Genomic DNA, 230,686 nt, shown 5'->3' with positions numbered 1-230,686 from the left:
GAATGTCGGCGGGCTGATCGCGGTGGCCGACAAGCGCCGCAGCAGCGCGACGGAGATCAAACACGGGCACCTGATCGGCGCGCCGCTCGAGGGCAAGTCGGTGGTGCTGTACGACGACATGATCTCGACCGCCGGGACCATCAGCGGGGCCGTGCGGGTGGCGCGTGACCACGGCGCCAAGCACGTGTTCGTGTGTGCCACGCACGGGGTGCTGTGCGGTCCGGCCATCGAGCGGCTGAGGGGGTCGGCGATCGACCAGATCGTCATCACGGACAGTGTTCCACTGCCCCCGGACAAGCAACTTCCAAATATGAAGGTGATTTCGGTCGCGAATCTGATCGCCAACGCGATCGGACGAATTCACGGCAACGAGTCTGTGAGCGAACTGTTCAGGGACGACCTGCCGGGCCGAAAATAGGCAACCAATTGTGCGCGGCTTGCTTTTGGTCTGCGCGCCAAAGGCGTTCGAGGGTTCTGCCGCACCGGTCCCGGACGTTCCGCGCGAGTAGTCTCCGGAACAGAAGGCGTTACAGTAGCGAAACGTTACCGTCACTCAAACCGCGAGTACCAATGCCCGACATTCGCGTCACGTGTCCGACCTGCAGCACCCAGCTCGAGGTCGACGCCGCCCACGAGGGCGAAGAGGTGGAGTGCGGCCACTGCCTCCAAGTGTTCGTAGCGGCAACGAAAAAGGATGGCTCTTCGGCGTCTGGGCGCAAGACCCGGGGGGCGGCCCCTCGCTCCGGTTCCGCGCGCGACCGTGCTGACGAGGAGGACGACGACCGCCCGCGGCGGCGCCGCCGGGATGACGATGACGATGACGATGACGATGACGACTACCGCCCACGACGGGGGGATCAGATCCCGAGCCAGCCGGTCGCCGGAATGTTATTGGGCGGGGGCATCTGGGCCCTTCTCATGAGTTTTTTGGCTGTCCTGTCCAGTTCGTTCCTGTGTTGCGCGTGGCCGGGCGTCTGGTTTGCGGTGGTCTGGGGGATACTGGCCATTGTTAACGCCTCATCTATGTTCAATAAGAGGTTTGTCGATCGGCCGAAGGCACTTTTGATAATGCAGATCATTCAGATTGTAAATTTCGACGTTGTCAATCTGGCGTTGGGGATTGTCGGGCTGGCTTCCGGCGGAGGCGGGCGCGGGCGGCGCGACGACTGAACGCCGCTCGTCATTGTCAGCGCCTCCTTGGCAGTGCGTCTTTGAACGGCCGCCGGCAGGGACACTCTCGTCAAAGCCGCACCAGTCGGTAACCGGTCGCCCACAACTTGCGAGCACCGAATCCGTCGCCACACCCGCGAGTGCCAATGCCCGATATTCGCGTCACGTGCCCGACGTGCAACACCCAGCTCGAGGGTCCATGCCGCCCACGAGGGCGAAGAGGTGGAGTGCGGCCACTGCCTCCAAGTGTTCGTAGCGACCACCAAGAAGCCCGGGAACTCGGCATCCGGCGGTCAGATTCGGGGTACAACCTCGCGATCACGTCGTTCGCGCGATGATGACGACGATGACCGTCCGCGGCGACGCCGGCGTGACTACGATGATGACGATGATGATTACCGCCCCCGGCGGCGTTCGCAAGGTGGCAACGGGCAGGCTGTAACGGCGCTGGTGCTCGGCATTTTGTCACTCCCACTGTGCTGTTGCCCGTTGGTCGGCATTGCGACCTCGATCGGTGCGATCACAACAGGCTCTTTGGGGATGAAAAAAACCGAGAACAAGGGGATGGCCGTTGCCGGACTGGTACTCGGGATCATTGGCCTGATACTCGCGATCATCAGGGCCGCCGCGGGCGTCGCTATGCAAATGAACCCGAACAAGTTCCGTTAAACCCTGTTCATTGATTGAAGATCCACACGGCGCAGTTTCGTTCACCGCGCCGCCCTGCGCCGACTTTGGTAGTGACCAATGAGTCGGGATCGTTGCACGTTGGCGAACGTCGCCTCACCTTCTTCTCGACTGCGTTTCCGGCGTGCCCTCAATCTCGTCTTTGGTCCATCGCGTGTGCCGTCCGGGTACCCCAATCGTGACTCCGATGGGTTCGTAAATGCCGGTATTTTGGTGGCGCGCCCGCAAAGTTTGGCCGGTCGGCTCAGCCGGTTTCGTTCGCTGCCACACGCGAACCAGCACCGGCAGCACGGGCACACGAGTGCGGGTTCGCCCAAGCCTACCGTTAGTGCGGTGAATGAGGCACGGCACCAGAGACCCAGACTCGATGACCGGTAACAGCATTGGGAAGCGTAAATCATTGGCTTCCATCGCTTTCGCAGTGACACAAGTCAACTCAGGTCGTTACCCAAATTGAACGCTTGCGAGTCCGCCCCGTAGTCCTGGGAATTGGAAAATGCGTGTTGATTCTACTGCGTTGCGGTAGTAGCCTAATGCTCACTACGATGGGTAAAAGGTCGCAAGCGAGGGTGGCGGAATTGGCAGACGCAACAGATTTAGGTTCTGTCGATCGCAAGATCGTGGGGGTTCAAGTCCCCCCCTTCGCACTCTAGGTTTTCAAGGGTTTTGGTTCTTGCTGGCGCAGTTCGGCCGCAACTGACTTTCGACATAAGTTCGCAATCGCCCTGGAGTGCTTCCGCAATAGCCGCCAGGGACTTAGATATTCGAATCCCTTGTCAGGCATCGACTTGCGATTCGACTGTCCACACGGCCTGGGTTCGTTACTATCCCTTGAGTGGTGATTAGGACCTCACTTTCCTCTTCAGCGGCAAAGACAGTCCGGCGAATCCGAGCCGCATCCACATGTGTGCCTTCCCGCTGGCGGCATCAACTGAACCGTCGCTGCCGCTGAACCAAGTACTCGATCAGCGCCTTGTCAAACCCCACGGACGTATCCACCCCGAGGTAGTCGATGTTCGCCGAGGCGCATTCCGTGCGGACGTAGTTCCGGAATTCCTCAACGAACGTGACATAGTCGTCGCGGATGCCTTGCGCGTCGAGCTCTTGGTGCTCGTCGGACTCCACGTCCTGGAAATCGACCAACCCCGCGAGCGGGAACTTCGCCTCCAGCACATCCAGCACGTGGAACACGATCACCTCGTGGCCCGCATACCGTAACCGGTACAGGCTGCGGACCAGTGCGTCCGCCTCGCTCTTCCAATCGTCAGTAGTGGGTAACAGGTCACTGAAGAGCATGATCAGGCTCTTGCCCTTGATCATGGACGTGAGCTGAAACAGACTCTCCGGAATGTTGGTCTCGCCAGTGGCTTTGAGGTTGGCGAGCACCGAAAGAATGGTCCCGAGTTGCGTGCGCTTGGATTTCGGCGGCACGACGGTGCGCAGCTTGGTGTCGAACGCCACCAACCCGACCGGGTCCTGCTGGTAGATCATCAGGTATCCGAGCGCGGCAGCGAGACACACGGCGTAATCGAACTTGGTCAGCGTCTCGTCGGCCGCACCCAACGCGCCCCAGTCGAGTTTCACGCCGGCCCTGCGTGCCTCCGCCGGGCCGTTCCAGTCCATCGACTTCGACAGGTCCATGACGAGATAGCCCGTCATGTTGGTCTCGGCTTGGTACTTCTTGACGAAGTACTTACCTGTCTTGGCGTAGACACCCCAGTCGAGGGATTTGAGGTCGTCACCAGGGTTGTACTTGCGGTGTTCCGAAAACTCCACGGAGAAGCCGTGGAAGGGGCTGCGGTGCAGACCCGTCAGAAACCCCTGAACGATGAACTTCGCCCGCAGATCGAGCCGCGCCACTTGGCGGATCACATCGGGCCGCAAATACTTCTCGGCACTCATACTGGCATTGTACCGGACTTTATACTTGACAGAGCGAGACTCGCGATGAGTTACCATTTTCCCACGATGTGGAGCAACGTGCGATGAGCGTCTCCCTCATACATGAACCCGTCGTGGGTGTCGCTTTCTGACGAGCCGGGAGCGGTAGCGTGCATGCCGCCCTCGGGCGGTCGCGTCTCGCCAAGAACAGCGACACGACCACAGGGCATGAGTACGAGAACGGGCCGCGTTCTTGCGCCCCGTGCGGGCGGAACGGTTCATGAGGACCGTTTTGACAGGATCGACAGGATGAAGACCGATCAATTTGAAATCCTGTTCATCTTGTCGATCCTGTCAAAACGGTCCTCGCATCCCCATCGCGCGTTCGTGCCCCGCTCCTGGACGGTCGCGGCTCGTCAAGAAGTGCGACACAGCCACCAAGCACCTGTATCAGAGCGCAATGTCGCGTGTGATGGGTGCTGGAATCGCTGGGCAATTACTTGGATTGTTCCCGTAACGATTACTGTGTCTAATTCTGCGATCGAAAAGCCAAAAGATGAGCAAGACGCCACGAATCTATAACCAAACAAAAAACGCGCCGATTTCATCTACTGCAAAGCGACCAGTTCTTCATCTTGAGTACGCTAAAAACACCGAACGCCACACAGAAGCTACGACACGAGGGCGTGGAATGAGCAAATGCCGGCGGCCGGATCGGATTTCCGATCCGGCCGCCGGCATGAAGGCAAATTTAAGAAATCAGGCAGCCACAACCGGACGGCGGAGCCGGCGAGCCGCCCCGCCCGCAATCCCGACGGCAAGTAACCCAGAAAGAACCATCGTCCCCGGTTCCGGCACGACGTTAATCGTGATCTGAGAAGCCGAGTAGTTGATCATCGAGTCGAGGAACTGACCGTTAGCGAGTATGTTATCGACACCGCTACTCGCGTCGCTCGTGTAGACGAGAGTCTGCCCCATGGACATGCCCGTGAACGTGAATGTTCCGAGCAGCACGCGCCCGTTGCTATCAGGCATCACCGCGCCCCCGTCAACGTCGTTAATCACGTTCAACCGGGCGTATTTTTTGCTGTTTGCAATGGTGGTCGAGGCGCTTTCGAACTGACCGGCAGTAAGAGAGTTGGGAGTAATTCCAGCGACTTGAACATTGTTGTTCATGTAGTTAAGACGTACCCCCCCAGCAACCAAGCCATGCTGGGAAAGATCCTGCTTTGGATCAGTAGGAGGGGCGGTCTGAACCAAGTAGACCTGAATGTTGATGGTACCATTCAGGTCCACATTGAAGGTAGTCGGGGAAGTCTGACCGGTACTGCTAACAAACTGGTACTGGTAGTCGGCCCGAGCGCTGGCCCCGCTAAAGAGGGCGAGCGTGACCGTCAGCAGGAACACGCGGAGCTTCATAGGGTACCCTTCGCGGCAGTGTGGAAAATTAAAGCTACCTGATCAATGATCCCATGTCTACCCGAGACGGCAAAATTTGACCATTTTGCGCACCGCCTCACTTGACTCGTCGAGGGTTCCTGTGGTAGCAAAGTTGTCCTCGCCCGCAGCACACATCAGCGAAATGTGCAGTGTACCGATGAGCCTGCTCAACAACGCGAATTGCATCCGGCCACATTACTGCCGCTTTTCCTTTCCATTTAACGTCTTACGTCACACTCCTGTGTCAGCCTCCCGGTGATGGTGTGTTGGCCCCTGCCCTCCGGCTTCGTCGTTCCTCGTGGTTAGGTTGGTTGAACAAGCTCCGCGTTTGTGTCTGTTTCAGGCGGGGGAGAAAAGGCGGCGGCGTGCTCTCGCAGCAGTGTGCCGGCTGTAACGCCGTCCCCGCGGTCCAGAACGGCGAGGATGCGTTCGTAGGATGTTTCCGCGAGTTTGCGGTTAATTTCGCCCCAGCCCAACCGGATTCGCACCCACGTTTCAAACGCGAGCGCCTCCCACAACCGCAACAGGGTGGCGTTGCCGGACGCGGCCACAATCGTGCGGTGCAATGCGTACACCTGGGCCGCCTGGTCGGCGTAATCTTTCGCGTCGGCGGCCCGCAGGATTGCTGCGACACCGGGGCGCAACGTTTCTGCACGGCCGGCGAGTGCCGGGGCCGCTGTCAGGGCGGCAGCCTGTTCGAGTACGCCGCGGACGAAGTAGGCCTCGCGGATCTCCGGCGCACCGACGACTCGGACGTAGGTGCCGCGATGCGCCTTCGTTTCGACCAGCCGCGACGCTTCTAACTCCCGCAGCGCTTCGCGCACCGACCCCTGGCTCGTTCCGAACTCGCGCGCGAGCTGCAACTCGATCAGCCGCTCACCGGGCTGATAGTGCCCCGCCAGAATTCGCTCGGTCAGCGCCCGTCGGACGTGATCCCGAACGCTGCCCTTCTTCACAGACATGCGCGAGCCTCGGGGAGAGTGCCGCTTCAATTCTTCACTGTAAACAATACGCATGCCGGCTATTGCATCTTGTTTATCGATTATCGATAATCGCTGACAGCCTGCCGCCCCTGTTTGGGTATTCCCGGTTGCCGCCGGTTCGAATCGCGATGCCGCGTCGCGCCGCGACATCTCAGGGGCCGCCCCATGTGGATCGTCAAACTCGCCCTCGACCGCACGTACACGTTCGTTGTCGTCTCGCTGCTGATCCTCGTGGTCGGGATCGTCGCGATTTACAAGATGCCGCAGGACAACTTCCCCGACATCGACATCCCCGTTGTAACAGTTGTGTACCTGTACTCGGGCATGCCCGCGGACGACATCGAAAAGCGCATCCTCCTCGTCACCGAGCGGGTGCTGACCGCTTCAGTCAACGACATCGAGCACATGGAGAGTCAGGCTTACACGGGCACGGGGGTGATCCGCATCTACTTCCGCCCGAACGCCAAGATCGAAGCCGCCACCGCCCAGGTGACCGCGACCTGTCAGACGGTGCTGAGCAACATGCCGCAGGGCACCACCCCGCCGTACATCGTCCGGTACAGCGCCACCAGCGTCCCCGTGGCCCAGATCGCGGTCTCCAGTGACACCCTTACGGAAGCGGAGCTGTACGACTACGCGGCCAACTTCATCATTCAGCGGCTCGGCACGGTTCAGGGGGCGCGCGTGCCTCAGCCCTACGGCGGCAAGCCGCGCCAGATCATGGTGGACCTGGACCCGCAGCAGCTCTACGCGCGGGGCCTGTCCGCCGCGGACGTCAGCACGGCGGTCAACGCGCAGAACCTGATCCTCCCCGCCGGCACCGCCAAAATCGGCGAAACCGATTTTAACATCAAGGTGAACAGCAGCCCGGAACTGGTCGAGGCGTTCAACCAGATGCCGGTGAAGACGGTGAACGGCACGCCCGTTTACCTCCGGGACGTGGCCCAGGTGCGGGACGGCTACGCGGTGCAAACCAACGTCGTGCGCCGCGACGGCAAGCGGGCGGTGCTGCTCCCCATTATGAAGGGCGAGGGGGCGTCCACCATCGAAGTCGTGTCCCGCGTGCGGCAGGCGCTGCCGGGCATCCAGGCGCAACTTCCCCCCGAACTGAAACTCGAAGTGCTGTTCGACCAGTCGGTGTTCGTTCGCGAGTCGGTGAACGGGGTGCTGCACGAGGGCGCCGTCGCCGCGGGCCTGACCGCCCTGCTGATCCTCGTGTTCCTCGGCTCGTGGCGCTCGACGCTGATCATCATCATCTCCATCCCCCTGTCGGTGATGTGTTCGATCCTCTGCCTCTGGGCGTTCGGGGAGACGCTCAACGTGATGACCCTGGGCGGGATGGCGCTGGCGGTCGGCATCCTGGTGGACGACGCGACCGTCGAGATCGAGAACGTCCACCGCAACATGGCGATGCGGAAGCCGCTCCGGCACGCGATCCTCGACGGGGCGCAGCAGATCGCGATTCCCGCACTCGTGTCGACGCTCGCGATCTGCATCGTGTTCGTGCCGGTGGTGTTCCTCACCGGCCCGGCGGCGTACCTGTTCATCCCGCTGGCGATGGCGGTGATCTTCGCGATGCTCGCGAGCTACTTCCTGTCGCGCACGCTGGTGCCGACGCTGATGCTGTTCCTTCTGGGGCGCGAGGCCCGACAATACGCCAGCGGACAGCACGACGCCCCGTCGGGCGTGTTCGGCAAGCTGCACGCGAAGTTCGAGAGCACGTTCGAGCGGGTCCGCCAGGCGTACCGCGGGCTGCTCGACTGGGCGCTGCACAACCGCGGCGTCACGGTGGCGCTCATGCTCGGGTTCGCAATCGGGTCGTTCGCGCTGGTCCCGTTCATCGGCCGCGACTTCTTCCCCACGGTCGACGCCGGCCAGATCCGGCTGCACGTCCGGGCGCCCGCGGGCACGCGGCTGGAAGAGACCGAGCGGATCTTCGGGCAGATCGAGGACGTGATCCGCGAGCAGATCCCCGACGCGGAGCGCGACACGGTCATCGACAACATGGGCGTGTCCCCGTTCTACACGAACACCGCGTACATCAACAACGAGCTGGTGAGCGTGTACGACGGCGAAATCCTGGTGTCGCTGAAGCACGAACACCGCCCGACCGCGGACCACATCCGCAAGCTGCGTCAGGAGCTGCCCAAGCGCTTCCCGGGGTGTACGTTCGACTTCCTCCCGGCCGACGTGACCGGCCAGGTGCTCACGTTCGGCAAGCCCGCGCCCGTCAACGTGCAGGTGGTGGGGGTGCGGCGCGAGGAGAACCTCGCGGTCGCGAAGCAGTTGCGCGAGAAGCTGAGCAAGATCCCGGGCGTGGTGGACGTGCGGCTGCGGCAGATCGCCGACGCGCCCGAGATCCGCGTGGACGTGGACCGGGTGATGGCCAGCGGCCTGAACGTGACCCAGCAGGAGGCCGCCCGGTCGCTGCTCGTCTCGCTCAGCTCGTCGTTCCAGGGCACGCCCAACTTCTGGGTGAACCCGAAGAACGGCGTGAACTACCGGGTCGCCGTGCAGACCCCGCAGACCCGCATCGACTCGGTCGACGCGCTGCTCAGCACGCCCGTCACCGGCGAGGGGACCGAGCCGCAACTGCTCTCCAATCTGGCGACGGTGCGGCGCGCGGAGTCGTCCGGCCTTATCAGCCATTACAACGTGCAAACGGTGTACGAGGTGTGCGCGACCGTGCAGGACCGCGACCTGGGCGGCGCCGCGGCCGACATCAAGGCGGTGGTCGAAGAGGCCCGCGGCACCCTGCCGAAGGGCAGCACGCTGGCGATCCGCGGGCAGATCGAGAGCATGGACGAGTCGTTCGCGGGGCTGGGGTTCGGGCTGCTGTTCGCGGTGCTGCTGGTGTACCTGCTGATGGTGGTCAACTTCCAGTCGTGGACCGACCCCTTTGTGATCCTGATGGCGCTGCCGGGCGCCGCGGCGGGCATCCTGTGGGCGCTGTTCGCCACCGGAACAACGGTGAGCGTCCCGGCCCTGATGGGCGGGATCATGACCGTCGGCGTCGCGACCGCCAACAGCATTCTCATGGTGACGTTCGCCAACGAGAAGCGGGCGGCCGGCCTGAACGGCCGCCGCGCCGCGCTGGCGGCGGGCTCGACGCGGCTCCGCCCCGTGCTGATGACCGCGATGGCGATGATCGCCGGGATGCTGCCGATGTCGCTCGGGCACGGCGAGGGCGGCGAGCAGAACGCCCCGCTCGGCCGGGCGGTTATCGGCGGCCTGACCGTGGCCACCGCGTACACCCTGTTCTTCGTGCCGGTCATGTACAGCCTGCTCCGGCCCAAACCGGCACCGGCCGAACCCGCCGACGCGAACTGAGTCATTCCAGCACCCCCGGCGAAGCCGTGCGGGTCAGTGAATCTTGCAACCCGGAACTTGGACCACCAGGACCTCGAAGGGAGCCGGCCGTGAGCACCCCCGTACTACACACGAACCCCGCGCACGGGCACGCCGACCCGGACCACGTCGAAGCCCCGCCGGCGCGGCCGTCGTTCCTCCGGTTACTCGTGCTGGCAATCCTCGCGCTCGCCGCCCTCGGGGCGCTGGGTGTCGCCGGCGTCCGGGCGCGGCACCGGCAACAGGCCGACCGCACCGAAGCGGCGGAGGCCGTGCGCACGGACCGTCCCCGTGTGCTGGTGGTGACCGCCGAACGCGCGCCGCCGAAGGTCGAGCAGGTGCTCCCGGGGACCGCGTACCCGCTCCGCGAGACCGCGGTGTACGCCCGCACCAGCGGCTACCTGCGCAAGTGGTACGTGGACATCGGCGACGAAGTGAAGGAGGGCCAGTTACTGGCCGAGATCGAGACGCCCGAGGTGGACGCGCAACTCCTTCAGGCGCGGGCGGCGCTGGGCGAATCGCTCGCGACCCGGGACCGGAACCGCGCGAGCGTGGAGCTGAGCCGGCTGAACCTCGACCGCGTTCGGCAAACGTACAGCGGCGGCGCCGGCTCCAAGCAGGAGCGGGACGAGGCCGAAGCGAGTTTCAAGGTGTCGACAGCAACGGTCGAGCTTTCCGAAGCGACGATCAAGGCGAGCGAGGCCAACGTCAAGCGGCTGGAGGACCTGCAACGGTTCCAGAAGGTGACCGCGCCGTTCGGCGGCGTCATCACCGCCCGCAACTACGACCCCGGGGCGCTCGTCGTCGCCGACAGTTCCGCCGGGCGGGAAATGTTCCACTTGGCGCAGATCGACACGCTGCGGGTGTTCGCCGACGTGCCGCAAACGTTCGCCACGGCGGTGCGCGCCGGGCAGCCGGCGCCGGTTTCGCGGCGCGAGGTGCCCGGCCGCGAGTTCGCCGGCGCGGTGGCCCGCACCACGCAGTCGGTCAACGTGCTGACCCGGACCCTGCGGGTCGAGGTGGCGGTTCCGAACCGGGACCACGCGCTGCTGCCCGGGATGTACCTTCAGGTGCGGTTCCAGCTCGAGAACCCGGGAAATGTGGTTCGCGTCCCCGGTGCCGCGGTCGTGATCCGCGCCGAGGGGGCGAAGGTCGCGCTGGTCGACACCGCCGGGCGCGTGACGTACCGGGCGGTGAAGCTGGGGCGTGACTACGGCCAAACCGTCGAGATCACAGAAGGGTTAACCGGTGGCGAGCGGTTGGTGGTGCGCCCCGGCGACGACCTCGCCGACGGAACGCTCGTAGAGGCTGCTACCGCCAGCGGCCGTTGAAACCAGCGTCATTTACGATCCGGCTGGTTGTGTTTGTTTCTTGTGGCACAGACATTCCTGTCTGTGCAGCGATTACTGAACCGCACAGACAGGAATGTCTATGCCACGAGAAGAGCAGACAAAATAGACGCCGGCAATTGGAACGTGAGTCGGGCTGAACTCAACGCCCGGTCACCGCGGCTCGACCAGGAACGTCGGCACGGTGGACCCGCCGCCGGCGGTCACGTTCACGAGCGCCTCGGTGGAGATGCGGGTCAGGCACCCGTGCATGTGCGTGCCGAACGCCACGTACGGGTTCGTGTCCAGCATCCGGTCGAGGACGTGAAGCGACCCGTTCTCGAAGCTCGGAAACGCCTCGTGCGGGATCTTCACCTTCTGCTGAACCACATACGGGTGGGTCAGGGCCGTCTGCACCGCCTCGTCCCAGGTGCGCTGGTCGGCCAGCCAGCCGAGTACGATCCCCTTCCCGCCGTAGTCGTCGTTCGGTTTCAGTACCAGTTGGTCCTTGTTCGTGCTGGCCCAGGGGACCAGGTCGATGGCCGCGCCGTCGGGTCCGGTGGTGGTGCGTGCCTCCATCACCCGCGTCCAGGGGATGTGTTTCGTAACGGCCTGCTGCTGCGCGGGCGTGAGCAGGCCCCGGTTACGCTCGTCGGACAACACCGCGAGCGACGCCTTCTTGAACAGGATCTTGCAGCGGAACGAGTTCACCATGCACACGGCCCGGTCGCGCACGGCCCGCACGACCGGGTGATCGAGCCCGCCGCGCTCGATCAGCTCGCCGATCAGCACCCGCTTGTAGATGAGGGTGATGTGGTAGTCGCCCGCCATCAGCTTGCCGTCGCGGTACTCCACCTCGCGCGGGTCCACGATACGCGCCTCGAGCCCCATCGCCTTGAAGTAGTCGTAGAAGATCACGAACTCGCTGAACGTCGGCACCTCGCGCCAGTCGAGGATCGCGATCCGCGGGGCGTCGGACGTGTGCCCCTGCCACTGCCGGAACGAGTCAGTGAGCGCGTGCAGCACGCCGGGCCGCGCCGGGATCGGGAACGCCCGGAACCGTCGCTGAAACTCTTGAAACACCGGCAACCCGTAAAAAACCTCGCTCAATGCGTCCGAGTAGCCCGCCCCGGCCGGGGTTTCGGAGTTCAGCTCGGTGAACAGGAGTTCGTCGTCGGACGCGAAGAACGTGTCGAAGCGGCTCGTCGGGCTCGGGCAGGCGAACCCGGGCTCCACGGAAAGGAGCTGCTCCTCCCAGTCGAGCAACCGGAACTGCCCACGGAACGCCGGGTCGACCAGGGCGCGATCGTACACGGTCTGGAACGCAGGCAGCAGGGTGCCGACGGTGTCGTGAAGCAGCCGGTACTGCGCCGGGGTGAGGAACCGCGGGCGCAGCACCGTGCACACGGGGCGGGTGCCGAACTGGAGCCCTCGCAACTGTTGCGCCCGCTCCAGAGCACCCTGCGAGTCGGCCGCGAGTATGCCGCCGGACGCGAGCAGGTCGTGGTAGGCAGCAATCGCGTCGGCAGACATGGCACGCCTCGGGGGAAGAATCAGAACGGCCGGAAAAAAGCACAAAAAGCACAAAAAAGAAAGAGCAAGAGGTCCGGCACCAGAGGAACCGGGCGTCTGCTGCGCGCTCTTCTTTAGCCTTCGCACGTTGCGCTTGTTTGCGGCCGCCCCTACCTTATCAAAACAGCTTGCTCCACTTGAGTTCGGCGAGCTGCGGCTGCGGGTTCAGCGCGCGGTCGATGACGAGGTCGGCCATATGCTTCACTACCCACTCGAAGTACTCAGGGGTGAGCGAGTTCACGTCCATGTCCGGCGCCGGGTTCATGAAGTCGATCGCGTACGGCACGCCGTCCTTGATGGCCCACTCCGCCGTGTTCATGTCGTACCCGAGCGCGTCCACCAGCTTGAGCGAGTCGCGGATCACCCGCGCGTTCAGCTCGGGGGAGAGGTAGTTGGGCTCGGCGATGTAGCGGCGGTTGTGGGTGTCGTAGGGCATCGGCAGCACGCGGTCGCGGCCCAGACACATGCACCGCACGTACTGGTCCCACTGGATGAACTCCTGGGCGATCATCGTGAGCAGCCCGGAGCCGTCGTAGTACCGGATCAGCTCCTCGACGCTGTGGCACACGTACACCCCGCGCCACCCGCCGCCGTGCGCGTCCTTCAGGATGCACGGGAGCCCGACGTGGTCCACGACCGCCTGCCAGTTGAGCGGGTACTCCAGGTTCCGCAGGCTCTCCGTCTTCACGATCCCCGGCACGTAGTCCTTGTTCGGCAGCACCAGCGTCTTGGGGTGCGCGAGGCCGAGTTTGGCGCACAGCGAGGCGCCGAAGAACTTGTCGTCCGCGGTCCACATGAACGGGTTGTTGATGACCGTGACGCCCTCCAGCACCGCGTGCTTGAGGTAGCTGCGGTAGTACGGCACCTCGTGCGAGATGCGGTCCACGAGCACGTCGTAGGGGATCTTTTCGTCCATCCGGGTGCCGCCGAGTTTCACGAACTCGGCGACGACGCCCGCGTTGCGCCCGTTCACCTCGTCGATGAACCGTGGCGGGAACGACCACTCGCGCCCCACAATGACGCCTACACGTTTCATAATTGGCTCTAAAACAGGATTCACCGCGGAGGGCACGGGCGGGCGCAGAGAAGAGCTAAGAGTGAGTTTAATGCTCGTCTTGAATTTCTCTGCGCCCGCCCGTGCCCTCCGCGGTGAACAATCTTAATCATTGCCGCCGATGTACTTCTGGATCATGTCCGACCAAACGGGCCAGTCGTGCGCGAACCCGTCCCACTCGCGGAGCGCGTTACCGATCCCTTTGCCCCACAGTTTACCCGACAGCTCGCGGTTCTGGTGGACTAACCGGTCGCCGTTCCCCACCGCCAGAATGATGTTCTGAGAACGCAGCCGGTCCAGGCGCCAGCCGTCGTGTTCGTTGGGAATGAAGTCGACCGGGTTCTGACGGTAGACGGTCTCGTCGTGGTAGCCCGACAGGAACATCTTGATGTCGGCCAGGCCGCTCATGCTCAGGATACGGTTCACCCGGTCCGGGTAGCGCAGCCCCATCGAAAGCGCGTGGAAGGCACCGAAGCTCGCGCCGGTGAAGATGGTGTACGGGTTCGGGTTGCGCCACTGCACCCACGGCAGCACCTCGTTCATCACGTACTGAGTGTACTGCTCGTGGCGCCACACCCGCGCCCCCGGGTGCGTGTGGTACGCGTACCAGCTCTCGCGGTCCACCGCGTCCACACAGGTGAGGTGCAGCCAGCCGTTTTCGAGCGCGTGCCCGAGCGCGCGGACCAGCCCGCGGTTCTCCCACTCGAAGAACCGCCCGCCGGACGTCGGGAACGCGACCACCCGCGCCCCCCCGTGCCCGAACTCGAGAAGCTCCATGTCCCGGTGGAGCGACGGGCTCCACCAGCGATGATACGCCCGGTGCATGAGCGCCTAACAGCGTGTTGTTAAGAGAGGAAGTTCAGGGCGAGTATGCGGACGTGCCGCCGATTCGGCAATAACCGCCAGGGCGAAATGAAGCGAAGAGCGATCAACAGCATTCCGGTTGTGCGGCGCAGGTGTTACCGCAGCTTCTTCTTTCCGCGCTGAGTGGACGCAAACAGTTCCGCGAGCGACAACGTGAAACCCGGCAGCACCTTACCACCATCAAGAGTGCCGGTTTCGTCCAACTCCTTGAAACTCTTCGCCGACGTGTAGACCATCGCCGTCTTCGCCCGCGGATCGATTGTCCAGGCGAGTTTGCACCCGGCTTTGAAGAACTCCGCCAACTTCCGATCGATCTCGGCTGTCGTGTTCCCGGGGCTCAGCACTTCGACGATCAGCCCCGGTGCGACGGACCAGAACGCTTCGTCCTGCGGCACCTCGTCGTTCGGGAACTCGGACCACGGGATGAACGTCACGTCTGGGGCGCGAACGTGATCCTGGCCGAGCCGAATGAACCCGGCTTCGCCGGTCACGACACCCAGGTCGTTGGCCTCGACATGGTTCCCAATCAGCCGTGCGATGTGGATTCCCAGGAACGACTCGAAAGTCCCCATCGCCTTCTCCACGAGGACGCCGTCGATGAGTTCGCACGTCGGCTTGCCGGCGTGTTCGAGGTCGGCTTCGGTCGCGGTGCCGGGTGCGGGGTGCAGTCGGATGCGGTCCAGCGGCACGCCTCCGAGCTTGGCGTGCAGGTCCGCGAACGTCTTCAGTGCCGGTTGAGTCGCCGTCATCCGTCGGCTCGCAGTGGAGAAAGAAGCGGGGAGGCCAACGCCTCCCCGCTCGCCGGTCCGATTGTATCACACCGCGGCGTACTTCTCGCGGAGCTTGTCCAGGTACTTCTTGCTGTCCGCGGTCACCTGCCACGCGTTCGGCCAGAAGCACAGGTCCACGCACCACCAGTCGTTCGGCACGCCGCTGTTGCGCAGCGCCGGGGCCAACTTGTCGAAGTCCAGGTTGCCGGTGCCGAACGGGTTGTGCGTGCTGGTGTTGTGCTCGTTCAGGCTGCCGTCGCTGTCGATCACGTGGACGTGGGTGATCTTGCCCTTCAGCTTTTCGAGCAGTTCCAGGGCGCCGCCGGGCAGCGTCTCCTTGGTGCCGGGTTGGTTCGCGCCGATCCCCGCGCACATGTGGGCGTGACAGGTGTCGTACAGCACGCCGAAGTTGTTGTTCCCCTTCGCCCGCACCTGTTCGACCAGTTGCACAATCTCGGACGGCTTGTTGAACGCGAACCCGGGCTCGAACTCCCAGCAGATGTTCATCCCGTAATCGGCCGCGATCTTGCTCGCCTTATCCCACGCGCTCACGATGCGGTCCAGGCCCTTTGCGGCGCCGAGTTCCTTGCCGTCCTTCTCGAAGTAGTCCCAGTCGATCACCGTGTCGACGCGGATCGTCTTCACGTCCAGGTCGGCGGCGAACGCGCACCACCCGAGGAACGCGGTCAGATACGCGCTCGGGTTTTCGTCCACGATCGAGGTGCCGGGCTTCTTAAACGCCCACAAGTCCACCGCGATGCCCGACAGCGCCAACCCGTGGTCCGCGATCTCCTTGCGCAGCTTCTGGCGGCTGGCCTTTGTCGGGTGCGACACCGGGCTCGGGTGCGGGCCGAAGCTGCCCAGTTCCACCCCGTCGTACCCGAGGTCTTGCAGCTTGTGCAGGATCACGTGGAAGTCGTTCGTCGGCTGCTCTTGGTTGAAGAGGTACGCCCAGGTGCCGATCGAGATGCGGGCCTTCGCCATGAGTTCTGGCCTCTCAAAACGTTAGGGGGAGTAACGGTTCCGCGGTGGCGGTAATTATAGCGGGCGACACTCAAACCACCCGACCTCGACGGCGCTGGCCAGGTGTACTATGCTCCTCTTCCTCGCTCGCGCCCGGCTCTGTTCTAAGCTGGAGCAATCGACAGAGCGACACAGGGGTTCGCACGCCGGAAGTTCGGTTCTAGCTTCAACTTTCGGCCGTGGCAAGAAAGAACCCAGAACCTACGCCGATTTCGAACTTGCTGGCGCACCCGGACCGGCCCCGCCGGAAGAAACGTCGATTTTCCGGATTGCGGCGCAAGTTGGGTCCACCAGACGCGAACTAATTGGAAATTGCCGTGTCTGGTTGGGGGTCGGCAGGAAAAGGAAAAATGAGGACTATGACTATCACCAGCAGCACGCGCAACGCCCTGACCACCCGGACCACGAAACGCCACACGAAGCGGGTGGTTCTGGCCGGTCGGTTCGCGCAGGCCGCAAAGTTGACAGAACAGCTCAGCGCGCTCGGGTGGGAGGTTCACACCCTCACCACCGGGCGTGACATTCACGCCGCCGCGGCGGCGACCGCGCCGCACGCGGTACTTGTGCCGGAAGTTGCCGGCGACGAAAGCGGATACCTCGCGTGCGCCAAGCTCCGCCACACGCTTCCGAACCTGAAAGTGGTAGTGGTGGGCTCGGAGCGGACGCCGAAGCGTGAGGCCCTGGCTCAGTTCGTCGGCGCCGGGTTCGTCGCCGAGACCGATGGTGTGAACGGGTTGGTCGCCGCAGTGTCGTAAGCGACGAGGACGGATCGCGCGCAGCAGCAACGGGTGACGAGGGCGCAAGAGTGGATCTCTTGCGCCCTCGTCACCCGTTGCTGCTGTCTTTCTGTGGTCAGCGGTGCGACTGCCGACGCTGCGGCTGATGACCATCCGAAATGAGCCATCAATGTTCTGAGGCAATCGCTGGATTACACCGTCGGCGAATGTGCCCACCCTGTCGCTTTCAGCCCGCACCTCACCATTCATTTGCACAAGTTATTAATTAATAGTAATAATATACTGTGCTGAACGGCCGGTTCCCGACCCGGGCCGATGCCCCTGTACCGGACCGGCACGACCTTTCGCGGCGACCTCCCGCCTGGTAGACTTGCGGAACCCGAGGGAGAGGCTCATGTCCGATCCGAACGACCCGTCGCTGATCATCGATTCGCGCTCGGGAAGTCTGTTGATCTCCACCTTGGACCACCTCGGTGCGACCAAATTTACCACCCCACGCGGCAGTGCCGCCGCGCCCACCTTCAGCCGGCCCGCGACCGAGGATGAGTTAGGAACGCTCGGCCCCTACCGCGTCGTGAGGGAGTTGGGCCGTGGGGCAATGGGGGCCGTCTATCTCGCTCGGGACACGCGCCTGGATCGCAGTCTGGCGCTGAAGGTGATGCTGCCGGAGTTCGCCGCCGACGCCGAGGCGAAGGAGCGCTTCCTCCGCGAGGCCAAGTCCGCCGCCCGGGTCAGCCACGATCACGTGGTGACCGTGTACGAAGCCGACGAACGCGACGGCACCCCGTACATCGCCATGCAACTCCTCCAAGGCTACTCACTGGACGCCTTTATCCGGAACAAGGGCACGCCGTCGCTGCGCAACGCCGTCCGGATCGCCCGAGAGGCCGCCTTGGGGCTCGCGGCGGCTCACAAGCTCGGGATCGTGCACCGCGACATCAAGCCGGCCAACATGTGGCTGGAAGCGCCCCGCGGTCGGGTCAAGTTGCTCGACTTCGGCTTGGCCCGGCCGGTCGCGATGGAGACAGAACTCACCCAGAGCGGGGCGGTGGTCGGCACCCCGGCGTTCATGTCGCCGGAACAGGCGCTCGGCGAGCGGGTGGACCATCGGGCCGACCTCTTTTCGCTGGGCGCGGTCCTGTACCTGCTCTGCACCAAGCAGCTCCCGTTCCCGGGCGCGAGCCTGTCTGCCGTGCTGCTGGCGCTGGGCACCAAGGAGCCGACCCCCGTTCACGCGCATAGCCCCAACGTCCCCGAGCCGTTAGCGGATCTCATCCACGGGCTCCTCGCGAAAGACCCGGGCAACCGCCCGCAGACCGCGGTGACCGTCGCCAACCGCCTCCATCAAATTTCCGAACACCTTGCGGGGCTTGCCGCGGCCGCGCCGCCCGAGGGACCGGACTCGCCGCCCCCGCGCCCCGACGCACAATCGACCGACCCGTGGGCAACTCGGATACCGTCGAGTTCGGCACATCCGAGCGGGAAGCGGGCCGCGCCCCCGGGCTCCGCGCGGGCGATCCGCTCGATGCCCGTCGTGATCCTCTCACCGACGCCGCGGCCCGAGGGGCCGCGGGAGAGCGAGCCGTCTCGCGAGTCGCAAAAGACACCCGACGCGTTGCATACAGTCATCTCGTCCGGCGTCGTCTGGAAGGAAGAGCCAGACGCGGGGAAGGCCGAGAAGGAAAGCCGCGAACGACCACGACGAAAAAGGGCGAAAAGCAAAAGCGTGAGTGTCGCACCGATTTTGGTCGCTGCGGGTAGCGTGGCGCTCTTCGCGGTTCTCGTGGCCATAATGCTGACCGCTGCCGGGGGCAAACCGCGAGCGACGGATTCGGCGCGCCGAGAGACGAATACAGGACTCCCGCCTGCCGCAACGGGCAACGAAACGTTGCCTCCCATCGTGCGCGAAGGGAACGTAGCCAAGGGCGGGGGCTCAACAGGCTCGATCGCACTCGAAGGCAAAGCGCCCATGCGCGACAGTTCAGCGAGCGGCGCGACAGTCGATCTCCTTGCTCTCGTCGACACGCGGGTTCACACCGTCCTGGGAGAATGGAGGAGAAACGGAGAAGCTCTCGTGGGCGTCAACCCGCAGTTCCCCGGGGTCCTGCAACTGCCCTACGAGCCGGGCGAAGAGTACGACATTGAGGCAACGGTCCGGCGAATCTCGGGAGATGAGTACTTCGGCTTCCAATTGGTCGCGGGCGGTCACCGCGTCAACATGGCGATCGACACCTGGCCCTCCAAAGGGTACTTCAGCGGAATGGGGAGCATTGCCGGAAAAGACCTCCTCAACAACGGAACCGGCACCCAGGGCCGCCGCCTCGTTCATGCCGGAACGGCTTACACTATAACCAGTTCGGTCCGAAAGGGAAGAATCAGCACCTCAGTCAACGGAATTTTAGTTACGTCCTACACGGGCGAGTTCAATCAGTTCTCGATTCACTCCGACTTCCGCGTGCAGAACCCAAAGGCGCTCGCCGTCCAAATCGGCTACGCCACACCCTTCCAAATCGACCGTCTCGTGGTAACTCCCGTCAGCGGCAATGGAAAAGTCGTTCACTAGCTGCCAATTCTCATGCCAGGAGCTTAACCGTAATCGGTCGGCGGCTGTGATAGCGTGACTCACAGCCCTGACGGCGAGTCCAAGCCTCAAAACCAAACGTTGCAGACTGAAGACTGCCACAACAACACTTGAGCGAATTTTCACTTGTAACCCATCTTAACTGTACTTTCCGCGAATTTGTAGGTCGGGAGGTGATGGTGGGTTCGGAGTAGACGAGTGCCGGCCCGTCCGGGAGGATGGCGTTACCACACGACCAGCCACCCCGAACGGACACGGCCATGCCATCTGCGCATACTCCGTCCCCGCGTTGCCACTGGTTTTCGGTTCTGGCCGGGGCACTGGATCGGCGCTCGGGTCGGCGGTTGGCGGCCCTGTTCCTGGGTGTGCTGCTGGCCCGCGGGCGGCACGCCCTGAGTTGCTGGATTCGGGCGGCCGGATTATCGTCCCAATACCGCCGCTGTTACCCCACCGCGGCCGCGGTCGGGCGCCGGGTCGAGCGCATCGCGACCCGGTTGTTGGTCGAGATCCTCAAGCCCCTGGTGACCGGGCCGCGGGTGGTGCTGGCGTTGGACGACACACCGACCGCCCGGTACGGACCGAAGGTACAAGGGGCCGGGGTGCATCACAACCCGACACCCGGGCCGGCCGGGAGCGCATTCGTGTACGGGCACGTGTGGGTGGTGCTCGGGTTGCTGGTGGCGCATCCACTGGGTGGGGTCGTGGCTCTGCCCCTGTTGGCCCGGTTGTACATCCGGAAGGCGAACCTGGGCGCGGTGCGGGCGACCGATCGGCCCCGGTTCGCCACCAAGCTGGCGATGGCCGTTGACCTGGTGCGGTGGGCGCACGGATGGCTGAAGATGTGGGGCATGGCGGTGTGGGTGGTGGCCGACGGGGCGTACGCCCAGGGGCCGGTGCTGAAGCCGCTGCGGAAGCTCGGGGTGACGGTGGTGAGCCGGCTCCGCCGGGATGCGGCCCTGTGCTCGTTACCGCCCGCGCGGGAGCCCGGGCTGCGCGGGCGCCCGCGGGTGTACGGAACGGCACGGATCTCGTTGGCCAAGCGGGCCGGGCACAACGGCGGGTGGAGCACCGGCACGTTCACCGTGTATGGGAAGACCGTCGAGAAGCGGTACAAGACGTTCGTGGCCACCTGGCGCCCGGCCGGTGGGGCGATCCGGGTGGTGCTGGTGGACGAGCCCCACGGATGGGTCGCGTTCTTCAGCACCGACCCGGGCGCGACGGTGACCGACATCTTGGAACGGGTGGCCGACCGGTTCACCCTGGAGACGTGCTTCCGGGATCTCAAACAAGTCGCCGGGACGGGCCAGCAACAGGTGCGCGGGGTGCCGTCGAACGTCGGGTGCTTCCACCTGTGTGCATGGGCGCACACCCTGACCGAGGTGTGGGCCTGGGCTCGGAACGCGGACGAGTTGGTGGGGCACCGGTCCGCGTCCCCGTGGGACGATCCGAGCCGGCGCCCGAGTCACGCGGACAAGCGCCGGGCCTGGCAACACGAGCTGTTGGCCGAGGAGATTCGGGCCGTTGTGGGCGAGCACCACGACCACACGAAAATCCGCGACCTCGCCTACCGGTGCTTGGACTTGGCCGCGTGAGCACGGCTGATTCGCGGAAAGTACAGATCTTAATCGTTTCCTTCCTGCGAAACGCTACGGTTCCGTTCTTCAACGGGCGTAAAGTCCGAAATCGCGAGCGGAGAGCCACCTGCGAGTTCGAGATGTGTCGCGCGCGGAGACTTCTTATTCAGGGGAGCGGCGAGGTGCTCTGTGCGAGGTGCTGCCGCGAAGCGTACAACATCTCTGGGAAATACGCCCGGCACGCCGATGAGCGCCCGAAATGAGTGGCTCGCAGCTCGCAAATACAAATGTATCACTGTACGCCGAGGTGCCGACACCGGACGAGATCCGGTTGCGGTGCCCGATGACCGCACGCGCCGCCGAGACGGTTTCCGCAGGACGGACGGTCCTCGAAGGCATCCTTGACCGTGCGGACCACCGGCTCATGGTCGTCGTGGGGCCGTGTTCGATTCACGACCCGGTCGCCGGCCTCGATTACGCGCGCCGCCTCCGGCACCTGGCCGATGAGGTTTCGGACACCCTGTATTTGGTCATGCGCGTCTACTTTGAGAAGCCGCGCACGTCGGTCGGGTGGAAGGGGTACATCAACGACCCGCGGATGGACGACTCGTTTCACATTGAGGAAGGGCTGGAGAAGTCCCGGTCGTTCCTGATGCAGGTGGCCGAGATCGGGCTGCCCGCGGCCACCGAAGCGCTCGACCCGATCAGCCCGCAGTACCTCGGCGAACTGGTCTCGTGGACCGCGATCGGCGCCCGCACCGCCGAGTCCCAGACGCACCGCGAGATGTCGTCCGGGCTCTCAACACCGGTGGGGTTTAAGAACGGGACCGACGGCTCCGTGGACGCGGCCATCAACGCGATGCTCTCCGCGTCGCAACCGCACAGTTTCCTGGGCATCAACGAGCAGGGCCGGATTGTGGTGGTGCGCACCCGCGGCAACCGGTACGGGCACATCGTGCTCCGCGGGGGCGGTGCCCGGCCGAACTACGACACGGTCAGCATCTTGATGACCGAGCAGGCGCTGGCGAAGGCCAAGCTGGCCGCCAACATCGTGGTGGACTGCTCCCACGGCAACTCGTACAAGCGGCCCGAACTGCAACCGCTCGTGATGAGCGACTGCGTCAACCAGATCCGGCTCGGCAACCGATCGATCGTCGGGCTGATGCTCGAAAGTCACATCGAGGGCGGTAACCAGCCGATCCCGAAAGATCTGTCCCAGCTCCGGTACGGGTGTTCGGTGACCGACGCCTGCATCGACTGGGCCACGACCGAGCGAACGATCCGGGCCGCACGGGACGTGCTGAAGGACGTTCTTCCGGTGCGGCAAAAGACCGAACCGCGAGCCTGATCCGAGGTGCGGCTGTGGACTTCTGCCGACTCATAAGCCGTCGGAATGGGAGTCGATGCCCCCAGAGCAGTTTAAGTGCACCACTCCAGATTTTGAGCGAGTTGAACGACTGCAAAGGCCGAGACCTTCCTGGCACCGCCCACTCCCCTTTCGAGGGCGGATTGCGGGCGGACCCACGCATACCGGCGGCTGACCTGCTTTCGACCCTCACCGACGGTCGGCCGCTGGACCAACGGGGCATACGGACAAGCTGGGCTGGGGCGGTGCAACGGTACACGAAGGAGTGCGAGCAGCCGAGCGGCGGGTCGTGGAACGAGCCACCAGGAGCATCACGCCCACCAGGGCCGCAACCGGAATCCGCTCAGCTACCGCGCCGACCCGACCGCACCGCGGACGCGAAACGGCTCGAACCCGTTCACGAACCCGATGGTGACAGGCAGCGGTATCAGGTAGACGAACTTGCCCCACCGCAGCACGCCGAACGCCACCTGCAACAGGCCCGCCAGCAGAACCGCGGCGAACAGGTGCTGGTCCCCGTGGCCGATTTGACACTTCGATTATTCGAATCTTAGCTTCTCCGACCGCGAAGGCGAAGCCGGCTCACACGGCGCGGCTTCAATAAGTTCATCCTCTGGGACGGGAACGAACCGCGATCACGTGAACACCCGCACGTATCGGGTTTCCGTGGCGCCCCGGCTCGTTCGCGATGTCGCCCGAATAACCAGGAGCCCGATGTCCGCCGACCGCGACCCGACCCCCTGCCCCGCCTGCCGCCTTCACGCGTGGCTGTGCGTATGCGCGCACGCGCCGCGACTCGCAACCCACACCCCGCTCCTTCTCATCGTCCACGTCCACGATCTGGGCCGGACCAGCAACACGGTCCGGCTCCTCACCCTGGCGGTCCGCAACGCCACGCTCCTCTGTCACGGTGCCTTTCCCGCACCCGCCGACCCGGCGGCACACGTGCCCGCCGGAGCGACTCCGATTGTGCTCTTCCCCGGCCGCGGGGCCAAGCCGCTGACGCCGGAACTCGTCGCCGCCCTGCCGTCGCCGCCGGCACTCATCGTCCCGGACGGCAACTGGAAACAGGCGGGCAAAATGGTGAAGCGGATACCGCTCCTCGATTCGGCGGTGAAGGTTGCGCTCCCGGCCCGGGACTTCGCGGGAGTGGCCCTCCGCCGCAACCGCCCGGGTCACCGCATGTCGACATACGAAGCCGTGGTTCAGGCGCTCGGCATCCTGGAAGGGGAGACCGTAGCCGCGCCGCTCCTCGACTTCTACCGGCGCGCCACCGACCGCATGCTGCTCGTCCGCGGCAAGCTCCGACTCGGCGATGTGTACGGCGGCCTCGACGGCCCGCACGACGGTCGCGCTCTGCCGACCCACGCACTGTCCCCCGAATCCGATTCGGGAGCCGCAGAGGACATCGGCGACTGTCGCTGATAAGCAGTGGGGCATTCGCTGGTACACTGCTACCGAATCGCTGGTACGCCGCTGCCGACCTGCTAGGGCATTGCTGGCATCAAACTGTCAGCCAGTTCCGCCGATTTTGACGCCTGTACGCCTCGAAGGTGTCGCCAGCCGCACGGGGTGTACCGGCGCATGCGGCCGAAAAGCCCCTCCCCGCGAGTCGAATGTGCGCCGCCCTCGCCCGCCGCGCAAAGCACTCTCTCAAAAACACTTACGCCGCTGGCACGATTACGAATCCCGAGCCCTAATTGCCCCTGAGCGGCCCGCTGCCATCGGAATTAGAGAGGAATACCGATGCAACATACCGCTACCGTGCAACCGCTTCACTGGGTACCTTGCGATGGGAAGGAGGTAGTCGAGGCGATGCCCGAGATCACAACCGTTATCCCAGAGGCGACACCCCCAGATGTGCGGCGCGAGTACATCCGTGGCACAGGGAACTTGAGGCCCGGCACCCCATCGGCGACGCGCCCCTGGCCGGGGGACCGGTGGCGGGTGCGGCGCGACCCCACACCGCACCGCGGGTTCTGGCGAGCCTGCGGAACGTCGCAGCAGGTATGCGGCGACGTACCGGACATCCGGATGTGGTCGCCACCACACGCCAGATGTTTGTTCAACCCGAACACAGACTCGCCTTACTCAAGCGGCCAACTGCAATCTTTGAGCAGCACGGGGTGACAGTCCCTCGCTCTGGTCTGACTCAGGTGTCCCTCTTTGACCCTAAGTGAATCCCGACCCGTGCAGTCCGAAAAAGCGCTGGCGATCGTGACCCGCGGCACCGACTGGAGCGAGACCAGCCGCATCACCACGTTATTCACCCGTGAGTTCGGTAAGATCCGCGCGCTCGCCAAAGGCGGGCGCCGGCTCAAATCCAACTTCGATGTCGCCTTTGATCTCCTGACCGTGTGCGAGGTGGTGTTCATCCGGAAGGCGAGCGGTCTAGAACTCCTCACCGAGGCGCGGATGAACGAACAGTTCCCGGCGCTTCGCAAGAACCTTCCGGCCCTGTACGCGGGTTATTACGTCGCGGAGCTACTGGCCGAGGGGCTCCAGGACTACGACCCGCATCCGGTACTCTTCGACGCCGCACTCGCCATCCTGCGAGCGCTCGGACGGACCGCGGTCTTTTATCCGGAGAGAGAGGGTAGTACCGGGGCCGAGGAAGAGGGCGCAGTTCGCGAGGGGGAAGGAGCACCCGTAAGCCAAGCGGCCGGGGCCGACTCGCCGGTTGAACTGGGTCCGGAAGTGAACGGGGCGCGAAGTGTGGAACGGACCGCCCCCCTGAGAACCGAGGCGGGCGGGGGGAAAGGCTCGCTGCTCGCGACCGTGTCGGCATTTGAACTTGTTTGGCTTCAGGAGCTGGGATATAGCCCGCGACTCGATGCGTGTGCCACCTGTGGACGTGAGCGGCTCAGCCCGACCGCGCGGGCCTTTTTCAGCCCGCTCGCGGGGGGCGTACTGTGCCCGGAATGCGGGCCGGCCGTGGCCGACCGCCGCATGGTGTCCGGGGACGCGTTGCTCTGCATTCGCGACCTCACCGCGCGCGGCGCCGAGACGGCACTGCCGGACGAGACGCGGGCAGAAGTGCGGCAGGTGCTCGGGTACGCGGTGAGTTGCGTGCTCGGCCGCCGGCCGCGGATGTTGAACTACGTGGACGCACGATGAGACCGGGGTTCGGGGGTTGTGGGGAGAACGCACGGATGCGGAAGCCAGCCGACAGGACGTTCCGACCCGGTCGCACCGCGGCGCTGCTCGCCGCGCTGGCGCTGCTCGCCCCTGGGTGTACCACGGCCCGGAACTTCAAGGAGCGGGTCAGCAGCGCCGCCAAGCCCATCCTGAGTTCGAGCTACAACGACCCCGAAGCGGACCAGAAGCTCGCCGCCGCCGAACAGTTGTACCAGAGCGGCGATTACAAGCAGGCCCTCGGCCAGTTCCGCACCCTGGCCGACAACCAGAGCAACCCCAAGGAACTCGCGGAACGCGCCCGGTTCATGCAGGGCGAGTGCCGCTACCAACTCGGTCACTACCCGGAGGCCGCGGACACCTACCACAAGGTGCTCCTGGACTTCCAATCCGGGGTTTACCGGCGCGACTGCTGCGCGCGGATATTCCAGATCTGCGACTACTGGCTCGACGACTTCCGTGCGGAACTGGAACGCCGCTCCGACGAAAAGGGTGTCATGCGCTGGCGACCGAGTTGGCCGCACCTACTCGACCGGTCCCGGCCGCAAGTTGATCAAGAGGGCTACACGCTCGAAGCGCTCCAGCGGGTCCACACGCACGACATCACCGGGCCGACCGCCGACAAGGCGCTGTTCTGGTGCGGGTACGTGAACTTCATCCGCGGCAACTTCAGCGAAGCGGACCAGTTCTTCAGCCAGTTCTGTGAGCTGCACAAGGACAGCACGCTGCTGCCACAGGCGATGGCGTTCGCGATCCAGGCGAAGAACAACGCGACCGGCGGGGCGAGCTACGACGGGCGCAAATGTGCCGAAGCCCTCCACCTTGTGTCGGTCGCCGAAAGCTCGGTGCCGGAACTGGCCAACGACCCGGCGATGGCGGAGAAACTGACCCGGGCCAAGTTCGCGATCCGTTCGCAGCAGGCCGAGAAGGACTTCCGGATGGCCGAGTACTACGAGCGCACCGGGCACCCCGGGTCCGCGGTGTTCTACTACGAACTGGTGCGGCGGCGGTACGCCGGCACCAAGTACGCCGAAGCCGCGACCGAGAACAAGGAGCGACTGGTGCGGCTGATGCAGGAAGGGCGCCCGGAGCCCGGCAACGACCCGTTCGCGATCGCGCAGGCGAAGTTCAACGAACTGTTCGGCCGCAACAAACCGGTGGACGAAAAGGACCGCGTCCGCACCGACCCGAGCCTGATCCCAGCGGGCGGCTCGCCGGTGCCGCAACCCCAACCGATCGGCGGCGGCGTCCCGCAGCAGTAAGCGAGCGGAGTCAGGGTTCCCACGGCGCGTTCGGAGCCGCGGGACGTTTGCGACCGCGGAGACGTGTCGGGCGTCCGTCACCCGCGAGCGCGGCCGGAACGCCCGACCTGTCAGTGGAGGTTCGCATGGCGAACGCGGGCCGTCGGCTCCTGGTGCAGCTCGTGTCGGGCGTTGTGGTGGTCGCGCTCATGGCGGTCGTGGCCGGGGTTTCGCGTTGCGGTGTTGTGACGCGCCATTCGGAATCGAATATGTCAAACAGCGAACACGTACCCCCGGCTGGAACCACAACGCCCGCGGCCCCGAGCCGGCGCCAGTTCCTCGCGATCGTGGGCGGGGCGGCCGCGTCGGTCACGACCGGGTGTCAGAACGGGTTCCGGATTTTCGGGTACGATGTCGGCGCCGGCGCGCTGTACGACCAGAACATCCGCACGGTTTACGTGCCGCTGTTCAACAACCGCGAGTTTCAGACCACCCCGTACCGCGGGTTCGAGGTCGACGTTACCCAGGCCGTGATCCACGAGATCGGCAAGACCACCGCGTACCGAGTTACGTCCGACCCGTCGAAGGCGGATACCGAACTGCTGGGTAACGTCGTGATGATTCAGAAGATGATTCAGAACTTGAACCAGCAGAACCAGATCCGCGAGGCAGAAATTCAGGTCGCGGTGGACGTCGTCTGGCGCGACCTCCGCGACGGGACCATTCTGTCCAACCCGCGGAAGCCGCGCCAGGGGCCGAACCCGAAACTCGACGGGCCGCCGGTGCCGTTCGATCCGAGCGTGCCGGTACCGCCGGACCGGACACCGCTCGAACGGCCGACCCCCGTGCGCATTTTGGCCACCGGTCGCCTCATCCCGGAACTGGGTGAGACTAACGCGTCCGCCTCGAAACGTATCCAGGACCAGATTGCCGTTCAGATTGTTTCAATGATGGAGCGAAAGTGGTGATTCGAGGGGCCGGAAGTCGGCGGCTGCCGGGCTTTCTGGCGCACGACTTCCGGCCCCTCGACTGTCGGTGTACTAAAGAGAAATCCGCCGGTAGGTGTCGTCCACGACCCAGTGGAACGCGGTCAGGTGGATCGACTCGACGATGCCCATGTCGTCCAGCGGGACGTGGAGCCCGTGGTGCGCCAGCCCGCGGAGCTTGCCGCCGGTGAACCCGGTGCAGCCGTAGGTCGTCAGGCCGTTGTTGTTAGCCCACTCGACCGCGCGCAGGATGTTCGGGCTGTTCCCGCTACCGCTGATCGCGACCAGCAGGTCGCCCGGGGAGGCGAGGTTCTTTAACTGCTCAACGAACACGCGGTCGAACCCCTCGTCGTTACCCCACGCGAGGATGTACGGGGTGTTGTCGGTCAGGCTCAGCACCTTCAGCCGCTTCTTGGTGTCGTCGTCGAAGAACTTGCGCGCCAGCGTGCCCTTGCCCATGTCCTCGCAAAAGTGCGAGGCGTTTGAGCCGCTCCCGCCGTTGCCGATCACGAATACGAACCGCCCCGCGAGGTACCGCTCGTGGACCAGGTCCGAGAGCTTTTGAACCTCGTTGGGGTCGATCCGCCCGAGTTCCTCCGCCACGCGGGCGAGGAACTGTTGAGGGGTGAGCGTCGTGCCGAGCATTCGGTGGTCCTTGGTCAAGAGTGCCCGCGCGCCGTCAGGCGGGAGGGTGGAGTGGCGAACACGGCGCGGTTCAAGTGTTCTATCCCTGCGACCGTCGCGTCGGCACCCCGTGAAAATGAGACTCGTGAACGGGGAAAGGACACCTCCGGGCTTATCAGGTCCTGGCGAATAAAATGCTCGGCACACGATCTGGGTTGAGAGGGGACACGTATGCCGAGCGAGGAACAGTTGCGACTCGCGGATCTGCGCAAGGAGTACTCGACCGGGGGGCTGACGGAGACCGACGCCGGCGCCGATCCGTTCGCATTGTTTCATAAGTGGTTCGCGGATGCACTTGCGGCCGACCTCACCGACCCCAACGCGATGATCCTGGCTACCGTCGGCCCGGACCAGCAGCCATCGGCCCGGGCCGTCCTCCTGAAGGCGCTCGACGACCGCGGGTTCACGTTCTTCACCAACTATGACAGCCGGAAGGGGCGCGAGCTGGAAGCGAACCCGCGCGCGGCTCTGGTGTTCCTGTGGCACCCGCTGGAGCGCCAGGTGCGCGTTGAAGGCATCGCGGAGATGGTGTCCGCGGCCGAGTCGGATGAGTACTACAAGAAGCGCCCGCTCGGGAGCCGGTTGGGTGCGTGGGCTTCGCCTCAAAGTGCCGTCATTGCAGACCGCGAGGTGCTGGAACGGGCGCACGCAGAGCTGACGGCCAAATACCCCGACGGCGACCCACCGCGCCCACAGAACTGGGGCGGTTATCGCGTGATCCCCACGGTTATCGAGTTCTGGCAGGGGCGGCGAAGCCGGCTTCATGACCGGATCGTTTTCACTCGTACTGGAACGAGTTGGACGCGTGAGCGGCTTGCCCCTTAGAAGCGAGTTACCGGCTCGACTCGCGCGGGAACTTCGTCACGACCGATTCTACGATCAGAATAAGTTGCACCCGGCGCTCGACGTGGAAATCGGCTTCCACGAGCGCGTCCAGCAGTTCCATCAACCCGGCAGCCCCGATTCGGTCTGCGAACGCCCTCAGCAAGGGAGCTTCGGCGGCGTCAAGTTCGGGCACCGCCGCACCGAGCGACAGCTTCAGCGCGTTCTGCACGGCCTCGATCAGAAACTGGAGCACCAGCGACGTGCGGAGGCGCTGCGGCGCTGTTTCCTTCCCGGCTTCTTCGTTGAACCGCGCCCATACATCGGCGAGTTGCTGGAACGGCGGGCGCGGCGACATCAGCCCTTCGAGCAGTTTCTGCCGCACTTGCCAGATGGAGTCGTCGTCGAGCGCCAGGGCGCGGGTGACACTGCCGGCGCCGAGTTTGGCCAACCGGTCACGCTTAACCGGGTCATCAATGCCCTGCTCCGCGAGGACCGCTTTTAGGTCCGCCGGGCTCAGCGGCGCGAACCGAACGATCTGGCACCGGGACAGAATCGTCGATAACTGCCGGTCGATACTCGTACCGATCAGCAACAAGAGCGCGCCCTGCGGCGGCTCCTCGAGCGTTTTCAGAAACGAGTTGGCCGAAGAGGCGTTGAAATCATCGGCGTCCTCGACGATGCCGATCTTGCGCGGCCCGCGAGTCGGTTTCAGCGCGATTTGCGCGCAGAACGCTCGCATCTCATCCACTGGTAGCTCGTGCTTGTCCTCGGGCGTGCGCAAAAAGAGGAGATCAGGGTGTGTGCCGACATTCACCTGCGCGCACGCCGGGCAGCGGTCGCACGCGGTCAACTTCGCCGGCGGATGCTCGCACAGGAACGCCTTCGCGAGTTCACGCGCGAACTGTCGCTTACCCACGCCGTCCGGGCCGACGAGCAGATAGGAGTGCGCGAGCCGGCCTGCTTCGAGGGCAGCGGCGAACGTGTTTCGGGGTGCGTGCTGCCCGCGGATGCGGTCCCACGACATGCCGGTTCCTACTCCTTCACGTTCCAGCCCCGGCCACGTAGTAGCCCGGCGACCTCACCGCGGATGATTTTCTGAACGCCATCCACGTTGGCGGTCGCGTCAACGAGGCGCAACCGTTCGGTCCGGCGTGCGACCTCGGACCGGAAGCCGGCGCGCACACGCTCGGCGTAATCAGCTCCACGGGCTTCCATGCGATCAGCTTCGCGGTTGCGCCTCACTGCCGCAATCTCAGGTGGCAGATCGAGGACGAGCGTGAGGTCCGGTTCGAGGCGCTCGGCACCGCCGGTGGCGAACGTCCCGACCTGCCACAACTCCTCCGGACTCAACCCGCCGGCGTGCCCCTGATAAACGACGTTCGCGAGCAGGAACCGGTCGGACACGACCACTTCGCCCCGAGCCAATGCGGGCCGAATCACCTCTTCTACGAGCTGCGCCCGGGACGCCATGAAGAGGAGCGCTTCGGTTCGCGTTCCGATGCGGTGTTCGCGGCCGAACAGCAGTAGTTTGCGAAGCTCCTGACCGAGCGGGGTGCCGCCCGGATCGGTACAAGCTGTGACAGGGACGCCCTGCGCGACGAGCCACTCGACCAGAAGCCGGCACTGGGTCGATTTGCCGGTGCCGTCGAGGCCGTCGAGCGACAGGAACGCGGGGCGCGGCATGGTGGTGGCTCGTTACTCTTCGCGAACGGTTCCGAGGGCGGCACCCGGCGAGAGCGGGTCGTTGGGCAGCACGAACGTCTCGACGAGTCGGCCCGTGGCCGGGGCCGGCACATCGAACGTCGCGCCGGGGATCAGCACCTCGGCGACCCGGTCCCCCTCAGCCACGCTGTCGCCGATCCGGACGTGCCACAGGCTGAAAACGACCCGCGCAGAGCCGAGATCGGGCAGCGTGATGGCCGTGCGGCGCGGTTCCGGCAAAGGCGCTCCTTTAGTGCGGAACCATGTCGTCGGCGTGGTAACTGGACCGCACGTACGGTCCCGCAACCACCTGTTTGAACCCGATCAACCGGGCCAGGGCCGCGATCTCGTCGAACTCCTCGGGCGGCACGAACCGCGCGACCGGAATGTGCTTCGCGGTCGGCGCGAGGTACTGGCCCAGCGTCAGGACGTCGCAGTTGATCGACCGCAGGTCGGCGAACACGTCGAACAACTCGTCACGCGTCTCACCGATTCCGAGCATCAGCCCAGCTTTCGTAACGACCTGCGGCGCCCGCTGCTTGACGCGTTCCAGCAGCGCCAAGCTCCTGGCGTACAGCGCCCGGCCGCGCACGATCCGGTGCAACCGGGGAACGGTTTCGAGGTTGTGGTTGAACACTTCTGGGCGCGCGTCGGTGACCGCATCAATGGCCGCGTTGTCACCCATAAAGTCGGGCGTGAGCACCTCGACCGCTGCGGCGGGGAGCCGGTCGCGCACGGCCCCGATGCACCGCACGAAGTGGTCCGCGCCGCCGTCCGGCAGATCGTCGCGTGTCACGGACGTAATGACGACATGCTTCAGACCCAGCCGCGTAGCCGCCTCGGCTAGCCGGGCCGGCTCATCGGCTTCGAGAGCCTCTGGGGAGCCTTTTGGCACCGAACAAAAGCTGCACGTGCGGGTGCAGTAGTTGCCCATGATCATGAAGGTCGCGGTGCGGCGCGACCAGCACTCCGGGCGGTTCGGGCACCGCGCGCTCTCGCACACCGTCTCCAGGCGCAGGTCTTCGATCAGGTGCGCGGTGAAGTTGTTCCCGTTCCCGGCCGGGAGCGGGCGCTTGAGCCACTCCGGCAGCCGGTGGCCGGTGCGGGGCGGCGGGGCGGGCTTATCAAGAAGCGTGAGGGAGCGCATGTCGGGTGGCTCGCGGGAGCGCCGCGGGGTGGTGATGGAACACAGAAACGCGCGCGAACCCGAACCGGGCCGCGATCAGCTCGAGCAACTTCTGCCGCACCCCCGAGACACGAACCCGCAACGGGCTCTCGCGCTGGAGTGAGGTCATCGGCACCGGGTCGCCGTTGCACTTCACGTCACGGAACGGCCCCAGGTCCGGGTTCACGTTCAGCACCATGCCGTAAGAACTGACCCAGTCGCGGACGGCAACGCCGATGTGAGCGATCAGCCGGCCGTTGGCCCGCACTCCGGGGCGTTCCGCGTCGAGAGTCCCTGCGATTCCGTAATCACGGCAGAGGTCGAGGCAGACGGCTTGCAACTCACTCAGGTACCGGGCCGGTGAAAGGTTGAGGGCGTCAAGCGGGAACACCGGGAAGCAGACAACTTGTCCAACTTGGTGCAAGACCGCGCCGCCGCCGCGCCCGACCCACCGAACCGGCCAGCGCCGGGCCGCGAGCGATTCGGCGCTGGGGCGAATGTGGGCGGCGCTCCCTTCGCGCCCAATCGTGATCCCGGGTTCGATTTCGCAGAAGATGGCAGCAGCCGTGTCGCGGTCACCGCTAACATCGTAGCGGAGCCGGCGCTGGAGCGCGCTCAGCTCGTCGAAATCGATGACGCCGAGCAGGTACGCCGCGAGCGCACGCGGCGGAGCCGTGTCGTCTTGTTGAAGGCGTTCATGCACCGCGAAAGTCTCTACGTGGCGGCCCGAGTCATCTACCGGTATTTTACCACCCGCGGACAACTTCACCCAGCCGAAGTGGCTCGAAGAACTCGAACCGGGGCAGCGATTGAGCGCCGATCGACTTTCTCCGTCCGTCCCACGCGCCGGGGGGCGGCTGTTACTCGTGCTGGCGGGGTTTGTCACCCTCGCGAACGTTGCGAAACCCGTGACGGTGGACGACACCGCGTACCTCCTGTTTGCCCGGCACATCCACTCCCACCCAACCAACCCCTACGGGTTCGCTCTTTTCTGGTGGGCACAGCCGGAACCCGCGATGGAGGTACTGTGCCCGCCCGTGGTGCCGTACTGGCTGGCGCTCGGGATGACGCTGTTCGGTGAACACGTCGGGCTCCTGAAGCTGTGGCTCTTTCCGTTCGTGCTGCTCCTGGCATGGGCTTTGAACACGCTTCTGGTCCGCTTCGCACGGGGCATAGAGGGTGTTGCCCTGCCGGTGCTGATGCTCTCGCCCGCCGTTCTGCCCTCGCTGAACCTGATGCTCGATGTGCCGGCGCTGGCGCTCGCCCTGGCGTCGGTTGAACTGTTCATCCGTGCCGCGGGGCGTGGTCTGGGGCTCGCGGCACTCGCGGGCTGTGTCGCAGGGCTAGCGATGCAGACGAAGTACAGCGCGTTTGTAGCTCCGGCGGTGATCGCGTGGTACGGGATCACACACCGGCGCGTGGTTCCCGCCGTGTGCGCGGTATTCGCTGCTGCTGCATTATTTGCGGGCTGGGAATTTCTACTCGTCGCAAAGTACGGCCGATCGCACTTCGCGTTCCACGCCGGCTCGTCGGGCGGCGGCGGATTGAGCGCCTTCGTCGAGTCCAAGTTCCCTCTCCTCGCACCACTGGGCGGTTACCTGGGGTGTCTTGCCGTCGGGAGCGGGTTGCTTGCTATGTCTGCGCTCCGTGTTGCACGATGCTGGACTACCGGAACTGCCGCATTGTGGTGCCTCGGGTTCGGTTCGCTCGTCACACTGCCGCGCCGGTGGACCATCATTTCCGACCTCAACTTGGTGTCCGCGTTCTGGCAACTGAGCGGGCTCATCTGGCTGATGGCAGGAGCAGGATGTTTGGGCGTGCTGCTGTTCCGCGTCCGAACGGGGCTGGGCGTTCGTGTTCACCGCGGGGCGCTGTTTCTTTCCGGTTGGCTGCTCATCGAACTGGCGGCGGCAATTGGCTTAGCGCCGTTCCCGGCGGCCCGGCGTGTCATCGGGGTCAGCGTTGTATTGGGTCTGGTTGCGGCACGCGTGTTGAGCCGCGTCTGCCGTGTACGTCAGGATCGCCGCCCCTCTCGATGGGTCGTTGGTGTGGGTGTGGGGGCCGGCGCGCTGGTGGCCGCGATCGACACTCTTGACGCTTACCCCGAGAAGCTGTGCGCCGAAGAAGCCGCGCTACGGGTTGCACGGGCGCGAGCGGAGGAGCCGTTGTCGGCGGGTCGGGTGTGGTACGTCGGACATTGGGGTTTTCAGTACTACTGCGAGCGATTCGGGATGCTGCCGCTCATCGCTCAGCAGACGGAAGCGCGTGCCGGGGACTACCTCGTGGTGCCCGAATACCCGCCGGATGATCCGTTCCCGCGGCCGTACGCGGGGTTCGATGTGCGGCACCCTCCAGAATGGGTTGCGGACGATCTGGGCGGCGTTACGGCCGACGATCTGCTCTCGGCGAAGACTGTACCGAACTACTACGGCGGCGCCGGTCCCGTAACGGGGCGAGACCATCCCCGGCTGCAAGTGCGCGTGTACCGGCTGCGCACCGATTGGGTGATGCCGTAAGCGTTATCCGGTAATGGTCGCTGAGATCAGTTCGAGCTTGAACATGGAAGTCATTTCGAGCCACTGCTGGCGCCAGGCTGCGAACGCCTCGCGCCCTGCCGGGATCTTGGCCCGCAGTTCGGAAGCCAGCTCGTTAAACCCGGGCTTCACGCGCGCCATTTGCGTGGGGAGCGCCGCACCGAGACGCCCCCGGATGTCGGACAGCCGGTCCAGACCGACCGCGGCGTCCTGGACCTCGCCGAGCACTTCTTGCACCCGCTCCACCGCCGGGTAGACAGTGTCCTTCAGAAACCGGGGGAAGCACGCCGCGAAGATTTCGATCGCGTACCGAAGTCGCTTCGCGGTGATCCGCACGGCGTGCAGGTCGACCGGTTCGGTCGGGTTCGCTTCGGCCTCGTCGGTCAACTCGCGCATCAACTCGCCGAGTTGCTCGACCGCCAGAGGACCGATGGTTGCCGGGGCGTCGGCGCTCTCGGTGTTGTGGGCGCGGGTCAGCAGCGCGTCGGCCGCGGCGCGGAACGCCGCACCGTGTCGCGCCTCGGCGTCGGCGAGGTGGGCTTGCGCCACGGTTCGCTCGCCGAAGGCGTATCCCAGCAGGAAGTCGCGGGCGGGCTCTGCGTCCGTGCCCCGAAACGCCGTAGAACCGGGTAAGGCGGCGAGGAACACGTCCCAGTCGCGCGCGCCGCCAGCCGCCCGGCGCAGAGCGCGGAGGGCTTCCTTCGTGGCTTTGAGGGGCTTCCGCGGGAACGCGGGAGCAAACACGCGAAGCGCGGCGCAGGCGCGGCGGGTGCCGACGCGCAACTGGTGAACGAACTCGGCGTCCTCCCAGGCCCGGCCCGCGGCGAGAGGGAGGTACTGCCGTACCAGTCGGAAGCGTTCGGCGAGAACCCGACCGGCCGCCTCCGCAACCGGCACTTCGGGCGAAAGGCCCGTGATCCACTTCCCATCAGCCATGCGGTGTCACTTTCCGTACAGCTCGCCCACGTGTGCGGCCTGCTGGCGCTCGGTGAGCCAGTTCTCAACTTCTTTCGTTTCGGCCACAAGCCTGTCTACCTGTTTGCGCTCCTCACGGATGGCGGCGGCGACCTCGCCCGGAATCGCGAGGTACGCGCGCCCCAGTTCCGTTGCCATTCGGTCACCCAACTGCCGGCGGAACTCGGCGCGGATCGTCGGCCAGCGGATCGGCAACAGCAGCAGAATGAGCAGGTGGACCGCCACGATCACCACGAGCGGGATCAGCACCACCAGCAACATCTGGAACATGTCCGGGGTGATGCTCGGCGTGGGCACGAAAAAGTTCCACAACAGAGTGCCGACGGTCGCCACGAGGGCGATCTCCGGGAGCGTGTTCGCCGCGGCGGTGAGCGTGCCGCGCAAGGCCCGGCGGAAGCCCGTCGGGTTCGTGGCCTGGCGCTCCACTTCGGCGAGCGCGTCGATCACGGCGCGGGTGACCTTGTCGCGCCAGTCCAGCCGGCCCGCCGAGTTCGCCGGTTCGCTCAACAGCGTGAGGGGGAACCCCTTCGACTCGGCGTCCACGAGTAACCGGTTGATGAGCGCCGCCGTGCGCTGGTCGAGCACGCGCTCCCCGGCCGTGCGGGCGCACTCCTGCACGAACGCGCCCAGGTTCCACTCGACCGGCGTATCGACCTTCCCGCCGAGCAGCTTGCCCTTCAGCCCGGCTAACGGGATGCGGTCGCGCAGCCCGCTGCCGGCGTACCGGAGCCGCGTGGTGACGCGCAGGTACGCCGCCATCAGCCCGCGGAACCGCTGCTGGTCCTCGACGCTGAAATGGTGCTCGACCTCCGTCTGGTACGGTTCCAGCGTGCCGACCAGCACGTCGGCTTGCACATCCGCCTCGTCCGCGAGCGTTGTCTCCCACGCGGTTTTGACCTTCTCGGCCTCGGCGGTGAGGTCCGGCGGCCGGTTCGCCTCGGCGACGCGCGCGACGTGCGCGAGCAGTTGCCCGACCCCGCGCGCCTTGACGGCTTCGATCTCGAGCTTCGTCAGCCCCAGTTCGAGCCAGCTCCGCAGGAGCGCGAACTGCTCGCCTTCGGGGAGGTCGGCGGGACGGGGCGGGGGGCCGCTCCCGGAATGAGTCTTCGCCGCGTCGAGCCACAGTTGCGCCGTGGTGCGAAAGAGCAAGGGGCTCTGAAACCCCTCGGCCTTGAGGTCCGCGAGCAGGTCCTCGTCGGGCCGGATTCCGCTTTCGCCGGTGAGGCACCGGTCCCACTTGTTGAGTACGAACGCGAACGCCCGGCGCTGCCGCTGCTGCTTGAACAGGTCCCACACGATCCGGTCGTGATACTTCTCCTGCGAGCCGACGTACAGCACGATGTCGGCGACGGGCAGCAGGGCGACCAGCTTGTCGCGGTTGCTCAGGTCGTTGGAATCCACGTCGGGGGTGTCGACGATCACCTTCTGTTCGAGCCCCGCGCGGTCGTGCTGGACCAGGCGGCACAGCCGCAGTGCCGGGTCGAGCCGCTCCGACTTGACCGAGTGGTGGAAGTACACCACCGGGTCGCGGGTGGTCGGGCGGGTGAACGACGCCTGCGCGATCGGCCCGCCGGCGAGGGCGTTCAGGAGCGTCGACTTTCCGACACCCGTGCCCCCCATCAGCATCACGACTAATAGCGGCTTCTCGACATCGAGCGTCTCGGCCTGCCGCCGCAGGTCGTCGGCGAGCCCTTCCAGCTCGGCCCGCTGCATCATACTGAGCGGGTACTTCCGGCGCGAGTCGAGCCAAGACCGCACGGGCCGCTCCAGCCCGCGGAGGAGCGGTGCGAGGGTGCGCAGCAGCGGTTGCGGCGGCACCTCGGGCGCGACGGCGGTCGTGGCGGTGGCGTCTTCTTGTTCGGGTCCGCTCGCGCTCATGCGATTCGTTGCTCCTGGCTTCCCTTCACCCCCGGAAGGGGTGACAGCATCGCCCGGGCGGCACCCCGGGAACGCAACGGTAGCAAACTGCCCCCAAATAGGGGTGCGACATACCCAGTAAATGTCCCGCACGAGCACCAGTAGTCGTGCCCATTCTTCGGGCGCGTTGCACTTCGCCCGAATTTCAGTAGGAACGCGATACGCTTCAAATCCAGCCGTTTCGAGTTCCGCGTTCCCACTCGCGGTCGCACGAAGCGGGTTAAAACCGCATTCGGGGACTTTTTCCTCCGCCCGTGTGCCCCGTGGTTACGGCCCGGCGGGAGCCGCGACCGGCACCGGCGGTGCTTCTTTGGGCTGCGTGAGTGCGGCGGCCTTCGCAACAACTCGCTCTTCGAGCGTGCGGATCGACTCCGGCACCCGGCGGAGCACCTGCTGGAGCTTCTCCAGCGACGTCCCACCGGTCGCGGGCCACTCGGTCAGCCAGTTCGCCAGCGGCGCGCTCAGGGAGGCGGTCATCAGCGACTCGCGGTGCGACCGGACCCGCTGCCGCGCGCCTTCCGCCACCGCCCGCGTGGCGAGTTCCGCCGTCTGGTGGGATGCCGACACCCCGAGCGGGATGAGCAACAGCCCCCAGCCCGGCGGCCAGGTCGAATACACCACGCCCCCGATGATGGCGAGGTCCACCGCCAGCTTCCCGCCCCGGAGCGAGTACAGCAGCGCCGGGTTCTTCTCCAGACCGTTCACGAGCGCCCGGCCGGCCTGTTCGAGGTCGTCCGTCTCTTTCAGCTCGAAGGACCGGAAGTCGGTGGCGAACCGGTCCCGGGCCTGGGGCGCGAGTTCCGACTCGAACCGGATCGACACCTGCTTCCAGATCGCATGGGCACCGGCCTTGCGCAGCGCCTCGGTGTGCAGCGCGTCCAGCCAGCCCGCCAGCGCACCCGACAGTACCGACTCTTCCGACAGATTTAGCACGTCCGGGCGTACGAGTAGCCCGTAAATCGCGTCGCGGGTCCACCGGTACGGCGCCCGGAGCCCCCAGAAGATGCCGCCGACCACGCGCCCGGCCGCCGGCAACTCGAGCAGGTCCGTCAGGCGCTCGCGGAACCGGTCGAACCGTCGGAACTGCTCCCCCGAGAGGAACTCCCGTCGGTAGCGCTCCTCAAAGGCCGCCTTACCGGACTGCACCGCGGACTTCCACGCGTCCAGTTCACTGAAGTCGCGCTTGGCGACCTCGAGCAGCCCTTCACCGGCGGTCGACAGGTATTTCGCGGCGTTGGTCACTGTTCGGGCGCGCGTCAGGGCGTCGCTCTCGCACTGAACCAGGATCTGGTTCAGCAACTGGACGCGGTAGTGCGCGCCGGCGCCCGCCGGGTCGGACCGGTCCGCGACGCTCATGTGCGGGATCGCGACCACGGGAACGGCGGGCGTCTCGCCGTTCGGGAGCCTGGGGAGCCGGCCCAGGATCTCCTGCTTGAAGTGCTCGATGAACGCGTCGGCGTCCTGCGGGCGCATCTTCGTGAGCGCCACGACGACCGCCTTACCGGCCTTCACGAGCAAATGCAGGAACTCGGTCGGGACCGCGTCGTTGTACCGCTCGTCCGACGCCACGTAGACGATCACGTCCGACAGGGCCGAGATCTCGAGCAGCCGGCCGACGTAGTTCTCCGCCGCCCAGGTGGTCATGTCCGGGCAGTCCCAGATCACGAACTCGCCCAACGGGTGCGAATAACCCTCTTTCGCGCTCGCCGGCAGCGGGACGCGTTTCACCTGGTACACGTCCTCGTCCACGCTCGCGGGCTTGTCTTCCGAGAGCTTGTGCATCGAGCCGAGGAAGCCGAGGTAGCTGGGCCACTGGAACGCGGGGCCGGGCGGCAGGAACGCCGTCGGGTGGCGTGTGAACCCGGCCTGCGGGTTCGCCTCCGCGACCTTTGCTCCCGCCAGGAAGTTCACCACCGTACTCTTGCCCGCGCCGGCGCCGCCGACCACCGAAACGTGCAGCGGCCGGGGGGGCTGGCCCTCCAGGAACGGCCCGATCACGTTGCGCGTCAGCGCGGACGCCAGCCGCAGCGTGGCCGCGTGCGCGGACAGCTCGGGCTGCCGGCGGCAGTGGTCTTCGAGCCAGCGGAGGTCGTCGGCGAGTTGACCGACGGCCGAGCGGTGTTCGGTCGGTTGCATGCCTCTATTATCGCAGATGTCAGGGCGAACGGCCGGAAAGAGTGCCGGTTGAGAACGATCGACGGGTTGAACCGGATCGACAGGACGGAAAGAACGAATGATCTTCAAATTCGTTCGTTCCGTTAATTTCGGCGCAACCGCTTTCAGCTCCGGAACGCGGTCTTCGCGTTCGCCCCGGGGCGGCGGTCCAGGGCGAACGGGCGCAGCTCCACACACGGCGGTCGCCCGGTCAGTAGTTCGGTCACTACCTGCGCGGTGCCGACCGAGAGCTGCACCCCGGCGCGGAAGTGGCCGGCGGCGACGAACACGCGGTCCGTGCCGGGGACTGGTCCCAGGTACGGTAGCCCGTCCGGAGATCCGGGTCGCAAGCCGGACCAACTTGCCTCGACGATCGGACCGTTCGCGAACCGGAGCACGGCTTGAGCGAACGCGACCAGTCCGCCGATGCCTTCGGGCGTGGTGCGGTTCTCGAACCCGGCTTCGGGTTCCTCCGTGGAACCGATCAGCGTTAAACCGTCGCCGCGGGGAACGATGTACCGCTTCCCCATCATCAGGACGCGCGACCCGGCCGCGCCGCGGACCGCCGCGATCTGCCCGCGCACGGGGTAAACGTGCGGCGTGTGTCCGAGCGGCTGGAGGAGCGGTTTGCTCCAGGCCCCGGTAGCCAGAAGGTAGTTGCCGGCCCGAACGACGGCACCGGACGAGAGCCGCACGCCGGTGACCCGCGCGTCGGTGAACTCCCACCCGTCCGCACCTACGCCCGGTCGGAGCGCGACGCCGGCGCGTTCGCACGCGGCAATCAGTGCGCGGAGGTGCCACGGGTTTCGCACCTGCGCGCATCCCGGCAGGAGGTACGGCTCCCCTTCGACGGTGCCGAGCGGTTCGAGTGCCCGCGATTCTGCCACTGTGAGGCGCTCGAACGCGATCGCTTCCGCGCGCCACAGGTCCACAACATCGGAGTCGTCGGGAGAGAGAAACTCCAGAGCGCCGCAGCGCCGGTAGCCGTTATCGACGCCCGTGAGCGTGCGCAACTCCGCGGACAGTTCCGGGAACCGCGCCGAGCCGATGCCGCGGAGCCGGTCGGCGGGCGTCGCGGCGCGGTCCGGGTGCCCCGGCGGCACGATCCCGGCCCCCGCCCACGACGCCTCGCGGCCGAGGTCGCCGCGGTCGTACACGTGGACCGACACGCCCGCCCGCGCGAGGAAATAGGCGGACGTGAGGCCGATCACGCCGCCGCCGAGGATGACGACATCTGGTGAAGCTGGCATACCGGGGTCAGCCGTTTCAAGTTCCGAGCGAATCCTGCTCGCATATTACCCAACAGAGGCTCGATTGGCGGGCGGCGCCCCGCTCGAAGCCGGTGCCGGCCGTACTCGTGTTGTACGGCCGCGGGGCAGCGGCTCGCGTCACGACGAACTAAATGGCGGCCGGCAGGCGCGTTCAGTGCGGCGGCCCGTGTGCCCGCCGCAGGCGGGCACACGGGCCGAGATAGAAGATTCAATACCGCAGTATTTTATAACAGCATTAGTGTAAACTATGCATCAATCCACCAGCACGCCTGCCCGCAGGAGAACGCTCATAGCCTGCGATGCAAAATCATTATCTCTTTAGTATGATATTTTAAACAACTTATTTTGTCATGTTAATTATGAACACTCGCCGCACGCACTCGTAAGGCGGGTTGCAGGGTGTCATTTGCTGCGTGCTCGTTGGCGCCGCGTGGCCATGAGCATCAGGAGCAGGACGTGCATTTTCTTGGTCTTTTATTTCAGAGTCGACTGATTTACGATCATCGCCCTCTCCGCCGACCACACCGGCTGGCAACGAGTTTTCTGATGCGGAGGGGCTGTTGTGGTAGGGGGCCCCGCGCCTCTTGGTACTTTTCGTGCGCTGTCTGCTCGGGATGCCAGTGCCGGTTGCGTCCAAGTCACCTGTGGCACCGGGGCTCATCGGTACGTGCTCGGGTTGTGGGCGTGTAACGCCGTGGTCATCTATCCGAGCGATCGACGTGTACGGTCAACGCTGGATGGGTGAACGTGCGATCCGGGACCGAATTTTGCACGCAGCGGCCAGCAAACCTCTACGGTTGCAACGAGACTGATCAGAACGGGTTCCCCTGCGTCGTTCTGTACCAAGGGTGTAATGCGTGCGGAGGCGGTGGAGCAGCCGTTAGCCGTTGCTTGATGATTGGGGGAGCACCACGGCCAACGCGTATTGATTCCCCTGGGATTTCGTGTGTTTCGCGAGGTAGTGCTTGTTTCGCAAGGCGTTTTTGGGGTCTCAACTGCGAAACCCTGGGATTTCCAGGCAATTAATACGCGTTGGCCGTGGGGGAGCACAAAGGCTCCCCATTTCATGAGGGTTACTGATGGTTCGTGCATTATTGGTTGGGGCTTGGATGCTCTGCCCTGCGTGGGCACGGGCGGGCGACGCCGACCTCAATGCGGTCAAATTACGCCACACCGAAACGGCTGAGGCGATATCCACCTTATATTTGAAGCTACGCGTCACTTTTGAGCCGGCGTTGCCCACGGGCGCCGAAACCATTGAATACTGGCGGGATGGAGGGGAGTTCCACCTGAAACTACATACTGAGAGGGGACGACATTCCGAAACATACGGTAAAGACAATACGGTTCGCACATTTGACAACGGCCCGACAGCAGGGGGCGCCTCGACCAGTTCCGGGAAAATCGCCGCCGCAGGCGGACCGATCTACGGTGACCCGATGGCCTTGTGCCTCCTCACCGTTCCCGGCGCGACGCAGTTCCGTGCCCCGTTCGCAACCGTGCTAAAGGAAGCGGGCCAGAGCGCGTCGGTGAGAAATGCCAAGGAAGCGGGGAACGAGTACGCGGTGGTCACGCTGACCCATGAGAAGGCGAAGCTCGACATTTGGTTTTCGAAATCACACAACTATCTAGTGGGCAAGCTCGTGATCTGGAGCACAAAGGAGTTCCCACATCCCATTGGTGATAACACCGTGACCGCATTTCGAGAGGTCGCCCCTGGCATTTACTTCCCGAGTCAAGTCGCGTCCACCAATTATTCCGCGGTGGACGGGAAAGTGATCGCGCGGCGCACCGTTGCAGTTCAGGACATCCGGTTGAACCAACCTGTGTCAAGAGACCGGTTGGCATTTAAATTTCCTCCCAATTTCACTGTCCTCGACCAGATCCAAAACAAGGTTTGGCAGACCAACAGCGCGGGCGAGATCGGTGGGGAGGCCAAGGGGGCGGACGGTAAGCCATTGACGGTCGCGAGAGGGACCCTGCCGAACCCATCGAGCAACGCCCCCTCTGGGGCGGGCGATACGTTCACATCGGCAACAACGGAAGAGATTCAATCTCCCGATCGCTGGATTACACGAGTATCGACATTCATGATTGCATGCGGAATTGCGATTTATGTTTACAAGAAAATGAAGATCGCCCGGACGGTGTGAGTTTCGGGTCTCGTGCGTTGCCCACTTCGAAAAGCAGCAGTTCGAGTTTGAGATACCTGTCACCGTCACCGTCACGACCGGAACCGAACAATGAGCGTCCCATCCGCCCGTATTGGTATCCCATCGAACACATCCGAACGGCCCGGGTTCAGTTTGGTGGAACTGCTGGTGGTCTTGGGGATCGTTGGCTTGTTAATAGGCCTTTTGCTCCCGGCTGTGCAAAAAATTCGCGGGGGAGCGGCCCGCACCTCCTGTCAAAATAATCTGAAACAGATCGGTCTCGCCCTTCAGAACTACCACGCCTCCCACGGCCGGTTGCCCGACGGGGTGCCCCAAAACGCACTGCGCCGACCGCCCGTGACCGTTACGTGGATGGCACAAATACTGGCGCAAATGGATCAAGCGGCGTTGTCGGAGGGAACAGAGCGGGCCCTCGTCACGCACCCTCTGGACCCGCTCTGTAACCCGCCCCACGTCGGGTTCAGCGCCGTCGTGAAACCCTACCAGTGTCCGTCCGACGGTCGGTTGACGGCCCCGGTGGCGACTCGGGACCGGCTTTCAATGGCCTGCACGTCGTATATGGGCGTGAGCGGTAAGCAGGCCAATGATGGGGTCATGGGGCAGTACCCGGGTGTGCGGTTGACAGACATCTCGGACGGTGCCAGTCAAACGGTAGCGGTGGGAGAGCGCCCCCCGCCGGATACGTTCCAGGCCGGGGGATGGTACGCTCGGTTGGCTCCGCCGAACGGCTATTGGGGCACGCTCTACGGACCCGATGAGGATATGCCAATCATCAACTACCCGCCACCGGGCGAACGCTGCGGCGGGCCATTTGTGTTTGGACCCGGTCGGACCGAAAACCCCTGCGATCGGTACCACTACTGGAGCCTTCATGCGGGCGGCGCGAACTTTCTGTTCGCCGACGGGTCGGTTCACTTCTTCCGCCACGCCGCGCGCGACATCCTCCCGTCCCTTGCAACTCGGTCCGGCGGCGAAGTGGTGAACGTATCGGAGTGGTGAGCGGCCCGGACCCAAGTCGCGCCCGACTGGCTGCACAGAAGATCGAGACCTCTGTGACCCAAAGAAATAATGCCGCGGTGCAACATGTTTTTGTACCGCGGCGGCCGACCCATGCTCCGTTGAACGCCACAGCGGGAGCCCGGCGGCTACTTGAGGGGTGCATTGGTCACGCAATGAAGATCGCACAGTATCGCAACAAAAATCGACTACAATGATAACATTTTTACATAAATTCATGCATTAATACTGTTTACACCAGAGCTGGGCAAAATCTGACTGATCCGTATCCGTCGGTGGAAGTCCTGGTTCCACCAAAGCGGCGCGACTCAGCGAACGTCGGACGGGATTACGGACCGATCAGCTTTGGTATCAGTAGCCTGAAGCTGCGCGATTTTATGCGGGCGCGCTCATTTGGTGCTGTTAATGGTCAGGACCACTGAGCCGGTCACCGCGGCGCCGTCCGCGGCCTTCACGTTGTACCCGACCTGCATTTGCATCACCGGCTTAAGTGCCGCGAACGTGAGTTCCAGCGTCCGCCCGTCGGTCGAGAGCGTGGCGCTCTGAACGGGAACGTCGTCCTGGCCCTCGGCGGTCGGGTCGGACGGCTTCCAGCGCTTGGAACCGTACTCGCCGCTCCACCGGTAGTTCCACCACGCGCAGCGGTAGTTGTCGGTCACCGCGATCGATTTCGGGTCCAAGGGCCGGGCAAACGTGAGCTTCAGCACATTACCCCGCACCTCCAGCCCCGTTGCCACGTCGAGCGGCTGACCGGTGTACCGCACGCGCTGCAAACACCCGTCCGCCTGGGCCGCCGTCTGCCAGCCGTTGAGCCCGCACGCGTACAGGTTGCCGTCGGGTCCAAAGCGCCCGCGGCACACACCTGACAGGAACTGGATGCCGAGACCGGCGACCCCGCCTTGCGCCGAGCCGTCGCTCAACTCCTGCCGGAGTAATACGTAGGGCCGACATCGGCCGTAAGAGAGGTGGAGCGGGAGCCCGGCGAGCGGCCCGAACGCTCCCTTCGGCACCCATACCTGGCCGCCGGCCGAGTTGTCCACCTCGCGCGGGAGCCAGCACAGCGGGTTGTTGTAAGTTGTGGGCGGGGTGGCGCGGTGGTGTCCGCGCATGTCACCGTAGAACCCGCCTTTACGGTACTGGTCGATGCGGGTGGCGGGCATCCAGTTCCCTTCCTGGTCCGCGCCGGTCAGCACGCCGGTCGGCGACATGCCCATCCCGATCGGGTGCCGGAACCCGGTGCAGAACACTTCGGCCTTCGCGCCGTCCTTCGTGACGCGGATCAGGGTGCCGCCGGACGGGAGGTGCGTGTCGCCGGTCTTGAAAAAGTAGAAGTTGCCTTCGGGGTCGGTTTCCAGGCAGGTGTCGTAGGAGTGTTCGCCGGCCCCGGTGTGCCAGTCGTTGCTCACGCACTCGTAGAAATCGGCCTCGCCGTCGGCGTTCAGGTCGTGGAGGCGGGTGAGTTGCCCGCGCTCGAGAACAACCACCTTCCCGTCAACGACTTTCAGCCCGAGCGGGTGGTAGAGCCCGGTCGCATACCGCTGCCAGGAGCACGTTCCCTCCTTCTCGTCGACCGTGACCAGCCACACGTCGCCGTGACAGGTACACATCGCGATCCGGCCGTCTTTGAGGAAGTCCACGCCGGTGCAGAAGAACAGCGCGCCGAAGCGGTTCTTGTACGGGATGGTCAGCGTGTCCACCGCGAACGCCCCGGCGGGCTTCCCGCGGACGAGTTGGGTGACGATCGGATCGCCCCAGCGTTTTGGGCCGCCTTTCGTCAGATCGGCGAGGCTGTTCCCCTTTACGGAAACCGCTTCGTTCTCGAACGGTTCGACGATTTGAACCGGCAGCGGGCTTTTGATCTCGCGGGCGGGCGTGTTGTTGCGCACGCGCGCCGGCGCGGGGGTGACGGCTGCCGTGCCGGGCTGAACTTCGATCGTCCGCAGCGGCACCTGTTTCCCGCTCTTGGTCGCACCGAGGGCCACCGACTCGAGCACGTCGCGCCCGTTTACGGTATAGCTGAACACGACGCGACTGCCGTGAACGTACAGCCCGCGGTACTTGGCCCACTCTTTCCGCAGCGGTGCGGTGAACGGTTTCGGCGCGTCCCACGTGCCGTTCGGGTCGGCCCAGCCGGGGCCGGCGGCGTTGGCGAACAGCATTTCGCCCTTCGGCGTCGGCGTGTTGAGCAGACCGAAGCGGCGGTCGCTGTGGTTCAGGTACCCGCCGGCCCACGCGGCACTCACCCGCATGGTGGAGCGGTCGAATACGGCCGCGAACTCGTCCTTCGCGCCCACCCGCACCACGGTCGCCTTGTAGATCGTTTCACGTCCCTTGCCGAGCGGGTACTGCATCGTGCAGTTCAGGAACGGCCCCGTGTTCATGTCGCGGAACCGCGGGTCGATCCAATCCTTGTCGGTCATCCGCTCCCACGGCTCGGCCTTTCCCACGGCCGGGCGCGGGGTCCAGTCCGCGAGGGCCGGGTCGATGCCGGGCGGCACGGCCGGGCGCGGGGGCGGGGCGATGGGGAGATCGGGAGCGGCCGAAACGGCCGCGAGTAGGAGAATGAGAGGCATGAGGCACCCAAACGTGGCGGGGAGCGGTGGCGGGTGACGACAGTGTGTCGCGTTTCGGTCGCGTTGGCAACGGGGTTTATTGAGGTCGTTTCGGGCGAGCGAGTGGGCAACAACGCACGGACAGGAGACATCGTCCTGGTGAGATGCGCCCATGCCGGAGACAGGGCCGGTTACGCTGACTGCCCAACGCCCGAGGTGATCTGCGATCCGGTCACATCCATGCGGGCACCATCGCTGTCAAAACTCGTGCCCGCCCAGCCTGTACCGCTGACCGTGACCCAACCCGTTGCTCCAGTCGCGATCTCGTCGGCGTAGTCGCCAACGCCGCAGTTACCGCTCCACCTCCCAAATTGATTCGCGCGTCGGTGCTGGCGACGTAGACACCGGCGCGCAATCCTTGCCCCGGTCAACAACACCTTGGCCGGTAAAACCGTCGGAGGGGATGCGAAAGATCACCATCTCAAGATCATGGATTTCGCTTCATTTCCACCACACCTCACGGCATACTAAACTCACCCACCGACCGACGCGCTTCCCCCCACCCGCGCGAGCCCCGCCGATGCTCTCCCTTTTGACCCGCGAGGCCGCGAGCCTCTGCGACCGTGTCACCCGCCGCGAAGCTCTCACGGTCGGCTCGCTCGGCGCGTTCGGGCTCACCCTTCCGACACTTCTTGCGGCTGAAGGGCCGAGAGACGGACGCCCGGCGCTCACCCGAAGGCCCAGAAGCGTCATTCTGTTGTTCCTGTTGGGCGCACCGCCACAGCAGGAGACCTGGGACCCGAAGCCGGATTCGCCCGCCGAAGCCCGCGGCGACATGGGCGTCATCCGCACCGCCACGCCCGGACTCCTGATCGGCGAAACGATGGTGCGCACCGCACGCCTGACCGAGCGCATCGCGGTCCTGCGGGCGTGCCAGACCAACGACAACGCCCACTCCGCCAGCGGCTACTTCATGACCACCGGGCACGCGCACGTCCCGATGCAGGTCGAGAACGCCAAGCCCGGAGCGCCCAACGACTGGCCCTCCCTGGGCGCGGTGGTGAAGAAGGTGCTTCAGCCGCGCTGCACGCTCCCGGCGGCGGTCACCCTACCGGAACAGAGCGCGAACGACGGCGGGTTCACCTGGCCCGGACAGGACGCGGGGTTCCTGGGGCGCGCCAGCGACCCGTGGCTCATGAACTGCGCCCCCGAGTTGGGCACGTTCGAGGTCCCGGGGCTGAGCCTGCCGACAGACGTGCCGGCGCCGCGGTTCGACGGTCGGAAAGGGCTGCTCGACGCGCTCGGCGGCGCGCAGGCGCACCCCTCGCACCGGAGCGGCGTGTCGGAACTGAGTGCCGACGCCCACACGCGCCGCGCATTCGAGATGATCACGTCGCCGGCGGCCCGGAAGGCGTTCGACCTCGATTCCGAAGGCCCCCGCGCCCGCGACCGGTACGGGCGGACCCGGTTCGGGCAGTCGTGCCTGCTCGCCCGGCGCCTGGTTGAGGCGGGGGTGCCACTGGTGCGTGTGAACTGGACCCGCGTGCCGGACGCGCCCAACAACGGGCACTGGGACACCCACAGCAAAAACACCGAGGGCGTGCGAAAGCTCATGCCGGTCCTCGACGCCGCCTACAGCGCGCTGATCGAGGACCTGGCCGACCGCGGGTTGCTGGAAGACACGCTCGTGGTGTGGATGGCGGAGTTCGGTCGCACGCCGAAAATCAACGGTGCCGGCGGGCGCGACCACTGGGGGCCGTGCTTCTCGATCGCGCTCGCGGGCGGCGGCGTCAAGGGCGGCGCGGTTCACGGGGCGAGCGACAAACTCGCGGCGTACCCCAAGGACGGTCGCGTTCTCCCGCAGGACATCCACGCAACGATTTACCACTGTCTCGGCATCCCGCGCGACACCGAGATCCACGACACCCAGGGGCGCCCGCTCGCGATCTGCCACGGCGAGCCGGTCCGCCAGGTTCTGAAGTAGGGGCGATGGAGGAGCAACGGTTTCGGTGCCCCCTGCCGGCCGGTCGCCCTCGCGCCAGGTGGACCTCGTCTGCGACTTCGGCGCAGTGCCGGTTCCGGCGGATGCGTTCCGGGACCCCGGCGGTGACAGCGCCGGCGTTCGCAACCCCTGGGTATCGGCTGCGAGAAATGCGGCTCGCCCCGGAGTGAAGCGGGACGGCACGGGCATACAACGACGGTACGAAATCCTCTTCACGTGTGGGAGCGGTCATGCAATTCGGGAAAGCGCTACGCGGCGGTCGGGAGACGGTGGTGGCCGTGGAGCGAGGGGTGGTGTACCCGCTCGATCTGGGCCGCAACCCCGCGGTCCGGACGCTGGCTGACCTGCTCCACGCGCCGGACCCGGTTGCGACCGCCCGCGAACTGCTCGACACCAGCGCCACCGCCGACCGGCTCGAAACCACACAGTTCCGGCCCCCGGTGGACCAGCAAGAGGTGTGGGCCGCGGGCGTGACCTACAAGCGGAGCAAGATCGCCCGCGAGGAAGAATCGGTCGGGGCCGCGCAGTTCTACGACAAGGTCTACTCCGCTCCGCGCCCGGAGTTGTTCCTGAAGGCAACACCGGCGCGCGTGGTCGCCCCCGGCTCCCCGGTTCGCGTCCGGACCGACGCGACTTGGAGCGTCCCGGAACCGGAACTCGCGCTGGTCATTTCGCCCGCCGGCACGATCGTGGGATACACGATCGGCAACGACATGAGTTCGCGCGACATCGAAGGCGAGAACCCGCTGTATCTGCCGCAGGCGAAGATTTATCGGGGGTCGTGCTCGGTCGGCCCGCTGGTGACCCCGGCCGCCCTGATGCCCGAACTCCCGGGGGTCGAGATCCGGTTGGTGATCGCCCGCGGCGGCAAGACCGCGTTCGAGGGGAGCACCACGCTGGCCCAGATGGCGCGGACGGTCGAGAGCCTCGCGGAGTGGCTGTTCAAGGAGAACGAGTTCCCGCACGGGGCGCTGCTGCTCACCGGCACCGGGATCGTTCCCCCGGACGACTTCACGCTGAAGTCGGGCGACGACGTGAGCATCACCATCACCGGCATCGGCACGCTCCGGAACCCGGTCGCGTGAGCACTTGATGTGCTGCCAAGGCAAAGCCCGGCTGGGAACAGACAACCCGGCACTCAGCCTGGTTGGTACTTGTTCAGCTCCGGCCCAGTTGCCGGAGCCCAGTGGTTCCCCGACCGACCCGCACCCTGGGTCGCGTCAGTGCCCGCGGCGGATGTCCGACGGGGGGTAGCGGATCTCGATCCGAAACACTTTCTTCGTCTGGCAGATGATCGCCCACGTCTGCGGGTCGACCCGCTCGGGCACGTCCACGCGGTGGAGATCGACGGTCACGTGGAACCCGCGTTCGGAAAGCACGTCGATCATCATCCGCAGGGCCGTGGGGTCGTCGAGGAGCGCCTCCTCGCTGTTGATCTGGGCGTGCCCCGACATGGCGTGGGCGTGAACGATCGGGAGCAGTTTCGTCTCGATCCACCCGATCACCCGGCGGAACGCGTCGGGGTTCTCGCGCGCGTACTGCTCCAGCCGCCGCACCAGCTCCTGCCGCGCGTGCCGCGCCAGTTCCGTGGCCAGCGGCAGGTGCTGGATGCTCTGGAACACCTCGGGGCTCAGTTCCAGCGAGCTCTGGTACGCGAACTCCCGGACGATGTTCCGCTGCACCTCACCCAGGTCGCCGTCGGCCTCAATGAAGTGGAAGTGGAAGATCTGCCGCAGCGACTGCAGGGCGTCGAACGTGGTGTCCTTGAAGCCCTGATACCGCTTGCGGCACAGCCCCGGGTCGAGGTCGGTGACGCGCTCCTCCAGTCGCTCCCCCGCCCCGGAGGCGCGCACCTGCCGGTTGTGCTCCAGCACCTCGCGCCCGCGCTTCAGTTGCCGTTCGACGCTCACCTCCTCGGTGACGAACAGCAGGGCGATCCGGAACATCGGCGGCGGGCCGCCCCGGGCGAGCAGCGCGTGGTAGAACAGCTTCAAGCACTCGACCTGGACCTTGGTGCGCGGGAACCCGTCCACGATCACCCCGTCGCGGTACTGCGGGTGGAGCAGTTCCTCGAGCAGCAGCGCGACCACCTCGCGGTCGCCGACCAGTTGGCCCGCGTTCTTGATCGCCACGGCCTGCGGCGTGGTGAGCAGCGCGCTGATGACAACGGGAGGCGCGGTGATGTCGCGGGCGCGGGCGATGAACGGGGTGTTGGTGCCCTTCCCCGCCCCGGGCGCGCCGCCCAGCCAGATGAACTCGCTCGGGAACTGAACGTCCGCGCCGTGTTTCTCGAGCAGGTCGGCCCAGACGGCCGGGAAGATGAGCTGTGCGTCTTTGATCTCCAGGTCGGCGGGTGCGGCAGGCGGGCGTGGCGCGGGATCGGGTTTGGTCACCGGGGGCTCCGGACGGGCAGAGGCCTGAGAGGGTTCGGACCTCCGGCGCGGCGCAAGCGGGGACGACGCACCGGAACGGGTTCAGTGTAGCGTCCCGGGCCGTTGCGAGCCAACCCGGTGCGGCCGAGCCCGCGATTCGTTCCGGGGGGCGAAAAACCGCGTCTCGATTCCCCCCGACTCACGTTTCAATCTTGAGACCGTAGTTGCGTGGTTAACGTGCGCCAAGTATTCTGTTGCACTTGACCCGGTGACCGGTTACCTTCTCCGAACGTTCCCTCTCCATCTCCGGCCCGCCGCCTCTTTCATTCTCCCGGCCCGGCAAACTCATACCCGCTTCGCTCCAGGACCCTCTATGCGCTCATCCCGCCCCCGTCGGCGACCAACCGTCGCCCGAGCATTCACTCTCATCGAGTTACTGGTGGTGATCGCGATCATCGCGATCCTGATCGGCCTCTTGTTGCCCGCGGTGCAAAAAGTGCGCGAGGCCGCGGCCCGCATGCAGTGCAGTAACAACCTCAAGCAGATCGGGCTCGCGCTCCACAATTTCGAGGGCGCGTACCAGAAATACCCGGTGGGGCAAGAAGGTTACGGGATCGAACACGGCAACTGGCGCGTGGAGATCTTCCCGTACCTGGAACTCGACAACCTGTACAACGCGCTCCCGAGCGAGACGATCAACGGCCGGCTCAAGAAGCGCGTGTACTCCAGCCCCACACCGCTGGCGGTGCTCAACGGCGCCGTGCTCAAAACCTGGAAGTGCCCGTCCAGCGCGCTACCGGAAACGCAGCCGCAGGCGTGGGTCACGTGGTGGACGCAACAGAACCACCAGGTGCCGGCGTATCAGGGCGTCATGGGCGCGTACCCGGACCCGTCGGGAGGGACCGCGTACTCCGCATCGAACTACGGGGGGTGGTGGGCCAACAACGGGATGCTGCTCTGGAACGAGCAGGTGACCGTGAGCGGGGTGACGGACGGCCTGTCGAACACGATCTTCGTCGCCGAACAGTCCGGCAACGTGCAGAACTGTAGTTACGCCAGCGGCGACGCCCGGAACGGGTACTTCAGCCCCTGGGGCGGCTGCACGAACACGTCGGCCCGCGGGGTCGGTTCGTGCGGCACCGGCGGGTGCGGGGACCTCTGGGGCATGGGGCTGACCGCCAACGCCTACGCCATCAACTCGAAAACGTGCGGGAGCGGGGCGGCGTTCAGTTGGGGCGGCAACACGGTCTTGAACTCGTTCCACAGCGGCGGCATCAACGTGCTCGTCGCCGACGGGTCGGTCCGCTTCGTGAACGACGGCATCGACTTCACCACGTTCCAGCGGCTGTGCGCCCGCAACGACGGGTTGGTGGCTTCGTTCAACTGACCCCGCCGTGCCGGGCGGGGTCGCCCGCCCGCCCTCCACCCTACCCACAAGTCGAGGTGTCCGAACCCATGACAACAGGATTCCCGGCCCGTAAACTCAGCGGCGCTGTGTTCGTCGTGCTGTGCCTCGTTGCCGGGTGCTCGAGCCAAAAACCGACCGCCTCCGTGAGCGGCACCGTGAGCTACAACGGGAAGCCGCAAACGGTCGGGTCGATCAACCTGATCTCGGACACCGGCTCCGGGGGGCAGGCGATCTTGTCCGAGAACGGTGCGTTCAAGATCGAAGGCCCGCTGGATGCGACCGAGTACAAAGTGTTCCTTCAGCCACCGGTTCCCGGGCAGCTCCCGCCCGGAACGAAGCAACCGCCCGCGGCCAAGTTCAACCTTCCGCCAAAGTTCCAGCAGCCGAACTCCAGCGGCGTGCGGATCACCCTGAAGCAAGGCACCAACGACGGGGTTGTGATCGAGTTGAAGGACTGACGCGCCGGGTCACCCGCCCCGTGCCGCAACATCGGCCGCGCATGCGGAGGATGAAACGCCGGGCCGGGTCCACCAGCCCCACGCGCAGTCAGACTTGTGCGGTCGCGAACGAGTACTTGGCCCTTTGAGGTGTTACACAACCCGCGCCACGTCGTTAGGCCGGTGCGGTTCGTCTCGAACCGCATCGAACCGTTTCCGAGCGCGAGGTTCGTCACGCCCGAGTGTCAAGCAGGGCCTCGCCTCAAGCTGAATTGTGTCGCCAGCGCGTTGAACGCGCCGGGTGCGCGAAACATTCAGCCATCGAGTACAGCAAGAACAGTAACCGCCTCGACGCACTCCACGCATACCGACCCGAGTTTGGAGTTACACGGCACCGAACCCGGAATCGACCGACAGACGCAGATTACGGCCCCTTGCTCAATTTGTTTGTACCCGGTGGCAGTCCCGCAGACGGCGCCGGCGCGGTCATCGGCAGCATTGCGGGAGGGGCAGCCGGGGCGGGAGTCAGGGGCGGGGCAGCCAGCCCTGGGTACGGAACGGCGGACGTTACCGGCACGGTTGGGACCGGCTGATTGACGTAATTGTATGCCACCGTATACGGCCACATCACGACATCGCCGACGAGACTGAACGGCAGGTCCACGGCGCAGAGGAGCATAACGGCCAGCTTCGGATACGGCTCCGGTTCCGACGAGCCGTGTGCCCTCAAACCGCCCTCGCCGTTTGCCGCCTTCCGAATGCAATGTAGGTCTCGATGCACCCCGCCGAAGGGGTCTTTCAGCTCTTCCGACCGCGATATCACCGTGTTTGCGATCGTCCCGCACCCCGTGACAAACACAGTCGAGAGCAGCAACACGATGCAGATTGCGCGAAAAGCCATTTCCCTGCCCCCTGAGGTCGGCGCGAGGGGGGACAATAGCAACGAATTTCGCGCGTGCAAGGAAAAAATCAAGCCCATTTCGCGTTCTCAATGGGCGGCGAACAAGCACGCCGCAATTCGTCGGCCCGGCACATGTCGCTCGCACGCCTGCCGCGGTGCCCCTACTCTCGAAGCGACCCCGGAGTCGTCACCGGCGGGATCCTCATGAACAACTCCAGCGGTTTGGAAGCGCCCTGCGGCACCGGCGTCAGCGTTCGTGGCGCACGGCGCGGTCCAGCGCGTCGGCGAGTTGGTCCCGGGTAAACGGCTTCGGCAGCACGCTCCCGGCCCGCACCGCCCGCCGGAACGTGACGAGCGCATCCCGGTCCGGTGCCGCGACGGTCAGCACCACGGGAAGGTCAGGGCGGTACTCCATGAGCCCGCGCGCCAACTCGACCCCGGACCGCCCCGGCATCCGGTCGTCGGTGAGTACCGCTGCAAACGCGGCCGGGTTCGCCGCGAACGCGGCACCGGCCGCAACGGGATCAGTGAACGTGCTCGACACGTACCCGAGGTGGGCGAGCATCTGGGCCGTCATGTCCGCGAGCGCCGGGTCGTCGTCCACAACCAGCACCCGCTCGCCGCGGCCCGCCACCGCCCCCACCGGTCCCGGCGGCGCGCCCCCGGACGGCACCACCGGAAGGTACACCTCAAACGTGGTGCCCGCTCCCGGTTCCGTGGTCACCCGGATCGCTCCGCGGTGCGCGCACACGATCCCGTGTACGACCGACAGCCCCAGCCCGGTCCCCTGCCCGACCGGTTTGGTCGTGAAGAACGGCTCGAACGCGCGGCGGAGCGTGTCCGGCGTCATGCCGGTGCCGGTGTCGGCCACGGTCAACTTCGCGTGCGGCCCGGGAGACAGCGGGCACAGGTCGGCGGGCACCGGGTCCGCCAAATCGACCACCTCCACCCTCACAGACAGCCGCCCGCCGCGCGGCATCGCCTGGGCCGCGTTCGTACACAGGTTCAGGACCGCTTGATGGAGCTGCCCGCCGTCGGCCGACACCAGCGCCCCTGATTCCGCCAACCGCACCTCGATCGCGATCCCCTTAGAGAACGACGCCCGCATCAGCGGGAGCAGCTCACGCACCACGGCCGGCAGCGAGACCGGCTCGCGCCCGTCGGGCTGCGGGCGGGCGAAGGCGAGCACCTGGGCGATCAGTTCGCGGGCGCGCGTCGCCACCCGCACGAGTTGCCCGCAGTGCTCCCGGGCGGCCCCCAAGTCGTCCGCGGACTGGGCCAGTTCGGCGAACCCAAAGATGCCGGCCAGCAGGTTGTTGAAGTCGTGCGCGATGCCGCCCGCCAGCGTGCCCAGCGCCTCCAGGCGCTGCGACCGGATCATCTGGTCGCGGGCGCGGGCGTCGCGCTCTTCGGCCCGACGCTGCGCCGTCACGTCGCGCCCGTCGATCAGCAGGTGAGCCCCGGCGGCCCCCTCGCCTGTCGGGATGAACGTGAACTCGCCCACGAACGAGCCGCCGGGGAGCCGGATCTCGCGTTCGGCCGTGACCGGCGCGCCGGCCGCGAGCGCCCGGTCGCGTAGCTCGGCGAAACACTCCGCCGTGGCCGCGTCGAACCGGAACAGGTTCGCTTCGACGTCCCCCGCCTCGCGCCCGACCACTTCACCCGGCTCGACTTCGACCCCGCACCCGGCCAGCGTCCGCACCAGCGCCCGGTTGACGCTCGCGTACCGCCAGCCCCCCCCCGGCCCCGGAACCAGCAGGAGAAGGAGATCGGACACGCTGTTGTGGATGAGCGAAAGCTGCGCGCGGTTCTCCTCCAGCGCCCGCTCGGCGGCCCGGCGGCGCCTCCGTTCGGCGGCCTCGCGGACCGCCCGGGTGACGGCCGGCACCAGCCGGATCAGGTTCTGCTTCAACAGGTAATCGTCGGCCCCGGCCTGGAGCGACTCGACGGCGATCTGCTCACCGACGGTGCCCGACACCAGCAAAAACGGCACCCCATCGCCCCGCGCCTGCAGCAGTTCCAGCGCCTCCAGCCCGCTGAACGCGGGCAGCGCGTAGTCGGCGATGATGACGTCCCACCCGCCGCGGCACAGCGCGGCGTCGTACGCGCTGCGGGTCTCCACGCGCTCGGTGGCGACGCTCAAACCGCCGCGCCGCAGCTCGCGCGCCACCAGCACCTCGTCATCCGGGTTGTCCTCAACCAGCAGGACGCGTAGCGGGCTCTTCATAGGGCGGCGGACCGGGGTGGGGTTTCGTTGAGCAGCAACCAGTACACGCCGAGCGTACTCACCGCCTGGACGAACTTGTCGAAGTCCACCGGCTTGCGGATGTAGCTGCACGCGCCCAGTTCGTAACTCTGGGACACATCGATTTCCTCTTTCGATGAGGTCAGAATTATTGTACGGACGAGCCGGGTGCGGGGGTCCTCGCGGAGCCGCCGCAGGACTTCCAGCCCGTCCACGCGAGGCAGCTTCAGGTCCAGGAGGATCACTGCCGGCACGGCGGCGGCATCGCGGCCGGCGTGCGCCCCGGTGCCGAACAGGTAGTCCAGCGCCTCGACCCCGTCGCGGGCGACCACGACAGGGTTGGCGATGTTCGACTTGCGGAACGCCCGCAGGGTCAGCGCGATGTCGTCTTCGTTGTCCTCCACAAGGAGGATGCAAGCGTCACTCATGGTGCGGTCCCGGGTGGTGTACGGGCATTGTAAACCAGAACCGGGCGCCGTTGCCAACCGATCCCTCGGCCCCGACCGCGCCGCCGTGCCGCCGCACCACCCGCAGCACCGTCGCCAGCCCGACCCCGTGCCCCGGGAACTCGGCCTCCCGATGCAGCCGCTGGAACGGCTGGAACAGTTTGTGCGCGTAGGCCGGGTCGAACCCGGCGCCGTTGTCGCGGACGAAAAACAGCAGCCCCTCGGAGCGGGCCTCGCTGCCCAACTCGATGCGCGCGGCCTCCACCTTCGAGGTGTACTTCCAGGCGTTCCCGAGCAGGTTCTCGAGCACCACCCGGAGCAGGCTCCGGTCCCCGTCGGCGAACAGCCCGGGGGCGACCACCGCTTCCACCTCGCGGCCCGGGTCGGCCTGCCGCAGCGCGCGCACCACCTCTCCGGCCAGGGCCGACAGGTCCACCCGCTCGCGGCGCAGGTCCGCCCGGGTGACCCGCGACAGCGTGAGCAGGTCGTCGATCAGCTCGCCCATCCGGGCCGCGGCGCCGCGGATGCGCTTCAGGAACCCCTGCCCCTCCGCGTCGAGCCGCGGCCCGTAATCCTCCAGCACCGCCTGGCTGAACCCGTCGACGGCCCGGAGCGGGGCCCGCAGGTCGTGCGACACCGAGTAGCAGAAGGCCTCCAGTTCGGCGTTCGCGGCGACCAGCTCGTTGGTGCGCGCTTCGACCCGCCGCTCGAGCGCGGCGTTCGCCTCGCGCAGCGCCTTCTCCGCCCGCTTGAGGGGGGTCACGTCGGTCGACGCGACCAGCGCGTGCGCGGCCCCGTCCAGCTCGATCAGCTCCGCGGCGACCACCAGGTCCACGGCAGACCCGTCGCCCAGCACCCGCCGCACCTCGATGCCCGAGAGCCGCCCGTCGCGGCGCAGGCGCTCGGCGTACAGCGCCCGGTCGGCCGGCGCGTCGTACAGCTCGGCGAAGTCGGTCGGGAGGCGCCCGCGGACCCGCTCGGCGGACAGCTTGTAAATCCGCTCGAACGACTTGTTCACGTCAACGATCGGCCCGTCGAGCCGGGTCAGAGCGAGGGACACCGGGGAGAGCCGGAACACCGCCGAGAACTTCTTCTCGGACGCGACCAGCGCTTGCTCCATGCGCCGCGCCCCGGTCACGTCGGACCCCACGCTGAGGATCTCGACCACCTCGCCGCCGGCCCCGAGCACGATCCGATTCGTCCACGCCACCCACGCCCGGGTGCCGTCGCGGCGCACGTTCTCGTTCACGCTCTGTTCAAACGCCTCCGGGTCCGCGCACACCCGCTCGATCAGCCCCTTCAGATCGCGCCCGGTGCTCTCGGTGTACGGCACAATCGTGTCCAACACGTGGCGGCCCACGATCTCGTCCCCGGTGAACCCGAAGAACCGCTGCCCGAACTCGTTCAGGAACGCGACCCGCCCGTCCGGGGTCCACCGAAGGATGATGCTGTTGGCCAGCTCGACCAGTTCGCGGTACCGGCGCTCGCTCTCCGCCCGCTGGCGCTCGGCGTCGTGCCGCGCGGACACGTCGATGCCGATGCCGACCAGGCACGTGGCGGCATCGAACGCGACCCGGCGCCCGGTGAAGTGGTACGGCCGCGCCGTACCGTCCTTCGCCAAGAGCGGCGCCTCCGCGTGCGCCTCGCCGGTCGCAAACGCGTCTCCGATCCGTCGGCTCAGCAACGGGCGGTCCGCCGGGGTAAAAAAGTCCAGCGGGTGCATGCCCGCGATCTCGGCCGCCGAGTACCCGGTAACCGTCTCGAACCGCCGGTTCCAGCGCAAGAACTTCCCGTCGGAGTCGTAGCAGTACAGCACACCGGGCATGCTCTCGATCATGGTGTCCACGAACAGCCGCTCGTTGCGGACCTCGCGCTCGGCCCGGTTCCGCTCGGTCACGTCGCGAATGGTCCCGAGCAGGCACTCGCTCCCGCCGACCTCGATCCGGGTGCAGAAAATGCTCACCTCGTGAGTTGCCCCGGCCGCGTCGCGGATCACCCCCGGGTAATCGCGGACCGCCCCGGCGGCGCGAACCGCGTCGAGCATTCGTGCCCGGGCGCCGGGGTCGCGCCAGATGAGTTCAACGACGGACCGCCCGAGCACCTGCCCCCTGGGCAACCCGCACAGCCGGCAAAACCCGTCGTTGACCTCCAGAACTGTCCCGTCACCGGCGCGGGTGAGAACCACCGCGTCCGGGTTGGCATGGAACGCGGTCGCGAACTTGCGTTCGGACTCGCTCAGCTCGCGGGTGCGGAACCGCACGACCCGGTGCAGGCTCCAGGCCCACGCCGCGCAAGCCACCACCGCGCCCAGCGCCAGCCACAGCGCGGCAACCACTTGCGCCCGGGTGAGCGGGCGCGCCGGTGGCGGTGCGTCCACGGTCACGTCGCCCGCACCGACCGGGAACAGCACCGCGCCGGCCCCTTCCCGGCTGCCGAGCGCTCCGGCGGCCGTCGCCACGCTCCCGACCGGCACGACGCGGCCATCGTCCTCGGGCAGTCGCACCTGAACGGCCAGACCGTCGCGAACCAAGGTCAGGTGCCCCGGACCGCTCTCCGCGACCCGCCCATGGAACCTAACGCGGGCACCTTCCACGCTCGCCCGGTCGGTCGCCGGTGTGAGGTCAACCGGGTCCGGTAGCGGCGCTTCTCCGCAGGGGGTCACATCAGCTTGGTGTACCGTCAGCCGGCTCCCGCTCCAGGTGAGGAACCCGCGCACGTCCGCGAGAGTGCCGACCGCGATCGGAACGGTGCCCGGTCGGGCGTGGACGGTGAACCCAGCGGTCACATCTTGAACCATCAGTACGTCCGGCCCCACCCGAGCAGTCACGACTCCCGACATGCGCACGAGGGGTATCGGCGCAACGCCCGGAAGGAACCGGCGCAAGTACCCGGCGGTGCGCACCGGCATCGCTCGAACAGTTTCGAGCGATTGCGCGACTTGAATGTCCCCCAGTTGGTGAACCAGGATCCGCGCCCCTCCGGTCACGCGGCCGCCCGGGCCGTACTCCGGGATACACACCCCGCGCACCCGGACGATGGTCCCAACAAGTGCCTGCAGCTCAGCTACCGGGGGCGGTGCGCGGAACGCCAGACCACCAGGGCCGGCGGTGCCATCGACCTCCAACCCGCCGCCACCGGCCAGCACACTGCGAACCAGACAGTGGCTTTGCACGAACTGGGATTCGAGCCACCGGGCTGCCGGCTGCGAAAAGTCGAACGGTAACGGGTCCGGAAAGCGTCCCTCGCCGACACGTTCCACGGTCTCGGCCACTACGAGCGGAGAGAACCAACCGCCGCGCGCCCGCCCGCGCACCCGAACCTGTGCTCCTGGCTTTAGGTCGGCGTGAAGTTGCATGATCTCGACGTAAACGCCACACGTGTCGTCTTGCACGAACAGTTCCGGGGGCCGCGCGCTCGACACCGTGACAACCCCTGACAGGTCGACCGGGTGACCGCGTGCGGCGTCCTCAGGATCGAGTGCCCGCACCGACCGGGCGGTAACGAGTGCGGGCCGCGGGTGGTCCCCAACGGGCGGCAGCGTACACAGCAGCAGTACGACAACGGGCACGGCGGCTCCCCGTAATTGTTGGGCAGAGGGACCGAGTCTCGCGTCTACACGTCGGACCCCGAGGCAGTTCAGGTGCGGCGAGGCAATCGAACTACCTACTGTTGCACCAGCTCGCGCAACCGGTCAACAAGCAGGTTTCACAGGATCAAACAAAAATCGGTTCGGCGGCCGCATCTCGCCCGCAACGGCACGTGATATGCTTACTTCGCAGCCGGAACTTGCATCAGTATTCTGAGCCTTGACGAGGCCGGTTCGCGGTCGGGCGATTCGTTTTACCGTTGGAATCTGACCGTCGCGCCGAGAGGAGCGCATGATTCTCGACCGCCTCAAGGAAACGACTGCGGAACAGCACGCTCGCCTTGAGCGGCGCGTGGACTTGGGCGCTCGGCTCCGCGGCCCCTCGGAGTACGCCGAGCTACTCGGGCATTTTTACGGGTTCTATCGGCCGCTGGAAGCAGCCCTGTCAGCCGTCAGCGGGTACGAGTCGGTCGGGCTCGCATTCATGGAGCGGTGCAAGATCCCACACCTTGCCAGCGACCTCTCGGTGCTGGGGCGCTCTCCCGCACACGTACCACTGGACGCCGCCCCTCCAATCGGTTCGCTCGGAGCAGCACTCGGACGGATGTACGTTCTGGAAGGGGCCACGCTCGGCGGTCGCGTCGTGTGCCGGATGGTGCGCGAAGCCCTGGGCTACACCCCGGACCGCGGGTGCCGGTTCTTCAACAGCTACGGCGACCGCGTTGGCCCGATGTGGACCGCCTTCCGGGCCGCCCTGGTGCGGTTCGCAACGACACCCGAGGCCGAAACCGAGGTGGTTAACGCGGCGGGCGACACGTTCGATCGGTTCGACCGATGGCTCGTCACGAGGGCCGCCACGTGAACACGCACCCCGAACCGGACTTGAACTCGTGTGACCGAGAGCCGATCCACACCCCCGGCAGCATTCAGCCCCACGGCGCCCTGCTGGTCCTGTCCGGTACGTCCTTAAACATATTGCAGGTGAGCGCCAACGCGCCCCGCTTTTTCGGACGTCCGATCCCCGAGCTGTTGGGCTCGGACCTCAGGTCCGTTTTGGGGCCGGAGCAGTTCGAGCCGCTCGGCGACCTCGGCGCGCGGCTCCCGGCGAACGGCGAGCCGGTGCTGTTACGAGCGGTGCGCATCGGAAACGGACCGGCCCTGAACGCGATCGGGCACCGGGTCGGTCGCGTGGTCGTACTCGAACTCGAGCCCGGGGCGGACGCCCCCGGCCCCCCGGGCGGGTTGCACCCGGTGATCGCGGGCTTCATCGCCAAGGTGCAGACCGCTCCGAACGCCGCCGACCTCGCGCAGCTTGCAGCGGTCGAGGTGCGGGCCGTGACCGGGTTCGACCGTGCGCTGGTGTACCGGTTCGAGCCCGACGGCACCGGCGTTGTGGTGGGCGAGGACGGTAACGGGCGTCTACCATCGTATCGGGACCACCGGTTCCCGGCGTCCGATATTCCGAAGCAAGCGCGCGACCTGTACCGACGGAACCGGCTGCGGCTCATTCCCGATGTGGACTACGCGCCGGCGGAGCTGATCCCGGCACTCAACCCGGTGTCGGGAGGGCCGGTCGACCTGTCGCACGCCGCGCTCCGGAGCGTGTCGCCGGTCCACGTCGAGTACATGCGCAACATGGGCACCGCCGCGTCCATGTCCGTGTCGGTTCTGAGGGACGGGGCGCTGTGGGGGCTGATCTCGTGCCACCACCACGCGCCCAAGGTCGTGCCGTTCGAAGCGCGCACCACGTGCGACCTGCTGGCGCAGGTGCTTGCCCTGCAGGTGGCCGCCCGCGAGCACGCCGCCGACTACGAGCGGCGCGTGGAGATCCAGTCGGTCCTGACGCGGCTGCTGGCGCACATGGCCCGCGCCGACGACTACGTCAGCGGGCTGCTCGCTCACCCCGCCGACCTGCTCGGCTTCGTTCGCGCCGCCGGGGCCGCGGTCGTCTCCGACGGGCGCACCGGGCTGGTCGGCCGCACGCCGGGCGAAGAGCAGGTGCGAAAGCTGGCCGCCTGGCTGTTCCGTGAGCAGAAGAGGGAAGTGTACCACACCGACGCGCTGTCGGCCGCGTTCCCGCCGGCGCGGGAGTACGCCGCGGACGCCAGCGGGCTGCTCGCGGTGTCGGTGTCGAAGCTCCACCCCACCGCCGTGCTGTGGTTCAGGCCGGAGGTGATCGAGACCGTCCAGTGGGGCGGGGACCCGCGGAAGGCGGTCGAACCGACGACCGGCCGGTTGCACCCGCGGAAGTCGTTCGAGACCTGGTCCCAGACGGTGCGCGACAAAGCAGTACCGTGGCTCCCGAGCGAGGTCGCGGGCGCGGGCGAGCTCCGCAACGCGGTCCTGGGTATCGTGCTGCGGAAGGCGGAAGAGATGGCCGCGCTGAACGTCGAGCTGCAGCGCAGCAACCGCGAGCTGGAGGCGTTCTCGTACTCGGTGAGCCACGACCTGCGCGCCCCGCTGCGGCACATCGTCGGGTACGCCGAGTTGCTCAAAGAGGTGGCCCGGGACAAGCTCGCTGCCGGCGAGCTGAAGTACTGCGACACCATCATCGAGTCGAGCGAGTACGCCGGGAAGCTGGTGGACAACCTGCTGGCGTACTCGCGCATGGGCCGCGCCACGCTCGACCGCACAACGGTCGACCTGAACGTCCTGGTGCGCGAGGTCCGGGCGGAGGTGATGGCGACCGCGCCCGGCCGCCAGGTGCGGTGGGAGGTCGGCCCCCTGCCCACCGTCGAGGGGGACCTGATGATGCTCCGGCTGGCAGTTCAAAACCTGCTCTCGAACGCGGTAAAATACACCAAGCCCCGGCGCGAGGCCGTGATCGAGATCGGGTGCCAGACGGACGCCGGGGCGCACACCCTCCACGTCCGCGATAACGGGGTCGGGTTCGACATGCGGTACCGGGACAAGCTGTTCGGGGTGTTCCAGCGGCTGCACCGGTGGGAGGACTTCGAGGGCACCGGCATCGGGCTGGCGAACGTGCGGCGGATCGTCGAGCGGCACGGCGGGCGGGCCTGGGCCGAGGGCGAGGTCGACCGCGGGGCGACGTTCTACTTGACCCTGCCCGCACCGAACAATGACGAGGAGAGGTAAGCGTGCTGAAGCCGATCTTGCTCGTCGAGGACAACCCCAAGGATCTGGAGCTGACCCTTCTCGCCCTGGCCCGGAGCAACCTCGCCAACGAGGTGATCGCGGTCCGAGACGGCGAGGAGTGCCTCGACTACCTTTTGCTCCGCGGCCCCTACGCGAACCGGCCGAAGGGCAACCCCGCGGTCGTGCTGCTCGATTTGAAGCTGCCCAAGGTGGACGGGCTCCAGGTGCTCGAAGAGGTCAAGAAGGACCCGGGCCTCCAGGGCGTGCCCGTGGTGATGCTGACCACGTCCCGCGAGGAGCAGGACCTGCTCCGCAGCTACAAGCTCGGCGTGAACGCGTACGTGGTGAAACCGGTCGCGTTCAAAGAGTTCATGCACGCGATCGAGGAACTAGGGATCTTCTGGGCGGTACTCAACGAGCCGCCCCCGGGGAGCCTGAAGCCCGGGCGCTCCGCGCCCGCGGGTGAGTGACTTCAGGGGTCCGAGTAACTGAGCAGCCGGTGCCGCCGGGGTTCGTGCCGCAACCCGACCACCGCACTGTTGCGCACGGACGCCGTTCCGGGGAGCTTATGGCCGCGACGATTCTGCACCTCGAAGACAGCGACCTCGACGCCGACCTGATCGCCCAGCGGCTCGCCCGCTCTAACCCCGGGTTCGAGCTGGTGCGCGCGGTCGGCCGCGCCGACTTCCTCGCGCGGCTCGCGGCCGACCGCGCGTTCGACCTGATCCTCTCCGACTACCAGCTCCCGGATCTCGACGGCCTGGAAGCCCTCGCGCTCGCCCGCGCGCGTCGCCCGGACGTGCCGTTCGTGTTCGTGTCCGGCGCGCTCGGCGAGGAGCGCGCCGTCGAGACGCTGAAGCTCGGCGCAACCGATTACGTGCTCAAAAGCCGGCCGGAGCGGCTGGTGCCGGCCATCGAGCGGGCGATCGAGGAGGCCCGCGAGCGGGCCGAGCGGCGTCGGGCCGAGCGCGCCGTGCGCGAGGCGAACGAGCGGCTCGCGCTGGCGCTGTCCGCGGGGCGGTCCGGGGTGTTCGACTGGCTCATCCCCGAGAACCGGGTGGTGTGGTCCCCGGAACTCGAGGACCTGTACGGAGTCCCGCGCGGCTCGTTTGAGGGCACCTACGCGGCTTGGGAGACGCGCGTCGAGCCCGAGGACGCGGCCCGCGTCGGCGCCCAGGTGCGCCGGTGCGTGGCGGAGCGCGTCGCGGACGTGGTTTACGAGTTCCGGGCGGTGCGCCCGGACGGCTCCCGGCGCTGGCTGGCCGGACAGGCGAAGCTCCTCTTCGCCCCCGGCGGCGGGGCGGTGCGCATGGTCGGCATCAACGCCGACATCCACGACCGCAAACAGTTGGAGGAACGGCTGCGGGCCGGCGAGGAGAGCCTCCGGCACCAGAACGTCCGGCTCGCCATCCTTGCCGACGCGGCCGAAGCGTTGCTCGCCGCCGACGGCGACCCGGTCCAGATGATGACCGACCTGTTCGCCGCGCTCGCGCCGGCGCTCGCGTTGTCGCACTACTTCAACTACGCCCCGACGCCCGACGGCGCGGGCCTGGAGCTGGTCGCCTGTGCCGGGGTGCCGGTCGGAGCGGTCGACGCGATCCGCCGGCTCGACAACCAGGAGGCGCTGTGCGGCCTGGTGGCGACCACCCGCAAGGCCGTGATCGCGACCGACGTTCAGTCGTCCGGGGAGCCACGCGCGCAACGGGTCAAAGCGTTCGGCGTGCGCGCGTACGCGTGCCACCCTCTGATCGCGGGGGACCGCCTGCTGGGCACCCTGTCGTTCGGCACCATGACACGCGACCGGTTCAGCGACGGGGACATTGACGTGCTGCGGACCGTGTGCCACTATGCCGCGATGGCGAAAGAGCGCGCGCGGCTGGCGGCCAAGGTGGCCGAACGGGCCGCACGGCTCAAGGAACAGGACCGGCGCAAAGACGAGTTCCTGGCCCTGCTGGCCCACGAGCTACGGAACCCGCTCGCCCCGCTGCGGAACGGGCTTCAGGTGCTCCGGCTCACCGAGGGTCGCGGGGACGCCGCCAAGCGGGCGCGCGAGATGATGGAGCGGCAGCTCACCCACACCGTGCGCCTCATCGACGACCTGCTCGACGTGTCCCGAATCAGTCGCAACAAGCTGAACCTGCGCCGCACCCGCGTCTCACTGGCGGAGGTGGTGGAGAGCGCCGCGGAAACGGCCCGGCCGCTCATCGAGGAGGCCCGTCACGAGTTCACGGTCGAACTCCCGCCGGAGCCCGTCTTCCTGGACGCGGACTTGACCCGGCTCGCGCAGGTGTTTTCCAACCTGCTGACCAACAGCGCCAAGTACACCCCGCCCGGCGGCCGCATCGCGCTCCGCGCCGAGCGCCGCGACGGCGCCTTGGTGGTGACCGTGCGCGACAACGGGCTGGGCATCCCTCCGGATTACCTCCCCCGCATATTCGATATGTTCTCGCAGGCCGACCGCGTCGTCGAGCGTGCGTCCGGCGGCCTGGGTATCGGCCTCGCGCTCGTGAAAGGACTCGTCGAAATGCACGGAGGGAACGTGGCGGCCGCGAGCGACGGCCCGAACCAAGGGAGCGCGTTCACGGTCACCTTACCGCTGCCCGGCGCGCCCGCAGACGACGCCCCGGCCCTGCGAACGGCCGTCGAGGTGGGGAGCCGGCCCCGGCGGGTTCTGGTGGTCGATGACAACCGCGACGCGGCCGAATCGCTGGCCATGCTACTGGAACTGCTCGGTAACGAGGTGCACATCGGGCACGACGGGTTGGAAGCGGTCGAACTCGCCGAGCGGCTCCGCCCCGACATCATATTCATGGATGTCGGGATGCCGCGCCTCAACGGCCTTGAGGCCACGACCCAGATCCGCACCCGCCCCTGGGCCGCACCCGTCGTCATCATCGCGCTCACGGGCTGGGGGCAGGAATCCGACCGCGAGAGGACCCGCCAGGCGGGGTGCAGCGCGCACCTCGTTAAGCCGGTTCAACTCGCCGACCTCGAACGCGTCCTGAACGGGACCGGGGGAACCTGAGGGCCTCGGCCCGTGGCAACAGAATCGCATTGCCGGGCGGCGACTGCTGGACGCGATGAGGCGACTACTGCTGGAGCAGGGCCGGCGCGGATTCCTGGGCGTGGCGCGCATCATGCCCGGTGTACGCCCCGAAATCGTTAAAAAACAGTCTTTTAGCCAACCGATAGAAGATGTTCTTCTCCGGCACTTCTGTAACGGGGTTGTATTGCGACGTGCGCACCCGCATCGCACCGAGTTCCTTGAGCGCCGTTTGCCTGGCGGTTGAGTCCTTCGCGCCGTGCGCCTCGACTAACCGCTTCAGCAAATCCGGGCGTTCGAGGACAATGCACCCGCGCGTCGTCTCGGCCGCGAGCGTGCGAAAGTCGGCAAGAAAAGCGGACTTGAGGAACTTCTGCTTGAGTGACCGGGTGTCACCCGTGCGGTGAATCGATTCGGTTGAGAATTGCACGATCGGGCACGGCTCGATGTCGCCCCACGGGTTGATGTGGTGACTGATGCCGGTCGCCGCGGGGCACAGCGCCTTTCCCTCGCCGTCGTGATACGCGTCGATAATCACGATCGGCTTTTTGGCCCGCATTTCGACCACGAACCGCCGCGCACGGAGCGCCTGTTCTGGAGTAAGGCACAGGTCCGGGTTCGGGTTCGGCCCCATCGGGCGGTACACGTGGAACCACGTGTAAAGAACCCCCATCTCCACCAACCGGTCGATCCACTCCTCGCGCAAGAGGTCATCAATGTTGGTGCGCGCGAGGCTGGTGCATACCCCGGTAAAGGCGCCGGCGTCGAGGGCGTTGTGAAGCCCCTGCATGGTTCGGTTGAGCACCCCTCCCCGTCCCCGCCGCTCGTCGGAGACGATCTCGGTGCCTTCCACCGAGATGAGGGGCGTGACGTTCCCGAGCCGCCGCATCTGCTTGGCCCGCTCGGGCGTGATGAAGTGTCCGTTGGTGAAGATCTGGAAGTAGCAGTCGGGGTGCTCCGCGAGCATGTCGAGCAGGTGCGGGTGCATGAACGGCTCGCCGCCGACGATGCCGAAGAACACGTTCCCCATCTGCTTCGCTTCGCGGACGAGTTGGTGGAACGCCGCAGGTTTGATCGTTTCCTGCTTCATGCTCACGTCGACCCAGCACCCCTGGCACCGCAGGTTGCAGGTGTTGATGATGCTGACGTACAGGAACGGCGGGAACACCTGCCCCTGTTTGAGCCGCAGCTTGTGCCGGTGAACAGACAGGGCGCCTTTGAACCCCATGTTGTACGCCAGCTTCCACAGGAGCCGCTTGTCTGTTTCCAGCAGGACGCGTTTGGCGAGTCCGAACGAGGCGCGCAGCGTCACAGGTGTTCTCCGGTGTTGGGCACAGTGTGAGTTTATCGTTTCGGCTCCCCGCTGCGCAGCCGATTCCCATCCGTCCGGCTCAGCGCGCGGGGGCCGACGGCACCACCGCCGCAAGAAAAAAACAATCAAATAATACGACCATGTCTAAAATCACCTCAGCGCGCAGCATCACTTTAACATTCACTCGCATTACTAGCACACCGTACACCTGCTCTCTTGTTCACAATCTCCACCATCCCGGGCGCCGTTCCACATTTCCCACCCATCGTGAACCCGGTGTGAATCCCGCGCCGTTCGATCCCGGGACGGCTATCATGTCCGCTGCCCATTCATCATATCCTCTCCCGATTCACTCGAGGCACTCGATATGAGATGCGCCTTGCGGCTCGGCGTGCTCACACTGGCACTCTTCGTCCACGCGCCCGCGGCCCGCGCCCAACCCGACCAGACCGACACGCGGCTGCTCACCATGCCGGCGGTCAGCGCGAAGAACATCGCGTTCGTCTACGCCGACGACCTGTGGGTCGCCGACGCCGGCGGGAAAAACCCGCGGCGCCTGACGACCGATTTGGGCCTCGAAGCGTACCCCGTGTTCAGCCCGGACGGGCAGACCATCGCGTTCAGCGCCCAGTACGACGGCAACGTCGACGTTTACACCATCCCCGTCACCGGCGGCGCGCCGACGCGACTCACCTCGCACCCGTCGCCCGACACCGTGCGCGGGTTCACGCCGGACGGCAAGAGCGTGCTGTTCTCATCCCCGCGGCACGTGTACAGCAACCGCTACACGCAACTGTTCACGGTCCCGCTGACGGGCGGAATGCCGAGCCAGCTCCCCATCCCCTGGGGCTTCGAAGCCGCCTATTCACCGGACGGCGACTACATCGCTTACACGCCGGTCCGGGACGCAACCCCACAGTGGAAGAATTACCGCGGCGGCACCCACTCGCGCGTCTGGATCTACGACGTGAAGACGCACGAAGTGGTGGAGATCCCGCAGCCCAAAGACCGGTGCAACGACCTCGACCCGAACTGGGTCGGCAAGAAGCTGTACTTCCGCTCCGACCGGGCGGGCGACTACAACGTGTTCTGCTACGACACCGACAACAAGGACGTGAAGGCGGTCACCAAGTTCACCGACTTCCCGGTCCTCGACATCAACACAGACGGCAAAACGCTGATCTTCGAGCAGGCCGGCTACCTGCACACGCTGACCCCGCCCGAATCAGCGTCCACCCGGCTAAAGGTCGGCATCGCGATCGACAACAGCGAGTCGCGTCCCCGGTTCGCCAAGGGTTCGAAGTACGTCCGTGATGTCAGCGTCTCTCCGAGCGGGTCCCGCGTGGCGGTGGAGTTCCGCGGTGAGATCGTCACCGTCCCGGCCGAAAAGGGGGACGCCCGCGTCCTGACCAACACGCCGGACGTTCACGAGCGCAACCCGGCGTGGTCCCCGGACGGCAAGACCATCGCGTACTTCTCGGACGCGGGCGGCGAGTACCAGCTCGTCCTCGCCCCGCAAAACGGTAAGGGCGAACCGAAAAAAGTGAAGCTCAGCGGCAACGGCTTCTACTTCGACCCGGTCTGGTCCCGCGACTCGAAGAAGCTGCTGTTCCGTGATAACGCGCAGACCGTGTTCTACCTCGAAGTCGAGTCGGGCAAGATCACGAAGGTCGTGGAGCCGAAGCACGGCCTGGGGCGCGGGCTGAAGCCGTCGAGCTGGTCGCCGGACTCGAAGTGGGTGGTGTACTCGATCAACACCCCGGCGCAGATTTCCCGCGTGTACGCCTACTCGCTGGAAAAGGGCACCTCCACGCCGATCACCGACGGCCTCACCGAGGCCACCGACCCAGCGTTCGACGCGGGCGGCAAGTACGTGTACTTCCTCGGCTCCAGCGACACGGGGATGAGCAAGCACGGGTTCAGCCAGTCGGCCGCCGACTCGCGCCAGCCCCGGTGGTCGATCAACCTCGTGGTTCTCAACAAGGACCTGCCCAGCCCGTTCCTGCGCGAGAGCGACGAGGAGAAGGGCGAGTCCGACCGTCCGACCCCGAAGTCTGAAAAGAAGGACGGCCCGGCGTTCTCGATCGATTTCGCGGGCATCGACCAGCGCATCCTCTCGTTCCCGCTGCCCCCCGGGAGCTACGCCGGGCTGAGTGCGGGGACCGCCGGCCAAGTGTACTACATCACACGCTCAGAAGCGGGTGAAGGCGGGCGCGGTCCCGGTGGCGGCGGTGTTCTGAGTCGCTACGACCTCGATCGCAAGCGCGCGTCGGTGGTGCAGGCCGGCGTAATCGGGTACGAACTCACCCCGGACGGCCGCAAGCTGCTCTACACCACCGGGGGCGGGAACTGGTTCATCACCGCGGCCGGCGGTGGCGGCGGTGCTCCGACCGGCGCCACCGCCGGCCGTCCCGGCGGGTTGCCGGCGGCCCCCGCGCCGAGCCCGGCGGGCGGAGCGGGCGGCGACGGAAAGGTCAACTTCGAAAACGTCGAGGTGCGCGTCGACCCGCGCGCGGAGTGGAAGCAGATCTACGAAGAGGCGTGGCGCATCAACCGCGACTTCTTCTACGACCCGAACATGCACGGCGCCGACTGGCCAGCCATGAAGAAGAAGTACGAGGTGTTCCTCCCGCACCTCACGAGCAGCGCCGACCTGTACCGGGTGATCCGGTGGCTGCTGTCCGAGTTGGCGGTGGGGCACAGCTACATCACGAGCTACGGCGAGCGACCCTTCGAGCGGAAGACGGTGCCCGGCGGGCTCCTCGGCGCCGACTACGAGATCGCCGAAGGACGTTACAAGTTCAAGAAGATCTACGGCGGGCTGAACTGGAGCGCCGCGATGCGCTCGCCGCTGACCGCCCCCGGCGTCAACGTGAAGGAAGGCGAGTTCCTCCTCGCTGTGAACGGCAAGGAGTTGAAGGCCCCGACCGAGATCTACTCGCTGTTCGAGAACACCGCGGGCAAGTTGACCGAGCTGACCGTGGGCCCGAACGCCGACGGCACGAAGTCGCGCACGGTGACGGTGGAGCCGATCGCGAACGACTACAACCTCCGCAACATGGACTGGGTGGAGGGGAACCTCAAGAAGGTGGAGCAGGCGACCGGCGGGCGCGTGGGCTACGTTCACGTGCGCGACACCGCGGCCGGCGGGATGGCCGACTTCAAGCGGTACTTCTTTCCGCAGGTCGACAAGGAAGCGCTCATCATCGACGAGCGGTTCAACGGCGGCGGGCAGATCGCCGACTACTACATCGACATCCTGCGGCGCCCGTTCGCGAGCTACTGGGCGCCGCGGTACGGGGCCGACAACCGGTCGCCGAGCGCCGCGGTGTTCGGGCCAAAGGTCATGATCATCGACGAGGGCGCCGGCTCCGGCGGTGACATGCTGCCGTACATGTTCCGCAAGTTCGGGGTCGGCCCGCTGGTCGGGAAGCGCACCTGGGGCGGCCTGGTGGGCATCGGCGGCTACCCGGTTCTCATGGACGGCGGCACGGTGACCGCGCCGAGCTTCGCGATCTGGGACCCCGAGAAGGGGTTCATCGTGGAGAACGAGGGCGTGGCGCCGGACCACGACGTGACGATGTGGCCGAAGGACCTGATCGCGGGTAAGGATCCGCAACTCGAGAAGGCAATCGAATTGGCACTGGAGGCGCTGAAGAAGAACCCGCCGAAAAAAGACGTGCGGCCCGAGTACCCGAAGCGGGCACTCCCCGCCGTGCAACCGTAAGAACTCAAGCAGAAGAAGCACCGGTGTGAACCGGTGCTTCTATCGTAACGCGATCGGCCGCTCGCGCACCGGGGGCGCGAGCGGCCGATTCTGTATCGTGTGGCAGAGACAGTAACGCTGTGCGTCGCGAGAAGGCCGCACAGCGTTACTGTCTCTGCCACAACGGCTAAAAGTGCAGCAGACATCAACAGCCGAACTGCACGCCGTGACCTGGTGGCTCGTGTCAGGTTACGGCGCCGGAACCGTTAGCCCCAGGTGACGAGACCGGGCTCGAACAGGTGCGCGAGGTACTGGTTTTTGGGCAGCACCCGCACCCCGAACCCGAACTGGCCGCTGGACCGGCACGACACCTCGCCGGCGAATTGCACGCTCGCACCGCTCGAACCGCCGTTCGCAGTCAGGGCCACGGTCTTGGGGTCCGCGATGTCGCCCAGCGCGTCCAGCACCCCATGGCACAACTGCACTTCGACGTCCTCCGGCTTGAACGAGCCGAGGTTCACGCGCACCTTGACCGGGAAGCTGCCCCCCACCCGGAGCGTGTCCGCGGTCGGGGCCTCAACGCTCTCTACCCTGACCTGCGACCAGTCGGACGACACCCGGCGGCGCCAGGCCGCGAGTTCCTTGGCGCCGGCGAGCTGGTTCGCGCTGAGCGCCGCGGCGCGGCGGTGGCTCGGGACGTAGCACGTCTCCGTGTACTGCTCGACCATCCGGTTGGTGTTGAACACCGGCACGAGGCTCATGACCGAGCGCTTCATGCGGCGGATCCACTCGCGCGGCAGGCCGTTGGCGTCGCGCTTGTAGAACGTCGGCAGGATGTCCTGTTCGAGCAGGTCCATCAGCGCCCGGCTCTCCACCTCGTCCTGGTACTGGAGGTCGGTGTACTCCTCGCCGGCGCCGATGGCCCAGCCGTTGTCGCCGTCGTAACCCTCCACCCACCAGCCGTCGAGGATGCTGAGGTTCAGCCCGCCGTTGCCGCAGATCTTCATCCCGCTCGTGCCCGACGCCTCCAGCGGGCGGCGCGGGTTGTTGAGCCACACGTCCACGCCCTGCACGAGGTACCGGGCGACACTCATGTCGTAGTCTTCGATGAAGACCACACGCTTGCGGAACTCCGGCTTCCGGCACTGCTGGAACACGCGCTGGATCAGCTCCTTCCCGCCGCGGTCCTGCGGGTGCGCCTTGCCGGAAAAGATGAACTGGATCGGGCGGTCCGTGCTGGCGACCAGCCGGGCGATCCGCTCGGCGTCGCGGAACACGAGGTCGCCGCGCTTGTAAGTGGCGAACCGGCGCGCGAACCCGATGGTCAGAGCGTCGGGGTCCAGCACCTCGTCCGCGGCTTCCACTTCTGACGGCGGCGCGCCGCGGCGCTTCAGTTGCGCCCGCAGCCGGGTCCGGGCGAGGGCGACCAGCCGCTCGCGGCCGCGCTCGTGGGTGCGCCACAGCTCGCCGTCGGGGATCTGCTCCACCCGCTTCCAGATGGCGAAGTCGGTGGGCCGCTCCTCCCACTGGATGCCGAGGTACCGGTCGTAGAGTTGAGCGAACTCGGGCGCGAGCCAGCTCTGCGTGTGGACGCCGTTGGTAATGCTGGTGATGGGCACCTCGCTGGCGGGCAGCTCGGGCCACAGCTCCTTCCACATCCGGCGCGACACGCTGCCGTGCAGCTTGCTCACCCCGTTCGACACGTTCGCCAGCTTCAGAGCCAGCACGGTCATCCCGAACGGCTCTTGCTCGTTGGCCGGGTGCTGGCGGCCGAGCGCGACGAGGCCGCCGCGGTCGATGCCCATGCCGGCCATGTACTCGCCCAGGTACTGCTCGATCATCTGCACCGGGAACGCGTCGTTGCCGGCGGGCACCGGCGTGTGCGTGGTGAAGCACGTCCCGGCCTTCACCGCCTCGTAGGCGGTGGCGAAGTCGAGCTTGTGTTCCTCGATCAACAGCCGGATGCGTTCGAGGCCGGTGAACGCCGCGTGCCCCTCGTTCATGTGGCACACGGTCGGCATCTTGCCCATCGCGCGGAGCGCGCGGATGCCGCCGATGCCCAGGATGATTTCCTGCTGGATGCGGGTGTGGTGGTCGCCGCCGTAGAGCTGCGCCGTGATCCCGCGGTCCTCGGGCTTGTTCTGCGGGATGTTCGCGTCCAGCAGGTACAGCGGGACGCGACCGACCTGAATGTGCCACACCTTCAGCGCGAGTTCGCGCCCGGGCAGCGGCACGGTCACGATGATGGGGGCACCGTCCTTACCGACTTCGAGCGTGAGCGGCAGGGTGAAGAAGTCGTTCTCCGGGTAGCGCTCCTGCTGCCAGCCGTCCACGTTGAGGTACTGGCGGAAGTACCCCTCGCGGTACATCAGCGTGACGCCCATGAGCGGGAGCCCGAGGTCGCTGGCGCTCTTCAGGTGATCCCCGGCGAGCACGCCCAGACCACCCGAGTACACCGGAACGCTCTCGTGAATACCGAACTCGGCGGAGAAGTACGCGATCCGCGCGTCGTCCCCGGCGTGATTATCCTGATACCAGGTCGGGGCGCTCAGGTAGTGATCCAGCGCGGCCGCGACGCGGTCCATGTGCGCGAGGAACCCGTCGTCGCGCTCCAGCTCCTCGAACCGGCTCTGGTCGGTGGCGCCGAGCAGCCGGATGGGGCTGTGGTCCAGCGCCTCGAACAGGTCCGGGTTGATGCGCCGGAACAGGGCAACCGCGTCCGCGTTCCAACACCACCAGAGGTTGTAGGCGAGCGTTTGGAGCGGGCGGAGCCGGTCGGGGAGGCGGGGAAGAACGGTGTACGGACGGATCGAACGACCAGCCATGCAGGCGTCCTCTGCCGGGTTCGGTGCGAGCGAATGGGCGGCTTGAGAGAGGCGAGCCACCGACACAACCGCTAACGTAGGCAAACTGCAGCGGGTTTCAATTCGCGTCCGGTTCCGAAGCGGAATCGGGGCCGGCGGGCGGCACATCGCTCCCGTTCGGCGGGGACCCGGCGTCGATGAAGGTTTGGAGAATCATTTGCGCCGCGACGCGATCGACCTTCTCCTTGCGCTTTTTGCGGGTGAGCCCGGCGCCGAGCAGCGCGCTTTCGGCGGCGAAGGACGTGTGCCGCTCGTCCCACATCACGACCGGCAGCCCGGTGAGGTCGGACAGCCACCGGGCGAACGCCCGCGCTTCGCCCGACATGGGGCTCTCTTCTCCACTGGCGTGGAGCGGCAACCCAACCACGACGCCCGCGAACTTCGACCGCGCGCAGAGGTCGCGGAAGTAGGGCTCGCGGGTGGCGTCGTTCGCCTGCGTGCCCACCGGCGAGGCAATGACGCGGTCGGGGTCGCACACCGCGACCCCGATGCGCTTGGTGCCGTAGTCGACCCCGAGCAGCGCGCCGCGTGGGGGAAACGATGGCCCCCCCCGCCCCGCTCCGCCCACTGAGGGGAGTGAGAGTTCAGCGGGTCCGCTCAACGAACTCGATTCGCGAGCCGGCTCGAAAGGCCCTGTCTCCCCCCTTCCCTTTTGGGAGGAGGGGCCGGGGGGGGTAGGTCCTTCCGCTTCCGCGCTCACGTGAACTCCCCGCGGTTGCTCTTCTTGAGCGCGTCCACGATCTCTTTCACCTTGTCCTCGTGCTTCCGGTCCGCGACCAAGATCGCGTCGCCGTCCTGGATCACCAGCAGGTTGCTCACGCCGTAGGTCGCAATAACCGTCTTCGGCTCTCCGACGATGACACACTTGTTCGTGTCGATGCCACAATGGTTAGCCTGAACCGTGTTGTGGTTCGCGTCCTGCGGGTTGCGCCGCTCCAGCGCCAGCCAACTCCCCACGTCGTCCCACGTGTAGGGCGCGGCGAGGACCAGCACCTTGCCCTCTTTGGCCGCGTCCTGCATCACGGCGTAGTCGATGCTCTTCTTTTCGGCCTGGTTGTACGTGCCGCGGAACACCGCGTCGAACTCGGGCGCACCCCACGCCTCCGCGATCTTGGCGACGACCGCGTGAATGTCGGGCTTACGGGCCTTCAATTCACCGAGGATGGCGCCCGGCTTCCAGACGAAGATGCCGCTGTTCCAGTCGTACTCGCCGCTCGCGACGTACTGTTCTGCGACCGAGAACTCGGGCTTCTCGCGGAACACCTCTACCTGCGACGCGGTCACGCCCTGGCGCGTACCCGCCGCCGCTCCGCGCTTGATGTACCCGTACCCGGTGGACGGGAACGTCGGGCGGATGCCGAACGTGATGAGTTTGTTCGGCTCGTCGGCCAGGAACTGCTCCGCGGCGTGGAGCGCGCGCCGGAACTCCTGCTCCGGCTCGATGACGTGGTCGGCCGGCATCACCGCGATTGTGGCGTTCGGGTCGGCCTTCGCGATGATTGCGGCGCCGAGCCCGACGCACGGGGCCGTGTCGCGGCCCTCCGGCTCGCCGATGATGTGGTCGCGCGGCAGTTCCGGCAGTTGGGCCGCGGTCTCGTCGGCGTACTGGGCGCCGGTGACGACCCAAGTGCGCTCCGGCGGGATCTGGGCCGACACGCGATCGACCGTGCTTTGCAGCAGGGTGCGGTTACCGCTGAACGTGAGGAACTGCTTGGGCCGCTTGGACCGGCTCCGGGGCCAGAACCGGGTGCCGCCGCCGCCGGCCATAATCATCGCGTGAAGCATCGTCTCTCCGGGGGGAACTCAAACACCAAAGCGCGAACTCCGACGCAACGCGTCCAGATCCGCGGGTCGCGCGGCCGCGTGACTAGAACGTGAACTTGAGGCCGTCGTAGGCCGGTTCGACGTTCGGCGGCAGCGTCCGCATCAGTTCCTCGTATTCCATCGTGTGCGCCATGTGCGTCAGATACGCCTTCTTCGGCTTCACCTTCGCGATCACTTCGAGTGCCTGATCGAGCCCGAAGTGGGACGGGTGCGGCTTGCCGGGCCGCAGCGCGTCGATGACGAACACGTCCAGCCCCTCGAGCAGCGGCCAGCTTCGGTCCGGGATGTGGCTGACGTCGGTGCAGTACGCGACGTTCCCGATCCGGAACCCGAGCACGTTGAAGCGGCCGTGAATCAGCGGAACGGGCGTCACGGTTTCGCCCAGCACCTCGAACGGGCGCTCGTCAATGCGCCGGAGGTCGAGCCGGGGCAGCATCCCGAGGGGGAAGTCTTCACTGCCCGGGGCGAACACGTAGGCAAACGCCTGGCGGATGATCGCTTCGGTCTCGTCGGTGCAGTACATCGGCAGCGGGCCGTTGAGCTTCACCGGGAAGATGCGCAGGTCGTCCAGCCCGAACAGGTGGTCGACGTGGTAGTGCGTGTACGCGACCGCGTGGACCAACTTCACGTTCTCGCGCAGCAGTTGCAGCCGCATCTCCGGGGCGGTGTCGATGAGGAGGTTGCCCTGGGCGTTGCTGACCAGCACGGAGCAGCGGTAGCGGTGGTTCCGGGGGTTGTCGGACGTGCAGACGTGGCAGTCACAGCCGAGCATCGGCACCCCCATGGAGGTGCCGGTGCCGAGGAACGTGAACGTTCGCGGTTCTGTCGCGTGAGTGAGCATCGCACCGGTATTTCACCGGGCGGAGGGCTCAGTGACAAGTATCAAGTCTCAAGTCGACAGGTCGCGAGCCGTAAAGTCGAAGACCTTAGCCTTGGTGGCATTTGACTTTACGACCAGCGACCGCTCGACTTGGGAGCCGATGTTAGCGTCCCCAATCTTCGGCGGGAGCGCCGCCGGTGGCCCGATACGGCCTCTCACCCACGAGGTGGACCTGCTTGTAGCCGCCGGTCACCATGAAATAGAGAATCAGCAGCAAGAACCCGACCGCCAGTACCGCCGGCACAACCGCAGTATAAAGCAGTGCCTGCTTCGCGCCGGACAGCCGTGCCTCGCTGAGCTTCTCCTTGTCGGCCGCATAATTCGGCCGGCCTTCCTTGTCCCACCACTTTTTCAACCCGTCCAAGCTCTCTTTCAGCTCCTTGCCGGCCGGTTTCCCTTCGGCTTCGAGCCGGGCTACCGTTTCGATGTCGCTTTCCAGCGTCGTCTTTTTGCCTTCCTTGCGGTTCCCGCTCTCGTCGATCACGCCGCCCCAGTCGTCGAACACCTTGAGCTTACCGTTGTCGAGCCCGGCGACCGGGGGCAGTTGTGTTGGCATCAGCCCGGTCAGCAGCGGGAACCCTCGCGCGGCCGGCTTGCCGTCTTCACCGCGTGCGACGTACCGCTCGTAGGTCGAGGGTGCGGTGGCTTGGATCTTCTCGACCGCAAAGTAGTCCTGTTTGTATCCGATGCCCGGGGCGCCGAGCAGACCGGCAGACATCATCCCGATACCACCGCTAATCCCGAGTGCCAGCGCCCCCCCCTTCGGAAACCGCTCGGAGATCACACCTAGCAGCGTCGGCCAGTAGAAAGTCTTACCTAAACCGTAGACGGTAACGGCCAGCATCCACGGCCAAGTCGAGCTGGTGAAGTCGAGCCCCAGCGCAGCCAACCCGGCCGTCCCCAGCACGGCACTTACGCACAACAGCCCGATCGGATTGATCTTCTCCACAATCGGACCGGCGAAGAACCGCAACGTGAACATCAGAGCGTTCGTCCACATAAACGCGAGGGTGGCCTGGGTTTCGTCCGCGAGCACTCTCTCGGTGATATTCCCGATCCAACTGTCGGTGCCCAACTCGACGTATCCGACCAGTGCGTGCAGAAGGTAAAGGAACGCGATGATGAGGTTACCCGGAGCAAACCGGACGATCACCCCGTAGCCCAGCCAGATCACACCGGCCACGACCCAGCCGATCCACGGCGGGGCGCCAACACCGACTTTAGCCAGCAGGCCCGGCAGTTCGTTGTTCAGCAGCACACCAACTAGTCCGATCGCCACCGCGGCGCCCAGCATGCCGACCGTTCGCATCATTTCGGAGAGGGGTACGCCGGCCGACTTCGCTTCCGATTCGGGGAACGGGCGGTTGAACATCATCAGGCCGTACAGCAGCACCGGAACCAAGAACACACCCAGTTTGATCTCCCACTGAGCGTTTGGAGCCATTTGTTTGAACCCGAGCACAATCAACGCGCCAAGAATCAAGCCGAGCGGCCAGCCGGCGTGGAGGATGTTGAGCCAATGGGTCTTGTTGCGAGGGAACAGCGTCGCCGTCAGAGGGTTTATAACGGCCTCACACGTGCCGTTGCCGAGCGCGAATAACCACATCCCGAGGTACAGGCACCAGTAAGCTCCTGCCTTACCGTACATGCCGTATACCGGGGCCGCCGCGAAGGTGACGAGGGCACTGGACGAGTGCAAGAGGAACGCGACCATCATGAGCTTTCCGTAGCCAAATCGATCGGCACAGAAGCTGAAGAAGATGATCGCGATGCCGAACCCAATCAGGCCGCCGCCGGTGATGGTGCCCAGTTCGCTCTGCGTAAAGCCGAACTGGTTGCCCCAGTCTTTCAGGATGAACCCGCGCACCGAGAACCCGATGCCGGCAGCGATAAGTGTGAAGAAACTGGCCCAAAAGAGGACCTTCTCGTTCCGACCTGGAGAGGACGAACTGCTCACTAGCGTCTCCGTCTGTGGGAGTGTGGTTATGCGCGAATATTCAGGTGCGGTGCCCGGGCGAGTCTATCAGCCGCGCCGGTGCGGTGCCAGCGGAAAGGAATGAGGTTTGCCGCTCTCGCGCTCCGGCTGTTAGTCTGTGCGGGCGCCTCGCGAGCAGCGGCGCGTCACACCTTGACCGTCTCGCCCGCCCCGTGGTTGGCGCCGCTCCGGTTCGCGGCTTCAATAAACGCCACCAACTCAATCGTTTCCGCGATGTCGAGCGGTGACTTTTTTGTTCGGAACATCTCCACGATCTGTTTCAGCAGCTCGCGGTAAATGAACTTGGTGCCGATTGTGACGGCTTGAACGCCCTTCTCGCTGAACCCTACGAAACCGTAAGCGCTCGCGCCTTTGCGGATGCCGCGGAGGGTCGCCATCCGGCCGTCGGCCCAGTGTCCGGTGACGGTGTCGGTGTCGGCGTCGCGGGTGCAGGTAACGCGCTTACAGCCCGGCCCCATCAGCGCATACAGCACCTCGACCGGGTGAATCCCGTAGTGGAACAGCCCCGCGTTCCGCTCCGGAACCGGGGACAGCGACGCCGGCCCGTACACCACGCACCCGACCAGCTTCCCGCGCTTCGGGTCCGCGGCGAACGTCACCACCTCCGGCGCGTACCGCAGCGATGAGGACGAGAACAGCGGTAGCTTCTTCTTCGCGGCGAGTTCGGCGAGCTTCTTCGCGTCTGTCACGGAACACGCATAGGGCTTGTCGACGAAGCACGGGACGCCGGCCTCCAGGAACGGCTTCGCCCGCTCGTAGTGGGCCGTCCCGTCCACCGCCTCGATCAGTACCCCGTCCACCTTGCCGATCATGTCCTCCGGCTTGTCCACCAGCGGAACACCGAAGTCCTTCATCTGCTTGGTGAACCCCTCGACTCGCTCGGGCGAGAGCTTCGACGTTCCCGGACAACCGATCACGATCCGGGCACCGTCAACGAACTGGTCCTTATCGTTGCCGATGTGGTTCAAACGCTTGGTGAACTCGACGCAGTGTGAGGTGTCGAAGTCGAGGATACCGAGCTTAATCATGGCGGTGACCTTTGGCAGCGGCGGGCGTGTGCCCGCGAGGATACCCCGGCACGCGCCCGTTGTCACTCGGTCACAAGAGGCAAAACGTGTTCGCCGCGGAGGCTGGGGCTTCAGGTGAGCAGCCGGGCGAGGTTGAAGTACGCCAGCAGAGCCGCGATGTCCGCGCACGTCAGCGCGATCGGCCCGGCCGCGACCTGCGGGTCACGCTTCATCAGGTGGAGCAGGTGCGGTACCGCCAGCCCCACGATGGCGGCGCATGTGACCCCGATCCCGATCCCGCCGAGGACGATCAGGAACAGCTTCGCGAGCCCCTGCCAGCCGGCCGCAATCGCACCGACGAGTAGCCCCGTTGCGAGGCCGAGCATGAGCCCGGTCGCGGCCTCGGAGCGGAGCCGGGCGAAGAGATCGCGCCAGGACGGTTGAGCTTCGCGGAACGCCTCGAGCGCGAGCGTTACGGACTGAATCGCGACGCTCTCGGCCAGCGCCAGCACCACCGGGATGAACAGCGCCAGCACCGCGTGCTGCCAGTTCAGCTCGACCTGATAAATCTCGGCCAGGATCGCCGCGAGCGTACCCCCGGCGACGTTGCACAGCAGCCACGGGAACCGTCCGCGGAACGCCACCAGCGGGCGCGCCTGCTGCGCCCGGGTGAGCCGCACCCCGATGAGCTGGAACACATCGTCCCGGGTCGGCGGCGGGCCGCCGGGGTCACTAGTTTCGGCCAGCTCCTCGGCGTAAGCTTCGATGTCGATCACCCCGATCAGCCGCCGCAGTTGGTCCACGACCGGGAACGCGAGCAGCCGGTGCATCGTGAAGAACTCGCACGCATCGAGCAGCGTGGCCGACGCCGGGATCGCGATCACGCCCTCGATCATCACGTCCCGGATCGGCGTTTCCAGGGTCGCCAGCAGCAGCCGGCGGGTGGGGACCACGCCGACCAGCCGCATTGCGTCGTCGACGACGTAGAAGTAGATGATGCGCCCGGGCGGTGGGTGCTGCCGCATGTGCGCGAGCGCCTCGCTAACGGTCCACTCAGGGTAGAGGGTGGCGTAGTCGTTCCGCGCGTAAACGGTCACCGGCTCGTTGAGCTGCGCTTCGGTCAGGTGTAACGGCATCGTCACTCCGTGCGGACATCGGCCCCGTCGGTCAGGGCCCCCAGATTCCCTTCAACTACCTGCTCCGCGCCGGTGAACTTGTCCCACGCACCGGCCGTCGCGGTGGCCTTGCGCCGGCCGAGCACCTGCACCGTACCGGGGTCGCCGCGTCCGAGCTGCACGCGGTACTTGACCGCCTTCCCGGATTCGATCAGGTAGACGTAGTGCGTTTCGTCGGCGGGGAGCACGCACCCCGCCGGGATTACGACGGCGTCGCCGGCCTCGGCGTTGATCCGGACGGTCGCGTAGACGCCGGGCTTGAGCGAGCGGTCCTTGTTCTCGATGTCGATTTCCACGCGCAGGGTGCGCGTCCCGGGGTCGATCGCGCCGGTCGTGCGGGTCACGCTGCCCGCGTACTCGCGCCCGCCCAGCGAGGGCACCCGCACGGCAGCGGCCGTTCCGACCACGGCCTTTTCGGCGTTCACTTCAGGGATGTCGGCGAACACGCGCACGACGTCCGACCGCATCACCGTAAACAGCACCGTGCCGGTGCCGGCACTCGCGGGCTGGAGGAAGTGCCCCGGGTGAACGTTTCGCGCCGTCACGACGCCCGAGAACGGCGCTTTCACCTGCGTGTACGATTCGAGTACCCGAGCGCGTTCCAGCTCGGCCTCAGCCACCTTTACACGTGCCTCGGAAGCTTCCACATCTGCTTGGGCGCGGGCGCGACGGGCCTTTCGTTCGTTTACGCCAGCAACCGCGGTCGCGACCTTCGCGACCGCCTCGACCTTGGCCGCTTTTGCGGTTTCAAAGTTCTTGGTGACGACGTTCCGCGTTTGCGTGTCCGCCACGCCGCCCGTTATTTGAGCGTTCACTTGATCGAGTTCGGCTTTCCACCGGGCGACATCGGCATCACTGCGGGCGATCCCGGCCGCGGCCTCCTTCACCATTTCCTCGCCCGCGGTGACCTGGGCGTCGGTCACGTCGCGCTCGCGCTCGGAGAGCACGAACTCGGCCCTGACCTTCGCGACGGTCGCCCGCTTCTCAGCAACGTCGGCCGCGAGTTCGGGAATATGCACGGTGGCGAGCAGTTGATCCGCCTCCACCACACTTCCGATGTCGATGACGGGCGCCTGACCGCCCGGGAGCGTCGTGCCGGCTTTGAGGGCCGCTGTGTCCGGGGCAATGGTTTTGACGTACCCGGGGAGCTTTGCGACGATCGGCGCGACTTCGAGCGGCTGGACGGTGGCGGGCTGTTCGATGGCCCACTTCACTGCTCGGGTGGCGGGGCGCGTGACCTTCACGAGGGGCGGGGAGGCCGGCTGATTCGCGGCCCCCGGCGGCGGCGCAGACCGGTGGCACCCCAGCGATAGGGAGGCGATCAGGAGGAGCAAACAGGCGCGCATGTGTCGCTCCGGTCGGTACGAAAGTGAGAGGACGCGGAAACGATCGGAATCGCCCACGGCGGCGGGCGTCTTCAACCTCGTAAGTTGAACACTCCCGGCCCCGAACATCCGCTGTGCTCCCGGAAAACGTTATGTCTACCGACGTGGCGGGCGTTGCCAACCGCATCATCGCCAACATCGAGAAAGTCATCATCGGCAAGCGCCCGCAGCTCACGCTGGCCCTGGCGGCGTACTTCTCGGAGGGACACATCCTCCTCGAAGACGTCCCGGGGGTGGCGAAAACGATGCTCGCCCGGGCGCTGGCGCGCAGCGTGGGCTGCGCGTTCAAGCGGCTCCAGTGTACGCCCGACTTGCTCCCCAGCGACGTCACCGGGGTGAGCATCTTCAACCAGAAAACGAACGAGTTCGAGTTCCGCGCCGGTCCGGTGTTCGCGCAAACCCTCCTCGCCGACGAAATCAACCGCGCGACGCCCCGCACCCAGGCCGCCCTGTTGGAAGCGATGGGCGAACGGCGGGTGAGCGTGGACGGTCAGACCTACGTTCTGAAACCGCCGTTTCTGGTCATCGCGACGCAGAACCCGGTGGACCAGGAGGGGACGTTCCCGCTCCCCGAGGCGCAGCTCGACCGCTTCCTGGTGCGCCTGACCCTGGGCTATCCGAGCCTGGAAGAAGAGAGCAAGATGCTCTCGCGGCTCCAGATGGGGCACCCCATCGACGACCTCAAACCGGTCGTCAGTGCCGAGGATGTCATGACCTGCCAGGAAGCGGTTCGCAGCGTCCACGTCGACGACAAGGTCAAAAAGTACATCCTCGAAGTTGTCCACGCGAGCCGCGCTCACGAGGATATCTTGCTCGGCGGCAGCCCGCGGGCGTCGATCGCACTGTTCCGCACGGCCCAGGCCCTGGCGGCGATCAGCGCCCGCGACTTCGTCCAACCGGACGACATCAAGCGCGTGGCCCAACCGGTCCTGGCGCACCGGATCATCCTGAAGCCCGAGAGCCGGCTGCGGAAGCGCACGCCCGCGGCGGTGGTGAAGGACCTGGTGGACGACGCCCGGGTGCCGATCACCAACAAGATGAAGGCGACTCAGGTCGATTACTTCGACGACTGACGATCAAGTTAAAAGTAAAAAGTCAAAAGGCAAACAAGAGAAGGCGCCGAACGTAAGCAATCGATCAAGGCGAAAGTCAAAAGGCAAACAAGAGGTGGCGCCGAACGTAAGCAATTAAATAGAAGGCACCATCTACGCGGGATCGCCCATGCCGCCATTCGACATCTGCGAGCGGACGTTCGATTTCGCTGTGCGGATTGTGAATTTGTGTTCGACCCTCTGTGAGCACCCAGACCCCTCGCGGCGTCTCGGGGATCAACTGCTTCGTGCGGGTACCTCTATCGGCGGGAACGTTGAGGAAGGGAGAGCAGGCCAAAGTCGTGCAGACTTCATCAGCAAGAACGCGATTGCGCTCAAGGAAGCTCGTGAAGCTGCCTATTGGTTGCGTCTGATCAGCGCGACTGTATTGCCGAACTCGGACGAGGTTCGCGATCTCCACGAAGAAGTCCAACATTTAAAGCGAATCCTGGGCGCGATTGTGGCGCGAGCAGTTGAGAATACTTGAGGGGCGTTGTTGCGTGCAGCGTTTTTGCCTTTCACCTTTTTACTTTTGCCTTGCTCTATGAAGTGGTTCCTCGCCATCGCGTTACTGATTGGTGCGGCGCTCGCGCTTCAAGCGGGGCTCGTCGCGTTCGCGGGGTACGTCCTGCTGGGCGTCTACCTGCTGTCGCGGTACCTCGCGCGGCGGTGGGTCCACGATCTCGAAGCGACACGCGAATGCGACTCTTCACCCCGTGAGGTCGGCGAGTCGACAGCCGTGACCGTCACTCTGAGCAACGCCGGGGCGATCCCGATCGCGTGGGTGCTGGTCGAAGACCTGTTGCCGGACTTCGCGGTGAAAGCCCGAACCCCACGCATCACCGCGAAAGGCAAACGGGTTCAGGTCGTGACACTCGGCAGTCGAGGAACGAAGACGATCAGGTATAAGGTCACGTTCCAGATGCGCGGGTACTACCCGCTCGGCCCGACGCTCCTCGAAACCGGCGACGTGTTCGGGTTGCACCGCCGGCACCGCGTCATCGGGAAGCCGGTGTACGTGATGGTCTACCCGAAGGTCGTCGCGCTCCCGAAGTACAACTTCGCGTCGGAGCGCCCCATCGGAGAAGTGCGGCTCCAGAACCGGCTGTTCGAGGACCCCACCCGCACGGCGGGCGTGCGGCAGTACGTTCAGGGCGACCCGCTCCAGCGGGTTCACTGGAAGGTGACCGCGCGCACCGGGCAGCTGCACTGCCGCATCTACGAGCCGACCACACTCGCGGGCGCCACGATCCTCGTGGACTTCCACCAGGACGGCTACCACAAGCGCGGCGAGCCGTTCCGGTCCGAACTCGCGATCACCACCGCGGCGAGCCTGGCTTACTTGGTGTCGGTCCTGAACGTGCAGATCGGGTTCGCGAGCAACGGGCGCGACGCCGCGGACCGCATCCGCGAGGACGCGCTTGCCGCCGAATCAGAAGAAGCACAGCGTGAGGGGCACACCACCCGCGAGGAGGCCCGCGACCGGTTCGAGCTGGCCGACGGTTCCGACCGCGTCCGGCCCGTCGTGGTGGACACGCGCCGCGGGTTCGACCAGTACCAGCAGATCCGCGAGGCGCTCGCCCGGCTTGAACTGTCGGACGCGCTCACCTTCGGGCAGCTTGCGCTGGAGATGGCGGGGCGGATGCCGCGCGACGCGACCGTCATCGCTTTGCTTCCGCGGGTGCCGGCCGAAACCGCGATTGCTCTGGGCACGTTGAAGCGCCAGGGCTTCGCCGTCAGCGCGATCCTGATCGGGCTGGACGAGAACCACAAACTCGAGGCCCACGGGCGGCTGCTCGCCGAGACGATCCGCGACATCCGCTACGTCAGCACCGAAGAGGAGTTGGCGCACCTCTGCGAGAACAAGGCCGCGAACGCACCGGCGGCGTACTCGGTTGACATTCCGCTGGGCTGAGTGCTCGTTCCCCGCTAGCGGTCCCGGGCAGCCCCAGCCGGTGCCCGTCGCTACGTTATCTCCATGACCCGCGACCGCATTCTCGCCTTCGCGCAGCTCCTGCGCCTGCCCAACGTGTTCACCGCGTTCGCCGACATCGCACTGGGTGCGTGCGTCGGGGCCGCCGTATTGTCGTCCGCCCCGTTCGCCTTCTGGTGCGCGTACTTGGTGCTCGCCCTCGCATCGGGGTGTTTGTACCTCGCAGGGATGGTTTGGAACGATTACTTCGATCTTGCCGAGGACAAGAAGTCGCGAGCGTTTCGGCCCCTTCCCTCCGGTCGGGTGCGGGTGGTTACGGCCGTCGCGCTCGGTGTGGTACTGATGGCAGCCGGCGTCGCGTTCGCGGGGCTCGCGGGGGCGCTCGCCGCGCCGGAGTGGAACCACGAGCCACTCGTCTACGCCATCGGTTTGGTGGCGGCGGTGCTGATCTACGACGGGGGCGCGAAGTACACCCCCTTCGGCCCGATCGCGATGGCGGCCTGTCGGTTCCTTAACGTGCTGCTCGGGCTGTCACTCATCCCCGAAGACGCGCTCGACATTGAGAAGCGCGTTCACCTCGCCAGCGTGGTCGGGGTGTACATCGTAGGGGTGACCTGGTTCGCGCGCACCGAGGAGAGCACGAGCCGTAAACGGGACCTTTCACTCGCGTCCGGCGTCATGTTCGTCGCGCTCGTCCTCGCACTCTTACTGCGGGCCAAAATCCCCGCCCCGCTCGGTACGGTCGCGTTCCCGTACCTGCTCGTCGCGTTCGGGTTCCTGATCGGGCTGCCGGTAGCGCACGCCATCGACGCCCCAGGGGCACGAAACGTCCAGCGCGCCGTCAAGCGGTGCGTACTCGGGCTGGTGGTCCTCGACGCCGTTCTGGCGACCATGTTTATCGGGCTGCCGGGACTGCTGCTCCTTTTGTTGTTGCCCACCGCGCTGTGGCTCGGAAAATGGGTCTACTCGACGTAGCCCGCGTTCGGTATCCGGCGCTTCGCATTTAGCGGTTGCGACGCGCCAACCGTTCGACCCGAAACACCCAAACCAGGGACGCTCATGTCGTTCGACCGTCGCCAGTTCCTGATCGCCGGAGGCGCAACCGTGGCCGCATCATTAACCCCCGACGCACTCCTCGGGGCCGACCCCAACGGCGAGGCCGCCGCGGTCATCAAGGAACACGTCGAAAAGCTGCACCCGCTGGAGGTCGCCAGCGGAATCGCGTGGTGGAACGCCAACATCACCGGCAAGGACGAGGACTTCAAGAAGAAGGAAGAGGCCCAGAACAAAATCGACGCGGCCCTCTCCGACAAGAAGATGTTCGACCGCGTGAAGGCCCTCAAAAGCGCGGCTGACGCCGGCACGCTCAAAGACCCCGCGGTCGCGCGCCAGGTCCGGCTCTTGCACCTCCAGTACCTCGAAAAGCAGGTCGCACCGGACCTCCTGAAGAAGATCACCGCGAAGGCCAACGCGGTCGAGCAAGGGTTCAACGTGTACCGCGCCAAGGTGGACGGCCAGGAACTGGCCGACAGCAAGGTGCGCAACACCCTCAAGGAGTCGAAGGACTCCGCGCTGCGGCAGAAGGTGTGGGAAGCCAGCAAGGGCGTCGGCGCCGCCGTGGCGGCCGACCTCGCGGAACTGGTCGGGTACCGGAACGAGGCGGCCAAACAACTCGGGTTCAAGAACTTCCACGAGTTGCAGCTCACGCTCAACGAGCAAGACGGCGCGGAACTCATCAAGCTGTTCGACGACCTCGACACGCTCACGAAGGGGCCGTTCACGAAGGCCAAGGCCGACATCGATGCGCGGCTCGCGAAGAAGCTCGACGTGAAGGTCACGGACCTGATGCCGTGGCACTATCACGACCCGTTCTTCCAGGAAGCGCCGGCGGTCTACGAGGCGAGCATAGACGAGCCGTACACCAAGGCCGACATCCTGAAGCTGTGCAGCACGTTCTACACCGGGATCGGGCTGCCCATCGACGACGTGATCGCGCGCAGCGACCTCACGGAGAAGCCCGGCAAGTCGCCGCACGCGTTCTGCACCGACATCGACCGCGAGGGCGACGTCCGGGTTCTCGCCAACATCGTGCCGAACGAGTACTGGATGGGCACCATGCTCCACGAGTTGGGGCACGCGGTCTACTCGTCGAAGAACATCCCGCAGAAGGTGCCGTACCTGCTCCGGGGCGAGGCCCACATCCTCACCACCGAGGGCGTGGCGATGCAGTTCGAGCGGTTCTCGAAGTCGCGCCCGTGGCTCGAAAAGATGGGCGTGACGGTGGCCGGCGGCGCCGCCTTTGACGAAGCGGCCCGGACCATCCAGCGGAACCAGCTCCTGATCTTCTCGCGCTGGTGCCAGGTGATGCTCCGGTTCGAAAAGGCGATGTACGAGAACCCCGCGCAAGACCTGAACAAGCTCTGGTGGGACCTGGTGGAGCAGTACCAGCAGGTGAAGAAGCCGAAGGACCGGAACGCGCCGGATTACGCGTCGAAGATCCACATTTGCAGCGCACCGGTCTACTACCACAACTACATGATGGGGCAACTGTTCGCCTCGCAGGTCCACCACGCACTGTCGCGCGAGGTGTTCGGCGCCGACCCGAAGGCCGTGCTCTATGTGGGCGAAAAGAAGGTCGGCGCGTTCATGAAAGAGAAGGTGTTCGAGCCCGGGCGATCTAAAACCTGGAAGGAGCTGACCAAGTTCGCGACCGGCGAGGAGCTGAACCCGAAGGCGTTCGCGAAAGACTTCGAGGGCTGACCCCGAGCGCTCCCAGTGCGCGGTTTCAAGTTCGGGGCACCACTGTCTGTAACCGGCCGGCGGCGGCGTCAGTCTGGATGCCGCTGGCGGACTTGGAACTGCTGTGCGGGCCGAGGAGCGTAAAAGCACATTGATGTGATCTTGTGTCCAGTTAATTATCACTCCCCAAGTCGTAATTCACCCCCTGGTTTCCCATCACTCAGGGGGTGAATGTATGGACCGACGCGAGCTGTTCGGGGCACTGACCGCGCTGGGCGTGGTGCCGGCATGTGGTATCGGGTCGGAGGCGTCCGCCGCCGCAGACCACGGGAAGGCCGGCGGACCAACGTCCGCGCCGCACTTCCACTTCTGCGGCATCCACATGGCCAAGACGAACCCGAAGCTCCAGTTCATCACGCAGCACTTCTGCGCGGCCCACACCGGCGGCCCGGACGGCGACGTGTTTCAATGCACCCTGTACGACGGCACCGGGAAGAACGCGAAGCTGATCGGCGTCGAATACCTCATCTCCGACGCCGCGTACCGAAAACTACCCGAGGCTGAAAAGAAGTACTGGCACGCGCACACCTACGAGGTGCTGGGGGGCGGGCTCATCGCGCCCGAGATGAGCCCGGAGGAAGAAAAAACGTTCATGAAGGCGGTGATGACGCTGTGGGGCAAGGCGTGGCACACGTGGCCCGACCCCTCCACCGCCGTGCCGATGGGCGAGCCACTGCTGATCTGGTCGCTGATGGGTCCCGGGCAGGTCGACCCGGAGCTGGAAGCCAAGCGCGACAAAGAGTTCAAAGTCGACACGAAGAAGATCAGCGCGGCCCGCGTGAAGGAATTCGGGCAGCAACCGCCAAACGTAGCGGTCCCAAAGGACATTAACACGATCGGCCGCCAGTGGACAAACGAGGGCGATGATAAGCCCCCCACCGGCCCAAAGAAGTGACACCGATCGGTCGCATAAGGCCCCCTGCCCTGTGCGACCAACCACGACACGCTGGCCGCCTCCGATCACATCAACGCGTGTCGCACCCGGGAACATTTGACCCGCGGATGCGTTCCGGGAACAATGGCGGCTCGTCCTTCCCCTCCCGGTGGTCACGCATGTTCCGCACCCGTTTGCTCTCAGCGCTGGCGATCGCGCTGGTCGTTCCGCTCCTCGCACGCTCCGCAGAACCGCTCCCGGTGGTCACCGTGTGGCCCCAGGGTGCGCCGGGCGAGAAGGTAGACATCGGCGAAGAAAAGGCCACTCCCGCGAAAGGTCGCGACGCGATCGCATCTGTCACCAACGTCTCGAAACCGACACTGACCGTCTACCGCCCGGCGAAAGACAAGAACACCGGCGCGGCGGTCGTGGTGGCACCGGGCGGCGGGTACAACGTGCTCGCGTGGGAGCACGAGGGCACGATGGTGGGCGAGTGGCTCCAATCGATCGGCGTGACCGGCGTGGTGCTGAAGTACCGTGTGCCGCGACGCCCGGATACTGCAAAAGGCGCGCCGCCGCTCGGGGCGCTACAGGACGCGCAGCGCGCGCTCAGCCTGACGCGGAGCAAGGCGAGTGAATGGAACATCGACCCGAAACGGGTGGGCATGCTCGGCTTCTCCGCCGGCGGGCACCTGACCGCGTGGGCCGCGACCAACGGCGACAAACGCTCCTACGAGTCCGTTGATGGGGCCGACACGCTGAGCTGCCGGCCCGACTTTGCGGTGCTGATCTACCCCGGAGGTGTAGTGGACCGCGAGAACAAGGAGCAACTGGCGTCGGAGATTCGCGTTTCAAAAGACACGCCGCCGTGCTTCTTCGCACTGGCTTACAACGACAACGGCCCGCTCGACGGCAGCCTCAAAATGATCGCCGCTCTCAAAAAGGCGGGCGTTTCTGCGGAGATGCACGTCTACTCTGCGGGCGGGCACGGGTTCGGGATGCGCGCGGCCGAAAAGCCGCACGCGACCTGGCCAGCGCGGTGCGCGGAGTGGATGCGCGCCGAGGGCTTCCTGACGGCCAAAGCCGAGGGCGCTTCACCGGTGGCCGACGGCGCGAAGGTCGAGAAGCTCGCCGGCGGGTTCAAGTTCACCGAAGGCCCGGCGCCCGACGCCGACGGCAACGTCTACTTCACCGACCAGCCCACCGACCGCATCCTGAAGTGGAGCACGGACGGCAAGCTCTCTACCTTCATGGAGCCGTGCGGGCGCTCCAACGGGCTCGCCTTCGACAAGGCCGGCGCCCTGTGGGCCTGCGCGGACGAGAAGAACGAGCTGTGGAAGATCGACGTGAAGACGAAAGAGAAGACGGTGGTGGTGAAGGAGTTCGGCGGCAAGTTGCTGAACGGCCCCAACGACATCTGGGTCCGCGACGACGGCAGCGCGTTCTTCACCGACCCGTATTACAAGCGCGGGTATTGGAAGCGCGGCCCTGCGGAACAGCCGACGCAAGGGGTGTTTTTCCTGTCCGCCGACGGGAAGCTCTCCCGAGCCGATGCCGGCGAACTGAAGCAGGCCAACGGCATTATCGGCACCCCGGACGGCAGCACTCTGTACGTTGCGGACATCGGTGGGAACAAGACCTACCGGTACGACGCCGCAAAGGACGGGTCGCTCAAGAACCGCGCTCTGTTCTGCGAGCAGGGCTCGGACGGGATGACTATTGACGAGCAGGGCAACGTCTACCTCACGGGCAAGGGCGTGACTGTGTACGACAAGACCGGCAAGAAGGTCGCACAGATCGATGTGCCGGAGCCGTGGACGGCCAACGTGTGCTTCGGCGGCAAAGACATGAAGACTCTGTTCATTACCGCCGGCACCGGACTGTACAGTTTGAAAATGAACATAAAGGGCACTGCCCGGCAGTGACACCTGTTGGTAGCTCGTCAGCTTCACTCCGCGCGGTCCGGGCGGCCAAGCTGATAATGCCGCCGCACCGCCACCGACGAGGGCGGCGTGACCGCACATCGCAACCTCATGCAGCCGCAAGGTGCGGAACAGCGACGGGTTCTCGAAGGACTGGGACACGCACCGAGCGGCCACCGCGTTCCGTTACTGCCGCTACAACTTCTGTTGGCCCGTGCGGCCCTGCGCGTGAAAGGTGATGACGGCCGCTCTCGGGCACGAACCCCGGGTCATGGCCGACGGGCCGCCGGATCATGCGGTCCTGCGGGACTGGCTGAGGTTGCCATCCGTGCGATCCGAACAGGACACCCAGCACTTAAAGTGTGCGCAACGGGTTTGCAGCCCCCTCTCCGACCACAGTGGTCCACTTGCGCACCCGCCAGTTCGTCACTAACCCGTTGAGCACATACGGGTCGGCGGCCGCGAACGCCTCCGCCACCACTGGCGAATCGGTCCGGAAAAGCAGTACGGCCCCGTCGACCGGGTCGGCGAACGCACCGCCCAACAGTAACTCCCCACGGTCCGCTGCGGCCCAAGCGTGTGCCAGATGGGCCGCCCGGTAAGCCCCGCGCCGCTCGGCGTAGTCCGAAACCACTTCGTACAGCAGGAGGTAATGCACGGTCGCACCCGCATAACCGGAACCATCAGTGCCGCCCGACCGCCAGAGACATTTCTCGTCACGCGCGGTGATTCCGATGCTCCATCATCCCCGAAAAGAAGCCGATATTCCACACTAGTTCCCGGTCGCGGTGTCGCGACGGGAATCAGCCCCGGCCACGACGGCCGGTCACTCTCGCCTGCCACGGAAGGGACCTTTCATGCGCGCTCTCCTCATCGCTCTGATCATCGCCTCGGTTGCGTTCACCGGCGCCTCGGGCTGTCGCACCGCCTCGTCTGGGTGCAGCAGCTGCGGCAAGTAATAAGCGAGCCCGGCGTGTTATGTTCGCCTGATGTGGTCCCGACATTGTTGTCGGTGCGGCATTGGAGCACAAAATCGCACCGACAACAATATCGGGTCCACAAAGATATAATCCACTAACACGCGACTAAAGCCGGCCCAAGTCGTTGTCGGTAACGTCGGCCGTGCCGGGCGACATCTCGCCCGGCACGGCCGACGTTACCGTGCGTTCGGCTCCGACCGCACGCGCCCTGCGTGAGGGCTGAAAACTGCGCCCGCGGCCTGAATCACATCAACACGGTCCGGCACCGATCCGGTTCCGACCCGTCCGTCGGTTGACTCCACCCCGTTCGCACCGCACCGTTGCGGTAGAGTGGTTATTGGCGCCCCGAACGGGCGTAAGGAGAAGATGTGTCCGCGCCACCCCTCGTCCCGGACACGCCCACAGCCATGCCACACAACCGTAACAGCATTCTTGCGGCGGTCATGGACCCGCGCCGCCTCCCGACCCCCCCGGCGCTCGCGCTGCAGGTCGTAAACGCCGCGAGCCGGCCGAACTGCGATCCGGACGAAATCGTCTCGCTCCTGGGGCAGGACCCCGCCCTCTGCGCGCGGCTGCTGAAGGTTGTGAACTCGTGCCTGTACGGGCGCAGCAAGCCGATCACCTCGCTGGACCGCGCCGTCACCGTCCTCGGGCTGGGCACGGTGCGCTCACTGGTCCTGAGCCTGTCGATGCCGGCCGCGAAAGGCGCTCAATCGGACCCGCTCACCCGGGCGAACCAGATCAACTCGGTTGCCGGCGCGCTGATCGCTTACGAGCTCTCCGCGCTCCAGCCCCGGAGCAGCCCGGCCGACGACATGGTAGCCGGGTTGCTCCGCGACCTGGGCGCGGTGCTGCTCCAACAATCGTACCCCGACGACTGGGCGGACCTGACCGAGCGGTGGGGCGACCGGCTGCTGTCCGAGGCGTGCGAGGCCGAAACCGAGGTGTTCGGCATCAGCCACGCGGAGATCAGCGCGGAACTCCTCGCCGGCTGGAAGCTGCCCCCGGAAGTCGTCGAGCCGATCCGCCACCACCACAACCCCGACCAGCTCGCCGGCGGCCCCGTCATCCTGCGGCGCCGGGCCGAGCTGCTCTACTTCTCGGGGCTGCTCGCCAACCTCGACACCGTAATCCGATACCCGGACCTCCTGGATTACGTGCTGCTCGTGGCCCGCACCCGGTACGACCTGCCCCAGCCGGCGCTGATCCGGTTCATGCGCGGCGTGGTGCCGAAGATCACCGAGTTCGGCGAACTGCTGAACCGGGATGTGCGCGACTGCCCGGACTTCGCCGAGGTGCTGTCGGCTGGCGCACAGGAGATGGCGCACCTGCTCGGCGCCAACCGGTCGCATGCGGCACCGGGGTCGAAGTTCCGCCGCGCCCCGGCCCCGTCGCGCCCGCCCGCGCCGCGCCAGGCCCCGGCGACCCGCGTCGACGTGTGGGCGGCCGCCCGGCACACACCGTTCGTCGGCCACGAGCAGCCGACGCGCGTGAACGTCGGGCCGGTGCTGCCCGAGTTCCAGCCGGACTTCCTCCGCGAGCTGCCCGCGCGCGGGTGCCGGCTCGGCGAGTACGAGCTGCGCTCGGTCCTGGGCCGCGGGGCCATGGGGGTCGTGTTCAAGGCATTCGAGCCGAGCCTGGCGCGGTGGGTGGCGGTCAAGATGATATCCCCGGAGACGAGCGCCAACCCCATCGCCCGCGAGCGGTTCGCCCGCGAGGCCCGGGCGTGTGCCGCGATCCGACACGACAACGTCGTCACCGTGTACGCCGTCCGGGAGGCCGCCGGGCTCCCCTACCTGGCGATGGAACTGGTCGAGGGGGAGCCGCTCGACCGGTACATCGAGCAGCGCCACCCGATCCCGGTGCCGCAGATCGTGAACCTCGGCGCCCAAATCGCCTCCGGGCTGGCCGCGGCCCACCGGAAGGGGATCGTTCACCGGGACATCAAACCCGCCAACGTGATCCTGGAAAGCGAGACCGGGACGGCGAAACTGGCCGATTTCGGGCTGGCGCGCAGCGGCGACGACGCCAAGATGTCGCAACAGGGTGCAATGGTCGGCACCCCACACTTCATGTCCCCCGAGCAGGTTCACGGGCACAGTGTGACCGCCGTGTCGGACCTGTTCAGCCTCGGCGGGGTGCTCTACGCCCTCTGTACGGGCCAACCGCCCGTCCGCGGGAAGGCGCTGATGGCGATCCTCTACGCGGTGTGCTCCACGGCCCCGGTTCCCCCGCGCCAAATCCGACCGGACATCCCCGAATGGCTCGAAGAGGTCGTACTTCGCCTCCTCGACAAGAACCCGGAGCGGCGGTTCCAATCGGCGGCGGAACTTGCCGCGCTTCTGCACTCGAAGAAAGGGTGACGGGCTCGTCCGTTCCTCACACCCGACTCCCTTGGACGAACACACTCGGCTGACGCGCAGAAAAGTGCATTTCGAACGCGACCGCTGTGGACGAACCGTCGAACGGCTGCCGCCTCAGTCCAGCGAGGCGGGCCGGGACCGATGCCGTGGTCCCGACCGCCTCACGCGACTGGAGCCCTCACTCAGCGCGAGCCTTCCGCCCCTTGCACATCAATCTGCGCGGCCTGAAGGATCTCTTTGGTCTTGTCGTTCTGGACCAGCGCGACGACCCGCAGACCCTTCAGATCGAGCGGCCGGGCCGGGTTCGGGAACGGCCGCATCCGCGCGAACTCGTCCAGGTACGTGGTCAGGTCCTTGCGGACCGTGCCCAGGTCCACGGTCGCGGTGTGCGCGAACGCCTTGTCCTTGACCGCCACCCCGTCCGCGCCGCCAGCGGTCGCCCGCACCACCTGGTGGTGGAACCGGAGCTTGTTACCGCCCACGTACTTGATGTTCTCCTCCACCACCAAGAGCCGCAGCCGGGTGTCCTCGCCCTCGGCCCCGGTCACCTCCACGGCGATGTCCAGCTTGTCGCCTGTTCGGGTCACCTTCCCGGCCACCTTCACCGCGGTCGTCTCTTCCAGCAGCGGGGCGATGATGTCGGCGTACTGTTTGTACTTGCTCTCGGCGTTCGCCATGCCCCCGCCCCCGCCAGCCAGCGGCTTGCCGTTAAACAGGGTGCTCGGGGTGCCCCGCATGTCGTCCGGGAACTCCTTTTGGTAGTAGTCCCAGCGGGCCACGGTGGCCGGGTTGGTGAGCGGGTCGGGTCCAGGGATGTGCATGTGGTACTGGAGCAGCACCAGGTCCGTCGCCTTGTGCGACTTGAGCAGCGCGTCGAACGCCACGTCGGCGGCCACGCACGGCGGGCACTGGGCGCCGGTGAACAGCTCCAGCACCGCCACCCGGTTCGCGCTCTTGTCCTTGCGGCCGGCGAACGCCGTCGGCTTGAACGGCGGCACCTTGGCCAGGTACTCGGTGTCGATCTGCACCTCCAGCTTCGCGATCTCCCCGGCCACCGCCTTGGCGTCGTCGCCGCGGCCCAGGGCCTCGAGCGCGGCCTTGCGGGCCGTCAGGGCGCGCCCCCGGAACTCGGCCGACGCCCCGGCCGCCTTGGACAGCCGCTCGGCGGCCCCTTCCGCGGTGCCCGCGAGGGCCTTCTGAGCGACCACCGCCTCGACCGCCGCGATCGTTTGCAGTTGCGCGTACCGCGGGCCGTACCCGGCCGTCCGCTGCTCGATCAGGGCCAGCAACTGGCCGGCCTCGTCGGCGGTCAGCTTGGACTTGGCCCCGCGCCGCACCAGTTCCAGAGCGGCGTCGAGCGCGAACAGGGTGTCCTTGTGGTCGGACAGCACCTCGCGGAGCAGCCCCGGCACCTTCTCGTCGGCCTCCTTCTGGGCCGCCGTGGCCTTCGCCATCAACTCGCCCCGCTTCTGGGCGTCCTTCTCCCGCATGGCCTGGTTCCGCAGCGGCAGCGGCGCGGCGTTGAGCTTCTGGGCCTGCGCGGCCGGCGCCGGTACGTCGGTCTTGGCGATGGCCTCGTCGGCGGTCAGTTCCGTCTTGTCGGTGCGGGTCAGCTTCGCCCGGTTAGGGAGTTGATCGGAACCGAAGCTGCCGACGGCGACCTTACCGCCCCGGTCCAGCGATCCCTCGAATGCCCAGCCGATGCTGCTGTCGAACGTGATCGTGGTGCCGCTGACGGCGAACTTGCTCACGCTCAGTTTCAATCCCTTGAGCGGCGAGTGCAGAACCGAGGCCTGCGGCTTGCCGTCCTTCAGTTCTACCTTGATGATGGCGTAGGCCTGCTCGATCCCCGCCCGGGGGGAAGTCGTGAGGAGCCAGTTGCCGGCGACTTCGGGCTCTGCGGCCGACGCCCGCGGGAGCCGATCTGCGGCCACGAGCGCGCCCACGGCCAAAACGGCCAGGGCGAACGTGATCCGACGGTGCATGAGTGCGAACCTCAACGAATGTGGGTCAACGGAAATTGTGCGGCGCGGGTCTGAGCGACGTTCACCACGAATGGTGCAACCTGGCAGCCGCGAGCACGCCGGAGGGGAGGTTCGGCGGCACCAAGCGAGTGTACCAATTTGAGCCCCCGAGAGGTGTGGAGAAATTCCGACCGCCCGAATTCGCCGCCCATTCGTGTCCCAGTCTGATTGCTGTGGCGGTTAAGACGCTGCCGAATCGACCTGCAATCGGCGCCGCGCAGCCCCGATCCTTTCCGACGACGTTTGCCATGCCGCTCGGCGGGAGAAGCCCGTTCCGCTGCCCGTTCGGGCGGACAGCCTTATAGCAAGCGCCCCGTCGTTCTTTCGGCTGATGGCAGAGTTCCCTGATCGCGGCGCAGGTTCCCAACCCGTCACCACAAAATGCCGAGAACGAACGGGGCGGAGGTCAGGTCGGCCACGGACCATCAGACACAGGAACCATGCGCTCCCGGCACCCACAGCACCGACTTCCGTCGCGAGTAGGATAACCTTGGTTGGTACGCCCCGCGCTGGAGGTGTTCGATGCCCGGTCTGACTGTGACTCACATTGACCACGTCTCTGTTATCATCACGGACGTGGCCCGGAGTCGGCGGTTTTACAACGACGTGCTGGGTTTGAAGGAGATTCCCAAACCGAAAACCTTCGACTTCGTTGCTTTGTGGTACGACCTCGGCGGCGGACACACACTTCATCTCCTGTTGAAAAACGAGCCGGACACCCGCAGCCCGCGGCACTTCTGCCTTCGTGTCACCGACGCCCAAGCCGCCCGCCGCCACTTCACCGAACACGGCATTCCCATTCAGGAAACGACACTGATCCACGGCGCCGACCGCTTTTTCGTATCGGACCCCGATGGTAACCGTGTCGAGGTGCTCCAGTGGCTGGTGCCATACGATCCCATCACCGCCGGAGCGCCCGAACTCGATCAAGCTCCAGTAAGCCGTATCGCACCCGGCTAAATTATCCGACCGGTGGAACATCCACAACGAAGGCGACCGGCGGAATCGCACTGAAAAACAGACAAGTCCCTACGAACTGCCGAACCGTCACACATCGGCCGATCTGCCCGATCGGCATTGCCCCACCTTCATTTCCCTTGCGAGGGAATTCCGGACTTTTGAACATCAGCCGCAACGGCACCAAGCGAAGCGGCTGACACCGGGATTCGGCCCTGAACGGGAAGCGACCAATTAATGACAACCGCACGCAAATGTAATCCTGAAAACGCATTACGTCTACGGATTCGCCTCCATCAGCAATGTGTCGTGTCTGTCCGGCGAGCCGCGATCGCAGGGCAAAGGGTGTGATTTTGTGGGGAGCGACCACCCATCGAATTGCCAGCCCGTGACCAGTCAACGGCCAGCGAATGTCCCTCTGGTGACCAGTCGGCAGCGACCGGCGGGGCGCTGTAACCCCCGTTACAGCGCCCCGCCGATCGCCACCGCCCCGCAGCGCAACGCGTCGCGATTTCGGTGGCAGAACACTAACCTCTTCCGGAAACAGGTTGCTTACCCCAGCACCCGGAACATCGGGCGGCACAGTAACCGTCTTTGTGAAAGCGTGATCGCTTGAAAGGAGAGCGCTCTTCACCTTGAGCCGCTCCGCGACTCGTTCGGTACGGTGTCGTGATGAATCGTGCGGCGAACCGTAGTTTGCAATCTGATTCTGATAGTATACGGCACATCTGTTGCTGTTAACAATCTCACGCCCTGAAGACTCAGTGAATTTAGGCACCGCCACACTTTTGCGATGAGACGTGAAGCGGGCGGGCCGAGTTGAGAAGGGGACTGCGCAATGCTGCCACATCACCTGCGCAATTCGTGCGGTGTGCTGTCTGATCTGATACGGGTGTGCTGCCACTGCCAGCGCGAACGAACCACGCACGACGAGTGGCGTGAACACGTTCCGGTTGCCGGGGAACAGCTCACGCATGGTATTTGCCCGGACTGTATTGAAATGCTCTACCCGGACCTCGCCCCGCTGGTTTTCGCCAGAGTTTAGGACTGCGAGTCTCAAGTCGTCAGGTCCGCAAGTCGTAAGGTCACAAGCCATTATTATCATTGACTTTGTGACTTTACGCCTTGCGACGATCGGACTTTGGACCCGAAGGGCTTCCAGTCCGCCTTCTTCACGGGCACAACGCTGCTCACTCGTTCGTGAAGGTGCGGCTGTCACACAAATCCGGTGCGCTTGCCAACACGCTGCAGAATTCTGTTAACGGTCACAATCGCCCGAACTCGTTCCGCCTCTCAGTTGGCAATTGAACCGCGCACGCTAACGGCCCACACTCTTCTGATGGCACGCGAACGCCGCGGTTACTTGCGGGTATCGTTTCCGGTGTTGTTATTGGAGATCAGAACGACACACCCCACGGCACGCTCTCGTGGGGTGAGAATTCGCGCCGATGCTGCTACAATGGGGAACTGAACGCGAGGACACCTCTCATGATTGAAGACCCGGTTCCCCCGGTCAGCCAGCAAACCCCCGACCCTCGCGACCCGGCCGCGAAGGTGCGCGAGTTCCCCACCTCGTCGGGCGTCTATCTCATGAAGGACGCTGCCGCAAACGTCATTTACGTCGGCAAGGCCAAGAACCTTCGTAACCGCGCCTCGTCGTACTTCAGTAAGGAGGCCGTTAACGACCCGCGCATCAAGGACTGGATGCCGCTGGTCCGGGACGTGGATTACATCGAGACGACCGACGCCATCCAGGCCGTGTTCACGGAAGCCCGGATGATCAAGGACCTGCGCCCAAAGTTCAACAAAGACCTCAAAGACGACAAGACCTTTCCCTACCTGCAAATCCGCACCCGTGAAGAATTTCCGCGCGTCGAGATCACGCGCAAGCCGCGGCGCAAGGGCGTGCGTCTCTACGGCCCCTTTACCAGCACCAAGCCGCTCCGCATCGCGGTGGACGTGCTCCAGCGTCTGTTGCAGTTCCGCACCTGCACGCTCGACATCAAATCGGGTGAAGACCGCTGGAAGTGGTTCCGGCCCTGTTTACTCCACAGCATCCGCCGTTGCACGGGGCCGTGCAACTTCCGCGTCTCGCGCGACGATTACCGCGCACAAATCAAGAAGCTGATTTTCATCCTGGAAGGCAAAACGGCCAAGCTGGTGCGGCGGATGGAAAAGCAGATGCGCGCCGCGGCCGACGAGTTGAACTTCGAGAAGGCGCGCCGGATTCGCGACGAGATCACGGCCGTTCAGAAACTCGATATGCGCGGCGACGCAGCGAAAGACGTTCAACCGGAGGTGTTCCCGATCGACCCGAAGAAGGGGCTGGTCGGGCTGCGTAAAGTGCTCGGGCTTGAAACCACCCCGCGCACCATTGAGGGAATGGACATCGCGCACCTCAGCGGGCAGGACACCGTTGCGTCGCTCGTGTCGTTCCTCGACGGCATCCCGTTCAAACCGGGGTATCGGCGGTTCAAGATCAAGAGCGTCGCGGGAGTCGATGACTTCGCCAGTATGCGTGAGGTGGTCACACGCCGCTTCCGGCGGCTCCGCGACGAGGACGAGGTGTTCCCCGATATCCTGCTCATCGACGGCGGGAAGGGGCAGTTGAACGCCGCGGTCGAAGCGTTTCAGGCGCTCGGCATCACCCCGCCGTGCCTGATCTCGCTGGCAAAGCAAGAAGAAGAGATTTTCCGCCCCGGTGTCGAGGAGTCGATCAAGCTCAGCCGGCACTCGGCGGCTTTGCGGCTCCTTCAATACGTGCGTGACGAGTCGCACCGGTTCGCCCAGCACTATCACCACATGCTGCGTCGTAAGCGTTTCACAGACGAGTAGAAGTTGTTCTGTGGCTGCACGGTTTTGGAGTTACTTCCGGTACATGGAAAAACAGGACCGCCCGGATCGGGGAAGCGAGAGCGCGGGGCGGCCTCAACCCAATCCGGGCGGCGTCCCGAGGGCGAGCCGGGACAAGTCTGTTAGTTGGGAGAGGGGAGCGAATAGTGTCGCTGTTGTTGTTGGAAATCTTAGTAATGAAACCGGCATTTAGCTAGACCGGCGGTCGGTTATTGTCAGGAGAAAGGAAAGAGTGTCGGAAAATCGGGCGCCGCTATCGATAATCGATAATTCCTTTCGCTAAGTCTTGGCCGTGGCGCCACTCACCGGGTATAGTACCTACGAGCCGGCCGCAATCGACGAGGTGAATGGGCGACACCTCGAAGATCTGCGGCCGGTTCTTTTTTGTCTTCCTCGACAGTCATCTCACATCATTCAGCACAACCACGGCACCGGTGATCGTCAGGCAGCGTCTTACACCCCAGGTTGGTACTCTTCGTACACCCAAAGCAAACCGGGCCAGTTCGCGAAGGCCGTTTCGATCAGCACCCGAACCTTCTTCCACGAGAGTCCACCGTATCCCGCGGCGATCCGCGGCATCGCCAGCGAACGAATTCCGGCTTCGTCAACGGCCTCGCGTAGCGCCTTCAGCACGCCCTCAACGACGGGGTACGTCGCCCCACGCCCTGGTCGCGTTTGGGTGCCCAAGTTAAACACCGCCGGCTTTCCCTCTTCGCGCCAGAGGAACACGTCCCCGAGCGCGAACTCCGGCGGTTTCGCTTTACACCTCCGGCGGAACTCCTCGAACATTGTCGGATAGCGCTCCTTGAACCCGACCGCGATACCGGCTCCCATCGACCCGGCGCAGTTGCACCCGTGGGCGAGCGCCTCCGCGTTGACACGGTTCACGAACAGGTCCCCGGACACGAACTCGACGGGCATGGCGTTCCTCGGGGTACGGTTTGGGCGATCGTGGCCCGCACCGTAGATCACCATGAGCACCGCCGCGAGTCGAAGTCAGTAGGAGAAAGCGAGGCCGCGAGAGGTCACGCCACGGTTTGCAGTAGGCCTTGCGGTCCTCGGGGCACGGGATAGGAAAAGCGCGGGGCGATTTCGCCGCAACTCTCGTGCGGGGCGAGTCATGAGCACACCGCGTTTCACGGCCGAGGAACTCGACCGCCTTCGAGCACTGGCGGCGGAGTGGGGCAAAATCGTTTCCAAGCGGGCGTTCGGGGACGACGGGCCGGGATTGGACGTGGACTTCCGGACGATGGAGCAGATCGCCACCGCGGCGGCACAAGGGCTCACCGAAGGTGCCCTCCAGCAGATGCTCCACCAGCAGGCCCGGAAGGTGCCCGAACAGGTTCCGTGTCCGGTGTGTGGCGAGCCGTGCCCGACCCGACCACACACCCGCACCCTGGCGGCCCAAGGGGCCACGGTCCAGCAACCCGAACGGATCGCCCATTGTCCCGCCTGCCGACGGGACTTTTTCCCCCCTGCGGGTGACACTGGGGCTGGATGAGCACGGGTACAGTTCCTCGGTCGTTCAACGCATCGTCACCGCCGCCGCCCGGTTCTCGTCGTTCCGTGACGCCGCGGATGCGGTGCGGATGACCGGGGGCACGATCAGCGACAACCAGGTGCGGCGATTGGCTCACGAGGTGGGCCGCGAGTTGATCGCCCGGCGCGACCGGAAGGTGGTCGAGCACCGGCGGCGCCAGTTGGAGCCGCGGACCGAAGTGATCCCCGTGGCCGTGGTGGTGGAGGTCGATGGGGGGCGCATCCGCACCCGCGCCGCGGGTTCCGGGCCGGGTGTTCACGGCGCCCAGAACAAGGAGGATAAGGTGGCGTGCCTGGCCACCCTGAGTGGCCCCACGTTCGCCACGGACCCGTGCCCCGAGCCGCCCGAGTCGTTCCGCTGCCCGCGCCGGGTGCGGCGCCTGGTGCAGCAGATGAAGGGCCCGGCGGGCGAGGTCGCGCCCCCGGAAACCGTGGACGAATCGACGCCCCCGGTGCCGGCCGGGGAACCCGAAGGGGCCGAGCGGTGGTCCCCGACGCGGTTGGTGCGGACGTGCGTGGCGAGCCTGGAGGGGAGTACCGCGTTCGGCCCGATGATGGCCGCCGAGGCCCAGGAGCGGCGCTTCTATGAGGCCCCGCGTCGGGCGTTCGTAGCCGACGGTCAGGCGTACAACTGGACCATCTGGCGCGGGTACTTTGGTGCGTTCGAGCCGATCGTGGATTTCCTGCACGCGGTGTGTTACGTGTTCTCGTCGGCCGCGGCCGTGAGCCCCGATGAGGCGTCGGGTTGGTCCCAATACGTGGCCTGGATGCGCGCGTGCTGGCAGGGTCGCGTTGGAGAAGTGCTCACCGAACTGGATCAGTGGCAGGCGCGGCTGGGTGAGCCCCCACCGGGTGAGGCGGCGACGGCCGAGGAGCGCCGGGACCCGCGCCGGGTGGTGGCGCACGCGCGGACCTACTTGGGGAACAATCGGGATCGCATGGCGTACCCGCGATACCGGCGCAACGGGCTACCGACGACGAGTAGCTTGGTCGAGTCACTGGTGGGCGAGATCAACGCCCGGGTGAAGAGCACACAGAAGCATTGGACCCGGCCCGACGGTGCCGAATCGATCCTGCAACTGCGGGCCGCCGTGCTGAGCCAAGACGACCGGCTCCCACGGTTCTTCGCCGAACGGCCGGGCTCCTCGTTCCGCAAACGAGATACACTCTGCCACAAATCAGAGGGTGCCACAGCACAAACCGTGGCGTGACCTCAGGCCGCGAGGCCGCAGGCGTAGGGCTTACCGTTGTGGCTGGGCGTTCCGAACGGCTCCAAGCGTTGCCGCGTCCCCGCCGGCAGTGCCGACACCTTTACGCCATCCGAACCACTGTCTTGACGCTCCGACGGCACATCATTTCACGACGATCTTACCCGCGGCCGGGTTATCATGAGATCACCACCCAGAGGTGACGACGTGCGAATCACCCCCCGCCTGCTCCCTGTTCTCCTGCTTGCCGTATCGGCCTGCGGCAGCCCAGCAGTACCGACTCCCTCGGACGCACCCGATCCTCCTGCGACCAAGAGCGCCGGGCCAACCGTCCGCGTCGATGCCGTTTACCCCGGCGCGAGCGCGCATGTCATCTGCGACACGGTGGCGGTACCGATTGAGCACCAGATGAAAGATTTGGAGGGAATGACGTCTCTGGAATCGGAATGCCGCAACGACGGATCGTACAGGCTCGCCGTGCGGTTCAAGTCCGGCACAGATGTCAACGTAGCGACCGCCCTGGTCCGAGAACGCGTGGCCCTCATCAAGGCGCGGCTTCCACCTGTCGTCTCCCGGGAGGGCGTGACCGTGCGGAACGACGACCCGGGCCGTTTTCCGACTCTCTGGGTGGCCGCTGCCAGCCCGAACGGCACGTATGACGCCATGTTTCTGAACAATTACGCTGCCCAGCGGGTGAAAGATGAACTCACACGGGTGCCCGGGGTCACCGATGTTCGTGCCATGAGTCGGTCCGAGATCGCCATTCGGGTTTGGCCCGACACGGACAAGCTCGCCGCCAGCCAAATCACAATCCCGGACATCGTGGGAACGGTGGAACTGCAGAAGATCCTCTTCGAGGCGGAGCAAGCCGGCCGTGCCCCTGCGGAAACGTCCGTTCCGCTCACCTTTACCTACCTGGGACGTCGCCCCGACATTGAGCTATTTCACCAAACCTGCCTCAAGTTCGGGCCCGAACAAACAGTCATCCGCCTCGGGGACGTGAGCCGGATCGAACTCGCCCCAAAATCTGACGGCTTCACCCGTGTGGGCGGCAGGCCCGCGGCCCTGCTGGCAGTTCGTGTCATCGACACGAAGTCCGCAGCCGGCGAGCTGCGGAAGAAACTCGCCGAGTTCGAGAAGACTAATCCCAAGGATCTGACGACGGGGTTGGTCGCCGACCTGTCCGCGGATCGGTTCGCGGTGATCGAACTGCGGTTCCCCACCGAGGCGTCCGCGGCGCGCATACAGGATATGGTCACTCGCGTTGAAAAGCTGGTCCGCGATTTACCTGGAAAACCGGACTGCCTGGCAGTCTCCGAGAGCGAGATGAGCACAGAGATCGTTCTCGTAAAGCTCTCCTCGGGGGACAGCCCTTCCCCCGCCGACCTCCGCACAGCGCTTGCGCAGGTCGGCGGCGCCGCGGTCCGGGTGTCCAACCTGTTGTCCGGCCGCCCGTTCCCGGTCCGTGTCGCGATCCTCGACAAGGTTGGCCATGGGTGGGCGAAACTCCGGGCCGCGGGTGACGCTGTGGTTCAACGACTCGCGCAGGCCGGTGTCGCCCTCGATCCCGCTCTCACACAAGCCCCTGGTTCGCCCCGCCTTTCGATTAACCTCAACTACGAGAAGTTAAAGCAACTGGACCTGGACCCCAAGGATGTCGTGAAGGCCATCGGAGTCGCGGTCGGCAACCCGGACATTACCGATGCGATCCTCGATTCGTGGTGGATGAGCCACTCGCTCGGCAAGCAATTCCGCGGCGCCAACGAACTCAAGAAGGTTGAGTTGAAGGCACCGGCCGGCAAAACGATCCCGCTCGGTGCAGTTGCCGAGGTTCATGAATTCGTCCCCGAGGCGACGATGCTCCGCGTGAACCTGCACCCTGCCATGGTTGTGACGGCCGATGTACCGCCCGGAAAGACGGTCGCCGAGGTGACCGCAGAGTGCGTAAAGGCGGCGAGGGCCGTCGTGCCGCGGGGGTTCGAGGTGTGCGAGACATCGGCCGCCGAACCGCGGTAGACAAGTTCGCCCGCCCCCAGCGCATTCCGCGGCGATCCAAGGCATCGCGCGGACGCATCGGGGCGGTGTTCGGTGCCGCGCGCAGTGCTCCTCGGGGTGCGGTTTGGGCGATCGCAGCCCGCACCGTAGATCATCACGAGCACCGCCGCGAGCCGAAGTTAGTAGGAGAACCCCCATGCCGCCCCTCGCCACGCACCAGATCGTTTTGCCGATCGCCGCGTGCGTTCTGCTCGCCGTCGTGGCGGGGCGCATCCCCCGTTACCGGTTCGCCCTCCTCGGATTCGTCGCAATCGTGGGCTACGCAGTCCTTCAGGACCAAGTGTCGGCGCGGCTGTGCCCCGAGTACTTCACGGTGCTGCACCGCCCCATCCCGGGCGTCACTGATCCGACACTGCTCGGGGTCTGCTGGGGGTTCCTGGGCGGGTGGTGGGGCGGGGCGCTGCTCGGATACGCCGCAGGGCTCACCGCGACTATCGGCCCGCGCCCCAAACTCGCCCCGTGGGAGATCCTCAAACCCCTCGCCCTGCTGATTGGTGGAGTGGCGGTTGTAACGGCGCTAACCGGGCTCAGCGTGTGGCGCCACAGCGAAATGCTCGGCGTCGTTCTCGACCCCGGAATGGCAGAAGCCGTTCCGCCGAAGCGGCACCGCGCCTTGTTCACGGTCGCGTGTTACCACTTCGTCGCGTACGCGAGTTCCGCTGTTGGCAGTGTGGTGTTGTGCGTCTGGGTGGCGTCCGAGCGCCGCACCCGCGCGAGGCAGGAAAAGGAAACGGGGCTACCGGACTTGCCGGATGACGCGCGGCGCGGTGAGGAGTGATACCGGCTTTGAGGCACAGGGCTCCCGCCCTGTGCTACGCCCGCCGGCCCCTCCGGGGCGGAAGAACCGGCTCAGAGGCGGCTCATACCAATTGTCGTTGCACCCCGAAGGAGCCTTCTGACGGATCACACAGCGGGCCCCGTGCCTCCCCACACTGCCCCGAGTTTGCCCTCCCCTGCCCTCTCGGGTATCGTGACGCGTATCCTCTCCGCTGCATCCCTCCGCATCGGACCGCACCCGCATGTACCACCGCGCCACCGCCGCACTCGCGCTCGCACTGATCGCCGCCCTCGCGCTGCCACGCGTACCGGCCGTTGACCCGCCCGCCAAAACCATCACCGTGTCCGAGAAGGCGCTCGCCATCCACAACGAGGCGTTGCTCATCGACGGACACAACGACCTGCCGTGGGAGTTGCGCGAGACCGGCGAGCCCGGCTTCAAGAACATCGACCTGACCAAACCGCAGAAGAAGTTCCACACCGACATTCCGCGGCTCAAAAAGGGCAACGTCGGCGCGCAGTTCTGGAGCGCGTACGTCCCCTCCTCCACCGCGAAAGCCGGCACCGCCGCCAAGATGACCCTCGAACAGATCGACGTCATCCACGAGATGGTCCGGCGCTACCCCGACACGTTCGAGATGGCCGCGGGCACCGAAGACATTCACCGCATTCGTAAGGCCGGCAAGATCGCCAGCCTCATCGGGATCGAGGGCGGGCACAGCATCGAGAACTCGCTCTCGCTCCTCCGGAACTACTACCGGCTCGGGGTGCGATACATGACGCTGACGCACTCCGAATCGCTGGACTGGGCCGATTCGTGCTCGGACGCGCCCAAGGCGAACGGCCTCAGCCCCTTCGGCGTCAACGTGGTGCTGGAGATGAACCGCCTGGGGATGCTCGTCGACCTCTCACACGTCTCACCCGAAACGATGAAGGCCGCACTGAAAGTCACAAAAGCACCTGTCATCTTCTCCCACTCCTCGGCGCGCGCGGTGGCCGACCACCCGCGGAACGTCCCGGACGACGTGCTGAAGCTCGTGAAGGAGAACCGCGGCGTGGTCATGGTGAACTTCTACAGCGGGTTCCTCACGCCCGACGGCGCGCGGGCGATGCAGCTCATGTTCGAGAAGGGGCGTGAACTCAAGAAGCAGTTCCCCAACGACGACGCCAAGTACCGGGAGGCGTACCGCGCCTGGTCGAAGCAGAACGACTACCCCGCCGGCGACGTGCGGAACATCGTGGACCACATCGACCACATCGTGAAAGTCGCCGGCATCGACTGCGCCGGGATCGGCTCGGACTTCGACGGCGTGCCGAAACTGCCCGCTCAGATGAGCGACGTGTCGTGCTACCCGCTGCTCACCCAGATCATGCTGGACCGCGGGTACACGAAGGAGCAGATCCACAAGGTGCTCGGCGGGAACCTGATGCGGGTGCTCGCCGACGCGGAGCAGGTGAGCCGCGAGTGGGCCAAGCCGTGACCACCCCGAAAGTCGCCATCATCGGCGCCGGCCTCGCGGGGCTGACCGCCGCCCACCGGCTCCTGTCGCGGCCGTCGCCCCCGGAGGTGGTCGTCATCGACAAGGGCCGCCGGGCGGGCGGGCGGCTGTGTACCCGAACGATCGACCTGCCCGACGGGCGCCGGCCGCGGTTCGACCTCGGGCCGCCGGTCCTGTACGCCCGCCGGCCGGGCGACCGCACCCGCGCCGACGCCCGCGCCGCGGCGCTCGACGAGGAGCTGCCCGGCCCAGCCCTGTTCACCCGGCGCGTGGTCGGCCGGGTCGGCGCCGACGGCGAGGCGGCCGGCGACTGGGAGGTCAGCGGCCTCACCGCGACGGACGGGATGCGCGAGCTGGCGTTCCGGCTGATCGCCCGGCACGGCGATCTCGTCACGTTCTGCGACCACACGGTGGCGGAGAAGCTCGAGCGCACCGAGGACGGCTGGCGGGTCCACACCCGCTCGCTCCGCGACGGCCTCGAAGCCGCCTTCGGGGTGAACGCCCTCGTCCTCACCCCGCCGGTGCCGCAGGCGCTCGAACTGCTCGAACAGAACAAGCTCACGATCCCCGACGAGTTGCGGTACACGCTTCGAGAGGTCCGCTACGCGCGCTGCGTCGCGCTCTATGGCCTGTTCGCGCCCGCGACCGGCCTCCAGCCCGGGGGCGCGTGGATCGGCGACGGGCCGCTCGAATGGGTGCTCGACAACTTCCTCCGGGACGTGTCCCCGGTGGCCGGTGCGGTGACCGCACTGGCGCGGCCAGAGTGGTCCGAGGAGCACTGGGAAAAGCCGGACGAACAGCTCATGGAGCTGCTCATTCCGCGGGTGCGGGCGTGGGTCGGTAACCCGCTCGACCCCGCTCACGTCTGGCTGCACAAGTGGAAATGGGCGCGGCCGCAAAACCCGGTGCGGATGCCGTGCGCCGTGCTACGCGACCTCGGCGCGGTGATCGCCGGGGACGGGTTCTGCGGCGCCTTCCCCGATCCGGTGGACGCGGCCGTGGCGTCGGGCGAGATCGCGGCCGACCGCATCGGCGCGTTGCTCACGGAACTCACCCGGCGCGACGCGCGGTACACCGTCGGCCGCCCGCGGAGCCTGACGCTCGAGATCGCGGTCACCAGCCCGCAGGAGGCGCTCGCGGCGGCGTCCAACGGGGCCAACCGGCTCGAACTCTCGGTGGGGTTGGAGGTGGGCGGGCTGACGCCCTCGCTGGGGGCGTTCCGGTCGGCGCGGGCGTTCACCCGTGAGGCGGTTCCGATTTACGTGCTGATCCGCCCCCGCGCGGGCGGGTTCGCGTACTCGGAAACCGACTTCGAGGTGATGCTGGACGACGCGAAAGCGTTCCTGGACGAGGGCGCGGCCGGGATCGTGTTCGCGGCGCTCACCGCGGACGGCCGCATCCACCGCGGGCACTGCAGCGAGCTGGTGCGGCTCGCGCGCGGCAAGGCGGTGTTCCACCGGGCGTTCGACTTCCTCCCGAACCAGCTCGCCGCGCTCGACGAGCTAATCGAGCTGGGCTTCGAGCGCGTGCTCACGAGCGGGGGCGCGACCACCGCCGAGACGGGAACAACGCACCTCGCGGCGCTGGTGCAGCACGCCGGCTGGCAGATCGAGGTCCTGCCGGCGGGGCGCGTTCGGCCCGAGAACGTCGCCGATCTGGTCCGGGCGACGCGGTGCGACCAGGTCCACGCCGGCCCGCGCCGCCCGCTCGAAGACCACGGGCTCGCGGCGCGCCCGTTGCTAGCTCCCGCGATGGGCGCGACCACCGAACTCGACCCGGACGTGGTGGCCCGGCTCCGCGCACAACTGGACGGGTTTTCCGAATCGCTATCATGAGCGGGATGACCGCCGACCCGCCGCTCGCGACGTTCGTGGCCGCCTTGCGCCAGAGCCGGCTGATCGACGCGCCCGACGTCGACCGACTGGCGGCGCGGCACGCACCGCGTTCCGGGCGCGCGTTCGCCGAGGCGCTCATCAAGTCCGGGGTGCTCACCCACTACCAGGCCGACAAGCTGCTCCGCGGGGTGTGGCAGGGGCTCGTCCTGGGACCGTACCACATCCTGGCCCCGCTGGGCCGCGGCGGCATGGGGACGGTGGTCTACCTCGCGCGGGACCGGCGCCAGGCGGAAGAACTCGGCGACGTCGAACTGGTCGCCCTCAAGCTGCTTCCGCACCGCAAGACCGCACACGACTTGCGCATCCTGGCGCGGTTCCGGCGCGAAATGGCGCTCGGGCACCGGGTCAACCACGCCAACGTCGTTCGCACCCTCGGGGCCGGCGAGATCGACGCGGTCCACTACCTCGCGCTCGAGTTCATCCCCGGCCGCACGCTGCGCCAGGTCGTGATCGACGGCGGCCCGCTCGCGGTGGGGGATGCGGCCCGCGTCTTCGCCGATGTCGCATCCGGGCTGGCGCACCTCCACGCGCGGCGGCTGGTCCACCGCGACCTGAAGCCGACCAACATCATGGTGCGCCCGGACGGCCGCGCGGTGGTCCTCGATCTGGGCCTGGCGCTGTCGATGGGCGAAACGCTCCCGAACGACCCGACGATCGTGGGCGGGCGCGGGTACGTGGTCGGAACGATGGACTACCTGGCGCCGGAACAGGCGGTCGACGCGGCGGCGGTCGGGCCGCCGGCGGACCTGTACGGGTTGGGGTGCGCGCTCGCCTTCGCGCTCACGGGATCGGTCCCCTTCCCCGCGGCCACCACGAAAGAAAAGGTGCTCAAGCACCGCACCGAACCGCCGCCCGCCCTTGAGGGGGTGCCTCCGGCGTTCCGACAGGTCGTTCACCGGCTGATGGCAAAGCAGCCGGCGCAGCGGTACGGATCGGCGGCCGAGGTGCGCGAAGTGCTCGCGCGGTGGGCCACGGTCGCGCCGGTGCGTTCGGCCGTGGACGCACTCACGCTCGCCGACGCCCCGCACGGCGACGCCGGACTGTGGGACGCCGCACCCGGTGAAGAACTGCCGACGGCCGAACTCGTCGAAGAGATCCCGGAAGTGCTGGAGTTACCACCGGAGGAGAAGAGCGAACCGCGAGTGCGCACCGGTTGTGCGGGCGTGGTGCTACTGGGAATGGCGCTCGGCGGCCTGGCCGGCATGTGCGCCCTCTGACCGGCAGACGCCCCTCTCGTCAGGAGGTCTTGAACTCCCACAGGAAGCACTCGAGCGAGCCGTTGAAGAACGGCTCCTTGTGAACCACCTTCAGTCGGATCTTCTTCGCCAGCATCGTGTTGCTCGTGAGCACGAGCAGCCGCCACCCGGGCCAAAACTCCTTCGCGACCGCCCCGATCCGCGCGTACAGCGGAATCAGCTCTTCCTCTTCGCCGATCCGCTCGCCGTAAGGCGGGTTGCAGACCAGTGTCCCGGGCACGTCCGACGGCGGACGGGCTTCGCGCAGCTCCAGCTTCTGGAGGTTCAGCAAGTGCCCCACGCCCGCGGCCCGGGCGTTCATCTGGGCGAGACTGATGGCGTCCGAGCGCACGTCGGACCCGCAAATGGGGGCGGGCAACTCCTTCAGTACCGCTGCGCGGGCGTCGTCGCGGATCGCGTTCCATACGGTCCGGTCGAAGTCGGGCCAGCCCTGGAACGCAAACCACTTCCGCGTCAGCCCCGGCGGGCGGTTCAGGGCGATCCACGCGCCCTCGACGCAGAACGTCCCGGAGCCACACATCGGGTCCACGAGCGGCGTGTTCTTGTCCCACTTCGCGCGTAACAACAGCCCGGCCGCGAGCGCCTCGTTGAGCGGGGCGATGGTCTGGATGGGCCGGTAGCCGCGCTTGTGCAGCGAGGACCACGAGCTGTCGAGGCTCAGCACCGCGTGGTTTTTCGAGACGTGCAGGTTGAGCCCGATCATGGGCTGGTCCGGGTCGACGCTCGGCCGGCGCCCGACGCGCTCGCGGAACTGGTCGCAGATCGCGTCCTTCACCCGCCGGGCGGCGTACTGCGAGTGCGTGAGCGCCGAGTCGCGCACGTTGCAATCGACCGCGAGCGTCTGGTCGGGCGTCATCCAGTCCGCCCAATTGATCGAGCGGACGGCGTCGTAGAGTTCGTCCGAGTTGTGAACCTCGAACTCGTGAACGGGGCGCAGCACGCGCACGGCCGTGCGGAGCCACAGGCACGCGCGGTAGAGCAGCGCCGGCGGCCCCTGGAACGTGACCCCGCCGCGGCCGGGCTCGACCGCCTCCGCCCCGAGCGCATCAAGCTCGCTCGCGAGCACCGGTTCGAGGCCGCGGGCGCAGGTGGCAAAGTAGCGGGTCATTACACGAACTGCTGAATCAGGTAAACGACGCTCGCGACCAGCACGATCACGACGACGATTGCGAGGTGGATGAGGCGCTGGGTGTACCAGACCTCCACGGCCTTGCCGAACCGCACGCCCATCAAGCCGGCTTCGACCCCGGCGGAAATCAGAAGATCGATGGGCAGCGCGAGCAGGAACGTGATGATGCTGGCCTCCCAGGGCGGCAGCCGCGCCGCGTCGCACGCCGCGTGAACGCCGGCCCGCAGCAGGCTGACCGCCAGCACGAACGCGACCCACGACACGAACATGATCCCCGCCGCCACCGTCACCCCCGGCTTCGGCAGCCCGCACAGCACGCACGACCACCGGTAAATGAACGTCAGGAGGAACATCAGCACCGGGATCAGCAGCACCACACAGGTGCAGCACCCGAGCAATATCAGCAGCGGTTGCGCCACGGTGCGCGTGATCCTCGGTCGTCGAGTCGGTGGGAATGCAGTTCCGAACGGTCAGCGGGACACGTCTTCGCAAGATCCGGCGTGCCCAGCAGCAGTCATGTTCTTATTAGCAATCGGGTCGGGTGTGTTTGTGGCAGAGTGCCAACGCAGACGCACCCGACCCGATTGTCGGCCGTCACACGCCGGCTTCGGCCGGGGCCGGGAACTGCTTGCTCAGTTCGAGAACGCCGCCCTTCACGCGCGCCGTGACCGCGGCGTCGCCGCCAGAGGTCAGCACTTCGGTGATCCAGCCGGCGATCCGCTTCATTTCCGCCTGCTTCATGCCGCGGGTGGTCAGCGCCGGGGTGCCCAGCCGGACCCCGGACGGGTCGAGCGGCTTGCGCGGGTCGAACGGGATCATGTTCTTGTTCACCGTGATGCCCGCGGCGTCGAGCGCGTGTTCCGCGAACTTCCCGGTGGAGCCCTTGGCGGTCACGTCGATGAGCATCAGGTGCGTGTCGGTCCCGCCCGACACGACCGGGAACCCGGCCGCGAGCAGTTCCTCCGCGAGCACCTTCGCGTTGAGCAGCACCTGCTCCATGTACTGCTTGAACTCCGGCTTGAGGGCCTCGCCGAACGCGACCGCCTTCGCCGCCACGACGTGCATCAGCGGCCCGCCCTGGATGCCCGGGAAGACCGCGGAGTTGATCTTGTCCGCCCACTCCTGCTTGCACAGTACGAACCCGCTGCGCGGCCCGCGCAGGGTCTTGTGGGTGGTGGAGGTCACGAACGCGGCGTGCGGCACGGGGTCCGGGTGCAGCTTCGCCGCCACAATCCCGGAGATGTGCGCCATGTCCACCATCAGCGGCGCGCCGACCTCGTTGGCGATCTCGCCGAACTTCGCGAAGTCCAGGGTCCGAGGGTAGGCGCTCGCCCCGGCAATGATGAGCTTCGGCTTGTGCTCCCGGGCCTTCGCGGCCAGGTCGTCGAAGTCGACACGGTGGTCGTCTTTGCGAACGCCGTAGCTCACGACCTTGAAGTACTTGCCCGAGAAGTTGAGCCGCATCCCGTGGGTGAGGTGCCCGCCGTGCGCGAGGTCCAGCCCCATGATCGTGTCGCCGGGCTGGAGCGCGGCGAGGAACACCGCCATGTTGGCCTGCGCGCCGGAGTGCGGCTGCACGTTGGCGTGGTCGCCCCCGAACAACTGCTTGGCGCGATCGATCGCCAGCCGCTCGACCACGTCCACGAACTCGCAGCCGCCGTAGTACCGCTTACCGGGGTAGCCCTCGGCGTACTTGTTGGTGAGGCACGACCCCTGAGCGGCCATCACCGCGGGGCTGGTGTAGTTCTCGCTCGCGATCATCTCCAGCCCGACCTGCTGACGGGTCCGCTCGCTCGCGATGGCGGCGAACACGTCCGGGTCGGCCTGCTTCAGGATGTCCATTTCGTCTCCGGCGGGTGCGCGCCCGGTGCCGGGCCGCGCGCAGGCGCGCGTTCGGGTGTACAAGAAGGTTATAGTGTCCCCCCCGGCACCGGGCCAAAGAACCCGCTCAGCGGCCGGTCAGCCGCGCAAGTGCCGCCTTGGCCTCGCGGGTCAGCCGGACGCCGGGCGCGCCGGTCGCGAGTTGTGTCAGGAGCTTGCGAGCCGCGGCCGTCCCGATCTGCTCCAGCGCCTCGACGGCCCGCACGTCCCGCAAATCCTCGTCGCCCGGAACGGCGGCCGGGGCCAGTGCGGCGCGAAGCCGCTCCGCCCGGCTCCGCAACTCGGCCGACGGTTTGCCGGCGAGGGCCGCCGCGAGAGCCGGCTCCGCCCGGCTGCCGAGCGCCCGCAGCGCCTTTTCGGCCCCCTCCCGCATCCCGAACGCCTCGGCATCGAGTTGCCGCACCAGCCCGGCGGCCTCGGCGGCCGGCACCCCGGACAGGTTCTTCTCGAGCAGTTCCAGCGCGCGGTCGGGTGCGTCGACCAGTTGCAGTACGGCCGCCCGCCCGAAAGCCGCGTCCGGGGCGGCCAGTGCCTTCCACACGGCGCCCGCCTCGAACGCTCCGGTTGCGGCGCGGGGCGCGGCGTCCCAGACCAGAATCGTGCCGTCGATGTGCCCGGTGATGACGGTCCGGCCCCCTGACCCGACCGCCAGCGCGGTCGCGAACGCGCCCGGCTTGCGCCCCCGCGGCACGCCGACCGCCGCGACCGTTCGGATCTCCCGGCGGGTAGCCACCTCGACCGCGCGGAACCCGCTCGTACCGGCGATCACCAGCGTCCGCCCGTCGGGGGCGAACTCGAACACCGCCGGCCCTTCCACCGGAAAGCTGGCCAGCTCTTGGGCCGTCGTCACGTCCCACACCTTCAGCGGACTGTTACCGGCCGGCTGTCTTGTACTGGTTTCGTTGGCCCGCGCCGCCAGAAGTCGTCCGTCCGGCGAGAACTTCAGCGCCACAATGCACGGCCAAGCGTCACGAAGCGAGGGGGAGTTGAGCCGCCCCACGTTCTTCCCGGTCGCCGTCGCGACCAGGTGGATGTCAACATCCGGTTCGTCCTGGGGAACCGTAGCGTACACCGCGCCACCAGGAGCGAGAACAGTCATTGAATTGCACGTGCGTGAAAACTCTTCCTGCACGAGCTTTTGTGTGGCGAGGTCCCACACCGCCAAGTAGTAACCGAACGGCAATTGCGCGTTCCCAGCGCCACCGGCGCTCAAGGTGACGAGTTGCTTCCCGTCCGTGGTGACGGCCGCCTGCCCGCGCCCGCTTGAACCGTACAGCGAGAACTCCTGTTTCCCACCAATCGCGAGCGTTTCCTTGCCGGATTTGAGATCCCAGCCCTTGAGAATGTGTGTGCCGCTGCGGCCGCTGGTGATCAGCGTTCGCCCGTTCGGAGTGACGGCGGTGAGTGAGCTCGATCCTATTGGTAACCGGTGTTGCGGTCGGCCGGTTCGCAGGTTCCACACGTAGCACATTGCGTCCGCCGCGGCGGACACCACGGCGTTACCGTCTGGAGTGAACCGGAGACGGGTAACGGCCTCGGTGTGGCCGCGGTCCCATGTGGCCGGCCAGGTCGACTTTCCAGTAGCGACGTCCCACCGCTGGACGGTCGGGGTGCCACACACGAACCCGGTCCCGTCCGGGGTGAAGGCGAAGTTCGTGGGCACTGCCTCGCCTGTAAAGGCGTCCTTGTCTGGAACACGGAGCGGGTCGTCCAGTTTCCGGACAATCACTTTTTTGACCGTGTCGAGCAGCACCACTTGGCGGTGCCTGTTGACCAGATCGATGAGTCGGCCGTCTGCGGATGCGGCCACCGGCCCGTGCTGGTCCTGATCGCTGTCGCCGGTGCCACCCCACCTCGCTCCTTTCACCGGTTTCCCGTCTGTTGTGGACCACACCTCGAACCCAGCGTTAATGGTGTCGTTCTGGACGATCACACGTTTGCCGTCCGGAGTGAAGAGGAAGAATTTGAGGTGCGGCAGCGACTTGTCCCAAAGCACCTTTCGGGCCGACAAGTCCCAGCAGGTCAGGTGTCCGTCCCGCTGATGGGCGAGGAGCATCGACCCGTCAGGTGAGAATAGCGTTCGCGGCACATTGGAGAACGGCGCGGAGCTTGTGAACTCCCGGAGTTCAACCGGCTCGCCAACGGCGGCGAAGCTCCACACACACGTTTTCCGAGATGCTCGAACGAAGGACACCCGCTTCGTTCCGGCGTGCACGCACAACGCGGCGATGGGGGTCTCGCCCAGTGGGGCTTTGGCAATTGGCGTGCCAGTTGCGCCGTCCCACACCAGGGCGGGGACCGCCCCCAGCGCGAGCTGCCCGGCCGGCTTGCCAGTTGCGAGATCCCACACCCAAAGTTCTGCCTTGTCGTTGCGACCGGGGTACACCATTCCGGCCAGGTACCGGCCGTCGGCCGAAAGGGCCGTCTGGTACGCGGGCGGGCCGTCGAGCGTGCGGACCTCGCGCGTGTCTCCGGTGACGGGGTCGAACGTGCGGACAACAAGGTCGTTGCCGACGGTGACCACGGTTTTGCCGTCGGGAGTTACGGCAACATGGGCGCCCGGGGCGCGGTGCTGCGTGGTGCCCAACCGGACCATTGCGCCGGCGGGAAGCGGGTCACCGAACGCGTCGGCGCGGGCGTCGGCCGGTCGGGGCGGTGGTGCGGTCGAGACGGGCGCGAGGGACTTTTCTTCCGGAGGGGCGGCGGCCATGCCGAGCCCGACCCCGCACGCCACGAGGGCCGCCGCCAGGCCCAGCGCCGGAGCCCATCCCGCCCGCGAGCCGAGCAGCACCGCGACCGCCGCCGGGGGGCGGCCGGTCCGGGCGTAGCCGACCACCGCGCGGGCCGTGGCTTCGGCGGCCCCGGTGGCGAGGTCAGCGGCGAGCACGCCGAGCCCCCCCGCCGGGAGGCCGACCCCGCGGCGGGCGAGCCGGTCCCGGAGCAGGTTCCGCCCGCGCTCGAGGCGCCGCTTGAGCATGGCGAGCGAGCAGCCGAGCGCCCCGGCGGTTTCGTCCCGGGTGCGTCCTTCGAGGTAGCACAGCACGAGCGGCCCGCGGAGCGGTTCCGGCAGGGCCGCGAGTTCCTCGTCCACGGCCCGGCACACCTCGCCCCACACAGCGGATGCGTCCGGTCCGGTTCCACCCGCAACGCCGGCTGAGGGCGGCATCGCCTGCGCCCGGCGGGCGCGACGGGCCTTGCGGGCGAGCCGGACCGCGGTCACGTGCAGCCACGGCCCCACGGTCGCGCCCCAGCGCCCGCCGCCGGCCTTGCGGGCGAGGACGAGGAACGCGGCCTGGCACACGTCTTCGGCCGCGTGGGCGTCGCCGAGGTGGCGCCGGGCGGTGCCGTACACCAACCCCCAGTGCCGGGCGACCAGATCCGTGAACGCGGACTCGTCGCGGCTGGCCGCGAACCGGTCCAGGAGTTCGGCGTCCGAGGGCGGCGCGCCAGGCACGCTCCGGAGCAGTGTGGCGGCGCGATGGAGTTCGAGACGGGGCATGTGTGGCTCTCCGATCGGGTGGGCGGTTTCGGAGTAAATGCCCATTTGAGACGCGCGCGGCGCAAGAAAGTCGAGTCCCAGCAACCGGCCCTCGCCCCGAGCGCTTCGGCGCGCAGTTGAGCGGGACGAGGCGCCTTCCGCGTTACAGTTCGACCCCGGCCGACAGCAGCTTGTCGGCCAGTGTGCCGTCGGCGCGGTACACGATGCCGGTCCAACCGAACCGCTCCGCGGCCTCAATGTTGGTGGGCAGGTCGTCCACGAACACGCACTCGTGCGGCTCGCAGTACGCGTGCTCCTGAATGTGCGCGCAGAACGCGGGTTCCGGCTTGCGTGCGCGGGCCTCAAAGGACGTGCCGAGGTGGTCGAAGTGGGCGAGCACGTCCGCGAACTGCTTGGAGTACGCGTCGAAGTGCGCCCGCGTCGTGTTGCTTGCCAGGACGATGCGGTATTTCGGCTTCAGCCGCGGGATCAGGTCGCACACCTCCAGGTTGCGCCAGAAGATCGCGACGAACGCCGCGAGGAACTGCTCGTCGGTGCAGGTGAGCCGGGCGTCCAGTTTGGCCTCGCGCACGTACTCGGCGGTGTCGATGGCCCCGCGCTCGTAGGCGTCCTCGATCTGGCTGCCGTACAACTTCAGCGCGATTTCGACCGGCGGGAACTCGGTGTACCCCGCGAGCCGGGCCACGGCGCGGCTGTGGTCGAAGAACGCCACCACGTTCCCGAAGTCGAAGATCACCGTCTTGATTGCCATGCGTCACCGTGCCGCGGGCGGAGCAAAGGGTCCTTTGACAGGATTAACAGGACGGCCGGAATTGGAAAGGCAGCGCCGCGGTTTCCGTCCCGCGCCCGCGTGAAAGGCTCGCCGTCAGGTGCTACGCGGACGGTGTTTCGGTGCCGGACGCGCACCGGCCGCCGGAACACCCCCGCACCGGTCCGCACCGACGGACGAATGGGGTTCACCGGATTCAAGTCGAACCGGCCCGCGAACAAGAACCGCCCTGGCACGCGAGCGCGATCAGGGCCGGTAAAGCCGGATCATGCGTGACGGATATCTCTTGTGCGTTCCGGTTCGGAATTACTGGTCAATCTTCGCCGCAACGACGTATGATCCATTCTGAGGCGCGCTCGACTCGAAGCCGCTATCCACTCGCCCTCCGCAATTTAGCTGCCAATTAGACTTTTATCATCAACTCCCCGGACTGACCGGCGCTGAGGAGGAGTACTTGTCCCGCCCGCGAACTCACATCCAACTCGCGCCCCCGCCGCGCGTGTACGCCGTCCCCGCCGCCGTCGCCGCGGCGGGGGCCGTTCGGTTCCTCCTCGACCCGATCCTCGGCGAAACCCACCCGTACATCCTGTTCATCTTTCCCGCGCTCTACCTCGCCAACCGCGCCGGGTGGAAGTCCGGCGCCGTGGCCCTTGTGTTGGGGATGATGCTCGCCAACTTCCTGTTTGCCGTCCCTCGCATGTCCTTCTGTGTTGCCGCCCCGGAGAACCAGGTCGGGTTGCTCGTCTACCTGGCCGTCGGCGGGGCCGGCGTGTACCTGGCCGACGCCCGGCGGACGGCCCAGGGCCTCGCCGAGGCGAGCGCGGCCGCCGTCGCCACCGAGTCCGCCGCGCACCGCCAGACGCAAGAAGCCCTGCGTAAGCAGCAGGCCCGGCTCCTCGACCACGCCTTCGACCCGATCCTGACATGGGAGCTGGGCGGCAACATTACGTACTGGAACGCCGGCGCCGAGCGCCTCTACGGGTACACCGCGGCGGAGGCCGTCGGGCGGTCCGCGCACGAACTCCTTCAGACCGTCCTGCCCGACAGCCGGACCGCTCTCGAGGCCACCCTGCGGTGCGGCGGGCGGTGGGAGGGGGAGTTGCGGCACCGGACCAAGGGCGGCAACTGGGTCGTCGTGGACAGCCGAATGGTCGTCGCCCGGGCCACGGGGGCGCTCGAAATTCTCCAGTCCGACCGCGATGTCACCGACCAGCAGCGGGTGGAAGCGGACGTCCGGGACGCCCTGGAGCGGTTCCGCGGGGTCGTCGAACAGGCCGTCGACGGGATCATCACCATCGACGAGCGGGGCACCGTCGAGACCGTCAACCCGGCCGTCGCCCGGGTCTTCGGGTACGCGCCCGACGAGGTGGTCGGCAGGAACGTCTCCCTGCTCATGCCCGACCCGTACCGGGGTGAGCACGACGGGTACTTGGCGGACTACCTGCGGACCGGCACCGCCAAGGTCATCGGCGTCGGGCGTGAGGTGCGGGGCCGGCGAAAGAACGGAACCGAGTTCCCGCTCGACCTGACGGTCAGCGAGATCCGCGTGGCGTCCGGCCGGCGGTTCACCGGGATCGTCCGCGACATCACCGAGCGGAAGCGGGCCGAGGAGCAGCTCCGGGCGAGCGAAGCGCGGTTCCGCAACTTCGTCGAACAGGCGGCCGACGCGTTCTTCCTGCACGACGCCGGCGGTACCATTCTGGACGTTAACCGCCGGGCGTGCGAGAGCCTCGGGTTCACCCGCGAGGAGCTGGTCGGGATGCGGGCGGAGGCGATCGACCCGGACCTGTCCCCGGACCTGTTACGTCGGGTCGCCGAGGACCTCGCGACCGGGCGGCAGGTGTCACTCGACGCCCGGCACCGGCGCAAGGACGGTGCAACGTTCCCGGTCGAGGTGCGGCTGAGCCCGTTCGAGGTGGACGGCCGCCGGCTCGTGCTCTCGCTCGTGCGGGACATCACCGACCGGCGGCTGGCCGAGGAGTCGCTGCGGCTCCGAGACCGCGCCATCCAGGCCGTGACTCAGGGCATCCTGATCACCTCGCCGGCACTGCCGGACAACCCGATCACCTACGCCAGCCCCGGGTTCGAGGGGGTCACGGGCTACCCGCCGAGGGAGGCCCTCGGGCGCAACTGCCGGTTCCTGCAGGGCAAAGACTCCGACCCGGCCGCGGTGGCCCTGGTCCGGGAGGCGGTCCGTGCCGGTCGCGACTGCGCGGTCGAGGTGCTGAACTACCGGAAGGACGGGACCCCGTTCTGGAACGCCCTGTCCGTCTCGCCGATCCGGGACGACGCGGGAGAGCTCACCCACTTCGTCGGGGTGCTGGTCGACGTGACCGACCGCAAGAAGCTCGAGGAGCAGTTCCACCACGCCCTGAAGATGGAGGCGGTCGGGCGCCTCGCCGGCGGGGTGGCGCACGACTTCAACAACCTGCTCACCGTCATCAACGGGTACAGCGAGGTGCTGCTCGCCGGGATGAGCGACGAGTCCGACCCGGACCGGCGGGCGGTGGCGGCGATCCGCGACGCCGGGGAGCGGGCCGCCGCGCTGACCAGCCAGTTGCTCGCGTTCAGCCGCCGTGCGGTTCTGAAGCCTCGGGTGCTGGACCTGAACAAGGTGGTCGCCGAGACGGGAAAGCTGCTCGGCCGGTTGATCGGAGAGGACGTTCGCCTGTCCACCGCACTGGACCCGCGCGCCGGGCGGGTGAGCGTCGACCCCGGCCAGTTCGGCCAGGTGCTGATGAACCTCGCTGTGAACGCCCGGGACGCGATGCCCACGGGCGGCCAACTGACGATCGAGACGCGGGCTGTGGTTCTGGACGAGGCGTACGCGAAAGGGTGGCCCGAGGTGCGCCCCGGGCGGTACGTGATGACCGCCGTGTCGGACACCGGGTGCGGGATGACGGACGAGGTCAAGTCGCGGGTGTTCGAGCCGTTCTTCACCACGAAGGAGGCGGGCAAGGGGACCGGACTCGGTCTGGCCACGGTGTTCGGCATCGTCAAGCAGTCGGGCGGGCACGCCGAGGTGTACAGCGAGGTGGGGGTTGGAACGACCTTCAAGGTGTACCTACCGGCGGTGAGCGATGCGGACGCCGTACCGCTGGACACCGCCCCCGCCACCGTCCGCGGCGGAACGGAGACCGTTCTGCTGGTCGAGGACCAGCCGGACGTCCGGAGAGTGGCCCTCGTGTCATTACAGGCGCACGGGTACCGCGTTATTGAGGCAGGCGACGGCCGGACTGCGCTCGATCTGGTGGAACGGGACCGGCCGCACCTGGACCTTCTGGTAACGGACGTGGTGATGCCCGGGATGAACGGGCGCCAGCTCGCGGAGGCGCTGCGGCCGCTCTACCCGGGGCTCAAAGTGCTGTACATGAGCGGGTACACCGACGACGCCGTCGTCCGGCACGGGGTCCTCCAGGCGAACGTCGCGTTTCTGCACAAGCCGTTCACCCCGTTCTCGCTGGCCGGCAAGGTGCGCGAGCTGCTGGACCAGGAGCGAGAGCCTTTGACAGGCAAGGACGCCGCAGCCGGCTCGGCGCCCGGCCCTCGGTGAACCGGAGATGAGAGCCGCCACGCTCAATCACGACCACGACCGCCGCAACGTGCGGTTCGAGGTGCAGGTACGGCACCGCGGGCACGGGGCGCCTCCGGCATCTACCGGGACCGGAACAGAGCCCGGCCTGTGGTGCGGGTGCTGGAGCGCCAAGGTCGCGATGCGCGGATCGAAGTGAAACGTAACCATCTCTGAGCGTGCAAGGAGAGACCGGCCGCAGGTCGTCGAGGCGTCGCCCGTTCACCTCAACGTCTGCCGCCGGTCCCCCCAGTAATACCCGTCTCCCAGTAGGCGCTAACACGTCGCGCAACTGTTTCTTCCAACGCCATTTCGGCATGTTTACTGCACACTCACCTTATTGTCGAATCGCCCGCTCCCGGAGAATCACCATGCGTAAGTTCGCTGTCCTCGCGGTGGCCGCCGCCGCGCTCGCGTTCGTCGCCCCGACCAAGGCCCAAGCCCAGATCGTCATCACCAGCGGCTCCACGCCCTACTACGGCGGGTACTCGAGCGGCTATTCCCCGTTCGGTTACTCGTCGGGGTACTCACCGTACCGTTACAGCACCGGAAACTTCGGGATCGTTCAGAGCGGGTACGGTAACTTCGGGAGTTACTACCCGAGCTACTATGGCGGGCTCGGCAACGGGTACCGCGGCTTTAACAGTTCCTCGTACTACCGTAGCAACAGCTTCGGCAACTACCGTGGCAACGGTTTCGGCAACTACCGTGGGTACTCGCGCGGCGGATTCGGCGGTCGCCGCCGCTAAGCAGGCGCCCGTGGTTACACTGCGCGTTTTGACGAGCGGCGACCGCCGGGGAACGGGATAAGTCACCCGCTCCCCGGCGGTCGCCGCTCGTTCTCAAACGTTACAAGCAGCCTCGGCCGTGTGCTTCGAGGCGAGAATTCGATTAGAAGCGACGGAAGCCGCGGGTCACACCGGCGGCTTTTTCATGCGCGGCGGGTAACGGTCACGTTCCTCCGTCCGGCTTCCAGTGCGCTCGCGATGAGCAGAATGGATCGGGCCGCACGTCCATCGATCCCCAGCCCGTTCCGTTTATCCTCTCGATGTCTGCTCCGTGCCGGTCACTTCCCGGGGAACGTGAGGATCAGCGCGCCGGGGGCGAGCTTGGTCCGCGGCGCGCCCGCGTACCCGATCACGATTCTCGTGCCGTCGGGCAGCATCGCCATCGTGTGAATGGGACCCAGATCGCGTTCCGCGCCGAACACCAGTTTCCCATCAAGCACGTTCCACACCGCCAGGTACGCCTTGCCGCGAGTTGCTGCTCCTGCGGTCACCAGTTGGTTCCCGTCTGGGGTGAAGCGCACCGCGTGAACCCAACCCGGGTGCGACGGAGCCGCCTCGCCCGCGAACACCGGCTTGAGGCCGGGGTTGGGGAAGTCGCGCACCACCTTCGCGGTCGCCACGTCCCACAGCTTCACGCTCTTGTCACTCGATGCCGACGCCAGCCACTTCCCGTCCTTCGAGAGCGCGACCGCGAACACCTGGTCGCGGTGCCCGACCGGCCCCTCGTCCTTCTTCGGAGGCGGCCCCTTCTCGTCCTTCTTGGAATCCGGCATTGGATCGGGCGCGGCCTTGAACTCGCGCACCATGCTCCCACTCGCGGCGTCCCACAGCTTGATGGTTTTGTCGTAACTCGCGGTGAAGAGATGCTTGTGGTCCTGCGACCACTGCACCGCGTAAATCGGGTTCTGCACCTGTTGCGGGGTCGTCACGACGTGCGCGCTGATCTGCTTCAGTTGAGCGTTCTTGGTCAGGTCGAAAGTCCGCAGCACCCCGTCGTGCCCCCCGGTGGCGAGGACGTTTCCGGTGTCATCGAACGCGACACAATCCACAAGATTCGGGTGCTGAAACGTCTTCACCGGGGTGCTCGACGCGATCCGGAACCGACGGGCCTGCTTCTCCGCCGCAGCCGTCAAGAACTGCCCGTCCGAGGTGAAGGCCAGCGCGGAAGCCGCAACCGGATGAGGGAACGTTTGAATTGACTGCCCGAACTCAGCGGGGAGGGGTTGGCCCGGTGTGAACCCAACGTTCCACGCCACGGCGCAGTTCTCTTTGTCCTTCACCAGTCCCACGAGCACGGAGCCGGACGGTTGCGCGGTGGGCTGAAACGCCAGCGCGCCTACAGACGCGCCGGCAGAAAAGCCGCCGATCAGCTTGCCATCGCTTGCCGTGTACATCCTGACGGAACCGTCCGCCGCGCCGACCGCAACGCGCTGAAGGTCTTTCGATACGGCTGCGGCCGTCGCGGCACCTCCGGTCCCGAACGCCCGCTCCTTCGTGCCGTTGTTCGGGTTCCACGCAATGACCTCCGGACCCGGCCCAACGGTCAGAACCCGTTCGCTCCCGGGCGACACGACCACGCCGTTCGGCCTCTCCTTACCAATGCTGATGAATCGCGTGCAAGCAACAGGCGATATCATCACGCTCTTGTCGGCACTCGCGGTGATCACGGTCGGTGCCGACGGTTGCGCCGCCACGCCGAGTACGGCTCCGGCGTGCGGGAACGACTGGTACACGTGGCCGGTGGCGACCTCCACCAGCACCGCGAGGTTGTCCGCCCGCCCGATGAGCAACCGCGTTTTGTCCGAGTTGAAACTGAGGCTCAGCACATCCGCCGCTTGCGTGAGCTTGCCAGCTTCCTTGCCGTCCGTGAGTGTGAGAAGCTGCACGTCCTTGCCGGTCCCGACCGCAAGCATCTGGCTGTCGCGTGACAGCGCCAGCGTAACGGCGGGCGCGGCGAGCGGACCGATTTCACGCACCGGCTTTTCGGGTTTCGTCACATCCCACACGCGAACCAGTTTGTCCGCTCCCGCCGTGATCAGTTGACCGTTTGCGGGGTTCAGTAGCGCGGCCGTGACCTTACCGCTGTGTGCGGGGAAATCGTACTTGGTGCGGCTCGGCTCCTTGCCATCCTTGTCCTTCACCAGCTTCGCGTCGAGCGGGAGGTTCCAACCTTTCACCTTCCCGTCCGCGCCGGCCGTGAACAGGACCGACTGCGACGGGTGGAACGCAGTCGCGGTGGCACCGCCGGCGTGAGCGAGCACCTCGCCTTTTGGCTTCCCCTGCCGGTCCCACACCAGCACGGTGCCGTCGGCACAGCCCGCAGCGACAGCCGTCTTGTCGGCCGAAAGAGCAACGCACCCGACGTTCGCATTCGCGCCGGTACACGTACCCGCCGCCTGATTGTTTCCGACCGACCCGATCGTCACGATCTTGTCCGCGGTCGCGTACAGCAGTGTGGTCCCGTCGGCGCTCGCGTGGAACGCGGTAACGGCCGCTTTCAGCGCCGGGAACGTCCGGGCCGGTACCGCCGGCGTCTGCCAGAACCGTAGCAGCCCGTCGGCACTCGTCGAGAACGCCGCGCCGCCGTCCGGGCGCACCGCGAACCCGGTTAGCTCCGCAGTGCCGGCACCGTAGCTCGCGAGCAACTTCCCGTCGGCGCCGTTGAAGAACCGAATCTGTTTATCCGCGCCGGCCGTTGCCCAAACGTTCCCGGCGTTGAGGTGACCGAGGCCGACCACCGGACCGACCGTGCCCTTAAGTTCAACAGCCCCCTTCTCCTCGCCGAGCGGAAGCACCTTCACCAAACCGTCAGCCCCGGCGAGCGCAACGGTCTTTCCGTCGGTGGCGACCGCAACGCTGTTAAGGTTGGCGTTCAGCGGGTACGTCTTGACCGGAACGCTCACCGGCACCTCCCAGACGCGGGCACTGTTGTCCGCGCCACCGGTCGCGATCAGGTCGCCTTTTGCGCTGAACGCGACGCACAGCACCTGCCCCTTGTGCCCCTGCTCGCCCGCGTAGGTGCGGAGCTCTTTGCCCGTGATTGCGTCCCATAGCTTGACGGTTTTGTCGAAGCTCGCCGTCGCAATGAATTTCCCATCTGGGCTGACGGCCACGGCCTCGACGGTGTCGGTATGGGTTTTGAGAGCCGCAACCACGTCCGGCGCGGCCGGGGATTGACCCCGCAAACCACTTTCGGCGGCGTAAAGAGCAAAGCACAGCGCGAGAAACGCGATTCGGCGCGACGCGGTCATGGTAACGGGCTCCGTTGACCGGGGAGGGTTGAGCCGTAGTGTTGCCGGGAGCGGCGCTCGGGTCAACGGATGCGGCCCCCGCGGGGGCATGTGTGGCAACGTCCGCGGTGACTCACCTGTCCAGCTTAAGCTCGCGGACCCGGGCACGAATATCGGCCAGAACCGTGAGAAACCGCCCGTCGGACATGCCCCCGTACAGTTCCTCGAACTTCGCAGCAGAAAGGCCGTCGCGCAGACCGGCCGTTGGCGGCAAGTAGTCGGCCGCGGTGAACGATTTCGCGACGCGGTGCAGCAGGTCCGCGTCAGCGAACGCCGCTTGCGCGAAGGCGCCGCCCGCGAACTCGGCCGCGAGCGCCGGCAAGCACAGATTCGCCGGGCCGTGCAACTCAAGCACCGCCCGCCCAACCGCAACACGCTCCGCGCGCTCCGGCGCCAGCGCATTCACCGCGCCGCCCAGGAAGAACCGCCGGCACAGGTCGCGCCGACCGGCCAGCGTCGGGTTCCCCAGCGCGGTCACCCGCTCCTTGCGCTCCACATCGGTCTCGAGCCCGCGAGCGGCGTCAGACGTCAGCGCGTCGTCGAGCAACCCGCCAGCGTCATCAAGAGCGATTCCCAACCCGAGTAGAACCCCGGGAACCACTTCCGGCCCAGGCGAGCGGAGCGCGGCTTCGACCGCAACCCGTACATACTCGGCGGTGAGTGCGTCCCCTCTGAGTGCATCGGAACCGGTGTTCCCCCGCGCCCGCTCGCGAACCGCCCGGATCACGGCCCGCGCGACCCCAGCGCGGGCGGTCGCATCCACCGCCGGACGCGGGCGGTCGCTGACGCCGCCTTCGTTCTTGCGCGGGCGTTCGAGCGTCTCGATGTACTCAATCACGAGCGGATCACCGGGAGCGGCCTTCAGCAGTCCCTGATACACCCGCATTAACCGGGCGCGGTTCGCGGGCGAGAGCGTTTCCAATGTAACCCCGGCCGCGCGCCGGCGCTCCTCGCCCCACAAGTTCAGCAGGAGCGCGTTGAGCGGATCGAGCCGGAGCACCGCGCCCTGGCGCAAGGCGTACCCGTCGCCGAGTTGCGGGCGCAGTGCCGAGCCCGGGTCCGGCGACCCGACACCCCCGAGCGCCTTGGCCAGAAAGTGAATCAGCACCTCGGTGCGCTCATCGTCACTCTTCGGCGTCCACTCGCGAACGAGAATGTGGCGCCCCGACAGCCCGCGACCGGCTCCGAACGAGGGGTCCGTCATCGGGTCGATCCTCCGACTCGTGTACCCGACAACCAATCCGCCGCCCTTCGGTTGGACGACCTTTTCCAGTCCTGCAAGCAGTTCCGCTGTATCTTTGGCATCGGGGTCGGACTTCCAGGTGTCGAAGCCGTCCAGCACGAACTTCACCCCGGCGCCCTTCTCCAGCACGCCGGCGGCTTCGTCGAACCGCTTGCGCAGCTCGGCTTGCCAGACTTTTTCGGTACGCTGTTCAGCGTCGTCCACGAGCAGCGTCACCGGAACCTTGACGGGCGGGTCGCGTGGCACCGGGTTCGGATCGATGCGGGTGTCGCGTTCGAGCGGGTCCCCGGGCAGTTCCAGACCCTCGAACCTGAAACCGGTGGCTTCATCCGGGAGAAACACGTAAGCGTTGTACGTGTCGAGCCGCAGCTTCGTTTCCTTGCCGTTTGCGGTGTAGCTGAGATCGACCGGGCCGGTCACGAACAGCGGCACCACGTGGTTCGAGGGCAGCTTGTGTGGCTTCGCTTTCCCACCCGGTTCCGCCAACCGGAACGTGATTTCGCTGTCGGTGTAGTTCCCGATCACGACCACCGCCGCCCGGCCCCAAGAGGACGCGGCCAGCGCGAGGGCGACGGACGCGAGAAAACGGAAACGCATAACAACTCCGGGTTGAACGCGTCTCATGATAACACCCGTCGGTCGCTCACCGGAACCCCTCCGCAGACGCCCTCCGGGCCAGGAGGGCGCGCCGCGCGTTTGCGCCGGCGCTCCCCTTCCCTGTTTCAGGTTGTCGTGATTCGCTGTGTCGTGACGAGTTGTGCAATTGGATACGATGCTGGTCGGGTTCCCGACCACGGCGCCGCCGATTCCGAAGATGGGTCTCTTTCAATTCGCTAACGCACCATGCACACACGAACCGCGGCAAAGCCTTCATCCGAAAGACGATGACCCACTCCAGCCGCGGCACAATTTGGATCGCACTACCGATATTGAATTAAAATCGTCATCACAACAAACAGTTTCTATTTATCGACCCGCTGAAGTACGCGGACGCTGTTCCCGCCGCCGGATTGGAAGCTGGTGGGTCGCGGTCTCGTCGGGTCGTAACGCTCGACGCCCTGATTCGCGCACACCGTTAGTGTGCCCCCTTCGAGTTTGTAAATACCTTTTTCGACTATTTTAAACGGCTCACCGTTTTCGAGTTTAATCGTTCGGATGAGATCGAACGTGCCCGGATTGGTCGCCGGATCCATGCGGATGGTACATTCACTGCGCCCTTTTTCATTGGTAACCGTCAGCGTCCACTGATCCCCTTTCACCGTCACAAACGCCTCCACACCGGCCGGCGGCTGGGGCCGCTTGCCGTCGCGCTCAATGCTGACGAGTCGCCATTTGCCCTGAACTTTCGCCAGCTCGTCCTTGACCGCTTTCTCCTGGGCCGGGGTGCGTGCGCCGAGCACCTCCTTGGGAATGCGAAACAGGATCGGTTCCTGAAACCCGACCGGCGCCCCGTCCAGGTCCAGGTCCAGGTACTCGGCGGACTGTACGGCACGGTCGAACTTGAGGAACGTCATGCGCGCTTGGTCCGGGAGCACCGGCCCGGCACCGTACTCAGGCGCCGATTCTGTCTTAGTCTCGCGCAGACTCTTCTCGACAAGTGCGGAGATGGGAACGAGGGGGTACCGCTTGCCCGTTGCGTCCTTGAGCGTGACCTGCCCCGGGTCCTTCCAGTTGGTGAACTGGACCGCCGCGTTCGGGCTGCGATTCTGGACGTATACGGCAACCATGAAGAAGTCGTCGTCGTCATCGAGCTTAGGCATCGCTTCGACCGAGACGGTAACGTGGTCGCGGACCGCCCGCCACGTTCCGGCCATGAGCCGGTGCGGGTGCCCGCGCCCCTCGCCCTTTTCCTCGCCCTTGCGCATCGCCCCCGGCGCCATGTCGGCCCCGCTGTCCTGCAGCGGCGGCGGGGGCGGATTGGACTTGGGCTTTTGACCGCACCCCACGACCAACAGAGTGAGCACTAACAGCAAACCAAAACGTGACATGCTCGCGACCTCAGAGTGGCGCGGAGAGGAGTCGCGATTATTAGTCACCTGCGGCACGCTGTCAACTCGTGCGGCAAGAGATAGGAGGCGGCGCCCCCGATACCGCTCCAACCACGGCGTCGCGAACCCGGCGCGGCCCCCGCACCTCCGTACCGGAAGCCCCAGCCGGCCGAAGGAGCCCACATGCGCACGCTCGCTACTGTTCAAACCGTCACCACCGCGGAACCCATTCCCGGAGCCGACGCGATCGAGAAGATCCGCGTCCTGGGCTGGTGGGTGGTCGTCAAAAAAGGCGAATTCCGGCCCGGCGACCGTGTGGTGTACTGCGAAATTGACTCCCTCCTGCCGGAGGTTCCGGACTTCGAGTTCTTGCGCCCGAGCAGCTACAAGCCCGCGATCGTCGACGGCACCGGAACGGTTCTCCAGCACGCCGGGTTCCGCATCAAGACGGTCCGGCTCCGCGGGCAGGTGTCGCAGGGAATCTGCTTTCCCTTGAGCGTACTGCCCACCGGCACACCGGACGGCGAGGGTGCCGACGTCACCGAGGCGCTGGGGGTGCGCAAGTGGGAGCCGCCGCAAACCGGCTCCGCGGGTCGCAGTAAGGGCAACTTCCCAGGGTTCCTACCCAAGACCGACGAGACCCGCGTGCAGGTGCTCGAAAAGACCCTCGCGCGTTACCAGGGGGTGGAGTTCTACCTCACTGAGAAGCTGGACGGCACGTCGTTCACGGCGTTCGTCCGCGCGGGGGAATTTGGGGTGTGCAGCCGGAACCTGCTGCTCGACACCACCGACGACACCGCCACGCTCGTCCGTGTGGCGAAAGCCTTGGGGCTCGAAGAGCGGCTCCGCACGTTCGCCGCCGCCCGCGGGCACGACGTGGCGGTGCAAGGCGAGGTCATCGGTCCGGGGGTCCAGCAGAACAAGTACGGGCTGAAGGAACTGGCGTTGAAGGTGTTTAACGTGTTCGACGTGAGCACCTACCGGTACCTCGACCGCTCGGACATGCTCACAGCGGTGGCGGAACTGGGGCTGGAACCGGTCCCGGCGCTCGGCACGCTTGTACTCGACCACGGGGTCGACGAGCTTGTCGCGCTTTCTGAGGGCACGAGCACCCTGAACCCGAAGATACAGCGCGAGGGGATCGTGTTGCGACCGCTGAGCGAAGTCCAGGACGACTACCTCGGGCGTCTCAGCTTCAAGGCGATCAACCCGAAGTTCCTGCTCAAGTACGACGAGTGAGGGCTCTTCGGAGCGCGGGACCAGAACAGGCGTCCGGTATCTGTTCTGGCTCCGCATTCGTGGCGGTCACACCTGAAACACACCGGTCTGGAACGGCCGCCCGTCGTCGTAGCGCGTCACGACGGCTAACGCCGTCAGCAGCGCGTCCCGGGTGCCCTCGGGGCGCACAATTGCGTCGACCCAAAGGCGTGCGGCGGCATACCGGATATCGGTTTGCTTGTCGTAGTCGGCCTTCACGCGATCGCGCAGGGCGGCCAGTTCCGCGGCGTCGGGCTCTTTCCCGGCGCGCTTCAGCGCCTGAACCTGAACGTCGAGCAGCGTGCTCGCAGCCTGGTTCCCGCCCATCACCGCGTACTGCGCGTTCGGCCACGCGAAGATGAACCGCGGGTCGAACGCCTTGCCGCACAGCGCGTAGTTCCCGGCCCCGTAGCTGCCGCCGGTGATCAGCGTGAGTTTGGGCACCACGCTGTTGGAGATCGCGTTCACCAGCTTCGCCCCGGCCTTGATGATCCCGCTCTCCTCGGACTCCCGGCCCACCATAAACCCGTTGACGTTCTGGACGAACAGAATCGGAACGCGGAGCTGGTTGCAGTCCATCACGAACCGCGCCGCCTTTTCCGCCGAATCGACGTAGAGCACCCCGCCGAACTGCACCGGGCCGGACGCCGCCTTCACCCGCGTCTTCTGGTTCGCGACGACGCCGACCGTTTGGCCGCCGAGTTTGCCCCAGCCGCACACAACCGTCTGGCCGTATTCCGCCTTGTATTCATCAAACGGTGTCGCCTCATCAAGGAGCAAAGCGAGCAGCCCGCGCACGTCGTACTCGGGCTTCGTAAACGCCTCCCACGGGTCTTCGCCGCCGGGTGCCGCGCTTACGGAATGAGATGTCTTGTCGGGCGGAAGCGCGCCGATCAGTCGGCGCAGCCGTTCGAGGCAGGCGGGGTCGTTGGGTTCGCGGTAATCGATCGTCCCGCTGACGGCGGCGTGCATCTTCGCGCCGCCGAGCGCTTCGGAATCGACGACCTGGCCGATCGCGGCTCTCACGAGCGCCGGCCCGGCGAGGTACAGGCCGCTCCCCTCGGTCATGAGCAGCACGTCGCACAGGACCGGCAGGTAGCCGCCGCCCGCGACGCAGTTACCCATGATCGCGGCGAACTGCGGGATGCCCGCGCCGGAGATCACGGCGTTGTTACGGAAGATGCGCCCGAAGTCGTCCTCGTCGGGGAACACCTCGTCCTGGAGGGGCAAGAATACGCCCGCGGAGTCCACCAGGTACACGAGCGGGAGCCGGTTCTCGGTGGCGATGCGCTGGGCGCGGAGCACCTTTTTGCACGTCATCGGGAAGAACGCGCCGGCCTTCACCGTGGCGTCGTTCGCAATCACCATGACCCTGCGCCCGGCCACGGTGCCGAGGCCCGTAACCACTCCGGCGGCCGGCGCGCCGCCGTACTCGGCGTACAGGCCCCACCCGGCCCAGAGGCCCAGTTCGAAGAGTTCGGTCCCCGGATCGAGCAGCTTCGCGATTCGCTCGCGGGCGGTCAGCCGCCCTTTCTCGTGCTGCCGGTCGATGGCTTTGGCGCCGCCGCCGAGGCGGATCGCGGCTTCGTCGGAGGCGAGTTCGGCGCGTGTCATGGTGACCGAATTATACCGCAACATCCGGCCCGCGGGGTACTGCCGACCGGTCCGTGCGGAGCCACAGCCGGTTCAGCCCGCGGGGCGCGACGCGGGTGCGCCCCGCGTGCCACGCGAACGCATCGGCCAGCGTGTCCGCCAGCGGACGGACGCGGAACCCCAGTTCGGCCTCCGCGCGCGCGGAACTCGCGAACCACTTGAGGCGGAAGAGCCGGGCCAGTTCGAGCGACACGTCCGAGGGCTTCCCGGTGACCCGCGCGCCCAACTCTCCCAGCGCGCCGAGGAGCCACAGCGCCGGCCCCGGCAACGCCGGGCGGAAACCCGGCAGGACCGCGCGCCGCAACCCGGCGGCGCGTGCCAGTCCGGCGAACAGCTCGGCGAACGTCACGTTCGCACCACCCAAAATGTACCGCCGGCCGGCAGCCCCGTGCTCGGCGGCGAGCAAATGCCCGACAGCCACGTCGCGCACGTCTACAACATTGATCCCGCCGGGGGGCGGGAGCAGCAAGTTGCCGCGCCAGAACCGCACGCACAGTCGCCCCATGACCGACGGCCCGGGGTCGTTGGGACCGAACAGGTAGCCGGGGTTGACCACCACGAGGTCTCGCCGGCGCGCCGCGGCCAACGCCCGGTCCTCGGCCGCGCGCTTCGCTCGGACGTAACCAACCTTCAAATTACTATTGGGGAACACACTGTCTTCGGTCAGCACGGCACCGTGTCCGGCACCAACTGCGACAACACTTGAGGTGAGTACCAACCGTGCGTTCGTCGGCAGTTCGTCAAGAACGCAGTCAACTGCGGCGGTGTGCGCGTTCATTACGCCGGCCGCGTGCCGGCCCCCGCCGACCGGCCCGGCGGCCAGGAACACCACGCGGGCACCCGCCATCGCATCGCGAACGGCGGCGCGGTCGGTGACATCACCAGTACGCGTTTCGAGTTCGGGATGGGAATCGTCCGGCGGCCCCGGAAGTGACAGCGTGCGGACCCGCGCCCCACGCGCGAGCAGCGCCGCCACGATGTGCCGACCGAGGAACCCGTTCCCGCCAAGCACACACGCCCGGCAGCCGCTCCAAAACGACTCAGTCGAGTGCAGCGTTTCCACAGATGCCGTCAAACGAAAGCCCTCGCGGAGCGACCGCGAGGGACTGTAGTCGGGTCGTTGCGAAGGATCAACCGGAACTCATCCGCGGGGCGACCGGTGCCCGGAGTCGTTCTCCCATTGAAACCGAACCGCCAACACCGCCTCGAAGGCGGGTGCCGACTCACGGAGTTCCAGAGAGCGACCAGTCCTTGCGCTGCCGGCTGCTCGGGATCTTCAGCATCTTGCGGTACTTGGTCACCGTCCGCCGTGCCACCGGGCACCCACCGGCCTTGAGGCGCGCGACCAGTTCCTCGTCCGACAGCGGGTTCGCCTTGTCCTCGTTGGAGACGAGTTCCAGCAGCTTCTGCTTCATCACTTCGTAGGCGACGACTTCGCTGTTGACATCGTTCTCGTCCTTCGCCTTCCCGCCCCCGAAGAACCGCTTTAGCGGGAACACGCCGCGCGGGGTCTGCACCCACTTGTCGTCCACCGCCCGGCTCACGGTCGTCACGTGAACCTTCACCTGGTCGGCGATCTGCTGCATCTTGAGCGGCTGAATGTGCTCCGGCCCGAAGTCCAAAAACGCCCGCTGGTGGTCGATGATCGCCTTCGTCACCTTCATCAGCGTGTTGCGGCGCTGCTCGACGGCCTTCACCAGCCAGTCGGCCTGCTGGAGCTTCTGGCGGAGCTTGTCTTTCACCTTGTCGTCGAGGTCTTGGCGCTTGCACATGTCCACGACGCGCTTGCTGACGCGGATGCGCGGCACCCACTCGTCCGTCAGCCGGACCGTGTAATCGTTGTCGTCCGCGCGCTCCACCACCACGTCCGGCATGACGTACTGCGTGCCCGAGTCCGAGAACTTCAGGCCCGGCTTGGGATCGAGGTGGTGAATCTCCTCGATCGCCTCCTGAATGGCCGCGATCTCGAGCCGGGTCGCTTTTTGAATCACCGGGATGCGGTTGTACGCGACATCTTCCAAGTGGTCGCGGATGAGGGTGCGCAGCGCGTCGGCGTGGGGCGCGTCGTGCGGCACCTGGAGCAGTAGACACTCTTTGAGGTCGCGGGCCGCAACGCCCGCGGGCTCCAGCCTCTGAACCACGTGGACCAGTACGTCTTCCACGTCTTCGGGCGTCACGAGCCGGTCGTACAGCGCCGCGATCTCTTCGAGCGTGACGGTGCGGAACGTGTCCTTGTCGTCGTTCTCGTTCGCCCGCTCGCGGGCGCCCAGGTAGCCCGTGCGGTCCACGAAGCTGCAAATGTGTCGCGCGAGCCGGCGGTCGTCCTCCTCAATGTCGAGTTCGCCGATCTGGTCCGCGAGGTAGTCCTGAAGCGACGGCGGCCGGTCCGGCATGTTGGCCATCGCTTCGAGCTTACGGTCTCCCTCTTCTTCGAGCGACGCGCGGCTGCCGCGGTGCTCCTCGTTGAAGTGGTCGTCCCAGTCGCGGTTCAGCTCTTCGAGCCGGTTGAACTCGAGGTCGCCGGTCTCGTCGTGCTTCAGCGGCGCGTCGGGGTTGAAGTCGGTCGGCGGCTCGTCCGTCTCGCCCAGCTTTTCCTTCAGCTCCAGAAACGGGTTCTCTTGGAGGGCGTCGTCGATCTTGGCTTGTAAATCCGTAATCGACAGTTGAAGGATTTCCATCGACTGGATCATGCGCGGAGCCAGTACCTGGCGCAAGTCCGGGCGCTGGACCAGGTTTATTCCAAGTCGAATACCGCTCATCGGCTCCCTCTCATCTTGAGCGTGCGGGTCGCACGCTGAGGCACCAATCGGCGTGCCGTAATTTCAACCGGTCGCAATCAACTCCGACTGTCCCGACGGCTTCGCACTCAGAAGTTGCGTCGCCCGTCGAGTGCTTCGGCAAGCATCTGTGCGTTCGCGAGTTCCAGAGAGCTACCACTGGGCAAACCGCGCGCCAATCGCGTCACCTGCACACCAGTCTGAGCAAGTACCGTGGACGCGAGCAGTGCGGTGCCGTCCCCTTCGAGTGTCGGACTGGTTGCGAGGATCACCTCACGGACCCCGCCCCGGCGGACCCGCTCCACCAGTGCGGTGAACGTGAGCCGGTCCGGTCCCATGCCGTCGAGCGGGGCGAGCCGCCCGCCGAGCACGTGATACAGCCCGCGAAAGTTGCCCGCCCGCTCGAACGAGTTGACATCGCGCGGGGTCTCCACCACACACAATAACCCGCCGTCGCGCTTCGGGTCGCTACAAATCGGGCACAGTTCTCCGTCGGTCAGATTAAAGCACTCTTTGCACGGCCGAACCCGGTCCGCGACGGCTCGGAGCGCGTCGGCGAGTTCGACCGCGTGTCGGCGGTCGCCCGCGAGCAGGAAGTGCGCGATGCGCTCGGCACTCTTCGGACCGACACCGGGGAGCTTGGTCAGCTCCTCCAGCAGCCCGGCTATGACCCCGACAGGCTCAGGCACGAACACACCCTCGCTCGCCCATCCGCCCGCGACGGTCGCGGGCGGCGGGTACGCCCTCAGAACGGAATCGGGTCACTGTTCGGCTGCACCACGCACGGCTTCGGCTCGCTGGGCTCCTCGGAGACGAGGAACTCGCGGGCAACGACCGACTCCACTTCGCCCGCGGAGAAGAGTGCCACCGCCTGTTTGCCGGGAAACGGCTCGGCGTCGGTGGGCGGCGCGAACCCGAGCAGTTCCAACGCGCCGTCGTACCCGAACCGCATCTCCGCGGCCCGGATCGTGTACCGGCGGCCGCCGCGCAGCGTGACCACGAACGTGAGCATGAGTGGACCTCCGCAAGGGGCGGGACCGAACTCACCCGCCGAGCCCGGGGAACCCGCCGCCGAGCATCCCGGGCGGCAGCCCGATGTTGGCCGCCATCTTTGCGCTCTCCTCGGCCAACTGCTGGCGTACTTTCGTGAGCGCCTGGTTGGTCGCGGCGGAGATCAGATCTTCGAGCATCTCGCGGTCGTTGAGCTTCATCGCCTCTTCGGAGATGCGGACGCTCAGCACCTCCATCTTGCCGTTCACCTTCACGGTGACGTACCCGGCGCCCGACGACGCTTCCGCGGTGATCTGGCCCACCTGGGTTTGGAACTTCTGAACCTCTTCCTGAATCTTCCCCTGGTTGCCCAGGAGGCTCATCATCGCGCCGAGTCCCTTAAACATGGTCAGACCTCTTCGGTGGCGGTCTCTTCTTCTTCGTCGTCGTCGATCTTCGGGGCGGCGGGCTTGTGGACCGCCGCCGGGTTGAAGTCGTCGTCCACGTGCCAGATCTGGGCGCCGAACACTTCGTGCGCCTTCTTGAACATCGGGAGCGATCCGAGCGAGCGTTTACGTTCGGTTGGCGCGGCAACGGCGGCCGACTGCGGTCCGGCGAGCGGCTGAGCGTTCGGACTGCGATCGAGTTCGAACCGGATCGAGACCGGTTGCCCGGTGACCCGTTTCAGAGCGTCCTGAAACCGCGCGAGGCTCGCTTCGCCCTCGCATTCCTTCTTGGCATTAGCATAGCTTGTCGGAAAACGGACCGCCAGGGCATTTGGCCCAAAAATTGCATATGAACTTGCATATCTCAAGTGCTGAGACAGGATAGGATACTTCTCGGTTGCGTAGCGGAAGAAACGATCCCAAACGGTCTGAACGGTCGCATCGCTCAGCGGCGTCGCTGTAACTTCGGCAGGGACAGAACTAGAGCCGTTTTCACTCGGGCGCCCCGCCGTCGCCGGTGTCCCGTTTTTTTTTGCCGCCTCGCTCGCCAGTGGCGCGGCGGGTGTGGGCTGCGGGCGTGCCGGCGGAGGATTGCCGTTGGAAGCGGCACTTGCAACGAACTGTACCCCCGGTTGCGAAACGGCTTGCACCAGTTGCGAGAGCGAGCGCAAATCGGGGAGACGACACAGCCGCACCACCGCCATTTCGAGCAGCACCTGGACGTGCGGGGTGCCTCGCATTCGAGCTTTTGTCGCCGTGAGGATTTCCAGACCCGCAAGGACAGTATCGAGCGAAACCGCCTTCGCTTGAGTACGAATCGCCTCGTGCTGGTTGGGGGAAACGGGCAGCTCACGCACGTCGGGGCCGCCGCAGCTCACCAGCATCAGCGCCCGCCAGTATTCCACCACCTGGTCGATCAGTTCCCCGATCTGCAAGCCGCGTTCGACCCATTCCGCGATACGGTCGAGGGCCGTTTTCGGGTCGTTGGCCAGGATCGCCTTGGCCAGTTCGATCACGCGATCGTCGCCGGCGGTGCCGAGCACCGCGGTCACCTGCCCCGCGGTCAGCGTTCCGCTCGACGAGGCGAGGAGCTGATCGAGCAGCGACTGCGAGTCGCGCATCGAGCCGGCGGCCCGGCGCGCGACGAGCCGCAGGGCGTCGTCATCGGCCTGGTGCCCTTCCCGCTCCACGATTCGCTTGAGCTGCTCGAAGATCTTGCCGGGGCCGACGTGTGCGAAATCGAACCGCTGGCACCGAGACAGGATCGTGATCGGGATCTTCTGCACCTCGGTGGTCGCGAGGATGAACTTGACGTGTTCGGGCGGCTCCTCCAGCGTTTTGAGCAGCGCGTTGAACGCCGACGTGGAGAGCATGTGGACTTCGTCGATGATGTAAATCTTGTACCGCCCCCGGGCGGGCCGGAAGCCGACGTTCTGGCGCAGGTCGCGGACCTCTTCGACCTTGTTGTTGCTGGCGCCGTCGATCTCGAGCACGTCCACGTCGTCGCCGGTCATGACGGCGCGGCAACTGTCGCACTCGTCGCAAGGGGTTGGCGTGGCCTTATCGGTCTTCAAGCAGTTCAGGGCTTTGGCCAGAATACGCGCGGCGCTGGTCTTGCCGACGCCGCGCGCCCCGGTGAAGAGGTACGCGTGAGCGACCCGGCCCGACTTCAGCGCGTTCACGAGGGCGCCGGCGACGTGCTCCTGCCCGATCAGTTCGGAGAACTGTTGCGGCCGGTACCGGCGCGCGACCACGGTGTACGCGGGCGTGTCGTCGGGGGCGTGTTCTGTCGGCTTCGACTTCGCCATTACCACATCCTGTCTGGGGCTCTACTCCGACTGTATCCGGAACCGCGGGATCGAACAATCGCGGAGGCACCGCAACGGCGCACCGCGGGGGCTTGCCGCACCCGCGCGAATCCGTTCACTTGAGTACATCCGAACCGCGCAAGGAGGAACCGGATGCCGACGACCGCGGCCACGGACACTGTTGCCCTGCCCCCGAGGAAAGCGCACAAGCGCGAATGGGCACCGCGGCTCTGGGAAGGGTGCGACCTCTTCACCTGGTTGCGGCTGCTCAAGGACAACGGCTACGCCGTCCAGCCGCCCTACTGGTACATCGCGGCCATCGTGTCGGCCAACTCGGTGACCAACACCGTTTTGCGTTGGTGCCTTAACGCCGCGCACGGCAACCGCGTGCGGGAAACCAAGCTCGAACCGCCGATCTTCGTGATCGGGCACTGGCGCACCGGCACGACGCTGCTGCACGAACTCCTGATCCGGGACACCCGGTTCGGGTTCCCGGACATGCAGGACTGCTTCAACCCCCAACACGCGCTGCTCACCAACCAGTTGTTCAAGCGGTACGCGAGCTGGCTGCTGCCGGACAAGCGGCCGATGGACAACATGCCGTTCGGCTGGGAGCGCCCGCAGGAAGACGAGTTCGCCCTCGCCCTGCTGGGGCTGCCGACCACGTACACGGATTTCGCGTTCCCGGACCGTGAGCCGAAGGACCGCGGCGCGCTGGACCTGTCGGGGCTCACGCCGAAGCAACTGGCGCGCTGGAAGCGGGTGTTCGTGCGGTTCCTCCAAGAGGTGACCGTGCGGATCGGCGGGAAGCGGCTCGTGCTGAAGTCGCCGCCGCACACGGCCCGCGTCCCGGTCCTGCTCGACGTGTTCCCGGACGCGAAATTCGTTCACATCGTCCGCGACCCGCGGGCAGTGTTCCCCTCGACCGTGAACCTCTGGAAAACGCTCGCGCGGGGCCACGGGCTCCAGCGCCCGACGTTTCCCGGACTCGAAGAGAAGGTGCTGCGCGAGTTCCGCGTAATTTACGACCGGCTCGACGAGGCCCGCCCGCTCTTCAAGCCGGGCCAGTTCGCCGAACTGCGGTACGAGGACCTCGTTCGCGAGCCGGTCGCCGCACTGGAGCAGGTCTACACGACGTTAGAGATCGGCGGGTACGAAGCGGTGCGGCCCAAAATTGAAGAGTACCAGCGTCAGAACGCGAACTACGAGCGGAACAAGTTCACCTTGACGGATGCGCAGCAGGCTCTGATCGCGGAGCGCTGGGGCGACGTGATCCGGCGTTACGGGTACGAATAGCGGCCCTCAGCTCGACGGATGCCGATTCTGGGGCCGTCCGTGGTGAGGTAACATGAGGGTTGCTGAAGCTCCCATGGCCCTCGCTCACGGACGGCTGCCATGATTCTACCACCCGAGGCGCACGACCTGGTGCAGGTTCTGGCGCTGCATTTCACCAACCCCACATACCAACGGTTCTCGACGCTCCTGGTCGGGGCCCTGGTCACGACCGGGCGACGGACCGTGGCCAACCTGTTGCGCACGCTCCGGCACCTGGCACCGGGGCACCGGACCGATTACCAACGGGTGCTCTGAAGTTCCCCACGAATGGTGGACAGCCGGAAAGCGGTGTAAACTCGGATCACCAGGAGACACACCGATGGCTGGCAAGCGCAAGGTCCACACGGCGGAGTTCAAGCTCTCGGCGGTGAAGATGATCACCGAGCAGAAGCTGTCCGTTGCCGAGGTCGCACGGCGGCTCGGGATCAGTGAGAACCTGTTGCACACGTGGAAGAAGGCGCATGCCCACAAGGGCGCGGACGCGTTCCCCGGTTCGGGGCACCAGACGCCTCAAGAGGAAGAGATCCGCAAGCTCCGAGCCGAGGTCAAGCGGCTGGAGATGGAGCGCGACATCCTAAAAAAAGCGGCGGCGTTCTTCGCCAACCAGTCGAACTGATCTTCGCCTGGATCGAGGGACGCAAGAGCGAATGGCCGATTGTGCTCATGTGCCGGGTGTTGGGCGTGTCGCGGTCCGGGTTCTACGCGTGGCGCTCGCGCGAGCCGAGTGCCGCCGACACGCGGCGCGAGCAACTGATCGACGAGGTGAAGGCGATCCACGCCGAGGTGAAGGGCCGTTACGGGAGCCCGCGCATCCACGCCGAGTTGGTTGCACGGGGCCAGGAGTGCTGCGTGAACTTCGTGGCCGAGCTCATGCGGGAGGCCGGAATCGCCGCGAAAACCAAGCGGAAGTTCCGACAGACGACGGACTCGAACCACGCGATGCCGGTGGCCGAGAACGTGCCGGCTCGGGCGTTCGACCCGGACCAGCCGAATGCCGTGTGGGTCGCGGACATCACCTACATCCCGACCCGCGAGGGGTGGCTGTACCTGGCGGCCGTCGAGGATCTGTTCAGCCGGAGGATCGTGGGTTGGTCGATGGATCAGACGATGACCAGCCGGCTGGTGGTAGACGCGCTGGAGATGGCGCTTCACCGCCGCCCCACTCTCCTGGGGTCTTCTCGGCTCACGCATTCGGATCGCGGGAGCCAGTACGCGAGCGAGCATTACCAGCGCCGGCTCCGAGAGGAGCGGATCACATGCAGTATGAGTGGGGTCGGGCAGTGCTGGGACAACGCGCCGATGGAATCGTTCTTCGCCAGCCTGAAGAAGGAGCTCGTTCACCACGAGGACTACGCCACGCGGGACCAGGCCAAGGCGAGCATCTTCGAGTACATCGAGACGTTCTACAACCGGGTTCGACGGCACTCCGCTCTGGGCGACGTTGCCCCAGACGAGTACGAACGAACGTATAACCGAACCCACCGCTAAAAGCTGTCCACTTTTCGTGGGGAACTCCACTCTCACGCGCGCCGTGGTCCGGGCTCGCGGTTGGGTGCGCCGTGATGCGGTTCCTGCTGGACCACGTGGTCCCTGCGGGCCCCGTGATGCTGGTCGGCGACGACACGATCGATGGGCACCCGGGTCGGTGCGTGTACGGCAAGGCCCGGCACCGCGACCCCGTACGATCGTCCCACGCCTACACCGCGTGGCGGTACGGGCACAAGTGGGTGGTGCTCGCCGTGCTCGTCAAGTTCCCGTTCGCCACCCGCCCGTGGGCGCTGCCCATTCTCATCGACCTGTACCGGTCTCAAGAAGACGACCGTAAGCGGAACCGGCCGCACCGGACACCGGCGCGGATCATGTGCGTGCTCGTGCGGGCCCTGCTGATCCGATTCCCGAACCGCACGTTCGTATTGGCCGGGGATGCCGGGTACGGGACCCATGAGGTCGCCCGGTTCGCCCAGCGTCACCGGGACCGACTCACCCTGGTGAGCAAGTTGCACCCCAAGGCCAACCTGTTCGAGCCCCCGCCCCCGTACTCGGGCCACGGCCGGCCTCGGGTCAAGGGCGCGCCCGTGCCCAAGCCGCGTCAGGTGGTCGATGCGGCCCCGGCGTTGGCCCCGTTGAAGGTGGGATGGTACGGGGGCGGCCAGAGGCAGGTCGATACGCTCACCGGAACCGGGTACTGGTATAAAGCGGGTCACGGCCTGGTGCCGATCCGCTGGGTATTCGTCCGGGACACGACGGGCACACACCGGGACGAGTACTTCTTCACCACGGACCTCGGCCTGACCGTGTCGGCGGTCATCGCGATCTACTGCGGCCGTTGGAATATTGAGACCACGTTCCAAGAGATGCGCGCGGAACTGGGCCTGGAGACGACCCGCGGGTGGCGCGAGAAGACCGTGTTGCGGGCGGCCCCGTGCCTGTTCGGGTTGTACACCGTGGTGGCCGTCCTGTTCCACACCCTGCCCGCATCGAAGCGAACCGGGGCCGTGGAATGGCCGGGCAAGACCGTCACAACCTTCTCCGATGCGTTGGCGGCGGTCCGGCAGTGGCTCTGGGCCGAGGCACTTTTGCCACAGGCCGGGCAAACCATGGGTCGTGATAAACTCCCGGAGCCCGTACGCGAGCTCTTGCTTACCACGCTCGCACCCGCCGGATAAGCGTCACAGATTCGGCATCAGTCGAGCTCAGCGATTCGCGGAGGCACGAGACTATTGCCTGTCAATTTGAGCATATCACTCCGTTTGCGGACTTCGTTTGTCCAAGTGCATTCCGCGAGTCGATTTCGGCCGCGTTTTCATCCTCAACGGTTCCGGGGTCTCGCCGTGAGCGGCGAGACCTCTTCCAAGTTCTGGCCCGACATCCATCCTCCGGCGTGCGCACCGGTGCGACCGAACAACCGGAACCATCAAGCAACGTCGGAGTCGGGACAGGGCTAATCAAATTGAATCTGGCTGATGTAGCACGTCGAACACGAACTCGGGTCGTGCAACGACGTCCCGAACGGCCGCGGCGACGGTACCGGAGCCGCCGTAGGAGGTACATGGAGACGTTCCGTAGCGACGCCAGCACCCGCGGTTCGGTCCCGTGGCACACCCGGCACCGGTCCGCGCACAAAGTCACGTCGCGGACATGGTGCCGGGCTTCGATACCCCAGTGCGCCCGCGTGTACCGCAGCAGCACATCCGCGGGCGCGGCCACCGGGCTCAGACTGGAGATCCCGTACACCACCTCCACCGTTGCTTTCCCACCGACCCGGCGCCGGCGCTCGAGCCGGAACACCTGCTGCACCCCGGGCCACCGGGTCAAGTACTCGTTGAGCCATGTGGTGCTGGTCATGGTGCGCCGCTCGACTCGCCCGTGCCCATTGCTCACCTCACGCGCCGTGTCCACATCTCGATCCCACTAGCGCTGCCCGCCGGGGGGGGGGAAAGCCGCCCCACCGGTGGCGGCGAACGCGGTATCCACGTCCGCCCGCAAGGTGCTCGGGTTGCTCTTGGCATACAAGATGTAGTCCCCACCCTTCTGTTGCACTGCGACACACACGTCCGGTTGGGTGAAGATGGCGTCCCCAGTGATTACGGTTCGGCCGAGCGGGGGCCATACGCCCAGCAACCGGAGCGCCGCCTTATGTTCGTTGGTCGTGGCCTCGACCGTCATTTGGGCGACCACCGCCGCGGCACCCGGGGCATACGCGGCCAGCAGGTGCGCGCCGGGCACCTCGCCGTCTCGGGACCCGCGCAACCGCTTGCCGTCCAACGCGAGGTGCTCCCACCCGTCCGGGTGCCGGTCCGCGAGCCATGCACCGATGATCCGGTCCAGGTGGTCCGGGTCCAGCTTCCGAAGTAACCCGGCAATCGTGTTGGCGCACGGCATGTCGCCGTTCTGGAACCCGAGCGTGTGGCTCAACCGCTTCTGCCGCAGCCGACCGAACTGCGAGAGGGCCTCGGGCGTGGTGTGCCCGCCCATCACCGCCACCAGGCACAAGGTCAATAGCCCGACCAGCGGATACTGGCGACCGTGACGGCTCCGCGGGTCCGGTAACTCCGCCAAACGCTCGACCAGGGACCGGGCCATGTGTGCCGCTCCTAAAATGAGGAGCCGCACATACCCACACGCCGCAACTTACCCAACACCAATCCGTGCGTAGCCCTGCCCGTCCTCCCCGAACGCTCGCTTGGAGACGATTTTGCCCCACTCCGAGGCCAGTGCCCGCAGGCGGTCCAACTCCTCAGCCGTGAAACGCGGTGTGCTCATAACTCGCCCCACACAACAGTTGCGGCGAAATCGACCCGCGTTTCCATTTTCCCCGCCGGCGGTCCCAAGGTCCATTACAAACCGTGGCGTGGCCACTTTTCAAAGAACTTAGCCGCACTGTTGACGGTCCGAGACCGAGCTTTTATAAATACAGAGCTAGCTTGGGGCAGTTAGCTCAGTTGGTAGAGCGAGCGACTGAAAATCGCTAGGTCCCCGGTTCAACCCCGGGACTGCCCACTCAAGTAAGTCGTGTCGTCAGAATCAGTTACGCTTACCCCGCGACGTTCGCGGGCGCGTCCGGAAGAGCCTGGTTTACGGGAGGATTCCCGTAAACCCTCTCCGTGAGCGTTTACGAGTGGCTCGTCCGAAGAACACTATCCCCGTTTACAAGCACCAGAAGTCGACTGGATTGGCTTGTGGCTGGGTCACAATCGGCAAGTTCTGCACGCCGGAAAGCCGTTCCGAGTTCGCGCGCATTGTTGCCGAGCTGAACGTAGTACCCGCTGTTGCCGGCGCGCCCGCCGCCGAGTTGACCGTGGACGAGGTGCTGCTCTGGTTCTGGCGGCACGCGCAGCAACATTACCGCTGCCCGGCCCGAAAAGCGCGCAGGCGGTGCTCGGACACAAGCGGATGGCGACGACCGAGATCTACGCCGAGAAAAATCTGGCTTACCGAGCGAACGGTTCGACTACACGGTATCGCTGGTCACCACGCCGTGTCACCTGGGCGGGGTGCGGTGGTGGTTCCTGTGCCCCTGGCGCGGGACGGTGCGACCTGCCGACGGCGGGTCCGAAAGATGTAACTCGGCGGCAAACACTTCGGCTGCCGGCACTGCTTCGACCTGACGTACGCTATCACTACAGCGATACTTTGCCCTGGCTGTAGATTTTGTCGGCCGTTTCGGTTTTAGCTTTCTGGGTATTTTGCGTGTGCGTGGGTGAACTACGCGTCGTTGTTTGGACGCGGTGGCGGCCCGATTGCGGCGCTGGTGGTACGCGAGCACGTCCAGCACCCAGACCCGCGGGGCGGTCTCCCGCGCCCGCTCGAACCACTCGCGGCTCAGCACCGCCAGCACCCGGCACACCTGTTCCGCGGTGACCTGGGGATTTTTCCCCCCGCAGCTGTTGGGTGTGCTCGGCCACGAACGCCAGCATGGCCACGCACAGCACCAGGTGCCGCCGCAGGGCCGTATCGCTGCGGCCCTCGAAGTGGGTGAACCCGAGCTCCGATTCGCACACCCGGAACAGGTGCTCCACGGCCGCCCGGCGGAACCCGACCCGCACCCGCGCCTCGGCCGTGCATTCGGTCGGTGCGTTGGACACCAGGAACTTCTCCTCGCCCGTGTGGTCGCTACACGCCCACACCAACCAGTACGTGCCGGCCGACCACCCGTCCGCCCCCGAGGCCTACACCCGGGCCCGCTTGACCCGCCACACCTGGTCCTCGGCGGTGGCCCGTGACAACCGCAGGATCTGCCATTCTTGAGACCGGAACGCGCTCGCGTCGCGGACCACGTGCCGAGCCTCTTGGCCCTTCACCTCGGAGGCCGGTTGGGTTCCCGATCGGGCCACCACCTGGCACGAGAACGTGGACGGCACGTCCCCCACGAACGATTGCAGGCGGTCGTCCAAGCCCCGCAGGAACGCGGGGCTCTTGCCGTACTCACTGTCGAACGTGAGCCAATCCAGGTGCACCCCGTTTTGCCGGGCCCGGTCCACCTGCTCCAAGGCCATGCGCCACTTGGGGCGGTACACGACCTGGTCGGGGATGCCCGCGGCCTGGCACCGGGTGCGGTCCGTGGACCACTCCTGGGGCACGTACAGGTCGGCGTCCAGGAGGACCCGGTACGAGCCCCGGGCCACCCCCAGGTGTACGGTCACGATGCCGTTGCCCACCTTGCCCACGCACCCCAGGTACTGGCGAGCAACCCCGGGCGTCTTGGTCCCTTTCTTGACCGCGCGGGTCTCGTCGATGAGCCCGACCGTGCCGGTGTCGGCGCCCGATTCCGCGAGCAACACGCGGGCGATCCGCTTCGGCACGTCGTGTCCCAGGGCCGCATGGTCCCACTGGTGATCCCGGAGGAACTCCTGGAGCGTTCGCACCGGGGTGCCCGCGGCCAAGGCCACCGGCTCGGCCGTCTTCCGAGGCAGGTCCGATAGCAACCCGCGGGAGTACGTGCGCAGGTGCTCGAACGTCGGGGCCAGGGCATCCAGTTGAGCTCCCGTCATCGCATCCCTCCTCAGTGCCGGGAAGCTATTTTAGTTCAAATCAACGCACTACTTGCGACTTTTAGCGCTGTAGTGCTAGCCGCCGGCGGAGCGACTCGCGGGTGCACACGCTGGCGCGGACCGGACTCGACGGGCTTACCGACGCGAGCGGTTTGTCGGTCACGGTACTCGGGCTCGTTCTCAAAGCGCTGGACGTTCGGACGAAGCGCGGCTCCGGCACGTGAGCGCGACGGGTTTGGTCGGGGGGGCTCGCGTGCCGGCCGGTCGCGTTGGAGCGGAGTAGCCGACCCGGAACTCGGGTCGGGCCATGGTTTCGTCTCAAGGGCGGCTCAACAACGGTCGGATGGGATGGAGCGACCGCTTTGCCGGTGGCGTCGGCCGGCCGTCCCGTCGATTGCGTCTCACCGCCCCTTGAATGCCGCGTTTCTCGCCGGTGAGGTCGCGGGTATTGTCCAAAAGTTCCAACCATGGCCCGTGCCCGGACCAGCAGTACCGCCGCCCCCGCAACTCGACCTCAAATCCGACCTCTGGGCGCCGCGGACCTCCTTCGCGGTAACATCGAGTCCGCCGAGTACAAGCACCCAGGATCTGGCCGTGCGCCTGGTGTGCGAGGACGGACTCCCCTATCAAACTGCCAGTTGGAATCTGTGGCGGGATCACCTGGTCTTTGTCCCCTTCGCCACGACCCAGAATTGGGTCGTGGCGAAGGGGACAAAGGTGGCGACACGTCGGACCACCTACCTCGACGACGCCCTGGTGCAGTTCTCCGGTTACGTGGCCATCGACGAAGTCGATGACGGCCCCTTCTGCATCCTTTCAGTTGTGGACAACCGCCGGTACAACCGCCTGGCCTGTTGTGTCCTCGAACACGACCCGACCCACGCCGATGTCCGGATCTTTCGGGCGGACGTTAAGGGCCAACTGGGCGCCCGTGGCAAGCGTGTGCAGGGCATTACCACCGATGGCTCGTCGCGGTACCCGGCCGTCCTTCCGCAACGCTGGCCGGGCGTGCCGCACCCGCTCTGCGTGTTCCATGTCCTCAAGGAGATCAATCAGGCCGTCCGGCATGCGCTGACTCACGTGCATAAGCACGTCATATCGACAATCCGCACGCGCAAGCGTGGTCGCCCCCGCAAACAGGACGCCGCCCCGGCGCGACGGATGACGCGCCGAAAGGCGGATGTGGCCGAGCTGTTCGAGCACCGCCGCCTGTTCGTGCGGCACCACCTCAGTGCCGCCCAGAAGAAGAAGCTGGCCCGGTTGACCCGCGGCCAGCCGCAGTTACGCACCTTACGCGAAATCGTGGCCGCCGTGTACCAACTGTTCGACCGCCTGGCCGGATGCGGACCGCGCGGGCTCGTCGGGCCAAATTGCGGGCGCGTGTGGGCCGTTTCAAGACGTTGCGCCGGGCCTTGTCCAAGTTGTTCGTGCCCAGCTTGGAACAGGCGCTGCTGCTTCTGGACGATCAGCTCTTGGATGCGACCAGCAACGCCGTGGAACGGTCCAACCGCCGGTTCCGCCAGGCGCAGCAGAGCATTTACAGCGCCCGAACCAAGCGCCACATCGAGCAACGATTGGCCTTGGACATGCACCGCGAACAACACGCCACCCGACGCACCCAAACCCTTCACGGCCTCCATCGGGCGCGGTCTCCGGCGCGATGGCTTAAAAATCGGCCGGTTCCACGCAAGGAACCCCAATCCCTGCACTCTCGCTGCTAAAGTGTCCGATTACCTGCGGTTGTCCAGGGTCCTTGAGTGCGTTTGCCCTGCCTCGCGACACGGGCGGTTCCTGACGGTCATGCCCAGGACCCGCAACGAGTAGGCGCGGTTCCGCGAGCACCTGCGGGCCCAACCGGTAGAGTGGGTCGAGGTGCATCGGGAGCCCAACCCGCGTCGCCGCACCGGTCCCGGTGTGGTGTACCACGGGGCGGAAAGCCCGGACCGCTCGTCCGACGGGTATCGGGTCCTGTGGTACCGGAGCTCGCAGAAGGAACAGGCCGATCGCCAGACCCGGCACGAGCGCCTGCGTCGCGCCCGCGCGGCCCTGGACGAGGTCCAACGGCCGGGCCGGCGGGCGTGGCGTGGGGCCGCGGAGGCGCGTCAGGCGGGCGACCGGATCGTCCGCGAGTACGAGGTCGAGCACCTGTTGGGTGTCGAGGTCGGTGTCGCGGTGGAGGAACATTTCGAGCAGGTGAGCCCGGGCGCCCGGGTCCGAATACGGAGTACCGGCGGGTGGAAACGCCACGCTGGCACATCCGGTTCGAGGAGCGCGGTGAGGCGCTGGCTCATGCGGCCCGGTGCGACGGGCTGTTCCCGCTGATGACCAACGACGAGGGGCTGAGCGTCGCGGAGGCGCTCAGGAAGTATAAGTACCAACCGTTCGTGGAGAAGCGTCACGAGCAGCTCAGGGGCGGGTTCGGTGTGATGACCACGTGGCTCGAGAATAGACTCGTTGCGCAATAGGGCCGGTTTTGCCGTATACCCTTGCTTGAAAACGAGTTGCGGCATTGAATGTGGACTCACCGCAAACTCTTTCTGCACAAGGGTTTGCTGTCTATTGCGCCATGAGTCTAATGTGACGCGGGTCGAGAGCCTGTTGTGGCTGTACTACGTGGTAGAGCTGGTCGGCGCGTTGGTCGAGCGCGAGGTCCGTCCGGCCATGACGAATGACGGGATCGAGAGCTTGGCCCTGTACCCCGAGGGCCGTGCCACGTTGGCCCCGACCACGGGTGCCGTGTTCGATGTGCTTGAGGGGCAGCGGCGGCACCGGTTGGTCGAGGCGTCGGGTCAGGAGTTGCGTCGGTTCCATGACCCTTGTCCGACGACGCCCGCCGCGTGCTCCACTTGCTCGGGGTCAGTCAGGCGGCGTACGGAATCAATGACGCGCAATTAGCTAAGAGCCAAGCATCGCGTTAAAATACAGTGCGAATAATTCGCCAAAAAGACGAATTTTTGTCTCTCGGAATGTAGGCCGTAAGTCCTTATTTCATGGCCGCAGTTGCGGTCGTAAGTCCTGATTATTCGTGGGTACTGGGCCTGAAGAATCACCAGTTGCGCCAACCCTGCGCTGTAGTACTAGTGAGTCGCTTGCTTCGCTCGTGGCCATAACCATGACTCATCCATCCGCGAAAACCCCTTACGCGCGCTGGGATTCACACGATTCGGCAATGGCTACGGGCGTGGCAAATGACCCACTAACTACACGCGCATCCTACCGAGCCTGCAATCCATTCACAACCGCTGCCGCGACCGATTCCGGACATCCGGCAGACTCTCGTCAAAACCCACACGCCTCGCACACGTGCCACTTATTCTACCGCACCCGGGGTAGACGAATCGCGTACGATTCGGGTACGGTACGGATGTCTATATTCTTCCGCGATTCCTTTCGAGGTCGAACGTGTTGGGCTCCAAGCCGCTCCCCCCGGAGCTGTTCGACGCCGTTCAGCGGCACTGGGGGTTCGCGTCGCTCCGGCCGCTCCAGGAACACGCGATCCGGGCCGTCCTCAACCGCCGCGACTCGCTCGTGGTCCTGCCCACCGGTGGCGGGAAATCGCTCTGCTTCCAGGCTCCCGCAGTCGTGCAGGGCGGACTCACGATCGTCGTGTCGCCGCTCATTGCCCTCATGAAGGACCAGGTAGACGGCCTCACGCGCATCGGCGTGCCCGCGGCCCGGCTCGACAGCACGCTCACCGCAGCCGAGCGTGCCGCCACCTTCGAGGGCATCCGCACCGGCACCACCCGACTCGTGTTCACCTCGCCCGAGCGGTTGGTTAACACCGAGATCTTTCGGCTCCTGCAATCGGCCAACACGCACACCATCGCAGTGGACGAGGCACACTGCGTGAGCCATTGGGGGCACGACTTCCGCCCCGAATACCGTCAGCTCGCGCGGATGCGCGAGTTCTTCCCCAAGGCCTCGGTCCACGCTTATACCGCGACCGCCACCGAGCAGGTGCGGCGCGACATCATCCAGCAACTGAACCTGCGCCAGCCCGAGATCCACGTCGGCAGCTTCGACCGCCCGAACCTCACGTTTCGCGTGCTGCCCAGGGTCGAGATGCACGCCCAGGTGCGTGAGGTGATCGACCGCCACCCGGGCGATGCGGGCATCGTCTACTGCCTCCGCAAGAAGGACGTGGACGAGATGTGCGCGGCGCTCAAGGCAGCCGGATACCGCGCGGTGCCGTACCACGCCGGAATGGAGAACGCCGCCCGCCGCGCCACCCAGGACGCGTTCGCCGCGGAAGAGGCCGATGTGGTCGTCGCGACGGTCGCGTTCGGCATGGGCATCGACCGCTCTAACGTACGGTTCGTGATACACGCCGCGATGCCCAAGACGATCGAGCACTACCAGCAGGAAACCGGCCGCGCCGGCCGCGACGGGTTGGAGTCCGAGTGCGTCCTCTTCTACTCGGGCCAGGATTTCCTTTCGCTCAAGTGGATGATCGAGAAATCGGGCGAAGAGGGCGGGGCGTCCGCGGAGTACGTCGCAACCAGCGTCAAACACCTCGAAGAGATGGCCCGCTACTGTCGCGGCGCGGTGTGCCGGCACAAGGCGCTCGTACAGCACTTCGGCCAGACCTACGACTCCCCTAACTGCGGCGCGTGTGACATCTGCTTGGGAGACACTCAAGAAGTGCCCGACGCGATGACCGTGGCGAAGAAGATACTCTCGTGCGTGGCCCGCCTGAAGGAGAGCTTCGGCACCGCGCACGTAATCGAGGTGCTGCGCGGAGCGGACACGGCCGCGATCCGCAGCCGCAGCCACCACCAGCTCACGACCTACGGCCTGTTAAAGAACGTCCCAAAGAACGACCTGCGGGACTGGATTTATCAACTCATCGGCCAGGGCGCACTGGTCCAGTCCGGAGACGAGTACCCCGTTCTTAAACTCAACACGACATCTTGGGACGTGATGAGCGGACGGTCCACGATCCGGCTCATCCAGCTCGCGCGGCGTGCGAAGCGCAGTGCTGACGGCGGAAAGGCGCAACCGTTTGCGCTGCCGCCCGGTGCCGACGCGGCGCTGTTCGAGATGTTGCGGCAGCTACGGCGCCAGGAAGCATCCCGCGCGGGAGTGCAACCGTATCAGGTGTTTACCGACGCGGTGCTCGCGGAAATGGCCCGCGGCCGCCCGACCAACGAGGACACACTGAAACGCATCTCGGGCGTCGGGGAATACCGCGCCCAGCAATTCGGGCGCGTTTTCCTCAAGGCGATTGTGGCGCATTGCCTGCGCACCGGCTTGGAAGAGAACGTCCCGCTGCCCAAGGTAACCCCGGGCTCACGAGCGGCGCTCGGGCCGACAACAGTCGCGAAACCGTCCGCGAAAAAGGAACTCGCGTTCAAGCTGTTCCGCAGCGGCGCGTCCGTCGAGTACGTCGCCAAGGAGGCGGAACTTGCGGCGTCGACCGTAACGGAGTACTTGGCCGAATTCGTGCGAACACAAAAGCCCCCGTCGATCTTCGCATGGGTATCGGAAGATGTGTGCGAGCGCGTTGCTGCTGCTGCCGAGATCCACGGCGTCGCGCGGTTGAAGCCGGTGTACGAGGAACTCAACGGCGAAGTGAACTACGACGCCATCCGCATCGTTTTCGCGTACCTCGACACGCGAGCCGCATGAATCTCGCGCTCGATTCTCTGCCGCCGTCAACAAGCTTTAGCGACTAAGAACGCGGGTCCACCTCAACACGCATCGCGTAACCGTTCACGGGGTGCGGGCCGTGCATTTTCCAGGCCTTTGTGACTCGATTCTGCGCGGGGTTGCCTCAAGAGCCGGTGTTCCGTAATCGAACGGACGCGATGACATCTGTTCCTCAACCGCCGGAGCTACCGAGTGACCTGCCGCCAGCGGTGGTGGCGTACATTCGTGCGCTGGAAGCGACGGTTGCGCAGTTGCAGGCCACGGTCGCGGCTCTCCAGGTCACGGTGGCCGACCTTCAGACCCGGCTCAACCAGAATTCCAGCAACTCGTCGAAACCGCCCTCGTCGGATGGTCCGCAGGTGAAGCCGGCCCCGCCCAAGAGTCCCTCGGGGAAGCGGCGCGGCGGTCAATCGGGGCACCCCAAGGCCGAGCGCACCGTGCTGCCGCCCGACACGGTCCACACCCTCAAACCGGACACCTGCCGCGGGTGTGCGTGCCCACTCACCGGGGACGACCCGAACCCGTCGATTCACCAGGTGCATGAGATCCCGGTCGTCCGGCCGCAGGTGACCGAGTATCGGTGCCATCGGCTCCGGTGCCCGCACTGCGGCGCCGTGACGACCGCACCGGTGCCCGCCGACGCGGCTCCCGGGTACGGTCCCCGGGTCCAGGCGGTGGCCGCCATGCTCACCGGTTCGTGCCGCCTGGGCAAGCGGGTGGTGAGCCAACTGTTCGACGACCTGTTCGGGTTGCCCATCCGTCCGGCCACGGTGTGCAAACTCCAGCACACGACCGCGGCGGCTCTGGCCCCGGTGGCCGAAGCGGCTCTCGCGTACACCCGCGGGCACCCGGCGAACGTGGACGAAACGGGCTGGACGCAAGGGCGCCAGCGGGCCTGGTTGTGGGTCGCGGTGAGCACCTCGGTGGTCGCATTCCTGATCCGCGCCACCCGGGGCCGGAGCGCGTTCGACGACCTGCGGGACGGGTCCGCCCAGGTCCACACGACCGATCGGTATCCGGTGTACACGCATCTGCCGGTGCATCGGCGCCAGGTGTGCTGGGCGCACCTGCGGCGGGACTTCCAGGCGATGATCGATCGGGGCAACGACGGATCCCCGATCGGGGCCGCCCTGTTGGCCTGTTCCGACGAACTGTTCGGGCACTGGTTCCGGGTGCGGGACGGGACGTTAGCCCGGTCCACGTTCGCTCGCGTGTACGCCCGCGCCGTGCGGGCCCGGTTCCGCACGCACCTGGGGCACGGGGGCCGGTGCGGGTGCCCCAAGACCGGGGCCGTGTGCCGCGAGCTGTTGGCGGTGGAGCCGGCCCTGTGGACGTTCGCACGCGTGGGCGGGGTGGAACCGACCAACAACGCGGCCGAGCGGGCCCTGCGTCACGCCGTGTGCTGGCGCAAGACCAGCTACGGCACCGACTCCGAACGCGGTAGCCGGTTCGTGGAGCGGATCCTCACGGTCCTGGCCTCGTGTCGCCGGCAGGGCCGCAACGTGCTCGCATTCCTCACCGACGCCGTCACCGCACACCGTACCGGGGCAAAGCCACCAACACTGATCCCGGTCCCGGCTCAACAACCACCGATGATGAACCCAACTTTCGCTGGCTGTTGAGATACACCCGCATCAACTGTGAACGCTTACCGCATCGCAACCTCTTACCAACAATATGCGAAGCGAAGTGTTCCAGAACTGGTCACCAAGAAAGTGGCGGTGACGATCGAACACCTCCAGTCGCGGGCTCACCGCTTGCCCACTTTTACCGTGGGTGCCCTCATTGAAGCCGAATCATGATCGTCATGTTGATGGGAGTATCGGGTTCACGCAAATCGACCATTGGCAAGGTACTGGCCGAAGAAGCTCGCTGGACTTTTGTTGAGGCAGACGCCTATCACCCGGCGGCCAACGTCGAGAAATCCACAACGGAATGTCCCTCACCGATGCGGACCGGCGCCCGTGACGCGCCGCGGTGGGTGATCGGATCGACCGAACCCCGAACTCAACGGGCCGGAGCAAATTCATTACGTGAACCTAACAAATATCTCAATAAATAATATGATATCGACTAACGAAGCACAAAGGCCACTTCATGAACCCTGCTCTACTGCACAGTCAGTTCGAGATTTTGGAACCACCGGAGAACGCCGTTCGTGTTGACATCAAGGCCACTTCAAAAACCATCGTGAGTGAAATCCGCAAGCAACTCGGGCTGTAGTTTTTCCGAGGCTGAGAGCGCCCATTCACAGTTCGGTAGGACGCTCTCCTTCGAAAAAAACCACCTTGCGTCCACATGACAAAACAGCCGACCGCCCATTACCCCAGCGCAAATGGTCTACACACGGCGCGAAGGCCCGGTGCGGACCGAGTAGTCGGTCCGCACCGGGCCTTCGCGCCGAATACACACTTCGCTCACGAACAGCGGTTACAGTTCTCGTTCTTGACGGCAGCATCGACCCGCGCCTCCTCGGCCTCGTTCTTGGCTTCCTGCTCAACCTCATCAGCGCGGTTCTGCGCCTTGTTCAGCTTCTCCTTGGCCCAATCCTTGACCTCATCAGCCTTCTCGCTGATTCGGTTGCCCACCTTGGTCGCAGCTTCGCCAATCGCGTTGCCCGCTTCGACCAGCTTGCCCTTGATAGTATCCGCCATGATTAGTTCTCCTTGCAGGATGCAGATTTCGAGTTATTCACCGACTAGCTTTACTGGCCCGGCGGCCGGTGGAGGGAAGAGTAGCAACATCCGTGCCATCCACGTTGCGGGCCGAAAATGAAGTGCGCGAGTGTACTCACGATCGAGCCGGTCCAACCCCGCAACAAGCCGTCGGCCCGGCGCAACGTGTCCCGCTCTTGCAATCGACCGCACGGCCAGGGCCGTCTTATTAATGACAGCTTTTCGCCCTCAGCGATTCAGGAAACCTGGTCGATGCGCACAACCCTTTTCGTCGTCCTGGTCCTGTTGGGTTCCGCAGCGGCGGGCACAGCAGAGGAAGCGAAGCAACTTGCGCAGCAGGCCACAACCGTTCTCAAAACACACTGCTACCGGTGTCACGGGCAAGACGGCAGCGTCGAAGGGGCAGTGAATTTCGTTACCGACCTTCCGAAACTCGTCGCGCGTAAAAAGGTCGTTCCAAACGACCCAAAAGGAAGTCGGCTGTTCCGCCGTATGGAAGACGGCACCATGCCACCGCCTGACGAACAGCCGCGACCCAGTGCGGCCGAAATTGCAGCACTCAAAAGGTGGATCGAGGCCGGAGCACCAACCGGAGAGAGCGTACTACCTCGCGCCGCAATCACTCAAGGCAACATGTACGCCACGGTGCTCGCCGACCTCGAAACGCTCGACCGCCGCGCGCGGCGGTTCCAGAGGTATTTTACCCTGACGCACCTCCACAACGCGGGACTCTCCGACGAAGAGCTTCAAACGTACCGCAACGCACTCTCGAAACTGGTAAACAGCCTGTCGTGGGGGTCCAAGATCGTGAACCCCGTCGCGGTGGACGCGAACCGCACGGTGCTGCGCATCGACCTCCGCTGGTACGTCTGGGACGCGACGATCTGGAACCGCGTCCTGCAAGAGTACCCTTACGGCGTGCTGGACGACTCCGTCAGCGCACGGGCGGTCGCGGTGGGCACCGCTACCAAGCAGCCGATCGTTCGGGCCGACTGGTTCGTGGCGACCGCGTCCCGAGCGCCGCTCTACTACGACGTGCTCCAATTGCCCGGCACCCTTGCAGACCTCGAAAAGCTCATTCGTGTCGACAGCACCGAGAACATCAAGCAGGAACGTGTCGCACGGGTCGGGTTTAACGGGAGCGGTATCTCGCGGTTCAACCGCATCCTCGAACGTCACGACTCCGCACAGGGTATGTACTGGCGCACCTACGACTTTGATGAGCCGCCGGCGAACCTCGTGGCCCGCGTAAACGGCGGGATGCTTGCGGACCGCCGTAACATCTTCGCGTTCCCGCTCGGCCCCGGCGGACTAACCGACAACCCGTTTCAGCACGCCGGCGGCGAGGCAATCTTCGCGCTACCGAACGGGTTGCACGCGTTCTACCTCGCTAGCGCCGTCAACGCCCGCCTCGACAAGGGGCCGCTCGCGATCGTGAGCGATCCGAAACGGCCAGACCGCGCGGTCGAAGCAGGTGTGTCGTGCATGTCTTGCCACGTCACCGGCATTCTTCCCAAAGCGGACCAGGTGCGCGACTACCTTGACAAGAACCCGAAAGCGCTCAAGCGCACGGAGGCCGATGTAATTCGCTCGCTGTACCCCGGCCAAGACATCGCGATGAAACTGATGGAAGCCGACGCAAAGCGGTACGGTGAAGTGGTTGCGAAGACCGGGGCTCGCGTGAGCCGCTTCGAGGCCGTGAGCACCATCACACAAAAGTATGAGACCGAGGTTGACTTGTCCACCGGTGCGAGCGAGGTCGGACTTTCGGCCGACGAATTCCGCGCCCGTATCAGCAACTCCGAAACGCTGGTGAGGCACATCGGCTCGCTCCGAATCGGCGGCACCGTCACGAGGCAGATCTGGGCGCAGGCGTTCGGCGACATCGCACGCGAGCTACAACTCGGCGGGTTGTACCAGGCGAACCTGAACGGCCCCACGCTCAAAGACAACACCGGCGAACTCGACCCGCTCGAAGCGCGCGGCGACTCGGCGAACCAGTGGGCGTTCGCTCCCGGCGGGCGCCGGGCGCTGGTGGCGAGCGGCGATCGGAGCGTCCGCTATTACGATGTCGAGGCCCGGCGCGACATCAAACGGCTGGTGGGACACACCGCGAGCGTGTGGGCAGTCGCACTGACTCCCGACGGCAAATTCGCCGCGTCGGGCGGCATGGACGGCACCGCCCGCGCCTGGGATCTCACAACCGGGCTCGAAAGTGCGAGATTCGACGACCACACGAGCCTCGTCAGTGCGGTCGCCTTCGCACCCAACGGTAAGTGGATCGTGTCGGGCAGTTTCGACGGCTCGGTCGTGTACTGGAAAACAGTCAACGGCCAGGAGGGTTGGCGCGCGGAGAAGTTGGGGTTGGTCACAGCGATCGCGGTGGACCCGCAGGGAGCATTCGTCGCGGTAACGACCCCAAGCGCACTTGTACTCCTCAACCTCGCCAACGGTCGTGAATTCAAACGGTACGGTACGTTTGCGGCGCCGCTGTCGGCGGTCGCGATCAGCCCGAACGGAAAGTGGATCGCGGCCGGCAACGATCTCGGTACGGTCTACATCTGGCAGGTTGGTGAAGAAGAAGCCCGCTTCACCCTGACCGGACACGAAGGCGGTGTGCGCAGCGTGGCTATCAAGGACGGGCGCTGGGTTATAACCGGCGGCACGGACCGTACGCTCCGGCTCTGGGACACGGCCGCGGCGAAGCAGGAGGTCGCAGCGTTCCGCCAGCACACTGCGAGCGTTACCGGCGTCGCGTTCCTGGAGAACGGTACGCAAACGGTGTCGGGCGACGGCACACTCCGGGCACTTCCATGGAAGATCGATCAGTTTATCGTCGCACCGGCTGACGCACCGAACAAAGAACTGCCAAAAGCACCGGATAGAATTCCCTATGCACGGCCATAAGACCGAGCGCTCTCGGCCCTCACCACTGAATCGCTATTAGGCAAGGGCGGGAATTTAATCTCCCGGGTGGTGACGTCATTCACCTTCCGTTGCAAGAGCCGCTTTCGCGAGCGTTTGCGTTGTTGCGGCGGTCTTGGGCGGGAACAATGGTCGCGTCAGTATCTCTTCCAACGTCCATCGATGATCCGTGATCCCGGCGACCATCGCGGGGGTGCGGGGCCGGTATCGAGGCGGGTTCGCGAGGGTCTTCTGGCGGAGCGTGCGGACGGCCCACCCGAAGTTGTACCGCACTACGCACAACCAGGTGACCGCGAGGTGGAGCGCGAGCGCCTTGGAGAACGTGTACACCTTGCGGGCGTTGAAGTGCCGCTGGGTGCCGTGGCACCGCTCCACGTAGCTCACGTTGATCGTGGGTGGTGTCGATCCGCGCGTCAGCGCCGTGGCCACGGCCTCCGGGGTGCCCCGCACGATCCGCTTCTCGATCGACACCACGCGCCCGCCCTGTCGCTCCTTGCGCACCGTCGCGTGGTTGATCTCCTCGGGGAAGTACACCGCCGGCAGGGACGCGAAGTCACACGCCTTCTTCTCCCGGACGCTCAATTCGAGTGCGGCCTTGGGCACCCCATCGGTCCGCAGCAGGGCCGTGGAGTATGCCGGGTACTCATCGGTGGTGACCAGGTCCGGCAACCCGCCCTCGGTCGGTTCGCGCGTCGAAGTCGGCCCACGCCGACTCCAGCATCCCGAGGTTCCGGCGCCCCATCACCAGAGTCACGATGACGCGGCTCGTGGTGTCCAGGATGGCATGGTCCCACCAACTGCCCCATTCGTCATCGGCTGCGTTCTCGGGGTCACATTTATTGCCTTTTTTCCCCACATAGGGCCACGCCTAATCGGCTTGGACCTGCTGCGGCTGGACGGACGTGCCGGACCATCTGGTCGTGGAACCGTTGGGCGTGGTCCCCGGTCGTGCGGGCGGACCGGAGCACCGTGTTGAGGGTGCCCCCGCACCGGCGCCCGTGGGGCGCATGCCGTTGCCCTCGACCAAGTGGTGGGCGATGTCCAGGCCCTTCTCGTCGCTCATGTGCAGGCCGAACAGGGGCGTCCCTTCGCGCTCCGGGAAGTTCTTCCCGCAGGCCGAGCAACGGAGGCACCGGATGCCCCGCGGCTTGCTCGACCACCCGTGCGGAAGGAAGAGAACGTCACCAAAGATGTTCCCGCCGAACACGGGTCGCGGGCGGCGCCAGACGATTCCCATCAAAGAAGGACCCGGCCCGCGTAGAACGCCAGCGCGACGGCGGCGGCCCCAACGACCACCACCACCGCCACAAGCCAGCAGCGCGAGCCGAACACTTGGGAGGCGCCGAAACCGCCGCGGTGCCGGGTAATGCAACGATGGCCCCACCGCCAAGAGCGAACGCAAGCCACACACGATGGAACTCTGATACATGAACCCACCCGCGGTGTCGCTTTCTTGACGAGCCGCGACCGCCCGGGAGCGGGATACGTGGCACCGCTCCCGGGCGGTCGCGGCTCGTCAAGAAAGCGACAATATTACCGGGTACGTGTATGAGGCGCGCGGGCCGCACCTTGAGAGGCCACTGCCGAGTCCTATTAATACTGCAGCGCAGGATCGCCGTAAGTCCTTATTTCATGGCCGCAGTTGCGGTCGTAAGTTCTGATTCTTCGTGGGCACAGGGCCTGAAGAATCACCACTTGCGCCAACCCTGCTCTGCAGTACTAAACCGACGGAGATGAGCCCGGCGACAGCGGCACCTGCACACGCCGAGGCCAGCGCCGCCCCGATCAAAAGGCCCACGGACGCGATTCCGTTCCGCGGCCAACCGTTGTGGAGTGCAGCATGTCGATAGTTCACTGAGCGAATGGGCTAACGATTGACAGACGGGCCGATGCACGTGAGGCGCTGGCGCTCGCATATCTGGGTCTGAGAGATGACGCGAAGGCCGCGACCGCACTCGGCGAGGCGGTTCGCGCCGATCAGGCGCGGATGAAATCAGTCGCGAGCATTATCCTCGCGCACGCCGCGGTGTTGGAGCAGAAGTTCCCTGATACGCCTGGCACTGCCGCCAACTGGCTCGCGAGCGCGCTCACCGGTGTGCAGAAGGGGATGCCATCCCTCACCTGCGAACCGCGATCGCCGTGGCGCTGAAAGCCGCCGGCGCGGCCAAATATGACGCCACGCGACTCGCACAACTCCGTGCGTGGGTTCACAAAGAAAGGTAGCCGCCCGTGTCGCAATCGTTCGACGTGATCGTGCTCGGTGCCGGCGGCATGGGATCGGCCGCGTGCTTCGAGTTGGCCCGGCGCGGGCTCAAGGTGCTCGGGTTGGAGCAGTTCGCGCTTGTCCACGACCGCGGCAGTTCGCACGGACACACGCGCATCATCCGCACCGCCTACGCCGAGCACCCGGCCTACGTGCCGCTCGCGCGGCGGGCGTTCGAGCGGTGGTACGAACTGGAGCAACTCACCGAGCAGCACCTGCTGACGGAGTGCGAGTGCCTGAACGCCGGCCCGCCGGGGAGCGAACACGTTGAGGGCGTGCGCGCCTCCGTGCGGACGCACAACCTCGTCGCCGAGGAGCTAAACGGCGCCGAGATTAACCGCCGCTACCCGGCGTTCCGGTTCCCGGCCGAGTACCGCGGCGTGGTCGAACGGGCCGCGGGCTTCTTGTACGTCGAGGAGTGCGTGCGCGCTCACCTCGACATGGCCGTGGAATGCGGTGCCGAGATCCGCGCCGAAGAGCCCGTTCGTGCGTGGAAAGTCACCGGCAGCGGCATTGAAGTGACGACGGACCGGGGCACTTACCATGCGGCAAAGCTGATCGTGACGGCGGGCGCGTGGGCCACAAAACTGCTCGCGGACATCGGGGTTCCTCTGCGCGTTATGCGTCAGACACTTTTGTGGTTCGACATCGGCTCGCGAGCGCCCCTCTTCCGGCGCGACACGTTCCCACTTTTCATCGCGGACGTTCCCGGCGCGCCGTTTTACGGCCTCCCCGCAATCGACCCGAACGGGCTCAAGGTGGCCCGACACTACGGAGCGCCCGAACTCCCCAACCCGGACGGCGTGGACTGGAACCTGGCAGACGCAGACGTGTCGGCACTGCGCCCGCTGATCGACGAGTTCTTACCGGGACTCGGCACACTGAAGAAGGGGCAGGTGTGCATGTACACGGTCACACCGGATCGGCACTTTGTGATCGACACGCACCCCGATTCCCCGCACGTAGTTGTCGCGTGCGGGTTCTCGGGGCACGGGTTCAAGTTCGCCAGCGCGGTCGGCGAGGTGCTTGCCGATCTAGCACAGACCGGTTGCACGAAACACGACATCACGTTGTTCCGCGCCGGACGCTTTTCAGAACCGGCCCGCGGATGACGAAGAAGCCGGAGCGGTTGCAGTGTCGGCTTACACGATTTTGTGCCTTTGCGGTACAGGCATCTCCGTCTGTATGGTTTTGAAGACCGAATTTGTGGAGGAAACGAATGCTACCACTAAGTTGGCGCGGGACAGTTATCCTTTCGCCAGAAGCTGGGGGAAATCCCGAGCAGGTTCTTGACCGACTCGCCGCGGGTCTTGCCGAGCAGTCTGCCCGCGCATTACGGCGCGAGCCTGGATGCATCACCTTCGAGGGAGGGTTCTTCCGGTTCGTGTCTAACTGGAACCTTCTCGTGCCCATCAGTTGGGGGCGGCTCAGTGCCGAAGCCGGACCGGACTGTGTTCGGGTCCACTACGATATTACCTTCCTGGAGGTAGTCGTCTTCGCGACCTTCGGCGCCGGATTCCTTGCCGTTATGCTCTGCTTGCCCGCCTCCGACCTGGGAGCGATGCGATATGTTTTCCCCATTGTGGCGTGGGCGTGGCTTGTCGGCGGCAATATTGCCCTCGCCCTTGGAAGGTTCCCGGCTTTCATCCGCAAACAGGGGCGTGGTAGGCACACTCGCTCGGTCACTTAGTACCACCACCCCGTACCGTCATTCGACGATAAACAACCGGCAAACGACAACGATCTTCAACGTGCTTGTGTGCCGTTCCCCACCTGAGACGCCTCTCCAAAGCCATAACGCGCTCTACCGCCGCAGAGAGTACAGCGCGACCGCGCTGGCGATGCGGAGGGCGCTCTCCTTATCGTGCCCGAGGCACTCCGCGGACTTGTGCCCCTCGATCGCGCAGCCGATGTCGTACTTGCTGTAAATCACCGCCCACCGGCCGCCCACCTTCTTCCCGTCCACGATCTGCTCGTCGATCTTGATGCCCTCGAGCAGCACCGGGTAGTTGCGCAGCTCCCGCTCGGCGCCCGTGCCCTCTGCGTTCTCGCGGCGGCACTTTACGCTCCCCAGGTTCAGACCCGCTTGCTTCGCCAAATCGAACAGCGGCTCGTTCGCGAACGGAATGGTCGTGAGCTTCTGGTCCGGGAACATTTTGGCCATCGAATCGCGGAACGACTTGTCGAACGCCCGCCACTGCTTGATGTCGTTGCACGCGGCGTCCACCAGCAGCAGCCCGCCGGTCTGGAGGTTCACCTTCACGTTGTCCGCCTCGTCGGGCGTGAACTGGATCGGCTTCCGCCCGTGCAGGTACATGAACTTGTACCGCATCAGCTTCGGGTCCGACGGCTGGAGCACCTCGCTCGTCAGCGCCACGTCCAGCTTCGCGTTCTGCCCGAGGTAGGACATCAGGTTCCGCAGCGCGTCCGAGGCCGGCGGCTGCTGGACGCTCGCGTCGCTGACGTACTTCAGTTGCAGCGCCCGGAACTTGCTCCGCGCGATGCCCTTGTCCGGAGTGACGATCGCGGTCTTGGTGAGCTTCGGCTTCGGAAGCTCCATCCCGGTGGCGTAGGCGATCACGTTCCGCGCGAGGCAGAACGCCTTTTCGCCCCGGTTCTTCGGGTCGCGGCCGTCCGCGGGTATGAACCGCCGCTCCTCCCAGTACCCCGCCAGCGGGCTCGGGCTGAACACCGCCACCGTGCGGCAACCGCGGTCGAGGTACATCAGGTCCGGGAAGTCCGCGGGCGAGATGCCGGGGAACATCTGCCAGATGGCGTGCTCCGGCGGCACCTTCTTCAACTGGCTGCCCGGGAAGATGCGGTCCACGAGGCTCTCGAACGAGGACGCGAAGTCCCGGTCGCCGCAGCACGCCTCCGCGAACAGGAACCCGCCCTCTTCCACGTACCGCTTGAGGATCTGCTCGGCGACGTGGAGGTCCGGGTCGGTCGAGCGCGTCACGAACGGCATCGGCCCGTGGCCGTTCAGGTACACCAGCGGGGACTGGAGCAGCAGCCCCACCTCAGAATCGATCCGGTCCTGTGAGCCCAGGTTCTGCAGGCGCATGTCGTACACCTGCCACGACAGCGGCGCCCCCTCGAAGATCTCCCGCTGTGCGAACTCGACGACGTTGCGGCAGTCGTTGTGCTTGCGGTTCCAGTTCGGCGTGTTCGTGGGGTTCCCGCCCGGGTCGCGCTCGGCGAGGATCGCCTGGTCGTTTTTGCCCACCTCGCCGCGAACGAAGTTGCCCCACGCGAACTTGCTGACGAGCACCGGCGTGCGGCCCTTCGAGAGGTAGAGGAGCGCGAACGCCGAGGTGACGACCGGGTAGAGCTTGTCGAGCCCCGAGGTGTCGGCCGTGTACGTGAACGAGCCGTCGGGCTGCTGGAGCCGGAGCAGCCGCACGCACCCCTCCCGGTACCAGTCCATCCGCCCGATGAACCGCTGCCCGGACAGCCGCCCCAGCCGTTCGATGCCGTAATAGTTGTAGAAGTACGACATGCCCTGATCGAACGCGAAGTTGGTCCCGATGTAGTTCATCCCCTTGGCGAGCGCGTCGCTGTCGGAGTAGACCCCGCACCGCGCGGCCACCCCGGTGCCCGGGTTCAACTGCTGCTCGCTCTTGTCGAGCCCCAAGTTAGCAATGATCAGGCCGCACGCGCCGCCCACGCTCATGGTGAAGCTCGGCTTGTTCTGGTCGAGGGTGCTGTACACCCAGAACCCGGCCTTCTGGTTGCCCTGGTCGGGCTTCTGCGTGCGGGTGTAGAAGTCCTGGATCTCCTTCCAGAGCGAGTCCTCGATTTTGACGCCCGCGACCTTCGCGGCGTACAGCCCCAGCAGCGCGTACTGGGTGTTCGAGTTGTCGGCGATTTCGCCCACTGAGGATTCCGGGCTCGTGGGGTAGCTCCAGCCCTGAAGCTTGCCCCCGCTGCGGATCGCGATCCGCGCGAGCCACTCGGCGTTCGCGTTAATCTTCGACTGGTCTTTCTTGTCACGCGAGAGGAGTTGGGCCTCGGACAGCGCCATCGTCTGGAGTGCGACCGCGTAGGTTTTGCGCGGGGTCCGCTTGCGCAGGTATTCGATGCCACTTTTTACGGCGGGGTCGTCGACAGGCACGCCGGAGTTGAGCAGCGCCAGCACCGCGAGAGCGGTCGGGCCGCCGTCCATGTCCGCGAGTGATTTGAGGAAGAAGCTCCCTTCCCAGCTCCCGTCCTTGGCCTGATTCTTTCGGAGGTACGTGACCCCGCGATCGATGGCGTCCTTGACTTTGTTGACGAGTTCACCGTCGCCGCCGCCGGGCGCGGGGGCCGGTTGCGCCGCCACCGGCGGCGCGGGGACGAGCCCGACGCCGGCACACAGTGCGAAGGCGGCAACCAGCAGCGAACGGGTCATGTCGCGATCCTCCGCGGAAGCGTCCGGGCTCCAGAGCGCCGGACGCCGTCGTCCGCCATTATACCCCTCACCAGCGGAGCGGTTTCTGCCACGCCTCCTTGAGGGTCGCCAGTTTAACCCAGACGAGCCATTCGGCGTTGGCGCCGGCGATGCGCAACCGCGGCTCGGAAACGGTAGTCCCCACCCGCGCAACCGGCAAACCCGCGAAACAGTGTTCGAACGCCGCCGCGTGCTCCGGCTTCACCTCGACGACGAACCGCGTCGGCGATTCGCTGAACAGCTTGGCCTCGTCCGGCAAGTCCCCCGGCAGGGACGTGACATCGGCCCCGATCCCGCCCGCGAAGCACATTTCGGCCACCGCGACCGCGAACCCGCCCTCGCTGAGGTCGTGGCACGCCCGCACCAGCCCCTGACCGATTGCGGCGTGGACCGCCAGGAACAGCTTCGGCGCCTGAACGGCATCGACCGTCGGAACCGCCCCGCCGGTGCGGCCGGTGACTAGCTCGAAGTGCGACCCGCCCAGCTCGTTCTTAGTCGCCCCCACCAGGTACAGCGCGTTGCCCGCTTCCTTGATGTCCATCGTCACGCACTGGCGCACATCGTCCACGCGCCCCAGTGCCGTTACGAGCAGCGTGTGGGGGATGTTCAGCCGCTCGTCGTTCTTGCCCTTGTAGGTGTTGTTGAGGCTGTCCTTCCCGCTGATGAACGGCGTCCCGTAAGCCACCGCCACGTCGCGGCACGCCTCCGCGGTGCGGACCAGCGCGCCGAGCACCTTCGGGTCGTGGATGTTCCCCCAGCAGAAGTTGTCCAGGATCGCGACGCGCTGCGGGTCGGCCCCGACCGCGATCACGTTCCGCACCGCCTCGTCGATCGCGCACCCGGCTGCGGCGTAGGGGTCGAGGTCCGCGAACCGCGGGTTGATCCCGCAGCCCACCGCCGCGCCGGTCCAGGTGCCGAGCACCGGCATCACCACCGAAGCGTCCGACGGGCCGTCGTTCAGCACGCCCACGAGCGGCTTGATGACGCTCCCGCCCTGCACCTCGTGGTCGTACTGCCGGATCACCCACTCTTTCGAGCAGACCGAGAAGTGCGACAGGATGGATACGAGCACGTCCTGCGCGGGCTTCGGCTCCAGCACCGCGGCCGGCGCGCCCATCGCGAACATCGGCGGGTCCCACTCGGCGCTCTTCACGACCGTCGGCCGCCCCTCGTGCAGGAAGTGCATGTCGAGGTCGGCGACGACGTTGTTTTGGTAGGTGAGCTTCAACCGGCCGCTGGCCTCGAAGGTGCCCAGGACGGCCGCCTCCACGTCCTCGGACGCGCACAGTGCCTTGAGGGCGGGCCACTTCGCGGCCGGCACCGACAGCACCATTCGCTCCTGAGACTCCGAGATCCAGATCTCGGTGTAGCTGAGCCCGTCGTACTTCAGCGGGGCGTTTTCGAGCTGCACCGTCGCGCCCAGTTCCGCGCCCATCTCGCCGACCGCCGAGGAGAACCCGCCGGCCCCGCAATCGGTGATCGCGGTGAACAGGTCGAGGTCGCGGGCCTGCAGGATCACGTCCTGCACCTTCTTTTCCGTGATCGCGTTGCCGATCTGCACCGCGCCGCCGCTGACCGTTTCCGATTCGTGCGTGAGTTCCAGGCTGGAGAAGGTGGCGCCGTGGATGCCGTCGCGCCCGGTGCGCCCGCCGACGGCGACGATCAGGTCGCCGGGGAGTACCTTCTTGAACGCTTTATCCGTGGGGATCGTGCCGACCGTGCCGCAGAACACGAGCGGGTTCGCGAGGTAGCGGTCGTCGAACAGGATCGCCCCGTTCACGGTGGGGATGCCCATCCGGTTGCCGTAGTCGCGCACGCCCGCGACCACGCCCTGCATCACGCGGCGCGGGTGCAGCACGCCCACCGGGAGCTGGTTCGGCTCGAAGTCCGGCGGCGCGAAGCAGAACACATCCGTGTTGCACACGGGCTTCGCGCCCAGGCCGGTGCCGAGGAGGTCGCGGATCACCCCGCCGAGCCCGGTGTTGGCGCCGCCGTAGGGCTCGATCGCGGACGGGTGGTTGTGCGTCTCCACCTTGATCGCGATGTGGAAGTTCTCGTCGAACTTCACCACGCCGGCGTTGTCGGCGAACACGCTAACGCACCAGTCGTCCTCGCCGAGCTTGGCGCGGATGGTTTGTGTCGCCCCGAACACCGTCTCTTTGAGCAGGTTCTTGTAGGTGCGGCTCTGCCCGGTGGCGTGATCGGTGAAGTGGATCGTCCCCTTCAGCGTCTTGTGGGAGCAGTGCTCGGACCACGTCTGTGCGATCGTTTCGAGTTCCGCGTCGGTCGGCTCGCGACCCAGGTCGCGGAAGTGCGACTGGACGACCTGCATCTCTTCTAGCGAGAGCGCGAGCGTGTTGTCCTTGCTCAGCTTCACGAGGCCCGCGTCGTCCAGGTCGCGGAGCGGCACCGTCAGCAGTTTGAACTGGTACGGCTTGCCCAGCGCGAGGTGGGCGGCCTGGACCGGCCCGACAACGATCTGCTCGATGGCGTCGTTCGCCAGCACTTTGCGGAACAGCACGTCGCGGTCGAGCGACGGCAGCTCCGGTGGGCCGAAGTACCGGCGGAACGTGCGCACCGCGGTGACGGGGACGCCGAGCATCCGGACCGCTTCGAGCACCGTTTGCGCGACCGGTTCCATCACGCCGGGCTTGAGGAGCACCGTGTAGGCGTGGGCGGCGCGGGTGCCGACCGGGGCGAACTCGCCACTCTCCACGAGCGGGTCGAGGAGCACCTCGTTCAAAAGCCGCGCGCGGTGCTCGTCGGTCAACTCGCCTTCGACCAGGAACCCGCGGGCGCTGGCGGTGACCAGGTCGCCGCCGCGCTCGCTGTGCGTGAGCAGGTCGAACTCGTCGCACACCCGCTCGCGCTCGCGGTCCAGGCCGAGCGGACGAATCTCAAGTTCCCAGAGCATCGCGTACCTGCTTTCCTTCGGTCAGCCACCGCACGAGCCCCGCCCGGTCGCGGGATTCGAGCAGCGTGCGGAATTCGGTCATCCGGTCGGTGAATTGCGTCAGCGCCGCGAGCGTGGCGTCGCGGTTGGCCTCGAATATGGCGGCCCACAGGTCCGGGTCGCCGGCGGCGATCCGGGTCACGTCGCGGAACCCGCCGGCGGTCAGCTTCAGCCACTCCATCGGGGTGATCGCCGCCACCCCGGACGCCACCGCGTGGGGCAAGTGGCTGGTGGACGCGACCGTGCGGTCGTGCTCCTCGGCGTTCATCAGCACGACCCGCGAGCCGAGCGCCTCCCAGAACCGCCCGACGGTCACGGTGCGGCCCCAGTCCGCCCCCAGCGCGCCGACGATCAGCACCGTGACGCGGTTGACGAACAGGTCCGCGCGGCCGTTCTCGGCCCCGCCCTTTTCGGACCCCGCCAGCGGGTGCGCCGCGACGTACTCGACCCCCGCCGGCAGGCGCCCTTGCACCGTCGCGACGATGTTACTCTTCGTGCTGCCGCCGTCGGTGAAATAGGTCCCCGGCCGGACGTGCCGCGCGGCCGTGACAATAACCTCGGCGATCCGATCGACCGGCGTACAGACGACCACGAGTTGCGCGCCTGCGACGCCGGCGGCAAGGTCGGTCGTTCCGGTGTCGATGGCGCCGAGCTTGGCGGCCCGGGCGATGCAATCGGGGTCGCGGTCCACGCCGACCACGCGCCCGGCCACGCCGCGGGCCTTCGCGGCCAGCCCGACCGACCCGCCGATCAGCCCCACGCCGACAATCGTGATCTGGTCGAACAGCATTCCGAAATTATAAGAACGCGGGCCGCAAGAAACCGCTTGCGGCGCCCCGGGGTAGTGCGAGATAACGGAGGGATGCCCCGCGCACCCCACTCACCCGGCCCGTTCACGCTGTCGCGGCGCGACTGGCTCCGCATCGGCGTCCCGGCCGCGCTGGGATTTTCGGCCCCGCCGGCCGGCGCGAAACCCGCGGCTGCGGCGGCCGGATTCGGCCGCGCGAAATCGGTGGTGGTGGTCTTTACGAGCGGCGGGCAGAGCCAGCTCGACACCTGGGACCCGAAGCCGCACGCGCCCGAAGAGGTGCGCGGGACCTTCCGCAGCATCCAGACCGCGAACCCGGAACTGCGGGTGTGCGAGCACCTGCCGCGCATGGCCGCGCTGGCTGATCGGTACGCGATCGTGCGCTCGATGACCCACGACGACCTCGACCACGGGTCGGCGTGCTACCTCGCCCTCACCGGACAGTTTCACCCGCGCAAGTCCTCGAACCCGCCGCCCCGACCCACCGACTTCCCGGCTCTCGGAGCAGTATTCAAGCGCCTTCGTCCGGCGGTCGCGTTCCCGCACACGGCGGTTCACGTCAACGGCCCGCTGCTGGCCCCGATCGAAGTGGCCCCCGGGCAGTCCGGCGGGTTCCTGGGCCGCGGTTACGAGCCCGCGGAACTCGGCAACGTGACGGACACCGACCGGCTCGTCGAATCGCTGAACCTACCGGCCGACGTGCCCGCAGAGCGGCTCCAGGCGCGGCACGACCTGCTCGCCCGTCTCGACCCGGGAACGCGCGCGGACCCGCTCGCCCGAAAGGCGTTCGAGCTGGTGAACGCGCCACAGGTTCGAACCGCGCTCGACCTTGACCGCGAACCGGAGAAGCTGCGCGACCGCTACGGGCGGCACCGGTCGGGGCAGGCGTGCCTGATGGCCCGACGGCTGGTGGAAGCCGGCGTCCCGTGGATCACGGTATTCTTCAACCACGGCATCCGCGGCCAAGACGACCACCCCGATGACACCGACGCATACGGGTGGGACACCCACAACGACATCTTCGATTCGCTTCGCGCGCACCTGCTCCCGCGGTTCGACGCCAGCGTGTCCACGTTCCTCGAAGACCTGCGTACCCGCGGGCTGCTGGAAACGACGCTTGTGGTGGTGATGGGGGAGTTCGGCCGGGCGCCGCGGGTGGCACTGGAAAAGAACTTCGCGGGGTCGTCGCCGGGCCGCAAGCACTGGGGCGCGTGCTACTCGGTCCTACTCGCCGGGGCGGGCGTCACCCCGGGCGCGCTGGTCGGGAAGTCGGACCGGATCGCGGCGTACCCGCAGAGCGACCCGACCGCCCCGGGCGATCTCGCCGCCACAATGTTCCACGCCCTCGGCGTTCCCCCCGACGCGCACTACACCGACGCGAACGACCGCCCGTACCGGGCCGTCGCCGGTCAACCGATCAGCCGGCTGTTCGGCTAACAAACGGACCCCCCTCATGCGCTGGCTCTCCACGCTCGCAGTCTTCACCGCGTTCCTCGCCGTCGGCCCCGCGGCCGACAAGGACGGCTTCGCCCCCCTCTTCGACGGCAAGACGCTGGACGGCTGGACGTTCATCGTGAAGCCCGACAAGGACGGGAAGAAGGCAGACCCGAAAGGCACCTGGAGCGTCGTTGACGGCGCCGTCCGCTGCACCGGGAAGCCGAACGGCTGCATGGTCACGAAGGGCGAGTACGGCGATTACGTCCTGAAGCTGAAGTGGCGGTTCCTGGAGGGCAAGGGCGGGAACACCGGCGTGCTGCTCCACGTGCAGGACGAAAAGTACTGGCCCACGTCGATCGAGGCGCAACTCCTCACCGGGCACGCCGGCGACCTCTTCCTCAACACCCCGCCGGCCGTGAAACTCAACGTGGACAAGCAGCGCCACGACCCGAAGATCGAGCGCCGGTTCCTGCGGCTGGAAACGCCCGCCGATGTTGAGAAGAAGCTGGGCGAATGGAACGAGTGCGAGCTGACCTGCTCGGGCGGGGACATCACGTTCACGGTCAACGGCGTGAAGGTGAACGAGGGGAAAAACGGTAACCTGAAGAAGGGGCGAATCGCCCTCCAGTCGGAGGGCGTGGAGGTCCACTTCAAGGACATCGTCATCAAGAGCTTGAAATAACCCAGACCCGGTTCACTCCCGAGCACTCGCCCGGCGCCGCGACAGCGTCATACCGCGCAACTACTGTCGCGCAGGCGGGGGCGGAGGAGGGGGTGGGGCAATGTTTGCGAGCACGCGGGCGGCGTCCTGTTCTGAGCGAACGACGTGACTCGTCAGCACCCACAAGAGTTCGGGCATCGGCTCACTTTTCGCCGGCGCCTTCATCGGGTGAACCACGACGCCTGCCGTTGGTACCGGTGCCGCAGAGCGGAAAACTGCCGTCTGCCCGTCAGAAACTCGTGCGGTGGCCTGAAAATTGTGTATGTTCACACTGCCGAGTTCGAGGGGCAGATCGCCTCGTGGAGTGGGGGCGGCCAAACGGTCGAGAGACGTGGTTGAAGATACCGGGCGTTCGAGTTCGGTGTAAGCGCCCTCGATCCGGATGGTCACCTGCCCGTCGGCCTCAACAGTCGGCAATATCCGCAACTTGTGCCCCAGACTCACCGGCTCGGACTTCGCAACGTAAACCGTTTTCCCATCCCGTACCTCGCCTTCCAATCCTGTCACAACGGGGAGTTCCTGCCAAGCCCCAACGTGCCCCATTTGCCCGCTCTGAAGTTGCACCTGGGGCCGGAAGAGGATCTCAACCATCGGGTGATGGCGAAGGAGCGCCTTAAGCATGAGCGACTCGCGGGCCGTCAGCGTCACCCCGCTCGGGGCATCGGTCGTCAAGCCGATCTGCTCGCGGAACCCGGCCTGTACGCGCACGCACATCGCCTCAATGATCACTTGAGCCGACTTCGCTTTGCTAACCGGGGCCTTGTGCGCGCGGTTCTCGGGGGGCGGTTCAACCGTTTTCACCGGCGGCGGGGGCGCCGGTTCGGGGGGCCGGTTGTCCGCCAGAGCGAACCCGAACCCCACCAACCCCAGAGCAACCGTAGCCGCTCCCAGTAACAGCTTCCGTGCAGGCATCGTTGTCGTCACTCCTTTTGCCAGTGCGACCGGTGGCGAGGTGGACGCCACCGCACCGCCTGTCAGGAAATCGAACACCAGGCCGACCGTGCGACGGGTCAGGTCGTCGGGAACTACCGCCACAACAGTGCCGGTCCCGGTTACCAGCGCGGTCGCCACCATCGGCACCACGCCCCGGCGCTCCAGCCGCGCCCGCAAGACGGCTTTCGCCCGCTCCAGGTGCCGGCGAAGGGTGCGAGCGTCGCGACCGAGTTCCGCCGCCGCTTGTTCCTGCGTGCGCCCCTGAAGCATGCAAAGCACCATCGGCCCGCGCAGCGCCGCCGGGAGCCGCGCGAGTTCCTCGTCGAGCACCCGGAATTGGTCCGCGAGTTCGAGCGAGTCGTCCACGCACATCTCGGGGCGCAAATGGGCCGCCGCCGCTTCGTGCCGCACGCGCCGCTCGGCTCCCCGCCGCGTCTGTCGCGCCACGCGGCCCGCAACGCCGACCAGCCACCCGCCCAGCGCCCCTGCCGCTCGCGCCGCCGCGGTGCGAGTGGCCAGAACCAGGAACGTGGCCTGGAACGCATCGTCCGCGCCGGCCGCACCGGCCAACCGCCGACAGATCCGGTACACCACGGGACCGTGGCGGCGGACCAATTCTGCGAACGCGCTCTCGTCCCGGCTCTTGGTGAACCGGTCGAGTAGTTCCGCGTCGGTGGAAGGGACGTATCCGGCATGCCGGAGCAGGAGTAGGGGTACGGTCATCCGTGGAACCCGGGTCGGGGGCGAACGTCCTGATGTAATGAAATGCCCGCTCGGATCGGCGGGCGGACACGATTTTTCTGAACGCCTGCGCCGGACGGGGCTATGCACAGATTGAATCTGGCTGAGGGATTTCGGCGTGCGCTAACTGGGGTCGGATTAAATGGGTCCGAAATGCTGGCTTGTCCGCCACCGGTGAAGAAGTGACTGCGACCGGAACGCACACGGGCCGGGACATTCGTCCCGACCCGCGTTGCTCTTACTTCCGGTTCGTTTGGCGCGTTTCGACTCACACCAGACCGGTCAGGGCGCCGGCGGCGCAGTGGTTCGGGTTTCCGAACGCCTTGACGTGGTGCCCGAAGCCGTGCGCGAGCGACATCAGCAGCCGGTTGTGCGGCACCTTCGGGTACTTCAGCGACCGGCCCGTCTTGAAGTCCAGCCCGCCGCCCACCAGCACGAACGGGATGTTGTCCATCGTGTGCGAGTTGCCCTTGCCCAACTCGTTGGTCCACACGATCAGCGTGTTGTCGAGCAGCGACCCGTTCCCGCCGGGCTCCTTGGTCTCGCTCAGCCGCTTGGCCAGGTAGGCGACCTGCTCGCAGTACCACTTGTTGATCTTCACCAGCTTCTCTTGGGCCTTCTCGTTGCTGTCCGGCTCGTGCGACAGCTCGTGGTGCCCTTCGTTGATGTCCAGCCACTTCATCCGCGGCATGCCCACCGAGTTCGTGATCTGGAGCGACGCGACCCGGGCGAAGTCCGCGGCGAAGCTGTTCACCATCAGGTCGATCTGCGCCTTGGCGATCTTCGGCATGTTGTCGTTGTCGCGGCGCACGCCCGGTTCCAGTTGCGGAACCGCGTGGCCCACGGTCGCCACCGCTTTCTGCTCCTTCAGCTCTTTCTCCATCTCGCGGACGAACGCCGCGTGCTCGTCGAGCAGCTTCTTGTCGGCCGTTCCGACGCGGTCCCCGACCTTCTTGAGGTCATCCTTCACGATGTCCAGTACGCTGGCGAGCGCCTCGTTGTCCTTCGCGCGGCCGTAGAGTTTATTGAAGACCTGATACGGGTCGTCGATCGGCGCGATCGGTTTGTTGGCGCCGGCGTAGCTCCAGCGGGTCCAGGTGTCGGCGCGGTCCGGCACCATCACGCCGAGTTCGAGCGAGCCGAAGCGGGTCTTGGTGGCCGGGTCCTTTTGCAGGTAGTTGCGGATCTCCTGATCGATCGAGATGCCCTTTGCCCACCCCGCCGGCGTGTCGGAGCCGCCCTGCACGTTGCCCGGGTACAGTTCGATGCCGGTGAGCAGACACCCGATGCCGCGCATGTGGCCGTCGCCGTCGCCGCGGATCTTGTCACAGACCCCGTGCAGCGTGAGGAGTTGCTTCTTGAACGGCTCCAGCGGCTTGAGGATCTCCTTCAGCTTGAACTCCGACCCCTCTTCGTCGGGCCAGAAGTCCTTCGGGACGATCCCGTTCGGGCTGAAGACGAACACGATCCGCTGCTTCCGCTTGCCCTGGTTGGCGAAGCTGAGGCTCGGCAGGTTGAGCAGGAACGGCACGGCCGCGGCGCTGATTCCGAGGTCGCGCACGAACTCGCGCCGGTTGCGGGTCAGGGACATGCAAGGCTCCGCAGGTGGGATCGTATTCGGTGGTGTCGCCGGGCGGCGCGACGTGCTGTTCAGGGTGGCGGGCTACTTGGGCGGTTTATCGCCTGTCTTCGGCATAGCACCGATTACGGCGATTTCCACTATCAATTTTCGCACGTTCAGCCCGTTCGCGGCAAACATTTTCCGCAACTCTTCGGGTTTCGCAAGCCCGTAGGCCCGCACGGGCTGCTTCACAAAGTAATGGAACGCCTGCTGCGCGAAGGCGTAATGAGCCTCTTCGCTGCCGGCGACGAACTTCGCCAGTTCCTTCGCGCCGGTGAATTTTGCGGTGGAGCCCGCCCGGGTGTCGTACAGCCCGCTGGCGTCCACGGGCTTGTTGTTGTCCTTCTCGCGGAATTTTCCGACCGCGTCGAATTGTTCGAGGGAGAAACCGAGCGGGTTCATGACGGTGTGGCACCCGGCGCACGCCATCGGGCTGGTTTGCTTCAGCACCCGCTCGCGGGTGGTCAGGTTCGGGTGCAGGTCCGGGGCGAGCGGCGTGAACGCCTCCATCGGCGGCCGGATGGCGATGCCCAGCAGCCCGCGCCCGACGAACACCCCGCGGTGGATCGGCGAGGTCTCGGAGGCGTACGCGAGCGCCGCGAGGACATACGGGTGCGTCAGCACGCCGGCCCGCTTGTCGGTCTCGTGTTTCACCTTTTTGAACCCGGAATCGGCCGGCACGTTCGCGCCGTAGAACTTGGCGAGGCGCCCGTTCAGGTACAGCTCGTCCGCTAGGAGCAACTGCCGGAAGTCCGCGTTCGGGCTGCTCAGGAGGTCATCGAGCGACAGTTCCAGCGACGTGCGAAGGTCGGACGCGAGGTCGTGGTCAAACCCCGGGAACCGTTTCGCGTCCTTGGGCAGTTCCTTCACCTGGTCGAGTTTGAGCCACGTCAGCAGGAACTCGCGCATCTTGGCCTTCGCCCGCGGGTCGTTGAGCATCCGCTCGGCCTGCGCGCGCAGTTCGGTCGAGGTGCCGAGTTTGTTTTTGGCCGCGGCGTCCAACAGTTCCTTATCGGGCGGAGCGTCCCACAGCGAGAACGCGAGCCGCGACGCGGTGGCGTAAGGCGGTGAGGTGCCGTCGGCGTCGGGGTAGAGGAACCGCGGCGACTTCAGCACGACCAGCACCACCCGCTTCACCGCGAGTTCGAGGTCGCCCCCGGAGGCGTCGAACTGCCGGTCCACGAACAGGACCTTTTCGGGCTCCGAGAGGGGGCGGCGGAAGGCGCGCTCGGCGAACGTGCGGCAGAACGCCTTGAGCTTCGCGGCGCGGTCCGGGGCGTTCGGTTGCGCGCCGCTCAACTCGGGGAGCTTCGCGAGGACGTAGGCGGCGGTTTCGATCGCGCCTTCGGTGGTGGCCGCCTCCCACTCCTTCGAGATGGTGGCGCCGCGCTCCCAGCCGAGGCTCCTGTCATCAGGCGGGAAGGGGGACTCGATCACGGCCGCTTCGGGGAACTTCTGTGGTGTCAGGTAGCGCGTGGCGATGGGCTCGATCGTGCGGTTGGGCCGCTTCCAGTTGAGCGACACGAACGCGGGTTTCACCGGCGGGTTCGGGTTCGTCTTCGAGTCGTCCACGCCCTGTTTCGCTTTCGAGAACTCCAGGCGAATGGGGTACGCGCGACCGGCAAGCAGGTACACGCTCGTTTTGAACTCGGTGTCGTTGCCCGATTTCACCCAGGCGTCGATGGCCGGTTTCTTATTGTCGTTGACCCACAGGCGCAGCGCGTGGTCGGTTTTCACGACAAATTCGTATACGCCGGTTTCGGGCGCCCACACGGAGCCCTCCCAGCGGATGCAGAACGTGTGAGCGTCGAACTTCTCTTTGAGTTCAGCGTCGGCTTTGGGCGGTCCCTTGCCAAAGTCGAAGTTGACCTCGGGGTCGAGCCGGTCGATTTGGCGCTTGTTGTTCTGGAAGTTGCGCGCGTTGAAGTACTCGCCGCGGAGCCCCTGCCGCTCGTCCGGCTTCGGCGCCGCGGGCCGGAACCCCGCGAGCGTGTCGGCGATGCTGTTGCGGTACTGCTTCACCGTGAGGCGCGACAGCTCCACGCGCGGCGGGTTGAGCTTCGCCTGCGCGGTCGGCGAGTAGAAGGCGTCGTACATGTACTCCGCGACCCGGCGCGACTCGGCGGCGTCGAGCAGGTCGGGCGACCCCTCGGGCATCGTGTCGTCGATCACCTTGGCGAGCTGCGTCAGCGATTTGTCGCCCGTTAGCGGCACCGGGTAGGCTTTCGCGCCTTCGCCCTTGGCCCCGTGGCACTTCGCGCACATCTGGCGGTAGATCACCTCGCCGCTCTTTTCCTTTTTCTCCTGGGCGAACGCGGCCGGGTTCAGCGCCGCGAGCGCGAGGAGCGTGAGACCGAAGTGCGGGAGCGTGTGCGGCATGCGAGGGTGCCTGAAACGTGGCGCGGGCAGGGAGGATAAAATCAGTTTCGGTCGGCCGGGAGCGGAAGTCAAGCCAGCGGCCACCCGGGCACGCGCCCTCGGGCGCACAAGACAGCCGCGCCGCCGGGGGCTAAGAATGAGGTTTGTGCGTGCGGCCGGTCCTGCAAGGGCAAAGGTCTTGCAGCCAGGGGCGCGGGCCTGATTCTTTGAGGTTGTGTCATGTCGCTTCCCCGCGTTCTCGCCGACCTTCCGGTTTCGCAGACGGTACTCGATCTGCTAGGCGGGCTCGTCGAACTGGTGCCCTGGGACGCCGCGCCCGGGCGCGTGGACGCCGTCTACACCTACGGCCACCCGCCCGTGGGCGCGGAACTGATGGACCGCTTTCCGGACCTCAAGGTCATCAGCAACTTCGGCGTGGGCGTGGACCACATTGATGTGAGGGCCGCGGCCGAGCGAAGGATTCCGGTGGGCAACACGCCCGGCATCCTCGACGGGGCGACAGCGGACCTGGCGTTCGCACTGCTGCTGGCCGCGGGGCGGCGGGTGGTGGAGGGCGACCGGTACGCCCGCGGCCCGGCGTTCACGCACTACGACCCCTCGTTCATGCTGGGGCGTGAGGTCCACGGAAGCACCATCGGCATTTTCGGAATGGGGCGGATCGGGCGGCAGGTCGCGAAACGCGCGAACGGGTTCGGCATGAAGGTGCTGTACCACAACCGGAACCGGAGCGACGAGGCGGAAATCGTTCTCGGCGCGCGGTACGCGCCGAAGGACGAACTGCTCGCGACCGCGGACCACGTGGTCCTGACGCTCCCGCTCACCCCCGACACGCGCGGTTTCATCGGCGCCGCCGAACTCGCGCTCATGAAACCCACCGCGACGCTGGTGAACGTGGCCCGCGGGGCGGTGGTGGACAAGGACGCCCTTGCTGTCGCCCTTGCCGCGCGGCGTCTGTTCGCGGCGGCGCTGGACGTGACCGACCCGGAACCGCTGCCGCGCGACCACCCGCTGCTGAAACTCGACAACGTCGTCATTACGCCGCACCTGGGCAGTGCGACGGAGGAAACGCGGCGCCGGATGGCCGAATTGTCCGTTCAAAACCTGTTCGCCGGACTGGCTGGTAAACCGTTGATGTTCTCGGTGACGTGAATTGTCCGGTTCTGGGTGTCGTCCTGGTTTGCGAGAAATGTGCATCCTGTGGTCCCGAATAGCACCTAAGCTCGCCCTTTCCGAACGGAGGCTCGCATGTTTCGCTCAATGGCCGTCATGTCTGTGGCTGCCCTGGTGATCGCGCTCGCACCGGCGGCACGGGCCGCGGACGAGCCGAAGGACGTGATCGCGAAAGCGATCAAGGCGCACGGCGGCGAGGAACTGCTTACCAAGCAGAAGGCCGGGCAGACCAAATCGAAGGGCAAGCTCGACCTGCCCGGGGTGGGGGAGGTGGACTACAGCCAGGACGTCATGTACATGCTCCCGAACAAGTTCAAGGACCAAATGGAGCTGAAGGTGATGGGGCAGACGATCAACGTGCTGACCATCATCAACGGCGACAAGGTGACGCTCGAGGTGAACGGGAATGCCATCGATCAGACCGACAAGGTGAAGGACGCGGTCGCGGACATGGCGAACGTGATGGAGGCGGCGCGGCTGGTGAACCTCAAAGACAAGGCGTTCGAGCTGAGCACCATCGGCGAGGACAAGGTCGGGGACAAGAAGGTGGTGGGCGTGCGGGTCGCGAAGAAAGGGCAGAAGGACGTGAGCTTGTACTTCGACAAGGAGACCGGGCTGCTCGCGAAACTGGAGTTCCGCACCACCGACCAGGCCACCGGCAACGAGGTCACCGAGGAGCGGCTCCCGTCCGACTACGCGAAGAACAAGGACGGGGTGCTGGCCCCGCGGAAGATCGTTGTGAAGCGCGACGGCAAAGCGTTCCTGGACGCCGAAATCACCGAAACCAAGTATTTCGAAAAGCTCGACGACAGCGAATTCAAGAAGTGAACTGCCTAGCGGAGCGGGTGTTGAGTGCGTCGGGGACTCAACACCGAACGGCGCGCTCGACATCCCGCCATCTTTCACCGGAGGCGGCGTCACATCGACCCCCCGTAGTTTCCAGTTCGCGCGGTCTTGGCGATCGCGTGGGAAACCGGAGCACGCCGAGGCTAAACCTACCTGCGTCAGCAGGCGGGGGCACACACGTCACCGACTGGAAACGACTGGACACGGTCGCGGTGCCATCTGCTTGGCAGATGAGCCGCCGCGGCGGGGGCGCCGTTCGCCCTCGCCCGCGGCGCTGTAACGGGGGTTACAGCAGCCCAGTTGAGGTGCTGCTGGGGGCACAACGGGACACCCGCGGACGCTGCACTACCGGTTCGCTACCCGTTCGCGGTCGCGTTGCTACCACCGAATCGCGCCCTTAAAACCGGGAGAATGCTCCCGGACGAACAAAGATCAGGTCCAGATCGATCTGGTTGATTTTCCGCAACATGATTCTGCGATTGCGTTTGTGATTTGTTTGGCGGCGACTATTGCCTGAGCCTTGCAACGCGAAACAGACGAACTTATGCCGCTTCGCATCTCCGCGTTCCCGAAGTGCTACCTGGATGCCATCGCTGGCACGCGCACGATGACCGTCTTCGAGTGGATCGAGGCGGCCCGCACACTCGACTGTGACGGCCTCGAAATGTACGAGGGCTTCTTCACCTCTCTTGAGCCCGGTTACCTGGATTCCGTCGGTGAGGCCATCGCCCGGACGGGGCGTACGATGCCGATGCTGTGCTGCTCCCCGGACTTCACCAACCCCGACCCGGATGCCCGCAAGCGTGCGATCGAGAAAGAGGTCGAGATGGTGCGGGTGACGCGCCGGCTCGGCGGTCCGCGGGCCGTGTGTCGGGTGCTGAGCGGCCCCCGCTATCCGGAGGTTTCACGCGCTCAAGGGCTCGCGTGGGTGATCGAGTGCATCAACGCGGTGCTGCCGGTTGCGCGCGAGTGCGACGTGATTCTGGGGTTGGAGAACCACTATAAGGACGGGTTCTGGAAGTACCCCGAGTTCGCGCAAAAGAAGGACGTGTTCCTTGAACTTGTCAACGCGATCCCGGACCGCACGCATTTCGGCGTGCAGTACGACCCGTCCAACGCGATCGTGGCCGGTGACGACCCCGTGGAACTCCTGAAGGCCGTTGCCGACCGCGTCGTCAGCATGCACGCGAGCGACCGTTACTTGGCGGACGGTGCCACGCTCGACGACCTGCGCCAGACAGACGGCACCATCGGTTACTTCGACAAGCTGCGCCACGGCGTGACAGGGAAGGGGCTGAACGACTTCGAAACCATCTTCCGCATCCTGGCGGAACACAACTATCAGGGGTGGGTTAGTATCGAGGACGGGATGAACGGGATGGACGAAATGGCCGAGTCGCTGGCGTTCTTGCGCCGGGTCACGGCGCAGTATTTCCCATAAATCTAAGAAGAATGGCCACAAAAAAGCACAAAGGACACAAAAGCAAACCAAGACCCAGAAGCCACGGATCAACACAAAGAATGCCGATCAGAACCAAGAACAACTAGATCTGCTTTCTTGTGTTTATTCGTGTCGTCTGTGTGCATCTGTGGCTTCTGGGTCTTGGTTTGCTTTTGTGCCCTTTGTGCTTTTTTGTGGTCATTTTGCCTTCTGTTTTGAGATATTTCGAGCATGAACCCTCTTCGAGTCGCCCTGATCGGTTGCGGAAAAGTTGCGGGCATCCACGCGGCAGCCCTCAAAACGATTCCCGAAGCGGAGTTCATCGCCGCCTGCGATGTGAGCCCGGACCGCGCCGGGGCGTTCGCCGAGAAGTACGGCGCTCGGCCGTTTTCCGACCTCGGCGCAATGCTCCGCGACGTTCGCCCGGACGCGGTCATCATCGGGACGCCGCACCCGCTGCACGCAGAGGCCGCGATTCGTGCCGCGGAAGCCGGCGCGCACGTATTGGTCGAGAAACCGCTCGCCGCGAGCCTCGCCGACTGCGACGCGATGCTGGCCGCGGCGCGTAAGAGAGGCGTGACACTTGGCGCCATCAGCCAGCGGCGGTTCTACGAACCCGTTCAGCGCATGAAGCGCGCGATCGACGCGGGTAAGATCGGCGCACCGGCGCTGGGCGTGTTCGTCCAATACAGTTGGCGCGACGCGGCGTACTACCGCTCTGACCCGTGGCGCGGCAAATGGGACACGGAAGGCGGTGGCGTTCTCGTCAACCAGTCGCCGCACCAACTCGACATCCTTTTGTGGCTGATGGGGCCGGCGGCGGAGGTGACGGGGTACTGGGCGAACCTGAACCACCCGACCGTAGAGGTGGACGATACCGCGGTCGCGTCGATCCGGTTTCGGAACGGCGGGGTGGGTACGATCATCACCAGTTTGTCGCAGAAGCCGGGTATTTACACGAAGGTTCACATTCACGGCACAAGTGGCGCGTCGGTGGGGGTGGAGACGGATCGCGGGGCGACGTTCATTGCCGGTGTGTCGACGATCGCCGAGCCGCCGCTGACTGATCTGTGGACCGTGCCGGGCGAGGAAGGCTTGCTGACGGCGTTTCAGGCGGAGGACCGCGAACGGTTTGCGAGTGTGAACGCAACGGTTCATTACCACGCGCTGCAGATTCGCGACTTCGTTCTGGCGGTGCGCGAGGGGCGACCGCCGCTCGTGACCGGCGAAGCCGGGCGGGCCGTGGTGGAACTGTTCAGCGCGATTTACCAGTCGAGCCGCGAGCGCCGGGCAGTCACGCTGTCTCCTTCGGCCGAGGTTGCGCAATGAACGACCCGGCTGCCTATCCGAAGCCGGTGCCTCTTTCGCGGGCCGACGCGCTCGCGTTGCTCGCGGATCCGGCTCCGGACGTGCCCGGGACGTTCTTGGCGTTTGTCATGCTTGCCGTGGAGCCGCGTATCGGGGAGTGGCGGTTCGCGGGCGCCGCCCGGTCGCTCGCAGGCGCGTTGGTGCGATGGATCGAGTTCTACGAGTCGTTTGGCGCGACGCCGGCTGAGGCCCTGAACGGTATCGCGGGCGCCATCGGACAACAGGGGCTTGAGGTTTGGCCCCGACTTGCCGACGGGTGGTCCGGTGGGCCGGACATCGGGACGCTCACACACCGCGTTGTATTCTTCGGAGAGGGCGGGGCGCCTTACGACGATTTCGGCCTTTGCATTATCGAGGTCGGACCGGACGATGCGGAACCATTCCTCACCCGCGCGCCCGAGACGCACCGTCCGGCCGAATGGGACGAATTCAACGGCGGCGACGGTGACGACGACTGATGTGAGTGCCCGCTGCGGATAGCCCACACACGGGGCATGTGGTATTCTGCGGTAATGTCTTCTCCGATCACCACCGACGACTGGCTCACGTTCGAGGACGAATGGCTCGCTCCCTACGCGATGCCCTCGCGGGCCAGCCGGGGCCGTCGGCACCCTGAGGACGATCACCCGTTCCGCTCGCTCTACCAGCGGGACCGGGAGCGTATTGTCCACTGTACCGCGTTCCGCCGGATGACCGGCAAGACGCAGGTACTCGTCGCGAGCGTCAACGACCACCACCGCACCCGGCTCACCCACACGCTGGAGGTGACCCAACTCGCCCGGACCGTCGCGCGGCGCCTTCGGCTGAACGAAGACCTCGCGGAAGTGATCGCGCTCGCCCACGACATCGGCCACCCCCCGTTCGGGCACGCGGGCGAGGACGCACTCGACGAGTGCCTCAAGTCGTATGGCGGCTTCGATCACAACCTGTTCGGGTTGCGCCGAGTTGATGAGCTGGAAGAGCGGTACCCGCAGTTCCCGGGGCTGAATCTGTCGTTCGAAGTGCGCGAGGCGTTCGTCCAGCACTGCGGGCGTCTCGACGCGCCGGAGTGCGCCGAGTTCCGGGACGTGGGGCGACCGCTCCTCGAAGCGCAGATCGCGGACGTGGTTGATTCCATAGCCTACGACACACACGACACCGACGACGCGCTCGGGCTCGGCTTCATCACGCTCGACGAGCTGCGCCGGATCGAGTTCTGGGCGCGGGCGACCGAGCGGGTCCACTCGCACACGCCCGGCCTCTCCGACGCCCCGCTTCGCATCGCGGTGGTGCGGGAGTTGCTGGCGTGGCAGGTCGCGGATCTGCTCGAAGAGACGGCGAACCGGCTGGCGGCCGCTGACGTAAAGTGCGTGGACGACGTTCGCGCCGCGCGGGAGCCGCTTGTCGGGTTTACCCCGGAAGTGCGCCGGCTCAAGGCGGGGTTGGAGCGGTTCTTGCGGAACCGCGTCTACAAGCACCACCGGGTGCTGCGGATGACCGCCAACGGGAAGCGGATTCTGGAATCGCTGTTCGCGGAGTACGTGCGGGCGCCGGCACTGCTGCCGGAGAAGCACCTGCGACGCTGGACCGGGGCCGAGGCGCTGATCGGCCCGCCCCCGCACGGATGGGTCACGACTGCCCGCACGCGGCTGGACTGCCTGGAGCGCGTGGTCGGCGATTACCTCGCCGGCATGACCGATCGGTTCGCCCAACTCGAATACCGGCGCCTGTTTTTGCCTTCCATCGAACTGTAAAATTAGGAGCGGAGAGCGGAAGCTCGGGTGCAAGAGACAGAAAGTGCGTTCGGGTCACATTTCTGTTCATCGGTTCCGAGCGGTCGCCCTCAGCCCCATCGTACTCTGTCCTCTGGTTACACATGTTGCTCCTGCTGCTTCGCATCGCGTATGCCGTCCTCGTTGTGGGGATGGCGGCCCTCTCGTCGGCTTTTCTCGTTGAGGAAAAGAACATTCCCGGCGCGATCGTCGCGCCGCTCGCGGTGCTCACGGTCAGTGGCGTCGTACTGCTCACCGACGTGCGGGAACGGCAGAAGCAGATTACCACCATTTCCGCGGTGTATTTCGGACTGCTCCTCGGGCTGCTGCTCGGATACCTGTTCTCCATCGCACTGGTCCCGGTGCTCGCGTCCACGTTCGGCGAGGCGTCGCCGCTGATCCTCCTCGGCCGCGTGCTGCTCACAGTGGTGTGTTGCTATGTGACGATTTCAACGTTTTTGCAGACCAAGGACGAGTTTCGGTTCATTATCCCTTATGTCGAATTTTCCAAACAGGTGAAGGGTGGGCGGCCGCTGGTGCTGGACACTAGCGTAATCATTGATGGGCGCATCGCCGACGTGTGCGATACTCGACTGATCGACACCCGGCTCATCGTGCCGCGGTTCGTGCTGCAGGAGCTGCAGGCCATTGCCGACAGTTCCGACAAGATGAAGCGTAACCGTGGGCGGCGCGGCTTGGACGTGTTGAAGCGACTGCAGGGCAACCAGAAGGTCGACCTGCAGATGCACGACGGCAACGTGCCGGAGCTGCGCACCGGCGAGCGGATCAAAGTGGACGAACGCTTGGTGATTCTGGCGAAGTCGCTCAACGCCCGCGTCGTCACCAACGACTTCAACCTTAACAAGGTGGCGCAGCTCCAGGGCGTGGATGTCATCAACCTGAACGAGATCGCCAACGCTCTAAAGACGGTCGCCATCCCGGGCGAGTACATGCAGGTGCGGGTGGTGAAGGCCGGGGACCAAATCGGCCAGGGAGTCGGGTATCTCGACGACGGCACGATGGTGGTGATCGAGCAGGGACGGGCGCTGATCGGCCAAGAGATCGCGATCGTGGTGACCAGCGTGCTGAACACCGCGGCGGGGCGGATGATCTTCGGTCGCCCGGATCAGCGGTTGAGCGGGTCGCACACACCGTACCCGGGTGGCGCCGCGACTCCGAGCGGGTCGAACCCGGGCGCGTCGAACCCGGGCGACTCCCGCATCGGCCCCGCGCCGCAAGAACCACCGAAGGGCGAGCAGAAATGAGTGGCCGAGTGTGAGGAGTGAAGCGCGTCCCTTGCTCCTCGCTCCGCTTAAAGCCGACACGATGGGGGAAACATGCGCGCGACCCTGCTGGCCCTAGTTGGTGCAGGCGTGGCGGCGGTCGGGTGGGCCGCCGCGGACCAGCCGAGCAAGCCGCTCACCGAACCCGGGAAAGCGAGCGCCCCGCTGCCGCCCGGCGACGGCCCGTCGGCGGCCGCGGGCAGCGACGCGCAACTGGTCGAACGCCACATTTCCGCCCGCAAAGAGTACGAGAACAGCCTAAAAGCGCTGCACGAGCACTACACCAAGGTTGGCGACAAGCAGCGGCTCATGTGGGCCGAGCGCGAGCTGATGTCCTACCACTTGATGTGGAAGCCGTCGTACAACCTCGAGGTCAAGGACGTCCCGCCCGCGACCCTGGAAGCCCGTGTCAACGTGCGTGAGGCGAACGAGCTTTACAAGACCGCGATGGAGTACAAGGGGCGGGGTATCGGCGATGAGTACGTGCTCAACATGCGCCGCGCAGAGCTGTTACTCCGCGAGGTACTCGACAAGTACCCGAACTCGGACAAGATCGGGGACGTGGCGTATCAGCTTGGGGACATTTACGAGAGCCGCGCTTACAAGCAGTACGACCGCTCCGCCAAATACTTCGAGCGCTCGTTCCAGTGGGTGCGGGGATCGCGCACCGATGCCCGGCTGCGTGCGGCACTGCTCTACGACCGGCAACTGAACGAGCGGACGAAGGCCGTGGACCTGTACCGCGCGGTTGTGGAGCACGACACAAACCCCGATCACATCAAGCAGGCCGAGAAGCGCATTGGTGAGCTGACGGGGCGGAACAAGTGACCCCCGATCGGACAGCTCAACTCCGAAGGCCACACAACGCGGGTGCGTTCGCCCTCGACTTGAGGCGGTTGCGGTGCCCAGCGGTTCCGGCCGGACGGGTCGGCACTGTTCCACTTGCGCGATAGTTTAGGAAAAGGTGGGAGCTGGTTGGCGCGACCCGGCTCCCGCTGGTATGTTCGCTACCCCTTGAGTGGTTCGATAGCTGCCGCCCAACTGGCACTTCGCTGACGGTTCGCATGGGTGGTGCTGCCCACGAATCGCAAGCCGAAACTCCAGCCGCGGTTCTGCTGACCGGCCGCGGGTGCTGGCGGTGCCATCTGATTATTGAGCCGTACTGTCTTGTTGAGCCCCCGCTTGCGTCCCGTTTGATTGGCCCGCGGTTTTACTGTAGGGGCGAGTGCGTGACGCCCCCCCCGCTGCCGAGATGTGGCGCGAACTTCTTGGAGTCACATTGCGGGGAGTTGGAGTGGTAAACTGTCGACGGCCCTTCCGGCCTAATGACTTACAAATTTGGATTTTCCGCCCTGAGACAGGGAGCTGATGGAACCTCTTGCGCGGCTCCGCTGGCCGGTAGCCCTTTCGATCGTCGCGGCCGCCGTCACCATCGGCATGAAGGGGTCCGCCTATGCGCTGACCGGGTCTGTCGGGTTGCTCACCGACGCCCTCGAGTCGGTCGTAAACCTGCTGGCCGCGGTCACGGCGTACTTTGCTCTGTGGTACGCTTCTCGCCCCGCCGACCCGTCCCACACCTACGGGCACGAGAAGATCGAGTTCTTTTCCAGCGGGCTCGAAGGCGTGCTCATCGTCCTTGCGGGGGTAGGGGCAGCGGTGTACGGCGTTCAGCGGCTTATTTTCCCAGAACCGCTCAACGCACTGGCACTGGGAAGCACGTTGGCGCTCGCGGCCTCCGTTGTGAACTTCGCTGTCGCCCGGGTGCTCCTCCACTACGGCCGCCTTCACAAGTCGATCGTAATGGAGGCTGATGGGCAGCACCTGATGGCCGACGTGTGGACGTCCGCCGGCGTGCTGGTCGGCCTCGCGCTGGTGTACCTCACGGGGTTCACGTTCTTCGACTCGGCACTCGCGATTGTGATGGGCGGGCACATCACCTGGATCGGCTTGGGGCTGATCCGCCGATCGTTCGACGGGCTCATGGACCACGCGATCCCGGAGGACGAGCGGGCTCGGGTGCGCGAACTGATCCGCGCCAACCTGCCCGAAGGGGCGACGTTTCACCTCCTGCGCACGCGGCTGTCTGGCGCGCGGCGGTTCATCGAGTTCCACCTGCTCGTCAACGGCGACCTGTCGGTGCGCGAGGGGCACCACCTCGCGACCGAACTCGAAGCGGCGCTGGTGGGCGCGATCGCGGAACTCGCGATCACGATCCACGTTGAACCGGTGGACGAGCAGGCGTCGTGGGAGCCAGAGTACCTACAACGCCTGGGCGAGGAGCCGGCCCCGCCGGCACAGGACCCATGACCACGGCCCAACTTCTCGACCAACTGAACACCTCGGCGCTGTGGGTGCCGGCCGCCGGCACCGCGGCGCTCGGCTTGACTGCCGGCGCCGTGGGGTCGTTCGCGGTGTTGCGCCGGCAGAGCCTTCAGGGCGACGCGGTGGCGCACGCGGCTCTCCCCGGGGTCGCGGCGGCGTTCCTGCTCGGCGGGCGGGCGCCGCTCGCGCTCGTCGCGGGCGGGGCCGCGGCGGGGTGGCTCGCGATGCTGATCGTCGCGCAGATCACGAAGCGCTCGCGGGTGCCGTTCGACTCGGCCCTGGCGGGCGTGCTCGCGGTGTTCTTCGGGCTCGGGCTGGTGCTGTTCACCTACATCCAGCGGAACGTGCGCGGCGCGGCGCTCACGCCGCTGGAGCGCTACCTGTTCGGTCAGGCGGCGCTGGTGGGCGTGCCGGACTTGTGGCTCATTGGAGGGTTCGGGCTGGGGGCTCTGGCGCTCCTGGCCCTGTTCTGGAAACAGTTCAAAGTGGTCAGCTTCGACCCCGCGTTCGCGACCGGTCTCGGTGTGCCGGTCCGGACGGTGGAACTGCTGCTCACCACACTCACGGTGATCGCGGTGGTGATCGGTCTGAAGGCGGTCGGCGTCGTACTCATGACCGCGCTGCTGATCGCGCCGTGTGTGGCCGCTCGGCAGTGGAGCGACAACCTGGGTCGGGTGGTGGTGCTCGCGGGCCTCTTCGGTGCGTTGGCCGGTGCGGGGGGAACGGTCGCCAGTCACCTTCTCAGTTACCAGTTTCCGAAAGCGGGCTCGGTGCCCACGGGGCCGACAATCGTTCTGTGCGCCACGGCCCTCGTTGTTGTGTCGCTGATGTTCGGAACGGGCCGCGGTTGGGTCTGGACGTTCGTCCGCCCCGACGCACCCGCTTCCGGCGCCGTTTAGCGTTCGGCCCAACAGCCGTTTTTCTTGGCGGTTGCAATGAGCCCCGTCGTCGAGCTGAGTCTGGTGCTGGCCGTGGTCGCGGCGGCGTGCGCACTGCCGGGCGCGTTCCTGGTGCTGCGCCGCAGTGCCATGACCAGTGACGCCATCGGCCACGTCCTGCTGTTCGGCATCGTGCTCGCGTATTTCACGGTCCGCGACCTGGGCTCCCCGTGGCTGCTGTTCGGCGCAGCCGCCGCCGGGGTACTCGCGGTCGTGCTGGTGGAGGCACTTGAGAAGAGCGGGCGCGTGAAGGCCGATGCGGCCCTCGGGTTGGTGTTCGCGGCGCTGTTCGCCGCGGGCGTGCTGATGGTGAGCGTGAGTGTCAAGAACGTTCACCTTGATGTCGATCAGGTGCTGCTCGGCCAACCGGAAGCGGCCCGCGACCCGCGCTGGAATGCGTTCGACTTTGCGATCTCGCCCGTGTGGATTCTGGGAGCAGTGCTCGCACTGAATGTTCTGCTCGCAACACTGTTCTTCAAGGAACTGAAACTCACCACCTTCGACCCCGGTCTCGCGGCGTCAATCGGGTTTCGGCCGGTGGTGATTCACTACTCCTTGATGGTTGTGGTGTCGGTCACGGCGGTAGCCGCGTTCGACGCGGTCGGCCCGGTGTTGGTGGTGGGCTTCTTCGTTGTGCCGGCCGCCGCTGCGTTTCTACTGACAGACCGACTCGCGGTGATGTTAGCGCTCGCGGCGCTGTTCGGGGTGGTCGCGGCCTTCGTTGGTACGGCCGCGGCCGACACGCTCAACACAACCACGGCCGGAGCGGTCGCTGTGGCGCTGGGGGGCCTTTTCGCGATTGTTTTTCTGGTTGCGCCCCGGCGCGGGCTGGTCGCGCAAGCGGTGGAGCGGGTTCGACAGAAGCGAGCGTTTCACGAACTGATGCTGGCGGTTCACCTTGCCCAGCATGAGGGTACGCCAGAGGAAATTGAGGAGTCCCGCGCGGCGAGTCTGCACACGCACTTGCACTGGAGCCCACAGCAGACGGCAGTGGTGGTGGCGCGGGCGGCGCGGAACGGCTTTGTGGTGTGTGCCGACGGGGGACTGAAACTTACCGAAAGCGGTCGTGCCCGGGCGCGTGAGGTGCTTGGCCAGGGCTCACGCACTATGAAGTAGTGGCCGGTTAAGTGTTTGTGCGTATCACGGGGTCCAGGAGGAGCCGATGACCCTGACCCTGACGAGCGTGTTCGCGGACCTGCCGGACCCGCGGGCGGAGACGGCCAACAAGATCCACACGTTGGCCGACATCCTGACCATCGCCACCTGTGCCGTGATCGCCGGGGCCGAGAGCTGGGAGGACATCGCCGAGTACGGCCGTTCCAAGGAGCCCTTCTTCCGCCAGTTCCTGGAACTCAAGAACGGCATTGCGAGCCACGACACCTTCTACCGGGTGTTCACTACGCTCGACCCCGACGCGTTCGCCGATCGGTTCGCCCGGTGGGTGGCCGCGGTCGGCGAGGCAACCGGGTTGACCCGCCCCGACATCGACGGCCCGACCCACGTCGCGGTCGATGGGAAGAGCGCCCGCCGGTCCGCGAAGGGCACGTTCACCGGGTGCCTGCATCGGGTCGAGGCGTGGGCCGTCGAGAGCCGCCTGATCCTCGGCTAGCGGGCCGTGCCGGACGGGTCGCACGAGATCGTCACGTTCCGCGATCTGCTGGCTACCCGAGACCGGACGGGGGCGGTGGTGACGCGAGACGCCGCCGGGTGCCAGACCGAGACGCTGGAGGTGATCCGGGAGCGGGGCGGGGAGTACGTGGTGTGCGTCAAGGGGAACCAGCCGACCCTGCGGAACGCCATCGCCGGGGTGTTCGACCGGGCGGGCGAAGCGGAGTTCGCCGGGTGCGACGGGCACACGTCGGTGACCGACGCGCAGGGCGGCACGAGGAGCGGAACGTGACGGTGGTGCAGAACCCGGACGGGCTGCCGGCGGGTTGGGCGGATGTCGGGAGCGTCGCGGGTGTGCCGGGACCGGCAGGTGAAGGGGAAGGCCAACGAGAGCACCGCCCACGACGACCTGAGTAGCCTGCGGGTCGGCGCGGCCGAGTTGGCCGGTTACATCCGGAGGCACTGGCACATCGAGGCCATGAACGGGGTTCTGGACGTGGCGTTTCGTGTCGATCGAGAGCACCGGCCGACCCGCCGCCAAGTACTCGCCCTTCAACCGGGCAATGTTCTCGAACTGCACGTTGCGGTCCGGGTGCCGGCCCATCGCCTTCTTCTTCAACACCTTCCGCCGCCGATACCCGTGGTGATGCCGTAAGGCGTTCGGCGTGCAGAGATTCACACGTGAGTTGGCCTTCCCCATCCTTTCGGGGATGTGGATGATGGACGGCCTCACAACCCGTTACCCTGGTTCGAGTCATGGACGACTCCGACACGAGCATCGACGATTTGCTCCGCCTCGCGGCCCGGTCCCCGACCGGGCACCGGCGCCGCTTGTTCCAGGCCGAGGTGACCCGCGCCTTGTGTGCCGGCCGCGCCCGCCGGGCGGAACGCCGGTTCGGCTGGGGGCGGGCGAACGTCGACACCGGGCCGCACGAGCGGGCCTCGGGCATCCGGTGCGCCGAGAGCTTCGGCACCCGAGGCTCGGCCCGGTCCGAGGACGCGAACCCGCAACTGGGCATCGACATCCGCGACCTGGTCGAACCCCACACCCAGGCCGACCCGGAGTTGAAGTCCGACCGCCGGTACACCAACCTGTACACCAACCTGTCGGCCCGCGAGGTGTGTGAGCGACTCCAGACCGAGAAGGGGTACGCGGTTGCGGACCTGCCGAGCGAGCGGACCAGGCGTGACATCCTGAATCCAGTAGTTTCGTGTTGGCGGCCTGGGACTGTTTGCCTCAGGAACGCCGGACCGTGGCTGGCGCGTGCTTGCCGACGATGCGAAGCTTTCAGCCAGCACGATCAGGCCCGCGGTAGCCAGTGTCCACCCGGGGCCGCGTTCGGTTCGGAACCGGACCCAGGCGTTGAGGAGGATCAGGCCCACGGCCACCCACAGCAACCGCACGACCCCGTTGGTGGTCGAGGTCCGAGGCCGTACCTGACCCAACTGGCGGTAGCGGCTCTCGATCCCGAACCGAGTCCGATACAGGTCCCGGATCGGCACGGGAGCACCGGTCACCCGCCACGTCGCATACATCAGCTTCTGACTGCGCCGGCGCCCGGTCTTCCGGTGCCGGTCGCTCTTGTGCGCAATCACCAGGCCGCTGCGGACGGATGTCCCCCGGTCCTCGTGGGTGTACCCGGACCGGCCCGCTGAAGTTCCCCACGAATGGTGGACAGTGGGAAAGCGGTGTAAACTCTGAACAGAAGGAGACACACCGATGGCTGGCACGCGCAAGGTGTACACGGCGGAGTTCAAGCTCTCAGCCGTCCAGATGATTACCGAGCAGAAGCTCTCCGTGGCCGAGGTGGCACGCCGCCTCGGGGTCACCGAGAACCGGCTCCACGACGGGAAGAAGGGGGTCCTCAAGAAGGGTGCCGAGGCGTTCCCGGGATCGGGGCACCTGACCCCGGTCGAAGAAGAGCTGCGACAACTCCGGGCCGACGTCAAGCGACTGGAGATGGAGCGCGACATCCTCAACAAAGCCACGGCGTTCTTCGTCACCCAGATGAACTGACCTTCGCCGGGATCGAGGAACGCAAGGCCGCGTGGCCCATCGCGTTGATGTGCCGGGTGCTGGGGGTGTCGCGGTCCGGGTTCTACGCGTGGCGGTCGCGGGAGCCCAGTGCCGCCGAGGTCCGACGCGAGGAGTTGACCGAAGAGGTGAAGGCCATTCACGCCCAGGTGAAGGCCCGGTACGGGAGCCCGCGCATCCACGCCGAGCTGGCGGCGAACGGGCGCGCGTGCAGCGTGAACTTCGTGGCCCGGGTGATGCGCGAGGCCGGGATTGCCGCGAAAACCAAACGCAAGTTCCGTCAGACGACGGACTCCAACCACGGGTTGCCGGTGGCCGAGAACGTGTTGGCTCGGGCGTTCGACCCGGACGAGCCGAACACGCGCTGGTGTGCCGACATCACATACATCCCGACCCGCGAGGGGTGGCTGTACCTGGCGGTCGTGGAAGACCTGTTCCGCCGCCGGATCGTGGGCGGGTCGATGGATCCGACGAGGACCCGTCGGTTGGTGGTGGACGCGCTGGAGATGGCCCTGGCCCGTCGTCTCCAGGGGGCTTCGCCTTCGGCTCTGGTGGCGCACTCGGATCGTGGCAGTCAGTACGCCCGCGAGCATTATCAGCGTCGGTTGCGCGAGGAGCGGATCGCGTGCAGTATGAGCGGTGTGGGTCAAGTGCTGGGATAATGCGGCCATGGAGTCGTTCTTCGCAAGCCTCAAGAAGGAACTGGTTCACGACGAGGACTACGCCACCCGCGATGAAGCCAAGGCGAGCATCGTCGAGTACATCGAGGCGTTCGACAACCGCGTCCGCCGGCACTCATCGCTGGGCGACGTTGCCCCAGATGAGTACGAACGAACGCACAACCAAACCTACCGCTAGAACCTGTCTACTTTTCGTGGGGAACTTCACCGCCTGATACCCAGAACTTTTGGATCCCCACCCCTTGGGCGGGGCCGGGTTCACGTGCGGGGCGTCGGACGACGGGGGCTTCGACGAGTTGGTCGAGTTCTGGTTGAGACGGGCGATCAGTTCCGCGACCTGGGCCGTGAGCCCGCGGACCTGGGCCGTGAGTTGAGCAATTGTGGCTTCGAGTGCCCGGATATACGCTACCACGTGAGGTAGCAGGTCGTCTGGGAGGTCTGGCGGTTGAGGAACAGGTGCCATGGCGTTAGCCGATTACAGAACCCGCTCGCCAGTGGCAACCGCCCACGGAAAGGGCTCAAAAGGCACGAGAAAAACACCGGGCAAATCGCCCGTGAACGCTTACAGAGGGTAAGCCACCTGCCGTCCAGCTTACCCGATCCGCGGTTTCACGGCGAACAGTGGCGCGACGGAACGTGCCGCCCACTGCTGCGCACATCTGGCTTGGGCTATAACGTCTTGACCCATCAGGACGTTGAGGATCTGTCGTGCCATCCGCAACCGGGACGGCGTCCGCGGCGAACGGTTTCTCCGCCGAAGTGCTACACCCAGGGCTACGCACGGATTGACCTTGGGCAAGGTGCTGCATTTGGGTATGTGAGCGACTCCTCATTTGGGAGTCGCCAATGCCCGGGTCACTGGTCGAGCGGTTGGCCGAGTTACCGGACCCGCGGAGCCGCCACGGGCGCCAGGGCCTTTCCTTGATTCACTCTACGTAACTCCAGTAGTTTCAAGTTGGGCGATTTATGAGTAGCGGGCCGCATGGGTTTACCGGTCAATGGTGGTTACCACGCCTCCACTGTCGGAGCCCCCATGCGACCCAAACGTCAGTCTATCCGAGCCACCCCGGCCCACGCCACCCGGCACCTCCGTCCGGTCCTGACCGACTGGCTCGGCCGTGCGGTCCAACTGCCCAAGCGTCGCCGCACCTGTACACCCGAGGTGGTGTGGCGGGTGGTGCTGTTCGCCGCGGCGTTCGCCCGCTCGGTGGCCGCGGCCTGTGCCGCGATCGCCGACGCCCCGTCCGGGCAGGCCATCTGGGATTGCTTGTACCTCACGCTGCCCAAGCGGCGCCGCACCCTCGAGCGGCGGTTGCGGCCGGCCCTCCACGCCCCGCTCGGCAAGCGGAAGCGGGCGGCTCGGGTCGCGATCGACTACCACCGGATCGGGTACTTCGGGACGCCGAACCGGGACACCACCCGGTCCAAGGGGGCCGGCGGCACCCACACGTTCCACACGTACGCCACCGCGTGCCTCGTCGGGGGACCGGACCGGTACACGCTCGGGTTGACGGCCGTGGGCGAGAAGGAGCCGATGACCGCGGTGCTCACCCGGCTGTTGGATCAGGTGACGGCGGCACGGGTTACGGTCCGGGTCGCGCTGCTGGACAAGGCGTTCTTCTCGATCGCGGTGATGCGGTTGCTCCAGGCGCGGGGTGTGCCGTTCGTGATCCCGGCCGTGGTCCGGGGCCGCAAGCCCCGGCCCGGGGTGAAGGGGGTCGGGTTGCGGGCCGTGCGGCGGCGGGGCGCGGGTCGATATGCGTACACCCACGCGGATCGGGGCACCTCGGTGCGGGTGCACGTGGTGATCGCTCACAAGAGCTACCGGTACCGGCGGACCGGGGGCCGGCGGAGCAAGAAGTTACTGTACGCGGCGTGGCGGGTGAGCGGGAGCCCGGTGGCGATTCGGGACCTGTACCGGACCCGATTCGGGATCGAGAGCAGCTACCGCCAGTTGGGGCAGGTTCGGCCCCGGACCTCGACCACCGATGGGGTCGTGCGACTCCTGTGGGTCGCCGTCGGGCTGATCCTGCGTAACGCCTGGTTGTGGTCCCGCTCAGCCCGCGGCCTCGGGTGGACACTGGCGGCGGTATGCCTGATACTGTTGGCCGATGGGCTGGCACCTACAGATGGCGAAAATAAGTCCATTACTACTGCACGATCGGCCAACAAAACCAAGCCGCCAACTTGAAACTACTGAACTCCGATAAGTCCCTTGGCCATTGCCGGGTCCATCTGGAGCCGCTCGATCGCCTCCGGGCAACTCACCGCCTTGACCTCACGCCACAGGTGCACCACGGCGTTCCGCAGCGCCGCCAGCACCTGTGGTGCGTGCCCCATGCGCACACGACACGCGTCCTCGCCCAGTGTCACGTCACGCACGTAATGCAGTTCGTTCTCGATGCGCCAGTGCGTCCGCACATGGTTCAGGAGTGTGGCCGCATCCGCCTTCTCGGCCGACAGGCTCGTGATGCCGAAATGCACTTCGACCGTCGTTTGGCCTCGGACCGTCCGCTCACGCGTCAACTGGAAGCCCTGCTTCACCCCCGCCCACGTCGGCGAGCACGTCAGAATCGAGGTCGTTTGCAGCGTCCGCTTCTCGATGCGGCCGTGACCCTTATCGACGGTCGTGGCGATGCGGCTCGGGGCGGGCGGAGGCCGATCCCCAGGGGGAAGTGGCCGCCGCGATCGATCGGGCGGCGGTCTCGAAGGCGAACCCGGCTCGGATGTCGATCCCCAATCCGGGTTGGTTGTCCTTCACCGTGAGCACGTAGTCGCCGCCGGCCTCGACCACCTCCTCGGCCAGGTCTCGCTGGCAGAACATGGCGTCGCCGACCACGACCTTCCCTCGCAGCGGCAGAATGCCGAGGAGCGTCAAGGCGGCCTTGTGCCCGTTGGTGCTCGCATCGACCTTGACCTGGGCGAGTACGGCACCGACGGTGGGGGCGTATGCGGCCAGCAGGTGCTGACCGGGGATCGCGCCGTTGCGAGAGCCTCGAAGGGTCTTGCCGTCGATGGAGATGTGTGTGAAGGCGGCCGGGTCGACGCGGCTGGCGATCCAGTACGAGAGGACGTGCTCCAGTTGGTCGGCGTCGAAGCGTCGCAGGGTGCGGGAGAGCGTGGAAACGGCCGGGGTCTTGCCGCGTCGGAAGCCGAGGGCATGGGCGAGGGCGGGTCCGTGCTGTCGCCCGAAGCGAGCGATGCCATTGAGGCTGGTGCGCCCCATGAGCATGGCGAGGGCGACGAGTCCGAGGAAGGGGGCGAGTGGGTGGATAAGGCCGTGCTTGCTGCGGGGATCGGGAACCGCCGCCAGGGCATCGACCAGGGTGCAAGGAGACATGGGTACCTTCCTGGCTGCGAGAAGGCGCCCCATATAGCCACGTTCCCTCGTGTAAGCAAGGTGAAATAAGGAAAGGCCCTGCCACGGGCGCCAGTACCCGCTGGTGGGGCTGTTGACTCTGTGCCTGGTGGCGGTGATGGCCGGGCATACCACGCCCGAGGCCATCTCGCAGTTCGGTCGGCTGCGGCCGAAGCGGTTGGGCCATGCGCTGGGGTTCCAGAACGGCAACATGCCGTGCGCCAATACCATCGCCGGGTTGCTGCGGAAGTTGGACGCCGACCACCTGGACCGGATCATCGGTGCATGGCTCGGGGATCGGCACCCGGACGGGTGGGACCACATCGCGTTGGACGGGAAGCGGTTGTGTGGGTCCCGGGACGGGGCGGTACCGGGTACCCACCTGCTGGCCGCGTACGCCCCCCAGGCCAGTGCTATGCACATCTTGGATTTGTATAACTGATTGCGGATTGCTGATTTAGGGTTTTCACTGCGACGAAATTGGGGTTAACCGAGTGGTCGTGGGACGCGGGGTGGTGCGGGGTCCGCGACCCGGGACATGGAGGTCACCGTGATTCTGCCACCTCATCAGCGCGTCCCACGCTCCCAACCGCACGCGCCCACGGACTTCGCGCGCCAGGTCCTGGAGGGCCTGCCACTGGCCCACGCGTCGCTCGCACTCTTCGCCTATGGCGTTCCCGACCCGGTCCTCGCGGACCTCTACGAGCGACATCGGGGACGCGGCTATGAGGACGTCGTGACCTTCGCCCAACTGGTCACCTGGATCTTCGATGCGCTCATCGAACACCAGGGCTCGGGGCGGCAGGCCCACCTGCGACGCCACCGGCAACCCGACGACGGGTGCCACGAAGCGTTCTACGGCAAGCTCCGGCGCATCCCCCGGGGCCTGAGCGAAGCGTTCCTGCGGGACGTCACCGACCGGTTCACCGCCCTGTTCCCCGAGGTCGTCGCGCACCGCCTTCCGACCTCCTTCGACCGCCTGGAGGTTCTGATCCTCGACGGCAAGAGTCTCAAGAAGGTGGCCAAGCGACTCGTCGACACGCGGGGCACACCGGGCAAGCTCTTGGGCGGAAAACTGCTCGTGGCGTACCGGCCCCGTGACGGGTTGGTGCTCGACATGGCGGCCGATCTCGATGGCGAAACCAACGAGGCCAAACTGATCCCCGATTTGATGCCCCGAGTGCACGCCCGAGGCGGTCCGGCGAAACTGGTGGTCGGGGATCGGTTGTTCTGTGCGTCGAAGCACTTCGCCGAGTTCACCAAGGACAATGGTCATTTCGTGGTGCGGTACGCGCGGACCCTGTCGTTCGAACCCGACCCGAAGCGCCCCGCGGTCACGACCGCGGACCCATCCCAACGAGCCGTGGTCGAAGAATGGGGGTGGGCCGGGAAGCCCAAGGACAAGCTCCGCCGGTACGTCCGGCGGATCACCGTCGCGCGCCCGGTGGGCGAAGCGATTACAATCCTCACGGACCTGCTCGATTCGGCCCCATACCCGGCGACCGATCTGTTGGACCTGTACCGCATCCGGTGGACCATCGAAGGCACGTTCCAAAAGGTGACGGCGATCTTCGCCCTGGGTCGGTTCATCGGTTCGACACCGGAGGCGACCGTGTTTCAGGCGTCGATGTGTTTCGTCCTCGCGAACGTGGTGCAGGTCCTCCAGGGCTATGTGGTTGCGAAGCGGAAGGTGACCATCGACGACCTCTCGACGGCGCAGTTCTGCACGGACTGGCATCGTCAGTTGGCCGCGCTCAAGGAGTTGGTCGAGGTGTCGATGATCGTGTCCCTGATCCCGACGGATCAGACGGCAGAGAGTGTGGGAACGTTGTTGGATCAGTTATTGGGCACGATGTGGAAGCCGGGCTGGGACAAGACACGCAACAAGGCGCCCCGTGCCCACCCGCACGCCGCGAAACAGAAGGGGGCACACACCTCCGTCCAACGGCGTCGACAAGCCCACAAGCCCAACGAGGATCCCTGAACTCAGTTGTGCACAGCACTGCCCCCAGGCCTCCGGGGTGATCGCTCAGATGACCGTCGAAGCCACCACCAACGAGCACCAGGCGGCCCTGCGGTTGCTGGACGTGCTGCCCCCGCTGGGCGGGTCGGTGGTCACGGGCGACGCCATCTTCACCCACGCCGACGTGTGCGCGAAGGTACTCCACAAGGGCGGCGATTACATCCTCTACGCCAAGGGGAACCAGTCCGAACTGCGGCGGGACATCGAGACCGCGTTCGCCGCCGAGTCGGGCGGCTTTTCCCCCCTCGGTTCAGGCACAGTGGGCTGAACACGCGGGCACGGCAACCGACCAAGGCAAGGGACACGGGCGTGTCGAGCGGCGGACCATTACCACCACCACGTGGCTCAACGGGTACTTGAGCAACTGGCCGGGTGTGGGACAGGCGTTCCGGCTCGAGCGGCGGCGGAAGGCGAACGGGAAGGCCACGGTGGAGGTGGTGTACGGGATCACCAGCCTCAGCACGTTGGCGGCCGACGCGGGTGCACTGTTAGGTTACTCGCGCGGCCACTGGGGTATCGAGAACGGGTTGCATTACACCCGCGACGTGACGCTCGGGGAGGACCGGTGCCGGGTGCGGCGCGGTCCGGCCCCACGCGCGTTGGCGTCGCTGCGGAATGTCGCGGTGTACCTGTTGCGGAACACCGAACACCCCAGTGTGGCGGCGGCAACCCGGGCCATGGTCGCTCGCCCCGACCTCGCCTTGGACCTGCTCAACGCCCCGGCTTCAATCTCTGAGTGACTGTCCCATATGTGAGATTTATGCCACCGTGTGGTATTGAAACTCGGCGTCGCCCCCTTTCGGCTCAAGCCGGTTGAGCATCAGGTGGATCATGGCCAACTTGACGAACGCCTCCGACGACCGCACCGTCTTCTCCCGGTCCTTGGACAACCGCCGGCACGTCCCCAGCCAGGCGAACGTCCGCTCCACCGTCCACCGCCGCGGTAACTTCACCCACCCCTTGGCCCCGTCCGGGCGGCGGACGATGACCAGCTCCCACCGGGCGTTCGTCTCGACCCACTCGTACAGGGCGTAGTTGTGGTACTTGCGGTCGGCGAACACCCGGCGCACCTTCCCCATCGGTTGCTCGTCCAGCCGGCCGAACAGTTCGGCCGCCGCCTTGGCATCATCGACGCTCGCGGCCGTCACCAGCACGGCCAGCAGCAACCCCATGGAATCCACGAGGATGTGCCGCTTCCGCCCGTCCACGTTCTTGGCGTTGTCCCGGCCCCGCTCCTCGCCGCCGGAGGTCGTGTCCACCGACTGGCTATCCACGCTCGCGGTCGTCCGGGGCGAGTACGGCCTCTCGGCGGTGCGGACCTTTTTGCGGAGAAGGTCATGGATCGTGTCGCGGGTGCCGTTGTGTCGCCACTCGTCGAAGTACCGCCCGACCGTGGACTTGGGCGGGAAGTCCTTGGGCCGGTACCGCCACTGGCAACCGGTCCGCAGCACGTAGAAGACCGCGTCGGTGACGTCCCGCAGGGCGGTGGTGCGGGGACGGCCGCCGGGGTACACGGGGATGTGTGGCTCGATGAGCCCCCACTGCTCGTCGGTCACGTCGCTCGGGTAGGATTGGGTTCGCATGGACCATTCTACCCACCCAACCGCCACATATGGGACAGTCACTGAGTAGCCCTGGTGCTACACCGCCTACCGCTGGCCGAGGCGTTTTACACCGTATGGGGGTACCTCGCCTCGGACGCCGTCCTCGCGGACCTGTTCGACCGGTATCGGGGTCGGTGCTACGAGGACCAGCTCACCTTCGCCGAGTTGGTCCGGGTGCTCGCCGACGCCCTCACCCGGTACCGGGGCCACGGTCGCGGGGCCATCCTCGACGCGGTCCAGCGGAACCAGATCTCGTGCCAAGTGCGGGCCGTGTACGGCAAACTCGCGCGCCTCCCGTTGCCGCTGGCCGAGGCCCTCCTTACCACCCTCACCCCGCGCCTCCGCCCGCTGCTCCCGGCGGACGCCCGGCCGGCCGCTGTGCCGGCCAGCCTGAGCGGGCTGTCGGTGGTGGTGGTCGATGGGAAGAAGATCAAGAGGGTGGCCAAGCGGCTGCTCCCGACCCGGAACCAGCCGGGCAAACTATACGGCGGGAAGTTGCTGGTCGCGTACCTACCCGCCGAGGGCGTGGCGGTCGGTCTGGCTGCCGATGTTGACGGGGAGGCCAATGACATCCGGTCCATTCCGGCTCTGTTGCCGACCGTCCGTGAGGTGGTGACGGGGCCACGGCGGTGGGTGGCCGACCGCCAGTTCTGCGACCTGATCCAGCCCCGTCGGTTCGCCGCCGACGGAGACCACTTCGCGGTCCGGTACGGGCACAACACGGGGTTCCACCCGGACCCGACGCGGGCCCCGGTCACGGGCACGGATGATGACGGCCGCGCGGTTCGTCAGGAGTGGGGGTGGCTCGGGGCCGAAGGGCAAGGGGAGCGCCGGTTGTACGTGCGACGGGTCACCCTGATCCGCCCGGGCGACGAGGACGTGGGGGTGATTACGGACCGGCTCGACGACCGACGGCACCCCGGCGCCGATCTGCTGGCGGTGTACCTCACGCGGTGGCAAATCGAGAACGTGTTCCAACAGATCACCGAGGTGCTCCACCTGCAACGACTGATCGGGTGCCGTCCGCCCGCGACCGTGTTCCAGGGGGCCCTGTGCCTGGTACTGTTCAACGTGCTGCAACTGGTGCGAGCGTACATCACGGCCGGTCGCCCCGAGCCCACGCCCGTTGAGGATGTGTCCGCCGAGCAGGCGCTCGCGGACATGACCCGTGAGTTGATCGGGTTGCACGAGGTGCTGACGCTCGACGAGGTGACCGCCGCCCTCCCGGTGCCGGGCGGCGATGAGCGGGTGCGCGGTCGCGTGCGAGAGTTGCTCTCCACGCAATGGTCGCCGAAGTGGGCCAAGGTGCCGAACCAGAAGCCGCGACCGGAGAAGCCTCCGCCGCGAAAGTCTGGGGGGCACACCTCGATTCACAAGCTGCTCCAGCCGAAGCCGCCAAACGGTCGGACATAACGGCACGCATCAGATGTGCGCAGCAGTGACGCGCCGCCTCCATATGCAGAGTACAGGTGCTTCCGCGCCGGGTGTGAACCGGTCGGCGTGGAAGCACCGGTTCCGCGTTCTTGCACGTCCGTTACGGGCCGTGTACGCTGGCGACATGAACACCCACTTCCCGCACGCGGCGTCCCGGCGCGAGTTCCTGTTCCGGTCCGGCGGCGGGCTCGGCGGGATCGCGCTGAACTACCTCCTGGCGCGCGACGCCCGCGGCGCCGAGGCGGGGCCGCGGGGCGCGCCCGTCGTAAACCCGCTCGCCGCGAAGAAGCCGCACTTCGAGCCGAAGGCCAAGCGCGTCATCTTCCTGTTCATGGTCGGCGGCCCGAGCCAGATGGACCTGTTCGACCCGAAGCCCGCGCTCGCCAAGTGGGCCGGCAAGCCGCTCCCGGAGTCCACGGGGCGGCCCAAGAGCCAGTTCACCACCGGGCAGGAGGTGATCCTGCCCAGCACGCGAACGTTCAAGAAGCACGGCGCGAGCGGCGCGGAGGTGTCCGATCTCATGCCGCACCTCGCGACGTGCGCCGACGACATCTGTTTCTTGCGGTCGTGCTGGTGCAGCAACACGGTTCACGCGCCGGCAATGTACGAGCTGCACAGCGGACGCACCCTGATGGGCTGGCCGAGCCTCGGGAGCTGGGTCACCTACGGTCTGGGAAGCGTGAACGAGAACCTGCCCGCGTACTGCGTCATGCCGCAGCCGGAGGGCGTGCCCGAGGGCGGCGCGCCGTGCTGGTCGAACGCGTTCCTCCCGCCCGTTTACCAGGGCACGCTGATGCGTCGCGGGCCGAACCCCATCATCAACTTGCAGCCGCCCGCGGACACCGGCGCGGAACAGAACCGGCGGCAGTTCGAACTCGTGCAGAAGCTCAACGCCGCACAGGCGGGCGCCGACGCGGAACTGAACGCCCGCACCGCGAGCTACGAGCTGGCGTTCAAGATGCAGCGGCATGCGCCCGATGCGGTCGATCTCGCGAAGGAGACCGAGGCGACCAAGAAGGCTTACGGCCTCGACGAGAAGGCCACCGCGGATTTCGGCACGCGCCTCCTGCTCGCCCGGCGGCTCGTGGAACGGGGCGTCCGGTTCGTCACCGTGTACAGCGGCGGCGGGCCGATCGTGACGCAGTGGGACGCCCACGACGACGTGAACGCCAACCACGAGAAGATGTGCGGGCACGTCGATCGGCCGATCGCGGCGCTGTTAAAGGACCTGAAGCAGCGGGGGATGCTCAGGGACACGCTGGTCGTGTGGTGCAGCGAGTTCGGACGGACGCCGAACAGCCAGGGCGGTAAGGGCCGCGACCACAACCCACTTGGTTACACGATGTGGCTCGCCGGTGGCGGTGCCAAGGGCGGGGCCACCGTGGGCACGACCGACGAGTTCGGGCTGAACGCGGTCGATGACCTGATTTCCGTGAACGACTTCCACGCGACCATTCTCCACCTGCTGGGTCTGGATCACGAGCAGTTGACGTACCGGCACAGCGGGCGCGACGAGCGCCTCACAGATGTTGGCGGTGTGGTGGTCGATAAGGCGCTGGCGTAGCTGTGCCCGGCGGCTCGTGCCCAGGGGCGCTCCCCTTCCCTTCCGCGCGGGCGCGATGGCGGCGCACATCAATGAAGGCGCAGATCGCACCGGCCAGTGCGCCGAGGTATCCTCCGGCGTGCAACTGGGCTACGATCGCGAACCCGCGCAGGTCTTCGATGCCGATCTCGGTTCGCCAATGCTGCCAGCCGCGGAGGTCGCCGTCCCAGGTGGTGGCAACACCGACGGTGGCGCCGGCGAGTCCACCGACGGCCGCCCCGGACAGCACGAGTCCGAACGCACGAAACAGGCACCGCCGGCGCCGCTCGGGCGGAAGTTCGATCAGCCCGACCCGGGACAAGAACCACCCGGCCAGCAGCCCGACCCACCACGTCCCGAGGAACCCGACCACCGAAGCGAACGCCCGGGGCGGCCACCCGAAGTCCGCGTAGGCGAACTGGTGCACCTTCAATTTCGTGAAGTACTCCGGTGAGATGGCGTAGCTGATTTGATCGTGCAGCGCGCCGTAGGCGCCCGCGACGAGTGCGCAACAGAGCGAAACCCGGGCCATCGGGGCCAGTTGGTTCGCTCTCAGAGTCGGGTAAAGCAGATTCATCACGGCCGCAGGTCACTTTGCCAGCGTGCAGGCCCGAACGTGCACGTTACTGACCTGCCCGCCGTACTCGCCGCGGACGGTCACCCGGTCGCCCTTTTTCAGTCGCTTGAGTTGTGACTCTTCGTCCTCGTCTGCCATGTCGAAGAAGCACTCGATCCGGAGCCTGGCGCCGTCGTCGCCGGCGTGCAACACCAGGAACGGGGTGTCGTCCTCGCGGTCGGTGCCGTTGCGCTCGATCACGCCGTCGATTTCGAGGTACTTGCGGCGGTACTTCTGGTCCGCGGCGGTCGGATCGGTTTGGAACTCTTGGAGGAGCTGCGTGGCAGAAACACCGAGGGTGCGGATTTTGCGGTCGGCTTCGATTTGCGCCCGCACCTCGGCCATCTGCCGTTCGACGTCCCGGTCAGTGCGGTTGCCGCCCCATATTCCCAGTCCGTAGCACCCGGCAAGTACGAACATCACCAGGAAACCGCCGCCGATGGCCCGGCGGGCCGTGGGCGACAGCGCGCCGGTTTCGTCGGGGCCGCACGAGCGCCGCCGGCCACAAGCCGAGCCGACCGGCTCCGCGCAGAGCGGGCAGTTGTCGGTAAACGATCCGATGGGGCTGTACCCGCAACTGGGACACGTCTTGGCCACGGGGCATCTCGTGAGGATGTGGGGCTCGACCCGCACGGTATTTTTGAAAAGGCTATCCGACCCCGGGGGCCGGTGCAACACCCGCGATTGACCCGTACGCAAACTTCACGGCGCCACCCGCGCGGCTCGGCGCGCGGGCTGCGCAACCCGTCTTGACCGGCGCGGCGGTCTCGGGCATACCGCCGCCGCTACCGGAAATAGTTGATGCCGAGGGACGTTACGAATGACCACGCGGCGAGTCGTTACGCGCCCTTCCGGTGTCGCTGTAATAATGACGTGTGCCGTGTTCGCGCCGGTCGGGTGCGCCACCGCACCGCCGCTCGACAACCCCGTCGCGGTCCGCCGCGCCGAGGTCGAGAACCCGGTGCTCGTGTCCCCCGGTCAGCCCACCGCGCTGTCGTACCGTGAGGTGTTCGAGAAGTGCGTGGAGGTGCTCGACGACTACTTCGATTTGAACACCCCCAACCCCTACGAGGGGCGCATCACGACGAAGCCGCGGGTGGCGCCCGGGTACGAGCAGTTCTGGAAGGCCGGCAACCCGGACCCGCGGCTGCGGCTGCTCGCCACCTTCCAGAGCACCCGCCAGACCGCCAGCGTCGAGATCCGCGCCGGGGAGCGCGGCGGGTATCTGGTGTACGTTGTCGTCGATAAGGAACTCGAGGACGTGCCCCGGCCGTCCCGCGCCACCATCGGCAACGCGGTGTTCCAGGAGGCGCCCACCGTGGACCGGCAGGTGGAAGTGGTTACGGCCGAAACGGCCGGGAACGGTGGCTGGATCCGCACCGGGCGCGACTACGCCCTCGAGCAGCAGATCCTGCGGCGAATCCGGGAATGTCGCTAGGGACAATTACAGGTTCCGAGTTTCAAGTTAACAGGCACCTGGTTCGCCTTCTGTTACCTCTAACGGGCTGGGAACTCGGGACCTGAAACCTGGAACGAAAATGTAATGGCCGAGCGTGCGCTACGGATGCGGTTGGGGCTGTTCATGGGCGCGTCGCTGCTCGCGCTCGCGGGCCTCGTCGTACTATTCGGCGGCACGCCCCGTGTGTTTTCGTCCGACGTCAAATACTCGGTCCTTTTCTCCGAAGCGCCGGGGCTCGGGCCGGGCACGCCGATCCGCAAATCGGGCGTCCGCATCGGCCAGGTCACGGGGGTTGAACTCGATCCCGAGAGCGGGCAGGTGCGGGTGCGCATCGAACTCGACCGCAAGTACCTGCCGCGGAAGTCGGAAGAAGCGCACATCACCCGCGGGCTGCTCAGCGGCGACACCGCGGTGGACTTCCTTCCGAAGCTCGGTCCCGACAGCCAGCCCGTTCCGCGCGGGGAGGACTGGCCGCCGGGCAGCGAAATCCCGGGCGTCACGCCGATCACCCCGCGGAGCCTCGTGGCCCCGGCGTCGAACGCGCTCCAGAACGCGCAGCAGTCGCTCGAACGCATGACCAAGGCGTTCGAGAAACTGGAACGGCTGAGCGAGGTCGGCCCGCGGATCGAGGCCACCGCCGACGAGGCGACCGCGCTGTTCAAGGACGTCCGCGCGTTCATCCCCGAGCTGCGCAAAACCAACGCCAAGATTCAGAACATTCTCGGCCCCGACGGTCCGGTTCCCCCCAAGGGACCGCCCGCGCCGGGGGCGGCTCCGATCGGCGCGGAGCTGCCCGTCGGGTTCGTCTCGACCCAACCCCCGCTCGTGCCCGAAGAACCGAACCTGAAGACCCTCTTCCGCGACGCCCAGGACGCGCTCCGCACCATCAAGCCGGCGGTGGACGACGTTCGTGCCGCCGTCAAGCGCCTGGAGCCCGAGGTGGCGGCCGCGGTGAAGGGGGCGCGGACGGCGTTCGATAACGTGAACGACGTGCTGTCGCCGGAGAACCGCAAACAGTTCGCGGAACTGCTCAAGAACCTCAACTCGGTGGCGCTGAACGTGGTCAAGTTCGCCGGCGCGCTCGGCACCTTACTGGACAGCGCTGAAAAGACGGTCAAGAACATCGACGACCGAGTTACAGAAGTGGGGCAGGTGGTGGCGGACGTGCGGGCGGTGACCCGACCGCTCGCGGCACGCTCGGAGGGGCTCGTGAAGGGGGTCGCGGAATCCGCCGAGCAGCTCGGTAAACTGATCGCGGAGATCCGCGGAATCGTGAACGCGTTCGGCAAGGAGAACGGCACAGTTCAGAAGCTCATCAGCGACCCCACGGTGTACCAGAACCTCGACCTGGCCGCGGGCTCGCTGGCCCGCATCCTGGCGCGCTCGGAGAAGATCACCCGCGACCTGGAGGTGTTCGCGGACAAGGTGGCCCGCCGCCCGGAACTGATCGGGGTCGGCGGCGCGCTCCGCGGCAGCGGCGGGTTGAAGGAGCTGCCCGGGACGCCGAGCTACCGCCCGGACTGGCCGCCGGCGTCGTCGGCCCGCCCGTTCAGTGGTCCGACGTGGCTCGAGCCACAGAACAACGGCAAACCGCCGCCGGTTCAGGGCTATCCGCCATAGAAGCAAGCAAGAAGAGGATTGGCCACAAAAACGCACAAAGGGCACAAAAAGAAGCCAAAGACGAAGAGACTGAAGGCAGGATGTTAGCCGCAAAAAAGCACAAAGGGCACAAAAAGAAACCAAAGACGAAGACAGAATAGTGAGTTTAAAACGCTCCTCTATTGTCTTCGTCTTTGGTTTTCTTTTGTGCCCTTTGTGCTTTTTTGCGGCTAATCCTCTTCTGCTCTCATTCGTCTTCGTTTCTGGTTCCCGTTTGTGCGTTTTTGTGGCCAATCTCTTCTTGCTTACTTCTTCTTCGGCATGAACTCGTCGTCCTTGATCGTCTCCGGGAACTCCCACTTCTCGACCGTCCACTTCTCGACGACCGACTTATTGTGGAGGCACTCCAGGCGGTACGGCAGGAGTAACCCGTCCGGTCCCGGCTTGTGCTCCGCAAAGATCATCGTCGTGCGCCGCGGGACGCCGGTTGCGGTGATGGTGTACTCGACCCGCACCAGCGCGTTCGATTTCGTGTCGAAGAAGAGTTGGTACACCGGGTACTCGCCGAGCGAGAGCTTCACCAGCTTGAGTTCGCGGCTGTCGAGGCTGATGGTCTGCGGGTCGAACACGACCGCTTTTGGATCGGTGGCCGGGAGCAGGAACGCCATCCACAATTGCCCGACCAGATCGCTGGCGAGGTTCTGCTCGACCTCGGCCGGGTTCGGCGGGCGCACCTCGGTTCCGTTGCTGGTGATCACGAACTCCGGGCGGCGGAGCCAGGAAGCGACCGCCCGCTTACTTCCGAACGATTCACTGTCGTTGGTGACGTGGAGCCGGTCCGGCCACGCGGCGGCGTACGTTCGCACCGCGTCCGATTGATTAGAGCTGTCCACCGAGTACATCAGCCCCTTCATCGCGACCCGGCAGTATTTGCCTTTCGCGAGCAGGTCCGGCTTTCCGCCGGTGAACGCCTTCACGGCCTGGTCGATAACCGCCAGGGCCTCGGGATCAGACTTCGTGGGCACCGGCGACGGAACCGGGCCGCTGCCGGGCTTCAGGAGGTCGGTCGGCAGCACCTTTTCCGGCCCGCAGCCGGCGAGCGACAGGGCGAACCCGAAGAGGACCGCGCCGACTCCGTACCGCTTCATCTGCCACCCTCCGGGATTCGCCGACACGTTCGTCCTCTTTTGTATCGCTCGCGCAGGCTCAGCGCCTACGGTCATAACCGGCGCCGATGAACCGGCGTTGGGGGCGAGCGACAGGTTGGCGCGGAGAGGCGCGGAATGCGGGTGCCGGCCGGTCGAGCAGGTCCGGTGCTGCGGGTCGTTCCGGCTCGGGGACGTTTTTGCGGTCGCGCAAGCGGCTCTTGGGCGCAAACGCTTGCGGGACACTGCGGGACGCGCCTCGCCGCACCCCGGGGCGGGTTCCTAGCATATCGGCGAACCGGCCCGCGGGCCGGTACGTAACAACTGGGTACACCCCCTAAATCGGCTCGTGCGGCGCCCGGAGTGCTTGGAAATGGCCGAAGACGTTGTCGTTGAGACCCGCAACCTCACCAAGGTGTACCGCGACTTCTGGGGCCGCAAGAAGAAGACCGCGCTCAACGCGCTCGACCTGAAGATCTACAAAGGCGAGATCTTCGGGCTGCTCGGGCCGAACGGGTCCGGCAAAACCACCACCATCAAGCTGCTGCTCGGGCTGCTGTTCCCGACCTCCGGGGACGCGTTCGTGTTCGGCGAGCCGGCCGCGAAGGTCGAGAAGAACGAGCGCATCGGGTACCTGCCGGAAGAGTCGTATCTGTACCGGTTCCTCAACGCGGAAGAGACGCTCGACTTCTACGGCCGGCTGTTCAACATCGACCCCGACACCCGCAAGCGCCGGGCGGCCGAGCTGATCGACCGGGTGGGGCTGTCTGCGGACAAGAAGCGCATCCTGAAGGAATACTCGAAGGGCATGCGCCAGCGCATCGGGCTGGCCCAGGCGCTCATCAACGACCCGGACCTCATCATCCTCGACGAGCCGACCTCGGGCCTCGACCCGCTCGGCACCCGGTGGATGAAGGACCTGATCCTCGATCTGAAGGCGAAGGGCAAAACCATCCTGATGTGCTCGCACCGGCTGGAGGACGTGCAGGACGTGTGCGGGCGAATCGCGATCCTTTACAACGGGGACCTCCAGACGCTCGGCAAGGTGTCGACTCTCGTCGAGGACGCCGCGCGGCTCGAGGTGCGGGCCAGCAGCGTCAAGGAGACCCCCGAGCTGAAGGCCGAACTGGCGGCGCTGTTCAAGAAGTACGGCGGCACGCTCGAGACGCTCGGACACCCCGCCAGCACCCTGGAAGAGCTGTTCCTGCGGGTGATCGAGGAGTCGCGGGCGCGGCCGGGCCGCCGGTACCTGCCGCCCGAAGAGGCGATGCAGAACACCGCGGTGCCGCCGAAGGCGTGAGCCGCCGGGTTCTCGGCCCGCGGTCGGAGCAGCGGGTCCGAAGCGACGTGATGTAACAAGAACCCCGTCGGGCTCGGGGCGTTCGGGCGGCACGCCGCCCGTGCGGATCTAACGGTTCAGGGTTCGCGTATCGGGAATCGCCGGGGTTCTCATCCCGGACTCAAGGGTGACTCGATGACGGCGCCGCTGTTCGGCATTCTGCAACTGGACCGGGGCGACCCGTGGGGGTACGCCGAACTCCAAGGCCTCGTACAGGCGTGGCTCCAGGACGCCGGCGGGTTCGCGGCCGTCGGGCTGGCCGTGTACCTGCTGTACGCCCTCGCGACCCCCACCGACAAGTCCGAGTCCGAGCGGCTCCGCGTCCCGGTGTCCACCTGGATGCTCGGCATGGCGGCCCTGGCGCTGGTGAGCTACGCGATCTACTTGGCGCTCATCATCTTTAAGAAGGGGGAAGTGCCGGTGCCCCCCCCTCCCCCGCCGGGCGAGTCGCCCAAGCCCGAGTTGCCCGTCTGGCACGGTCAGGCGCAGGCCATCGCCCTCATGATCGGCGGCCTGTTCTCGCTGCTCGGGCTGTGCGAGCCGTTCGTGCGAGACCTGTACAAGATCCTGCGCCGCAACGTGTCGTTCAACTCGTCCGGGGCCAAGCGGTTCGGTCACGCTCTCGGCACGTACACGACCGGGCTGATGAGCCGGCGCCTCTTGATCGCCGTGGGCGGTGCGGTCGCGGCGTACCTCGCGGTCGGCGCCGTGCTGTTCGCCATTGGGGCGCCGCAACTGACCGCCATCTGGGCGTGGCTGCTGGCGGTCGGCGCCGGGGTGGCGCTGGCGGCGCTCGCCGTACTCATGCTGTTCGAGGCCGAAGGGCCGGTGTGGGCCATCGCCAAGCTGAGCTTCAAAGAGGTGATCCGCAAGCGGGTGTTGTGGGTGTTCCTCATCATCCTGCTCCCGGCCCTGTTCCCGTGGCAGTGGTTCTTCCCGAGCAAGCCGAGCGACGAGCTGCGGAACACCACCGGCACGATCACGTTCGTCCTCAGCATCCTGTGCCTGGTGCCGGGCGTGCTGCTGGCCGCCCTGGGCATCCCGGACGACATCAAGAGCCTGAACATCTTCACCATTGTCTCGAAGCCGGTGGAGCGGTTCGAGATCGTGCTCGGGCGGTTCATCGGGTACGTGTCGCTGATGACCCTGGTGCTGCTCGGGCTCACCGGCATTAGCGTGGCGCTGATCGCCAACACGTCGGTGTCCCCGCAGGCCCGCGCGGAGACGTACAAGGCCCGGGTGCCGCACCGCGGGAAGCTCGAGTTCAAGAGCATGCTGGCCCAGGACCGGCAGGAGAAGAAGGACTTCGAGGGCACCAACGTGGGCCGCGAGTTCGACTACCGGCGGTACATCGCCGGGCACCCGGACTCCCCCCAGCGCGGCATCTGGAAGTTCGCCACCGTGCCGACCGACCTGGAGCGCCCCGAAGGGGACCGCGTGCCGCTCGAGTTCACCTTCGACGTGTACCGGATGACCAAGGGCGAGCAGGACGCGGGGGTGCTGACGAACTTCACCATCGCCACCCACAACGCGCCCCAGCGCCAGCCCTCCAAGCAGGAGGGGGCCGAGTGGCGGTGGGTGGACGCCGACCAGGGCGCCGACTACGCCGCCGCGGTCCAACGGTTGCTCACCGGGGCGCTGATCGACGCGCGGCTCGCGGCCCGCCTCAAGGGCGGCGAACCCAAGACGGACCAGGAGCGCGCCGAGCTGCGGCTGGCCCAGCGCATGAAGAGCCTGGCCGAGAAGCTCAAGGCGAACGGCGTCAAGGTGACCGAAGCGGACGGGCTGGTTACGACGGAGCCGGCGAACGTGTCCGACCCGCGGCCCGGGACCCCGGCGTGGAAGGCCGTCAGCGCGCTCGCCGAGGAGTTCGGGTTCTTCGAACTCCGGGGCAAGCGGGTGCTGGACTACACGGTCATGGGCATTGAGGTGCCGGCCGGGCTGTTCCGCAGCGCCAACCAGGGCACTCCGGGCAAGGACGAGCGGGGGCAGACGCTGCCGCGGCTCGCGATCTACGTCAAGTGCGAGAGCCCCGGCCAGTTGCTCGGGATGGCCGAGCCGGACCTGTACCTGCTCCGCAACGAGCTGCGCTACGAGGTGAACTTCTTCAAGAGCATGATCGGGCTCTGGTGCCGGCTGTGCATGTTCATCGGCGTGGCGGTCGCGGCCAGCACGTACCTCAGCGGCATCCTGGCGTTCCTGCTGTCCGCTGGCATCTACATCATCGGGCTGTTCACCGACCACCTGACCGACCTGGCGACGGGGCGGAACATCGGCGGCCCGTTCCAGAGCCTCTCGCAGATCGTGAAGGCGGAGCAGTCCACCGCGCAGGTGACCGACTCGGCCGGGACGCGGGCGCTGATGTTCGGCGACAAGATCGCGGCGTGGTTCTTCCGCCGGTTCCAGAACCTGATCCCGGACGTGGAGTCCTTCAGTTGGGGCCACTTCGTGGCGGAGGGCTTCAACATCAACGCCGAGTACCTCGTGGTGAACCTGGTGGTCACCGCCGGCTACCTGCTGCCCTGGGCCGTACTCGCGTACTATTTAATGCGGAACCGCGAGGTGGCCGCGTAGTCGCGGTCAGAAGGCAGAGGACTGAGAACAGAGGCCGGTGCGGTTCTTTGGCGCCGGCCCTGTTTGTTCTTGCCCTGACCGCTGCATTTTGTTGCCTGATCTCTGTCGTCTGGCCGCGACCTTCTCATCGCTGTCCTCTGTCCTCTGGTGGCGAATGAACCCCCTGCAACGAGCCGCGACGATCCGCAAGGCGAGCTACCTCGGCGCGATCCTCGTGCTGTTCACGGTCAGCCTGTACTGGCGCGGGGTGATCCCGCTCCCGCTGCGGCTCAGCACCGCCAGCGCCGCGGCCCCGTTCCGGTGGGCCGGCACCCACACCATCGAGAGCCAGGCCCAGCGCCTGGAGGTGTGGGAGCTGAACCCCGAGGAGAGCGAGGCCGAGGTCGTCGGCAGCGCGCTGCGGCTCACCCTCACCGGGAGCCGCGGGTTCGTGGTCACCGGGCTGTGGCTGTCGGCCATCGACAAGCAGCGGCGGAACGACTTCCACGAGTTCGAGCAGCGGGTGCAGGCGGTCACCAAGCTGCAGCCCAACTTCATCACGCCCTGGATCTTCCAGAGCTGGAACATCGCGTACAACGTGTCGGTCGAGATGCACGGGTCCGGCGACATGTACTTCTACATCGCCCGCGGGATCGAGCTGCTGGCCAAGGGGGAGCGGCAGAACCGGCGGTCCCCGGACATGCGGTACCAGATCGCCTTCTACTACCAGAACAAGTTCGGCGTGTCGGACCAGGTGGAGGTGCTGCGGTGCCTGTTCGACCTGAGCTGCATCCCGCCCGAGCAGCGCGACCCGCGGCGGTTCGTGGACCCCGAGACCAAGAAGTTCCGGTACGACGTGTTCGAGTCGTTCTGCCAGGACTACCCGCACCTCGTGCGGCGGCTCCGCGGCGAGGACCAGCGGTACACCGACAAAAAGGCCGCCGAGAAGCTGCGCCGCGCTACTCCGCAGGAGGTGGTGCAGTTCCTGGAAACCAACTACGAGGTGCCGTCGCGGTACCGGGTGGTGTACCGGGTGGACGGCACGCGCGAGTACAAGAACGAGCTGGCCGACAAGGACAAGCAGTTCCCTGCCCTGCCGGACCAGTTCACCGAGTCGAACGAAGCGCACCCCAAGATGGAGACCAAGACCGAGCTGTCCACCGCGGGCGGGTACTTCACCGCATTTAAAGCGGCCCGGGCCTGGTTCAGCTACTCGCTGCTGCTTTTGCCCCCGCAGATTAAGGACGCCCAGGGGCAGCCGGTGCCCGGTCCGACCCCGCGGGCCGGCCAGTTCGGGCACGACCCGGCGAAGCACCGCGTCCCGCGGCTGCCGGCGATGGTGATCTTCCGACAGGGTGCGCCCCGGGCTCAGAGCTACCAGGCCGAGATGGAGCAGAAGGAGGGGTGGTTCGACGAGGAGGGCTGGCAGGTCGACGACCCGACCGCGGAGCCGTCGAAGCTGTGGTTCGCGGACGACCCGGACCGCCCCTCGCGGCCGAAGGGCGTAGTGGCCGGGGCCGGTCGCGCGTGGTCGCTGGTCGAGTGGCAGAAGGCGGCCGAGCTGTGGAACCGGCACGGGGCCGACTACGGCCTGTCCGTCGACCCGGCCCGGTACCAGACACTCCGGGCGCAGGCCACCGACCCGGGCTCGATCCCCGGCGACCTGACCCAGGACCAGTACAACGACGAGGACCTGCGCAAGCGGTACGTGGCCAAGACCGCCCTCGACTACTACGCCTCGAACCGGCAGGTGACCAACTTCCCGTACTTCGTCGCCGCGGCCAACGCCGAGCAGAAGCGGGAGACGGTGGCCGCGCGCAAGACGCTCTACAAGGCCGAGCAGGCCCGCAAAATCGGTAACCCGCCGCTCGCCATCCAGTTGTACGGGAACGGGTTGGCCCAGTGGAAAGAGGTGCTGCGTGCCAACCCCACCTTCCACCGCCCCGAGCGGTCCGACCGGACCGAAGAGGAGACGTGCGAGTTCGAGATGGCGTACCAGCGGCTGCTGGTGCAGGACGACGAGCGGGTGCGCGAGTACGCCGACCGGCTGGCCGGCGGGTCGCAGTCGGTGGTGCCGTTCCTGAGCCTGCCCTTCCCCATGCAGGACAAGTGGTACCAGGCCCAACTGGACCAGCGCCGCAAGCAGTGGGCCGCGGAACTCAAGCAGTGGGAGGAGCGGCAGCGGACCCGCAAGCCCGACGACAAGCCGGACCCGCGCCCCGAGGAGCCGCGGGTGGAAGCGGACCCGCTGTGGCCCAGCGGGAACCGCGAGGAGCTGAAGTGGTACGTGGTCGAGAACGTGTCCGGTCAGAGCTTCTCGTCCCCGTTCGTCGGGTCGACGGCCCCGGACGGCGGGCCGTGGGTGAGTGACGCGATGAAGGAGTCGGTGCGGCAGAAGCAGGGCGTGTCGCGCAAGCAGCCGGCGGGCATCGCGGCCGGCGGGGCGCCGCAGCCGGGTGCGACGCCGCAAGAGCAACCGCATCAGCCGTAAAAGGCGAACACCGAAGCACGCCAGCGGGCCGCGGGGTCACCTCCGCGGCCCGCGGTTCGTACAACACTCATCTCACCACACCCCACCTGCCCATTTGCACGACTCACCCGACATGAACCGCACCGCGCTCGCCGTTCTCGCGCACCCCGACGACGCCGAATTCCTCTGCGCCGGCACCCTCGTCCGGCTCCACAAGGAGCACGGCTGGACGGTCCACGTGGCCACCATGACCCCGGGCGACTGCGGCTCCGCAGAGCACACGCCCGAAGAGATCGCCCGCATCCGCCGGGGCGAGGGGCGGGCCGCGGCCAACGCAATTGGGGCAGCGTACCATTGCCTTGAGGAGCGTGACCTGAGGGTGGTGTACAACGAGCCGGCGCTGGAGAAGGTGGTGCGGCTCATCAACGCGGTGGCGCCGGCGGTGGTGTTCACGCACAGCCCGGACGACTACCACCTGGACCACGAGCAGACGAGCAAGTTGGTGCGGGCGGCCACGTTCGCAGCCCCGATCCCCAACTTCCTTCACGGGCGGCACCTGCACCCGCCCGTCGCGCACATCCCGCACCTGTTCTACTGCGACCCGCTCGAGGGCCGCGACGCGTTCGGGCAGCCGATCAAGCCGGCGTTCCGGATCGACATTTCGTCGGTGATCGCGGACAAGGGGCGGATGCTGGAGTGCCACGAGAGCCAGCGGGCGTGGCTGCGGAAGCACCACGGGGTCGACAACTTGGTGGACTCGATGCGCGAGTGGGGGGCGGCGCAGGGGGCCGCCGCCGGCGTGGCGTTCGCGGAAGGGTTCCGGCAGCACCTCGGGCACAGTTACCCGGCGAACAACATCCTTAAGGAACTGCTCGGCGCGGTGTGATACCAATTCCAGTCGTTCCAAGTTGAGAACCCGTGCGGCACAAGCTCCGGCCCATTCGTGTGCCTTCAGGTTCGCGCGGAACTTGGAACCTGGAACTTGAAACGATTGAAGTCGGGTTGGACCCGAACTGACGCGCGCCGTGAAGCGCGGAACGGCCGACGCGTTTCACACTTTGCCCGACGGTTCGGTCACGGGTTCCTTGACGCACCTCGGACCCGCCCGTAATCATTTCCCGTGAACGCCTCGTTTTCTTCAGGCGCGAACCGGCCCGCCGCGCGAACCCGCGTGGCGGGTGAATCGTCCCGACTCCGCCGCCGGAGCCGCCCCGCTGTCCCCAGGACGCTCGCAACATGACCCCGTCCGACCCGACCTCGAACGCGTCTGACTCGCCGACCGCACCGCTGCCCGAAACGCCAACCGCAACACCGGGTGACGCCGAAACGGCGCCGGTCGCGTCCGCCGAACCGGCGCCGCCGGCCGGCGAGATTACCGCGCCCGAAGGCGCGGCGCCGGTGGTCGAAGGGGCCGCGGACGCCGCGGCCGCCGACGCCGTGCCGGAAGAGGTCGCGCCGCCGCCGCCCTCGCGCGAACCCGCTCAGCCCGTTCCCGAGGTGCCGCCCTCGCCGCAGCCGCACGACCTCTCGCGGATCGCGCAGGATCTGCAGATCCGCAAGGCGCAGGTCGAGGCCGTGGTCCAGTTGCTCGACGACGACAACACGGTGCCGTTCATCACCCGGTACCGCAAGGAGCGGACCGGCGGGCTGAACGAGGACGTCATCCGCCGCATCCAGGACCGGGTCGCGGCGCTCCGCGCGCTGACCGACCGCAAGCGCACCATCCTCAAGAGCATCGCGTTCCAGGGCAAGCTGAACGACGACCTCGTGCGGGCGGTGCTGGGCGCCGAGTCGCCGAAGCGGCTCGAAGACCTGTACCTGCCGTTCAAGCCGAAAAAGAAGTCGCTCGCCACCGAGGCCCGCGAGAAAGGGCTCGGGCCGCTGGCCGAGGCCATCTTCCACCGCGACCCCGCCGTCGAGAAGCTCGACGAGGTGGTGCAGGGGCTCGTCGACCCCGACAAGTGGCTGCTAAACACCGACGACGTGATGGCCGGCGTCCGCAACATCCTCGCGGACATGGTCGCCGACAGCGCCGACGTGCGCGGGCCGCTCCGCGCCTTCACCTGGGACACCGGCGTGCTGGTGTCGGTCCGCAACGAGAGCGTCGCGGAGGGCAAAGGGAAGGAGTACGAGCCGTACTTCGACTTCCGCGAGCCGGTGAAGGAGATCCCGCCGCACCGCGTGCTGGCCATCAACCGCGGCGAGAAGGGGAACGTGCTCAAGGTGCGGGTCGACACCGACCCGGTGCGCGGGCTGGAGATCACCACCTACCACCTGAACCTCGCCGAGCACCCGCACCGCGGGCTCTTGCTCGAGGTCGCCAAGGACGCGCTCGAGCGGCTGCTGCGGCCGAGCCTCGAGCGCGAGGTGCGCCGGGAGCTGACGGACCGCGCGCAAGAGCACGCGGTGATGGTGTTCGCCAAGAACCTCCGCAGCCTGCTGCTCCAGCCGCCCCTCCGGGGCAAAAAGGTGCTCGCGATCGACCCGGGGATCCGGACCGGGTGCAAGCTCGCCGCCCTCGACGAGACCGGCAAGCTGCTCGAAGACGCGGTCATCTACCCGCACAACCAGAAGCAGGCCGGCGATGCCAAGCGGAAGCTCGAGCAGCTCATCCGCAAGTACCAGATCTCGGTCATCGCGATCGGCAACGGGACCGGGTGCCGCGACAGCGAACAACTGGTCGCCGACCTGATCGCCGAGTTCGTCCACCGGCGGCTGAACCCGGTTCCCGAGGCGCCGCAGTCGGTCACCGTGTCGAGCGACACGCCGGCGCCCGCGCCGGTGGCCGCCGAGGCCGTTCCGGTGCCCGCCGAAGCGGCGCCGGCGCCGGCCGCGGTCACCCTGGATTCGGACGCCCCGACGCTCCCGAGCGAGTCGCTGACGCTGTCGGTGTCGCTGACCCCGGACGGGACCGCGCCGCTGGCCCCGGCCGCGACGCACGTTGAGACGCCGCCGGCCGCCGGCGAGACGCTCACCACCGGGGCGCCGGTCACCGCGTCCGTGCCGGTGGCGCCCCCCCCGCCCCCCGCGGCCCCGCCGATCTCGCTCGACGGGCTGCCGGAGGCGCCCGCCGACCTCGCCTACGTCATCGTGATCGAGGCCGGCGCCAGCGACTACTCCGCCAGCCCCGTGGCCCGCGAGGAGTTCCCGGACCTCGACGCTACCACCCGCGGCACCATCAGCATCGGCCGCCGGCTACAGGACCCGCTCGCGGAACTGGTGAAGATCGACCCGCAGCACATCGGCGTCGGGCTGTACCAGCACGACGTGAAGCCGAAGTTCCTCAAGGAGTCGCTCGAAGGGGTCATCGAGTCGAGCGTGAACCAGGTCGGGGTGGACCTCAACACCGCCAGCGTGCCCCTGCTGCGGCACGTGTCGGGCCTGAACCAGCTCGTCGCCCGCGAGATCGTGAACTACCGCGAGAAGAACGGGCCGTTCGCGAACCGCGAGCAACTCCTTCAGGTGCCGGGTCTGGGCGAGAAGCGGTTCACCCAGGCGGCCGGGTTCCTCAAGCTGCCGGACGGCGCGGACCCGCTCGACAGCACCTGGATCCACCCGGAGAGCTACGAGGTCGCCCGCAAGGCGCTCGCGGACTTCGGGTTCACCCCGGACGACCTCCGCAGCCGGGAGAAGGTGCAGGAGCTGCGGGCGAAGCTGAACGCGACCGACCTGCCCGAGATGGCGGCCAAGCTGGGCGCCGGCGAGCCGACGCTGGACGACATCTTCGCGTCGCTGGCGCGCCCCGGCCGCGACCCGCGCGAGGACCTGCCGCCGCCGATCTTCAAGACCGGCGTACTCCGCCTGGAGGACATCACCCAGGGCATGGAGCTGAAGGGCACCGTGCTGAACGTGGTGCCGTTCGGGGCGTTCGTGGACATCGGCTTGAAGGAGAGCGGGTTGGTTCACATCAGCCAGATGGCCAACCGCTACATCAAGTCGCCGTACGACGTGGTGTCGGTGGGCGACGTGGTGACGGTGTGGGTGATGGAGGTGAAGGCGGGCGAGAAGAAGATCTCGCTCTCCATGATCCAGCCGGGGCAGGAGCGGCGCCAGCCCGACCGCGGCCGCGGGGGGCGCCCCGACGCCCCGCCGCGCGAGCCCCGGGGCGAACGGCCGCCGCGCCCGCAGCCGGCGCCGCAACCCGCGCAAGAGCGACCCGCACCGCGCGAGGACCGCGGCGGGTACCGGCCGCCCCAACGTCAGGGCGGGTTCCAGCCGCGGCAAGGGGCGGGCGCGGGCCAGGGGCAGCAGCGGTACGGCAACCGCACCCCGGCACCGAACGTGACGCCCCCCCAGCCCCAAGAGGCCGCACCGCCCGAGCCGCCGAAGAAGCCCGGCAAGCCGAAGCCGCTGCCGAACTTGACGCCCGAGAAGAAGGCCGGCAAGGCTGCGCTCAACACCTTCGGTGAGCTTCTGGCGTTTTTCAAGCCGCCGGAGCCCGAGAAGAAGCCGGAGGCCCCGAAGGAGGAGCCGAAGGCTCAGGAAACGAAGCCCGAAGAACCGAAGCAGGAAGAAGGCGGGCAAGCGTGACGGCCACACCCGGTCGTGGCGTTCATAGCGCCACGACCGGAGCCCAGTGCCACGATCCCGAACCGTCAATTTGGATCTGGTGGGAGCGGCAAGTGACTCGATCGGAAGAAAAGGTCAGCAGCTTCTACGGGTAATTGCAACTACTACTCGCCTGCTCTAATTGTGTCGTTAGGTCGGATAACGTAATTTCTCACGTATGGCCTGAGTGTGGCCACACGGGGTGTTCCGCGCCGAACGAGGTTTGGCGCGAAGAGTTCACTTCCCCTCACGATCCGCCGTACAATACCTCACATTCCGAACCGCGCCGCGCGGGCTCTCCTCTCGCGCTTGAGGGCATACGATGGCCGAGCCGAACGACCCGACCCCGAACAGCAGCGGCCCCGGCGGGTCGCAGCCCGGCACGAGGCGTGCTAACCCGCTCTTGCCCGGCGGGTGGATCGCACTGGTCGTGCTCGGCGTGATCGCGTTCGCGTTCATCGCGTTCAAAAACAACGCGCGCGAGATCGACTACTCGAAGTTCCGCGACCTGATGGACTCCGGGCAACTGAAGTCGGTCACGCTGCTCGGGCCGGACCGGGCCGAGGGCGAGGTCCGGGACCCGGATTCCGCCGCCGCCAAGAAGCTCGAGCTGGGCAAGACCGGGCGGTTCGCGGTCAACCTGCCGCACTCGAACGACCAGCGCCCCCTCACCGCCGAGATCGAGAAGGCGGACCAGAAGTACCGCGAGGAACTGAAGAAGGCCGCCCCCAGCCAGGCCGAACCGGAGCGGGTGGTCATCAACCGCCGCGACGAGCCGACCCCGTGGCTCGGGCCGCTCCTGCTGCAGCTCCTCATCGTCTTCGGCCTGGTCATGGTGTTCGTGGTGTTCTTCCTGCCGCGGCTCCGCGACCCGATGGGCGGCGGGTTCATCAACAACTACATCCGCAGCCCCGCGAAGCGGTACGAAAAGGGCAAGGGCCGGGTCACGTTCGAGGACGTGGCCGGCATGGAGTCGGCCAAGCGCGAGCTGACCGAGATGGTCGACTACCTCAAGGACCCTGCGAAGTTCACCCGCGTCGGCGCCACCGTGCCGAAGGGGGTGCTGCTGGTCGGCCCCCCGGGCACCGGCAAGACGCTGCTCGCCAAGGCCGTCGCGGGCGAGGCCAACGTGCCGTTCTTCGCCATCAGCGGCAGCGAGTTCATCCAGATGTTCGTCGGGGTGGGCGCGTCGCGCGTGCGGGACATGTTCCGCACCGCGAAGGAGCACTCGCCGTGCGTCATCTTCATTGACGAGATCGACGCCGTGGGCCGGATGCGCGGCGCCGGGTACGGGGGCGGGTCCGACGAGCGGGAGCAGACGCTCAACCAGATCCTGAGCGAGATGGACGGGTTCCAGCCGTCGGAAACGGTCATCGTGATGGCCGCGACCAACCGCCCGGACGTGCTCGACGCCGCGCTCCTGCGCCCGGGCCGGTTCGACCGGCACATCACCGTGGACCGGCAGTCGTGGAAGGGCCGGCTCGAGATCCTGAAGGTCCACACCCGGAACAAGCCGCTGTCGGACAAGGCGGACCTGGAGCGGATCGCCCGCAGCATGGTGGGCATGAGCGGAGCCGAACTGAAGAACCTGTGCAACGAGGCGGCGCTGCTCGCTGTGCGGGCGGGCCGCAACAAGATCGAGCAGATCGACTTCGACCGCGCGGCGGACCGCGTCCGGCTCGGCAGCCAGCGCGAGGAGCCGTACTCGGATAAGGAGAAGCGGCGCACCGCGTACCACGAGGCCGGGCACGCCCTGTGCGCATACCTGATGCCGTCCGGGATGCAGGCGCTGGACCGGGTGTCCATCATCCCGCGCGGCCGCGCCGGCGGGGTGACGATGTTCCAGCAGGACGAGGAGCGGGTGGACTACTCGCAGAGCGAGCTGAGCGCGATGCTGGTGATGTCGATGGGCGGGCGGGCCGCGGATAAGCTGGTGCTCGGCGAGCCGCTCTCGGGGGCGGTGGGCGACCTCAAGCAGGCGACCCGCGTCGCCCGGGTGATGGTCACCCAGTTCGGCATGAGCGACCGGGTCGGCCCGGTGTACCACCAGCAGGGCGAGGAGCACGTCTTCCTGGGCAAGGAGATCACGGAGTCCCGGGCGTACAGCGAGGGCACCGCGCGGCTGATCGACGAGGAGATCCAGCGCATCCTCAGCGACGCCGAGAACCGGGCGACGGAACTGGTGAAGACGCACCGCGACAAGCTCGACCTGCTGGCCGACGCCCTGCTGCTGCACGAGGAGATCGACCGGGCGGAGGTGGAGAAGCTGATGAACGGCGTGTCCGTGGCGGACCTGCGTCCGGAAACGCCGAAACCGGTCGCCGCCGCGCCGGTGCCGCAGCCGGAACCGACCATCACGCCAGAGGTTCCGCCCAAACCGGGCCTCGCGTTCGGCGGAGCGTGATCGCAGTCTCAGGTCCACAAATCTTGAGTGGTCTCAGGTCCACAAGTCGCAAGTCCCAAGTCGAAGGCCGCAATCAGTGCCTCCGACTTGGGACTTGCGACTTGTGGACCTGAGACCACACAAGATTTGTGGACCTGAGACTCTTCGGCTACTCGCTTAATGGCAGCCATTCGGTCACATCGAAGCGGGCGTGCGGGGCGGTTTGTGGTGCGGCCAGCGACTGGTAATAGGCCGGCTGGCACACGGCCAGCAACTCGGCCAGTTCCGTCGGCAGCAGGTTGGTGCGCTCGCGGCAGAACATCAGGTCCGTCGCGGACCCGCTCACCGGAATCATCAGGGCGCTCGGGACGGCCTTCTTGACCAGCCCCGCGAACGCCTTTCCGGACTCGCTGTCGGGAACGAGCACGAACGACTGCGCCCCCGCGTCCGAGCCGCACGGCGGGACGGCGCGGGCATAGTAGTCGCGGATCCGCGTCGGCAGGTCCGCCTTCCGCGCCCGCGACGTGGACACTTCCACCTCCGTCACGTCCGTGACGGGCAGCAACTCGCTCAGGAACGCCGTCGTCTGCTCGACGATGGGGGCCACGAGGGTGCGGCTCATGTCGGCGTTCAGTAGGCACAGCGCGGTCAGCCCGCCGCGCGGCTCCAGCACCAGCTTCTGGAGCGCGATCTCCAGCCGCAGCACGTCGTCCGGCTTCATCGACTTGACAACCCGCCGCGCGGACCGGTCGAGATGCGTCTCGCCCGACGGCAGCACCACGTTGAGTGTGTTCGTGGGATGCAGCGTCTGCTGAAGTGCTTCCTCGGACATCGCCGCCACGGGGGTGTCCGAGGACACAGGCAGGTTCGCGATCGGGCACTCCAGGGTGGCGAGCAGCACGTCCAGCCGGGTGCGGCAGTACCCCAGCTCACTGACCCGCTCGTCCACCTTCGTGCGCAGCGCGCGGTAGAACTTGGCGGTCGCGTCCGCCAGGTCCTCCTGGAGCCGGATTCGGGTGAACGCCCGGAGCTGGTCCAGGAAGTGCCGCATGCTGCGACCAGACCGGCCGCCGAAGAAGCTGAACGTGCCGCTGCCCGCCTGGCACACATCGAGCGCGGCCTGCACGTCGGCCCGCACTTGGCGGGACTTCACCTCGAGCTGCTGGGTGCGGGCGTCCGCGGCGGTGGCCCACTCGCCGCACACCACCGCCAGCCGCCGCAGCGCCGAGCCGATCGCGCCGAGCCGGCGCCCGGGCAGCTCCTCCAGCGGCCGCACCACCGCCTCGAACTCGTTGCCCCACATCTCGGCGACGCGCTTCACCGCCTCGTCCCACACCTTCGACGTGCGGCTCCTGCGGACAGAGCTGTCCTGCTCGCCGGGCGGGCGCAGCCCGATGAGGTCGCGGGCCTGCTCCCACACGGCGCGCGACCACGCCGCGGCGTCCGGCCGCCGCCCGGTCGAGTTGAGCTGGGCCTCCAGCCCGTTGAGCCAGCGCTCGATCTGGTCGCCCGGGCCGCCCTCCTGGCCGCGCACGGCCTCCTGCTCGAGCTGCCCGCGGACCGCGTCGGGCTTCAGCCGCGGGTCGGCGGTCGCACGGTTCACCGTGTGCTGAACGGAGGTCGGGTCGAGCGGGTTGGCGTCGGATTTCCACTCCCGGAGCAGGCCCACGCAGATCTTCTGCGCGGCGGCGCGGAGCAGCAGCCCGCGCGGGAACCAGACCCCGTAGGTGCCGAACGAGCGGAACGGGCTGCGGTCGAACCCGACCGGCCGGGTGCGCATCTGCTGCAGCGCCGGCCCCAGCGGGGTGGTCATGTCGTGCGACACGTACCCGGCGAGGTGCGACAGACAGTCCCGGAAGGCGCCGGCCGTGCGCTCCGGCATGGGCATCAGGTAGGTGGCGGTGAACGGGAGCCCCTGGCTCTCGACCTTCGGCCCCTCCGGGCCGCCGTAGTGCGCGACGAACTGCACGTCCGGGTCGGCGTAGTGGTTCAGCTCGGTGACGGCGGCGTACAGGTTCGCCAGCTCCTGGTCCGACATGCTGGGGTCGTTGGGCGCGGACGCGTACACGAACGCGGTCACCTGGGTCTCGGCCGGGGTGACCCGGGCAAGCACCCGGCGCACCGCGTACCCCAGGTCGATGAGCATGCCCCCGGACCCGCCGGCGGCGCTGGCGAACACGTACACCTGCGGCGTGTTGTCCCGCACCTGCAGCCCGGTCTGGTCGGACGACTGGGACAGCGACTCGGGGTGCGTGGCGATCTGCAGCTCGCGCCGCAGGCGGGTGACGAAGCGGAGGTAGTTGTCGCAGAACGCGAGCCGGCCGAGGGCGCGCGAGCCGCCCGCGTGGAGGCTCCGCGGGATCGCGTACAGCTTCTCCCGCGGCAGCCAGTCCAGGATCTGTTCGAGCTGGCGCCGCCGGTACTGAGTGACCGGCTGGAGCGGCACCGGGAACACCTCGTCGGTGCCCAGCGCCACGTCCGGCGGGGCGCTGACCGCCTTCGTCACCGCGTCGGGGTCGCAGTCGACGTACAGGAACCGGAAGCACGGCACCTGGACCACGTCGCCGACGCGGTCGGTGAGCCGGCACCGGAGTTCCTGCAGCGCCCGCCGCCCGAAGCTGCCCACCCCGATGAGGATGGTGGGGCGCAGCACCCCCACCTCCCGTTGCGGCGCGGTGGCGCCGAGCAGGTGCTCCTCGTCGATATCCGAGTCCGGCTCGGCCCCGGCCGACTGGGGCGCGGGCCGGTCGAGTACGGCCGCCCGCCCGCCCCCGCCCCGCGGCGCCGCCGGCGGGGTGAGGTCCACGTCGTGGACCGTGCGGCCGGCCTTCGCCCACGCCCCGGGCTCGCGGACGCCGCTGCCGGACCCGCTCCCGTTCGGGTCGCGGGTGCCCAGCGCGCGGACGAACGCGGTGCAACTGGGCCACCGCTCGTCCGGGTTCTTCGACAGCGCGCGGGCGACCACCGGGCGGTCCGCGTCGGGCAGCATCGACAGGTCCGGCGGTTCGCTCATGTGCTGGAGCGCGAGCTGCCGGATGTTCTTGCCCGGAAACGGCCGCTTGCCGGTCAGCAGCTCGACGTACACGATGGCGAGGCTGTACTGGTCCGAGTGCTTGCTGATCTTGTTCTGGAACGTTTCCGGCGCGGCGTAAATGGGGGTGACGCCGCCCATCAGCCCCGACGAGCTGGACCGCTCGAGCTGCTTCACGAGCCCGAAGTCGGCCACCTTCACGCGGTCCGCAACCATGAACAGGTTGCGCGGCTTCACGTCCAGGTGCTGGAGGTTGTGCTTTTCGATCAGGTGGTCCAGACCGACGGCCGCGTCGTCGAGGAAGCCGAGCAGGATGTCGCGCGGGACGCCGGGCCGGCCCGCCTCCTGGTACTCGACCAGGCACTCGTGCAGGTTGCGGTCGGCCAGCTCCATCACGATGACCAGCTCGCCGCCGACGTCCTCAATGCGGTCGATCTGGCACACGAACGGGTGGCGCACCTGCTTGACGCGCTCGAGCGCCTTCATCTCCTGGACCGCGCGGGCGTCGTCGCCGTCGAGCGCGTGGAGGTTGCCGTATACGAACTTGATTGCCTTCTGGATGCCCCCCGGGGCGATGCACTTCCACACCTCGCCGAACCCGCCGGTGCCGATGGGTTCGAGGAGCCGGTATCCGGGCAGCGGTTCGCCGTCGGGCTCGCGGAGCCAGTTCATAGCTTGGGGTGCCCTGTAACCCGGTCGGCGGACGGACCGTCCCGGCTGCGCGTTCCATGAAAATTCCCGGTTGAACCGTAAGTCACTCCCCGCCAGAAGTCCAGTCGGCCGATCGAACTGAGGCGAAGTCAAAATTCGGCCAGAAATCGGATCATTAAGCCACGGGCACGCGCGCGAACGTTGTTGCCGCTGATTGGTGCGGGTGGCCGGATGCGACCGGCCCCATGCCCGCGACGCCGCGCCATCACGCTCAGTTCGTGGGCGCGTCTGGTATTCCCGTCGTGAGTTACCCGTTTCGGTTTTCGGCACGCGCGCTGCTACTGTCGGACGGCGTACCGCCGGAGCCGGGTGGTTATTGGAGTACGCAGATGCGTCTGTTGCCCCTGTTCGCACTCGTTGTCGGGTTGTCGGCGCTGGGGTGTAACAAGAAGCCGCCCGCACAGTCCAAGGATGTCGGGCCGCCCAAGGTTACCGTCGCCGCCCCGCTCGTGCGTCCCGTGACCGAGTTCACGGAACTGACCGGCACGCTGGCGGCGGTCAAAACGGCCGACATTCGTGCGCGGGTGAACGGATACGTTCAGAAGGTGCTGTTCCAGGAAGGGGCCGAGGTCAAGGCCGGAGCGAGGCTGATCGAGATAGACCCCGAGCCGTTCCAGGTCGCACTCGGCCTGGCCGAAGCCGGGGTCAAAAGCGCGGAGGCGCAGCGGGAGCAGGCGGCCGCGAACGAGGCGCGGGTCAACAAGACGCTTATGGCCGGAGCCGCCAGCAAGGAAGAGTACGACCAGGCGCGGGCCAACCTGCTCGTGTCGAAGGCCAACGTCGAGAAGAGCCAAAAGGACGTCGAACAGGCGAAGCTGAACCTCTCGTACACCACCATCGTTGCCCCCTTCGACGGGCGCGTGGACCGCATCTTCGTGAACGAGGGGAACGTGGTCACTGGCGGCACCGGATCGGGCACCGTGCTGACCCGGGTGACCACTGTAGACCCGACCTACGCGTACTTCACGGTTGATGAGCAAACGGTGCTCGCGTACCTCCGGCGGGCGCAGCGCGAGGGGCGGGTGTCATCGGCACCGGGCACCGGCCCGCCGGTCGAGATCCAGTTGCGCGACGAAACCGGCTACCCGCACAAGGGCACGATCGACTTCGCCAGCTCCGAGCTGAGCCCTTCGACCGGCACCCTTCAGATTCGAGGCACGTTCCCGAACCCGGCGCCGCGGCTGCTCCGTCCCGGTCTGTTCGTGCGCGGCCGCATCCCGCTGAAAACCGCGACGGAAGCGACGCTGATCCCCGACGACGCGGTTCAGAGCGACCAGGCGGAGCGGGTGGTGTACGTGGTCGGCCCGAACAACCGCGTCGCGGTGAAGCACGTCAAGCTCGGGCCGCAGTCGATGGGGTTGCGGGTCGTCGAAGGGCTGGCGCCGGCGGATCGGGTCATCATCAACGGCCTGGCACGCATTCAGCCGGATATGGAAATCGATCCCCAACCCGGTGAGATCAAGCCGCGACCAGATCCGGCGGCCCAGCCCAGTGCGCCAACCGGCAACGCGGGACCAGGGGCGCCGCCCGGGGCGAGCGGGAGCGCGACCGATCCGCCCAAGTCGAAGTGACCGCGAGTTCCCGTAGCTGGGCGGAACGGTCGACGGCACGCGAGCGTCTGGCCCTCTCCCTTGCGGGAAAGGGGTCGGACGTACGCGCCGCACCGTGAAGCGGAATGAGCCGACCACCCGAAACGAACCCCGCCTGCCTCATAACTCCGAGTGCCCATGTTCGCGCGCGTGTTCATCGACCGGCCGGTGCTCGCCTGGGTCATATCGCTCATCATTCTGTTGTTCGGGCTCGCGGCACTGTTTCGGCTGCCGATCGCGCAGTACCCCGAGGTCGCGCCGCCCACCGTCACGGTGTCGTGTACGTACCCCGGCGCGAACGCGCAGGTGGTGTCCAACAGCGTCGCCGCCCCGATTGAGTTGCAGGTGAACGGGGTCGAGGGCATGCTGTACATGTCTTCCAACTCCGGGAACGACGGTTCCTACTCGCTCACCGTCACGTTCGCCCTCGGCACCGACCTGAACATGGCTCAGGTGCTCGTGCAGAACCGCGTCCAGCAGGCCACGCCGCTGCTGCCCGAAGAGGTGCAGCGCCAGGGCGTCGTGGTGCGCAAACGCACCCCCGACATCCTGCTCATCGCCAACCTCTTCTCGCCGGACGACTCGCGGGACCAGTTGTACCTGTCGAACTTCGCCACGGTGCAGGTGCGCGACGAGATCGCGCGCATTGAGGGCGTCGGCGACGTGACCGTGTTCGGGCAGCAGGACTACAGCATGAAGGCCTGGCTGGACCCGGACAAGCTCGCCGCCAACAGCCTCTCGGCGTCGGACGTGGTGAACGCGATGCGCGAGCAGAACGTGCAGGTCGCGGCCGGTCGGGTGGGGGCCGAGCCGGCAACGCCCGGGGTGGCGTTCCAGTACACGCTCAACGCGCTCGGGCGGCTCGAAACGGTCGAACAGTTCCGCAACATCGTGGTCAAGTCCGGGGCCACCGCCTCGTCGCAGGCCGGCTCCGCCTCAACCGGCGGGGACTCCGCCAGTGCGACTAACGGTGGTATGTCCGCCGTCCCGACCAGTCCGACGCCCGCGCCGCCGTCCGACGCCCTGCTGCGGCCCATCGTGCGCCTGGGGGACGTGGCCCGCGTGGAGCTAACGGCCCGCACCCAGGACATCACGAACACCCTGGACGGGAAGGCTTCGGTAGGGCTCGCGATCTTCGCGCTGCCCGGCGCCAACGCGCTCGACGTGGCCGACCGGGTGAAGGCCAAGATCGAGCAGCTTAAGAAGCGGTTCCCGCCGGGCGTCGAGGTGGCGGTGCGGTACGACACCACCCCGTTCATCGAGCAGTCGGTGGAAGAGGTGTACAACACGCTCTTCGACGCCACGCTGCTGGTCGCGATCGTGGTGCTGCTGTTCCTGCAGGACTGGCGAGCGATGATCCTGCCGATGATCGACGTGCCGGTGTCGCTGGTGGGCACGCTGGCGGTGATGTACGTGTTCGGGTTCTCGCTCAACAACCTCACCCTGTTCGGGCTGGTGCTGGCCATCGGCATTGTGGTGGACGACGCCATCGTGGTGCTGGAGAACGTGGAGCGGTGGATCGCGCAGGGTCTGAACGCCCGCGACGCCACATTGAAGGCGATGTCCGAAATCACGGGGCCGATCATTGCGATCACGCTGGTGCTCAGCAGCGTGTTCCTCCCGAGCGCGTTCCTGGGCGGGGTGACGGGGCAGTTCTTCCGCCAGTTCGCGCTGACGATCTCTGTGGCGATGATGATTTCGGCACTGAACGCGATGACACTGACCCCGTCGCGGGCGGCGGCGATCTTCCGCGGGCGCGAGAAGACCGCGCACGAGACGACGGAAACGCTCCCGCGGTGGGGTTGGGCGCTTCTGATCGGTTACGCGGGCTACAGGCTGCTAGTCGCGCTGTTCGGCCCGCTCCGGCTGGTGCCGCCGCAGACGCCCGCGCTGGCCCTCAACCCGACCAGCGTGAAGCTGTGGGCGCAGTGGATCGGGGCGCACGCCCTGTACATGATCCCCGGTGCGGTCGTGGGCTGGCTCGTCGGGCCGCGGGCGAACGCACTCCTGCGGCGGTTCTACGCGCTATTCAACCGCGGGTTCGACAAGACCGCACACGGCTACACCTGGGCCGTCCGCCAGCTTTTGCGCGGTGCCCTGATCGTCTTGGCCATTTACGCCGGGCTGCTCGCGCTGACGTACACCGGGTTCGCGCGCACTCCCACGGGCTACATCCCGCCGCAGGACCAAGGCTACTTGCTCGTGTCGGTGCAGCTCCCGGACGCAGCGTCGGCGCAGCGCAGCCGCGCGGTGATGCAGCGGATCGACGACATCGTTCGCGCGCAGCCCGGGGTGTCGAACACGCTCACGGTGACGGGCCAGTCGTTCGTGTTAGGAGCGACCGGGTCGAACTTTGGCACCATGTTCGTGATCCTGGAGCCGTTCGAGGCGCGCAAGGGGGACATCTCGCGTAACGGATTCATGATCCTGCGCGACCTGAACGCGAAGATCCTCCGCGAGGTACAGGACGCGCAGGTACTGATCCTACCGCCGCCCCCGGTGCGGGGCCTGGGCTCCGCTGGCGGATACCGGATCATGGTGGAAGACCGCGGCGACCTCGGGCCGGAGGGGCTCCAGCGCGAGACTAACGCGCTCATCCGCGAGATCAACCAGAACCCGGCGCTGGGGGCGTCGTTCACCGTGTACCGGGCCAACGTGCCACAACTGTTCGTCGACGTGGACCGCGTGCGGTGCCGGCAGATGGGCGTCCCGCTGGCCGACGTGTTCGCCACGCTCCAGGTGTACCTCGGCGGGACGTATGTGAACGACTTCAACCGGTTCGGGCGCAACTGGCAGGTGACCGCCCAGGCGGACGCGCCGTACCGCATGAGCGCCGACACCATCCGCAACCTCCGCGTCCGGAACGACCGCGGCGAGATGGTGCCGCTGGGGTCGGTCGCGAAGATCCAGGACGTCACCGGGCCGGTGGTGATCCAGCGGTACAACACGTTCCCGGCCGCGGCGGTGAACGGGAACCTGGCCCCCGGTACGAGTACCGGCACCGGCATCCAACTGGTGACCGAGGCCGCGGAGCGTTCGATGTCCAGCCAGACGGGGTACGAGTGGACCGACATCTCGTTCCTTCAGAACCAGGAAGGGAGCACCGCGATTTACGCGTTCATGGGCGCGGTGGTACTCGTGTACCTGGTGCTGGCCGGGTTGTACAACAGTTGGTCCCTCCCGTTCGCCATCATCCTCGTGGTGCCGATGTGCATCCTGTCGGCGATCGGCGGGATTTACGGCTTCGCGCTGCTGGTGCCGGCGGTGGCACCGGAGATCAACATCTTCACGCAGATCGGGTTCGTGGTGCTGGTCGGGCTGGCGTGCAAGAACGCCATTCTGATCGTGGAGTTCGCTGAACAGCAGCGGCACGAGGGTAAGGGGCTGCGTGAGGCGATCCTGGAGTCGGTACGGCTCCGGCTGCGGCCGATCGTGATGACCAGCTTCGCGTTCATTCTTGGCGTGGTGCCGCTCGTGCTGGCCGAAGGTGCCGGAGCCGAGATGCGACGCACGCTCGGCATCGCGGTGTTCAGCGGGATGCTCGGGGTGACCTTCTTCGGGCTCGCGTTAACGCCGGTGTTCTACTACCTGATCGAGCGCTGGCTCGTCGGGGGCGAAACGGCGAAGCCGCCTGCCGACGCGCAAACCCCACCCGGGGCGGGCGGGCCGAACCCGCCCGGGGCGCCGGCCCCGGCACCCTAAAGCGAAACGAATCCGCCCACGCCGCCGAACGCTGGCTGAATGGAGAACGCGGCGGCGGTAGTTGCTCCGTGCCGACCGCAGAATGAAGGGTACTATTTAAGCGTCTTTGGCATGGGAGAGCACGCGTTCAGGAAAGGAGGCCCGGTCAGTATTTCAACAGTCCTCTTGGCACGCAGGTTGCGGTTACATCTATCGCCGGGGACGCAAGGATAGGATTCCCGGGCGTCGCACAAACGCAGAGGCCGTACCATGCAGAACGACACCGTCGACCGCACTGACCTGTACCGCCTGGCTGATGACGGGTGCCCGAACGTACCGGATCGCGATACCACGGTTCATGACCTGTCAGCCCTGTGGGCCGCACTCGGTAAAGATGCCCGAGAGGACGTGTAAGAGTTCCCGCTCACGATTGCAAAGAAAGACTGGAGGCCCGCCGACACTCGCGGCGGGAGCCCCAGAGACCGAACAACACATCCTCTGCCAGTCTTCACTGAACCGCCCGACTTCTGATCAGCAGCTCCCATTCCACAGGACCGTGCCGTCACTCACGCGGTGAACCCACCGTCGATGGTCAGGCTGGCCCCGGTCACGAACCCGGATTCCGGTCCGGCCAGGTACGCGACCATCGCCGCCACCTCGTCGACGTGCCCGTACCGCGGTAGCGCCATCAGCGCTTTCAGAGATTCGGCGAACGCGCCGTTGGCGGGGTTCATGTCCGTGTCCACCGGCCCCGGCTGCACGTTGTTGACCGTAATGCCACGCGGCCCGAGGTCGCGCGCCAGTCCCTGTACCAGGCCCAACAACGCCGACTTGCTCATGGCGTACACCGCGCCGCCCTGGAACGGCATCCGCTCGGCGTTACAACTGCCGATGTTGATGACCCGCCCGCCCTCCGCCATGTGTTTCACCGCCGCCTGCGCGGCCACGAACGCGGCCCGCACGTTGACCGCGAACGTCCGGTCGAAGTCCGCGAGGGAGAACGAGTCGATCGGCCCCATCGTGGCGATGCCGGCATTGTTCACCAGGATGTCGAGCCCGCCGAACTCGTTCGCCGCCTGCTCGACCGCTTTAATGACCGCGTCGGCATCCGAGGCATCGGCCTGAATCGCCAGCGCCCGCACGCCGAGGGCCTTGGCCGCCTCGGCCACCTGCCCGGCCTCGTCCGGCTTGCTGACGAAGGTGAGCGCCACGTCCGCTCCCTCCTTTGCGAGGCGTTTCACGATGGCGGCCCCGATCCCACGGCTCCCACCGGTGACCAGAGCGCGTTTCCCTTTGAGCGGCTGACCCATTGACTGGCTCCTCGTTCGCACGGCTGAGGCGGCAGGCAGTTTATACGATCCCCGGGCGCGGCTTTCTCGTGCCCGGGGATCGTATTCGTAAACGGCCCGCGTGTCCGGGAATGAAGAGCGCCGGAAGAGTGCGGCGGGCGGTCGCTACCCTCGAATCGCACGCGCCGGGATTCAGGTGTGTCGGTCCTGCGGGTTGTGCATACCTCTCGTATCCCGTGAGCCGGCCCGAACCGCTCGGCTCGCGTCTTTGTGGTTACCGGTCGGCAGGTTAGAATGGGTGAATGAAACCCACCGCGACACCCGGTCCGTCGACCTCGGACCCAACACTGACCTTCTGGGGCGCCGCCGGTGGCGTCACCGGCTCCATGCACCTCATTGAGACCGGGAACCACAAGATCCTGCTCGACTGCGGCCTCCACCAGGGGCGCCGCGAAGAAGCCCGCCAGCGGAACGGGCACTTCCCGTTTCACGCCCATCAGATCGATGCGGTTATCGTCAGCCACGCCCACATCGACCACTGTGGCAACCTGCCGACGCTGATCCGCCAAGGGTTCGACGGGCCGATCTACTGCACGCCGCCCACCCGGGACCTGCTCCGGGTGATGCTGGCCGACAGCGCCAAGATCCAGGAAGAGGACGCGGCGCACATCAACATCGCGCGGAACTACGCCGAGCCGTGGGTGCAGCCGCTGTACACGGTCCACGACGTGGAGAAGGTGTTCACGCGGCTGGTGTCGGTGCCCTACGGCCGCGAGGCCGACGTGACGAAGACCGTGCGGTTCCGGTTCATTGAGGCCGGGCACGTGCTCGGCTCCGCGATGGTCCACGCGACGATCGCGGCGCCGGACCGCGACCGCACGCTCACCTTCAGCGGCGACATGGGCCGCCGCGGGCTGCCGATCCTCAAGCCCACCGGCGCCGTCCCCCCCGCGGACGTGCTGGTCTGTGAGAGCACTTACGGGAACCGGCTGCACCGCTCGTTCGCCGAAACCGTGACGAAGCTCTACGCCGCGATCCGCGACACCGTCGAGCGCGGCGGGAAAGTGCTGGTCCCGGCGTTCAGCCTCGGGCGGACGCAGCTCATCATTCACGTCCTCCAGCAAGGGCTGCGCGAGGGGAAGATCCCGAAGATGCCGGTGTACGTCGACAGCCCGCTGGCGTCGGAGGTGGCGGAGGTGTACCGGGCGCACCCGAACAGCCTGTCCGCGGAGATCGCACAGGCGCTTCGCGAGGGGCACGGGTTGCTCGGCGGGGACGGCGTCACCTACGTGCGGGATTTCGAGGAGAGCACCCTGCTGGCGACCCGGTCCGGCCCGGCCGTGATCATCGCGTCGAGCGGGATGTGCGACGCGGGGCGCATCCAGCAGCACCTGAAGCAGCTGGTCGACGACCCGCGCTGCAGCATCATCCTCGTGAGCTTCCAGGCACCGGGGACCGTGGGCCGGAAGCTGATGGAGCCGAAGCCGACGGTGCGGTTTCAAGGCCGCGACTGGAACAAGTGGATCGAGGTGGTTCACCTGGACGGGTTCAGCGGGCACGCGGACAAGAACGATTTCACGGCGTACCTGAAGGGACTGGCGGGGCAGGTCGGGAAGGTTCGCCTGATCCACGGGGAGCGCGAGCAGGCGGACGCGCTGGCCGACACGCTTCGCGGGCTGGGGTTCGACGACGTGGCGGTGCCGGTCCCCGGCGACCGGGTCACCATCGGCTAGGCCGATCGCTTCTCGGCCGCTGCTGTGGTACCCACCACAGCGATATTTCTGAACCGTGAGCGACTCTGCAGATCCGCCGACGGCTAGACCGCGGGCCGCCACTCGCCCCCCTCTGAAGCCCGCACCCGGGCGATACACTGGTCAACCAGCGTACCCGCTGCGTCCACCGTCAGACCCGACCAGTGCCGCGCGATGCGGGACAGGTCGGCGCGGGTCACCACCACCGCGC

At 66.4% G+C, this 230,686-nt stretch carries 164 protein-coding genes, 2 tRNA genes and 7 pseudogenes (2 of these 173 cut by a window edge); 97 read left to right on the top strand and 76 right to left on the bottom strand.

All coding sequences use genetic code 11. The annotated features are described in order from the left end of the window. From GobsT_RS17360 to GobsT_RS17345, 4 genes are all read left to right on the top strand, one after another. Window positions 1-418 carry the 3' end of a ribose-phosphate diphosphokinase gene (locus tag GobsT_RS17360; RefSeq protein WP_033198396.1) on the top strand. Its footprint begins 569 nt before the window's first position, so only the last 418 of its 987 coding nucleotides appear in the window; its start codon lies off the left edge, out of view; its stop codon occupies window positions 416-418. A 152-nt stretch (window positions 419-570) separates the two neighbouring features. Beyond that, on the top strand, window positions 571-1,170 hold the full coding sequence (locus GobsT_RS17355; RefSeq protein ID WP_010040654.1) for an MJ0042-type zinc finger domain-containing protein: 600 nt from the start codon (window positions 571-573) through the stop codon (window positions 1,168-1,170). Between the two features lie 222 nt (window positions 1,171-1,392). After that, window positions 1,393-1,839 (top strand): DUF4190 domain-containing protein, encoded by a 447-nt coding sequence (locus GobsT_RS40515; RefSeq protein WP_330591351.1) that lies wholly within the window; start codon window positions 1,393-1,395, stop codon window positions 1,837-1,839. 581 nt (window positions 1,840-2,420) lie between these two features. Continuing rightward, window positions 2,421-2,504: transfer RNA gene (locus GobsT_RS17345), tRNA-Leu, on the top strand. Window positions 2,505-2,784: 280 nt separating this feature from the next. On the opposite strand, the gene GobsT_RS17340 is transcribed toward GobsT_RS17345, so the two are convergent. The 3 genes from GobsT_RS17340 to GobsT_RS17330 all read right to left on the bottom strand — a co-directional run bounded on the left by GobsT_RS17340 (window position 2,785) and on the right by GobsT_RS17330 (window position 6,140). Next, on the bottom strand, window positions 2,785-3,759 hold the full coding sequence (locus GobsT_RS17340; protein WP_010040646.1) for a DUF58 domain-containing protein: 975 nt from the start codon (window positions 3,757-3,759) through the stop codon (window positions 2,785-2,787). A gap of 738 nt (window positions 3,760-4,497) precedes the next feature. After that, a complete protein-coding gene (locus GobsT_RS17335; RefSeq protein ID WP_010048663.1) occupies window positions 4,498-5,157 on the bottom strand; it encodes a PEP-CTERM sorting domain-containing protein in 660 nt (219 codons plus the stop codon). Between the two features lie 323 nt (window positions 5,158-5,480). Continuing rightward, a complete protein-coding gene (locus GobsT_RS17330; RefSeq protein ID WP_010048668.1) occupies window positions 5,481-6,140 on the bottom strand; it encodes a GntR family transcriptional regulator in 660 nt (219 codons plus the stop codon). A gap of 186 nt (window positions 6,141-6,326) precedes the next feature. Between GobsT_RS17330 and GobsT_RS17325 the strand changes: the two genes are divergently transcribed. Both GobsT_RS17325 and GobsT_RS17320 read left to right on the top strand, forming a co-directional pair. Further along, window positions 6,327-9,491, top strand: coding sequence for an efflux RND transporter permease subunit (locus GobsT_RS17325; RefSeq protein ID WP_010048670.1), 3,165 nt, complete (start codon window positions 6,327-6,329; stop codon window positions 9,489-9,491). 89 nt (window positions 9,492-9,580) lie between these two features. Beyond that, window positions 9,581-10,840 (top strand): efflux RND transporter periplasmic adaptor subunit, encoded by a 1,260-nt coding sequence (locus GobsT_RS17320; protein WP_010048673.1) that lies wholly within the window; start codon window positions 9,581-9,583, stop codon window positions 10,838-10,840. A gap of 171 nt (window positions 10,841-11,011) precedes the next feature. On the opposite strand, the gene GobsT_RS17315 is transcribed toward GobsT_RS17320, so the two are convergent. The 5 genes from GobsT_RS17315 to GobsT_RS17295 all read right to left on the bottom strand — a co-directional run bounded on the left by GobsT_RS17315 (window position 11,012) and on the right by GobsT_RS17295 (window position 16,081). Beyond that, the gene (locus tag GobsT_RS17315; protein WP_010048675.1) at window positions 11,012-12,370 is read right to left on the bottom strand and encodes a hypothetical protein; all 1,359 of its coding nucleotides are present in this window, start codon (window positions 12,368-12,370) and stop codon (window positions 11,012-11,014) included. Window positions 12,371-12,527: 157 nt separating this feature from the next. Beyond that, a complete protein-coding gene (locus GobsT_RS17310) occupies window positions 12,528-13,445 on the bottom strand; it encodes an ATP-grasp domain-containing protein (protein WP_033199747.1) in 918 nt (305 codons plus the stop codon). Window positions 13,446-13,568: 123 nt separating this feature from the next. Continuing rightward, entirely contained in the window at window positions 13,569-14,240 is a 672-nt protein-coding gene (locus tag GobsT_RS17305) for an esterase family protein (RefSeq protein WP_197905123.1), read from the bottom strand. Window positions 14,241-14,422: 182 nt separating this feature from the next. Then, window positions 14,423-15,076, bottom strand: coding sequence for a Uma2 family endonuclease (locus tag GobsT_RS17300; protein ID WP_010052075.1), 654 nt, complete (start codon window positions 15,074-15,076; stop codon window positions 14,423-14,425). Between the two features lie 66 nt (window positions 15,077-15,142). Continuing rightward, window positions 15,143-16,081: a sugar phosphate isomerase/epimerase family protein gene (locus GobsT_RS17295; protein ID WP_010052074.1), complete on the bottom strand. Its 939-nt coding sequence runs from the start codon at window positions 16,079-16,081 to the stop codon at window positions 15,143-15,145. A gap of 389 nt (window positions 16,082-16,470) precedes the next feature. On the opposite strand from GobsT_RS17295, the gene GobsT_RS17290 reads away from it, so the two are divergent. The 4 genes from GobsT_RS17290 to GobsT_RS17275 all read left to right on the top strand — a co-directional run bounded on the left by GobsT_RS17290 (window position 16,471) and on the right by GobsT_RS17275 (window position 22,360). After that, window positions 16,471-16,875 carry a response regulator gene (locus GobsT_RS17290; RefSeq protein ID WP_148087774.1) on the top strand — a complete coding sequence of 135 codons (405 nt, stop codon included), beginning with the start codon at window positions 16,471-16,473 and terminating at the stop codon, window positions 16,873-16,875. 376 nt (window positions 16,876-17,251) lie between these two features. Further along, window positions 17,252-19,420: a serine/threonine-protein kinase gene (locus tag GobsT_RS17285; protein ID WP_010048063.1), complete on the top strand. Its 2,169-nt coding sequence runs from the start codon at window positions 17,252-17,254 to the stop codon at window positions 19,418-19,420. A gap of 278 nt (window positions 19,421-19,698) precedes the next feature. Further along, window positions 19,699-21,030, top strand: coding sequence for an IS701 family transposase (locus GobsT_RS17280; protein WP_029600695.1), 1,332 nt, complete (start codon window positions 19,699-19,701; stop codon window positions 21,028-21,030). A 241-nt stretch (window positions 21,031-21,271) separates the two neighbouring features. Next, on the top strand, window positions 21,272-22,360 hold the full coding sequence (locus GobsT_RS17275; RefSeq protein WP_029601219.1) for a 3-deoxy-7-phosphoheptulonate synthase: 1,089 nt from the start codon (window positions 21,272-21,274) through the stop codon (window positions 22,358-22,360). Window positions 22,361-22,725: 365 nt separating this feature from the next. Here GobsT_RS17275 and GobsT_RS17270 read toward each other — a convergent pair whose 3' ends face one another. Continuing rightward, window positions 22,726-22,884 (bottom strand): SulP family inorganic anion transporter, encoded by a 159-nt coding sequence (locus tag GobsT_RS17270; RefSeq protein WP_261340063.1) that lies wholly within the window; start codon window positions 22,882-22,884, stop codon window positions 22,726-22,728. Between the two features lie 208 nt (window positions 22,885-23,092). On the opposite strand from GobsT_RS17270, the gene GobsT_RS17265 reads away from it, so the two are divergent. From GobsT_RS17265 to lptE, 4 genes are all read left to right on the top strand, one after another. Continuing rightward, on the top strand, window positions 23,093-23,803 hold the full coding sequence (locus tag GobsT_RS17265) for a tRNA-uridine aminocarboxypropyltransferase (protein WP_010048059.1): 711 nt from the start codon (window positions 23,093-23,095) through the stop codon (window positions 23,801-23,803). Window positions 23,804-24,568: 765 nt separating this feature from the next. Continuing rightward, window positions 24,569-25,495 carry a DNA repair protein RecO gene (gene recO, locus GobsT_RS17260; RefSeq protein WP_010048058.1) on the top strand — a complete coding sequence of 309 codons (927 nt, stop codon included), beginning with the start codon at window positions 24,569-24,571 and terminating at the stop codon, window positions 25,493-25,495. 35 nt (window positions 25,496-25,530) lie between these two features. Continuing rightward, the gene (locus GobsT_RS17255) at window positions 25,531-26,775 is read left to right on the top strand and encodes a tetratricopeptide repeat protein (protein ID WP_010048056.1); all 1,245 of its coding nucleotides are present in this window, start codon (window positions 25,531-25,533) and stop codon (window positions 26,773-26,775) included. A gap of 248 nt (window positions 26,776-27,023) precedes the next feature. Then, window positions 27,024-27,722: an LPS assembly lipoprotein LptE gene (lptE, locus tag GobsT_RS37845; RefSeq protein WP_162542154.1), complete on the top strand. Its 699-nt coding sequence runs from the start codon at window positions 27,024-27,026 to the stop codon at window positions 27,720-27,722. A gap of 72 nt (window positions 27,723-27,794) precedes the next feature. Here lptE and GobsT_RS17245 read toward each other — a convergent pair whose 3' ends face one another. Next, window positions 27,795-28,385, bottom strand: a complete 591-nt coding sequence (locus GobsT_RS17245; RefSeq protein ID WP_109571042.1) for a D-sedoheptulose-7-phosphate isomerase — start codon at window positions 28,383-28,385, stop codon at window positions 27,795-27,797. A 210-nt stretch (window positions 28,386-28,595) separates the two neighbouring features. Between GobsT_RS17245 and pdxH the strand changes: the two genes are divergently transcribed. Beyond that, window positions 28,596-29,249: a pyridoxamine 5'-phosphate oxidase gene (gene pdxH, locus GobsT_RS17240; protein ID WP_010051708.1), complete on the top strand. Its 654-nt coding sequence runs from the start codon at window positions 28,596-28,598 to the stop codon at window positions 29,247-29,249. A gap of 7 nt (window positions 29,250-29,256) precedes the next feature. Here pdxH and GobsT_RS17235 read toward each other — a convergent pair whose 3' ends face one another. The 5 genes from GobsT_RS17235 to GobsT_RS17215 are packed head-to-tail and all read right to left on the bottom strand — an operon-like array spanning window position 29,257 to window position 32,818. After that, the gene (locus GobsT_RS17235; RefSeq protein ID WP_010051710.1) at window positions 29,257-30,273 is read right to left on the bottom strand and encodes a DNA polymerase III subunit; all 1,017 of its coding nucleotides are present in this window, start codon (window positions 30,271-30,273) and stop codon (window positions 29,257-29,259) included. Between the two features lie 8 nt (window positions 30,274-30,281). Then, the gene (gene tmk / locus GobsT_RS17230) at window positions 30,282-30,932 is read right to left on the bottom strand and encodes a dTMP kinase (RefSeq protein ID WP_010051712.1); all 651 of its coding nucleotides are present in this window, start codon (window positions 30,930-30,932) and stop codon (window positions 30,282-30,284) included. A gap of 12 nt (window positions 30,933-30,944) precedes the next feature. Further along, window positions 30,945-31,190 (bottom strand): lipoyl domain-containing protein, encoded by a 246-nt coding sequence (locus GobsT_RS17225; protein ID WP_010051715.1) that lies wholly within the window; start codon window positions 31,188-31,190, stop codon window positions 30,945-30,947. Window positions 31,191-31,200: 10 nt separating this feature from the next. Further along, window positions 31,201-32,097 (bottom strand): lipoyl synthase, encoded by an 897-nt coding sequence (lipA, locus tag GobsT_RS17220; protein ID WP_109571043.1) that lies wholly within the window; start codon window positions 32,095-32,097, stop codon window positions 31,201-31,203. Further along, on the bottom strand, window positions 32,075-32,818 hold the full coding sequence (locus GobsT_RS17215; RefSeq protein WP_010047866.1) for a lipoyl(octanoyl) transferase LipB: 744 nt from the start codon (window positions 32,816-32,818) through the stop codon (window positions 32,075-32,077). The genes lipA and GobsT_RS17215 overlap by 23 nt, the downstream gene beginning before the upstream one ends. Window positions 32,819-32,924: 106 nt before the next feature. On the opposite strand from GobsT_RS17215, the gene GobsT_RS17210 reads away from it, so the two are divergent. Beyond that, window positions 32,925-34,631 (top strand): glycosyltransferase family 39 protein, encoded by a 1,707-nt coding sequence (locus GobsT_RS17210; RefSeq protein ID WP_148087773.1) that lies wholly within the window; start codon window positions 32,925-32,927, stop codon window positions 34,629-34,631. Between the two features lie 3 nt (window positions 34,632-34,634). Here GobsT_RS17210 and GobsT_RS17205 read toward each other — a convergent pair whose 3' ends face one another. The 4 genes from GobsT_RS17205 to GobsT_RS17190 form a co-directional block, all read right to left on the bottom strand. Next, window positions 34,635-35,585 carry a CHAD domain-containing protein gene (locus GobsT_RS17205; protein WP_010047870.1) on the bottom strand — a complete coding sequence of 317 codons (951 nt, stop codon included), beginning with the start codon at window positions 35,583-35,585 and terminating at the stop codon, window positions 34,635-34,637. A 6-nt stretch (window positions 35,586-35,591) separates the two neighbouring features. Further along, window positions 35,592-37,502, bottom strand: a complete 1,911-nt coding sequence (locus tag GobsT_RS17200) for a GTPase (protein ID WP_010047871.1) — start codon at window positions 37,500-37,502, stop codon at window positions 35,592-35,594. Window positions 37,503-37,808: 306 nt separating this feature from the next. Next, a complete protein-coding gene (locus GobsT_RS17195; RefSeq protein ID WP_010047872.1) occupies window positions 37,809-39,677 on the bottom strand; it encodes a GTPase in 1,869 nt (622 codons plus the stop codon). A gap of 143 nt (window positions 39,678-39,820) precedes the next feature. Continuing rightward, window positions 39,821-40,945: an NAD(P)/FAD-dependent oxidoreductase gene (locus tag GobsT_RS17190; RefSeq protein ID WP_010047873.1), complete on the bottom strand. Its 1,125-nt coding sequence runs from the start codon at window positions 40,943-40,945 to the stop codon at window positions 39,821-39,823. 1,100 nt (window positions 40,946-42,045) lie between these two features. Here GobsT_RS17190 and GobsT_RS17185 point away from each other — a divergent pair. Beyond that, entirely contained in the window at window positions 42,046-43,119 is a 1,074-nt protein-coding gene (locus GobsT_RS17185) for a hypothetical protein (RefSeq protein ID WP_148087772.1), read from the top strand. 90 nt (window positions 43,120-43,209) lie between these two features. Next, complete coding sequence (locus GobsT_RS17180; protein WP_010040750.1) at window positions 43,210-44,139, top strand: DUF1559 domain-containing protein; 930 nt, start codon at window positions 43,210-43,212, stop codon at window positions 44,137-44,139. Between the two features lie 407 nt (window positions 44,140-44,546). Here the strand turns inward: GobsT_RS17180 and GobsT_RS17175 are convergent, their stop codons facing one another. Continuing rightward, complete coding sequence (locus GobsT_RS17175; protein ID WP_010040748.1) at window positions 44,547-46,730, bottom strand: DUF6797 domain-containing protein; 2,184 nt, start codon at window positions 46,728-46,730, stop codon at window positions 44,547-44,549. Between the two features lie 559 nt (window positions 46,731-47,289). Here GobsT_RS17175 and GobsT_RS17170 point away from each other — a divergent pair. Together GobsT_RS17170 and GobsT_RS17165 are read left to right on the top strand one after the other, a co-directional pair. Next, window positions 47,290-48,693: a DUF1501 domain-containing protein gene (locus GobsT_RS17170; RefSeq protein ID WP_029600925.1), complete on the top strand. Its 1,404-nt coding sequence runs from the start codon at window positions 47,290-47,292 to the stop codon at window positions 48,691-48,693. 248 nt (window positions 48,694-48,941) lie between these two features. After that, window positions 48,942-49,796: a fumarylacetoacetate hydrolase family protein gene (locus GobsT_RS17165; protein ID WP_010040744.1), complete on the top strand. Its 855-nt coding sequence runs from the start codon at window positions 48,942-48,944 to the stop codon at window positions 49,794-49,796. 135 nt (window positions 49,797-49,931) lie between these two features. Here the strand turns inward: GobsT_RS17165 and GobsT_RS17160 are convergent, their stop codons facing one another. Further along, window positions 49,932-51,104, bottom strand: coding sequence for a nucleoside monophosphate kinase (locus GobsT_RS17160; RefSeq protein ID WP_010040742.1), 1,173 nt, complete (start codon window positions 51,102-51,104; stop codon window positions 49,932-49,934). A 352-nt stretch (window positions 51,105-51,456) separates the two neighbouring features. Between GobsT_RS17160 and GobsT_RS17155 the strand changes: the two genes are divergently transcribed. Both GobsT_RS17155 and GobsT_RS17150 read left to right on the top strand, forming a co-directional pair. Continuing rightward, the gene (locus GobsT_RS17155; RefSeq protein WP_063744595.1) at window positions 51,457-52,470 is read left to right on the top strand and encodes a DUF1559 domain-containing protein; all 1,014 of its coding nucleotides are present in this window, start codon (window positions 51,457-51,459) and stop codon (window positions 52,468-52,470) included. Between the two features lie 68 nt (window positions 52,471-52,538). Continuing rightward, on the top strand, window positions 52,539-52,949 hold the full coding sequence (locus GobsT_RS17150; protein WP_010040738.1) for a hypothetical protein: 411 nt from the start codon (window positions 52,539-52,541) through the stop codon (window positions 52,947-52,949). A gap of 403 nt (window positions 52,950-53,352) precedes the next feature. On the opposite strand, the gene GobsT_RS41095 is transcribed toward GobsT_RS17150, so the two are convergent. The 4 genes from GobsT_RS41095 to GobsT_RS17130 all read right to left on the bottom strand — a co-directional run bounded on the left by GobsT_RS41095 (window position 53,353) and on the right by GobsT_RS17130 (window position 60,088). Beyond that, on the bottom strand, window positions 53,353-53,607 hold the full coding sequence (locus GobsT_RS41095; protein WP_162097365.1) for a YceK/YidQ family lipoprotein: 255 nt from the start codon (window positions 53,605-53,607) through the stop codon (window positions 53,353-53,355). A 469-nt stretch (window positions 53,608-54,076) separates the two neighbouring features. After that, window positions 54,077-56,056 carry a response regulator gene (locus tag GobsT_RS17140; RefSeq protein ID WP_010040733.1) on the bottom strand — a complete coding sequence of 660 codons (1,980 nt, stop codon included), beginning with the start codon at window positions 56,054-56,056 and terminating at the stop codon, window positions 54,077-54,079. Then, the gene (locus tag GobsT_RS17135; protein ID WP_033198402.1) at window positions 56,053-56,502 is read right to left on the bottom strand and encodes a response regulator; all 450 of its coding nucleotides are present in this window, start codon (window positions 56,500-56,502) and stop codon (window positions 56,053-56,055) included. Before GobsT_RS17135 ends, GobsT_RS17140 begins: the two co-directional genes overlap by 4 nt. Next, window positions 56,495-60,088 carry a PAS domain S-box protein gene (locus GobsT_RS17130; RefSeq protein ID WP_010040730.1) on the bottom strand — a complete coding sequence of 1,198 codons (3,594 nt, stop codon included), beginning with the start codon at window positions 60,086-60,088 and terminating at the stop codon, window positions 56,495-56,497. The genes GobsT_RS17135 and GobsT_RS17130 overlap by 8 nt, the downstream gene beginning before the upstream one ends. A gap of 310 nt (window positions 60,089-60,398) precedes the next feature. Between GobsT_RS17130 and GobsT_RS17125 the strand changes: the two genes are divergently transcribed. The 4 genes from GobsT_RS17125 (at window position 60,399) to GobsT_RS17110 (ending at window position 66,227) form a co-directional block, all read left to right on the top strand. Next, complete coding sequence (locus GobsT_RS17125) at window positions 60,399-60,968, top strand: biliverdin-producing heme oxygenase (RefSeq protein WP_010040728.1); 570 nt, start codon at window positions 60,399-60,401, stop codon at window positions 60,966-60,968. Further along, window positions 60,941-63,202, top strand: coding sequence for an ATP-binding protein (locus GobsT_RS17120; RefSeq protein ID WP_050790278.1), 2,262 nt, complete (start codon window positions 60,941-60,943; stop codon window positions 63,200-63,202). The genes GobsT_RS17125 and GobsT_RS17120 overlap by 28 nt, the downstream gene beginning before the upstream one ends. 2 nt (window positions 63,203-63,204) lie before the next feature. Next, window positions 63,205-63,672: a response regulator gene (locus GobsT_RS17115; protein WP_010040723.1), complete on the top strand. Its 468-nt coding sequence runs from the start codon at window positions 63,205-63,207 to the stop codon at window positions 63,670-63,672. A gap of 98 nt (window positions 63,673-63,770) precedes the next feature. After that, a complete protein-coding gene (locus tag GobsT_RS17110; protein ID WP_109571045.1) occupies window positions 63,771-66,227 on the top strand; it encodes a response regulator in 2,457 nt (818 codons plus the stop codon). A 64-nt stretch (window positions 66,228-66,291) separates the two neighbouring features. Here the strand turns inward: GobsT_RS17110 and GobsT_RS17105 are convergent, their stop codons facing one another. Next, the gene (locus GobsT_RS17105; protein WP_010040720.1) at window positions 66,292-67,557 is read right to left on the bottom strand and encodes a radical SAM/SPASM domain-containing protein; all 1,266 of its coding nucleotides are present in this window, start codon (window positions 67,555-67,557) and stop codon (window positions 66,292-66,294) included. A 367-nt stretch (window positions 67,558-67,924) separates the two neighbouring features. Here GobsT_RS17105 and GobsT_RS17100 point away from each other — a divergent pair, with 367 nt between their 5' ends. After that, a complete protein-coding gene (locus tag GobsT_RS17100) occupies window positions 67,925-71,284 on the top strand; it encodes a S41 family peptidase (protein ID WP_109571046.1) in 3,360 nt (1,119 codons plus the stop codon). Window positions 71,285-71,529: 245 nt separating this feature from the next. Here GobsT_RS17100 and glgP read toward each other — a convergent pair whose 3' ends face one another. From glgP to GobsT_RS17060, 8 genes are all read right to left on the bottom strand, one after another. Then, on the bottom strand, window positions 71,530-74,088 hold the full coding sequence (glgP, locus tag GobsT_RS17095) for an alpha-glucan family phosphorylase (protein WP_010043392.1): 2,559 nt from the start codon (window positions 74,086-74,088) through the stop codon (window positions 71,530-71,532). 97 nt (window positions 74,089-74,185) lie between these two features. Further along, window positions 74,186-74,728, bottom strand: a complete 543-nt coding sequence (ruvX, locus tag GobsT_RS17090; protein WP_157506836.1) for a Holliday junction resolvase RuvX — start codon at window positions 74,726-74,728, stop codon at window positions 74,186-74,188. A 95-nt stretch (window positions 74,729-74,823) separates the two neighbouring features. After that, window positions 74,824-75,912 carry a mannose-1-phosphate guanylyltransferase gene (locus tag GobsT_RS17085; RefSeq protein WP_010043387.1) on the bottom strand — a complete coding sequence of 363 codons (1,089 nt, stop codon included), beginning with the start codon at window positions 75,910-75,912 and terminating at the stop codon, window positions 74,824-74,826. 82 nt (window positions 75,913-75,994) lie between these two features. Beyond that, complete coding sequence (locus GobsT_RS17080) at window positions 75,995-76,792, bottom strand: MBL fold metallo-hydrolase (RefSeq protein WP_010043384.1); 798 nt, start codon at window positions 76,790-76,792, stop codon at window positions 75,995-75,997. Window positions 76,793-76,934: 142 nt separating this feature from the next. Further along, on the bottom strand, window positions 76,935-78,788 hold the full coding sequence (locus GobsT_RS17075) for an MFS transporter (protein ID WP_010043382.1): 1,854 nt from the start codon (window positions 78,786-78,788) through the stop codon (window positions 76,935-76,937). 164 nt (window positions 78,789-78,952) lie between these two features. Beyond that, a complete protein-coding gene (locus GobsT_RS17070) occupies window positions 78,953-79,855 on the bottom strand; it encodes a Gfo/Idh/MocA family protein (RefSeq protein ID WP_010043380.1) in 903 nt (300 codons plus the stop codon). Window positions 79,856-79,965: 110 nt separating this feature from the next. Next, window positions 79,966-80,970, bottom strand: coding sequence for a magnesium transporter (locus GobsT_RS17065; RefSeq protein WP_010043378.1), 1,005 nt, complete (start codon window positions 80,968-80,970; stop codon window positions 79,966-79,968). A 2-nt stretch (window positions 80,971-80,972) separates the two neighbouring features. Then, the gene (locus tag GobsT_RS17060; protein ID WP_010043376.1) at window positions 80,973-82,355 is read right to left on the bottom strand and encodes an efflux RND transporter periplasmic adaptor subunit; all 1,383 of its coding nucleotides are present in this window, start codon (window positions 82,353-82,355) and stop codon (window positions 80,973-80,975) included. A gap of 131 nt (window positions 82,356-82,486) precedes the next feature. Here GobsT_RS17060 and GobsT_RS17055 point away from each other — a divergent pair, with 131 nt between their 5' ends. From GobsT_RS17055 to GobsT_RS38820, 7 genes are all read left to right on the top strand, one after another. Beyond that, a complete protein-coding gene (locus tag GobsT_RS17055; protein WP_010043374.1) occupies window positions 82,487-83,467 on the top strand; it encodes an AAA family ATPase in 981 nt (326 codons plus the stop codon). A 148-nt stretch (window positions 83,468-83,615) separates the two neighbouring features. After that, window positions 83,616-83,972: a four helix bundle protein gene (locus GobsT_RS17050; protein ID WP_010043372.1), complete on the top strand. Its 357-nt coding sequence runs from the start codon at window positions 83,616-83,618 to the stop codon at window positions 83,970-83,972. A gap of 57 nt (window positions 83,973-84,029) precedes the next feature. Then, window positions 84,030-85,400 (top strand): DUF58 domain-containing protein, encoded by a 1,371-nt coding sequence (locus GobsT_RS17045; protein WP_010043368.1) that lies wholly within the window; start codon window positions 84,030-84,032, stop codon window positions 85,398-85,400. A gap of 63 nt (window positions 85,401-85,463) precedes the next feature. Then, on the top strand, window positions 85,464-86,393 hold the full coding sequence (locus GobsT_RS17040) for a UbiA family prenyltransferase (RefSeq protein WP_010043366.1): 930 nt from the start codon (window positions 85,464-85,466) through the stop codon (window positions 86,391-86,393). An 84-nt stretch (window positions 86,394-86,477) separates the two neighbouring features. Then, window positions 86,478-88,178 (top strand): M2 family metallopeptidase, encoded by a 1,701-nt coding sequence (locus GobsT_RS17035; protein ID WP_010043364.1) that lies wholly within the window; start codon window positions 86,478-86,480, stop codon window positions 88,176-88,178. 214 nt (window positions 88,179-88,392) lie between these two features. Further along, entirely contained in the window at window positions 88,393-89,112 is a 720-nt protein-coding gene (locus tag GobsT_RS17030) for a DUF1264 domain-containing protein (RefSeq protein ID WP_010043362.1), read from the top strand. A 158-nt stretch (window positions 89,113-89,270) separates the two neighbouring features. Then, window positions 89,271-91,016, top strand: coding sequence for a gluconolactonase (locus tag GobsT_RS38820; protein WP_010043361.1), 1,746 nt, complete (start codon window positions 89,271-89,273; stop codon window positions 91,014-91,016). Window positions 91,017-91,368: 352 nt separating this feature from the next. On the opposite strand, the gene GobsT_RS17020 is transcribed toward GobsT_RS38820, so the two are convergent. Beyond that, complete coding sequence (locus GobsT_RS17020; RefSeq protein WP_010043359.1) at window positions 91,369-91,671, bottom strand: YciI-like protein; 303 nt, start codon at window positions 91,669-91,671, stop codon at window positions 91,369-91,371. Window positions 91,672-92,361: 690 nt separating this feature from the next. Between GobsT_RS17020 and GobsT_RS17015 the strand changes: the two genes are divergently transcribed. Beyond that, window positions 92,362-94,356 carry a protein kinase domain-containing protein gene (locus tag GobsT_RS17015; protein WP_232068364.1) on the top strand — a complete coding sequence of 665 codons (1,995 nt, stop codon included), beginning with the start codon at window positions 92,362-92,364 and terminating at the stop codon, window positions 94,354-94,356. A gap of 182 nt (window positions 94,357-94,538) precedes the next feature. Here the strand turns inward: GobsT_RS17015 and GobsT_RS17010 are convergent, their stop codons facing one another. Next, a complete protein-coding gene (locus GobsT_RS17010; protein WP_010049996.1) occupies window positions 94,539-96,341 on the bottom strand; it encodes a hypothetical protein in 1,803 nt (600 codons plus the stop codon). Between the two features lie 561 nt (window positions 96,342-96,902). Here GobsT_RS17010 and GobsT_RS17005 point away from each other — a divergent pair. Continuing rightward, complete coding sequence (locus tag GobsT_RS17005) at window positions 96,903-97,340, top strand: VOC family protein (RefSeq protein WP_010049994.1); 438 nt, start codon at window positions 96,903-96,905, stop codon at window positions 97,338-97,340. 1 nt (window position 97,341) lies between these two features. On the opposite strand, the gene GobsT_RS17000 is transcribed toward GobsT_RS17005, so the two are convergent. Beyond that, complete coding sequence (locus GobsT_RS17000) at window positions 97,342-98,313, bottom strand: hypothetical protein (protein WP_148087771.1); 972 nt, start codon at window positions 98,311-98,313, stop codon at window positions 97,342-97,344. A gap of 512 nt (window positions 98,314-98,825) precedes the next feature. Between GobsT_RS17000 and GobsT_RS16995 the strand changes: the two genes are divergently transcribed. Beyond that, window positions 98,826-100,172 carry an excinuclease ABC subunit UvrC gene (locus GobsT_RS16995; RefSeq protein WP_010041759.1) on the top strand — a complete coding sequence of 449 codons (1,347 nt, stop codon included), beginning with the start codon at window positions 98,826-98,828 and terminating at the stop codon, window positions 100,170-100,172. 471 nt (window positions 100,173-100,643) lie between these two features. On the opposite strand, the gene GobsT_RS16990 is transcribed toward GobsT_RS16995, so the two are convergent. Next, window positions 100,644-101,111 (bottom strand): macro domain-containing protein, encoded by a 468-nt coding sequence (locus GobsT_RS16990; RefSeq protein WP_010041756.1) that lies wholly within the window; start codon window positions 101,109-101,111, stop codon window positions 100,644-100,646. A 199-nt stretch (window positions 101,112-101,310) separates the two neighbouring features. Between GobsT_RS16990 and GobsT_RS16985 the strand changes: the two genes are divergently transcribed. From GobsT_RS16985 to GobsT_RS16955, 7 genes are all read left to right on the top strand, one after another. After that, complete coding sequence (locus tag GobsT_RS16985) at window positions 101,311-101,691, top strand: hypothetical protein (protein ID WP_010041754.1); 381 nt, start codon at window positions 101,311-101,313, stop codon at window positions 101,689-101,691. Window positions 101,692-101,779: 88 nt separating this feature from the next. After that, entirely contained in the window at window positions 101,780-102,940 is a 1,161-nt protein-coding gene (locus tag GobsT_RS16980; protein ID WP_081471693.1) for a LysR family transcriptional regulator, read from the top strand. Window positions 102,941-103,117: 177 nt separating this feature from the next. Further along, window positions 103,118-104,953, top strand: coding sequence for an efflux RND transporter permease subunit (locus GobsT_RS16975; RefSeq protein WP_081471691.1), 1,836 nt, complete (start codon window positions 103,118-103,120; stop codon window positions 104,951-104,953). 175 nt (window positions 104,954-105,128) lie between these two features. Further along, entirely contained in the window at window positions 105,129-105,770 is a 642-nt protein-coding gene (locus GobsT_RS16970; RefSeq protein WP_010041748.1) for a hypothetical protein, read from the top strand. 241 nt (window positions 105,771-106,011) lie between these two features. Then, window positions 106,012-107,250 carry a dipeptidase gene (locus tag GobsT_RS38815; RefSeq protein WP_010041746.1) on the top strand — a complete coding sequence of 413 codons (1,239 nt, stop codon included), beginning with the start codon at window positions 106,012-106,014 and terminating at the stop codon, window positions 107,248-107,250. Continuing rightward, window positions 107,247-109,103 carry a copper homeostasis protein CutC gene (locus tag GobsT_RS38810; RefSeq protein WP_162097372.1) on the top strand — a complete coding sequence of 619 codons (1,857 nt, stop codon included), beginning with the start codon at window positions 107,247-107,249 and terminating at the stop codon, window positions 109,101-109,103. Before GobsT_RS38815 ends, GobsT_RS38810 begins: the two co-directional genes overlap by 4 nt. Then, window positions 109,100-110,380: a serine/threonine-protein kinase gene (locus tag GobsT_RS16955; protein ID WP_010041739.1), complete on the top strand. Its 1,281-nt coding sequence runs from the start codon at window positions 109,100-109,102 to the stop codon at window positions 110,378-110,380. The genes GobsT_RS38810 and GobsT_RS16955 overlap by 4 nt, the downstream gene beginning before the upstream one ends. Before the next feature lie 19 nt (window positions 110,381-110,399). Here the strand turns inward: GobsT_RS16955 and GobsT_RS16950 are convergent, their stop codons facing one another. The 5 genes from GobsT_RS16950 to GobsT_RS16930 form a co-directional block, all read right to left on the bottom strand. Continuing rightward, complete coding sequence (locus GobsT_RS16950) at window positions 110,400-111,527, bottom strand: THUMP domain-containing class I SAM-dependent RNA methyltransferase (protein WP_010041737.1); 1,128 nt, start codon at window positions 111,525-111,527, stop codon at window positions 110,400-110,402. Continuing rightward, the gene (locus GobsT_RS16945; protein WP_010041736.1) at window positions 111,527-111,967 is read right to left on the bottom strand and encodes a hypothetical protein; all 441 of its coding nucleotides are present in this window, start codon (window positions 111,965-111,967) and stop codon (window positions 111,527-111,529) included. The genes GobsT_RS16950 and GobsT_RS16945 overlap by 1 nt, the downstream gene beginning before the upstream one ends. A 175-nt stretch (window positions 111,968-112,142) precedes the next feature. After that, window positions 112,143-113,390 (bottom strand): serine hydroxymethyltransferase, encoded by a 1,248-nt coding sequence (locus tag GobsT_RS16940; RefSeq protein WP_010041734.1) that lies wholly within the window; start codon window positions 113,388-113,390, stop codon window positions 112,143-112,145. A 106-nt stretch (window positions 113,391-113,496) separates the two neighbouring features. Further along, window positions 113,497-116,928: a sigma-70 family RNA polymerase sigma factor gene (locus GobsT_RS16935; RefSeq protein ID WP_010041732.1), complete on the bottom strand. Its 3,432-nt coding sequence runs from the start codon at window positions 116,926-116,928 to the stop codon at window positions 113,497-113,499. A gap of 142 nt (window positions 116,929-117,070) precedes the next feature. Continuing rightward, window positions 117,071-117,679 (bottom strand): HAD family hydrolase, encoded by a 609-nt coding sequence (locus GobsT_RS16930; RefSeq protein ID WP_010041730.1) that lies wholly within the window; start codon window positions 117,677-117,679, stop codon window positions 117,071-117,073. A gap of 472 nt (window positions 117,680-118,151) precedes the next feature. Between GobsT_RS16930 and GobsT_RS16925 the strand changes: the two genes are divergently transcribed. Both GobsT_RS16925 and GobsT_RS16920 read left to right on the top strand, forming a co-directional pair. After that, window positions 118,152-121,250 carry a PAS domain S-box protein gene (locus tag GobsT_RS16925; protein WP_010041727.1) on the top strand — a complete coding sequence of 1,033 codons (3,099 nt, stop codon included), beginning with the start codon at window positions 118,152-118,154 and terminating at the stop codon, window positions 121,248-121,250. 389 nt (window positions 121,251-121,639) lie between these two features. Then, window positions 121,640-122,017: a hypothetical protein gene (locus GobsT_RS16920; RefSeq protein ID WP_010041722.1), complete on the top strand. Its 378-nt coding sequence runs from the start codon at window positions 121,640-121,642 to the stop codon at window positions 122,015-122,017. A 317-nt stretch (window positions 122,018-122,334) separates the two neighbouring features. Here GobsT_RS16920 and GobsT_RS16915 read toward each other — a convergent pair whose 3' ends face one another. The 3 genes from GobsT_RS16915 to GobsT_RS16910 form a co-directional block, all read right to left on the bottom strand. After that, window positions 122,335-125,307, bottom strand: a complete 2,973-nt coding sequence (locus GobsT_RS16915) for a WD40 repeat domain-containing protein (protein WP_010039906.1) — start codon at window positions 125,305-125,307, stop codon at window positions 122,335-122,337. A 112-nt stretch (window positions 125,308-125,419) separates the two neighbouring features. Then, window positions 125,420-127,186 carry a hypothetical protein gene (locus tag GobsT_RS37830; protein WP_010039904.1) on the bottom strand — a complete coding sequence of 589 codons (1,767 nt, stop codon included), beginning with the start codon at window positions 127,184-127,186 and terminating at the stop codon, window positions 125,420-125,422. Between the two features lie 365 nt (window positions 127,187-127,551). Further along, window positions 127,552-128,577 carry a TIGR03067 domain-containing protein gene (locus GobsT_RS16910; RefSeq protein WP_081471627.1) on the bottom strand — a complete coding sequence of 342 codons (1,026 nt, stop codon included), beginning with the start codon at window positions 128,575-128,577 and terminating at the stop codon, window positions 127,552-127,554. A 183-nt stretch (window positions 128,578-128,760) separates the two neighbouring features. Between GobsT_RS16910 and GobsT_RS16905 the strand changes: the two genes are divergently transcribed. Then, window positions 128,761-129,816: an RNA ligase (ATP) gene (locus GobsT_RS16905; RefSeq protein WP_010039900.1), complete on the top strand. Its 1,056-nt coding sequence runs from the start codon at window positions 128,761-128,763 to the stop codon at window positions 129,814-129,816. A gap of 66 nt (window positions 129,817-129,882) precedes the next feature. Here GobsT_RS16905 and GobsT_RS16900 read toward each other — a convergent pair whose 3' ends face one another. The 7 genes from GobsT_RS16900 to dnaX form a co-directional block, all read right to left on the bottom strand. Beyond that, a complete protein-coding gene (locus GobsT_RS16900; protein WP_010039898.1) occupies window positions 129,883-131,448 on the bottom strand; it encodes an acyl-CoA carboxylase subunit beta in 1,566 nt (521 codons plus the stop codon). Between the two features lie 10 nt (window positions 131,449-131,458). Beyond that, window positions 131,459-132,562 carry an NAD-dependent epimerase/dehydratase family protein gene (locus tag GobsT_RS16895; RefSeq protein WP_081471626.1) on the bottom strand — a complete coding sequence of 368 codons (1,104 nt, stop codon included), beginning with the start codon at window positions 132,560-132,562 and terminating at the stop codon, window positions 131,459-131,461. Window positions 132,563-132,710: 148 nt separating this feature from the next. Beyond that, window positions 132,711-134,246 (bottom strand): RNA polymerase factor sigma-54, encoded by a 1,536-nt coding sequence (rpoN, locus tag GobsT_RS16890; protein WP_081471625.1) that lies wholly within the window; start codon window positions 134,244-134,246, stop codon window positions 132,711-132,713. Window positions 134,247-134,353: 107 nt separating this feature from the next. Further along, window positions 134,354-134,959 (bottom strand): recombination mediator RecR, encoded by a 606-nt coding sequence (recR, locus tag GobsT_RS16885; protein ID WP_010039892.1) that lies wholly within the window; start codon window positions 134,957-134,959, stop codon window positions 134,354-134,356. 50 nt (window positions 134,960-135,009) lie between these two features. Continuing rightward, window positions 135,010-135,276: a hypothetical protein gene (locus tag GobsT_RS16880; RefSeq protein ID WP_010039890.1), complete on the bottom strand. Its 267-nt coding sequence runs from the start codon at window positions 135,274-135,276 to the stop codon at window positions 135,010-135,012. A 31-nt stretch (window positions 135,277-135,307) separates the two neighbouring features. Then, entirely contained in the window at window positions 135,308-135,661 is a 354-nt protein-coding gene (locus tag GobsT_RS16875; RefSeq protein WP_010039888.1) for a YbaB/EbfC family nucleoid-associated protein, read from the bottom strand. Window positions 135,662-135,663: 2 nt separating this feature from the next. Next, window positions 135,664-137,508 carry a DNA polymerase III subunit gamma/tau gene (dnaX, locus tag GobsT_RS16870; RefSeq protein WP_010039885.1) on the bottom strand — a complete coding sequence of 615 codons (1,845 nt, stop codon included), beginning with the start codon at window positions 137,506-137,508 and terminating at the stop codon, window positions 135,664-135,666. Between the two features lie 153 nt (window positions 137,509-137,661). On the opposite strand from dnaX, the gene GobsT_RS16865 reads away from it, so the two are divergent. The 4 genes and pseudogenes from GobsT_RS16865 to GobsT_RS16850 form a co-directional block, all read left to right on the top strand. After that, a complete protein-coding gene (locus tag GobsT_RS16865; RefSeq protein WP_010039882.1) occupies window positions 137,662-138,804 on the top strand; it encodes a sulfotransferase family protein in 1,143 nt (380 codons plus the stop codon). Between the two features lie 99 nt (window positions 138,805-138,903). After that, window positions 138,904-139,098: a hypothetical protein gene (locus GobsT_RS16860; protein ID WP_010039879.1), complete on the top strand. Its 195-nt coding sequence runs from the start codon at window positions 138,904-138,906 to the stop codon at window positions 139,096-139,098. A gap of 64 nt (window positions 139,099-139,162) precedes the next feature. After that, window positions 139,163-140,331 (top strand): IS3 family transposase gene (locus GobsT_RS16855; RefSeq protein WP_085948050.1). Its coding sequence is split into 2 segments (ribosomal slippage): window positions 139,163-139,418 and window positions 139,418-140,331, totalling 1,170 coding nucleotides; the frame shifts between segments, so codons are not numbered across the junction. Between the two features lie 41 nt (window positions 140,332-140,372). Further along, window positions 140,373-141,509: pseudogene (locus GobsT_RS16850) on the top strand (IS701 family transposase); the annotation flags it as partial. A 61-nt stretch (window positions 141,510-141,570) separates the two neighbouring features. Here the strand turns inward: GobsT_RS16850 and GobsT_RS39700 are convergent. Then, window positions 141,571-142,926, bottom strand: a pseudogene (locus GobsT_RS39700) (ISAs1 family transposase). A 48-nt stretch (window positions 142,927-142,974) separates the two neighbouring features. Continuing rightward, on the bottom strand, window positions 142,975-143,106 hold the full coding sequence (locus GobsT_RS40510) for a hypothetical protein (protein WP_010039873.1): 132 nt from the start codon (window positions 143,104-143,106) through the stop codon (window positions 142,975-142,977). A 164-nt stretch (window positions 143,107-143,270) separates the two neighbouring features. Between GobsT_RS40510 and GobsT_RS16835 the strand changes: the two genes are divergently transcribed. Next, window positions 143,271-143,343: transfer RNA gene (locus GobsT_RS16835), tRNA-Phe, on the top strand. A 620-nt stretch (window positions 143,344-143,963) separates the two neighbouring features. On the opposite strand, the pseudogene GobsT_RS41430 reads toward GobsT_RS16835, so the two are convergent. Next, window positions 143,964-145,334: pseudogene (locus tag GobsT_RS41430) on the bottom strand (IS701 family transposase). 101 nt (window positions 145,335-145,435) lie between these two features. On the opposite strand from GobsT_RS41430, the gene GobsT_RS40505 reads away from it, so the two are divergent. The 7 genes from GobsT_RS40505 (at window position 145,436) to GobsT_RS40500 (ending at window position 153,206) form a co-directional block, all read left to right on the top strand. Beyond that, window positions 145,436-145,558 (top strand): hypothetical protein, encoded by a 123-nt coding sequence (locus tag GobsT_RS40505; RefSeq protein WP_010039870.1) that lies wholly within the window; start codon window positions 145,436-145,438, stop codon window positions 145,556-145,558. Between the two features lie 370 nt (window positions 145,559-145,928). Continuing rightward, window positions 145,929-147,158 (top strand): transposase, encoded by a 1,230-nt coding sequence (locus GobsT_RS16825; protein WP_109571049.1) that lies wholly within the window; start codon window positions 145,929-145,931, stop codon window positions 147,156-147,158. 410 nt (window positions 147,159-147,568) lie between these two features. After that, window positions 147,569-147,799: a hypothetical protein gene (locus tag GobsT_RS16820; protein WP_010039866.1), complete on the top strand. Its 231-nt coding sequence runs from the start codon at window positions 147,569-147,571 to the stop codon at window positions 147,797-147,799. A 937-nt stretch (window positions 147,800-148,736) separates the two neighbouring features. Continuing rightward, entirely contained in the window at window positions 148,737-150,962 is a 2,226-nt protein-coding gene (gene recQ / locus GobsT_RS16815; RefSeq protein WP_010039862.1) for a DNA helicase RecQ, read from the top strand. A 179-nt stretch (window positions 150,963-151,141) separates the two neighbouring features. Continuing rightward, the gene (locus GobsT_RS16810) at window positions 151,142-152,605 is read left to right on the top strand and encodes an IS66-like element ISGob3 family transposase (protein ID WP_033197688.1); all 1,464 of its coding nucleotides are present in this window, start codon (window positions 151,142-151,144) and stop codon (window positions 152,603-152,605) included. A 176-nt stretch (window positions 152,606-152,781) separates the two neighbouring features. Next, window positions 152,782-153,045, top strand: coding sequence for a hypothetical protein (locus GobsT_RS16805; protein ID WP_148087768.1), 264 nt, complete (start codon window positions 152,782-152,784; stop codon window positions 153,043-153,045). A 35-nt stretch (window positions 153,046-153,080) separates the two neighbouring features. Next, window positions 153,081-153,206 carry a hypothetical protein gene (locus GobsT_RS40500; RefSeq protein ID WP_010039858.1) on the top strand — a complete coding sequence of 42 codons (126 nt, stop codon included), beginning with the start codon at window positions 153,081-153,083 and terminating at the stop codon, window positions 153,204-153,206. 194 nt (window positions 153,207-153,400) lie between these two features. On the opposite strand, the gene GobsT_RS16800 is transcribed toward GobsT_RS40500, so the two are convergent. Then, on the bottom strand, window positions 153,401-153,637 hold the full coding sequence (locus GobsT_RS16800; RefSeq protein ID WP_010050819.1) for a hypothetical protein: 237 nt from the start codon (window positions 153,635-153,637) through the stop codon (window positions 153,401-153,403). A 273-nt stretch (window positions 153,638-153,910) separates the two neighbouring features. On the opposite strand from GobsT_RS16800, the gene GobsT_RS16795 reads away from it, so the two are divergent. Next, complete coding sequence (locus GobsT_RS16795) at window positions 153,911-156,565, top strand: c-type cytochrome domain-containing protein (protein ID WP_081472009.1); 2,655 nt, start codon at window positions 153,911-153,913, stop codon at window positions 156,563-156,565. Between the two features lie 75 nt (window positions 156,566-156,640). On the opposite strand, the gene GobsT_RS16790 is transcribed toward GobsT_RS16795, so the two are convergent. Next, the gene (locus tag GobsT_RS16790; RefSeq protein ID WP_010050815.1) at window positions 156,641-157,252 is read right to left on the bottom strand and encodes a hypothetical protein; all 612 of its coding nucleotides are present in this window, start codon (window positions 157,250-157,252) and stop codon (window positions 156,641-156,643) included. Window positions 157,253-157,451: 199 nt separating this feature from the next. Beyond that, window positions 157,452-157,820 (bottom strand): hypothetical protein, encoded by a 369-nt coding sequence (locus tag GobsT_RS16785; protein WP_010050810.1) that lies wholly within the window; start codon window positions 157,818-157,820, stop codon window positions 157,452-157,454. Between the two features lie 992 nt (window positions 157,821-158,812). Between GobsT_RS16785 and solA the strand changes: the two genes are divergently transcribed. After that, window positions 158,813-159,958 (top strand): N-methyl-L-tryptophan oxidase, encoded by a 1,146-nt coding sequence (gene solA / locus GobsT_RS16780; protein ID WP_010048206.1) that lies wholly within the window; start codon window positions 158,813-158,815, stop codon window positions 159,956-159,958. A gap of 692 nt (window positions 159,959-160,650) precedes the next feature. On the opposite strand, the gene GobsT_RS16775 is transcribed toward solA, so the two are convergent. The 3 genes from GobsT_RS16775 to GobsT_RS16765 all read right to left on the bottom strand — a co-directional run bounded on the left by GobsT_RS16775 (window position 160,651) and on the right by GobsT_RS16765 (window position 167,018). After that, the gene (locus tag GobsT_RS16775) at window positions 160,651-163,236 is read right to left on the bottom strand and encodes a DUF4159 domain-containing protein (protein WP_010048204.1); all 2,586 of its coding nucleotides are present in this window, start codon (window positions 163,234-163,236) and stop codon (window positions 160,651-160,653) included. 67 nt (window positions 163,237-163,303) lie between these two features. Further along, window positions 163,304-166,189 carry a phosphoribosylformylglycinamidine synthase subunit PurL gene (gene purL / locus GobsT_RS16770; RefSeq protein ID WP_010048203.1) on the bottom strand — a complete coding sequence of 962 codons (2,886 nt, stop codon included), beginning with the start codon at window positions 166,187-166,189 and terminating at the stop codon, window positions 163,304-163,306. Beyond that, window positions 166,173-167,018: a prephenate dehydrogenase gene (locus tag GobsT_RS16765; RefSeq protein ID WP_010048201.1), complete on the bottom strand. Its 846-nt coding sequence runs from the start codon at window positions 167,016-167,018 to the stop codon at window positions 166,173-166,175. Before GobsT_RS16765 ends, purL begins: the two co-directional genes overlap by 17 nt. A gap of 72 nt (window positions 167,019-167,090) precedes the next feature. On the opposite strand from GobsT_RS16765, the gene GobsT_RS16760 reads away from it, so the two are divergent. Beyond that, window positions 167,091-168,473 (top strand): DUF1501 domain-containing protein, encoded by a 1,383-nt coding sequence (locus GobsT_RS16760; RefSeq protein WP_109571051.1) that lies wholly within the window; start codon window positions 167,091-167,093, stop codon window positions 168,471-168,473. A gap of 16 nt (window positions 168,474-168,489) precedes the next feature. Next, window positions 168,490-169,155 (top strand): 3-keto-disaccharide hydrolase, encoded by a 666-nt coding sequence (locus GobsT_RS16755; RefSeq protein WP_010038964.1) that lies wholly within the window; start codon window positions 168,490-168,492, stop codon window positions 169,153-169,155. A gap of 60 nt (window positions 169,156-169,215) precedes the next feature. Here the strand turns inward: GobsT_RS16755 and GobsT_RS16750 are convergent, their stop codons facing one another. The 3 genes from GobsT_RS16750 to GobsT_RS16740 all read right to left on the bottom strand — a co-directional run bounded on the left by GobsT_RS16750 (window position 169,216) and on the right by GobsT_RS16740 (window position 174,868). Continuing rightward, window positions 169,216-170,850, bottom strand: coding sequence for a sigma-70 family RNA polymerase sigma factor (locus GobsT_RS16750; protein WP_010038963.1), 1,635 nt, complete (start codon window positions 170,848-170,850; stop codon window positions 169,216-169,218). Between the two features lie 286 nt (window positions 170,851-171,136). Continuing rightward, window positions 171,137-172,459: a DUF1552 domain-containing protein gene (locus GobsT_RS16745; RefSeq protein ID WP_010038961.1), complete on the bottom strand. Its 1,323-nt coding sequence runs from the start codon at window positions 172,457-172,459 to the stop codon at window positions 171,137-171,139. Between the two features lie 72 nt (window positions 172,460-172,531). Then, window positions 172,532-174,868, bottom strand: a complete 2,337-nt coding sequence (locus tag GobsT_RS16740; protein ID WP_010038957.1) for a DUF1592 domain-containing protein — start codon at window positions 174,866-174,868, stop codon at window positions 172,532-172,534. A 219-nt stretch (window positions 174,869-175,087) separates the two neighbouring features. Here GobsT_RS16740 and GobsT_RS16735 point away from each other — a divergent pair, with 219 nt between their 5' ends. From GobsT_RS16735 to GobsT_RS16675, 13 genes are all read left to right on the top strand, one after another. Then, window positions 175,088-176,017 (top strand): 2-hydroxyacid dehydrogenase, encoded by a 930-nt coding sequence (locus GobsT_RS16735; RefSeq protein WP_010038953.1) that lies wholly within the window; start codon window positions 175,088-175,090, stop codon window positions 176,015-176,017. A gap of 96 nt (window positions 176,018-176,113) precedes the next feature. Continuing rightward, window positions 176,114-176,866 carry a hypothetical protein gene (locus GobsT_RS16730; RefSeq protein ID WP_148087767.1) on the top strand — a complete coding sequence of 251 codons (753 nt, stop codon included), beginning with the start codon at window positions 176,114-176,116 and terminating at the stop codon, window positions 176,864-176,866. A 562-nt stretch (window positions 176,867-177,428) separates the two neighbouring features. Beyond that, window positions 177,429-178,325, top strand: coding sequence for a sugar phosphate isomerase/epimerase family protein (locus GobsT_RS16725; RefSeq protein ID WP_010038947.1), 897 nt, complete (start codon window positions 177,429-177,431; stop codon window positions 178,323-178,325). A gap of 231 nt (window positions 178,326-178,556) precedes the next feature. Next, window positions 178,557-179,654, top strand: coding sequence for a Gfo/Idh/MocA family protein (locus tag GobsT_RS16720; protein ID WP_010038945.1), 1,098 nt, complete (start codon window positions 178,557-178,559; stop codon window positions 179,652-179,654). Further along, on the top strand, window positions 179,651-180,151 hold the full coding sequence (locus GobsT_RS16715; protein ID WP_010038944.1) for a hypothetical protein: 501 nt from the start codon (window positions 179,651-179,653) through the stop codon (window positions 180,149-180,151). The genes GobsT_RS16720 and GobsT_RS16715 overlap by 4 nt, the downstream gene beginning before the upstream one ends. 54 nt (window positions 180,152-180,205) lie before the next feature. Next, window positions 180,206-181,426, top strand: a complete 1,221-nt coding sequence (locus GobsT_RS16710) for a deoxyguanosinetriphosphate triphosphohydrolase (RefSeq protein WP_063744589.1) — start codon at window positions 180,206-180,208, stop codon at window positions 181,424-181,426. A gap of 122 nt (window positions 181,427-181,548) precedes the next feature. Beyond that, window positions 181,549-182,709, top strand: coding sequence for a PIN/TRAM domain-containing protein (locus tag GobsT_RS16705; RefSeq protein WP_010038940.1), 1,161 nt, complete (start codon window positions 181,549-181,551; stop codon window positions 182,707-182,709). Between the two features lie 72 nt (window positions 182,710-182,781). Next, window positions 182,782-183,555, top strand: coding sequence for a tetratricopeptide repeat protein (locus tag GobsT_RS16700; RefSeq protein ID WP_010038937.1), 774 nt, complete (start codon window positions 182,782-182,784; stop codon window positions 183,553-183,555). Between the two features lie 540 nt (window positions 183,556-184,095). Beyond that, window positions 184,096-185,034: a cation diffusion facilitator family transporter gene (locus tag GobsT_RS16695; RefSeq protein ID WP_010038935.1), complete on the top strand. Its 939-nt coding sequence runs from the start codon at window positions 184,096-184,098 to the stop codon at window positions 185,032-185,034. Continuing rightward, window positions 185,031-185,948 (top strand): metal ABC transporter permease, encoded by a 918-nt coding sequence (locus tag GobsT_RS16690; RefSeq protein ID WP_010038933.1) that lies wholly within the window; start codon window positions 185,031-185,033, stop codon window positions 185,946-185,948. The genes GobsT_RS16695 and GobsT_RS16690 overlap by 4 nt, the downstream gene beginning before the upstream one ends. A 36-nt stretch (window positions 185,949-185,984) precedes the next feature. Further along, the gene (locus GobsT_RS16685) at window positions 185,985-187,103 is read left to right on the top strand and encodes a metal ABC transporter permease (protein WP_010038931.1); all 1,119 of its coding nucleotides are present in this window, start codon (window positions 185,985-185,987) and stop codon (window positions 187,101-187,103) included. Between the two features lie 46 nt (window positions 187,104-187,149). Beyond that, the gene (locus GobsT_RS16680; RefSeq protein WP_010038927.1) at window positions 187,150-187,596 is read left to right on the top strand and encodes an ISAs1 family transposase; all 447 of its coding nucleotides are present in this window, start codon (window positions 187,150-187,152) and stop codon (window positions 187,594-187,596) included. A gap of 6 nt (window positions 187,597-187,602) precedes the next feature. Continuing rightward, the gene (locus GobsT_RS16675; protein ID WP_010038926.1) at window positions 187,603-187,887 is read left to right on the top strand and encodes a transposase; all 285 of its coding nucleotides are present in this window, start codon (window positions 187,603-187,605) and stop codon (window positions 187,885-187,887) included. A 261-nt stretch (window positions 187,888-188,148) separates the two neighbouring features. On the opposite strand, the pseudogene GobsT_RS16670 reads toward GobsT_RS16675, so the two are convergent. After that, window positions 188,149-188,295: pseudogene (locus tag GobsT_RS16670) on the bottom strand (ISAzo13 family transposase); the annotation flags it as partial. Between the two features lie 56 nt (window positions 188,296-188,351). On the opposite strand from GobsT_RS16670, the gene GobsT_RS16665 reads away from it, so the two are divergent. Together GobsT_RS16665 and GobsT_RS41090 are read left to right on the top strand one after the other, a co-directional pair. Further along, window positions 188,352-189,251 (top strand): hypothetical protein, encoded by a 900-nt coding sequence (locus GobsT_RS16665; RefSeq protein ID WP_010038923.1) that lies wholly within the window; start codon window positions 188,352-188,354, stop codon window positions 189,249-189,251. A gap of 64 nt (window positions 189,252-189,315) precedes the next feature. Further along, window positions 189,316-190,488, top strand: a pseudogene (locus GobsT_RS41090) (IS3 family transposase). 33 nt (window positions 190,489-190,521) lie between these two features. Here the strand turns inward: GobsT_RS41090 and GobsT_RS16645 are convergent. Further along, a pseudogene (locus GobsT_RS16645) lies at window positions 190,522-190,773 on the bottom strand (DUF6444 domain-containing protein); the annotation flags it as partial. A 570-nt stretch (window positions 190,774-191,343) separates the two neighbouring features. Between GobsT_RS16645 and GobsT_RS16640 the strand changes: the two are divergent. Further along, window positions 191,344-192,501: a transposase gene (locus tag GobsT_RS16640; RefSeq protein ID WP_010033207.1), complete on the top strand. Its 1,158-nt coding sequence runs from the start codon at window positions 191,344-191,346 to the stop codon at window positions 192,499-192,501. 2 nt (window positions 192,502-192,503) lie between these two features. On the opposite strand, the gene GobsT_RS40495 is transcribed toward GobsT_RS16640, so the two are convergent. Together GobsT_RS40495 and GobsT_RS40490 are read right to left on the bottom strand one after the other, a co-directional pair. Then, window positions 192,504-192,899, bottom strand: coding sequence for an ISAs1 family transposase (locus tag GobsT_RS40495; RefSeq protein ID WP_261340048.1), 396 nt, complete (start codon window positions 192,897-192,899; stop codon window positions 192,504-192,506). 28 nt (window positions 192,900-192,927) lie between these two features. Then, the gene (locus tag GobsT_RS40490; protein WP_010038908.1) at window positions 192,928-193,650 is read right to left on the bottom strand and encodes an ISAs1 family transposase; all 723 of its coding nucleotides are present in this window, start codon (window positions 193,648-193,650) and stop codon (window positions 192,928-192,930) included. 88 nt (window positions 193,651-193,738) lie between these two features. On the opposite strand from GobsT_RS40490, the pseudogene GobsT_RS16625 reads away from it, so the two are divergent. The 4 genes and pseudogenes from GobsT_RS16625 to GobsT_RS16610 all read left to right on the top strand — a co-directional run. Then, window positions 193,739-194,110, top strand: a pseudogene (locus tag GobsT_RS16625) (transposase family protein); the annotation flags it as partial. Window positions 194,111-194,218: 108 nt separating this feature from the next. Beyond that, entirely contained in the window at window positions 194,219-195,652 is a 1,434-nt protein-coding gene (locus GobsT_RS16620; protein WP_162097345.1) for a transposase, read from the top strand. Between the two features lie 49 nt (window positions 195,653-195,701). Continuing rightward, on the top strand, window positions 195,702-195,959 hold the full coding sequence (locus tag GobsT_RS16615) for a hypothetical protein (RefSeq protein WP_010038903.1): 258 nt from the start codon (window positions 195,702-195,704) through the stop codon (window positions 195,957-195,959). Beyond that, entirely contained in the window at window positions 195,847-196,431 is a 585-nt protein-coding gene (locus GobsT_RS16610; RefSeq protein ID WP_109570957.1) for an ISAs1 family transposase, read from the top strand. The genes GobsT_RS16615 and GobsT_RS16610 overlap by 113 nt, the downstream gene beginning before the upstream one ends. 18 nt (window positions 196,432-196,449) lie before the next feature. On the opposite strand, the gene GobsT_RS16605 is transcribed toward GobsT_RS16610, so the two are convergent. Beyond that, a complete protein-coding gene (locus GobsT_RS16605) occupies window positions 196,450-197,274 on the bottom strand; it encodes an IS5 family transposase (RefSeq protein WP_010038832.1) in 825 nt (274 codons plus the stop codon). Between the two features lie 54 nt (window positions 197,275-197,328). On the opposite strand from GobsT_RS16605, the gene GobsT_RS16600 reads away from it, so the two are divergent. Next, window positions 197,329-198,708, top strand: a complete 1,380-nt coding sequence (locus tag GobsT_RS16600) for a transposase (RefSeq protein ID WP_010038902.1) — start codon at window positions 197,329-197,331, stop codon at window positions 198,706-198,708. A 145-nt stretch (window positions 198,709-198,853) separates the two neighbouring features. Beyond that, the gene (locus tag GobsT_RS16595; protein ID WP_029600847.1) at window positions 198,854-200,293 is read left to right on the top strand and encodes a DUF1501 domain-containing protein; all 1,440 of its coding nucleotides are present in this window, start codon (window positions 198,854-198,856) and stop codon (window positions 200,291-200,293) included. On the opposite strand, the gene GobsT_RS16590 is transcribed toward GobsT_RS16595, so the two are convergent. Continuing rightward, window positions 200,250-200,888, bottom strand: coding sequence for a hypothetical protein (locus tag GobsT_RS16590; RefSeq protein WP_148087766.1), 639 nt, complete (start codon window positions 200,886-200,888; stop codon window positions 200,250-200,252). The genes GobsT_RS16595 and GobsT_RS16590 overlap by 44 nt on opposite strands. Window positions 200,889-200,900: 12 nt before the next feature. After that, window positions 200,901-201,524 (bottom strand): OB-fold protein, encoded by a 624-nt coding sequence (locus GobsT_RS16585; protein WP_010038896.1) that lies wholly within the window; start codon window positions 201,522-201,524, stop codon window positions 200,901-200,903. 271 nt (window positions 201,525-201,795) lie between these two features. Between GobsT_RS16585 and GobsT_RS16580 the strand changes: the two genes are divergently transcribed. Both GobsT_RS16580 and GobsT_RS16575 read left to right on the top strand, forming a co-directional pair. Next, on the top strand, window positions 201,796-202,365 hold the full coding sequence (locus GobsT_RS16580) for a hypothetical protein (protein WP_010038894.1): 570 nt from the start codon (window positions 201,796-201,798) through the stop codon (window positions 202,363-202,365). 105 nt (window positions 202,366-202,470) lie between these two features. Continuing rightward, window positions 202,471-204,006 carry an MlaD family protein gene (locus GobsT_RS16575; RefSeq protein ID WP_029600846.1) on the top strand — a complete coding sequence of 512 codons (1,536 nt, stop codon included), beginning with the start codon at window positions 202,471-202,473 and terminating at the stop codon, window positions 204,004-204,006. 284 nt (window positions 204,007-204,290) lie between these two features. Here GobsT_RS16575 and GobsT_RS16570 read toward each other — a convergent pair whose 3' ends face one another. Then, the gene (locus tag GobsT_RS16570; protein ID WP_010049088.1) at window positions 204,291-205,133 is read right to left on the bottom strand and encodes a hypothetical protein; all 843 of its coding nucleotides are present in this window, start codon (window positions 205,131-205,133) and stop codon (window positions 204,291-204,293) included. A gap of 370 nt (window positions 205,134-205,503) precedes the next feature. Between GobsT_RS16570 and GobsT_RS16565 the strand changes: the two genes are divergently transcribed. The 6 genes from GobsT_RS16565 to ftsH all read left to right on the top strand — a co-directional run bounded on the left by GobsT_RS16565 (window position 205,504) and on the right by ftsH (window position 218,444). Then, window positions 205,504-206,430 (top strand): ABC transporter ATP-binding protein, encoded by a 927-nt coding sequence (locus GobsT_RS16565; RefSeq protein WP_010049086.1) that lies wholly within the window; start codon window positions 205,504-205,506, stop codon window positions 206,428-206,430. Window positions 206,431-206,604: 174 nt separating this feature from the next. Beyond that, window positions 206,605-209,043, top strand: a complete 2,439-nt coding sequence (locus tag GobsT_RS16560; RefSeq protein ID WP_010049084.1) for an ABC transporter permease — start codon at window positions 206,605-206,607, stop codon at window positions 209,041-209,043. A gap of 154 nt (window positions 209,044-209,197) precedes the next feature. Continuing rightward, the gene (locus tag GobsT_RS16555) at window positions 209,198-211,513 is read left to right on the top strand and encodes a hypothetical protein (protein ID WP_010049081.1); all 2,316 of its coding nucleotides are present in this window, start codon (window positions 209,198-209,200) and stop codon (window positions 211,511-211,513) included. Window positions 211,514-211,625: 112 nt separating this feature from the next. Next, window positions 211,626-212,378, top strand: coding sequence for a PIG-L deacetylase family protein (locus tag GobsT_RS16550; RefSeq protein WP_010049079.1), 753 nt, complete (start codon window positions 211,626-211,628; stop codon window positions 212,376-212,378). Window positions 212,379-212,728: 350 nt separating this feature from the next. After that, window positions 212,729-216,022, top strand: coding sequence for a helix-hairpin-helix domain-containing protein (locus tag GobsT_RS37825; protein ID WP_010050094.1), 3,294 nt, complete (start codon window positions 212,729-212,731; stop codon window positions 216,020-216,022). A 340-nt stretch (window positions 216,023-216,362) separates the two neighbouring features. Then, on the top strand, window positions 216,363-218,444 hold the full coding sequence (gene ftsH / locus GobsT_RS16530; protein WP_010050096.1) for an ATP-dependent zinc metalloprotease FtsH: 2,082 nt from the start codon (window positions 216,363-216,365) through the stop codon (window positions 218,442-218,444). A 148-nt stretch (window positions 218,445-218,592) separates the two neighbouring features. On the opposite strand, the gene GobsT_RS16525 is transcribed toward ftsH, so the two are convergent. After that, the gene (locus GobsT_RS16525; RefSeq protein WP_109571056.1) at window positions 218,593-222,126 is read right to left on the bottom strand and encodes a tubulin-like doman-containing protein; all 3,534 of its coding nucleotides are present in this window, start codon (window positions 222,124-222,126) and stop codon (window positions 218,593-218,595) included. A gap of 368 nt (window positions 222,127-222,494) precedes the next feature. Between GobsT_RS16525 and GobsT_RS16520 the strand changes: the two genes are divergently transcribed. The 3 genes from GobsT_RS16520 (at window position 222,495) to GobsT_RS37820 (ending at window position 227,849) form a co-directional block, all read left to right on the top strand. Continuing rightward, the gene (locus tag GobsT_RS16520; RefSeq protein WP_010045125.1) at window positions 222,495-223,736 is read left to right on the top strand and encodes an efflux RND transporter periplasmic adaptor subunit; all 1,242 of its coding nucleotides are present in this window, start codon (window positions 222,495-222,497) and stop codon (window positions 223,734-223,736) included. Window positions 223,737-223,892: 156 nt separating this feature from the next. Next, window positions 223,893-227,456, top strand: coding sequence for an efflux RND transporter permease subunit (locus GobsT_RS16515; protein WP_010045124.1), 3,564 nt, complete (start codon window positions 223,893-223,895; stop codon window positions 227,454-227,456). 249 nt (window positions 227,457-227,705) lie between these two features. Continuing rightward, window positions 227,706-227,849 (top strand): hypothetical protein, encoded by a 144-nt coding sequence (locus tag GobsT_RS37820; protein WP_010045123.1) that lies wholly within the window; start codon window positions 227,706-227,708, stop codon window positions 227,847-227,849. Window positions 227,850-228,001: 152 nt separating this feature from the next. Here GobsT_RS37820 and GobsT_RS16510 read toward each other — a convergent pair whose 3' ends face one another. Further along, complete coding sequence (locus GobsT_RS16510) at window positions 228,002-228,745, bottom strand: 3-oxoacyl-ACP reductase family protein (RefSeq protein ID WP_010045120.1); 744 nt, start codon at window positions 228,743-228,745, stop codon at window positions 228,002-228,004. A 281-nt stretch (window positions 228,746-229,026) separates the two neighbouring features. On the opposite strand from GobsT_RS16510, the gene GobsT_RS16505 reads away from it, so the two are divergent. Continuing rightward, window positions 229,027-230,457 (top strand): MBL fold metallo-hydrolase, encoded by a 1,431-nt coding sequence (locus GobsT_RS16505; RefSeq protein ID WP_010045117.1) that lies wholly within the window; start codon window positions 229,027-229,029, stop codon window positions 230,455-230,457. Window positions 230,458-230,540: 83 nt separating this feature from the next. On the opposite strand, the gene GobsT_RS16500 is transcribed toward GobsT_RS16505, so the two are convergent. Continuing rightward, a protein-coding gene (locus GobsT_RS16500) for a hypothetical protein (RefSeq protein ID WP_010045114.1) crosses the window boundary here: on the bottom strand, window positions 230,541-230,686 show its 3' portion. Its footprint extends 109 nt past the window's final position; only the last 146 of its 255 coding nucleotides appear in the window; its start codon lies off the right edge, out of view — the gene reads right to left on this strand; the stop codon is at window positions 230,541-230,543.

It is taken from the genome of Gemmata obscuriglobus, from assembly GCF_008065095.1.
Classification (GTDB): domain Bacteria; phylum Planctomycetota; class Planctomycetia; order Gemmatales; family Gemmataceae; genus Gemmata; species Gemmata obscuriglobus.
The sequence above is the reverse complement of the archived record's forward strand: the minus strand, read 5'-3'. Positions and strand labels throughout refer to the sequence as shown.

Bases quoted from the DNA above. Each gene is read 5' to 3' on its own strand.
- GobsT_RS17355 (WP_010040654.1), top strand. From the start codon at position 571: ATGCCCGACATTCGCGTCACGTGTCCGACCTGCAGCACCCAGCTCGAG.
- GobsT_RS17340 (WP_010040646.1), bottom strand. From the start codon at position 3,759: ATGAGTGCCGAGAAGTATTTGCGGCCCGATGTGATCCGCCAAGTGGCG.
- GobsT_RS17335 (WP_010048663.1), bottom strand. From the start codon at position 5,157: ATGAAGCTCCGCGTGTTCCTGCTGACGGTCACGCTCGCCCTCTTTAGC.
- GobsT_RS17330 (WP_010048668.1), bottom strand. From the start codon at position 6,140: ATGTCTGTGAAGAAGGGCAGCGTTCGGGATCACGTCCGACGGGCGCTG.
- GobsT_RS17325 (WP_010048670.1), top strand. From the start codon at position 6,327: ATGTGGATCGTCAAACTCGCCCTCGACCGCACGTACACGTTCGTTGTC.
- GobsT_RS17315 (WP_010048675.1), bottom strand. From the start codon at position 12,370: ATGTCTGCCGACGCGATTGCTGCCTACCACGACCTGCTCGCGTCCGGC.
- GobsT_RS17310 (WP_033199747.1), bottom strand. From the start codon at position 13,445: ATGAAACGTGTAGGCGTCATTGTGGGGCGCGAGTGGTCGTTCCCGCCA.
- GobsT_RS17305 (WP_197905123.1), bottom strand. From the start codon at position 14,240: ATGGAGCTTCTCGAGTTCGGGCACGGGGGGGCGCGGGTGGTCGCGTTC.
- GobsT_RS17300 (WP_010052075.1), bottom strand. From the start codon at position 15,076: ATGACGGCGACTCAACCGGCACTGAAGACGTTCGCGGACCTGCACGCC.
- GobsT_RS17295 (WP_010052074.1), bottom strand. From the start codon at position 16,081: ATGGCGAAGGCCCGCATCTCGATCGGCACCTGGGCGTACCTCTTCAAC.
- GobsT_RS17290 (WP_148087774.1), top strand. From the start codon at position 16,471: ATGAGGACTATGACTATCACCAGCAGCACGCGCAACGCCCTGACCACC.
- GobsT_RS17285 (WP_010048063.1), top strand. From the start codon at position 17,252: ATGTCCGATCCGAACGACCCGTCGCTGATCATCGATTCGCGCTCGGGA.
- GobsT_RS17280 (WP_029600695.1), top strand. From the start codon at position 19,699: ATGCCATCTGCGCATACTCCGTCCCCGCGTTGCCACTGGTTTTCGGTT.
- GobsT_RS17275 (WP_029601219.1), top strand. From the start codon at position 21,272: ATGAGTGGCTCGCAGCTCGCAAATACAAATGTATCACTGTACGCCGAG.
- GobsT_RS17265 (WP_010048059.1), top strand. From the start codon at position 23,093: ATGTCCGCCGACCGCGACCCGACCCCCTGCCCCGCCTGCCGCCTTCAC.
- GobsT_RS17255 (WP_010048056.1), top strand. From the start codon at position 25,531: ATGCGGAAGCCAGCCGACAGGACGTTCCGACCCGGTCGCACCGCGGCG.
- lptE (WP_162542154.1), top strand. From the start codon at position 27,024: ATGTCAAACAGCGAACACGTACCCCCGGCTGGAACCACAACGCCCGCG.
- GobsT_RS17245 (WP_109571042.1), bottom strand. From the start codon at position 28,385: ATGCTCGGCACGACGCTCACCCCTCAACAGTTCCTCGCCCGCGTGGCG.
- pdxH (WP_010051708.1), top strand. From the start codon at position 28,596: ATGCCGAGCGAGGAACAGTTGCGACTCGCGGATCTGCGCAAGGAGTAC.
- GobsT_RS17235 (WP_010051710.1), bottom strand. From the start codon at position 30,273: ATGTCGTGGGACCGCATCCGCGGGCAGCACGCACCCCGAAACACGTTC.
- tmk (WP_010051712.1), bottom strand. From the start codon at position 30,932: ATGCCGCGCCCCGCGTTCCTGTCGCTCGACGGCCTCGACGGCACCGGC.
- lipA (WP_109571043.1), bottom strand. From the start codon at position 32,097: ATGCGCTCCCTCACGCTTCTTGATAAGCCCGCCCCGCCGCCCCGCACC.
- GobsT_RS17205 (WP_010047870.1), bottom strand. From the start codon at position 35,585: ATGGCTGATGGGAAGTGGATCACGGGCCTTTCGCCCGAAGTGCCGGTT.
- GobsT_RS17200 (WP_010047871.1), bottom strand. From the start codon at position 37,502: ATGAGCGCGAGCGGACCCGAACAAGAAGACGCCACCGCCACGACCGCC.
- GobsT_RS17195 (WP_010047872.1), bottom strand. From the start codon at position 39,677: ATGCAACCGACCGAACACCGCTCGGCCGTCGGTCAACTCGCCGACGAC.
- GobsT_RS17190 (WP_010047873.1), bottom strand. From the start codon at position 40,945: ATGCCAGCTTCACCAGATGTCGTCATCCTCGGCGGCGGCGTGATCGGC.
- GobsT_RS17185 (WP_148087772.1), top strand. From the start codon at position 42,046: ATGGTTCGTGCATTATTGGTTGGGGCTTGGATGCTCTGCCCTGCGTGG.
- GobsT_RS17180 (WP_010040750.1), top strand. From the start codon at position 43,210: ATGAGCGTCCCATCCGCCCGTATTGGTATCCCATCGAACACATCCGAA.
- GobsT_RS17175 (WP_010040748.1), bottom strand. From the start codon at position 46,730: ATGCCTCTCATTCTCCTACTCGCGGCCGTTTCGGCCGCTCCCGATCTC.
- GobsT_RS17170 (WP_029600925.1), top strand. From the start codon at position 47,290: ATGCTCTCCCTTTTGACCCGCGAGGCCGCGAGCCTCTGCGACCGTGTC.
- GobsT_RS17165 (WP_010040744.1), top strand. From the start codon at position 48,942: ATGCAATTCGGGAAAGCGCTACGCGGCGGTCGGGAGACGGTGGTGGCC.
- GobsT_RS17155 (WP_063744595.1), top strand. From the start codon at position 51,457: ATGCGCTCATCCCGCCCCCGTCGGCGACCAACCGTCGCCCGAGCATTC.
- GobsT_RS17150 (WP_010040738.1), top strand. From the start codon at position 52,539: ATGACAACAGGATTCCCGGCCCGTAAACTCAGCGGCGCTGTGTTCGTC.
- GobsT_RS41095 (WP_162097365.1), bottom strand. From the start codon at position 53,607: ATGCTCCTCTGCGCCGTGGACCTGCCGTTCAGTCTCGTCGGCGATGTC.
- GobsT_RS17140 (WP_010040733.1), bottom strand. From the start codon at position 56,056: ATGAAGAGCCCGCTACGCGTCCTGCTGGTTGAGGACAACCCGGATGAC.
- GobsT_RS17135 (WP_033198402.1), bottom strand. From the start codon at position 56,502: ATGAGTGACGCTTGCATCCTCCTTGTGGAGGACAACGAAGACGACATC.
- GobsT_RS17125 (WP_010040728.1), top strand. From the start codon at position 60,399: ATGATTCTCGACCGCCTCAAGGAAACGACTGCGGAACAGCACGCTCGC.
- GobsT_RS17120 (WP_050790278.1), top strand. From the start codon at position 60,941: ATGGCTCGTCACGAGGGCCGCCACGTGAACACGCACCCCGAACCGGAC.
- GobsT_RS17110 (WP_109571045.1), top strand. From the start codon at position 63,771: ATGGCCGCGACGATTCTGCACCTCGAAGACAGCGACCTCGACGCCGAC.
- GobsT_RS17100 (WP_109571046.1), top strand. From the start codon at position 67,925: ATGAGATGCGCCTTGCGGCTCGGCGTGCTCACACTGGCACTCTTCGTC.
- glgP (WP_010043392.1), bottom strand. From the start codon at position 74,088: ATGGCTGGTCGTTCGATCCGTCCGTACACCGTTCTTCCCCGCCTCCCC.
- GobsT_RS17085 (WP_010043387.1), bottom strand. From the start codon at position 75,912: ATGCTTCACGCGATGATTATGGCCGGCGGCGGCGGCACCCGGTTCTGG.
- GobsT_RS17080 (WP_010043384.1), bottom strand. From the start codon at position 76,792: ATGCTCACTCACGCGACAGAACCGCGAACGTTCACGTTCCTCGGCACC.
- GobsT_RS17070 (WP_010043380.1), bottom strand. From the start codon at position 79,855: ATGATTAAGCTCGGTATCCTCGACTTCGACACCTCACACTGCGTCGAG.
- GobsT_RS17065 (WP_010043378.1), bottom strand. From the start codon at position 80,970: ATGCCGTTACACCTGACCGAAGCGCAGCTCAACGAGCCGGTGACCGTT.
- GobsT_RS17060 (WP_010043376.1), bottom strand. From the start codon at position 82,355: ATGCGCGCCTGTTTGCTCCTCCTGATCGCCTCCCTATCGCTGGGGTGC.
- GobsT_RS17055 (WP_010043374.1), top strand. From the start codon at position 82,487: ATGTCTACCGACGTGGCGGGCGTTGCCAACCGCATCATCGCCAACATC.
- GobsT_RS17050 (WP_010043372.1), top strand. From the start codon at position 83,616: ATGCCGCCATTCGACATCTGCGAGCGGACGTTCGATTTCGCTGTGCGG.
- GobsT_RS17045 (WP_010043368.1), top strand. From the start codon at position 84,030: ATGAAGTGGTTCCTCGCCATCGCGTTACTGATTGGTGCGGCGCTCGCG.
- GobsT_RS17040 (WP_010043366.1), top strand. From the start codon at position 85,464: ATGACCCGCGACCGCATTCTCGCCTTCGCGCAGCTCCTGCGCCTGCCC.
- GobsT_RS17035 (WP_010043364.1), top strand. From the start codon at position 86,478: ATGTCGTTCGACCGTCGCCAGTTCCTGATCGCCGGAGGCGCAACCGTG.
- GobsT_RS17030 (WP_010043362.1), top strand. From the start codon at position 88,393: ATGGACCGACGCGAGCTGTTCGGGGCACTGACCGCGCTGGGCGTGGTG.
- GobsT_RS38820 (WP_010043361.1), top strand. From the start codon at position 89,271: ATGTTCCGCACCCGTTTGCTCTCAGCGCTGGCGATCGCGCTGGTCGTT.
- GobsT_RS17010 (WP_010049996.1), bottom strand. From the start codon at position 96,341: ATGCACCGTCGGATCACGTTCGCCCTGGCCGTTTTGGCCGTGGGCGCG.
- GobsT_RS17005 (WP_010049994.1), top strand. From the start codon at position 96,903: ATGCCCGGTCTGACTGTGACTCACATTGACCACGTCTCTGTTATCATC.
- GobsT_RS17000 (WP_148087771.1), bottom strand. From the start codon at position 98,313: ATGCGTGAGCTGTTCCCCGGCAACCGGAACGTGTTCACGCCACTCGTC.
- GobsT_RS16995 (WP_010041759.1), top strand. From the start codon at position 98,826: ATGATTGAAGACCCGGTTCCCCCGGTCAGCCAGCAAACCCCCGACCCT.
- GobsT_RS16990 (WP_010041756.1), bottom strand. From the start codon at position 101,111: ATGCCCGTCGAGTTCGTGTCCGGGGACCTGTTCGTGAACCGTGTCAAC.
- GobsT_RS16985 (WP_010041754.1), top strand. From the start codon at position 101,311: ATGAGCACACCGCGTTTCACGGCCGAGGAACTCGACCGCCTTCGAGCA.
- GobsT_RS16980 (WP_081471693.1), top strand. From the start codon at position 101,780: ATGACCGGGGGCACGATCAGCGACAACCAGGTGCGGCGATTGGCTCAC.
- GobsT_RS16975 (WP_081471691.1), top strand. From the start codon at position 103,118: ATGAGATCACCACCCAGAGGTGACGACGTGCGAATCACCCCCCGCCTG.
- GobsT_RS16970 (WP_010041748.1), top strand. From the start codon at position 105,129: ATGCCGCCCCTCGCCACGCACCAGATCGTTTTGCCGATCGCCGCGTGC.
- GobsT_RS38815 (WP_010041746.1), top strand. From the start codon at position 106,012: ATGTACCACCGCGCCACCGCCGCACTCGCGCTCGCACTGATCGCCGCC.
- GobsT_RS16955 (WP_010041739.1), top strand. From the start codon at position 109,100: ATGAGCGGGATGACCGCCGACCCGCCGCTCGCGACGTTCGTGGCCGCC.
- GobsT_RS16950 (WP_010041737.1), bottom strand. From the start codon at position 111,527: ATGACCCGCTACTTTGCCACCTGCGCCCGCGGCCTCGAACCGGTGCTC.
- GobsT_RS16940 (WP_010041734.1), bottom strand. From the start codon at position 113,390: ATGGACATCCTGAAGCAGGCCGACCCGGACGTGTTCGCCGCCATCGCG.
- GobsT_RS16935 (WP_010041732.1), bottom strand. From the start codon at position 116,928: ATGCCCCGTCTCGAACTCCATCGCGCCGCCACACTGCTCCGGAGCGTG.
- GobsT_RS16930 (WP_010041730.1), bottom strand. From the start codon at position 117,679: ATGGCAATCAAGACGGTGATCTTCGACTTCGGGAACGTGGTGGCGTTC.
- GobsT_RS16920 (WP_010041722.1), top strand. From the start codon at position 121,640: ATGCGTAAGTTCGCTGTCCTCGCGGTGGCCGCCGCCGCGCTCGCGTTC.
- GobsT_RS16915 (WP_010039906.1), bottom strand. From the start codon at position 125,307: ATGACCGCGTCGCGCCGAATCGCGTTTCTCGCGCTGTGCTTTGCTCTT.
- GobsT_RS37830 (WP_010039904.1), bottom strand. From the start codon at position 127,186: ATGCGTTTCCGTTTTCTCGCGTCCGTCGCCCTCGCGCTGGCCGCGTCC.
- GobsT_RS16910 (WP_081471627.1), bottom strand. From the start codon at position 128,577: ATGTCACGTTTTGGTTTGCTGTTAGTGCTCACTCTGTTGGTCGTGGGG.
- GobsT_RS16905 (WP_010039900.1), top strand. From the start codon at position 128,761: ATGCGCACGCTCGCTACTGTTCAAACCGTCACCACCGCGGAACCCATT.
- GobsT_RS16900 (WP_010039898.1), bottom strand. From the start codon at position 131,448: ATGACACGCGCCGAACTCGCCTCCGACGAAGCCGCGATCCGCCTCGGC.
- rpoN (WP_081471625.1), bottom strand. From the start codon at position 134,246: ATGAGCGGTATTCGACTTGGAATAAACCTGGTCCAGCGCCCGGACTTG.
- GobsT_RS16880 (WP_010039890.1), bottom strand. From the start codon at position 135,276: ATGCTCACGTTCGTGGTCACGCTGCGCGGCGGCCGCCGGTACACGATC.
- GobsT_RS16875 (WP_010039888.1), bottom strand. From the start codon at position 135,661: ATGTTTAAGGGACTCGGCGCGATGATGAGCCTCCTGGGCAACCAGGGG.
- dnaX (WP_010039885.1), bottom strand. From the start codon at position 137,508: ATGGCGAAGTCGAAGCCGACAGAACACGCCCCCGACGACACGCCCGCG.
- GobsT_RS16865 (WP_010039882.1), top strand. From the start codon at position 137,662: ATGCCGACGACCGCGGCCACGGACACTGTTGCCCTGCCCCCGAGGAAA.
- GobsT_RS16860 (WP_010039879.1), top strand. From the start codon at position 138,904: ATGATTCTACCACCCGAGGCGCACGACCTGGTGCAGGTTCTGGCGCTG.
- GobsT_RS40510 (WP_010039873.1), bottom strand. From the start codon at position 143,106: ATGAGCACACCGCGTTTCACGGCTGAGGAGTTGGACCGCCTGCGGGCA.
- GobsT_RS16810 (WP_033197688.1), top strand. From the start codon at position 151,142: ATGACATCTGTTCCTCAACCGCCGGAGCTACCGAGTGACCTGCCGCCA.
- GobsT_RS16805 (WP_148087768.1), top strand. From the start codon at position 152,782: ATGATCGTCATGTTGATGGGAGTATCGGGTTCACGCAAATCGACCATT.
- GobsT_RS40500 (WP_010039858.1), top strand. From the start codon at position 153,081: ATGAACCCTGCTCTACTGCACAGTCAGTTCGAGATTTTGGAACCACCG.
- GobsT_RS16800 (WP_010050819.1), bottom strand. From the start codon at position 153,637: ATGGCGGATACTATCAAGGGCAAGCTGGTCGAAGCGGGCAACGCGATT.
- GobsT_RS16795 (WP_081472009.1), top strand. From the start codon at position 153,911: ATGCGCACAACCCTTTTCGTCGTCCTGGTCCTGTTGGGTTCCGCAGCG.
- GobsT_RS16785 (WP_010050810.1), bottom strand. From the start codon at position 157,820: ATGGGAATCGTCTGGCGCCGCCCGCGACCCGTGTTCGGCGGGAACATC.
- GobsT_RS16775 (WP_010048204.1), bottom strand. From the start codon at position 163,236: ATGACCCGTTCGCTGCTGGTTGCCGCCTTCGCACTGTGTGCCGGCGTC.
- purL (WP_010048203.1), bottom strand. From the start codon at position 166,189: ATGCTCTGGGAACTTGAGATTCGTCCGCTCGGCCTGGACCGCGAGCGC.
- GobsT_RS16765 (WP_010048201.1), bottom strand. From the start codon at position 167,018: ATGCTGTTCGACCAGATCACGATTGTCGGCGTGGGGCTGATCGGCGGG.
- GobsT_RS16760 (WP_109571051.1), top strand. From the start codon at position 167,091: ATGCCCCGCGCACCCCACTCACCCGGCCCGTTCACGCTGTCGCGGCGC.
- GobsT_RS16755 (WP_010038964.1), top strand. From the start codon at position 168,490: ATGCGCTGGCTCTCCACGCTCGCAGTCTTCACCGCGTTCCTCGCCGTC.
- GobsT_RS16750 (WP_010038963.1), bottom strand. From the start codon at position 170,850: ATGACCGTACCCCTACTCCTGCTCCGGCATGCCGGATACGTCCCTTCC.
- GobsT_RS16745 (WP_010038961.1), bottom strand. From the start codon at position 172,459: ATGTCCCTGACCCGCAACCGGCGCGAGTTCGTGCGCGACCTCGGAATC.
- GobsT_RS16740 (WP_010038957.1), bottom strand. From the start codon at position 174,868: ATGCCGCACACGCTCCCGCACTTCGGTCTCACGCTCCTCGCGCTCGCG.
- GobsT_RS16735 (WP_010038953.1), top strand. From the start codon at position 175,088: ATGTCGCTTCCCCGCGTTCTCGCCGACCTTCCGGTTTCGCAGACGGTA.
- GobsT_RS16730 (WP_148087767.1), top strand. From the start codon at position 176,114: ATGTTTCGCTCAATGGCCGTCATGTCTGTGGCTGCCCTGGTGATCGCG.
- GobsT_RS16725 (WP_010038947.1), top strand. From the start codon at position 177,429: ATGCCGCTTCGCATCTCCGCGTTCCCGAAGTGCTACCTGGATGCCATC.
- GobsT_RS16720 (WP_010038945.1), top strand. From the start codon at position 178,557: ATGAACCCTCTTCGAGTCGCCCTGATCGGTTGCGGAAAAGTTGCGGGC.
- GobsT_RS16715 (WP_010038944.1), top strand. From the start codon at position 179,651: ATGAACGACCCGGCTGCCTATCCGAAGCCGGTGCCTCTTTCGCGGGCC.
- GobsT_RS16710 (WP_063744589.1), top strand. From the start codon at position 180,206: ATGTCTTCTCCGATCACCACCGACGACTGGCTCACGTTCGAGGACGAA.
- GobsT_RS16705 (WP_010038940.1), top strand. From the start codon at position 181,549: ATGTTGCTCCTGCTGCTTCGCATCGCGTATGCCGTCCTCGTTGTGGGG.
- GobsT_RS16700 (WP_010038937.1), top strand. From the start codon at position 182,782: ATGCGCGCGACCCTGCTGGCCCTAGTTGGTGCAGGCGTGGCGGCGGTC.
- GobsT_RS16695 (WP_010038935.1), top strand. From the start codon at position 184,096: ATGGAACCTCTTGCGCGGCTCCGCTGGCCGGTAGCCCTTTCGATCGTC.
- GobsT_RS16690 (WP_010038933.1), top strand. From the start codon at position 185,031: ATGACCACGGCCCAACTTCTCGACCAACTGAACACCTCGGCGCTGTGG.
- GobsT_RS16685 (WP_010038931.1), top strand. From the start codon at position 185,985: ATGAGCCCCGTCGTCGAGCTGAGTCTGGTGCTGGCCGTGGTCGCGGCG.
- GobsT_RS16680 (WP_010038927.1), top strand. From the start codon at position 187,150: ATGACCCTGACCCTGACGAGCGTGTTCGCGGACCTGCCGGACCCGCGG.
- GobsT_RS16665 (WP_010038923.1), top strand. From the start codon at position 188,352: ATGGACGACTCCGACACGAGCATCGACGATTTGCTCCGCCTCGCGGCC.
- GobsT_RS16640 (WP_010033207.1), top strand. From the start codon at position 191,344: ATGCGACCCAAACGTCAGTCTATCCGAGCCACCCCGGCCCACGCCACC.
- GobsT_RS40490 (WP_010038908.1), bottom strand. From the start codon at position 193,650: ATGTCTCCTTGCACCCTGGTCGATGCCCTGGCGGCGGTTCCCGATCCC.
- GobsT_RS16615 (WP_010038903.1), top strand. From the start codon at position 195,702: ATGACCGTCGAAGCCACCACCAACGAGCACCAGGCGGCCCTGCGGTTG.
- GobsT_RS16605 (WP_010038832.1), bottom strand. From the start codon at position 197,274: ATGCGAACCCAATCCTACCCGAGCGACGTGACCGACGAGCAGTGGGGG.
- GobsT_RS16595 (WP_029600847.1), top strand. From the start codon at position 198,854: ATGAACACCCACTTCCCGCACGCGGCGTCCCGGCGCGAGTTCCTGTTC.
- GobsT_RS16590 (WP_148087766.1), bottom strand. From the start codon at position 200,888: ATGAATCTGCTTTACCCGACTCTGAGAGCGAACCAACTGGCCCCGATG.
- GobsT_RS16580 (WP_010038894.1), top strand. From the start codon at position 201,796: ATGACGTGTGCCGTGTTCGCGCCGGTCGGGTGCGCCACCGCACCGCCG.
- GobsT_RS16575 (WP_029600846.1), top strand. From the start codon at position 202,471: ATGGCCGAGCGTGCGCTACGGATGCGGTTGGGGCTGTTCATGGGCGCG.
- GobsT_RS16570 (WP_010049088.1), bottom strand. From the start codon at position 205,133: ATGAAGCGGTACGGAGTCGGCGCGGTCCTCTTCGGGTTCGCCCTGTCG.
- GobsT_RS16565 (WP_010049086.1), top strand. From the start codon at position 205,504: ATGGCCGAAGACGTTGTCGTTGAGACCCGCAACCTCACCAAGGTGTAC.
- GobsT_RS16560 (WP_010049084.1), top strand. From the start codon at position 206,605: ATGACGGCGCCGCTGTTCGGCATTCTGCAACTGGACCGGGGCGACCCG.
- GobsT_RS16555 (WP_010049081.1), top strand. From the start codon at position 209,198: ATGAACCCCCTGCAACGAGCCGCGACGATCCGCAAGGCGAGCTACCTC.
- GobsT_RS16550 (WP_010049079.1), top strand. From the start codon at position 211,626: ATGAACCGCACCGCGCTCGCCGTTCTCGCGCACCCCGACGACGCCGAA.
- GobsT_RS37825 (WP_010050094.1), top strand. From the start codon at position 212,729: ATGACCCCGTCCGACCCGACCTCGAACGCGTCTGACTCGCCGACCGCA.
- ftsH (WP_010050096.1), top strand. From the start codon at position 216,363: ATGGCCGAGCCGAACGACCCGACCCCGAACAGCAGCGGCCCCGGCGGG.
- GobsT_RS16525 (WP_109571056.1), bottom strand. From the start codon at position 222,126: ATGAACTGGCTCCGCGAGCCCGACGGCGAACCGCTGCCCGGATACCGG.
- GobsT_RS16520 (WP_010045125.1), top strand. From the start codon at position 222,495: ATGCGTCTGTTGCCCCTGTTCGCACTCGTTGTCGGGTTGTCGGCGCTG.
- GobsT_RS16515 (WP_010045124.1), top strand. From the start codon at position 223,893: ATGTTCGCGCGCGTGTTCATCGACCGGCCGGTGCTCGCCTGGGTCATA.
- GobsT_RS37820 (WP_010045123.1), top strand. From the start codon at position 227,706: ATGCAGAACGACACCGTCGACCGCACTGACCTGTACCGCCTGGCTGAT.
- GobsT_RS16510 (WP_010045120.1), bottom strand. From the start codon at position 228,745: ATGGGTCAGCCGCTCAAAGGGAAACGCGCTCTGGTCACCGGTGGGAGC.
- GobsT_RS16505 (WP_010045117.1), top strand. From the start codon at position 229,027: ATGAAACCCACCGCGACACCCGGTCCGTCGACCTCGGACCCAACACTG.